Annotated in this window: 157 protein-coding genes, 2 tRNA genes, 1 rRNA gene, 1 other RNA gene, 1 pseudogene and 1 riboswitch (1 of these 163 cut by a window edge); of the genes and pseudogenes, 72 read left to right on the plus strand and 90 right to left on the minus strand. The window is 59.9% G+C overall.

Annotation, left to right across the window (positions count from 1 at the left end; all coding sequences use genetic code 11):
- From CGA21_RS09955 to CGA21_RS09965, 3 genes are all read left to right on the plus strand, one after another.
- On the plus strand, window positions 1-737 hold the 3' portion of the coding sequence (locus CGA21_RS09955) for a DUF1513 domain-containing protein (RefSeq protein WP_110751676.1). It extends 364 nt beyond the left edge of the window; 737 of the gene's 1,101 nt are visible here — the last part of the coding sequence; its start codon lies off the left edge, out of view; its stop codon occupies window positions 735-737.
- A gap of 179 nt (window positions 738-916) precedes the next feature.
- Window positions 917-2,065 carry an efflux RND transporter periplasmic adaptor subunit gene (locus CGA21_RS09960; protein ID WP_110751674.1) on the plus strand — a complete coding sequence of 383 codons (1,149 nt, stop codon included), beginning with the start codon at window positions 917-919 and terminating at the stop codon, window positions 2,063-2,065.
- Between the two features lie 14 nt (window positions 2,066-2,079).
- Entirely contained in the window at window positions 2,080-5,103 is a 3,024-nt protein-coding gene (locus CGA21_RS09965) for a multidrug efflux RND transporter permease subunit (RefSeq protein ID WP_188264137.1), read from the plus strand.
- 146 nt (window positions 5,104-5,249) lie between these two features.
- Here the strand turns inward: CGA21_RS09965 and CGA21_RS09970 are convergent, their stop codons facing one another.
- The 5 genes from CGA21_RS09970 to colR all read right to left on the minus strand — a co-directional run bounded on the left by CGA21_RS09970 (window position 5,250) and on the right by colR (window position 8,971).
- Window positions 5,250-5,477: a hypothetical protein gene (locus tag CGA21_RS09970; protein ID WP_020799915.1), complete on the minus strand. Its 228-nt coding sequence runs from the start codon at window positions 5,475-5,477 to the stop codon at window positions 5,250-5,252.
- A gap of 2 nt (window positions 5,478-5,479) precedes the next feature.
- The gene (locus CGA21_RS09975) at window positions 5,480-6,193 is read right to left on the minus strand and encodes a lipopolysaccharide kinase InaA family protein (protein ID WP_110751670.1); all 714 of its coding nucleotides are present in this window, start codon (window positions 6,191-6,193) and stop codon (window positions 5,480-5,482) included.
- 3 nt (window positions 6,194-6,196) lie between these two features.
- Complete coding sequence (locus CGA21_RS09980; protein WP_033044253.1) at window positions 6,197-6,865, minus strand: class I SAM-dependent methyltransferase; 669 nt, start codon at window positions 6,863-6,865, stop codon at window positions 6,197-6,199.
- 149 nt (window positions 6,866-7,014) lie between these two features.
- Window positions 7,015-8,298, minus strand: a complete 1,284-nt coding sequence (locus CGA21_RS09985; protein WP_110751668.1) for a sensor histidine kinase — start codon at window positions 8,296-8,298, stop codon at window positions 7,015-7,017.
- Complete coding sequence (colR, locus tag CGA21_RS09990) at window positions 8,288-8,971, minus strand: two-component system response regulator ColR (protein WP_020799911.1); 684 nt, start codon at window positions 8,969-8,971, stop codon at window positions 8,288-8,290. Before colR ends, CGA21_RS09985 begins: the two co-directional genes overlap by 11 nt.
- A gap of 218 nt (window positions 8,972-9,189) precedes the next feature.
- Between colR and CGA21_RS09995 the strand changes: the two genes are divergently transcribed.
- The gene (locus CGA21_RS09995; RefSeq protein ID WP_020799910.1) at window positions 9,190-9,933 is read left to right on the plus strand and encodes a phosphatase PAP2 family protein; all 744 of its coding nucleotides are present in this window, start codon (window positions 9,190-9,192) and stop codon (window positions 9,931-9,933) included.
- Window positions 9,934-10,123: 190 nt separating this feature from the next.
- Here CGA21_RS09995 and groL read toward each other — a convergent pair whose 3' ends face one another.
- The 4 genes from groL to CGA21_RS10015 all read right to left on the minus strand — a co-directional run bounded on the left by groL (window position 10,124) and on the right by CGA21_RS10015 (window position 13,636).
- On the minus strand, window positions 10,124-11,770 hold the full coding sequence (gene groL, locus CGA21_RS10000; RefSeq protein WP_020799909.1) for a chaperonin GroEL: 1,647 nt from the start codon (window positions 11,768-11,770) through the stop codon (window positions 10,124-10,126).
- A 49-nt stretch (window positions 11,771-11,819) separates the two neighbouring features.
- A complete protein-coding gene (locus CGA21_RS10005; protein ID WP_007985847.1) occupies window positions 11,820-12,113 on the minus strand; it encodes a co-chaperone GroES in 294 nt (97 codons plus the stop codon).
- Window positions 12,114-12,361: 248 nt separating this feature from the next.
- Window positions 12,362-12,838, minus strand: coding sequence for an FxsA family protein (locus CGA21_RS10010; RefSeq protein WP_188264138.1), 477 nt, complete (start codon window positions 12,836-12,838; stop codon window positions 12,362-12,364).
- Between the two features lie 66 nt (window positions 12,839-12,904).
- Window positions 12,905-13,636: a HugZ family protein gene (locus tag CGA21_RS10015; protein WP_188264139.1), complete on the minus strand. Its 732-nt coding sequence runs from the start codon at window positions 13,634-13,636 to the stop codon at window positions 12,905-12,907.
- Between the two features lie 164 nt (window positions 13,637-13,800).
- On the opposite strand from CGA21_RS10015, the gene CGA21_RS10020 reads away from it, so the two are divergent.
- Window positions 13,801-14,559: an SDR family oxidoreductase gene (locus tag CGA21_RS10020; RefSeq protein WP_110751662.1), complete on the plus strand. Its 759-nt coding sequence runs from the start codon at window positions 13,801-13,803 to the stop codon at window positions 14,557-14,559.
- A 160-nt stretch (window positions 14,560-14,719) separates the two neighbouring features.
- Here CGA21_RS10020 and apbC read toward each other — a convergent pair whose 3' ends face one another.
- Complete coding sequence (apbC, locus tag CGA21_RS10025) at window positions 14,720-15,814, minus strand: iron-sulfur cluster carrier protein ApbC (RefSeq protein ID WP_110751660.1); 1,095 nt, start codon at window positions 15,812-15,814, stop codon at window positions 14,720-14,722.
- 153 nt (window positions 15,815-15,967) lie between these two features.
- On the opposite strand from apbC, the gene metG reads away from it, so the two are divergent.
- The 8 genes from metG (at window position 15,968) to CGA21_RS10065 (ending at window position 22,990) form a co-directional block, all read left to right on the plus strand.
- Complete coding sequence (gene metG, locus CGA21_RS10030) at window positions 15,968-18,019, plus strand: methionine--tRNA ligase (RefSeq protein WP_188264140.1); 2,052 nt, start codon at window positions 15,968-15,970, stop codon at window positions 18,017-18,019.
- Between the two features lie 283 nt (window positions 18,020-18,302).
- Window positions 18,303-18,872, plus strand: coding sequence for an Rnf-Nqr domain containing protein (locus CGA21_RS10035; protein WP_188264141.1), 570 nt, complete (start codon window positions 18,303-18,305; stop codon window positions 18,870-18,872).
- Complete coding sequence (rsxB, locus tag CGA21_RS10040) at window positions 18,869-19,879, plus strand: electron transport complex subunit RsxB (protein WP_110751653.1); 1,011 nt, start codon at window positions 18,869-18,871, stop codon at window positions 19,877-19,879. The genes CGA21_RS10035 and rsxB overlap by 4 nt, the downstream gene beginning before the upstream one ends.
- The gene (locus CGA21_RS10045) at window positions 19,866-20,852 is read left to right on the plus strand and encodes an RnfABCDGE type electron transport complex subunit D (RefSeq protein WP_188264142.1); all 987 of its coding nucleotides are present in this window, start codon (window positions 19,866-19,868) and stop codon (window positions 20,850-20,852) included. The genes rsxB and CGA21_RS10045 overlap by 14 nt, the downstream gene beginning before the upstream one ends.
- Window positions 20,849-21,460 carry an RnfABCDGE type electron transport complex subunit G gene (locus CGA21_RS10050; RefSeq protein WP_188264143.1) on the plus strand — a complete coding sequence of 204 codons (612 nt, stop codon included), beginning with the start codon at window positions 20,849-20,851 and terminating at the stop codon, window positions 21,458-21,460. Before CGA21_RS10045 ends, CGA21_RS10050 begins: the two co-directional genes overlap by 4 nt.
- Window positions 21,453-22,040 (plus strand): Rnf-Nqr domain containing protein, encoded by a 588-nt coding sequence (locus CGA21_RS10055; protein ID WP_188264144.1) that lies wholly within the window; start codon window positions 21,453-21,455, stop codon window positions 22,038-22,040. Before CGA21_RS10050 ends, CGA21_RS10055 begins: the two co-directional genes overlap by 8 nt.
- A gap of 25 nt (window positions 22,041-22,065) precedes the next feature.
- Window positions 22,066-22,704 (plus strand): endonuclease III, encoded by a 639-nt coding sequence (gene nth, locus CGA21_RS10060; protein ID WP_110751645.1) that lies wholly within the window; start codon window positions 22,066-22,068, stop codon window positions 22,702-22,704.
- Between the two features lie 106 nt (window positions 22,705-22,810).
- Complete coding sequence (locus tag CGA21_RS10065) at window positions 22,811-22,990, plus strand: PA3496 family putative envelope integrity protein (RefSeq protein WP_110751643.1); 180 nt, start codon at window positions 22,811-22,813, stop codon at window positions 22,988-22,990.
- Between the two features lie 90 nt (window positions 22,991-23,080).
- Here CGA21_RS10065 and CGA21_RS10070 read toward each other — a convergent pair whose 3' ends face one another.
- Window positions 23,081-23,707 (minus strand): response regulator transcription factor, encoded by a 627-nt coding sequence (locus CGA21_RS10070; protein ID WP_008057539.1) that lies wholly within the window; start codon window positions 23,705-23,707, stop codon window positions 23,081-23,083.
- 522 nt (window positions 23,708-24,229) lie between these two features.
- On the opposite strand from CGA21_RS10070, the gene CGA21_RS10075 reads away from it, so the two are divergent.
- A complete protein-coding gene (locus tag CGA21_RS10075) occupies window positions 24,230-24,991 on the plus strand; it encodes a hypothetical protein (protein WP_188264145.1) in 762 nt (253 codons plus the stop codon).
- A 75-nt stretch (window positions 24,992-25,066) separates the two neighbouring features.
- On the opposite strand, the gene CGA21_RS10080 is transcribed toward CGA21_RS10075, so the two are convergent.
- Together CGA21_RS10080 and CGA21_RS10085 are read right to left on the minus strand one after the other, a co-directional pair.
- Window positions 25,067-26,284: an argininosuccinate synthase gene (locus CGA21_RS10080; protein WP_020799894.1), complete on the minus strand. Its 1,218-nt coding sequence runs from the start codon at window positions 26,282-26,284 to the stop codon at window positions 25,067-25,069.
- A 129-nt stretch (window positions 26,285-26,413) separates the two neighbouring features.
- Complete coding sequence (locus tag CGA21_RS10085) at window positions 26,414-27,319, minus strand: flagellar protein MotY (RefSeq protein WP_110751639.1); 906 nt, start codon at window positions 27,317-27,319, stop codon at window positions 26,414-26,416.
- Between the two features lie 159 nt (window positions 27,320-27,478).
- On the opposite strand from CGA21_RS10085, the gene pyrC reads away from it, so the two are divergent.
- Window positions 27,479-28,525, plus strand: coding sequence for a dihydroorotase (gene pyrC, locus CGA21_RS10090; RefSeq protein WP_110751637.1), 1,047 nt, complete (start codon window positions 27,479-27,481; stop codon window positions 28,523-28,525).
- Complete coding sequence (gene rnt / locus CGA21_RS10095) at window positions 28,522-29,199, plus strand: ribonuclease T (RefSeq protein ID WP_110751635.1); 678 nt, start codon at window positions 28,522-28,524, stop codon at window positions 29,197-29,199. Before pyrC ends, rnt begins: the two co-directional genes overlap by 4 nt.
- A 215-nt stretch (window positions 29,200-29,414) precedes the next feature.
- On the opposite strand, the gene CGA21_RS10100 is transcribed toward rnt, so the two are convergent.
- Window positions 29,415-30,017: a peroxiredoxin gene (locus CGA21_RS10100; RefSeq protein WP_020799890.1), complete on the minus strand. Its 603-nt coding sequence runs from the start codon at window positions 30,015-30,017 to the stop codon at window positions 29,415-29,417.
- Window positions 30,018-30,323: 306 nt separating this feature from the next.
- On the opposite strand from CGA21_RS10100, the gene CGA21_RS10105 reads away from it, so the two are divergent.
- The 12 genes from CGA21_RS10105 (at window position 30,324) to CGA21_RS10160 (ending at window position 43,117) form a co-directional block, all read left to right on the plus strand.
- Window positions 30,324-30,542: a bacterioferritin-associated ferredoxin gene (locus CGA21_RS10105; protein WP_008057530.1), complete on the plus strand. Its 219-nt coding sequence runs from the start codon at window positions 30,324-30,326 to the stop codon at window positions 30,540-30,542.
- A 198-nt stretch (window positions 30,543-30,740) separates the two neighbouring features.
- Window positions 30,741-31,217 (plus strand): bacterioferritin, encoded by a 477-nt coding sequence (gene bfr, locus CGA21_RS10110; protein WP_020799888.1) that lies wholly within the window; start codon window positions 30,741-30,743, stop codon window positions 31,215-31,217.
- A gap of 201 nt (window positions 31,218-31,418) precedes the next feature.
- Complete coding sequence (locus CGA21_RS10115; RefSeq protein WP_110751633.1) at window positions 31,419-32,321, plus strand: chemotaxis protein CheV; 903 nt, start codon at window positions 31,419-31,421, stop codon at window positions 32,319-32,321.
- 27 nt (window positions 32,322-32,348) lie between these two features.
- The gene (locus CGA21_RS10120) at window positions 32,349-32,807 is read left to right on the plus strand and encodes a GNAT family N-acetyltransferase (protein ID WP_110751631.1); all 459 of its coding nucleotides are present in this window, start codon (window positions 32,349-32,351) and stop codon (window positions 32,805-32,807) included.
- A gap of 58 nt (window positions 32,808-32,865) precedes the next feature.
- Window positions 32,866-33,180, plus strand: coding sequence for a hypothetical protein (locus CGA21_RS10125; RefSeq protein ID WP_110751629.1), 315 nt, complete (start codon window positions 32,866-32,868; stop codon window positions 33,178-33,180).
- A 105-nt stretch (window positions 33,181-33,285) separates the two neighbouring features.
- A complete protein-coding gene (locus CGA21_RS10130; protein WP_110751627.1) occupies window positions 33,286-34,446 on the plus strand; it encodes an efflux RND transporter periplasmic adaptor subunit in 1,161 nt (386 codons plus the stop codon).
- On the plus strand, window positions 34,443-37,544 hold the full coding sequence (locus CGA21_RS10135) for a multidrug efflux RND transporter permease subunit (RefSeq protein ID WP_110751625.1): 3,102 nt from the start codon (window positions 34,443-34,445) through the stop codon (window positions 37,542-37,544). Before CGA21_RS10130 ends, CGA21_RS10135 begins: the two co-directional genes overlap by 4 nt.
- A gap of 9 nt (window positions 37,545-37,553) precedes the next feature.
- Window positions 37,554-38,231 (plus strand): heavy metal response regulator transcription factor, encoded by a 678-nt coding sequence (locus CGA21_RS10140; protein WP_033056445.1) that lies wholly within the window; start codon window positions 37,554-37,556, stop codon window positions 38,229-38,231.
- The gene (locus CGA21_RS10145) at window positions 38,221-39,585 is read left to right on the plus strand and encodes a heavy metal sensor histidine kinase (RefSeq protein WP_188264146.1); all 1,365 of its coding nucleotides are present in this window, start codon (window positions 38,221-38,223) and stop codon (window positions 39,583-39,585) included. Before CGA21_RS10140 ends, CGA21_RS10145 begins: the two co-directional genes overlap by 11 nt.
- A gap of 151 nt (window positions 39,586-39,736) precedes the next feature.
- Window positions 39,737-39,958, plus strand: a complete 222-nt coding sequence (locus CGA21_RS10150; protein ID WP_042955887.1) for a hypothetical protein — start codon at window positions 39,737-39,739, stop codon at window positions 39,956-39,958.
- A 249-nt stretch (window positions 39,959-40,207) separates the two neighbouring features.
- Window positions 40,208-41,476 carry an OprD family porin gene (locus CGA21_RS10155; RefSeq protein ID WP_223194097.1) on the plus strand — a complete coding sequence of 423 codons (1,269 nt, stop codon included), beginning with the start codon at window positions 40,208-40,210 and terminating at the stop codon, window positions 41,474-41,476.
- 147 nt (window positions 41,477-41,623) lie between these two features.
- Window positions 41,624-43,117 (plus strand): sensor domain-containing diguanylate cyclase, encoded by a 1,494-nt coding sequence (locus CGA21_RS10160; RefSeq protein ID WP_110751618.1) that lies wholly within the window; start codon window positions 41,624-41,626, stop codon window positions 43,115-43,117.
- Between the two features lie 78 nt (window positions 43,118-43,195).
- On the opposite strand, the gene lpxC is transcribed toward CGA21_RS10160, so the two are convergent.
- From lpxC to rsmI, 18 genes are all read right to left on the minus strand, one after another.
- The gene (gene lpxC, locus CGA21_RS10165; RefSeq protein WP_008060300.1) at window positions 43,196-44,107 is read right to left on the minus strand and encodes a UDP-3-O-acyl-N-acetylglucosamine deacetylase; all 912 of its coding nucleotides are present in this window, start codon (window positions 44,105-44,107) and stop codon (window positions 43,196-43,198) included.
- Between the two features lie 112 nt (window positions 44,108-44,219).
- Window positions 44,220-45,413, minus strand: coding sequence for a cell division protein FtsZ (gene ftsZ / locus CGA21_RS10170; RefSeq protein WP_110751612.1), 1,194 nt, complete (start codon window positions 45,411-45,413; stop codon window positions 44,220-44,222).
- Between the two features lie 78 nt (window positions 45,414-45,491).
- Window positions 45,492-46,751: a cell division protein FtsA gene (ftsA, locus tag CGA21_RS10175; protein WP_008060298.1), complete on the minus strand. Its 1,260-nt coding sequence runs from the start codon at window positions 46,749-46,751 to the stop codon at window positions 45,492-45,494.
- A gap of 15 nt (window positions 46,752-46,766) precedes the next feature.
- A complete protein-coding gene (locus tag CGA21_RS10180; protein WP_110751610.1) occupies window positions 46,767-47,633 on the minus strand; it encodes a cell division protein FtsQ/DivIB in 867 nt (288 codons plus the stop codon).
- Between the two features lie 4 nt (window positions 47,634-47,637).
- Entirely contained in the window at window positions 47,638-48,603 is a 966-nt protein-coding gene (locus CGA21_RS10185; protein ID WP_188264148.1) for a D-alanine--D-alanine ligase, read from the minus strand.
- The gene (gene murC, locus CGA21_RS10190; protein ID WP_020800850.1) at window positions 48,600-50,060 is read right to left on the minus strand and encodes a UDP-N-acetylmuramate--L-alanine ligase; all 1,461 of its coding nucleotides are present in this window, start codon (window positions 50,058-50,060) and stop codon (window positions 48,600-48,602) included. The genes CGA21_RS10185 and murC overlap by 4 nt, the downstream gene beginning before the upstream one ends.
- Window positions 50,053-51,123 carry an undecaprenyldiphospho-muramoylpentapeptide beta-N-acetylglucosaminyltransferase gene (gene murG / locus CGA21_RS10195; protein WP_020800849.1) on the minus strand — a complete coding sequence of 357 codons (1,071 nt, stop codon included), beginning with the start codon at window positions 51,121-51,123 and terminating at the stop codon, window positions 50,053-50,055. Before murG ends, murC begins: the two co-directional genes overlap by 8 nt.
- Window positions 51,113-52,330 (minus strand): putative lipid II flippase FtsW, encoded by a 1,218-nt coding sequence (gene ftsW, locus CGA21_RS10200; RefSeq protein ID WP_008060279.1) that lies wholly within the window; start codon window positions 52,328-52,330, stop codon window positions 51,113-51,115. Before ftsW ends, murG begins: the two co-directional genes overlap by 11 nt.
- A complete protein-coding gene (gene murD, locus CGA21_RS10205; RefSeq protein WP_110751606.1) occupies window positions 52,327-53,673 on the minus strand; it encodes a UDP-N-acetylmuramoyl-L-alanine--D-glutamate ligase in 1,347 nt (448 codons plus the stop codon). The genes ftsW and murD overlap by 4 nt, the downstream gene beginning before the upstream one ends.
- A 6-nt stretch (window positions 53,674-53,679) precedes the next feature.
- Window positions 53,680-54,762 (minus strand): phospho-N-acetylmuramoyl-pentapeptide-transferase, encoded by a 1,083-nt coding sequence (gene mraY / locus CGA21_RS10210; protein WP_008016698.1) that lies wholly within the window; start codon window positions 54,760-54,762, stop codon window positions 53,680-53,682.
- Window positions 54,762-56,129 carry a UDP-N-acetylmuramoyl-tripeptide--D-alanyl-D-alanine ligase gene (locus tag CGA21_RS10215; RefSeq protein ID WP_110751604.1) on the minus strand — a complete coding sequence of 456 codons (1,368 nt, stop codon included), beginning with the start codon at window positions 56,127-56,129 and terminating at the stop codon, window positions 54,762-54,764. Before CGA21_RS10215 ends, mraY begins: the two co-directional genes overlap by 1 nt.
- Window positions 56,122-57,585, minus strand: coding sequence for a UDP-N-acetylmuramoyl-L-alanyl-D-glutamate--2,6-diaminopimelate ligase (locus CGA21_RS10220; protein WP_188264149.1), 1,464 nt, complete (start codon window positions 57,583-57,585; stop codon window positions 56,122-56,124). Before CGA21_RS10220 ends, CGA21_RS10215 begins: the two co-directional genes overlap by 8 nt.
- A complete protein-coding gene (locus CGA21_RS10225) occupies window positions 57,585-59,324 on the minus strand; it encodes a peptidoglycan D,D-transpeptidase FtsI family protein (protein WP_177411645.1) in 1,740 nt (579 codons plus the stop codon). The genes CGA21_RS10220 and CGA21_RS10225 overlap by 1 nt, the downstream gene beginning before the upstream one ends.
- On the minus strand, window positions 59,324-59,617 hold the full coding sequence (gene ftsL / locus CGA21_RS10230) for a cell division protein FtsL (protein WP_008060267.1): 294 nt from the start codon (window positions 59,615-59,617) through the stop codon (window positions 59,324-59,326). Before ftsL ends, CGA21_RS10225 begins: the two co-directional genes overlap by 1 nt.
- Complete coding sequence (rsmH, locus tag CGA21_RS10235; RefSeq protein ID WP_008060265.1) at window positions 59,614-60,561, minus strand: 16S rRNA (cytosine(1402)-N(4))-methyltransferase RsmH; 948 nt, start codon at window positions 60,559-60,561, stop codon at window positions 59,614-59,616. The genes ftsL and rsmH overlap by 4 nt, the downstream gene beginning before the upstream one ends.
- The gene (mraZ, locus tag CGA21_RS10240; protein ID WP_033040298.1) at window positions 60,558-61,013 is read right to left on the minus strand and encodes a division/cell wall cluster transcriptional repressor MraZ; all 456 of its coding nucleotides are present in this window, start codon (window positions 61,011-61,013) and stop codon (window positions 60,558-60,560) included. Before mraZ ends, rsmH begins: the two co-directional genes overlap by 4 nt.
- 356 nt (window positions 61,014-61,369) lie before the next feature.
- Window positions 61,370-61,723, minus strand: an RNA gene (rnpB, locus tag CGA21_RS10245) — RNase P RNA component class A.
- Window positions 61,724-61,797: 74 nt separating this feature from the next.
- Window positions 61,798-62,670 (minus strand): 16S rRNA (cytidine(1402)-2'-O)-methyltransferase, encoded by an 873-nt coding sequence (rsmI, locus tag CGA21_RS10250; RefSeq protein ID WP_110751598.1) that lies wholly within the window; start codon window positions 62,668-62,670, stop codon window positions 61,798-61,800.
- Window positions 62,671-62,878: 208 nt separating this feature from the next.
- On the opposite strand from rsmI, the gene CGA21_RS10255 reads away from it, so the two are divergent.
- The 4 genes from CGA21_RS10255 to CGA21_RS10270 all read left to right on the plus strand — a co-directional run bounded on the left by CGA21_RS10255 (window position 62,879) and on the right by CGA21_RS10270 (window position 66,325).
- Window positions 62,879-64,690, plus strand: coding sequence for a penicillin-binding protein activator (locus CGA21_RS10255; RefSeq protein WP_188264150.1), 1,812 nt, complete (start codon window positions 62,879-62,881; stop codon window positions 64,688-64,690).
- Window positions 64,690-65,052, plus strand: coding sequence for a YraN family protein (locus tag CGA21_RS10260; protein ID WP_020800838.1), 363 nt, complete (start codon window positions 64,690-64,692; stop codon window positions 65,050-65,052). The genes CGA21_RS10255 and CGA21_RS10260 overlap by 1 nt, the downstream gene beginning before the upstream one ends.
- Window positions 65,053-65,156: 104 nt before the next feature.
- On the plus strand, window positions 65,157-65,750 hold the full coding sequence (locus CGA21_RS10265; RefSeq protein ID WP_007972584.1) for a phosphoheptose isomerase: 594 nt from the start codon (window positions 65,157-65,159) through the stop codon (window positions 65,748-65,750).
- Complete coding sequence (locus CGA21_RS10270) at window positions 65,747-66,325, plus strand: BON domain-containing protein (protein WP_008147477.1); 579 nt, start codon at window positions 65,747-65,749, stop codon at window positions 66,323-66,325. Before CGA21_RS10265 ends, CGA21_RS10270 begins: the two co-directional genes overlap by 4 nt.
- Window positions 66,326-66,474: 149 nt before the next feature.
- On the opposite strand, the gene CGA21_RS10275 is transcribed toward CGA21_RS10270, so the two are convergent.
- The 7 genes from CGA21_RS10275 to rplM all read right to left on the minus strand — a co-directional run bounded on the left by CGA21_RS10275 (window position 66,475) and on the right by rplM (window position 71,364).
- Window positions 66,475-66,888: a ClpXP protease specificity-enhancing factor gene (locus CGA21_RS10275; protein ID WP_007943725.1), complete on the minus strand. Its 414-nt coding sequence runs from the start codon at window positions 66,886-66,888 to the stop codon at window positions 66,475-66,477.
- Window positions 66,889-66,904: 16 nt separating this feature from the next.
- Window positions 66,905-67,522, minus strand: a complete 618-nt coding sequence (locus CGA21_RS10280; protein ID WP_007972581.1) for a glutathione S-transferase N-terminal domain-containing protein — start codon at window positions 67,520-67,522, stop codon at window positions 66,905-66,907.
- A gap of 150 nt (window positions 67,523-67,672) precedes the next feature.
- The gene (locus CGA21_RS10285; RefSeq protein WP_110751594.1) at window positions 67,673-68,455 is read right to left on the minus strand and encodes a cytochrome c1; all 783 of its coding nucleotides are present in this window, start codon (window positions 68,453-68,455) and stop codon (window positions 67,673-67,675) included.
- Entirely contained in the window at window positions 68,455-69,666 is a 1,212-nt protein-coding gene (locus CGA21_RS10290; protein WP_007943720.1) for a cytochrome b, read from the minus strand. Before CGA21_RS10290 ends, CGA21_RS10285 begins: the two co-directional genes overlap by 1 nt.
- A complete protein-coding gene (petA, locus tag CGA21_RS10295) occupies window positions 69,666-70,259 on the minus strand; it encodes a ubiquinol-cytochrome c reductase iron-sulfur subunit (RefSeq protein ID WP_008060255.1) in 594 nt (197 codons plus the stop codon). The genes CGA21_RS10290 and petA overlap by 1 nt, the downstream gene beginning before the upstream one ends.
- A gap of 269 nt (window positions 70,260-70,528) precedes the next feature.
- On the minus strand, window positions 70,529-70,921 hold the full coding sequence (gene rpsI, locus CGA21_RS10300; protein ID WP_003228056.1) for a 30S ribosomal protein S9: 393 nt from the start codon (window positions 70,919-70,921) through the stop codon (window positions 70,529-70,531).
- A 14-nt stretch (window positions 70,922-70,935) separates the two neighbouring features.
- Window positions 70,936-71,364, minus strand: a complete 429-nt coding sequence (gene rplM, locus CGA21_RS10305; RefSeq protein ID WP_003228062.1) for a 50S ribosomal protein L13 — start codon at window positions 71,362-71,364, stop codon at window positions 70,936-70,938.
- 246 nt (window positions 71,365-71,610) lie between these two features.
- Here rplM and CGA21_RS10310 point away from each other — a divergent pair, with 246 nt between their 5' ends.
- Window positions 71,611-72,651 (plus strand): NADP(H)-dependent aldo-keto reductase, encoded by a 1,041-nt coding sequence (locus CGA21_RS10310; RefSeq protein ID WP_110751592.1) that lies wholly within the window; start codon window positions 71,611-71,613, stop codon window positions 72,649-72,651.
- 130 nt (window positions 72,652-72,781) lie between these two features.
- Here the strand turns inward: CGA21_RS10310 and CGA21_RS10315 are convergent, their stop codons facing one another.
- Complete coding sequence (locus CGA21_RS10315; RefSeq protein WP_188264151.1) at window positions 72,782-73,918, minus strand: acyl-CoA dehydrogenase family protein; 1,137 nt, start codon at window positions 73,916-73,918, stop codon at window positions 72,782-72,784.
- A 220-nt stretch (window positions 73,919-74,138) separates the two neighbouring features.
- Between CGA21_RS10315 and CGA21_RS10320 the strand changes: the two genes are divergently transcribed.
- Complete coding sequence (locus CGA21_RS10320) at window positions 74,139-75,059, plus strand: GlxA family transcriptional regulator (protein ID WP_177326158.1); 921 nt, start codon at window positions 74,139-74,141, stop codon at window positions 75,057-75,059.
- A 159-nt stretch (window positions 75,060-75,218) separates the two neighbouring features.
- Here CGA21_RS10320 and zapE read toward each other — a convergent pair whose 3' ends face one another.
- The 3 genes from zapE to CGA21_RS10335 all read right to left on the minus strand — a co-directional run bounded on the left by zapE (window position 75,219) and on the right by CGA21_RS10335 (window position 78,413).
- Window positions 75,219-76,313 (minus strand): cell division protein ZapE, encoded by a 1,095-nt coding sequence (gene zapE / locus CGA21_RS10325; protein ID WP_043302216.1) that lies wholly within the window; start codon window positions 76,311-76,313, stop codon window positions 75,219-75,221.
- Between the two features lie 90 nt (window positions 76,314-76,403).
- Entirely contained in the window at window positions 76,404-77,759 is a 1,356-nt protein-coding gene (locus CGA21_RS10330; RefSeq protein ID WP_188264152.1) for a tryptophan--tRNA ligase, read from the minus strand.
- 24 nt (window positions 77,760-77,783) lie between these two features.
- Window positions 77,784-78,413, minus strand: coding sequence for an alpha/beta hydrolase (locus CGA21_RS10335; RefSeq protein ID WP_188264183.1), 630 nt, complete (start codon window positions 78,411-78,413; stop codon window positions 77,784-77,786).
- 144 nt (window positions 78,414-78,557) lie between these two features.
- On the opposite strand from CGA21_RS10335, the gene CGA21_RS10340 reads away from it, so the two are divergent.
- Window positions 78,558-78,992 carry a YhcB family protein gene (locus CGA21_RS10340; RefSeq protein ID WP_033045648.1) on the plus strand — a complete coding sequence of 145 codons (435 nt, stop codon included), beginning with the start codon at window positions 78,558-78,560 and terminating at the stop codon, window positions 78,990-78,992.
- A gap of 102 nt (window positions 78,993-79,094) precedes the next feature.
- Here the strand turns inward: CGA21_RS10340 and CGA21_RS10345 are convergent, their stop codons facing one another.
- The 8 genes from CGA21_RS10345 to CGA21_RS10380 all read right to left on the minus strand — a co-directional run bounded on the left by CGA21_RS10345 (window position 79,095) and on the right by CGA21_RS10380 (window position 88,520).
- On the minus strand, window positions 79,095-80,480 hold the full coding sequence (locus CGA21_RS10345; protein WP_110751586.1) for an aspartate aminotransferase family protein: 1,386 nt from the start codon (window positions 80,478-80,480) through the stop codon (window positions 79,095-79,097).
- 47 nt (window positions 80,481-80,527) lie between these two features.
- Entirely contained in the window at window positions 80,528-82,000 is a 1,473-nt protein-coding gene (locus tag CGA21_RS10350; protein ID WP_110751585.1) for an NAD-dependent succinate-semialdehyde dehydrogenase, read from the minus strand.
- A gap of 229 nt (window positions 82,001-82,229) precedes the next feature.
- On the minus strand, window positions 82,230-82,697 hold the full coding sequence (locus CGA21_RS10355) for an Lrp/AsnC family transcriptional regulator (RefSeq protein WP_110751583.1): 468 nt from the start codon (window positions 82,695-82,697) through the stop codon (window positions 82,230-82,232).
- Between the two features lie 69 nt (window positions 82,698-82,766).
- Entirely contained in the window at window positions 82,767-83,768 is a 1,002-nt protein-coding gene (gene doeB, locus CGA21_RS10360; protein ID WP_188264153.1) for a N(2)-acetyl-L-2,4-diaminobutanoate deacetylase DoeB, read from the minus strand.
- 3 nt (window positions 83,769-83,771) lie between these two features.
- Complete coding sequence (gene doeA, locus CGA21_RS10365; RefSeq protein ID WP_110751729.1) at window positions 83,772-84,962, minus strand: ectoine hydrolase DoeA; 1,191 nt, start codon at window positions 84,960-84,962, stop codon at window positions 83,772-83,774.
- A 56-nt stretch (window positions 84,963-85,018) separates the two neighbouring features.
- Window positions 85,019-86,011, minus strand: a complete 993-nt coding sequence (eutC, locus tag CGA21_RS10370; protein WP_188264154.1) for an ectoine utilization protein EutC — start codon at window positions 86,009-86,011, stop codon at window positions 85,019-85,021.
- Between the two features lie 35 nt (window positions 86,012-86,046).
- Window positions 86,047-87,018 (minus strand): hydroxyectoine utilization dehydratase EutB, encoded by a 972-nt coding sequence (gene eutB / locus CGA21_RS10375; RefSeq protein ID WP_110751577.1) that lies wholly within the window; start codon window positions 87,016-87,018, stop codon window positions 86,047-86,049.
- Between the two features lie 107 nt (window positions 87,019-87,125).
- Window positions 87,126-88,520: a PLP-dependent aminotransferase family protein gene (locus CGA21_RS10380; protein ID WP_188264155.1), complete on the minus strand. Its 1,395-nt coding sequence runs from the start codon at window positions 88,518-88,520 to the stop codon at window positions 87,126-87,128.
- A gap of 287 nt (window positions 88,521-88,807) precedes the next feature.
- On the opposite strand from CGA21_RS10380, the gene ehuB reads away from it, so the two are divergent.
- The 4 genes from ehuB to ehuA all read left to right on the plus strand — a co-directional run bounded on the left by ehuB (window position 88,808) and on the right by ehuA (window position 91,945).
- Entirely contained in the window at window positions 88,808-89,680 is an 873-nt protein-coding gene (gene ehuB / locus CGA21_RS10385) for an ectoine/hydroxyectoine ABC transporter substrate-binding protein EhuB (RefSeq protein WP_110751573.1), read from the plus strand.
- A 77-nt stretch (window positions 89,681-89,757) separates the two neighbouring features.
- Complete coding sequence (ehuC, locus tag CGA21_RS10390) at window positions 89,758-90,417, plus strand: ectoine/hydroxyectoine ABC transporter permease subunit EhuC (RefSeq protein WP_056853232.1); 660 nt, start codon at window positions 89,758-89,760, stop codon at window positions 90,415-90,417.
- Window positions 90,414-91,070: an ectoine/hydroxyectoine ABC transporter permease subunit EhuD gene (gene ehuD / locus CGA21_RS10395; protein WP_110751571.1), complete on the plus strand. Its 657-nt coding sequence runs from the start codon at window positions 90,414-90,416 to the stop codon at window positions 91,068-91,070. Before ehuC ends, ehuD begins: the two co-directional genes overlap by 4 nt.
- Window positions 91,070-91,945, plus strand: a complete 876-nt coding sequence (gene ehuA / locus CGA21_RS10400) for an ectoine/hydroxyectoine ABC transporter ATP-binding protein EhuA (RefSeq protein ID WP_411157067.1) — start codon at window positions 91,070-91,072, stop codon at window positions 91,943-91,945. The genes ehuD and ehuA overlap by 1 nt, the downstream gene beginning before the upstream one ends.
- Before the next feature lie 112 nt (window positions 91,946-92,057).
- Here ehuA and CGA21_RS10405 read toward each other — a convergent pair whose 3' ends face one another.
- The 7 genes from CGA21_RS10405 to CGA21_RS10435 all read right to left on the minus strand — a co-directional run bounded on the left by CGA21_RS10405 (window position 92,058) and on the right by CGA21_RS10435 (window position 102,761).
- A complete protein-coding gene (locus tag CGA21_RS10405) occupies window positions 92,058-92,762 on the minus strand; it encodes an OmpA family protein (RefSeq protein WP_188264156.1) in 705 nt (234 codons plus the stop codon).
- A 104-nt stretch (window positions 92,763-92,866) separates the two neighbouring features.
- On the minus strand, window positions 92,867-93,511 hold the full coding sequence (locus tag CGA21_RS10410; RefSeq protein ID WP_110751569.1) for an MBL fold metallo-hydrolase: 645 nt from the start codon (window positions 93,509-93,511) through the stop codon (window positions 92,867-92,869).
- A gap of 74 nt (window positions 93,512-93,585) precedes the next feature.
- The gene (locus CGA21_RS10415) at window positions 93,586-96,324 is read right to left on the minus strand and encodes a LuxR C-terminal-related transcriptional regulator (RefSeq protein ID WP_188264157.1); all 2,739 of its coding nucleotides are present in this window, start codon (window positions 96,322-96,324) and stop codon (window positions 93,586-93,588) included.
- A 306-nt stretch (window positions 96,325-96,630) separates the two neighbouring features.
- Window positions 96,631-97,995, minus strand: a complete 1,365-nt coding sequence (locus CGA21_RS10420; protein WP_110751566.1) for a DUF1329 domain-containing protein — start codon at window positions 97,993-97,995, stop codon at window positions 96,631-96,633.
- A 26-nt stretch (window positions 97,996-98,021) separates the two neighbouring features.
- A complete protein-coding gene (locus CGA21_RS10425) occupies window positions 98,022-99,959 on the minus strand; it encodes a DUF1302 domain-containing protein (protein ID WP_188264158.1) in 1,938 nt (645 codons plus the stop codon).
- Between the two features lie 337 nt (window positions 99,960-100,296).
- Window positions 100,297-101,979, minus strand: a complete 1,683-nt coding sequence (locus tag CGA21_RS10430; protein WP_188264159.1) for a fatty acid--CoA ligase — start codon at window positions 101,977-101,979, stop codon at window positions 100,297-100,299.
- Between the two features lie 152 nt (window positions 101,980-102,131).
- A complete protein-coding gene (locus CGA21_RS10435) occupies window positions 102,132-102,761 on the minus strand; it encodes a LysE family translocator (protein ID WP_110751560.1) in 630 nt (209 codons plus the stop codon).
- 91 nt (window positions 102,762-102,852) lie between these two features.
- On the opposite strand from CGA21_RS10435, the gene CGA21_RS10440 reads away from it, so the two are divergent.
- From CGA21_RS10440 to CGA21_RS10450, 3 genes are all read left to right on the plus strand, one after another.
- Window positions 102,853-103,818 (plus strand): 2-hydroxyacid dehydrogenase, encoded by a 966-nt coding sequence (locus CGA21_RS10440; protein WP_110751558.1) that lies wholly within the window; start codon window positions 102,853-102,855, stop codon window positions 103,816-103,818.
- Window positions 103,819-103,851: 33 nt separating this feature from the next.
- Window positions 103,852-104,850, plus strand: coding sequence for a class I SAM-dependent methyltransferase (locus tag CGA21_RS10445; protein ID WP_083349743.1), 999 nt, complete (start codon window positions 103,852-103,854; stop codon window positions 104,848-104,850).
- Between the two features lie 40 nt (window positions 104,851-104,890).
- A riboswitch (yybP-ykoY riboswitch) is annotated at window positions 104,891-105,013 on the plus strand.
- 90 nt (window positions 105,014-105,103) lie between these two features.
- Window positions 105,104-105,688, plus strand: coding sequence for a TMEM165/GDT1 family protein (locus tag CGA21_RS10450; RefSeq protein ID WP_020799770.1), 585 nt, complete (start codon window positions 105,104-105,106; stop codon window positions 105,686-105,688).
- A 138-nt stretch (window positions 105,689-105,826) separates the two neighbouring features.
- Here the strand turns inward: CGA21_RS10450 and CGA21_RS10455 are convergent, their stop codons facing one another.
- From CGA21_RS10455 to CGA21_RS10470, 4 genes are all read right to left on the minus strand, one after another.
- Entirely contained in the window at window positions 105,827-106,645 is an 819-nt protein-coding gene (locus tag CGA21_RS10455) for a M48 family metallopeptidase (protein ID WP_110751556.1), read from the minus strand.
- A gap of 164 nt (window positions 106,646-106,809) precedes the next feature.
- Entirely contained in the window at window positions 106,810-107,433 is a 624-nt protein-coding gene (locus CGA21_RS10460; protein ID WP_110751554.1) for an SOS response-associated peptidase, read from the minus strand.
- A gap of 35 nt (window positions 107,434-107,468) precedes the next feature.
- Window positions 107,469-107,729 carry a putative signal transducing protein gene (locus CGA21_RS10465; protein ID WP_020799767.1) on the minus strand — a complete coding sequence of 87 codons (261 nt, stop codon included), beginning with the start codon at window positions 107,727-107,729 and terminating at the stop codon, window positions 107,469-107,471.
- Window positions 107,730-107,738: 9 nt separating this feature from the next.
- Window positions 107,739-107,921 (minus strand): CPXCG motif-containing cysteine-rich protein, encoded by a 183-nt coding sequence (locus CGA21_RS10470; RefSeq protein WP_110751552.1) that lies wholly within the window; start codon window positions 107,919-107,921, stop codon window positions 107,739-107,741.
- 139 nt (window positions 107,922-108,060) lie between these two features.
- Here CGA21_RS10470 and CGA21_RS10475 point away from each other — a divergent pair, with 139 nt between their 5' ends.
- On the plus strand, window positions 108,061-109,227 hold the full coding sequence (locus tag CGA21_RS10475; RefSeq protein ID WP_020799765.1) for a 1-acyl-sn-glycerol-3-phosphate acyltransferase: 1,167 nt from the start codon (window positions 108,061-108,063) through the stop codon (window positions 109,225-109,227).
- A gap of 175 nt (window positions 109,228-109,402) precedes the next feature.
- On the opposite strand, the gene CGA21_RS10480 is transcribed toward CGA21_RS10475, so the two are convergent.
- Window positions 109,403-109,681 (minus strand): hypothetical protein, encoded by a 279-nt coding sequence (locus CGA21_RS10480; protein ID WP_110751551.1) that lies wholly within the window; start codon window positions 109,679-109,681, stop codon window positions 109,403-109,405.
- Window positions 109,682-109,941: 260 nt separating this feature from the next.
- A complete protein-coding gene (locus CGA21_RS10485) occupies window positions 109,942-110,526 on the minus strand; it encodes a YajG family lipoprotein (RefSeq protein WP_008060219.1) in 585 nt (194 codons plus the stop codon).
- 199 nt (window positions 110,527-110,725) lie between these two features.
- Here CGA21_RS10485 and CGA21_RS10490 point away from each other — a divergent pair, with 199 nt between their 5' ends.
- Together CGA21_RS10490 and mqo are read left to right on the plus strand one after the other, a co-directional pair.
- On the plus strand, window positions 110,726-110,959 hold the full coding sequence (locus tag CGA21_RS10490; RefSeq protein WP_188264160.1) for a hypothetical protein: 234 nt from the start codon (window positions 110,726-110,728) through the stop codon (window positions 110,957-110,959).
- 741 nt (window positions 110,960-111,700) lie between these two features.
- A complete protein-coding gene (gene mqo, locus CGA21_RS10495; RefSeq protein WP_110751545.1) occupies window positions 111,701-113,209 on the plus strand; it encodes a malate dehydrogenase (quinone) in 1,509 nt (502 codons plus the stop codon).
- Window positions 113,210-113,324: 115 nt separating this feature from the next.
- Here mqo and CGA21_RS10500 read toward each other — a convergent pair whose 3' ends face one another.
- The 4 genes from CGA21_RS10500 to CGA21_RS10515 all read right to left on the minus strand — a co-directional run bounded on the left by CGA21_RS10500 (window position 113,325) and on the right by CGA21_RS10515 (window position 115,212).
- The gene (locus CGA21_RS10500) at window positions 113,325-113,612 is read right to left on the minus strand and encodes a PA4642 family protein (RefSeq protein ID WP_110751543.1); all 288 of its coding nucleotides are present in this window, start codon (window positions 113,610-113,612) and stop codon (window positions 113,325-113,327) included.
- 63 nt (window positions 113,613-113,675) lie between these two features.
- Window positions 113,676-114,161, minus strand: a complete 486-nt coding sequence (locus tag CGA21_RS10505; protein WP_110751541.1) for a hypothetical protein — start codon at window positions 114,159-114,161, stop codon at window positions 113,676-113,678.
- A gap of 16 nt (window positions 114,162-114,177) precedes the next feature.
- Window positions 114,178-114,651: a WbuC family cupin fold metalloprotein gene (locus CGA21_RS10510; protein ID WP_020799759.1), complete on the minus strand. Its 474-nt coding sequence runs from the start codon at window positions 114,649-114,651 to the stop codon at window positions 114,178-114,180.
- Between the two features lie 3 nt (window positions 114,652-114,654).
- Window positions 114,655-115,212, minus strand: a complete 558-nt coding sequence (locus CGA21_RS10515; RefSeq protein WP_020799757.1) for a hypoxanthine-guanine phosphoribosyltransferase — start codon at window positions 115,210-115,212, stop codon at window positions 114,655-114,657.
- A gap of 162 nt (window positions 115,213-115,374) precedes the next feature.
- Here CGA21_RS10515 and upp point away from each other — a divergent pair, with 162 nt between their 5' ends.
- A complete protein-coding gene (gene upp, locus CGA21_RS10520; protein ID WP_188264161.1) occupies window positions 115,375-116,013 on the plus strand; it encodes a uracil phosphoribosyltransferase in 639 nt (212 codons plus the stop codon).
- Between the two features lie 2 nt (window positions 116,014-116,015).
- Entirely contained in the window at window positions 116,016-117,290 is a 1,275-nt protein-coding gene (locus CGA21_RS10525; protein ID WP_020799756.1) for a uracil-xanthine permease family protein, read from the plus strand.
- Window positions 117,291-117,387: 97 nt separating this feature from the next.
- On the opposite strand, the gene hemH is transcribed toward CGA21_RS10525, so the two are convergent.
- On the minus strand, window positions 117,388-118,413 hold the full coding sequence (gene hemH / locus CGA21_RS10530) for a ferrochelatase (RefSeq protein WP_110751539.1): 1,026 nt from the start codon (window positions 118,411-118,413) through the stop codon (window positions 117,388-117,390).
- Window positions 118,414-118,426: 13 nt separating this feature from the next.
- Window positions 118,427-119,329 (minus strand): TIGR01777 family oxidoreductase, encoded by a 903-nt coding sequence (locus CGA21_RS10535; protein WP_110751537.1) that lies wholly within the window; start codon window positions 119,327-119,329, stop codon window positions 118,427-118,429.
- A 198-nt stretch (window positions 119,330-119,527) separates the two neighbouring features.
- On the opposite strand from CGA21_RS10535, the gene CGA21_RS10540 reads away from it, so the two are divergent.
- The 6 genes from CGA21_RS10540 (at window position 119,528) to CGA21_RS10565 (ending at window position 125,289) form a co-directional block, all read left to right on the plus strand.
- On the plus strand, window positions 119,528-120,514 hold the full coding sequence (locus CGA21_RS10540) for an NAD(P)/FAD-dependent oxidoreductase (RefSeq protein ID WP_110751535.1): 987 nt from the start codon (window positions 119,528-119,530) through the stop codon (window positions 120,512-120,514).
- 148 nt (window positions 120,515-120,662) lie between these two features.
- A complete protein-coding gene (locus tag CGA21_RS10545; RefSeq protein WP_188264162.1) occupies window positions 120,663-121,622 on the plus strand; it encodes a YbgA family protein in 960 nt (319 codons plus the stop codon).
- Complete coding sequence (locus CGA21_RS10550; protein WP_188264163.1) at window positions 121,622-122,563, plus strand: MerR family transcriptional regulator; 942 nt, start codon at window positions 121,622-121,624, stop codon at window positions 122,561-122,563. The genes CGA21_RS10545 and CGA21_RS10550 overlap by 1 nt, the downstream gene beginning before the upstream one ends.
- Before the next feature lie 34 nt (window positions 122,564-122,597).
- Entirely contained in the window at window positions 122,598-124,043 is a 1,446-nt protein-coding gene (gene phrB / locus CGA21_RS10555; protein ID WP_188264164.1) for a deoxyribodipyrimidine photo-lyase, read from the plus strand.
- Window positions 124,044-124,115: 72 nt separating this feature from the next.
- Window positions 124,116-124,898 (plus strand): SDR family NAD(P)-dependent oxidoreductase, encoded by a 783-nt coding sequence (locus CGA21_RS10560; RefSeq protein ID WP_188264165.1) that lies wholly within the window; start codon window positions 124,116-124,118, stop codon window positions 124,896-124,898.
- Window positions 124,899-124,983: 85 nt separating this feature from the next.
- Window positions 124,984-125,289 carry a YkgJ family cysteine cluster protein gene (locus CGA21_RS10565; protein ID WP_110751525.1) on the plus strand — a complete coding sequence of 102 codons (306 nt, stop codon included), beginning with the start codon at window positions 124,984-124,986 and terminating at the stop codon, window positions 125,287-125,289.
- A 60-nt stretch (window positions 125,290-125,349) separates the two neighbouring features.
- Here the strand turns inward: CGA21_RS10565 and CGA21_RS10570 are convergent, their stop codons facing one another.
- The 6 genes from CGA21_RS10570 to hemA form a co-directional block, all read right to left on the minus strand.
- Entirely contained in the window at window positions 125,350-125,868 is a 519-nt protein-coding gene (locus tag CGA21_RS10570; protein WP_188264166.1) for an acyloxyacyl hydrolase, read from the minus strand.
- 116 nt (window positions 125,869-125,984) lie between these two features.
- Window positions 125,985-126,776, minus strand: a complete 792-nt coding sequence (gene murI, locus CGA21_RS10575; RefSeq protein WP_188264167.1) for a glutamate racemase — start codon at window positions 126,774-126,776, stop codon at window positions 125,985-125,987.
- Window positions 126,769-127,524, minus strand: a complete 756-nt coding sequence (locus tag CGA21_RS10580; protein WP_188264168.1) for a molybdopterin-synthase adenylyltransferase MoeB — start codon at window positions 127,522-127,524, stop codon at window positions 126,769-126,771. Before CGA21_RS10580 ends, murI begins: the two co-directional genes overlap by 8 nt.
- Window positions 127,518-128,348: a peptide chain release factor N(5)-glutamine methyltransferase gene (prmC, locus tag CGA21_RS10585; RefSeq protein ID WP_083349750.1), complete on the minus strand. Its 831-nt coding sequence runs from the start codon at window positions 128,346-128,348 to the stop codon at window positions 127,518-127,520. Before prmC ends, CGA21_RS10580 begins: the two co-directional genes overlap by 7 nt.
- Window positions 128,349-129,431: a peptide chain release factor 1 gene (gene prfA / locus CGA21_RS10590; RefSeq protein WP_020799741.1), complete on the minus strand. Its 1,083-nt coding sequence runs from the start codon at window positions 129,429-129,431 to the stop codon at window positions 128,349-128,351. It lies immediately after the preceding gene.
- Window positions 129,428-130,717 carry a glutamyl-tRNA reductase gene (gene hemA / locus CGA21_RS10595; protein ID WP_188264169.1) on the minus strand — a complete coding sequence of 430 codons (1,290 nt, stop codon included), beginning with the start codon at window positions 130,715-130,717 and terminating at the stop codon, window positions 129,428-129,430. The genes prfA and hemA overlap by 4 nt, the downstream gene beginning before the upstream one ends.
- Before the next feature lie 314 nt (window positions 130,718-131,031).
- Between hemA and CGA21_RS10600 the strand changes: the two genes are divergently transcribed.
- The 8 genes from CGA21_RS10600 to ychF all read left to right on the plus strand — a co-directional run bounded on the left by CGA21_RS10600 (window position 131,032) and on the right by ychF (window position 137,948).
- Window positions 131,032-132,756 carry a tetratricopeptide repeat protein gene (locus tag CGA21_RS10600; RefSeq protein ID WP_188264170.1) on the plus strand — a complete coding sequence of 575 codons (1,725 nt, stop codon included), beginning with the start codon at window positions 131,032-131,034 and terminating at the stop codon, window positions 132,754-132,756.
- A gap of 4 nt (window positions 132,757-132,760) precedes the next feature.
- Window positions 132,761-133,378, plus strand: coding sequence for a lipoprotein insertase outer membrane protein LolB (gene lolB, locus CGA21_RS10605; RefSeq protein ID WP_188264171.1), 618 nt, complete (start codon window positions 132,761-132,763; stop codon window positions 133,376-133,378).
- 1 nt (window position 133,379) lies between these two features.
- Window positions 133,380-134,231 carry a 4-(cytidine 5'-diphospho)-2-C-methyl-D-erythritol kinase gene (gene ispE / locus CGA21_RS10610; protein ID WP_188264172.1) on the plus strand — a complete coding sequence of 284 codons (852 nt, stop codon included), beginning with the start codon at window positions 133,380-133,382 and terminating at the stop codon, window positions 134,229-134,231.
- A gap of 36 nt (window positions 134,232-134,267) precedes the next feature.
- Window positions 134,268-134,342: transfer RNA gene (locus CGA21_RS10615), tRNA-Gln, on the plus strand.
- Window positions 134,343-134,387: 45 nt separating this feature from the next.
- Window positions 134,388-135,329, plus strand: a complete 942-nt coding sequence (locus tag CGA21_RS10620; RefSeq protein ID WP_003171603.1) for a ribose-phosphate pyrophosphokinase — start codon at window positions 134,388-134,390, stop codon at window positions 135,327-135,329.
- Window positions 135,330-135,471: 142 nt separating this feature from the next.
- Complete coding sequence (locus tag CGA21_RS10625; RefSeq protein WP_007981839.1) at window positions 135,472-136,071, plus strand: 50S ribosomal protein L25/general stress protein Ctc; 600 nt, start codon at window positions 135,472-135,474, stop codon at window positions 136,069-136,071.
- A gap of 169 nt (window positions 136,072-136,240) precedes the next feature.
- Window positions 136,241-136,825: an aminoacyl-tRNA hydrolase gene (pth, locus tag CGA21_RS10630; protein ID WP_020799735.1), complete on the plus strand. Its 585-nt coding sequence runs from the start codon at window positions 136,241-136,243 to the stop codon at window positions 136,823-136,825.
- Between the two features lie 22 nt (window positions 136,826-136,847).
- Window positions 136,848-137,948, plus strand: a complete 1,101-nt coding sequence (ychF, locus tag CGA21_RS10635; RefSeq protein ID WP_110751511.1) for a redox-regulated ATPase YchF — start codon at window positions 136,848-136,850, stop codon at window positions 137,946-137,948.
- A gap of 63 nt (window positions 137,949-138,011) precedes the next feature.
- Here the strand turns inward: ychF and CGA21_RS10640 are convergent, their stop codons facing one another.
- The gene (locus CGA21_RS10640) at window positions 138,012-140,213 is read right to left on the minus strand and encodes an OsmC domain/YcaO domain-containing protein (protein WP_188264173.1); all 2,202 of its coding nucleotides are present in this window, start codon (window positions 140,211-140,213) and stop codon (window positions 138,012-138,014) included.
- 100 nt (window positions 140,214-140,313) lie between these two features.
- Window positions 140,314-141,531: an MFS transporter gene (locus CGA21_RS10645; RefSeq protein ID WP_110751509.1), complete on the minus strand. Its 1,218-nt coding sequence runs from the start codon at window positions 141,529-141,531 to the stop codon at window positions 140,314-140,316.
- A gap of 242 nt (window positions 141,532-141,773) precedes the next feature.
- On the opposite strand from CGA21_RS10645, the gene CGA21_RS10650 reads away from it, so the two are divergent.
- A tRNA-Met gene (locus CGA21_RS10650) sits at window positions 141,774-141,850 on the plus strand.
- A gap of 103 nt (window positions 141,851-141,953) precedes the next feature.
- On the opposite strand, the gene CGA21_RS10655 is transcribed toward CGA21_RS10650, so the two are convergent.
- The gene (locus tag CGA21_RS10655; protein WP_188264174.1) at window positions 141,954-143,063 is read right to left on the minus strand and encodes a DUF2817 domain-containing protein; all 1,110 of its coding nucleotides are present in this window, start codon (window positions 143,061-143,063) and stop codon (window positions 141,954-141,956) included.
- Between the two features lie 154 nt (window positions 143,064-143,217).
- Here CGA21_RS10655 and ggt point away from each other — a divergent pair, with 154 nt between their 5' ends.
- The 3 genes from ggt to CGA21_RS10670 all read left to right on the plus strand — a co-directional run bounded on the left by ggt (window position 143,218) and on the right by CGA21_RS10670 (window position 145,999).
- Complete coding sequence (gene ggt, locus CGA21_RS10660; protein WP_188264175.1) at window positions 143,218-145,050, plus strand: gamma-glutamyltransferase; 1,833 nt, start codon at window positions 143,218-143,220, stop codon at window positions 145,048-145,050.
- A 271-nt stretch (window positions 145,051-145,321) separates the two neighbouring features.
- A complete protein-coding gene (locus CGA21_RS10665) occupies window positions 145,322-145,624 on the plus strand; it encodes a type II toxin-antitoxin system HigB family toxin (RefSeq protein ID WP_110751503.1) in 303 nt (100 codons plus the stop codon).
- A gap of 3 nt (window positions 145,625-145,627) precedes the next feature.
- Window positions 145,628-145,999: a type II toxin-antitoxin system HigA family antitoxin gene (locus CGA21_RS10670; protein WP_188264176.1), complete on the plus strand. Its 372-nt coding sequence runs from the start codon at window positions 145,628-145,630 to the stop codon at window positions 145,997-145,999.
- Between the two features lie 42 nt (window positions 146,000-146,041).
- On the opposite strand, the gene ddlA is transcribed toward CGA21_RS10670, so the two are convergent.
- The 4 genes and pseudogenes from ddlA to CGA21_RS10685 all read right to left on the minus strand — a co-directional run bounded on the left by ddlA (window position 146,042) and on the right by CGA21_RS10685 (window position 149,984).
- On the minus strand, window positions 146,042-147,136 hold the full coding sequence (gene ddlA / locus CGA21_RS10675; protein ID WP_188264177.1) for a D-alanine--D-alanine ligase: 1,095 nt from the start codon (window positions 147,134-147,136) through the stop codon (window positions 146,042-146,044).
- Window positions 147,137-147,223: 87 nt separating this feature from the next.
- A complete protein-coding gene (locus tag CGA21_RS30370) occupies window positions 147,224-147,832 on the minus strand; it encodes a methyl-accepting chemotaxis protein (RefSeq protein ID WP_411157069.1) in 609 nt (202 codons plus the stop codon).
- Window positions 147,812-148,540, minus strand: a pseudogene (locus CGA21_RS30375) (PAS domain-containing protein); the annotation flags it as partial. The pseudogene CGA21_RS30375 and the gene CGA21_RS30370, both read right to left, overlap by 21 nt.
- Window positions 148,541-148,670: 130 nt before the next feature.
- Window positions 148,671-149,984 (minus strand): MFS transporter, encoded by a 1,314-nt coding sequence (locus tag CGA21_RS10685; RefSeq protein ID WP_188264178.1) that lies wholly within the window; start codon window positions 149,982-149,984, stop codon window positions 148,671-148,673.
- Between the two features lie 200 nt (window positions 149,985-150,184).
- On the opposite strand from CGA21_RS10685, the gene CGA21_RS10690 reads away from it, so the two are divergent.
- The 3 genes from CGA21_RS10690 to CGA21_RS10700 all read left to right on the plus strand — a co-directional run bounded on the left by CGA21_RS10690 (window position 150,185) and on the right by CGA21_RS10700 (window position 153,429).
- On the plus strand, window positions 150,185-151,603 hold the full coding sequence (locus CGA21_RS10690) for a short-chain fatty acid transporter (RefSeq protein WP_110751493.1): 1,419 nt from the start codon (window positions 150,185-150,187) through the stop codon (window positions 151,601-151,603).
- 167 nt (window positions 151,604-151,770) lie between these two features.
- Window positions 151,771-152,091, plus strand: coding sequence for a hypothetical protein (locus CGA21_RS10695; RefSeq protein ID WP_188264179.1), 321 nt, complete (start codon window positions 151,771-151,773; stop codon window positions 152,089-152,091).
- A 150-nt stretch (window positions 152,092-152,241) separates the two neighbouring features.
- A complete protein-coding gene (locus tag CGA21_RS10700) occupies window positions 152,242-153,429 on the plus strand; it encodes a hypothetical protein (protein ID WP_110751489.1) in 1,188 nt (395 codons plus the stop codon).
- 83 nt (window positions 153,430-153,512) lie between these two features.
- Here CGA21_RS10700 and can read toward each other — a convergent pair whose 3' ends face one another.
- Entirely contained in the window at window positions 153,513-154,157 is a 645-nt protein-coding gene (can, locus tag CGA21_RS10705; RefSeq protein ID WP_008055619.1) for a carbonate dehydratase, read from the minus strand.
- A gap of 167 nt (window positions 154,158-154,324) precedes the next feature.
- On the opposite strand from can, the gene CGA21_RS10710 reads away from it, so the two are divergent.
- Window positions 154,325-154,729 carry a serine kinase/phosphatase gene (locus tag CGA21_RS10710; protein WP_083349756.1) on the plus strand — a complete coding sequence of 135 codons (405 nt, stop codon included), beginning with the start codon at window positions 154,325-154,327 and terminating at the stop codon, window positions 154,727-154,729.
- Window positions 154,730-154,804: 75 nt separating this feature from the next.
- Here the strand turns inward: CGA21_RS10710 and rimI are convergent, their stop codons facing one another.
- Both rimI and CGA21_RS10720 read right to left on the minus strand, forming a co-directional pair.
- Window positions 154,805-155,257: a ribosomal protein S18-alanine N-acetyltransferase gene (rimI, locus tag CGA21_RS10715; protein ID WP_007978046.1), complete on the minus strand. Its 453-nt coding sequence runs from the start codon at window positions 155,255-155,257 to the stop codon at window positions 154,805-154,807.
- Window positions 155,250-155,990 (minus strand): energy transducer TonB, encoded by a 741-nt coding sequence (locus CGA21_RS10720; protein ID WP_188264184.1) that lies wholly within the window; start codon window positions 155,988-155,990, stop codon window positions 155,250-155,252. Before CGA21_RS10720 ends, rimI begins: the two co-directional genes overlap by 8 nt.
- 236 nt (window positions 155,991-156,226) lie before the next feature.
- Here CGA21_RS10720 and mksB point away from each other — a divergent pair, with 236 nt between their 5' ends.
- The 3 genes from mksB to mksF are packed head-to-tail and all read left to right on the plus strand — an operon-like array spanning window position 156,227 to window position 161,032.
- Window positions 156,227-157,504, plus strand: a complete 1,278-nt coding sequence (gene mksB / locus CGA21_RS10725) for an Mks condensin complex protein MksB (protein WP_162276381.1) — start codon at window positions 156,227-156,229, stop codon at window positions 157,502-157,504.
- On the plus strand, window positions 157,494-158,195 hold the full coding sequence (gene mksE, locus CGA21_RS10730) for an Mks condensin complex protein MksE (protein WP_020799720.1): 702 nt from the start codon (window positions 157,494-157,496) through the stop codon (window positions 158,193-158,195). Before mksB ends, mksE begins: the two co-directional genes overlap by 11 nt.
- Entirely contained in the window at window positions 158,192-161,032 is a 2,841-nt protein-coding gene (mksF, locus tag CGA21_RS10735; RefSeq protein WP_110751483.1) for an Mks condensin complex protein MksF, read from the plus strand. The genes mksE and mksF overlap by 4 nt, the downstream gene beginning before the upstream one ends.
- A gap of 183 nt (window positions 161,033-161,215) precedes the next feature.
- On the opposite strand, the gene CGA21_RS10740 is transcribed toward mksF, so the two are convergent.
- The 4 genes from CGA21_RS10740 to rrf form a co-directional block, all read right to left on the minus strand.
- The gene (locus CGA21_RS10740; protein ID WP_110751481.1) at window positions 161,216-163,519 is read right to left on the minus strand and encodes a PqiB family protein; all 2,304 of its coding nucleotides are present in this window, start codon (window positions 163,517-163,519) and stop codon (window positions 161,216-161,218) included.
- Entirely contained in the window at window positions 163,512-164,135 is a 624-nt protein-coding gene (locus tag CGA21_RS10745; protein WP_110751479.1) for a paraquat-inducible protein A, read from the minus strand. The genes CGA21_RS10740 and CGA21_RS10745 overlap by 8 nt, the downstream gene beginning before the upstream one ends.
- Window positions 164,122-164,781 (minus strand): paraquat-inducible protein A, encoded by a 660-nt coding sequence (locus CGA21_RS10750; RefSeq protein WP_008055602.1) that lies wholly within the window; start codon window positions 164,779-164,781, stop codon window positions 164,122-164,124. Before CGA21_RS10750 ends, CGA21_RS10745 begins: the two co-directional genes overlap by 14 nt.
- 149 nt (window positions 164,782-164,930) lie before the next feature.
- Window positions 164,931-165,032 (minus strand): 5S ribosomal RNA (rrf, locus tag CGA21_RS10755); the annotation flags it as partial.

A 165,032-nucleotide genomic window follows, 5' to 3' on the forward strand; every position in this document is an offset into this window, starting at 1 on the left:
ACTGGTTGTACGCCACCGAAAACGACACCACCGATCCGGGTCGCGGCCTGCTCGGCGTGTACAAGTTCGAAGGCGAACGCCTGGTGCATAGCGGTGAGATCTCCACCCACGGCATCGGCCCGCATCAAGTGTCGTGGATGCCCGATGGCGAGACCCTGGTGGTGGCCAATGGCGGTATCCGCACCGAAGCCGAAAGCCGGGTCGAGATGAACCTCAATGCCATGGAACCGAGCCTGGTCCTGATGCAGCGCGACGGTACCCTGCTGAGCAAGGAAACCCTCGGCCAGCAGATGAACAGCGTGCGTCACCTGGGCATTGCCAGCGACGGCACCATCGTCGCCGGCCAGCAATTCATGGGGGCAGCCCACGAGCATTCGGAGCTGCTGGCGATCAAGCGTCCGGGCCAGCCGTTCGTGGCGTTCCCGGTGCCGGAGCATCAGTTGCAAGCCATGGGGCACTACACCGCCAGCGTTGCGGTGCACAGCGACTTGCGCCTGGTCGCGTTGACCGCGCCTCGGGGCAACCGCTTTTTCATCTGGGACCTGGACAGCGGCGAAGTGCGCCTGGACGCACCACTGCCCGATTGCGCCGGGGTGGGCGCGGTGGCCGACGGATTCGTCGTGACCTCGGGCCAGGGCCGCTGCCGGTACTACGATTGCCGCCAGGCAAATCTGCTCGCCAAACCGCTGGAGCTGCCGGCGGGGCTCTGGGACAACCATCTGCATTTGATGGCTTGAGTCAGGCCCAAAAAGATCGCAGCCTGCGGCAGCTCCTACAGGGTCATGTGTACACCTGTAGGAGCTGCCGCAGGCTGCGATCTTTTCTGGAACCGACAAAAATCAGCCATTGGATTCCCCTTCCCACTCGCGGTAATGTGCCCAACTGTCTCACCTGATTTCTCCAAGGAACTGGAAATATGCTGCGTCGCCGCATGCTGATCATGTTGGGTGTTGTACTGTTGATCGTGCTGGTCCTGGCCGGTTACAAAGCCTTCTCCATCTATACGATGATTCAGGGCTTCTCCGCGCCAAAACCGCCGATCAGCGTCGCCGTGGCCACGGCCATCGAACGGCCCTGGCAAGCCAGGCTACCGACCGTCGGCACCCTCAAGGCGCTGCAAGGCGTAGACCTGAGCCTGGAGACCGATGGCACGGTGGTCGATCTGCAGTTCGAGTCGGGGCAGAAAGTCAAAGCCGGTCAACCGCTCCTGCGCCTGGACAGCGCCGTGGAAAGCGCTCTCCTCGAAACCGCCCTGGCCGACCTCGGGCTGGCCCAACTCGATTACGGTCGCGGAAGCCAGCTGGTGGGCAGCCAGGCCATTTCCAAAGGCGAGTTCGATCGACTATCGGCGGTACTGAAAAAGAGCAAGGCCACGGTCAACCAACTCAAGGCTGCGCTGGGCAAAAAAAGCATCGTCGCCCCCTTCAGCGGGACCATCGGCATTCGTCAGGTGGACGTTGGCGACTACCTGGCGAGTGGCACCATGATTGCCACCCTGCAAGACCTCAGCAGCCTCTACGTCGACTTTTTCGTGCCCGAGCAGTCGGTGCCGAAGATCGCCCTCGGCCAGCCGGTTGAAATCATCGTCGCCGCCTACCCGTCCCAGACCTTCCCCGGCACCATCAGTGCGATCAACCCGAAACTGGAAAACAGCACGCGCAACATGCAGGTCCGCGCGACCCTGGCCAACCCCGATGGCAAGCTGTTGCCAGGCATGTTCGCCAGCCTGCAGGTGATGTTGCCCAACCCGCGGCCGAGCATCGTGGTGCCGGAAAGCGCGATCACCTACACGCTCTACGGCAACTCCCTTTATGTCGTTGCAGAGAAGAAGACCGAAGACGGCAGCCTCGAAAAAGACGACAAGGGCCAGCCGATCCTGATCGCTGAACGGCGGTTCATTGAAACGGGCGAACGCCGCGACGGGCAGGTGGTGATTATCAAAGGTGTGCAGAACGGCGAAAAGGTGGTCACGGCCGGCCAGATCAAACTGGACAACGGTGCGCACATCGCCATCAGCGACGACAAGACCCTGGCCGAAAAGAACAGTCAGCCACGCGCTGACTGATCAAGGAACCCCCAATGGCTTTTACCGACCCGTTCATCCGTCGCCCGGTGCTCGCCACCGTGGTCAGCCTGTTGATTGTGCTGCTGGGCTTCCAGGCCTGGAGCAAGTTGCCGTTGCGCCAATACCCGCAAATGGAAAACGCCCTGATCACGGTCACCACCGCCTACCCCGGGGCCAACGCCGAAACCATCCAGGGCTACATCACCCAACCGTTGCAACAGAGCCTGGCCAGCGCCGAGGGTATCGACTACATGACCTCGGTCAGTCGGCAGAACTTCTCGGTGATATCGATCTACGCGCGCATCGGCTCCAACAGCGACCGATTGTTCACCGAACTGCTGGCCAAGGCTAACGAGGTCAAGAACCAGCTGCCCCAGGATGCCGAAGACCCGGTGCTGAGCAAGGAAGCCGCCGACGCCTCGGCGCTGATGTACATCAGCTTCTTCAGCAAGGAGCTGAGCAACCCGCAGATTACCGACTACCTGTCGCGCGTCATCCAGCCGAAACTGGCGACCCTGCCGGGCATGGCCGAAGCCGAGATTCTCGGCAACCAGGTCTTCGCCATGCGCCTGTGGCTGGACCCGGTGAAGCTGGCCGGTTTCGGCCTGAGCGCCAGCGACGTGACCAATGCGGTGCGCCAGTACAACTTCCTTTCCGCCGCAGGCGAAGTGAAAGGCGAGTACGTGGTCACCAGCATTAACGCCAATACCGAGCTTAAATCAGCCGAAGCCTTTGCCGCGATCCCGCTCAAGGTCGAGGGTGACAGCCGTGTGCTGCTGCACGATGTGGCGCGGGTCGAGATGGGGGCGGAAAACTACGACACCATCAGCTCGTTCGGCGGTACGCCCTCGGTGTACATCGGCATCAAGGCCACGCCTGCGGCCAACCCCCTCGACGTGATCAAGGAAGTGCGCAAGATCATGCCGGAGCTTACGGCCCAGCTGCCACCGAACCTGAAGGCGGAAATCGCCTACGACGCGACGCTGTTCATCCAGGCCTCGATCAACGAAGTGATCAAGACCTTGTTTGAAGCAGTACTGATCGTGATCGTGGTGGTGTTCCTGTTCCTCGGTGCGTTGCGCTCGGTGGTGATCCCGGTGGTCACCATCCCGCTATCCATGATCGGCGTGATGTTCTTCATGCAGATGATGGGGTACTCCCTGAACCTGTTGACCCTGCTGGCGATGGTGCTGGCCATCGGCCTGGTGGTGGACGACGCCATCGTGGTGGTGGAAAACATCCACCGCCACATCGAGGAAGGCAAGACACCGCTGGACGCCGCGATCGAGGGCGCCCGGGAGATCGCCATGCCGGTGGTCTCGATGACCATCACCCTGGCGGCAGTGTATGCGCCGATCGGCTTCCTCACGGGCCTTACGGGGGCGTTGTTCAAGGAGTTCGCCCTGACCCTGGCCGGCGCGGTGGTGATTTCCGGCATCGTCGCGCTGACCCTGTCGCCGATGATGTGCGCCCTGCTGCTGCGTCACGATGAAAACCCCACGGGCCTGGCCCACCGCCTGGACATGATTTTCGAAAGCCTCAAGCGACGTTATCAACGCATGTTGCACGGCACTCTCAATACCCGGCCGGTGGTGCTGGTATTCGCTGTCATCGTGCTGTGCCTGATTCCGGTGCTGCTCAAGTTCACCAAGTCAGAGCTCGCGCCGGATGAGGACCAGGGCATCATCTTCATGCTGGCCAGCGCACCGCAACCGACCAACCTCGACTACTTGAACACCTACACCGACGAGTTCATCACGATCTTCAAGGCGTTTCCCGAGTACTACTCGTCGTTCCAGATCAACGGCTTCAACGGAGTGCAATCGGGCATCGGCGGTTTCCTGCTCAAGCCCTGGAACGAGCGCAGCCGCAGCCAAATGGAGATCCTGCCAGAGGTTCAAGCCAAACTGGCGAGCATCTCCGGATTGCAGGTTTTCGGTTTCAACCTGCCCTCCTTGCCGGGCACGGGCGAGGGTCTGCCGTTCCAGTTCGTCGTCAACACGGCCAACGATTACGAGTTGCTGCTGCAAGTGGTCGACCGGGTGAAAAAACGCGCGATGGAGTCTGGCAAATTCGCCTTCGTCGACGTCGACCTGGCCTTCGACAAGCCTGAAGTGGTGGTGGATATCGATCGCGCCAAGGCCGCCCAGATGGGCGTGTCGATGCAGGATCTGGGCGGCACGCTGGCGACGTTGCTGGGTGAGGCGGAAATCAACCGTTTCACCGTGGATGGCCGAAGTTACAAAGTCATTGCCCAGGTCGAGCGCCCCTTCCGGGATAACCCTGACTGGCTGAACAACTACTACGTCAAGAACACCCAGGGCGAACTGCTCGCCCTCTCGACCCTGATCACCGTGTCCGACCGGGCGCGCCCTCGGCAACTGAACCAGTTCCAGCAACTCAACTCGGCGATCCTTTCCGGGGTGCCGCTGGTCAGCATGGGTGAGGCCATCGACGCCGTGCGTCAGATCGCCCGGGAAGAAGCGCCGGCGGGCTTTGCCTTCGACTATGCCGGCGCATCACGGCAATACGTCCAGGAAGGCAGTGCGCTATGGGTGACCTTTGGCCTGGCACTGGCGATCATTTTCCTGGTACTGGCGGCCCAGTTCGAAAGCTTCCGCGATCCGCTGGTGATCCTGGTGACCGTCCCGCTGTCGATCTGCGGCGCCTTGCTGCCGCTATTCCTCGGCTGGTCGAGCATGAACATCTATACCCAGGTCGGGTTGGTGACGTTGATCGGCCTGATCAGCAAGCACGGCATCCTGATCGTCGAATTCGCCAACCAGCTGCGCAAGGACAAGGGCCTGACGCCGCGAGAGGCGGTGGAGGAAGCCGCGGCCATTCGCCTGCGTCCGGTATTGATGACCACGGCGGCAATGGTATTCGGCATGGTGCCATTGATCATCGCCACGGGGGCCGGCGCGGTGAGCCGGTTTGATATCGGTACGGTCATTGCCACCGGGATGTCGATTGGGACGTTGTTTACGTTGTTTGTGTTGCCGTGCGTGTATACGCTGCTGGCCAAATCCTCTCGCTAAGATCGTTCCCACGCTCTGCGTTCGGCTCTTGATTTGGGACGCGGAGCGTCCCGGGCTGCATTCCCACGCAGAGCGTGGGAACGATCTGCACTGCGCAAAAAAAAGGCCTCGCATCAGCGAGGCCTTTTATTTGGGCTTCATTCTGTTCAACTTTGCGGCCTCAATCCTTGAGAGAGTCCGAACATGAACAGCAACAAATCATGATCGGGTTGAGTGGCCACGGATGCCTTGGCAACCCGTGGCAACGGACAATGCTCGCCACTGTGTACTGAACTTAAGACTTGCGTGCGGGGCTGCTCCCATGCAGCCACCGCGAGTGAAGCAACTGCCAAGGCTCCTACCAGAAACAAACCTCGCGCAACTTCAAGTTTCATGGCTATAAACCTTTGATAGCGCTGCCAAACGCCGTCTCATAAAAGTAGACGAGTTTCTTCCAGTCCGTCGTGCTGAATGACGAGTGGCGGCGCAGCTGCTTCATATCATGGGCAGCCGCCTGGCGAGCGCTCAATCGCTGCCGGCACTTCTCCAGATCGATCAAGGCAACCTCGACTTTGGCGGCTTCGCCCTCACCGGTGACGCGAACGAATACGTGCTTGATATAGATGCAGCTGTGTTGCCAACGCCCCTTGTGCATCCGCGCCAGATTCTCGGCCAGGTCCTTGAGCACGCGATCGTGCACAGCCTCACCATGACGCTCGCGTCCGCCGCCCTCGTACCAACGCTCGATTTCCTCGAAGCCGTCCAAAGACTTGGTCACCAGCAAGGCGCGCCATTTGTGCACGGGATCGCGTTGAGCTTCGCAGAACACGATTTCCGGGACTCGCACATCGAGCAGGCGCAAGCCAGTGAGTGCATCACGCTCGCGCAGTACCGTCGGCCGTCCGAAAGGGTGTAAAAGACCCCGATGGATATGGCCGGTCTGGCGTTTTACGTAGAGCAGTTGTCCATCACTGCCCATGAGACGCTGCACGCCACTCTCGCCACCGCGCCGGACATTGGGCTCTTCCACCCATTCTCCGCGCTGATTCCAGAAGTAATCGAATCGGTCCTGGGAGGCGACGCCTGTTCCTGCTGCACACTGCTCTACCATCTGTTACCTCTTGCGTAATACATAAACTCGCCACATGGCATAGAGCGGCAAAAAGTCGATACGTTCCTGAATACGGAAACCAGCCTGCTCAAATTCCTTTTCTACGGTAGCCGCCGGTAACACAAATCTATTTTGGTAACCTTCCTGCCCACGGGTTCTCTCCGCGCGCTTGCGTTTCCAGGCTTTGAAGTTACCGTCGACCCACAGCGAAAGGATGACACTGTCTCGGCTGACTCGCTCGAATTCGCGCAAGATCGCCAGTCGATGCTGGGCTTCACCGATGTGGTGGAGCAAACGCATGCAGAAAATACTGTCGACAGCGTTATCCGGCAACGCAATGTCGAACGCAGACGTCTGCAAGGGTTGTACCCGTTTCACCACTTCAGCCGGTTGCGACTGTGTAGCGATCTTGATCATGGACTCGGAGTTGTCGGCACCGATGATCACGCGGTTGGGTTTTTCCGCCAGCATTGGCCAGAAACGCCCCGCACCGCAGGGCAGATCGAGGACCAGGCCCGGCTCACCGACCAGCGCCAGCGCCTTGCGCGCCATTTGTACGTCACGCCAGTGGGACAGGCGGCGACCGACGCCATCCTTGTGTTTTTGCAGGTAACGTTTGGCGTGTTGATCGTCGTACTTGTTGGAAAAATCCAGTTTGATCGGGCCATCCACCATCATCAATCTCCTGAGTTTCTGATTCCAACCACCTTAGGCAGTGATGTGTGAGGGTCAGGTCATGCGTTTGTGAAAATTTCGTGATGAAAATGTCGAATCGTTTCGAGGTATTACAAGAGAGCAATCTCAATCAACCGCAGCGGCCATCAACTCACAGTCGGCACATTGAACTGGACGTGAAAACGACAGCCATTGGGTTCCATGGTCGTCAGGGTGACGCTCCAGCCCTGGTTTTCACAGATCCGTTGTACTAACGATAGTCCAAGCCCGAGACCCTCTCCGCGTTTCTCGTTGCCTCGCACAAAAGGTTCGAACATCGCTTCGCGTTTTTCCTCGGGAATGCCCACGCCACTGTCCTCGACCGTGAAACCCATGGGCATCAGGCTCAGGCGGATAAATCCACGGTCGGTGTAATGCAGTGCGTTACGCAGCAGGTTGCCCATGACCGCGTGCAATAGCGTCGCGTTATACCGATTAGTGTGGGGACCGCCCCAGTCGACAATCAGCTTGAGCCCCTTGGCCTCGATCGGTTCGCGCCACAGGTTGATCAAGCCGTCGGCCACTTCGCCCAGCGTCTGCTGCGCAGACATGCTGGCGTCTTCGCGCTGAGCACGGGCCAGCATCAGGAAGGTTTGTACCAACTCGCTCATTTCTTCACTGGCACGGGCAATGCGCTCGACCTGGGCAAGGCCGCGCTGGTCGATCCCGGGGTTTTCCAACAGCAATTCGCAGGAACTGGCCAACACCATCAAGGGCGTACGCAGTTCATGGCTGACGTCACTGGTGAACATGCGCTCACGGGTCAGCGCCTGGCGCAACCGGCCGAGGGTAGCGTCAAAGGCCACGGCCAGTTCACCCACTTCATCGGCCGCATAGTCCGGCGCCAGTGGCGGTGCCAGGCCCAGTAGCTGATCGCGATGACGTACCTGGCGCGCCAGCCTCACTACCGGTGCCATTACCTTGCGCGCCAGCACCCAGCCGAGAAACACCGCCAGCGCCAGGCTCAGCACGAAGCCCACCAGCACCACGGCAAACAGCACTCGCTCGCGCTCTTCGAAGTCACTCTGGTCCTGCAACAGCACATAGCGCCGACCATCGACCACCTCGACCATCGCGTGGTACGACAGCTGTTCGCGAAAAACCTCGTGAAACCCTGGATCCAGGTGCCGCAAATCCTTGGGCAACTCGAAATCGCCCTGCCCGCCGCTGAAATAAAACAACTGGTCCGGTTCCGGGCGATGGCTCCAGTCCGAAACGCTGTCCATCAGCAACAGGCGCTGCAAATCGCCACCCAGGCCCGCCGAGATCAACTTTTCTTCCACCAGGTGCACGGTGGCAACGATGCCCATGGCAAAGGCGCCCGCCACCAGTGCGCTCATCAGCGCAAAGGCAATGATGATCCGTTGAGCGAGGCTCTGTTTAAACTCCATCACGCCCCTCGGCCAGGCGGTAACCCACACCGTGCACGGTTTGCAGCAGCGGTTTGGCGAACGGCTTGTCGATCACCTGGCGCAATTGATGGACATGGCTGCGCAGGCTGTCGCTGTCTGGACAGTCATCGCCCCACAGGGCCTCTTCGAGAATTTCGCGACGCAGTACATGCGGGCTTTTCTGCATCAGGACCGCCAGCAACTTCAGGCCCACCGGGTTGAGCTTGAGCAATCGGCCTTCGCGGGTAACCTCCAGCGTATCGAGGTCATAGCTCAGGTCACCCACTTGCAAGGTCCGGCGGCCTCCGCCTTGGGTGCGACGCATTACGGCTTCGATCCGCGCCGCCAGTTCAGACAAGGCGAAGGGCTTGATCAGGTAGTCATCGGCACCGGACTTGAAGCCCTGCAGCCGGTCGTCCAGTTGATCACGGGCAGTGAGCATGATCACCGGCGTGTCGCGCCGGGCATCTTCGCGCAGGCGTTTGCACAGCGTGTAGCCGTCGATGCCAGGCAACATGATATCGAGTACGATCAAGTCGTAATGCTCGGTAGCCGCCAGATGCAGGCCCGACAAACCGTCCTGTGCGCAATCCACGGTATAGCCCTTGAGTCCCAGGTAATCGGCCAGATTAGCCAGGATATCGCGGTTGTCTTCAACCAATAAAATTCGCATGGGCATCTTCTCCGTACACAATAACGGCCGTCTTGGCCCGCGCAGCTTAAGGCCAAGCGTGATTCAGGGCCAGGGTTGTGTGCAGTCGTCGGTTGGGTGAAATCGTCGGATCAAGGCCAACGTTTTTTTCACTATCGGTTCACGGGTTGACGACAGGGTCGAGCCCAGACTCCGCGCGGCTGCGTATTCAAGAACATTTCACTGACCAAGGATTGACCATGGTTTCGATCTCTGCACGCCCCGCTTCTCGCCCGCTCAACTTCTGGGTGTGCCTGGGTGTTCCCGCCGTTGCGGCAATCATTCTGGTGTTGCTTGAACTGACGACCCTGGACATGGACCTGGCCAGGCTGTTTTACGATCCGGTCGCCGGGGACTTCATCGGCCGGCACAGTTATTTCCTGGAAACCGTCCTGCATGATCGGGCCAAGCAAGTGGTTATTGCCTTCTCGGTGCTGGCTATCCTCGGTTTTGCCGGTTCGTTCTTTCTGCCCCGGCTCAAGCCGTTCAAGCGGGAACTGGGCTGCCTGGTGCTGTCCCTGGGGCTGGCGACGTCCTTTGTCACGCCGATGAAAGCAGTGACGGCGGTGCAGTGCCCGTGGAGCCTGGAGCAATTCGGCGGTCACGAGACCTACAGCGAATTGTTGAGCCCGCGTCCGGCTACAGAAAAACCGGGGCGTTGCTGGCCTGGCGGTCACGCCGCGACCGGTTTCACCCTGTTTGCACTGTTCTTCGTGTTGCGTGATCGCCGTCCGCGCATGGCACGTGCGGCCTTTGTTTTCGCCTTCGCCCTGGGCTCGGTTTTTTCCATCGGCCGGATGCTGCAGGGCGCACACTTCTTCTCGCACAACGTGTGGACGGCGGTATTCTGCTGGCTGATTTGCCTGGGGTCGTATTACTACATCCTTTATCGACCCACTTCCAAGGCCGAGAGAGAGCTCGAAGCACAACCGGTCAGCGCCTGAAATACAGATCAAATGTGGGAGCGGGCTTGCTCGCGAAGGCGGTAGATCAGTCAACCTCTCCGGTGATTGACACACCGTCCTCCCGAGCAAGCCCGCTCCCACACTGAATCGCTTGCACTTCAAAATCCGGGCAATAAAAAACCCCGCCTACTTACGCAGGCGGGGTTTTTTATACAGGGGTAAGGCTGGCTTACATCATGCCGCCCATGCCGCCCATACCGCCCATGTCTGGCATGCCGCCGCCAGCACCGCTGTCTTTCTTCGGTGCGTCAGCTACCGCAGCTTCGGTGGTCAGGATCAGACCGCCGATGGAAGCTGCAGCTTGCAGAGCCGAACGGGTAACCTTGGTTGGGTCCAGGATACCCATTTCGATCATGTCGCCGTATTCGCCAGTCGCAGCGTTGTAGCCGAAGCTGCCTTCGCCGTTCTTGACCTTGTCGACCACTACGCTTGGCTCGTCACCGGAGTTGGCAACGATCTGGCGCAGCGGCGCTTCAACAGCGCGACGCAGTACAGCGATACCCACGTCCTGATCGGCGTTGTCGCCTTTCAGTTGAGTCAGTGCTTCCAGAGCACGGATCAGGGCCACGCCACCGCCAGGCACCACGCCTTCTTCAACGGCTGCACGGGTAGCGTGCAGGGCGTCTTCAACGCGGGCTTTCTTCTCTTTCATTTCAACTTCGGAACCAGCGCCAACCTTGATCACTGCAACGCCGCCGGACAGCTTGGCCAGACGCTCTTGCAGTTTTTCACGGTCGTAGTCCGAGGAAGTCTCGGCAACCTGGGCACGGATCTGGTTGATGCGTGCTTCGATGTCGCCTTGAACGCCAGCACCGTCAACGATGATGGTGTTTTCCTTGGACAGGGTTACGCGCTTGGCGTTACCCAGGTGCTCCAGGGTGGTGCTTTCCAGGCTCAGGCCGATCTCTTCGGAGATCACGGTACCGCCGGTCAGAACGGCGATGTCCTGCAGCATGGCCTTGCGACGGTCGCCGAAGCCTGGCGCCTTGACGGCTGCGACTTTGACGATACCGCGCATGTTGTTCACAACCAGAGTCGCCAGGGCTTCGCCTTCAACGTCTTCGGCCACGATCAGCAGTGGACGGCCGGCTTTGGCAACGGCTTCCAGTACTGGCAGCATCTCGCGGATGTTCGAGATCTTCTTGTCGACCAGCAGGATCAGCGGGCCGTCCAGCTCAGCGACCATGGTCTCTGGCTTGTTGACGAAGTACGGGGACAGGTAGCCACGGTCGAACTGCATGCCTTCAACAACCGACAGTTCGTTTTCCAGGCCCGAGCCTTCTTCAACGGTGATCACGCCTTCTTTACCGACTTTTTCCATGGCTTCGGCAATGATGTCGCCGATGGAGTTGTCGGAGTTGGCGGAGATGGTACCTACCTGAGCGATAGCCTTGGTGTCAGCGCATGGCTTGGACAGGGCCTTCAGCTCTTTGACGATAGCGATGGTCGCTTTGTCGATACCGCGCTTCAGATCCATCGGGTTCATGCCGGCAGCGACGGCTTTCAGGCCTTCGTTGACGATCGATTGAGCCAGAACGGTAGCGGTGGTGGTGCCATCGCCTGCGTCATCGTTGGCACGGGAGGCAACGTCTTTGACCAGCTGCGCGCCCATGTTTTCGAAACGGTCTTCCAGTTCGATTTCTTTGGCAACGGAAACGCCGTCCTTGGTGATGGTCGGAGCGCCGAAGCTCTTCTCGATGATCACGTTACGGCCTTTCGGGCCCAGGGTCGCTTTTACTGCGTCAGCCAGGACGTTGACACCGGTGAGCATTTTCTTGCGGGCGGAATCGCCGAATTTAACTTCTTTAGCAGCCATGATCGATATTCCTTAAATACTTTGTAGTAACGGGAAAATGAGCGGGTAATCAGCCTTCGATAACAGCGAGGATTTCGTTCTCGCTCATTACCAGCAGGTCTTCGCCGTCGACTTTCACAGTGTTGCTGCCGGAGTAAGGACCGAACACAACCTTGTCGCCCACTTTCACGGACAGTGCACGCACTTCACCGTTTTCCAGTACGCGGCCGGTGCCGACAGCGAGGATTTCGCCGCTGTTGGCTTTTTCAGCAGCCGAACCTGGCAGGACGATACCGCCAGCGGTTTTCTTTTCTTCTTCGCTGCGACGGATGACGACGCGGTCATGCAGAGGACGAAGCTTCATTGTCGATCTCTCCTAATTGTGGTTTTCATCGGCCGGTGTAGTCCCGGCGGGTTTAACAAAGTCCGGCGGTGCCGGGTGCGGTTCGTCGAGCGAACCGCGGAAGTCTGTCTGGCGTGATCACCAGAAACCTTGCGGTGACCGTTACATAAGGGCGCACAAGCTTATTACAAGGGCGCAGATCGAAAAATTTTTATGGTGATCGCCCGAAAACGAACACGGCACCCGAAGGTGCCGTGTCGATATTGCTGTTACTTGGTATCGCGGTGTTCGAATTCGCCTTCGATCACGTTCGGCTCGCGGCCCAGAGGTTCGCGCGGCGCAGGGCCACCACGGGGCTGGATGTCGTCGGCGAACGCACGCTGGCGGATCGCTTGCTCTTCGGCACGCTGGCGCATTTTATTGGCCAGGAGGCGACGGCTGACCGGCATCAGCATGACCAGGCCGATCACGTCGCTGATGAAACCCGGAAGAATCAACAAGCCACCGGCCAACGCCAACATCAGGCCTTCAAGCATGGTCTGGGCCGGCAACTCGCCACGGTTCAGGCTTTCACGGGCACGCAGTGCGGTGGCCAACCCGGCAACGCGCAACACGAACACACCGAACATCGAGCCGAGAATGATCAGCAGCAGGGCCGGGAAAAACCCGATCGCCCCTGCCACCTTGACGAATACGAACAGCTCCAACACCGGAAACAGCAGAAAGAGCAACAAAAAAGGGCGCATCAAATGGTTCCTCAACGCAAGAATGCCTTGCCAGTCTTCCCTAGATGACGTCGCCATTGCGTGAATTCAAGCGTCGGCCACTGCCTTTTTCGGCCAATGTTCGGCGTGAGCCAGGAAAACCAAGGCTTCGCGTACTTGTGTCGGCGTATTACAAGGCGCTGGAAAGGGCAGCCAGTGCAGCCCCTGGCCGATGAGCAGGTGCATGCCTTCGCTGTCGATGCCCACCAGGGTCGCCGGCGAAGTTTTCGGCAAGCCGGCCAGTTCGACGTAATGCGCAATGGCCTTGGCGTGATCGGCGTTCATGTGTTCGATCATGCTCGCCTCGGCCTTGCCGGCAAACGGGTTGGCCAGGGTCAGCTCGTTGACCCAGTGGATCGCGCCAAACCCGCCAATGTAGCGATGGCGCACCGGCTTGAGCACCCAGAAGTCGAAATCGTGGGCCTGATGATAGTTCTGCGAATCCGGGAAATAGCGGTAGTACCTTTCGGCAGCCGCTTCGATGGCGGCAACGTCTTCGATCTGTTGCGCCTCGGCCAGGTAGGTCAGACGACCAACGGCCTGGACGTCTTCGGCCCCACGCTCGCCCACGAACAGTGAGCATTTCGGATCTTTTTGCAGATTGTGGGTGTGCTGGGCGATGCGGCTGATAAGGATCAGCGGCCGGCCGAGCTCGTCCAGGCAGTACGGAACCACGGAACCGAACGGGAAACCAGGCATTGACTTGGAGTGTGTGGAGAGCACTCCCCGGTATTCCTTGAGAAGCAATTCTCGTGCATGCTTAGCCGCTTCAACGCTCAATTTATGACTCCTTATTAAGAATCCGTCGTAAAAACGGACAGGCTGCTGATGAAAGTTCCAGCATGCCGTCGGGGTAGTTCTCATGTGCAGCCGTGGCCAGTTCGGGCGCAGATCGAGAGGCACTCTGAAGCAAACCAACCAGACCTGCCACCGGGGGCATGCGAATGAAACTCACTGACAAAGTAATCATTATCACGGGCGGTTGCCAGGGTTTAGGCCGCTCCATGGCCGAGTACTTGGCGGCCAGGGGCGCAAAACTGGCGCTCGTCGACCTGAACCAGGAAAAGCTCGACGACACCGTCGCTGCCTGCACGGCCTTGGGCGTCGAAGCCCGCGCCTACCTGTGCAACGTCGCCAATGAAGAGCAAGTGAGCCATATGGTCGCCCAGGTCGCCAACGACTTTGGCGCTATCCACGGCCTGATCAACAATGCCGGGATCCTGCGTGACGGTCTGCTGCTCAAGGTCAAGGATGGCGAAATGACCAAGATGACCCTGGCCCAATGGCAGGCGGTCATCGACGTCAACCTGACCGGCGTATTCCTGTGCACCCGTGAAGTCGCGGCGAAAATGGTCGAGCTCAACAACAGCGGCGCGATCATCAATATCTCGTCGATTTCCCGCGCTGGCAATGTTGGCCAGACCAACTACTCCGCCGCCAAGGCCGGTGTCGCGGCGGCTACCGTGACCTGGGCCAAGGAACTGGCGCGCTATGGCATCCGCGTGGCCGGCATTGCACCGGGCTTCATCGAAACCGAAATGACCCTGGGCATGAAACCTGAAGCACTGGAGAAGATGACGTCGGGGATTCCGCTCAAGCGCATGGGCAAGCCTGAGGAAATCGCCCATTCGGCGGCCTACATCTTCGAGAACGACTATTACACCGGTCGGATTCTGGAGTTGGATGGCGGGTTGCGCATCTAGAGCCCCCCTAAACCAATGTGGGAGCGGCTGTGGCGAGGGGATTTATCCCCGTTGGGCTGCGAAGCAGACCCGGTTTTTTGGGGGCGGCTGCGCGACCCAACGGGGATAAATCCCCTCGCCACAGCTCGCTCCCACATTTGGACCGCGTTTCTTCTGCTGATCAATCGTCGCTGATGGTGATATTCGGCATCGCCGGCGTGGCGGCTTCCTGCAACACGATCCGCGCACCGACATGGCGGGCCAGTTCCTGGTAAACCAGTGCAATCGGGCTGTCCGGTTCGGCGATGACCGTTGGCTTGCCGCCATCGGCCTGTTCGCGGATAGCCATCGCCAGCGGCAGCGACGCCAGCAGCTCGACGCCATACTGATTGGCCAGCTTCACACCGCCCCCCTCGCCGAACAAATGTTCGGCATGCCCGCAGTTCGAGCAGATGTGCACGGCCATGTTTTCCACCACGCCCAGCACGGGGATGTTGACCTTGCGGAACATCTCCACACCCTTGCGTGCGTCCAGCAATGCCAGGTCCTGTGGCGTGGTCACGATCACCGCGCCGGCCACCGGGACCTTCTGTGCCAGGGTCAGCTGGATGTCACCAGTGCCTGGCGGCATGTCGATGACCAGGTAATCCAGGTCGCCCCACGCGGTTTGTGTCACCAGTTGCAGCAAGGCGCCGGAGACCATCGGCCCGCGCCAGACCATCGGCGTGTTGTCATCGGTGAGGAACGCCATGGACATCACTTCGACACCATGGGACTGGATCGGCACGAACCACTTCTGATCCTTGATCTGCGGCCGGGTACCTTCGGCGATGCCGAACATGATGCCCTGGCTCGGACCGTAGATGTCCGCGTCTAGAATCCCGACCTTGGCGCCTTCGCGGGCCAGGGCCAGCGCGAGGTTGGCGGCGGTGGTGGACTTGCCCACCCCGCCCTTGCCGGATGCCACGGCCACGACGTTCTTGACGTTGGCCAGGCCCGGGATCTGTGCCTGGGCCTTGTGCGCGGCGATCACGCTGGTGATATCGACGCGGGCGGCGCTGACCCCGTCAAGGCCTTCAATGGCCATTTGCAGCATCTGCGCCCAACCGCTCTTGAACAAGCCGGCGGCATAACCCAGTTCCAGCTGCACGCTGACGTGCTCACCCTGGATCTCGATGTTGCGCACGCAGCCGGCGCTGACCGGATCCTGGTTCAGATAGGGGTCGGTGTATTGGCGAAGGACGGCTTCCACCGCTGCGCGATTGACGGCGCTCATGGGCAACTCCGAAAACAAGACTGGGAATAGATGGCGGGTATCCTACCCCTTCTGTCTTCCGGACGGCATGCCTGGCAACGATTTGCAGGGGTGAAATATCTTTGCCGGCGCTTTATAGTGGCCGACCTCCGTTTCATCAAGTAGCCGAGCCCCATGTCCGAGCCACGCAAGATCCTCGTCACCAGTGCCCTGCCCTATGCCAATGGTTCGATCCATCTTGGCCACATGCTGGAATACATCCAGACCGATATGTGGGTGCGCTTCCAGAAGCACCGCGGCAACCAATGCATCTATGTCTGCGCCGACGACGCCCACGGTTCGGCGATCATGCTGCGCGCGGAAAAGGAAGGCATCACCCCGGAACAACTGATCGCCAACGTCCAGGCTGAACACAGCGCCGACTTTGCCGAGTTCCTGGTGGACTTCGACAACTTCCACTCCACTCACGCCGAAGAAAACCGTGAGCTGTCGAGCCAGATCTATCTGAAGCTGCGCGACGCCGGGCACATCGCCACGCGTTCGATCACGCAGTATTTCGACCCGGAAAAGAAAATGTTCCTGGCCGACCGCTTCATCAAGGGCACCTGCCCGAAATGCGGCACCGAAGACCAGTACGGCGACAACTGCGAAAAGTGCGGCGCGACCTACGCACCGACCGACCTGAAAGATCCGAAGTCGGCAATTTCCGGGGCCACTCCGGTGCTCAAGGATTCCCAGCACTTCTTCTTCAAGCTGCCGGACTTCCAGGAAATGCTGCAGACCTGGACCCGCAGCGGCACCCTGCAAGACGCCGTGGCCAACAAGATCGCCGAATGGCTGGATGCGGGGCTGCAACAGTGGGACATCTCCCGCGATGCGCCGTACTTCGGTTTTGAAATCCCTGATGAGCCGGGCAAGTACTTCTACGTGTGGCTGGACGCACCCATCGGCTACATGGCGAGCTTCAAGAACCTGTGCGACCGCACGCCGGAACTGGACTTCGACGCGTTCTGGGGCAAGGACTCCACCGCCGAGCTGTACCACTTCATCGGCAAGGACATCGTCAACTTCCACGCCCTGTTCTGGCCAGCGATGCTCGAAGGCGCGGGTTACCGCAAGCCGACCGGCATCAACGTGCACGGCTACCTGACTGTCAACAGCCAGAAAATGTCCAAGTCCCGCGGCACCTTCATCAAGGCCCGGACCTACCTGGATCACCTGTCGCCGGAATACCTGCGTTACTACTACGCAGCCAAGCTGAGCCGTGGCGTCGACGACCTGGACCTGAACCTCGAAGACTTCGTGCAGAAGGTCAACTCCGACCTGGTCGGCAAAGTTGTCAACATCGCCAGCCGTTGCGCCGGGTTCATCAACAAGGGCAATGCCGGGGTGATGGTCGAAACCAACGCCGCGCCAGAGCTGACCGAAGCGTTCCTGGCTGCCGCGCCAAGCATTGCCGACGCCTATGAAGCCCGTGACTTTGCCCGCGCCATGCGCGAGATCATGGGCCTGGCCGACCGCGCCAACGCCTGGATCGCCGACAAGGCACCTTGGTCGCTGAACAAACAGGAAGGCAAGCAGGAAGAAGTCCAGGCCATCTGCGCCACCGGCGTCAACCTGTTCCGTCAACTGGTGATCTTCCTCAAGCCGGTGCTGCCGTTGCTGGCCGCCGATGCCGAGGCGTTCCTCAACGTCGCGCCGCTGACCTGGAACGATCACGCGACCTTGCTCGCCAACCATCAGCTGAACGAGTTCAAGCCGCTGATGACCCGTATCGACCCGGTAAAAGTGCAGGCCATGACCGACGCTTCGAAAGAAGACCTGACCGCCAGCCAGACCGACACCGGCGAGGCTACACCGACGGGCAATGGCGAGCTGGCGAAGGATCCGTTGTCGCCGCAGATCGAGTTCGACACCTTTGCCGCGGTTGACCTGCGCGTCGCCCTGATCGTCAAGGCCGAGCACGTGGAAGGCGCGGACAAGCTGTTGCGCCTGACCCTGGACATCGGTGACGAGCAGCGCAACGTATTCTCCGGGATCAAGAGCGCTTATCCGGACCCGTCCAAGCTCGATGGTCGCCTGACGATGATGATTGCCAACCTCAAGCCGCGCAAAATGAAGTTCGGAATTTCCGAAGGCATGGTGATGGCGGCAGGTCCCGGCGGTGAAGAAATCTACCTGCTGAGCCCTGACAGCGGCGCCAAGCCTGGTCAGCGGATCAAGTAAGGCACTGCGGCAAACCGATCCCACAGTCGTGCCTGGCGCGACTGTGGGATTTTCATGTCTGGCCCACCCTCCGACCTTGCCGGATAATGCCTAAACTTTTTAGACCGCTGCGTTGAAAAGCCGCCGTAACGCTGTTCGGCGAGCAAGAAATCCGTGGCGAGGGGATTTATCCCCGTGGGCCGCAAAGCTGCCCTCAGCGTCCGTTCAAGCAGACCGAGTTGTTCGGATTTTCGACTGCTTCGCAGCCGAACGGGGATAAATCCCCTCACCACAAAGCACTATCATGACCGAAACCCTGCTTACGCTCATCAGCACCGCCCTGCTCAACAACCTCGTCTTGCATTGGCCGCTGGCTGTTGATCCACTGTTGGGCAGCGAACGGCGCCAGGTGCATGCCCTGGGCATCGCGACGACTTGCCTGATGCTGGTCACCGGAGTGCTCGGCCATGTGATCTATCAATGGCTGCTGGTACCGTTGGTGTTGACCGCGCTGCACTTGTTCGTGTTCCTGCCATTGAGTGCGCTGCTGATCGGCCCGTTGTTGAAGTTGCTTGCACGGGTGTTTTCGACACTGTCCTTCGAAGGTCTTTGGCCGTTGCTGCTGTGCAATTCCGGGGTGCTCGGCGTGGCATTGCTCAACGCCCGGGAGAACAATGGATTTTTTCATGCCACAGCCTTGAGCATCGGTGCCGGGCTGGGCTTCTGGCTGGTACTGAGTCTGTTCCAGGACCTGCGCCAGCGCACTCTCGACAACGATGTGCCCCTGCCCTTTCGCGGCCTGCCGATCGACCTGATCGGCGCCGGCCTGATTGCAGTGGCCTTTCTCGGATTCAGCGGGCTAATCAAAACATGAGTCTGATTCAACGCATCGACGCCCTCTTGCCGCAGACCCAATGCGGCAAGTGTGGCCACCCCGGATGCAAGCCGTACGCCGCAGGCATCGCCAGCGGTGAGCCGATCAACAAATGCCCGCCTGGCGGCAGTGAAACCATTGTTGCCCTGGCCGAGCTGTTGAACGTGCCGGTGCTGGAACTGGACGCCACTCGCGGCACGGCTGCGGCGCAGATCGCCTATATTCGTGAAGCGGAGTGCATTGGTTGTACGAAATGCATTCAGGCCTGTCCGGTTGACGCCATCGTCGGCGCGGCCAAGTTGATGCACACAGTCATCATCGATGAATGTACCGGTTGCGACCTGTGCGTGGCGCCATGCCCGGTGGACTGCATCGAAATGCATCCGCTGCCCTTGAGCGGCGTGCTGCCGATTGTCGGTGGCCTGGCCTTCAGCCTGGAAGAACAACGGGCGCGAACCGCCAAGCGCAATCATGCACGGCGCCGTTTCGAGCAGCGCAACGCCCGTTTGCAACGTGAAGAGCATCAAAAAATTGCCGAGCGAGAAGCCCGTGCGCAACGGGCCGTCCAACCCAGTGAAGTGCCGCTCGACCCGGTGCAGGCAGCCCTTGAACGCGTGCGCGCGCAGAAGGCCGCGAACGCCGATGCGGCCTTGAAAAAAGCCAAGGTCGACCTGGCGATGAGCCGGGCGCAGCTGAACAAGTCGCTCAAGGCCTTCGGTCATCCGCCGACCTTCGAACAGCAATCGCAGCTGATTGTGTTGCAACAGCAGTTCGAAGCCGCCGAGCACGCCTTGGCCCAACTGGAACGCGTTGCGCCGCCGGCCGTGGCGCCTGTCGCCGCTGCGGCGAAGGACGCCGACCTGAAACGCGCGAAAATCCAGCTGGCCATGCGTCGTGCCGAACTGAAGAAAGCCCAGGCGAGTGCTGCTCCCGTCGAGCAGATCGAAGCCCTGGAGCGAGCCCTGAGCGAAGCCGAACGCCAGGTGGATGCACATGCCGCCCCTTGAATCGGTGGACGAACGCCTGCAGCAGGCGATGAAACTGGTTCTGCTGGCGACGCTGCCAGGGGTGTTGGCGTTGTTCTGGTTCTATGGCTGGGGGGTGTTGATCAACTTGATGCTCGCTGGTGTCAGTGCCTTAGCCTTTGAAGCGGCGGTGCTGCGAGTGCGCAAGCGCGCGCTCAAGCCGACCTTGAGCGATGGCAGCGCCCTGGTCAGTGCCACGCTACTGGCCTTGGCCTTGCCGCCCTATTGTCCCTGGTGGCTGACGGTCAGTGCGGCGACGTTTGCGATGTTGCTGGGCAAGCACCTGTATGGCGGGGTCGGCAGCAACCCGTTCAACCCGGCAATGTTGGGTTTCGCCCTGGTAATGGTGACCTTTCCACAGCAGATGACCCATTGGCCAGCCTCCCACGGCATGGACTTGTGGGGTGGCGTGCAGCAAGTGTTCGGCGCAGGCCAAAGCCCGGACGCCTGGGTCCGGGCCACGGCACTGGACAGCCTGCGGATCAACAAAAGCCTGACCATGGATGAACTGTTCGCGGCGAATCCGGCCTTTGGTCAGTTCGGTGGCCACGGCGTGGAGTGGGTCAATCTGGCCTTTCTCGCCGGTGGCGCGTTCTTGTTGCAACGCCGCGTGTTCAGCTGGCATGCACCGGTTGGCATGCTCGCCAGCCTGTTTGTCATCAGCCTGTTGTGCTGGAACGGTTCGGGCTCAGACTCCCACGGATCACCGCTGTTTCATCTGCTCACCGGTGCCAGCATGCTCGGCGCTTTCTTCATCGTCACTGAACCGGTGTCCGGCGCAAAAAGCCCGGGTGCGCGACTGCTGTTCGGTGCAGGCGTGGGCTTGCTGACCTACCTTATTCGCACCTGGGGCGGCTACCCGGACGGCGTGGCCTTTGCCGTGCTGTTGATGAACCTCTGTGTACCGGCGCTGGAGCGGCTTGTCGCGGCCAGGCAAGAGCTGCACGCACCATGAGCCGAGCGTCGAGCGCCGCCATCCTTGCATTACTGGCCTCCCTCGGGGCAGGCCTGACGTATCTCGTGCAGCACGCCAGCGCACCGCGGATCGCGACTGAACAGCGCCTGATCGACAGTCGCAACCTGCTGGACCTGCTGCCGCCCGACGGCTATGACAATCAACCGCTGGAACAACCGCTCAGCCTCGAAAACGCTACGTTGGCCAATAGCACACTGCTGGCGGGTTACCGTGCGACCAAGGCCGGCCGAGCCTATGCCGTGCTGCTGCGCAGCCAGACCCTGGGCTACGCGGGCGCCATCGATTTGCTGATCGCCATCGATCGCAACGGTAGATTGCTGGGGGTTAAAACTCTGCGGCAGACGGAAACCCCGGGGCTCGGCGCACGGATCGCCGACTGGCCGAACGCCTGGCTCGAAGGCTTTTCCGGCAGGTCGCGAACCGATCCGGGCGACAACGGATGGGCCTTGAAAAAAGACCAGGGGCAATTCGACCAGATCGCGGGAGCCACGATCACCTCAAGAGCGGTGATCCACGCCATCCATGACGCATTACGCTATTTCGATGAGCACCGAGCCTCACTGCTTGGGAGCCCCTCAGATGAATGAATCGTTGCGGTTGCAGAACACCTTGATGCTCGTGCCACTGATTGGCGCCACCGGCTCACTGGTGAATGCCCTGGGCCTGTGGCTGATGTTCATGGGGGTGAGCAGTGCCTTTGGCCTCTGCATGAACACCTTGCGCTCGCGCCTGCTCCCGGCGACCCATTTGCCGGCCAGCGTACTGCTTGCCGCAACGTTGACCAGTTGCGCAGAACTCGGCGCGCAGGCCTGGTCGCTGCCATGGCATCAGCATGCCGGGATTTATGCCGGGTTGATCGCCTTGCAATGCGTCGTGCTGGAGCGCAGCGACTTCTTCCAGGCCCCCTGGCGCCAACGCTGGCGCCTCTGTGGCCTGTTCGGCGCATTGATGGTGTCCCTTGGCCTGCTGCGCGAACTCATTGGCTACGGGACCCTCGGCAATCATCTGCCGTGGCTGGCGGGTACAACGCACGCGGATTGGCAGGGCTGGTTGCTGACCGCTGCCGGTGGCTTGCGACTGGCCACGCTGGCCCCTGGCGGTTTCATACTGCTCGGGTTGCTCATCGCCGCGTGGCAAGCCTGGCATCACCCCCCACCCTCACACTGATCGCCTTCGAGGAAACGCACCGCACATGAACGCCGCAAAACGTCTGGAAATATTCCGCCGGCTGCATGAAGACAATCCGGAACCGAAGACCGAACTGGCCTATTCCTCACCCTTTGAGTTGCTGATTGCGGTGATTCTTTCGGCGCAATCAACCGATGTCGGCGTCAACAAGGCCACGGCAAAACTGTTTCCGGTTGCCAATACCCCGGCGGCGATTTATGCCCTGGGCGTGGAAGGATTGTCGGAATACATCAAGACCATCGGCCTGTACAACAGCAAGGCTAAAAACGTGATCGAGACCTGCCGGCTGCTGATTGAGCGTCATGGAGGGGAAGTGCCGCAGACCCGTGAGGAACTCGAAGCCTTGCCTGGCGTCGGCCGCAAGACCGCCAACGTGGTGCTCAATACTGCATTTCGCCAATTGACGATGGCCGTGGACACCCACATTTTTCGGGTCAGCAACCGCACCGGCATCGCACCTGGCAAGAATGTGGTCGAGGTCGAGAAAAAATTGATGAAGTTTGTGCCCAAGGAATACCTGCTCGACTCCCATCACTGGCTGATCCTTCACGGACGTTACGTCTGCCTTGCCCGCAAGCCTCGCTGCGGCAGTTGCCGGATCGAAGACTTGTGCGAATACAAGCACAAGACGTCGGACGATTGAGCTGCTATTGGGTTTTTCGATTTATCGATTGAAAAAATCTTTTTTACCCGTCGCAAGATTGTCGATATAAGGGGCCCCAAAGGCCTTCTTCGCCTGGAGTAACTAAATGAGCACTGGCAAAGAACAATTGGACGTGGATGAGGACTTTACCGCCGCAGAGGCTGATGATGCCGAGCCGGTGGTTGAAGTAGCGAAAACCAATCTGAGCAAGCGTCGGACCATCGACAACCTGCTGGAGGAGCGCCGACTGCAAAAGCAATTGGCCGATTACGATTTTGACTTGTAAAACCTAAAAGCCTCCCGAAACGGAGGCTTTTTACTAAGTGTCGAGTCGCGATCAAAGCTCGCCTGTCGCGCTTCGTCAACGCCGGGCACATCATGCCAGGCCGTTACGCTGGGCGAGCTCGATCAGATCGACCAGCGAGCGCGCATTGAGTTTCAACAACAGTCGGGTCTTGTAGGTACTGACGGTCTTGTTGCTGAGAAACATCCCATCAGCAATCTCTTTATTGGTCTTGCCCCGGGCCAACTGCTGCAACACCATCATTTCCCGCCCTGAAAGACGATCCACCATATCGGCTTCACTGGCGTTGCCAAGACTGGCACGCACAGTATGCAACGCTTGATTAGGGAAGTAACTGTAGCCTGACAAGACCGCCTTTATTGCACTGAGCAACTCCGTGAGATCCTGCTGTTTGCACACATACCCGGCGGCGCCGGACTGCATGCAGCGCATGGAAAAATGTCCAGGTGACTGAGAGGTCAGTATCAGCACTTTCATCGGCATCGCAGCCGATGTCAGTCTCGCAATAACTTCCAGTCCATCCAGTTTCGGTATTCCAATATCCAGTATGACAATGTCCGGCATGTATTCTCGGGCTAGTTGCAATGCATCCACACCATTATCTGTTTCTGCAATGACTTCGTAGCCATGACGCTCCATCAGCATTCGTACCGCAAGACGAATGACGGGGTGATCATCCACAATCAGCACTTTATTCATGGGCAAGTCCAATTTCACTATTCGATTTTTTAGAGCCCGCACAATAGCCTAGTCGTTTCCTCCCTGGCATGTCGCTCCCCCCGGCCACTCGCACCCAGAGACATTCCCTACAGAAATTAGAGATTTTTCCTACAAAAAAACCCAAGAACCCCAAGATCGAAAACTTTAATTGAGGACTTGACTTTCCTATTGAGATTATTTTTTTGTATCGACCTGCAACAAAATAACCTGGGCAGTTTAAATTCCAGACAGCGAATAGACATGTATCGACCGACACCACACACTCAAAGGTAACTAAGGTTATCCGATACCCTCTCCCTCAAAAAAATATCACACATAACTTATACACTCGCACTTACAGCAAAAACAAACACATCGTCGCCCTGACGGAAACAATAAACAGCTAGCGTGCCGGCCTGAAATTAAATTACTTGAAAAATAGAAAACCCGAGATGCCCAAGATCAGTTGAATGCATTAAATTAAAAACAAACACCACGCCAAACAACAGAACGAGGATAAAAATGGATAAGCTCAAAAAAAGTATAAGCAACCCCATGACAGTAATTGCAATATTTGCAACTCTGTCGGAAACATCAGCGGCCGTTACCTTGCCGTTCCTTGATGACGAGGATAGAGACGTCTACATCTGGTTCCTGATCAGTTTTCCCTTTTATCTGCTGTTGCTATTCTTCGCAACGCTCAACTTCAACTATCGATCGCTGTATGCCCCCTCCGACTTTGAGAAGGGAAAACATTTCATAAAATTCATGGACGGTGCCGAGCAACTCGAAAACGGGAAGAGTAGAAAGTCTGCAGGCAGGACATCAGGCAGTGGCGGCCAATCCACTAGCCGTCCTTCCAGGGCAAAAGACCCACCCTCGAAATCGGTCCCTGGCGTTGCCCTGTCGGCGCTACACCGCCTACGCCTACCTGAACGGTTGAGGGACCTGTATGTCGTTGATGCACGCGCGATGACAAGCAACGCCGAGTTCAGCCACTTGATAGAGAGCCTTCACAACGAACCGGGAAAAACTGCACGTGCAGTCGTATTCCTCACCTGTAACGCATCAGATTCAATACTGAAGGAAAGCGCGGAAAGCCCTGCAAAACACGCAAAGAGATCCTGCCGCACAACATTCTGTGCTGCCTACAATTTGAATTCACAGGGTTTGAGGGTCATTGATCGACAGTTGCCAAGCGACGCACGACAGCCCGTGGCGTTTGACGATCAATCCGAAGGGAAGGATGAGCGAGGGAAAAGCAAAAAGCCGCAAGTATGTTGATGCCGGCAGGCACCCACTTTTCAAATGTGCGGCCCCGTCGATGACCGGGCCACACATTCCATTACATCAAAGGTCTTAGAACAGCTTGCGACCTTTGTTCGCCGCGATGCGCATGCGCAAGGCGTTGAGCTTGATGAAGCCCGCTGCGTCGGCCTGGTTGTAAGCGCCGCCATCTTCTTCGAAAGTGGCAATGTTGGCGTCGAACAGCGACTCATCGGACTTGCGACCGGTGACAATCACGTTGCCTTTGTACAGCTTCAGGCGAACCACACCATTCACGTGGGCCTGGGAGGCATCGATCATCTGTTGCAGCATCAGACGCTCAGGGCTCCACCAGTAACCGGTGTAGATCAGGCTGGCGTACTTGGGCATCAGCTCGTCTTTGAGGTGAGCCACTTCGCGGTCCAGAGTGATCGATTCGATCGCACGGTGGGCACGCAGCATAATGGTGCCGCCAGGGGTTTCGTAGCAGCCACGGGACTTCATGCCCACGTAACGGTTCTCGACGATGTCCAGGCGGCCGATACCGTGCTCGCCACCGATACGGTTCAGGGTCGCCAACACGGTGGCCGGAGTCATTTCGACGCCGTCCAGTGCCACGATATCGCCGTTGCGGTAGGTCAGTTCCAGGTACTGCGGTTTGTCGGGCGCTTTCTCCGGGGAGACGGTCCAACGCCACATGTCTTCTTCGTGCTCGGTCCAGGTGTCTTCCAGCACGCCGCCTTCATAAGAGATGTGCAGCAGGTTGGCATCCATCGAGTACGGGGATTTTTTCTTGCCGTGACGCTCGATCGGGATAGCGTGCTTTTCGGCGTAGTCCATCAGCTTCTCGCGGGACAGCAGGTCCCACTCGCGCCATGGAGCGATCACTTTCACACCTGGTTTCAGGGCATAGGCGCCCAGTTCGAAACGAACCTGGTCGTTGCCTTTGCCGGTGGCGCCGTGGGAAATGGCGTCAGCACCGGTTTCGTTGGCGATTTCGATCAGGCGTTTGGCGATCAACGGACGAGCGATGGAAGTACCCAGCAGGTACTCGCCTTCGTAAACGGTGTTGGCGCGGAACATCGGGAAAACGAAATCGCGCACGAACTCTTCGCGCAAGTCGTCGATGTAGATCTCTTTCACGCCCATGGCTTGAGCCTTGGCACGTGCAGGTTCGACCTCTTCGCCCTGACCCAGGTCAGCGGTGAAGGTCACCACTTCACAGTTATAAGTATCCTGCAGCCACTTGAGGATCACCGAAGTGTCCAGGCCGCCGGAATACGCCAGAACGACCTTGTTTACGTCCGCCATGCCATCACTCCACGGGGTTCTACGGAAAGCCGTCAAGTCTACCGCCCATACAGAATAATTTACAGTGGCGCGACAGCTTATGACGACGAAGCGACAGATTATGTCGAGAGCGCGACGATGACCGAAGAGTCAGGAAGTTGCCGAAGCAGCGGGCTTTGTCGCTTGGGGAGCCACTTGCTCCACGGGGGCTCCACGCTCCAGGCGTATCGCGACCCGACGGTTTTTCGCGCGGTTAACGTTGCTGGTATTGGGAGCCAGGGGGTAGCGCTCGCCATGGAAACGCAGAGTTATTTGCGATTCCTGAATGCCGTTGGCCTTGAAGAACTCCATGACCGCCAGCGCCCGGCGACGTGACAGGTCACGGTTGGTCAGGCGATTGCCGCTGTTATCGGAGTGGCCATCGAGTTCGATGCGATTAACCGTTGGATCGGCTTTCATGTATTCGAGCATCACTTGCAGCCTGGCCTTGGCGGGCCCGTCCAGATCGATGCCGCCACCGGGGAAACCGATCTGGGATTGCTTCACCTGATCGAAGTTCTGCGGCAGCAACTTGGCCACGCAACCCTGATAATCGACAAATGCCTTGTTGAACCTGACCGGCAACAAACGCACCTCCGATACCCGGCCATCGCCTGAAGAGTGCCGGACCACGGGACTGCGTCCGTCCATCAGGCCGCTGATCAAGCGTCCGGCCTGGGCCTGCGAGCTGTTGAACAGGACATTGCCGCTGCCGATCCGTACCGTGCCCAGATTGATATCACCACGTCCTGGCTGCCAAGGCGCAGCAGCGGCCAACAAAGTGGCAGAACCACCGCCTATCATTGCGTTGTACGCATTCAAACGAAATATCGCCTGCTCGCCAGCGCGGCGCACGAACTGGCCCGAGCCGAAATCAGTGATCGGCTGCGTCAGCCGGCACTCGAACTTGTCGCCTTCGACCGTCCACTCAATGCTCTCCAGGCGAGTCTGGAAAGTGAGTGCCATTGCGGGAAGGCTGGCAAACACACTGAGCAAGGCTAAATAACGCTGGCGCACGGGAGGCTCCACTGGCTTCTACGACAAAAAGACCGACACACAGATGTTTACGGCATACCTGTTGGATATCGGAAGCTTCCCGTAAAACTTGATAGCGGGTGCCTGCAAGAGTCTTTTCCGGTAGCATTCCCTTGAGTTTGACCCGCCTGGAATCCCCTCATGTCCGACCGCCTGACCCTGCTGCGTCCCGACGACTGGCATATTCATCTTCGCGATGGTGCCGTGTTGACCAATACCGTCGCGGATGTCGCGCGCACCTTTGGCCGCGCCATCATCATGCCCAACCTGGTACCACCGGTGCGCAATGCGGCTGAAGCCGACGGCTATCGCCAGCGGATTCTCGCTGCCCGTCCGGCCGGCAGCCCGTTTGAACCGCTGATGGTCCTGTACCTCACCGACCGCACCCAGCCTGAAGAAATTCGCGAGGCCAAGGCCACCGGTTTCGTTCACGCCGCCAAGCTGTATCCGGCCGGCGCGACCACCAACTCGGACTCGGGCGTCACCAGCATCGACAAGATCTTCCCTGCACTCGAGGCCATGGCCGAAGTCGGGATGCCTTTGTTGATCCACGGTGAAGTCACCCGTGGCGATGTCGACGTGTTCGACCGCGAAAAAATCTTCATCGATGAGCACATGCGTCGTGTGGTCGAGCGTTTCCCGACGCTCAAGGTGGTGTTCGAACACATCACCACCGCCGACGCCGTGCAGTTCGTCAACTCGGCGTCAGCCAACGTGGGCGCGACCATCACTGCGCATCATTTGCTGTACAACCGTAACCACATGCTGGTGGGCGGGATTCGGCCGCACTTCTATTGCTTGCCGATCCTCAAGCGCAATACGCATCAGGAAGCCCTGCTCGACGCCGCCACCAGCGGCAGCGAAAAGTTCTTCCTCGGCACCGATTCGGCACCCCACGCCCAGCACGCCAAAGAGGCCGCTTGCGGCTGCGCCGGCTGCTACACCGCCTATGCGGCGATCGAGATGTACGCCGAGGCCTTCGAACAGCGCAACGCGCTGGACAAGCTCGAAGCCTTCGCCAGCCTCAACGGCCCGCGTTTCTATGGTCTGCCGGCCAACACCGATCGCATTACCCTGGTCCGCGAAGAATGGACCGCCCCAACCAGCCTGCCGTTTGGCGAGCTGACCGTTATCCCGCTGCGCGCCGGTGAAAAACTGCGCTGGCGCCTGCTGGAGGAACACGCGTGAGTGAAGACCATTTCGACGACGAACAGGAAGGTCAAGGCGGTGGTGGCGGTTCCCGTCATCCAATGGCCGCCAGGTTCCGTGGCTACCTGCCGGTTGTCGTCGACGTAGAAACCGGTGGCTTCAACTCGGCCACCGACGCCCTGCTGGAAATTGCTGCAACCACGATCGCCATGGATGAAAAGGGTTTTGTGTACCCCGATCACACCTACTTCTTCAGGGTCGAGCCTTTTGAAGGTGCGAACATCGAAGCGGCAGCCCTGGAGTTTACCGGGATCAAGCTCGATCACCCGCTGCGCATGGCCGTGAGTGAAGAAGCGGCGCTGAACGATATCTTCCGCGGCGTGCGCAAGGCACTCAAGGCCAACGGCTGCAAACGGGCGATCCTGGTTGGGCACAACAGCAGCTTCGACCTGGGCTTCCTCAATGCCGCGGTTGCGCGCCTGGACATGAAGCGTAACCCGTTTCATCCATTCTCCAGTTTCGATACCGCGACGCTCGCGGGCCTGGCTTACGGTCAAACCGTGCTGGCCAAGGCCTGTCAGGCCGCCGATATCGACTTCGACGGCCGCGAGGCGCATTCGGCCCGCTATGACACCGAGAAGACTGCCGAGCTGTTCTGCGGCATCGTCAACCGCTGGAAACAAATGGGTGGCTGGGAAGATTTCGACGATTGATTGAAGATTTTCTGCCCTTTGCTCTTTGTAGGAGCCGAGCTTGCTCGCGATGGTCGTGAACGATAACGCGGGCAGTCTGGATTCCCTCGGTGTTCTTGAGTCCATCGTCGGAGCGCCGCCCGGAGCATGCTCGCTCCTACAGGGGGCTTGCGTTTACTCCACCCATAAAAAAACCGGCCTCAAGGGCCGGTTTTTTTGTACCTGGAGCCTGTGCCTTACAGCGCAGCAGCGTGCTCGGTCAGGTAAGCCGCAACGCCTTCTGGCGAAGCGTTCATGCCTTTATCGCCTTTTTTCCAGTTGGCAGGGCAAACTTCACCGTGCTCTTCGTGGAATTGCAAGGCGTCGACCAGACGCAGCAGCTCTTCCATGTTACGGCCCAGCGGCAGGTCGTTGATGATCTGCGAGCGGACAACGCCTTTGTCGTCGATCAGGAATGCGCCACGGAATGCCACGCCGTCAGCGGACTGAACGTCGTAGGCCTTCATGACTTCCTGCTTGATGTCGGCAGCCATGGTGTAACGAACCGCGCCGATACCGCCGTCGTTAACCGGGGTGTTGCGCCATGCGTTGTGGGTGAAGTGCGAGTCGATCGACACAGCGACCACTTCAACGTTGCGCGCCTTGAACTCGGACATGCGGTTGTCCAGAGCGATCAGCTCCGACGGGCAAACGAAGGTGAAGTCCAGCGGGTAGAAGAACACCAGGCCGTATTTGCCTTTGATGGCCGACGACAGGGTGAAGCTGTCTACGATTTCGCCATTGCCGAGTACGGCCGGTACGGTGAAGTCAGGGGCTTGTTTGCCTACGAGTACGCTCATTGGATATCTCCTGGTGTAGAAGCGTTAAGAACAAGGTTTGCATCAGCCTGCCACCCTCAGGCGACAGCCCTGTGACACAAACCCGTTTCGAAAAGACCGGCCATCATACACCGCGTTTTTGGCCTGTCCGTAACGGTTTCTCCCCTGAGCGTAAAAAAGGACGAAGGGTCATCCGGTTGGCAGCCTCCTACGGATCAACCGTTCGTCAGACCTGGCAAAAAGTGTTCTCAAAGCACTTTGACAATCATTCTCGTTAACATTAAGATCCATCGCATTCGAGACATCAACAAGCGACGGTCTTCACTTATGTATGTTTGCCTCTGCACTGGCGTCACCGACGGCCAAATCCGCGACGCGATCTATGAAGGATGCTGCAGCTACAAGGAAGTGCGCCAAGCCACCGGCGTTGCCAGTCAATGCGGCAAATGTGCCTGCCTTGCCAAGGAAGTGGTCCGCGAGACCCTGACCAAGTTGCAAACGGCCCAGGCTGCGATCCCGTTTCCAGTTGAATTTACTGCCGCATAAATCCCGCATTTCAAAGAACCGGACTCATGTCCGGTTTTTTTATGTCTGCAAATCAACTGCTTAGGCTCTAGACGCAGAACACAAACATTCTTATTCCGATTAATTTTTATATATGATTCAATAACTTAGGTTTGACACTCTTAGTTGTGCGGCTCAAACTCTGCCTTATAGACAGCTAATACAGGGCAGGACCCCATCATGAAAGGCGACGTTACAGTCATCCAGCATCTCAACAAGATCCTTGCCAATGAACTGGTCGCGATCAATCAATACTTCCTGCATGCACGCATGTACGAAGATTGGGGCCTGAACAAGCTCGGCAAGCACGAGTACCACGAATCCATTGACGAGATGAAGCACGCGGACAAGCTGATCAAGCGCATCCTGTTCCTTGAAGGCCTGCCGAACGTCCAGGACCTGGGCAAGCTGCAAATCGGCGAGCACACCCAGGAGATGCTCGAGTGTGACCTGCGTATCGAGAAGACTGGCCATGCCGATCTGAAAGCGGCCATCGCCCATTGCGAAACAGCGGGCGATTTCGGCAGCCGTGAATTGCTTGAAGATATCCTTGAATCCGAAGAAGAACATATCGACTGGCTGGAAACCCAACTTGGCCTGATCGACAAGATCGGAATCGAGAACTACCTGCAATCGCAGATGGGCGACGACGAGTAGGTTCTACTCTGCCCGCCTCGATGTAACAGAAGGCCCCGCGCTCTTTTAAAGAGGCGGGGCTTTTTTGTTTCAGTTTGCAAGTGTCTCAACCGGCCCAGGGGATTTTTCCTAAAGCCTGCTCCCCACAAGTCGATAACCTGGCATCGATAGCCGTGGGTGATCCACTGATCGCCTCACCACCTTTTTCCACAGAAGGTTTTTATGTCCTCCACCAAAGCCCGCGCAGATTCACTTTCGCTTCTGCTGTTTACCTTGCGCAGCGGCAAGCTGATGGCGATCAACCTGCTCAAAGTCAGTGAAATCATCCCTTGCCCCCCACTGACCAAACTCCCCGAATCGCATCCCCACGTCAAAGGCATCGCCACCCTGCGCGGCACCTCGTTGTCGGTAATCGACCTCAGCCGCGCCATCGGTGAGCGTCCGCTGGAAGACCCTGACGGTGGGTGCCTGATCGTCACTGACGTCAGCCGCTCCAAGCAAGGCTTGCATGTACAGGCGGTGAGCAAGATCGTTCATTGCCTGACCACCGACATCCGTCCACCCCCTTTTGGTTCTGGTGGTTCGCGCTCGTACATCACCGGCGTCACTTCGGTCGATGGCACCCTGGTGCAAGTGCTGGACATCGAGAAGGTCATCCATGGCATCGCCCCGGTCCCCATCGACATGGCGCCCACCGAGCTAAGCATGGAAGACGCAGAAATACTGGGCAGCGCTCGTATCCTGGTAGTCGACGACAGCCAGGTGGCGCTGCAGCAATCGGTGCACACCTTGCGCAACCTGGGCCTGCAATGCCATACGGCCCGCAGCGCCAGGGAAGCCATCGACTGCCTGCTGGACCTGCAAGGCACCGCCCAGCAGATCAACCTGATCGTCTCGGACATCGAAATGTCCGAAATGGATGGCTACGCCCTCACCCGTACCCTGCGTGAAACCCCGGACTTTGCGCACCTTTACGTGCTGCTGCATACCTCCCTGGACAGTGCAATGAACAGCGAAAAGGCGCGGCTTGCGGGGGCCAATGCGGTGCTGACCAAATTCTCTTCGCCGGAGCTGACCAAATGCCTGATCGACGCGGCCAAAGCTGTGGCCGAACAAGGTTGTTGAGTCTTGAACGAGCATTTCTGCTATCTCATGCGGCGCAGCCTCACGCGAGCCGTGCCCGCCCCCGCCTGGCCTGAGGGGATCGTCCTGACCGGCTACCGACCTGAACAGGCAGAAGAGGTTCACGACTTGCTGGAATTGGGTTACTCCCAGGGAGGCGGCCGCGTCCCGGCCCTGGACGAATGGCAACAACGATTTGAATCCGATCCTGAATATGATCCGGCCTTGTGCTTCATCGCCCTGGATGCCCAGGGTATCGCGGGTGTATGTCAGTGCTGGACCAGCGCCTACATCAAGGATCTGGTGGTGCATCCGCGGGCGCAAGGCCGCGGCTTGGGGCGAGCGTTGCTGCTCAATGCCTTCAAGGTGTTTCAACGGCGGCGCGAAGGGTATGTCGATTTGAAAGTGCTGGAAGACAACGTTCGCGCACAGCAGTTGTATGAAAGGGCTGGGATGCATGTAGTCCGCCGGGAACCAGTGCCGGTTTGACCGAGACCTTCAGGCATACTCAGGCCTTGGCCCACACCCGCCCAAGGATTCCCGAACCATGAAAGCCGTCACCCTCACCTTCGTTTGCCTCGCGGCCCTCGCCGCCCAGGCCCAGGCCTCCAGCCCCGACGCGTGGGCCGCCTTCGACAAAGCCGTACTCGCCAGCTGCACCAAGGCCAGCGGTCTTGCCAATGCCAAACCCGTCGGCAACGCCGCGCAGTTCGATGATCGGGTCGGCTATACCGCCCTGCTGCTGCAAGGCCAGTACCCGCAAAAGCACATGAAAGGCCGACAAGGCACTGAACTGTGCCTCTACAACAAGAAAAGCAAAACAGCCTACGTGACCGAGTGGGACTCCATACGGCCAAACTGACGCCGCTGTCAGTCAGCAGTCACTTTCCTGACCGGGTCACAGGGATATAACGTAGATAGACAAAGCTGCGCACACTTCCACTTTCCGACCCGGCGCCCCTCTCGCATGCGAACTCAGAAAAAAACCGTTGTTATTGCAGCCTTTCTGATCGTGCTGGCAGCGCTGGGTGCGTGGTACCTGGGCAAACCCTCCGCAGCCCGGGTGGCGGCACCGACCGCCATCCCGGTGCGCGTGGTCAACGTGGTCGAAAAAGACGTCCCCCGCTACGTCAGCGGCATCGGTTCAGTGTTATCGCTGCACAGCGTGGTAGTTCGTCCGCAAATCGATGGCATCCTCACCAGGATCCTGGTCAAGGAAGGCCAATTGGTGAGCAAGGGCGACCTGCTGGCCACGATCGACGACCGATCGATCCGCGCCGGCCTGGACCAGGCCAGGGCGCAACTGGGCGAAAGCCAGGCGCAACTGCAAGTGGCCCAGGTCAACCTCAAGCGCTACAAACTGTTGAGCGTCGACGACGGGGTGTCCAAACAGACCTACGACCAGCAACAAGCGCTGGTCAACCAGCTAAAGGCCACGGCCCAAGGCAACCAGGCTTCGATTGACGCAGCTCAGGTGCAATTGTCGTACACACAGATTCGCTCCCCGGTCAGCGGTCGCGTCGGTATTCGTACGGTGGATGAAGGCAACTTCCTGCGCATGACGGACACCCAGGGACTGTTCACGGTGACCCAGATCGACCCTATCGCCGTGGAATTCTCCCTGCCGCAGCAAATGCTGCCGACCCTGCAAGGCCTGATCAACGATCCACAACATGCCAAGGTCAAGGCCTACATCGGTGCCGACACCGACGGTGAAACCGGCAACCTGCTGGGCGAAGGCCACTTGACCCTGATCGACAACCAGATCAACGCCAACACCGGCACCATCCGCGCCAAGGCCGAATTCGATAATCCCGGGCAAAAACTCTGGCCCGGCCTGCTGGTGACGGTAAAGATCCAGACAGCGCTGGATAAAGATGCGCTGGTCGTACCGCCCACCGTCGTGCAGCGTGGCCTCGATCAGCACTTCGTCTATCGGGTGAATGGCAACAAGGTCGAAACCGTACCGGTGCAGATGGTTCATCAAAGTAGCGGTCAGAGCATCATCAAAGGGGTGAAACCCGGTGACGTGCTGGTCAGTGACGGCCAGTCGCGGCTCAAGCCCGGTGCTACCGTGCAAGTACTCACCGACCCGCCGCAGGTCGTAAAATCGGAGTCGGCGCCATGAAAGGCCACGGTTCGGTATCCGCCTGGTGCATCGATCACCCTGTGGCGACGATTCTGCTGACGTTTTCCCTGGTGCTGCTGGGGGCGATTGCCTTCCCGCGCCTGTCCATCGCGCCGCTTCCGCAAGCAGAATTTCCGACGATACAGGTGGCCGCGCAACTGCCGGGGGCCAGCCCGGAAACCATGGCCTCATCGGTGGCCACACCCCTTGAAGTGCAGTTCAGCGCCATTCCCGGCGTGACGCAAATGACCTCGAGCAGCGCCCTGGGCTCAACCAACCTGACCCTGCAATTCACCCTCGACAAGAGCATCGATACCGCCGCCCAGGAGGTCCAGGCAGCGATCAACACCGCGGCAGGCAAACTGCCCAAGGACATGCCGAACCTGCCGACCTGGCGCAAGGTCAATCCGGCCGACAGCCCGGTACTGATCCTCAGCGTCAACTCGTCCCTGATGCCCGGCCCGGAGCTCAGCGACCTGGTGGAAACCCTGTTGTCCCGTCAGATCAGTCAGATCGACGGTGTCGGCCAGGTCGTGATTACCGGCCAGCAACGTCCGGCGATTCGTGTCCAGGTCTCGGCAGACAAACTCGCCGCCATTGGCCTGACCCTCGCCGATATTCGCCTGGCGATCCAGCAGACCAGCCTCAACCTGGCCAAAGGTGCGCTGTATGGGGAGTCGAGCATCTCGACCCTGTCCACCAACGACCAGTTGTTCCATCCTGAGGAATACAACCAACTGATCGTTTCCTACAAGGATGGCGCACCGGTCCATCTCAGGGATGTCGCCAAAGTCGTCAACGGCTCGGAAGATGCCTACGTCCAGGCTTGGGCGGGCACCCAACCGGGCGTCAACCTGGTGATATTCCGCCAACCGGGGGCCAACATTGTCGAGACCGTGGACCGCATTCAAGCGGCGCTTCCGGGCCTGGAAGCGATGCTCCCGGCTTCGGTGCAGGTCAAGACACTGATTGACCGCACGCAAACTATCCGCGCTTCGCTGCATGAAGTGGAAATCACCCTGCTGATCGCGATCATGCTGGTGGTGGCGGTGATGGCGCTGTTCCTGCGCCAACTGTCGGCAACCCTGATCGTGTCGGCAGTACTGGGGGTTTCACTGATCGCCAGTTTCGCCTTGATGTACGTGATGGGCTTCAGCCTGAACAACCTGACGCTGGTGGCAATCGTGGTGGCCGTGGGGTTTGTGGTCGACGATGCGATCGTGGTGGTGGAAAACATCCACCGCCACCTGGAGGCAGGCGACGGCATGCGCGAGGCCGCGATCAAGGGCGCCGGAGAAATCGGCTTCACGGTGGTATCGATCAGTTTCTCGCTGGTCGCGGCGTTCATTCCGCTGCTGTTCATGGGGGGCGTGGTCGGACGCCTGTTCAAGGAGTTCGCCCTGACCGCCACCTCCACCATCATGATTTCGGTGGTCGTGTCGCTGACGTTGGCGCCCACCCTGGCAGCGCTGTTCATGCGCGCGCCGGTGCATCACGCCCACGACAAGCCCGGCTTCGGCGAACGCCTGCTGGCGCTGTACGAAAAAGGCCTGCGCCGCGCGCTCGCTCACCAGAAGTTGATGATCGGCGTATTCGGTCTGTCGCTGGCCCTGGCCGTCGCCGGTTACATTTTTATTCCCAAGGGCTTCTTCCCGATCCAGGACACCGGGTTCGTCCTCGGCACAACCGAAGCCGCCGCCGATATTTCCTACGGCGACATGGTGAAAAAACACTTGGCGATGGCTGAAATCGTCGCTGCCGACCCCGCCGTCGAGACCTTCTCGCACTCGGTCGGGGTGTCGGGCAGCAACCAGACCATCGCCAACGGCCGCTTCTGGATCGCCTTGAAAAAACGCGGCGACCGCGATGTTTCAGCCAGCGAGTTCATCGACCGTATTCGCCCGCAATTGATGAAAGTTCCGGGCATCGTCCTGTACCTGCGCGCCGGGCAAGACATCAACCTCAGCTCCGGCCCGAGCCGGGCCCAGTACCAGTACGTGCTCAAGAGCAACGACGGTGCAATCCTGAGCACCTGGACCCAGCGCCTGACGGAAAAACTGCGCGGCAACCCGGCCTTTCGCGACATTTCCAATGACCTGCAACTGGGCGGCAGCATCACTCATATCACTATCGACCGCAGCGCCGCGGCACGCTTTGGCCTGACGGCCAGCGATGTCGACGAAGCGCTGTACGACGCCTTCGGCCAGCGCCAGATCAACGAATTCCAGACCCAGATCAATCAGTACAACGTGATCCTGGAACTGGACACGCGCCAGCGCGGCAAGGCCGAAAGCCTCAACTACTTCTATCTGCGCTCGCCCCTGAGCGGGGAAATGGTGCCGCTGTCGGCCCTGGCGAAATTCGATGCGCCCACGGTGGGGCCGCTGTCCATCGCCCACGACGGCATGTTCCCGGCCGCCAACCTGTCATTCAACCTGGCGCCCGGTGTGGCGCTGGGCGATGCGGTGATCATGCTCAACAAGGCCAAGGTCGACATCGGCATGCCAACGGCCATCAGCGGTAACTTCCAGGGCGCGGCCCAGGCGTTCCAGAGTTCGCTGGCCAGTCAGCCATGGTTGATCCTGGCGGCGCTGGTGGCGGTTTACATCATTCTCGGCGTGCTCTACGAGAGCTTCGTCCACCCGCTGACGATCATCTCGACACTGCCCTCGGCCGGGCTGGGCGCGGTGATCATGCTGTGGATCTGCGGCCAGGACTTTTCGATCATGGCGCTGATCGGGCTGGTGCTACTGATCGGCATCGTCAAGAAAAACGGCATCCTGATGATCGACTTCGCGCTCGACGCGCAGCGCAAGGGTGGCCTGGCGCCGGAGGAAGCGATCTTCCAGGCGTGCCTCACGCGGTTCCGCCCGATCATCATGACCACCCTCGCCGCCCTGCTCGGCGCCCTGCCACTGATGCTCGGCTATGGCACCGGCGCCGAACTGCGCCAACCCCTGGGGATCGCGGTGGTCGGCGGCCTGCTGGTGAGCCAGGCACTGACGCTGTTCACCACGCCGGTCATATACTTGTGGCTGGAGCGGCTATTTCATCGACCTAAACCTACAGCGCTGTCGGCGCTGGCGACCACAGACTGAGGCGGGGTCATGCGCGTCCTGATTATCGAAGACGAAGAAAAAACCGCGGATTATCTGCACCGCGGCCTGACGGAACAGGGTTACACCGTGGACCTGGCCCGCGATGGCGTGGAAGGCCTGCACCTGGCGCTGGAAAGCGACTACGCGGTGATCGTCCTCGACGTGATGCTGCCGGGCCTGGACGGCTTCGGCGTATTGCGCGCCTTGCGTGCGCGCAAACAAACGCCAGTGATCATGCTCACCGCCCGCGAACGGGTCGAAGACCGCATCAAGGGCTTGCGCGATGGTGCCGACGATTACCTGGGCAAGCCATTTTCCTTCCTCGAGTTGGTGGCACGCCTGCAAGCGCTGACCCGGCGCAGCGGTGGCCACGAGCCGGTGCAAGTGAGCATCGCCGACCTGTGGATAGATTTGATCAGTCGCAAGGCCACTCGCGCCGGCACACGCCTGGACCTGACGGCCAAGGAGTTTTCGCTGCTCAGTGTGCTGGCCCGTCGCCAGGGTGAAATCCTGTCGAAGACGGCCATCGCCGAAATGGTCTGGGACATCAATTTCGACAGCGACGCCAACGTCGTCGAAGTCGCGATCAAGCGCTTGCGAGCCAAGCTCGATGGGCCATTCGAAGAGAAATTGCTGCACACGATTCGTGGCATGGGTTATGTGCTGGAGAGCCGTGGTGTCCAGTAATAGCATTGCGCTGCGCCTGAGCGGGATGTTCACCCTGGTGGCGTTGCTGGTGTTCCTGTTGATCGGCTGGGCGCTGTATCAACAGGTCGACAAAGGTTTGGGGTTGTTACCCGAAGCCGAACTGGACGCGCGCTACAGCGTGCTCGAATCGACCGTCGGCCGTTACGGCACGCCCGAGCACTGGGTGAAGATCAATAACAAGCTCAAGCTGCTCGGCGAAGAAGACAAGCGCATCAGTTTCTGGATCGTCAGCGGCGATCCCCAGTACGAATACGGCAATCCGACCCCGAGCATCCGTGCCTTCGCCGAAGGACCGTTGGGCATGCGCGACATGCAACTGGCGGATCACCCCTACCCGTTGAAAGTGCTGGTCAGCCAGTTCCCGGCCAAGGACCAGCGCCCGCCCCTGCGCTTCATGATCGGTATCGACACCGAAACTTTTTATCATACCCAGCACCAGTTGCTGATCGCCCTGATCAGCTTGGCGGTTATCGGCGTGCTGATGGCCTCGGCGCTGGGCTACTGGGTGGCGCGGATCGGGCTCAAGCCATTGATCAAGCTATCCCAGGAAGCCCAGCGCCTGGCCCCGCCATTGCGTTCAGGTCGCTTGCGTTTGTCGTCGCTACCCCCTGAGTTGAATCAGTTCGTCGACTCGTTCAACTCGACACTGGAACGGGTCGAACAGGCCTACTCGCGCCTGGAATCGTTCAACGCGGATGTCGCCCATGAACTGCGCTCGCCGCTGACCAACCTGATCGGCCAGACCCAGGTCGCGCTTACACGCGGGCGTTCGGCGGAACACTATTTCGAGGTGCTGCAATCGAACCTTGAAGAACTTGAACGGCTGCGCTCGATCATCAATGACATGCTGTTCCTGGCCAGCGCCGACCAAGGCAGCAAGGCCACCAAACTGACCTCCACTTCTCTGGCCGAGGAAGTGGCGACGACTCTGGATTACCTGGATTTCATTCTCGAGGATGCCCAGGTACAGGTTCAGGTCAGCGGCGATGCCCAGGTGCAAATCGAGATCGCCCACCTGCGCCGGGCCTTGATCAACCTGCTCAACAACGCTGTGCAGCACACCGGCCCCGGACAAGTCATCGAGGTGCGAATCGAAGCAGGCGAGCACCAGGTCAGCATCGGCGTCGCCAACCCCGGTTCACCGATTTCCAGCGAGCACCTGCCACGCCTGTTCGAACGCTTTTACCGGGTCGATGCCTCGCGCAGCAACAGTGGCAACAACCACGGGTTGGGCCTGGCCATCGTCAAGGCGATTGCCCTGATGCATGGCGGCGATGTGTTCGTGCGCAGCGACCATGGCATGAATACCTTTGGCATGCATTTGCCCGTCTGATTCACGCGGCCCCTCGCCACAGGGTTGCTCACTTATCCACTTTTGCTCTTTGCGTAACAGTCCTTTCATGAATCCGCTCTTTTTCCTTTCCTCCAAGCCCCTTATCTTTGCCCGCACCAAACAGCACTTGCCAAGCAAGAAGGTTTAAAAGATGTCCAACAGTATGGGTATTGCCAGCGCTTTCGTTCTGTCTTCTCTGTTCCTGTCTCCGTTCGCCATGGCCGAAGAGTCGCAGGCCTTCGTCGCGCAAAATACCGCCCGGGCCGCAGCCTACGAAGAGCACCAGATCGAGATGACCGCCAAAGCCCAGGAGGCCACCCAAGCCCCACAAGCGTCGAGCGTCCAGGCCAAGCAAGCTGAGAAAGACAGCTGATCGCCGCGCACCGCTCCAGTTTCCCTCGACACTTTTCAACGGCTCTTCCCATTGAAAAGTTGTCTTCAAAGCCGCTGCTATCAGCGGCTTTTTTTCGTTGTGGTTTTAACACCCGCTGCGTCCTTTTTTCGCCAACAGGACACCTCTGCGACTGCAAGAAAAGTGCTGTTCCCCGCTGACCCAGGAGCTTTACCCCCCGTGCGTTTCCCACTCAGTTCACCTGCGCTGTTCGTTGCAATCGCTGCAACGATGACGGCCAATGCTCACGCCACCGACAATTCAGCTGCCCATGGTTTCGCCGAAGACGCCAGCCTCACCCTCAACGCGCGCAACTACTACATGAACCGCAACCGCCAGCAGCAGGCTGATGACAATATTGAATGGGGCCAGGGTTTCCTGGGTATCTTCGAGTCGGGCTTCACTGAAGGTCGCGTCGGGTTCGGCTTCGACGCCCATGCGATGCTCGGGCTCAAGCTAGACGGTGGTGGCGGCACGGACAATTCGAGCATCCTGCCGGTCAGCGATGGCAACGGCAAAGCACCGGGCTCGTTCTCCACCGCAGGCGGCACCCTGAAAATGCGTGCCTTCGATACCGAATTGAAGGCCGGTGACCTGTTTCTCGCCAATCCGGTGATTGCCGGCGGTGAGACCCGCATGTTGCCGCAGACGTTTCGCGGCGTCAGCCTGACCAACCACAGCTTCGACGGCTGGCTGATAGAGGGTGGGCAAGCGAGCTTCACCAAGCCGTATAACCAAAGCGGCCATACCCGCATCGGTACGTCCTACGGCACCTTGGCCGAAGGTGACGAGAGTCGCCATCTCAACTGGGCAGGCGTGGCCTGGAGCAGTCTGCCCGGCTTGAGCAGCAGCCTGTATGCCGCCGAGCTCAAGGACATTTGGAACCAGTACTACTACGACCTCGATTACACCTATGCGCTCAACGAGGTGGTCAGCCTCAACCCAGGCCTGCACTTCTATCACACGCAAGACACCGGTGACGCGCTGCTCGGCCACATCGATAACAACACCTACAGCCTGCATTTCACCCTCGGCATCGGCAATCACAGCGTCACCACTGCTTACCAGCGAGTCAATGGCAACACCCCATTCGACTACATCAGCCAGGGTGATAGCGTATTCCTCGACAACTCCCAGCAATACTCGGACTTCAACGGCCCCAACGAACGCTCATGGAAACTCAAGTACGCCTATGACTTTGTCGGACTCGGCCTGCCGGGACTGACCTGCGCGCTGTCCTACTCCCGAGGCAAGCTGGACCTGACCAAAGTCGATCCAGACAGCCCAGGGTACAGCGCTTGGTATAGCGCCGATGGCAAAAACGCCAGGCACTGGGAGCGCGACATCGAGCTCAAGTACGTGGTCCAGGCTGGCCAGGCGAAAAACCTTGCCCTACGCCTGCAATGGGCAACCAACCGGGGTGGCAACGGTTATGGCGCACTGGATCAGGACACTGACGAATACCGGGTGATTTTCGACTACCCGCTCAATGTCTTCTAAGCTTCAGTAAACAAAAGGCCGGCACGTTTTGCTGGCCTTTTTTTATCCGGAGTGCGCAGGGAGGCGGTGGATATGACGGGTGTCCGGGACACTGCCCGATTCTTGTAAAAGAATGTTCCCGACGCCTAGACAGCAGAAGCCAGAACCATGAGCGAGCGCAGCGCGACATTTCACCCCACAACCCCATCCACGCGTTCCGAGCGATTGGTGATTGTCGGCAGCGTCTTGATGGTGATTGCCATCCTCGGCATCGTGGCGTTCCTGCTGGTGCGTGAACGCGCCAATGCCGAACTGTCAGCCAGTCGCTCCGCGGCCAACATCGTGCAATTGATCGAAGCCGACGTCCTGCGCAACGTCGAGCTCTATGACGTCTCCTTGCTCGGCTTGATCGCGGCCTCGCGTCGTGAGGACCTCATGCACGTTTCCCCGCAGATCCGTCACCTGGCCTTGTTCGATCGCGCCACCGCGGCGCCGTACAAGGGTGACATCCTGTTGCTCGACCAGCAGGGCAACGTAGTCGCCGACTCGGCTTCGCGAGAACCCAGGGCAGGCAACTTTGCCGACCGCGAGTATTTCCTGTCCCACGTGAACAACAGCGACCCGGGCATGTTCATCAGCCGTCCTTTTCAGTCCCAGTTGGTCAACAACGAATGGCGCATCAGCTTCAGCCGCCGAATCAGTGGCGCCCAGGGCGAGTTCCTTGGGGTCGCCGAAGCGGCCATGCGCCTGAGCTACTTCGAACAGCTGTTCAACAGCCTGAATATCGGTCCTGACAGCTCGATCAGCCTGATCAACAAGGATGGAATTCTCCTCGCCCAAGTCCCACGCATGGGCGAAGACCTGACCGGCTCGGACTTCAGCAGCCGCCCCAACTTCCAGCGCATCGTCAAGGAAGGCAACGGCAGCTTCAGCAGTGTCTCGAGTCGCTACCAGGATCAACGGCTCTACACATTTTCCCAGGTTGGCAATCTGCCGCTGATTGTTATCGTGGCGCTGTCGGGCGCAGAAGTGTTTGCTTCATGGCAACGCACGGCGCTGGTGGTCAGCCTGGCCACAATTGCGCTGTGTGCGTGCCTGCTGTGGCTGACCTGGTTGCTCTGCCGCGAACTGCGCCTGCGCCACCACGCCGAACTGGAACTGGCGCAACTGGCCGCCACCGACGCCTTGACCGGGCTGGCGAACCGCCGCACGCTGGACCAGACGTTGCGTCATGAGTGGTTTCGCGCCCAGCGTTCCGGCAAGCCATTGTCGCTGCTGATGATCGACGCCGATCACTTCAAGGCCTTCAACGATCGTCATGGCCATCAAGCCGGCGATGAGGCCTTGCGCGCAGTATCCAATGTGTTGCGCACCCACGTAAGACGGCCTGCCGACCTGGTCGCGCGCTACGGTGGCGAGGAGTTTTCGGTGGTCCTGCCGGAAACCGATATGGCGGGCGCACAACAGATCGCCGAGCGCATTCGTGAGGCCGTCGAGCAGCTACCGCCGATCGACGGAACCGACTCGCCGATTACCGTGAGCATTGGCATCAGCACCTGGAATGCCTGCTCCGACATCAACCTGGAGGTGCTGATGTTCGCCGCCGACAAAGCGCTGTATCAAGCCAAGGAGACCGGGCGCAATAGGGTGGTAGCCTTGTAGTGGATAGCGATGAACATCCGCACACATAAAAAAAGGCCACCCGAAGGCAGCCTTTAAAAAACTAGAGAGGTTTTTTACTTACACGGCCGCTACAGGGCGCATGTAAGAGATCGGTGCGGTGCTGGCGTCTTCGAACGTCACGACTTCCCAGGCATCTGTCTGCTCAATCAACTTGCGCAGCAGCTGGTTGTTCAGTGCGTGGCCGGACTTGAAGCCCTTGAACTCACCAATCAGGCTATTGCCCAGCAGGTAGAGGTCACCAATTGCATCGAGGATCTTGTGTTTCACGAATTCGTCTTCGTAGCGAAGGCCGTCTTCGTTCAATACACCATCAGCGTCGACCACAATAGCGTTTTCAACGCTGCCGCCGAGTGCGAGGTTGTGCTTGCGCAGGTACTCGATGTCACTCATGAAACCAAAGGTACGGGCGCGGCTGACTTCTTTTACGAACGAAGTGCTGGAAAAATCCACGCTTGCACTTTGTGTGCGGTCACGGAAAACCGGGTGATCGAAATCGATCTCGAAGCTCACCTTGAAACCTTCGAAAGGGACGAAAGTGGCGCGCTTGTCGCCGTCTTCCACAGTCACTTCACGCAGGATGCGGATGAACTTCTTGGCGGCGTCCTGCTCTTCCAGGCCAGCCGACTGAATCAGGAATACGAAAGGTCCAGCGCTGCCATCCATGATCGGGACTTCGGACGCGGAGAGCTCGACGTAGGCGTTATCGATGCCCAGGCCAGCCATGGCCGAGAGCAAGTGCTCCACCGTATCCACTTTGACGTCACCGTTGACCAGCGTGGTCGACATGGTGGTTTCGCCAACGTTTTCTGCGCGTGCAGGGATCTGCACCACGGGATCGAGGTCGGCACGACAAAACACAATGCCGGTGTCGATCGGCGCAGGCTTGAGGGTCAGGTATACCTTCTCCCCGGAGTGCAGACCTACACCTGTGGCACGGATAATATTTTTCAGTGTGCGTTGTTTAATCATGGCTTGGGCCGCTTCAGCGCAAATTGCGAACTGGTATCAACAAAGGCTGGCGATGATAGCAGACCACGCCTTTGCTGAACACCAATCACCTTCATAGCCCTGATACATTTCATCAATCGGCCTGACGACGCAGGAATGCCGGGATGTCCAGGTAGTCCAGATCATCTTGCGGATTCATCTTCGCGGCAGCCGCAGCACCGGCCTGGGCCTGGTTGCGCATGACGGTCGGACGGTCCAGGTCACGGTAGTTCACCGCTGGAGCTTCTTGACGAACAGGGGCCTGTTGTTGCGGCTGGGAAGCCATCGACGTGTGGACGGTATTGTCGATGATCTTCACCGGCTTCTCGATTTTAGCGCCCAAACCGGTAGCAACGACAGTCACGTGCAGCTCGTCGCGCATGTCTGGATCGATAACGGTACCGACCTTGACCATGGCGTGCTCGGAAGCGAAGGCTTCGATGATGCTACCCACGTCGGAGTACTCACCCAGGGACAGGTCAGGACCGGCGGTGATGTTCACCAGGATGCCGCGTGCACCTTGCAGGTTCACGTCTTCGAGCAACGGGTTGCGAATGGCCGCTTCGGTGGCCTCGCGTGCACGGTTCGGACCGCTGGCGCAGCCAGTGCCCATCATCGCCATGCCCATTTCGCTCATCACGGTACGGACGTCGGCAAAGTCGACGTTGATCATGCCCGGGCGCTTGATGATGTCGGAAATACCGCGAACGGCACCGGCCAGTACATCGTCAGCCTTGGCGAAAGCCGACAAGAGGCTGGCGTCCTTACCGAGGATGGTCAGCAGCTTCTCGTTCGGAATGGTGATCAACGAGTCGACGCTTTCCGACAGCAGGCGGATGCCTTCATCGGCGATCTGCATGCGCTTGCGACCTTCGAACGGGAACGGACGGGTCACCACCGCAACGGTGAGAATCCCCATTTCCTTGGCCACTTCGGCAATGATCGGCGCAGCACCGGTACCGGTACCACCGCCCATGCCAGTGGTGATGAACACCATGTTGGTGCCCTGCAGGACTTCGGCAATGCGCTCACGATCTTCGAGAGCGGCCTGACGACCTACTTCAGGGTTGGCACCCGCGCCCAGGCCTTTGGTCACGCCGGTACCCAGTTGCAGGATGGTCCGCGCGCCAATGCTCTTGAGCGCCTGGGCATCAGTGTTGGCGCAGATGAACTCGACGCCTTCAATGTTGCTCTTGACCATGTGATTCACGGCATTGCCGCCGCCACCGCCGACACCGATAACTTTAATAACCGGGCTTGCGGGGATGTTGTCTACGAGTTCGAACATTTTCCCTCTCCTTTACGTTCTCTAGTTTTTTCGCCTACTGCCTGTATCTACAACGGTGTTGCGGTGCTGCGGTAAATCTTAGAAATTGCCCTGGACCCAGCTCTTGATGCGATCGAGCAAGGCACCTTTGGGTTCTTCGTTGCTGAAGCTGTCGCGGCTACCGATACCCGAGAACGAGATGCCGTCGGATTGCTTCTGCAGGCCGTACATCAACAGGCCAACGCCCGTGGAATAGATCGGGTTGCGCACCACGTCATCCAGGCCCTTGACGCCGTGGGGCACGCCCAGGCGCACCGGCATGTGGAAGATTTCCTCGGCCAGTTCAGTGGCGCCTTCCATCTTCGCGGTACCGCCAGTCAGCACGATGCCGGCCGGGATCAGGTCTTCGTAGCCACTGCGACGCAGCTCCGCCTGGATCAGCGTGAACAGTTCGTCGTAACGCGGCTCGACCACTTCGGCCAAGGCCTGGCGGGACAGCTCGCGCGGCGGACGGTCGCCGACGCTCGGGACCTTGATGGTTTCACCGGCGCCCGCCAGTTTGGCCAGGGCACAGGCGTAGCGGATCTTGATTTCTTCGGCGTACTGGGTCGGAGTGCGCAACGCCATCGCGATGTCGTTGGTCACCTGGTCGCCCGCAATCGGGATCACCGCGGTGTGACGGATCGCGCCTTCGGTGAAGATCGCGATGTCGGTGGTGCCGCCACCGATGTCCACCAGGCACACGCCCAGCTCTTTCTCGTCGTCGGTCAGCACGGAATAAGCCGAAGCGAGTTGCTCGAGGATGATGTCGTCGATTTCCAGGCCGCAGCGACGCACACATTTTTCAATGTTCTGTGCGGCGTTGACGGCGCAGGTGACCACGTGGACCTTGGCTTCCAGGCGCACACCGGACATGCCCAGTGGCTCGCGGACGCCTTCCTGGTTATCGATCACGTAATCCTGCGGCAAGGTGTGCAGCACCCGCTGGTCAGCCGGGATCGCCACGGCCTGGGCGGCGTCGAGTACGCGCTCAAGGTCGGCGGAGCTGACTTCGCGATCACGAATTGCCACGATGCCGTGGGAGTTCAGGCTGCGGATATGGTTGCCGGCCACGCCGACAAACGCCGAGTGGATACGGCAGCCAGCCATCAGCTGCGCTTCTTCGATGGCGCGCTGGATCGACTGCACGGTGGACTCGATGTTCACCACCACGCCTTTCTTCAGGCCTCGGGACGGATGGGTGCCGATCCCGACGATTTCCAGCGTGCCGTCGTCCGCGACCTCGCCGACCAGCGCCACCACCTTGGAGGTGCCGATATCGAGACCGACGATCATTTTGCCGCTTTGCACGTTTGCCATGGGGTCCTGCCTCTCTTAATTCTTCGCGACAGCGGGTTGGGCTGTCGTCGGCGCTACTGGTTCCCGCCAGCCAACAGCGAGGCCGTTGGCGTAGCGCAGATCGATGCGCGCAATGTTCGTAATCTGCTCTTTGAGCGTCTTGTCATAGATGGCAATGAAACGGCGCATCTTTTCCACCAGGTTGCCGCGTCCCAGCAGCAGTTCGATCCCGGGCCCGGCACTGCCAGGGCCGGTCGTCAGGAACCAGCTGCCTCGTTCACGCAACTCCAGGCGCGCAATCGAGAAGCCCAATGGCCTGAGCAACTGGCTCAGTACCTGATATTGCTGCATCACCTGCTGTTGGGCCCGCTGCGGACCAAACAACTGCGGCAAGTGTTCGTAGTTGGCCAGCTCGCGCGGGGTAAACGCCTGCCCCTGGTTATTCAGCAGCGATTCGTCGCCCCAACGGGCCACCGGCAGTTGTTCTTCCAGGCGAATCACCACTTGATCCGGCCACACCCTGCGCACTTCGGCGTGGGCAATCCATGGCATCGTTTCAAGCTCGGTGCGCATGCTCTCAAGGTCGATGGTAAAGAAGCTCGCCGCCACGAACGGGGCGATTCGCTGCTGCACCGCTTGCTGGCTGATGTAGCTCAGGTCGCCCTGCACCGCGATCTTGGTGATCGGTCGATCGGCGTACGGCAATAAACGCTGCGCGCCCTCATAAGTACCGAACCCCAACGCGACCAGCAGCACTGGCCAGAACAGCGCTTTGACAAAGCCAAAGTTGGCTTTCGGCAGGCGCGCGGACATCGGCTCTTTGGCCACCATTCGGCTGGCACCCCGCGGCACCGGCTTGCGGCCGGGTGCGGGAGGCTGATGTCTCAACTGTGCGCCTTGCATGGTCTTAACCTCGCGGCTCTTGCTTGCCGAAGCTCTCGGCCAGAATGGCCAAAACCAATTGCTGGAAATCCAGGCCGGCAGCACGGGCGGCCATCGGCACCAGGCTGTGATCGGTCATGCCCGGTGCCGTGTTGACCTCCAGGAACCAGAATTGCCCCTCGGCGTCCTGCATTACGTCCGCCCTGCCCCAACCGGCGATACCCAAGGCTTCACAGGCTTTCGCCGTGAGGTCCATGAGTTCCTTTTCCTTGGCGCTGTCCAGGCCGCACGGAATGCGGTACTGGGTATCGTTGGCGATGTACTTGGCGTCGTAGTCGTAGAAACTGTGCGTCGTGCCCAGGGCAATTGGAGGCAACACCTGGTCACGCAGGGTGGCGATGGTGAACTCCGGACCGTGAATCCATTGCTCGACCAACACTTGCGAATCGTAGGTACTGGCCGCTTTCCAGGCGTCGATCAATTCAGACGCGGAACTCACTTTGGCCATCCCGATACTTGAACCTTCATGGGCCGGTTTGACGATCAAAGGGAAGCCCAGTTCCGTCGCCGCCGAAATACAATCGGCTTCGCTACTCAGTACCGCGTGACGTGGCGTCGGAATGCCCAGGCTGTGCCAGACCTGCTTGGTGCGCAGCTTGTCCATGGCCAGCGCCGAGGCGAGGATGCCGCTGCCGGTGTAGGGAATCCCCAGGCACTCAAGCAGGCCCTGCATGCTGCCGTCTTCACCGCCACGGCCGTGGAGGATGATGAAGGCGCGATCGATCTTTTCGTTCAGCAGACGCTGCAACAGGTCATCGCCGACGTCGAGGCCGAACGCATCCACGCCTGCACTGAGCAGCGCATCGAGAACGGCGTTACCCGACTTCAGTGACACTTCGCGTTCGGCACTCTTGCCGCCGAACATCACGGCGACGCGGCCGAAGTCTTTCGGCGCGACGGTGCTGGCGAGGTTGGCGTAGGCAGCAGTCATTTCAACTTCCCCTCCACCGATGCAACGACGGCACCGGCGAACAACTCACTTTTCAACAGTTTCGGTGCGAGACCGCCGATATCACCGGCGCCCTGGCACAGCAGGATGTCACCGGCACGCAACAGCGGCTTGACCAGCGGCGCGAGGTCGACACCGCGCTCGATGTAGATCGGGTCGAGCTGGCCACGCTGGCGGATGCTGTTGCACAGCTTGCGGCTGTCGGCACCAGGGATCGGTTCTTCACCAGCCGGATAGACTTCCATCAGCAGCAGGACGTTGGCGTCGGCCAGTACATTGACGAAGTCGTCGTACAGGTCGCGCGTACGGCTGTAACGGTGCGGCTGGTAGACCATCACCAGGCGACGCTCCGGCCAGCCGCCGCGCACGGCCTTGATCACCGCGGCGACTTCGGTCGGGTGGTGACCGTAATCGTCCACCAGCATCACCTGGCCACCGTCCACCGGCAGTTCGCCGTAGACCTGGAAGCGTCGGCCAACACCCTGGAACCCGGACAGGCCCTGGACGATGGCTTCATCGCTGACGCCCTCGTCGGTGGCGATGCAGATGGTTGCCAGGGCGTTCAATACGTTGTGGTTGCCCGGCATGTTCACCGAGACATCCAGTGGCTCGCGGTCAGGGCGCAGCACGGTGAAGAACGTCTGCATGCCTTGCTGGCGCACATTGATGGCGCGCACGTCGCAGTCTTCGCCGAAGCCGTAGGTGACGGTCGGACGCTTGACCTGCGGGAGGATTTCACGCACCACCGGATCGTCCAGGCACACCACCGCCAGGCCGTAGAAAGGCAGGTTATGCAGGAACTCGACGAAGGTTTTCTTCAATTTGTTGAAGTCACCGTCGTAGGTCGCCATGTGGTCGGCGTCGATGTTGGTGACCACGGCCACCAGCGGCTGCAAGTGCAGGAAGCTGGCGTCGCTTTCGTCGGCTTCGGCGATCAGGTAGCGGCTGGTACCGAGCTGGGCATTGGTGCCAGCTGCATTCAGGCGGCCACCGATGACGAACGTCGGGTCCAGGCCGCCGGCGGCGAAGACGGAGGCGATCAGGCTGGTGGTGGTGGTCTTGCCGTGGGTACCGGCAACGGCGATGCCGTGGCGATAACGCATCAGCTCGGCGAGCATTTCCGCCCGAGGCACGACCGGGATACGACGTTCCAGCGCGGTGGCGACTTCCGGGTTGGAGGTGTTCACGGCGCTGGACACCACCAGCACATCGGCCGCGGCAGCGTTCTCGGCGCGGTGACCGATGAAAATCTGCGCGCCGAAAGATTCCAGGCGCTCGGTGACGGGCGAAGCCTTGAGGTCGGAACCGGACACTTCGTAGCCCAGGTTCAGCAACACCTCGGCAATACCGCACATGCCCACGCCGCCGATCCCGACGAAGTGGATGCGACGGATGCGGCGCATTTCCGGTTGCGGCATGGCTTTCTGATTCTCAACCATGGGCCACCTCCAGGCAGGTATCGACCACGTTACGGGTGGCATCGGGTTTGGCCAGGCGGCGGGCCGCAGTGGCCATATCGTTGAGTCGTTGTGGTTGCATCAGGACCTCTGTCAGGCGCGCGGCAAGATCCGCTGCACCGGTCGTTCTTTGCGGCATCAGGAAGGCAGCGCCTTCACGGGCCAAATAATCGGCGTTGCGGGTCTGGTGATCGTCGATCGCGTGGGGCAAAGGCACCAGCATCGAGGGCAGACCGGCGGCGGCCAGTTCACTGATGGTCAGCGCACCTGCGCGACATACCACCAGGTCGGCCCAGCCATAGGCTTGGGCCATGTCTTTGATGAACGGCTGCACTTGCGCCTCGACGCCAGCCGCGAGGTAGCGCTGCGCAGTCACTTCATCGTGGTTTTTGCCGGCCTGATGGAACACGTCCGGGCGCAGGTCGACGGGGACTTGCGACAGGGCTTCAGGCAGCAGCTTGTTCAACGGTTCTGCGCCCAGGCTTCCGCCCAGGATCAGCAAACGCGCCTTGCGACCGGCCAGGGCTGGTCGCGGTGTTTCGAGGAACAGCTCGGTGCGCACCGGGTTACCGGTGGTCCGTCGGCTGCTCGACAGGGTAAAGGTGTCGGGGAACGCTTCACAGACCCGGGCGGCCAACGGCACGAGCAACCGATTGGCGGTACCGGCCACGGCGTTCTGTTCGTGAACGATCACCGGCACACCGGCCAGTTTGGCTGCGACACCGCCAGGACCGGTCACATAACCACCAAAGCCCACCACGCAAGCCGGCTGCAAACGACGAATGATCGCCCGCGCCTGCCAGACCGACTTGAGCAACATGAACGGCGCCTTGAGCAGGGACAACTTGCCCTTGCCGCGCAAACCGCTGGCGTTGATCCGATGCAGTTCGATGCCGGCCGCCGGAACCAGTTCGTTCTCGATGCCGCGCGGCGTGCCCAGCCAGTGCACGGTGTAGCCGCGGGACTGGAATTCGCGGGCACAGGCCAAGGCCGGGAACACGTGCCCCCCGGTGCCGCCGGCCATGATCAGTACGTTAGCGCCCATGGTTCGGCTCCTCGGCGAAGTCGCTCTCATGGAACTCCATCTCTTCGCTGCCCAGGTGGGTTCGACTCTCCCACTCGATGCGCAGCAACAAACCCAGGCAGGCACAGCAAATCACCAGCGAACTGCCGCCATAGCTGAGGAACGGCAGCGTCAGGCCCTTGGTCGGCAGAAGGCCGACGTTCACGCCGATGTTGATCAGGAACTGCCCGATCCACAGGAACGACAAACCGTAGGCGACGTAGGCGGCGAAGAACTGCTTGGCCTTTTCGGCCCACAAGCCGATGTACATGCCGCGAATACAAACGAAGACGAACAGCGCCACGGTGCACAGGGAACCCACGGCACCCAGCTCTTCGGCCAGGACCGAGAATACGAAGTCGGTGTGGGCTTCCGGCAGGTAGAACTGTTTCTGCACGCTGTTGCCCAGGCCGACACCCAGCCACTCGCCGCGACCGAAAGCGATCAACGCCTGGGACAGCTGATAGCCGGCACCGAACTGATCGGCCCATGGGTCGGCAAAGTTGGTCAGGCGCGCCATTCGATACGGCTGCATCTGGATCAGCAACACCACCGCCCCGACCGCCAGGACCACCATCAGGGAAAACCGGAACAGCCCGACCCCGCCGAGGAACAGCATCGCCGCAGCAGCGCCCATCATCACGACCGTGGCGCCGAAGTCCGGCTCCATCAGCAAAAGGCCCGCCATCGGCAGCAGCACGATGAATGGCTTGAAGAAACCCATCCAGCTTTCACGCACTTCTTTCTGGCGACGCACCAGATAACCGGCGAGGTAGATCACCACGAACACCTTGGCGATCTCGGAAGGCTGAACGTTGAAGAAGCTGAAGCCGATCCAGCGCATCGAACCGTTCACCTCACGGCCGATCCCCGGGATGATCACCATCACCAGCAAACCGAAGGCACCCAGCAGCATCAACCAACCCAGGCGTTGCCAGGTGGCGATCGGGATCATCATGGTGACGATGCAGGCACCCAGGCCCAGCACCACGTAGATGAGGTGGCGAATCATGTAATACAGGGCACTGCCCGACTGGACGGCCGCCACTTCGGTGGAGGCCGATGCAATCATGACCAGCCCCAGGCCGAGCAGCGTCAGGCAACCGGCAAGCATCGGGAAGTCGAGGTCGATACCGCGCCCGGTGATCAGTGGCGATGGGTACGGCTTGATGATGCCTCGAAGACTCATGCCAGTTCCTCCACGGCTTGGACGAATTGGTGACCACGATCTTCGTAGTTCTTGAACATGTCGAAACTGGCGCACGCCGGCGACAGCAGCACCACGTCGCCCGGTTGCGCAGTGGCGCGGCATTGCTCGACGGCTTCGACCAGGGAGCCCGCACGAATCAGCGGTACGGCATCGCCGATGGCCTGGCCGATCTTGTCGCTGTCGCGGCCCATGAGGATCACGGCGCGGCAGTTGGCCGCCACGGGATCACGCAGGTCCTTGAATTCGGCACCCTTGCCGTCGCCACCGGCGATCAGCACGACTTTGCCGTCGATGTCCGCGCCCAGGCCTTCGATGGCCGCCAGCGCGGCACCGACATTGGTGGCTTTGGAATCGTTGTAATAGCCCACGCCATCCAGGTCACGGACCCATTGGCAACGATGCTCGAGCCCGGCGAAATTGCGCAGGGCCGACAGCATGGCGTCAAACGGCAAGCCGACGGCGTGACCGAGTGCCAAGGCCGCCAGGGCGTTGGACTGGTTATGGGCACCGCGAACTTTCAATTCGCGCACTGGCATCAGGTTCTGGAATTCAAAGGCCAGGTATTTCTCGCCACCTTCTTCGCGGATCCCGAAAGCCTTGAAGTCAGGCTTGTTCAGGCCGAAAGTCCAGCATGGTTGACCCTCGCCGATCAGTGGCCGGCTCAAGGCGTCCTGGCGGTTGACCACGAACTGCCTGGCACCGCGGAAGATCCGGTGCTTGGCCAGGTGATAGGCCGGCAGGCCGCTGTAGCGGTCCATGTGGTCTTCGCTGATGTTGAGCACGGTCGCCACTTCGGCGTTGAGTTGATCGGTGGTTTCCAGTTGGAAACTCGACAGCTCCATCACGTACAACTCGATGTCGTCGTTGAGCAGATCCAGCGCTGGCGTACCCAGGTTGCCACCGACGGCCACACGCTTGCCCGCCGCAGCGGCCATCTCGCCGACCAGGGTGGTCACGGTGCTCTTCGCGTTGGAACCGGTGATGGCCACGATTGGCGCCTTCGCGTTACGCGCGAACAGTTCGATGTCGCCGGACAATTTCACGCCACGGGCAGCGGCGGCCTGCAGCGCCGGGGTCGCCAGTGCCAGGCCGGGGCTCACGTAGAGCTCGTCGGCACGACACAGGAACTCGACGTCCAACTCGCCACAACGCACTTCCACCTGCGGGTAGTCACGCTTGAGCGTGGCCAGTTCCGGTGGATTCTCCCGCGTATCGGCCACTGCAAACGCCACGCCCCGGTTCGCCAGGAAGCGAACCAGGGACATGCCGCTCTTGCCGAGGCCGACAACGATGCGGAAGTGGTCAGACGCGATCAGGGACACGAGTTTCTACCTCAGTTTCAGGGTGGCAAGGCCAATCAGCACGAGAATCACGGTGATGATCCAGAAACGGACAATCACGCGTGGCTCGGGCCAGCCCTTGAGTTCAAAGTGGTGGTGAATCGGTGCCATGCGGAACACACGGCGACCGGTCAGCTTAAAGGAAGCAACCTGAATGACGACTGACAGGGTTTCCATCACGAACACGCCGCCCATGATGAACAAGACGATTTCCTGGCGAACGATCACCGCGATGGTGCCCAGCGCCGCGCCCAACGCCAATGCGCCGACATCACCCATGAAGACTTGTGCCGGGTAGGTGTTGAACCACAGGAAGCCCAGGCCAGCGCCGATCAGCGCGCCGCAGAACACGATCAACTCACCCGCGCCCGGTACATAAGGGATCAGCAGGTATTCAGCGAATTTCACGTTACCCGACAGGTAGCAGAAGATCCCCAGGCCACCACCGACCATCACGGTCGGCATGATCGCCAGGCCGTCGAGGCCGTCGGTCAGGTTGACCGCGTTGCTCGAACCCACGATCACGAAATAGGTCAGCACGATGAAGCCTGCGCCCAGCGGGATGCTGTAGTCCTTGAGCATTGGCAGGATCAGTGTAGTTTCCACCGGGGTGGCGGCAGTCATATAAAGGAAGATCGCCGCGCCCAGGCCGAACACCGATTGCCAGAAATACTTCCAGCGGCTCGGCAAGCCACGGGAATTCTTTTCGATTACTTTGCGGTAGTCGTCGACCCAACCGATGGCACCAAACAGCAGGGTCACCAACAGCACAACCCAGACATAACGGTTGGTCAGGTCGGCCCACAACAGGGTGCTGACACCAATCGACGACAGGATCAGCGCGCCACCCATGGTTGGGGTGCCGGACTTGGACAAGTGCGATTGCGGGCCGTCGTTGCGAACGGACTGGCCGATCTGACGGTTCTGCAGGGTGCGGATCATCCACGGGCCATAGCACAGCGACAAGACCAGCGCGGTCAGCACACCGAGAATCCCGCGCAGGGTCAGGTACTGGAAGACCGCGAAGCCTTTGTAGAACTGTTGCAGATACTCCGCTAGCAGCAGCAGCATTAATGTTTCTCCGGACTGGACCCGCACAAAGCGGCAACGATGTTTTCCATCGCAGCGCTGCGCGAGCCCTTGATCAAAATAGTGGTGTTTGTGTCTTGCTCGGCGCCCAGCGCCTTGATCAGTTCAGCCTGTGTGCTGAAGTGAAAGGCTTGGGGGCCGAAGGCGTTGACGGCGTGAACCATCATCGGTCCGACGGCGTACAGCGCAGAAACCTTGCCACGGGCGTACTCGCCCACATCGCGGTGCCCCTGCTCTGCCCAATCGCCCAACTCGCCGATATCCCCGAGCACCAGGACGGTGCGACCGGAAAAGCCGGCCAGTATATCAACGGCAGCGCACATGGAGGTGGGGTTCGCGTTATAAGTGTCATCGATCACGCGCATGCCATTGCTGGCCAGTTGCGCGACGGTACGACCCTTGACCGGTTGCACCGCTCCGAGGCCGGTGGCGATGCCGAACAGCGACACGCCCAGGGCATGGGCGGCAGCCGCAGCAGCCATGGCATTGGCAACGTTATGAGTGCCGAGCAGGTTCAGTTGAACGCGCTCCTCACCTTCAGGACTGTGCAGGTTGAACGCCGGGCAACCACGCGCATCGGTCGCCAGGTCACTGGCGTAGAAATCGGCACTGACATTGCTCAGGGCGAAGGTCAGTACCTTGCGTTCGCCAGCGCGGGCCTTCCAGATGTCGAACGCCTTGTCGTCGAGATTGAGTACGGCGACGCCATTGGCATCGAGCCCATCAATGATCTCGCCCTTGGCTTCGACGATTTTTTCCGGCCCGCCGAACTCGCCGACATGGGCGGTTCCGGCATTGTTGAGGATGGCCACATGGGGCTTGGTCAGGCCCACGGTATAAGCAATTTCACCCAGGCGCGAAGCACCGAGCTCGATCACGGCGGCGCTGTGCTCCGGTGCCAGTTCGAGCAGGGTCAACGGAGCGCCGAGGTCGTTGTTCAGGTTGCCGCGGGTTGCCAACACGGGACCGCGGGTGCGCAGGATGCTCGCGAGCATTTCCTTGACCGTGGTCTTGCCACTGGAACCGGTGATGGCGGCGACTGGCTGGGTGAATGCCGCGCGATTGAGCGCGCCCAGTTGCCCCAATGCCTGGCGGGTATCGCTCACCAGCAATTGCGGCAGCGTGCTGTCGGCGACTTCACGCTCGACCAGGGCTGCCACGGCACCTTTGGCGGCGACTTCATTGAGATAGTCATGGCCATCGAAGCGCGGACCGGCCAAGGCGATGAACAGCTGGCCCGGTTTGATTGCACGACTGTCAATGCTGACCCCGTCGAAGCTCGCATCAGCGGCGATCAACCGCCCATTCAGCGCGCCGGTCAGTTCGCTCAGTTTCAAGGCTTTAAGCATGGGCCACCTCCCACGCGGTCAAGGCGTGATCGGCCTCGACCAGATCGGAAAAGGCATGGCGTTCGCCATTGATTTCCTGATAGTCCTCATGACCTTTACCGGCCAGGACAATCACGTCATCGGCCGATGCACCCGCGATCAACTGCGCAATCGCCTGGCCACGGCCGGCAACGAAGGTCACTTTATCCACAGCGGTGAAGCCTGCACGGATGTCGTCGAAAATCACCGATGGATCTTCAGTACGCGGGTTGTCGTCGGTGACCAACACACCATCGGCCAGACGCTCGACCACTTCGGCCATCAATGGACGCTTGCCACGATCGCGATCGCCGCCACAGCCGAACAGGCACAGCAGCCGACCTTTGACGTGAGGACGCAGGGCCGTCAGGACTTTTTCCAGTGCGTCCGGGGTGTGGGCGTAATCGACCACCACCAACGGCTGGGTACCACCGCCCAGGCGTTGCATGCGTCCGGCCGGGCCTTCAAGTTGCGGCAGCACCTTGAGGATTTCGTCCAGGGCGTAATCCAGACCGAGCAAGGCGCCAATCGCGGCCAACACGTTGCTCAAGTTGAAACGACCCAGCAATGTACTGCGCAGGTGGTGTTCGCCCTGGGGCGTGACCAGCGTGGCACGCACGCCTTCGTCGTCGAACTGCGCCTGGCGGCAATAGAGATAAGCGCTGCTGTCGAGCAGGCTGTAGGTGATCAGCCGCGATTCGCGTTTGTCGGCGGCCAGTTGCCGGCCGAAGTCATCGTCGAGGTTGATTACCCGGCATTTAAGATCGTTCCAGGCAAACAGCTTGGCCTTGGCTTCGCCATAGGCCTGCATGGTGCCGTGGTAATCCAGGTGGTCGCGGGACAGGTTGGTCATCACGGCAACATCGAATGCCAGCGCGGTGACACGCCCCTGGTCCAGACCGTGGGACGAGACCTCCATGGCAACCGCCTTGGCCCCGGCTTTTTTCAGGTCGCCCAGGGTCGCTTGCACTGCAATCGGGTTGGGCGTGGTGTGCAGGCCGCTTTCCAACGCGCCATGAAAACCACAGCCAAGGGTGCCGACAATGCCGCAGTGCTGGCCCAGCAGGTCCAGCGCCTGGGCCACCAGTTGGGTCACGCTGGTCTTGCCGTTGGTGCCGGTCACGCCCACCAGTTTCAGGTGATGGCTCGGCTCGCCGTAAAAGCGCCCGGCGATGTCCGACAACTGCGCCGCCAGCCCCTTGACCGGAATCAGCGGCACGTCAGTGATTGGCAGCACCGTGGCGCCTTCCACTTCATAAGCTACGGCCGACGCGCCGCGCGCAAGCGCATCGGCAATGTGCGCACGGCCATCGAACTTGCCGCCTGGCACCGCGAGGAACAAGTCACCGGCGCGTACGTTGCGGCTGTCGAGCGCCAACTCACGGATCAACAGATCGTGGCCGGCGTGGGGGAATATCTTGTTCAGGCTCAGAGACATCAGCCGCGCCCTCCATTGGCTTTCAGTGGAACGACCGGCGCTGCGTTCGCTTGTTGGGTAGGTGGCAGGTTGTCCGGGGTGATGTTCATCAGACGCAGGGTGCCGGACATCACGCGGCTGAACACTGGCGCAGAGACCAGGCCACCGAAGTAACCAGCCTTGGTCGGCTCGTCGATCACCACCACGATGGCGTAGCGTGGATCGCTCATCGGGCCGAAACCGGCGAACAGCGAGCGGTAGGAGTTCTCGGCGTAGCCTTTGGTACCGACCGACGTTTTACGCGCGGTACCCGACTTGCCGCCCACGTGATAGGCCGGCACCTGTGCACGGAATACACCGCGCGGCGCTTCGATCACTTGCTGCAGCATGCCTTGCATGGTCTTCGCGACGGCTTCCGGGAGCACCTGGGTGGTCTGCGGCGCCTTGTCGGTCTTGATCAATGTCAGTGGCGCGAGGCGACCGTTGTTGGCCAACGCCGAGAACGCGTGAACCAACTGGATCGCCGTCACGGAAACACCGTAGCCGTAGGACAGCGTGGCGGTTTCAGCCTTGCGCCAGTCGCGGTAGTTCGGCAGGTTGCCAACACGCTCGCCCGGGAAGCCGAGGCCGGTATCCTGGCCCAGACCGACCTTCTGAGCGAGGCGGAAAATCGTCTCGCCACCGATATCGAACGCGATCTTGCTCATGCCGACGTTACTGGAATTGATCAGGATGCCAGCCAGGTCGAGCACCGGCCCTTCGGACTTGGATACGTCCTTGATGGTGTACTTGCCGATCTGCAAGGAACCCGGATACACCTCGACGGTATCGCTCGGTTTCCAGCGCCCGGTTTCGATCGCGGCGCTCATGGAGATCGCCTTCATGGTCGAACCCGGTTCGAACACGTCGATCATCGCGCGGTTACGCATCATCGCCGGTTGCAGGTTGCGGCGGTTGTTCGGGTTGTAGGTCGGCTGGTTGACCATGGCGAGGATTTCGCCGGTCTTCACGTCCATGATCACCAGGCTGCCGGCCTTGGCGCCGTTCTCGATGATCGCGTTGCGCAACTCACGGTTGGCCAGGTATTGCAGGCGCAGGTCAATGGACAACGCCAAGGGCTTGCCGGCCTTGGCGTTTTTGGTGACCTGGACATCCTTGATCAACCGGCCGCGCCGGTCCTTGATCACTTGTCGTTTGCCGGGGACCCCGGCCAGCCATTCATCGTAGGCCAGCTCGACACCTTCGCGTCCGTGGTCATCGATGTCGGTAAAGCCGACCATATGGGCCGTGACCTCACCAGCCGGGTAGAAACGGCGGAACTCTTCGATCCCGTAGACACCCGGCACTTTCAGGTCGAGTACGGCCTGGCCTTGCTCAGGCGTCAGCCCGCGCACCAGATAAATGAACTCCTTGTTGGCCTGTGCCTCAAGGCGCTCGGCCAGGGCCTTGGGGTCTTGCCCCAGCGCGGCAGCCAGTGCTGGCCATTTTTCCTTGGCCAGCTGCATTTCCTTGGCATTGGCCCACAAGGTGGTGACCGGCGTACTCACGGCCAGAGGTTCGCCATTTCGGTCGGTGATCAGGCCACGGTGAGCCGGGATCGGAATATGCCGAACGCTGCGCGCATCGCCCTGGCCTTTGAGAAAAGCACGGTCGACCACTTGCAGGTCAATGATGCGCCAGGCGATCGCCGCCACCATGACGCCGAGCAGACCCAGCACCAGGCGGAAGCGCCATGGAAAAAGAGCACCTTCGAGTTTCATCATGGCGCCACCATCTGCACTTCGGCGGCACCGGGAATGCGCATTTTCAGTTGTTCGGTGGCCAGCACTTCGATACGGCTATGGGCGGTCCAGGTACTTTGTTCGAGAATCAAGCGCCCCCATTCGGCCTGCGCCTTATCGCGTACGCTCAACTCGTTGTACAACGCGTTCAGCAACTGACGGTTCCAGTGTGCGCTGTAGGACACGCCTATGGCCGACACGAGCACGCCAACGAACAACAGCAGCATGAAAAAGCTTCCGCCGGGCAGTGGCTTGGCGAAAAGCTTGCTCACCGCAGCTTCTCCGCCACACGCATGACAGCACTGCGCGAACGTGGGTTGGCCTTGAGCTCGGCGTCGGAGGCCGTCTGCGCTTTGCCATGGATCTTGATTTTCGGTTCGAAGGCGACGTGCCGAACCGGCAGGTTGCGCGGCAGGTTGTCGGCTTCGCCTTTGACCAGCTTGCGCATGAACAGCTTGACGATGCGATCTTCCAGCGAATGGAAGCTGATGACCACCAGGCGACCGCCCACTTCCAGGCTCTCCAGCGCCGCTTCGAGGCCGGCTTCCAGATCGCCCAGTTCGTTGTTGACGTGAATGCGCAGGCCCTGGAATGCCCGGGTTGCCGGGTTCTTGCCCTTTTCCCAGGCAGGATTCGCCACTTTCAGGACCTCAGCCAGATCGGCAGTGCGCTCGAACGGCTTGATATCGCGACGTTCGGCGACGGCACGGGCCATGCGCCCGGAAAAACGCTCTTCGCCGTATTCCTTGAACACCCGGGCGATTTCTTCCACGGGCGCGGTGTTGACGAATTCCGCCGCGCTGATCCCGCGGGACGGGTCCATGCGCATGTCCAGCGGACCATCATTGAGGAAGCTGAAACCGCGCTCCGGGTCATCCAGCTGTGGCGAAGAGACGCCCAGGTCGAGCAATACACCGCTGACCTTGCCGTTCATACCGCGCGCGGCGACTTCCGCACCCAGCTCGGCAAAGCTGCGCTGCACAACGACAAAGCGGCCGTCTTCGGCCGCTAGCGTCTGCCCGGTGGCAATCGCTTGAGGGTCTTTGTCGAACCCTAGCAACCGACCATCGGGACCGAGCCGGCTGAGGATCAACCGGCTGTGTCCGCCACGTCCGAACGTGCCGTCCAGATAGCAGCCATCAGGACGTACGGCGAGAGCCTCGACGGCTTCGTCAAGCAGTACGGTGATGTGGTTAAAGCCGCTATCTATTGTCACAGGATCAATTCACGCAGTTCGTCAGGCATCGCGCCCGGTTCTTGAATAGCAGCCAGGTCAGCGGCAGCAACCGCATCCCAGGCATCCTCGTCCCACAATTGGAACTTGTTCAGTTGGCCTACCAGCATCGCGCGCTTATCCAACTTGGCATATTCACGAAGACGCGGCGGAACCAGAAAACGACCACTGCCATCGAGCTCGAGGTCGACGGCATTACCAATCAGTAAACGTTGCAGACGACGGTTCGCTTCGTGAAGCGAAGGCAGTGCGCGCAGTTTGGTTTCAATAATTTCCCACTCATCGAGGGGGTAAACACACAAACACGGATCAACGGCATCAATTGTGACAATTAACTGCCCGGAACTTCGCGAAACCAGCTCGTCACGGTACCGGCTCGGCATGGCGAGACGGCCCTTTGCATCGAGACTGATAGCGTTGGCTCCGCGAAACACGTCAGCGTTTCTCCAAATTCTAGCGTTTCTAGCTCAAAAAACCCACTTCATGCCACTTTTCGCCACTTGCGCACACTATAGGAATGCGCCCACCGCACCGTCAAGGCGCGCTTTAAAGGAAAACCCTTACAGAACTGAGATTTAGGAGCATATAGAGGGGAGCAACCGGGATCAGGCGGATGAAAACGCCCAATAACTTGAATCAGCACAAGGGGCTGCGTTCAGAAGTTAAAGTGATTTATTAAGAGTAAGATTTTTTTGGTATTACGAAAGTGATAATGCGGACGTTTGAGAAAGGAGGGAAATTGCCATCATCAGGCCCCTGCTCAATGATTTAAGCAGAGGGGAGAAAAAAGGTGGAGAGTCGATCTGTAAGCCGGGTTCTGTCTTGAACAGTCATTCGTCTACGATGGCCATCACTGGACATCTTTAGCAACCTACCCGGTCCCAGCGCGGGCCACGCCTTGGGACCCTATTTGGTCTTGCTCCAAGTGGGGTTTACCTAGCCACGAACTGTTGCCAGACGTGCGGTGCGCTCTTACCGCACCTTTTCACCCTTACCGGCGCCGAAGCGCTTAGGCGGTTATTTTCTGTGGCACTTTCCGTAGGCTCACGCCTCCCAGGCATTACCTGGCACTTCGCCCTATGGAGCCCGGACTTTCCTCCCCCCCCTAATTTTCATAGAGGGCAGCGACTGTCCGATCGACTCTCCGCCGCGAAGGTTAACGGCAGAGCGACGGAAGAACAAGTGATAAACGCCTCCAGCCACGCCAGCGCGTCGGTTTTAATCGCCTTTCTGTTTATCCAGCGCGACCTGATAGAGAACATTCTTGCGCTCGCCCGTAATTTGCGCGGCCAACGCCGCGGCACGCTTGAGCGGCATCTCTTCGAGCAACAGATCGAGGATCCGCATCGCCTCACTGCTGACAGCGCCTTCCTCCTCGGGAGCCGTCCACCCCGCCACCAGCACCACACACTCGCCACGTTGCTGGTTACTGTCCGACTCGACGAACTCGCGCAATTGGGCGAGCGGCAAGCCCTTGAGTGTTTCGAACGTCTTGGTCAGCTCCCGCGCCAGCAAAGCCGGGCGTTCGGCACCAAACACCTGTTCCATGTCCTGCAGGCATTCGAGGATACGGTGCGGCGCCTCATAGAAAATCAGCGTGCGCGGTTCCTCCTTGATGAGCTCCAGGCGCGCACGCCGTCCCACCGCCTTGGCCGGCAGAAAGCCTTCGAAGATGAAACGGTCCGACGGCAAACCCGCCGCCGACAGCGCCGCAATCAACGCACAAGCCCCCGGCACCGGCACCACGTTGATACCCGCCGCACGCGCCTGACGGACCAGGTGATAGCCCGGATCGGAAATCAGCGGCGTGCCGGCATCGGAAATCAATGCGACATCGTCACCCGCGAGCAAGCGGGTAATAAAGCGGCTACCTTCATCACGCTCGTTATGCTCATGACAGGCAGCCAGGGGCGTGGGAATGCCGAAATGCTGCATCAGGCGCTGGGAGTGACGGGTGTCCTCGGCGGCAATCAAGGCGACCTCACGCAGAATCTTCAGCGCCCGGGCACTGATATCGTCCAGGTTGCCGATGGGCGTCGCCACCACATAGAGCGAGCCAGCAGCGGAATTCAAAGCACCTGGAGCAGTCAAAGCGCACACCTCATGATCGGTAAAACGGCCATTGTAACGCGTAGCGACGCTCGCGATACGGGCAAGCAACACCCGCTTTTGCGGCCTTTTGTGGCGCACAGCAACATTTACACCCGCTAAATTGGTCGATTCGCACGACCGACATCGCGCCCCGGCCAGTGCTTGGGTACAATTCCACGCTAATTTGATCGAGTATCAGGAACACTACATGATCGCTTGCCTGCGGCTGTTCTCTGCCCTATGCCTCGCTGCCTTGCTGGCGGCTTGCGCCAGCTCGCCCTCCTCCAGCCTTGGCGAACTTCCACGGACCCCGGATGCCAGCATCGAGCAACTGCTCGAAAAGGCCACCCAAAGCAAATCGCCGGAAGACGCGGCGCTGCTGCGCCTGAGCGCAGCCGACCTGGCCTATCGCCAGGGCAATGCCGGGCAATCCGCGCAGATCCTGCAACAAGTCCCCGTGGAAACACTCAAGCCGGGCCAGCAGATCTTCGCCAACACCCTGGCGGCCGAACTGGCCATGACGCGCAACCAACCGAAAGCCGCGCTGACCGCCTTGAGTCATCCAAGCCTGCAGCGTCTCGGTGAAATGCCGGAAGAGCAACAGGTGCGCACCGGCACCGTTCGCGCCCGCGCCCTTGAAGCCGATGGCCAAACCCTCGCCGCGGCACGGGAACGCATTCTCATCGCCCCACTGCTAAGCGGTGAAGCGGCCAGCAAGAACCACGAGGCGATCTGGGTCTTGATCGCTTCGCTGCCGACCGACCAATTGCAGCCAACCACCACCGACGATCTTGGCGGCTGGATGGCCCTGGCACTGGCAGTGAAATCTGCCGGCACCCTGGAACAGCAGCAGGCGGCGATCGACAACTGGCGCGCCCAGAATCCGAAACACCCGGCCGCCAAACAGCTTCCACTGCCGCTGACCAACCTCAAGGACCTGGCCAGCCAGCCCCTGAGCAAGATCGCCCTGCTCCTGCCGCAGGACGGCCCGCTGGCGTCGGTTGGCAAAGCATTGCGCGAAGGCTTCATGGCCGCCCATTACCAGGCACAACAAGCCGGGCAGAAACCGCCAGCCATCGAGTTCTATGACAGCTCGCGCCTGACCTCGCTCGACGAGTTCTATCGCAAGGCCCAGGCCGATGGCGTGCAACTGGTGGTCGGCCCGCTGGAAAAACCCCTGGTCAAACAGCTCAGCGCCCGACCACAACTGCCTATCACCACGCTGGCGCTGAACTACAGCGAAGGCGCACAAGGACCCGCCCAACTGTTCCAGTTTGGCCTGGCCGCCGAAGACGAAGCCCGCGAAGTATCGCGTCGCGCTCGCGCCGATGGCTTGCATCGCGCCGCCATCATGGTCCCCAAGGGCGAATGGGGCGACCGCGTACTCAAGGCGTTCAGCCAGGACTGGCAAGCCAATGGTGGCAGCATCGTCGCCACCGAGCGTGTCGACCAGCCGGTTCAACTCGCCCAGCAGATTGCCGACATGTTCCAGCTGCGCCAGAGTGAAGGTCGCGCCAAGAGCCTGCAATCCACTGTTGGCTCGCAGGTAGCCGCCCAGCCGTCGCGTCGCCAGGACATTGAGTTCATTTTCCTCGCCGCAACGCCACAACAGGCGCAGCAGATCAAGCCGACCTTGAACTTCCAGTACGCGGGTGACGTTCCGGTCTACGCCACGTCCCACGTCTTCAGCGCCAGCGGTGACGTCAACCAGTACAACGACATGAATGGCGTGCGTTTTTGCGAAACCCCATGGCTGCTGAACGCCAATGACCCACTGCGTCGCCAGGTCACCGCGCAATGGCCGCAAGCGGCCGGCAGCCTGGGTCGCCTGTACGCCATGGGCGTGGACGCCTATCGCCTGGCGCCACGCCTGGGCCAGCTCAAGGCCCTGCCTGACAGCCGCATCGAAGGTCAATCGGGTAGCCTGAGCATGACCCAGAACCAGCGGGTGGTGCGTGAATTGCCATGGGCGGAGTTCGTCAATGGTCAGGTTCAGCGCTTGCCGAACACCCCGCGCTGATGCCTGAAAGGTCTCGCCAGCAATGCGGTAAAGATGCCGAGCGCCATGCGCTCGAGCATCTTCAGCAACACGGCCTGCAGCTACTGGCGCAGAACTGGTTGTGTAAACGCGGCGAGCTTGATCTGGTCATGCTAGAGGGCGATACAGTAGTATTCGTTGAAGTTCGCTACAGAAAAAACACTCAATGGGGTGGCGCGCTCGATAGCATCGATGAGCGCAAACGGCAAAAACTGATTTTTGCCGCGCAGTATTTTCTCCAGCGAGAGTCGCGCTGGGCTAACTCCCCTTGCCGCTTCGACGTGGTTGCGATCGACAGCAACCTCGATCAGTTGAACTGGTTGCAAAATGCCTTCGACAGCTGATTGCCTACGCCCCGAACCGGACACAACCACTCAACACTTTTGCTCTTTGCTTTGCAGGCTGCACATTCACGTGCCGGACAGCCGCGCTCATTAAGGTCACACAGATGGACATGCAATCCCGAATTCGCCAGCTTTTTCAGGCCAGTATCGACACCAAGCAACAGGCGATGGAAGTACTTGCACCGCACATCGAGCAAGCCAGCCAGGTGATGGTCAACGCCTTGCTCAACGAGGGAAAGATGCTTTCCTGCGGCAATGGCGGTTCTGCTGGCGACGCCCAGCACTTTTCGTCCGAGCTGCTCAACCGCTTCGAGCGCGAACGCCCGAGCCTGCCAGCCATTGCGCTGACGACGGACAGCTCGACGATCACCTCGATCGCCAACGACTACAGCTACAACGAAATTTTCTCCAAACAGATCCGTGCTCTTGGCCAACCAGGCGATGTGCTGCTGGCAATTTCCACCAGCGGCAACTCGGCAAACATAATTCAAGCGATCCAGGCCGCACATGATCGCGAAATGATTGTCGTAGCATTGACCGGTCGTGATGGCGGCGGCATGGCGTCGCTGCTTTTGCCTGAGGACGTCGAGATTCGCGTACCGGCCAACGTCACCGCACGTATCCAGGAAGTCCACCTGCTGGCGATCCACTGCCTTTGCGACTTGATCGACAGCCAACTGTTCGGGAGTGAAGAATGACCCCTAATCGCCTCGGCCTACTGGCCCTGACCCTATGCCTCGGCATCAGCGGCTGCACTTCGGTGGTTAATGCCAGCCGTGAAGCGCCGATTGAAGATGATCGCGGCACCCGCACTTTCGGCAGCAAGATCGACGACTCATTGATCGACACCAAGGTCGGCGTCAACATCGCCAAGGCCGATCCGGCCTTGGACAACGACTCGCACATTGTCGTCACCAGCTTCAACGGCGTCGTGCTGCTCGCCGGGCAAACCCCGCGTGCCGACCTCAAGGCCAAGGCCGAACAGGCCGCTGCCGCCGTCCAGCGGGTGAAGACGGTCCACAACGAACTGCAGGTCCTGCCACCCTCCGGCTTCCTTGCCCGCCAGAACGACACCTGGCTGACCTCCAAGATCAAGACCCAGATGCTCACCGACCCGAACATCCCCGGCTCGCGCATCAAGGTGGTCACCGAGAACGGCATCGTTTACCTGCTGGGCTTGCTGACCAAGCAGGAAGCCGCCCAGGCGACGAACCTGGTGCAAGGGGTTTCCGGGGTGCAGAAGATTGTGAAGCTGTTTGAGTACATCGACTGACCCCGCTCCTGTAGGAGCGGCCGCAGGCTGCGATCTTTTGATCTTAAAAGACAACATCAAAAGATCGCAGCCTCGTTTCACTCGACAGCTCCTACGCTTGAAGGTGGTGAAGTAATAAAAAAGGCGATCCTTTCGGATCGCCTTTTTTATTACTTCACCACCTTCAAGCTGGGTCTCCCGCTAGGTCGCGGTGGCTCGCTGTCCGGAGGCGGAATATCATCATCCGGCTCGATCTCTTCCTCGTCCTCCATGGGCGACTCCAGATCGAACACCATGCCCTGGCCATTCTCCCGGGCGTAGATACCCAGGATCGATGCGATAGGCACGTACAGGGTATGCGGCACCCCACCGAAGCGGCCTTCGAAGCTCACCGCCTCGTTGTCCATGTGCAAATGACGCACGGCCTGTGGCGATACGTTCAGGACGATCTGGCCATCACTGGCAAAGCCTTGCGGCACCTGCACCGAGGGATACTCGGAATTAACCAGCATGTGCGGGGTACAATCGTTATCAACAATCCACTCGTAGAGCGCGCGGACCAGATAAGGTCGACTGGAGTTCATATCGGCTCCTTAAGCCTTAGCGCATGTCGCGTTCGACACCAGACAGACTCGCCTGGAAAGCCTCACGCGCAAACTGGCGCTCCATATAATCAAGCAGCGGCTTGGCTGGCCGCGGCAGTTCTATACCCAGAATCGGCAATCGCCAGAGTATTGGCAATAGGCAGCAATCCACCAGGCTTTGTTCCTCGCTGAGGAAAAATGGCTTGTCGGCAAACAGCGGCGAAACGCCTGTCAGGCTCTCGCGCAACTCTTTACGCGCCACTGCACGGGCCGCTTCCTTGGTCCGCGAATCCAGGATCAGATCCACCAGACCACACCAGTCACGCTGAATACGATGAATCAGCAAACGACTGTTGGCGCGCGCCACCGGATAGACCGGCAACAGCGGCGGATGCGGGTAACGCTCATCCAGATATTCCATCACCACCGTAGATTCCCACAGCGCCAAGTCACGATCGACCAGCGTCGGCAAACTGCCGTAAGGGTTCACTTCGATCAGTTTAGGCGGCTGGCGACCAGCCTCCACATAAATGATCTCGGCGCTGACACCTTTCTCTGCCAGTACGATTCGCACTCGGTGGGAATAGTGGTCGGCGGGGTCGGAGTAACAGGCCAACCGATTGGTCACGCCCATGGCGATCCTCCTCGCTTGTTGAAATGATCGGAAGCGGAAAAACGAGCGCGCCCAGAGGGCGCCTCTCGTAACGTCTGACTCAGCAGGCTCGTTACCCTTTCAGAGGCGCCCTTGGGCGCGCGCGATTAACAGCAATTGCTTGAAGCTTTATCAGTGCACATCTTTCCAGTATTCGCGCTTGAGCAAGTAAGCGAATACGAAGAAGAACGCCAGGTACAGCAATACGTACGTACCGATGCGCTGATGTTGCAGCTTAACCGGGTTAGCCGAGTAAGCGAGGAAGGTTACCAGATTCTTGACCTTCTCATCGAACTGCTCTTCGGTCAGGGCACCACTCTTCGGCACAATGGTCAGCTGATCGCACGCTTCATGAGTCAGCGCCGTACCGGTCAGCGGATCATATTGCTTCTTGCCGTCCTCGACGATCTGAACCTGTTTGCAACCGACCACCTGGCGACCCTGCAGGCCGACCAGCACGTTAGGCATGCCCACGTTCGGGAAGACCTTGTTGTTCACACCCCACGGGCGCGACGGGTCTTCATAGAACGACTTGAGGTAACCGTAGAGCCAATCGGTGCCACGTACACGAGCGACCAGGGTCAGGTCGGGCGGAGCCGCACCGAACCAGGTCTTGGCGTCAGCCGGTTGCATGCCGATGCTCATGTGATCGCCGATCTTGGCACCGGTGAACACCAGCTTCTCGAGCATCAACTCATGCGGAATGCCGAGGTCGTCGGCAACACGCTCGTAACGCTGGAATTTGGCGCTGTGGCAGCCCATGCAATAGTTGGCGAACGTACGCGCGCCATCCTGCATCGCAGCCTTGTCGGAAACGTCGATGTCGACTTTTTCCAGTTCGGGACCACCGTGCTCAGCCGCAAAGGACAACACCGGCAGGGCAGCAAGAATCAGTACAGCAAATAGTTTTTTCATCAGCCAGTCACCCTTTCCGGAACCGGTTTGGTCTTCTCGAGCCTGGTGTAGAACGGCATCAGAATGAAGTAGGCGAAGTACAGGAAGGTACATACCTGCGACAGCAACGTACGGCCCGGAGTCGGCGCCAGAACACCCAACACGCCCAGGATCACGAACGAGATGCAGAACACCCAGAGCCAGATTTTGCTCAGCCAGCCCTTGTAGCGCATCGACTTGACCGGGCTACGGTCCAGCCACGGCAGGACAAACAGCACGGCGATGGCCGCACCCATGGCGATCACACCCAGGAGCTTGTCCGGAACCGCACGCAAGATCGCGTAGAACGGCGTGAAGTACCAGACCGGAGCGATATGCTCTGGAGTCTTGAAGGCGTTCGCCACTTCAAAGTTCGGCTTCTCGAGGAAATAGCCGCCCATTTCCGGGAAGAAGAACACGATCGAACAGAAGATGAACAGGAACACCACCACGCCGACGATATCTTTCACGGTGTAGTACGGGTGGAAGGCAATGCCGTCCAGCGGTACGCCGTTTTCGTCTTTGTATTTCTTGATGTCCACGCCATCCGGGTTGTTCGAACCGACTTCGTGCAACGCCAGGACGTGCAGCACTACCAGGCCGAGAATAACGATGGGCAGCGCCACCACATGCAAGGCGAAGAAGCGGTTCAGGGTGATGCCGGAAATCAGGTAGTCACCACGAATCCACTGGGTCAGGTCGTTGCCGATGACCGGGATCGCACCGAACAGCGAGATGATCACCTGGGCGCCCCAGTAGGACATCTGCCCCCACGGCAGCAGGTAACCCATGAAGGCTTCAGCCATCAGCGCCAGGTAGATCAGCATGCCGAAGACCCACACCAGCTCACGCGGCTTCTGGTACGAACCGTAGAGCAAACCACGGAACATGTGCAGATAGACCACGATGAAGAACGCCGAGGCGCCGGTGGAGTGCAGCAGGCGCAGGATCGAGCCGTACTCGACGTCGCGCATGATGTACTCGACGGAAGCAAAGGCCTCTTCCGCCGACGGGGTGTAGCTCATGGTCAGCCAGACACCGGTGACGATCTGGTTGACCAGAACGAGCAGTGCCAGGGAGCCAAAGAAATAGAAGAAGTTGAAGTTCTTCGGGGCGTAGTACTTGCTGAGATGGTCTTCCCACATTTTGGTCGCGGGAAAGCGCGCATCAACCCAATCCATGAACTTGCTCATCACGCTTTCTCCGTATCGACGCCAACGACGATGATGTCATCGGTCTCATAGGAATGCGGGGGAACTGGCAGGTTCAAAGGCGCAGGTTGCGACTTGTAGACGCGGCCAGCCAGGTCGTAGTGGGAGCCGTGGCAGGGACAGAAATAGCCACCTACCCAGTCCTTGCCCAAGTCTGCGGGAGCGACTTCGGGACGGAAGGTCGGCGAGCAGCCCAGGTGCGTGCAGATGCCGATCAGCAGCAAAACCTCAGGCTTGATCGACCGCGTTTCGGGGTCGACATAGGTCGGTTGTGTCGAGTTCTTGGAGGTCGGGTCAGAAAGCTGGCCCTCGATCTTTTTCAGATTCCCCAGGATTTCCTCGGTACGGCGGACGATGAACACCGGCTGGCCGCGCCACTCAGCAATCATCTGCTGGCCTGGCTCGATCTTGCTGACATTCACCTTCACCGGTGCACCTGCGGCTTTCGCCTTGGCACTGGGAAACCATGACCCCACGAACGGGACCGCAGCCCCCACCGCTCCTGCAGCACCCACCACGGATGTGGCTGCTACCAAGAAGCGACGCCGGCCTGCATTCACGCCGTCATTGCTCATTCAGTCCTCTCCCATCAGCTTTGTGGCCTGTTAAATCAGGCATCTACTAAGTAAAACTCTGTACTTATAAAAATTTTGCCGAATGGTAATGAAAAGCCCCAATTCTGACAAGGTAATTACCCGGGGGCACCACTGCCAAGCCTTGTAGTATAGGGCCTCTGCTGATGTGGCAAGTTGTCACAGCGCAATTCTTCAAGAAAATTACACGCACAAAAAAACGCCCAGCTCCGTGAGGAAACTGGGCGTTCTTTTTTGAACGTGGAAGCGAATTAACGCTTCGAGTACTGCGGACGCTTACGCGCTTTACGCAGACCAACTTTCTTACGTTCAACTTCACGTGCATCGCGGGTTACGAAGCCGGCTTTACGCAGAGCGCTGCGCAGAGTCTCGTCGTAGTCCATCAGAGCGCGGGTGATGCCGTGGCGGATTGCGCCAGCTTGACCACTCACACCACCGCCGATCACGGTGACGTAGATGTCGAACTTCTCGACAGTCTCAGTCAATTCCAGCGGCTGACGAACTACCATGCGGGCAGTTTCGCGGCCGAAGAAATTATCCAGCGAACGATTGTTGATGGAGATGTTACCAGTACCCGGACGCAGGAAAACGCGTGCGGTTGCGGTCTTGCGACGGCCAGTGCCGTAATTTTGAGTCGCCGACATAATGAACTATTCCGTTAAATCTTCAGTTCTTGGGGCTGCTGAGCAGTATGAGGGTGTGCAGCGCCCGCATAGACTTTCAGCTTACGGTACATGTCGCGACCCAGCGGGTTCTTAGGCAGCATGCCTTTGACCGCGGTCTCGATCACGCGCTCAGGGGCCTTGGCGATCAGCTTTTCAAAGTTGATCGACTTGATGCCGCCCGGGAAACCGGAGTGGGAGTAGTACATTTTGTCAGTGGTTTTAGCGCCGGTCACACGGATCTGCTCGGCGTTGATTACGACGATGTAGTCGCCGGTGTCAACGTGAGGAGTGTACTCAGGCTTGTGCTTGCCACGCAGACGGCTCGCGATTTCGGTGGCCAGACGACCCAGGGTCTGACCAGCAGCGTCGACGACAAACCAGTCGCGCTTTACTGTTTCCGGTTTAGCAGTAAAAGTTTTCATTCTTTATAGCCTCAGGGGCCGCCCTGTAAATTAGACGGCGGATCTTACTGAATAGTGCGTACTTTGACAAGTCAAAGGCAGCCGGATACAGACGCTTTCGGGGGCTCGGGTCGGCGCGTCCGTTCAACGGCAAGATTCTTCGGCGGCGGCGCATCACTTCCACTGCAGAAAGAGGTGCGCAATTATGCAGATTGCGAAAAATAATTCAACCTGCTTTTATGATTGTTTTGCCCAAGGAGCTCCCCGATGGAGTATCGCCAGCTAGGCCGGACCAACCTGAACGTGAGCGCAATCTGCCTCGGAACCATGACCTGGGGCGAGCAAAACAGCGAGGCAGACGCCTTCGCCCAGATCGAGCGAGCCAAGGACGCCGGGATCAATTTCATCGATACCGCTGAAATGTACCCGGTGCCGCCCAAGGCTGAAACCTATGCCAGCACCGAACGCTACATCGGTAATTACTTCAAGAGCCGTGGCGATCGCAGCGACTGGATCCTCGCCAGCAAGATCGCCGGCCCCGGCAACACCATCGACTATATCCGCGACAAGAACCTGCGCCACAATCGCCAGCACATCACCGAAGCCGTGGATGCCAGCCTCCAGCGCCTGCAAACCGACTATATCGACCTGTACCAACTGCACTGGCCGGAGCGCAGCACCAACTTCTTCGGCCAACTGGGCTACAAGCACAAGACCGAGGCCAACCTGACACCCCTGGAAGACACCCTCGAAGCGCTGGACGAACAGGTCAAGGCTGGCAAGATCCGCCATATCGGCCTGTCCAACGAAACGCCGTGGGGCACCATGCGTTTCCTGGCCCTGGCCGAAGCCCGTGGCTGGCCGCGCGCGGTGTCGATCCAGAACCCGTACAACCTGCTCAACCGCAGTTTCGAGGTCGGCCTGGCGGAAATCGCCATCCGCGAGCAGTGCGGCCTGCTCGCCTATTCGCCGCTGGCGTTCGGTTTCCTGTCAGGCAAGTACGAAGGTGGGGCCCGCCCACCAAAAGGTCGGCTGAGCCTCTACAGCCGCTTCAGTCGGTATTTCAACCCGCAGTCGGAAGCAGCGTGCAGCCGCTACGTTGCACTGGCCCGCGAGCACGGCCTGGACCCGGCGCAAATGGCCCTGGCATTCGTCACGCAGCAGCCGTTCGTGACCAGCAACATCATTGGTGCCACGACACTGGAGCAACTGGACAGCAACATTGCCAGTTTTGATCTGAAGTTGTCGGATGAAGTGCTGGAAGGGATCGAGGCGATCCACAAGGATCATCCGAATCCCGCCCCTTGATTGATCAATAAATCGCCATCGCGGGCAAGCCCGCTCCCACAGTGAGCAGGGTGTTCACAAATGCTGTGTACAGCTCAAAACTTGTGGGAGCGGGCTTGCCCGCGATGGCGCCCTGGCTGTCGCCGCAAGATCAAAGCGACCGCGCAATAATCTCCTTCATGATTTCATTGGTCCCGGCATAGATCCGCTGCACCCGCGCATCCGCCCACGCCCGGGCTATCGGGTATTCCCACATGAACCCGTAACCGCCATGCAATTGCACGCACTCGTCGAGCACCTTGCACTGCAGATCCGTGCCCCAATACTTCGCCATCGCCGCCGTCGTTACGTCGAGCTTGCCTTGCAGGTGCAACTCCAGGCAGCGGTCGACAAAGACCCGGCCGATCTGGATCTCGGTCGCCATCTCGGCGAGTTTGAAACGAGTGTTCTGGAAGTCGGCAATCGCCTGGCCGAAGGCTTTGCGCTCGCGGGTGTACTCCAGGGTCCATTGCAACGCCGCTTCAGCCGAAGCCAGCCCGCCGATGGCCACGGTGAGGCGCTCCTGCGGCAGCTCCTGCATCAGATAGGCGAACCCCATCCCGGCCTGGCCCAACAGGTTTTCCCTGGGCACTCGCACGTCCTGGAAGAACAGCTCCGAAGTGTCCTGGGCCTTCATTCCGACCTTTTCCAGACGCTTGCCTTTGTCGAAACCCGGCGTATCGGCTTCCACCAGAAACAGACTGGTGCCCTTCGCGCCCGCCTTCGGATCGGTCTTGGCCACGACGATCACCAGGTCGGCGAGGAAACCGTTGGTGATGAACGTCTTCGAGCCGTTGATGACATACTCGTCGCCGTCCAGCACGGCAGTGGTCTTCACGCCTTGCAAGTCGGAGCCCGCACCCGGCTCGGTCATCGCAATGGCACTGACCATCTCCCCGGAAACCAGTTTGGGCAGGTATTTGTGTTTCAGCGTTTCACTGCCGTAATGCAGGATATAGGGCGCAACGATGTCCGAATGCAGGGAAAAACCGATACCGGTCAATCCGAGGCGCCCTATCTCTTCGATGACCACCGCGCTGTACAGAAAGTCTGCCCCCAACCCGCCGTACTGCTCCGGCAGATGCGAGCACAACATCCCCGCCTCCCCCGCCTTGTTCCAGAGTTGACGGTCGATATAGCCCTGTTTTTCCCATTGTCCATGGAACGGCACCGCTTCTTTCTCGAGGAACGTTCGCACGCTGTCGCGAAAAAGTTCGTGCTCGGAGCTGAACAAGGTTCTCGGAATCATGCGGCACCTTATTTTTGTTTTTAAAGGAATGGACCTTCAGAGACTAAGCCTGGCGCCCGATACAGGACACTGGACACATCCGACAAAAAATAAGACGATCCAGCCGTCTGGTGACCACTTTCCCCTATAAGAATAAAGTTGAATTATGTCTAACCAAGCCTCCACGCCCTTGCGGCGCGTCAGCATCCTGGCCATTGACCGGGTTTTCGCTTCCACCCTCATGCAGGCCAAGGACTTCTTCCACCTCGCCAGCCTGCGTTACGGCAAACAACTGGGCCACGGCCTGACGCCAGCGTTCGAAACCCGACTGGTCAGCCCCGACGGCAAACCGGTCAACACCTTCAGCGACGTAGTGATCCCGGTGGACGGCGGCCTGGAAAATGCCGACATCATCGTCATTCCCGCGTTCTGGGACGATTTCGAAACCCTGAGCAAACGTCATCCCGAGGTCCTGTCCTGGCTGCGCCAGCAACATGCTCGCGGTGCCGTACTCTGTGGCGAGGCCACCGGCGTGTTCTGGCTCGCCGAAGCCGGCCTGCTCGATGGCAAGGAGGCGACCACCTACTGGCGCTTCTTCAATGCCTTTGCAGAACGCTTCCCGAAGGTGCAACTCAATCAGGACAAGCACCTCACCGACGCCGACAACCTGTATTGCGCAGGCGGCACTACCTCGGCATGCGACCTGTACGTCTACCTGATCGAGCGCTTCTGCGGCGCCAACGTCTCCCAGGCCGTGGCACGCGACATCCTCTATGAAGTGCAACGCAGCTACTCGCCGGGAAGAATCGGCTTCGGCGGGCAAAAGCTGCACCAGGACGTGATCATCCTGCAAATCCAGCACTGGCTCGAAGAACACTTCGCTGACAAATTCCGTTTCGAAGACGTCGCCCGCGAACATGGCATGAGCATCCGCAACTTCATGCGCCGCTTCCAGACAGCCACCGGCGACAAGCCACTGCATTACCTGCAGCGCCTGCGCATCGAAACCGCCAAAGGCTTGCTGTCCGGCAGCCGCAAGAGCATCAAGACCATCAGCTACGAAGTTGGTTACGACGATGCGAGCTTCTTCGCACGCCTGTTCCGCCAACACACGGAGTTGTCGCCAAATCAGTATCGGCAGCAGTTCCAGCAAGCTGCCTGAACCTCAAGGCATTCGCAAAACACTGTAGGAGCTGCCGCAGGCTGCGATCTTTTGATTTTTAAGATCAAAAGATCGCAGCCTGCGGCAGCTCCTACAGGGGATCTTCAGCGCACAAAAAAAGGCCTGCATCTGCAGGCCCTTTTTATTTTCCGAATCGTCCTACGGCTTGTGCGCCCGGGACAGGAATTCGTGGGACTGCATTTCGAGCAAACGACTCAGGGTTCGCTGGAACTCAAAGTTCAGGCGACCACCGGTGTAGAGGTCCTTGAGTTCGACTTCGGCAGAAATGATCAGCTTGACGTTGCGATCGTAGAATTCGTCGACCATGTTGATGAAGCGTCGGGCGATGTCGTCGGTCGTGACGCTCATCTGCTCGACACCGCTGAGCAACACGGCGTGGAAGATTTTGCCCAGTTCGATGTAGTCGTTCTGGCTACGCGGACCGTCGCAGAGTTCGCGGAAGTCGAACCACGCCACGTCGTCACAGGTGCGAAGGGCACGAATTTCGCGGTTCTCGATCATCAGCACGTCGTTTTCGATCGCTGCGGTGCATTCCGGCGTCAGCGCGCGGAAGCTTTTGCGCAGGCTTTCGTGGGAGGCTTCGTCGAGCGGGAAGTGGAACAGCTCCGCTTGTTCGAGGTGACGCAGGCGATAGTCGACGCCGCTGTCGACGTTGACGATCTCGGTGTTCTGCTTGATCAGCGCGATGGCCGGCAGGAAGCGCGCGCGTTGCAGGCCGTCCTTGTACAAGCCGTCCGGCACGATGTTCGACGTCGCGACCAGCGTGACACCGTTCTTGAACAGTTCTTCCATCAAGGTGCCAAGGATCATGGCGTCGGTGATGTCGGAGACGAAGAACTCATCGAAGCAGATCACCCGGGCTTCGGTGGCGAAGCGCTTGGCAATGATGGTCAGCGGGTTTTTCTCGCCGCCCAGGGTCTTCATCTCTTCGTGCACGCGCTTCATGAAGCGGTGGAAGTGAGTACGGGACTTTTCCTTGAACGGCAGCGCTTCGAAGAAGGTGTCGACCAGGTAAGTCTTGCCGCGACCCACGCCGCCCCAGAAGTACAGGCCCTTGACCGGCGCCTGATCCTTCTTGCCAAACAGTTTGCCCAGCAGGCCCGGCTTGTTCTGCTCGGCCGCGACCAGATCGTCGTACAGGCGCTGCAGATGACGCACGGCAGTTTCCTGCGCGGCATCATGGAAGAATTCCGGGCGTTTCAGATCAGCTTGATATCGTTCTAGGGGCGTCATAATTCGTTAGCAAGGCAACAAAAACGGGCCGTCACTGTAGCGATGGCCCGTGGGAATGGCAATCAGCCCTTGGTCGGGCCGAGCCGTTGATTATTCCTGGACTGGCGTCAGGGCGACCCGCAAAGCCTCGATCGCCGCATCACGCGCGCCGCTGTCAGCGAACGCCGGGCTGTCACCCACGCACTGATCTTCCAGCCAGACGCTGAAGCCCAGGGCTTCGCTGCGCACGTCCAATGGCTGGCCCGACTGCAGCTGCTTGGTCACCTGCCCGGCGGTTTTACCATCGGCGAAGTTGCGCGACAGCAACAGTTGCTCGCCATCGGCCGCCAGCAAACGGAAGCGGAAACTGCCGTCATCTTCACGGAAGCTGACGAAACGCGCAGCCTTCGCGGCTTTCTTCTTGGTGGTCGTTGCCACTTGGGCCTGGGCAACGAAAGAACGCAGGCCTACCGCTTCGCGCAATTCGTTGAGGAAAGGAGTCGCAACTGCACGCGCCTTTTTCGCACCGTGCTGCAGGATGTCTTCAAGATCCGCCGGGCGCTCGATCAGTTGGTTGTAACGCTCGCGAGACTCGCCCAGTTCGCTGTCCAGCAGTTGGAACAGGCGGTTCTTCGCCTCGCCCCAACCCAGCCCCTGCAGCAGGTCGCTGCGGAATTCGTCAGCTTGCGCCGGGGTGGCGAACGCCTGGAACAAGGTGAACAGGTGCGAATTATCCGGATCCTTTGCCTCACCCGGTGCACGGGAGTCGGTGACGATACGGGAAATCGCATCCTTCATTTCTTTGGCGCTGCTGAACAATGGAATGGTGTTGTCGTAGCTCTTGGACATCTTGCGACCGTCCAGGCCCGGCAGCGTGGCCACGCTTTCCTCGATCAACGCCTCGGGCATGGTGAAGAATTCCTTGCCCTGGCCGAACAGGTGGTTGAAGCGCTGGCCGATGTCCCGGGCCATCTCCACGTGCTGGATCTGGTCGCGACCGACCGGCACCTTGTGCGCGTTGAACATCAGGATGTCCGCGGCCATCAGCACCGGGTAGCTATACAGGCCCATGGTGATGCCGGCGTCCGGGTCTTCACCGGCCTCGACGTTCTTGTCCACCGAGGCCTTGTAGGCATGGGCGCGATTGAGCAGGCCCTTGGCGGCGACGCAGGTCAGTAGCCAGGTCAGCTCGGGGATTTCCGGAATGTCGGACTGACGGTAGAAGGTCACGCGGTCCACATCCAGGCCACCGGCCAGCCAGGTCGCGGCGATCTCCAGGCGCGAGCGCTGGATGCGCAGCGGGTCATCGCACTTGATCAGGGCGTGGTAGTCGGCCAGGAAATAGAACGAATCGGCATTGCTGTCACGGCTGGCAAGGATCGCCGGGCGGATGGCGCCTGCGTAGTTGCCCAGGTGCGGCGTGCCGGTGGTGGTGATGCCGGTGAGGATACGGGTACGAGTCGTCATGGGTAATCGCTTGTCAGACTGCAATCAATTCGAGAGACGCGGCAGGATCAGATCCTTGAGATCGGTCAGCTTGCCATGAAAAAAGTGTCCGCATTCTGCCACTTTCAGCAGCTCATGGGGACGTTCGAGCTTGTCGGACCATTGGTAAACCAGCTGCGGATCGATCACTTCGTCGGTTTCGGGCTGGATCAACGTCAATTCGCCCTGCTGTGGCAGTTGATCCTCAGCGCCCAGACGCATGACCGCCGGTGCGACCATGAACAGATGCTTGAGCTTCTCGCCCTTGGCCTCGAGGCGTCCGCCGAGACTTGCCGCAACAAAACCGCCGAAGGAAAAACCGAACAGGGTCAGCGGCAATTCCGGGTGCCGGGCCCGAAACCACTCGGCGACGGCCTGGGCATCGTCGACTTCGCCGGTGCCCATGTCGTGGGTGCCTTCGCTGGCACCGACGCCGCGATAGTTGAAGCGCAGGGTGGCCAGTCCGGCGTCGCGCGCAGTGCGCTGCAACGTCGACACCACCTTGTTGAGCATGGTGCCACCTTGCACCGGGTTCGGATGACAGATGAGCGCCAGGCCACGCGGCTGCTCGTTGTCCAGGTACAGTGCTTCCAGTTGGCCGACAGGGCCATCAATCACTACAGGTGTTTCGCGCATAAGCAAGGAAGGAACTCCGTGACCTCGAATCGGGTCGACTCGTCTAGCAAATTGTCTGTGGCTGTCTATTGCGAGTGAATCGCGGTATACAGCGCAGGTTCGAGCCGTTAACGTAAAGCAAAGCCGTTTATAGAGGAAGGACTCGTGGAACACTCGCTCTTAGTTTGGTTGTTACCGACTCTTGCCCTGGTTGTGGGTGTCGCCATTGGGTTTCTGATCGCTCGCCTTGCGCCGAATGCCGCGCCTAGCAGCACGCAACGTCAGCTGGACGATATTCAGGAACGTTTCGACAATTATCAGAACGAAGTGGTGACCCACTTCAACAGCACCGCGACACTGGTCAAGAAACTGACTCAGAGCTATCAGGAAGTGCAGGATCACCTCGCCGAGGGTGCCAACCGCCTGGCCCTGGACGAACAGACTCGTCAACGCCTGCTGGCTTCCCTGCACGCCGATGCGACGCAGGCTCCACGGGAACGCCTGACGCCGCCGCGCAATCAGGAACCACCGCGCGACTACGCACCGAAAGCCCCGAACGCCCCCGGCATGCTCGATGAGCATTACGGCCTGAAGAAGTAATCAGGTTTCGCGCAATATGAAAAGCCCCCGGACAAGTGGTTGTCCGGGGGCTTTTTGTTTTTGCCTGTAGAAGCCTGTCGAGTGCAACGGGCTGCAATCTTGTTAACCAAGCACCTCACTGGCGACCTGATCAATCGCGCCTTGGGTGATCTCGACGATCAGGTCTGCCTCGGCCTCGGTCAGGACCAGCGGCGGTGCAAAACCAAGGATGTCGCCATGTGGCATCGCCCGGGCAATCATGCCGCGCTCCAGGCATGCCGCCGAGACTTTCGGGCCGACCTTCAAGGCGGCATCGAAGGGTGTGCGCTGTTCACGATCGGCCATGAACTCGACCGCCGCCAACATGCCGTCACCCCGTACTTCGCCCACCAGTGGATGGCCCTCGAGGGTTTCGCGCATCCGCCGATTGAGATAGGCGCCAACCTTATCGGCGTTGGCCGTGAGGTTTTCCCGCTCCAGGATGTCGAGGTTGGCCAGCGCCGCAGCCGCGCAGATCGGATGCCCGGAATAGGTCCAGCCGTGGCCCATGGCGCCCTGGGATTCGGAGGCCTTTTCAATCACGTCCCACACCTTTTCGCCGACGATCACCGCCGACAACGGCGCATACGCACTTGTCAGGCCCTTGGCCGTAGTGATCAAGTCCGGGCGCATGCCATATCGTTGGCTGCCCATCTTCGAACCCAGGCGACCGAAGGCGCAAACCACTTCATCGGCGATCAGCAGCACGTCGTACTTGTTCAGCACTGCCTGGATTGCCGCCCAATAGCCGGCCGGTGGAACGATGATGCCGCCAGTGCCCATCAATGGCTCGCCGATGAAGGCGGCAATGGTGTCCGGGCCTTCGGCGAGGATCATTTTTTCCAGCTCGTCGGCGCAATAGCGTACGAACGCGGCTTCATCCATGCCCGTCGGCGCCTTGCGATACCAGTGCGGGCACAGGGTGTGCTTGATGCCTTCAGCCGGCAGATCGAAATGCTGATGAAAACTCGGCAGGCCGGTCAAACTGCCTGTCATGATGCCCGAGCCGTGATAACCGCGATCGCGGGAGATGATTTTTTTCTTCTGCGGGCGCCCCAGGACGTTGTTGTAGTAGCGTACCAGTTTGATCTGGGTTTCGTTGGCGTCAGAGCCAGAGAGGCCGTAGTAGACCTTCTTCATGCCTTCCGGTGCCCAGTCGATGATACGTCTGGATAGCTCGATGATCGCTTCGGTCGAGTGGCCCATGTAGGTATGGTAATAGGCCAGTTCCCTGGCTTGCTTGTAGATCGCATCGGCCACCTCGGTGCGGCCATAGCCGATGTTCACGCAGTACAGGCCGGCGAAGGCGTCGATCAGTTCGCGGCCTTCGTGGTCGCGGATACGGATACCCGAAGCGCCTGTGATGATGCGCCCCTTGAGTGCGCCGCTGGCGTGGTCATGGGCGTGAGTCGAGGGATGCATGAAGTGCGCACGGTCTTGTTCGAACAGCGAGTCGAGTTCTTGGTTCATGGCATGTCTCCTGAGAACGGGCCTTGGAAATGGCCTTAGAATTGGCCTTAGAATTGGCCTTGATGGTGCAGGCAAAAGTATTTGGTTTCGACAAAGGCTTCGAAGCCCTCGGTGCCGCCTTCACGGCCCAGCCCCGAGGCTTTCATGCCACCGAACGGGATAGGGTGACCGGTGAACTTGACGCCATTGACTGCGACCATGGCGTGGTCGAGTCGGCGAATCAGCGGGTAAATCAGGTCCAGGCGGTTGGAACAAATGTAGGCCGCCAGGCCGTACTCGGTGTCGTTGGCCATCTCGACGGCCTGGTCGAGGGTGTCGAACGGCATCACCCCGGCAATCGGCGCGAAATTCTCCTCGCGGTAAATGCGCATCTGCGGCGTGACATCGGCCAGCACCGTTGGCTGGTAGAACAAGCCACCAAGGGCATGGGCCTCACCGCCCACCAGCCGTTGCGCGCCGTGTTGCAGGGCATCGGCTACACGCTCGGCGGTGACATCGAATGCGGCCTGGTGCATCAATGGGCCGACATCGACCTGTTGCTCGTGGTCTCCGACCATGGCCGGACCGACCTGCAACTCACGCACCGCCGAGGCAAACCGCGTGAGAAATTGCGGATAGACAGAGCGCTCGACCATGATGCGGTTGGCCGCACAGCAATCCTGGCCGGAGGTCTGGAACTTGGCGGCCACTGCGACTTTCACCGCCAACTGCAAGTCGGCATCGGCGCAGACAATGAACGGTGCGTTGCCCCCCAGCTCCAGGGATACCTTTTTCACATCCTCGGCGGCCGCTTGCAGAACCAGCTTACCGACGCGGGTGGAACCGGTGAAACTCACCGAGCGCACGCGGGTGTCCTGCACCAGGGTTTGCATAGTCACTTGCGGTTCGCCCAGCACCACATTGAACACGCCCGAGGGAAACCCCGCCTCCTCCGCCAGTTGCGCCAAGGCGAACGCCGAGTACGGGGTTTCGTGGGCCGGCTTGATCACCACGGTGCAACCGGCGGCCAGGGCGGCGGCGGCTTTGCGGGTAATCATGGCCGAGGGGAAGTTCCACGGTGTCAGCAGTGCGCAGACGCCGACCGGCTCCTTCACCGTCCCCAGGTGTGCGCCGGGAATGTGGCTGGGAATGTTTTGCCCGTACAGGCGCCGCGCCTCTTCGGCGAACCAGGGAATGAAACTGGCGGCGTAGGCGATTTCACCTCGGGATTCGGCCAGGGACTTGCCCTGCTCCAGACTGAGAATCCGCGCCAGGTCTTCCTGATGTTCCAGGATCAGTGCGGCCCAGCGCCGCAGGATTGCCCCGCGAGACTCGAGGCTTTGTTCGCGCCAGTCAGCGAACGCGCGATGGGCCGCATCGACGGCGGCGACGATTTGCGGTGGGTCGAGCAGCGGCACATGGCCGATCAATTTTTGATCAGCGGGGTTATGCACAGCGATGCTGTGCCCGCTGTCACTGTGCACCCAATGGCCATCGATGTAGCAAAGGGCCTTGAACAGCAGTGGATGTTTGTAAGTCATGGCGTTCACTCCAATCCGTGTGCGTGGAACCATGCTAGGGCAGCCGACCCTTGGGGATTTGGCGTTTGAACGGGTGCGGCAGGTGGTTTTTTCTGATTGGGTGGGGGTGGACAGCGGATTTTTGCCGTGTGGGGATTTATCCGTCGGAGCGGGTTGGCTCGCAATGCGGGGACAAGTACAGGGGGTATCAGACATCCGGCATTTTCGTTGACGACTCTCACCACCAAGCTCACTCCTGCGGGGGCAATGCGCCGCCAGTCTTGATGGTTTTGGTGACGATGTAGGTGAAGTAACGCTCGATGCCCAGGTCATCGAGCAGCAACTGGTCGATAAAGCGCTGGTAGTGATCGATGTCCGGTGCCTGGATCATCGCCATGTAATCGACACCTCCGCCGGTGGCATAACAGAACGCGACTTCGGGCGCCTCGCTCATGCGCTGCTCGAAGCGCCGCATGTCCTGCGCGGTATGCCGGGCCAGGGTGATCTCCACCAGGACGTGCTGAGTTTTGAACACCGCTCCCCAGTCGATTTGCGCCCGATAGCCCTTGATCAGGCCGAGGACCTCGAGCTTGCGCACCCGCTCCCAGGCCGGGGTCACCGAGAGATTGATCGCCTCGGCCAGGCTCGACTTGGTGATACGCCCGTCGTCAGCGAGAATCCGCAGGATCTTCAGGTCATAGCGATCGAGTTTGTGCATGGGCAGCAAATCTCCTGAATGAAAGGGGGAACCTTGCAGGAGCCCGCTCGCTCCCACAGGGGCGTTGGTTCAGGTCAGTACATCCGCGATCACTGCCAGGGTATCGCCACACCCCACCAGCCCGGGAAAGTGCCGGGCCGCCAGCAAACCGTTGCGTGCCGCTCGATACTCCACCGGGGCCACGCCACTGCGGGTGACGTCGTAGACGCGGGCAATCACCTCACCCTTGCTCACGTTTTCGCCCAGGTCCCGGCACATTTCCAGCAGACCATCGTGTTCGCTGGCAATGAAACAATCGCTGTCGGGCATGTCGAGCATGATCGACGGCGCCGTTTGCAGTTCGCCCTCAAGAATCCCGGCGTGCACCAACAGATTGCGCACGCCGCGCTCGGCTATCGCCACACTAAGCGCCGTAGACGAACCGCCGCCGCCCAACTCCGTCGTGACGAAGACTTTGCCCTGGGACTCGGCGGCGGTGTCGTACATTGCCCCGGCATCGAGTTCGAGCATTCGCATGCTGTACGGGGCATTGAATGCACGCATGCCGGCCTCGCACTGTGCCTGTTGCTGATTATCCGCCAGCACATGACACGCGGCGAACGGCAGGAAATCCAGGGTGCGCCCGCCCGAGTGAATGTCCAGCACGATGTCGGCCAGGGGCAGCAAGGTGCGGGTAAAATAATCGGCGATCTTCTCTGTCACCGTACCGTCCGGCTTGCCGGGAAAACTGCGGTTGAGGTTGCCTTTGTCGATGGGTGAGGTGCGCCGCCCGGCATGGAATGCCGGGGTGTTCATGAACGGGACGATGATGACCCGCCCGCTGACCTCGGCAGCCGTCAGGCTTTGTGCCAGTTTGCTCAACGCCACCGGGCCTTCGTATTCGTCTCCGTGGTTACCGCCGGTGAGCAGCGCAGTCGGTCCATCGCCGCGCGAAATCACCGTGAGCGGGATCATCACCGCCCCCCAGGCGGAATCGTCCCGGGAGTAAGGCAACTTGAGAAAACCGTGCTGCACGCCTTGACGATTGAAATCCACCGTGGCGCTGATCGGGTTAACGGGCAGATCGCTCATGGCTCAATCCTTCACGAACAGTTGGCGTGGCACGTTGCACAGGGTTTCGACACCCGTGTCGGTGATCAGGATGCTTTCGGTGATTTCCAGTCCCCAGTCGTCCATCCATAGCCCCGGCATGAAGTGGAACGTCATGCCCGGTTGCAATACGCTGGTGTCGCCGGGACGCAGGCTCATGGTGCGCTCGCCCCAGTCCGGCGGATAACTGATCCCGATCGGGTAACCGCAGCGGCTGTCCTTGTGAATGCCGAACTTCTCCAGCACCTTGAAAAACGCTACTGCAATGTCACCGGTGGTGTTGCCCGGCTTGGCCGCTTCAAGCCCGGCGGCGATGCCTTCGACCACGGCTTTCTCGCCATCGAGGAAATGCTGCGGCGGCTTGCCCAGGTAGATCGTGCGCGACAACGGGCAGTGATAGCGCTTGTAGCAACCGGCGATTTCGAAGAAGGTGCCGGCGCCCTTTTCGAACGGGGAATCGTCCCAGGTCAGGTGCGGTGCGCTGGCATCGGCACCGGTGGGCAGCAATGGCACGATGGCTGGATAATCGCCCCCATGGCCGTCGGCACCGAGGATGCCACTGCTGTAGATCTCGGCCACCAGTTCGTTCTTGCGCATGCCCGGTTCGATCCGTTCGAGGATCCTTGCGTGCATTTTTTCGACGATGCGCGCGGCGATACGCATGTAGGCGATTTCCTGCGGCGACTTGACCGCCCGCTGCCAGTTCACCAACCCGACCGCGTCGATCAACCTGGCCTTCGGCAGGTTTTTCTGCAGCGATAGAAATGCGGCAGCACTGAAGTAATAGTTGTCCATTTCCACGCCGAGGGTCAGCGCATCCCAGCCCCGGGCGCTGATCACTTCCCGCGACAGGTAATCCATGGGATGACGTTCGCGCGACTGCACGTAGATGTCCGGGTAGCCGATGATGTTTTCCTGCTGCATGAACACCGTGCGCTTGGCACCGTTGGCGTCCTGGCCACGACCGAACCATACCGGTTCGCCATCCAGCGCCAGCAGCACGCATTGATGAACATAGAACGACCAACCGTCATAGCCGGTCAGCCAGGCCATGTTCGACGGATCGGTGACCAGCAACAGCTCAATGCCCTGGGCCTGCATGGCCACTCGCACCTTGGCCAGACGCTGGGCGTATTCCTCCCGCGTAAACGGAAGATTGACGACTATCTGAGACATGCACATGCCCTCTCTTAGATGAAGCCGATAAATGACGCGCGGATGAAAAAAAACGATTAACTGGCGAACTGAAAACCCTTGCCGGCCGAACGCGCACGCTCGAATGCCAGATTGGCCATGGCCGTGTCCTGGGCACCGGTGCCTGTGAGGTCACACAAGGTGACCTGCGCAGCATCCGTGCGACCGGGCCGCTGGCCGGCCAGCACCTGACCCAGTTCGGCGAAGCCCGACTCGTCACCGACGACACCGGCCGCCAACGCGTGATGCAGTTCGCCGAGAATGCGGGTCTGACTGAGGCGATCCGCCACGTAGCGGTCGACTTGCGCCAGCGCCTGGGGGGAAATTTCGTTCTTGTGCTCGGCATCCGAGCCCATGGCGGTGATGTGCAGGCCCGGGCGCAGATGGTGCGAATCGATCAGCGGCGCGCGACTGGGTGTGCAGGTGATGGCGATATCGACCTCGGCCATGGCCTCGTCGATGGTGGCGCATGGCATGACGTCCAGGCCGCTGTCCCGCGCCAGGTCGACACTGAAGGCCTGGGCCTTGGCCAAGTCCCGCGCCCACACTCGCACGTTGTCGATGGGCCGCACCAGGCGCAGGGCCTGCAACTGCAATGCGGCCTGCTCGCCGGCGCCTATCAGGGCCACGCTACGGCTGTCGGCCCGAGACAATGCCCGCGCTGCCACAGCCCCGGCTGCTGCCGTACGCACCGCCGTCAGATAGCCGTTATCCAGCAACAAGGCATCGAGCAGACCGGTGCGCGCCGACAGCAACATCATCATGCCGTTGAGGCTGGGCAGACCGAGTTTGGGGTTGTCGAAAAAGCCCGGGCTGACCTTGATCGCAAAACGCTCAAGCCCCGGCAGATAGGCAGTCTTCACGTCCACTTCGCCGTTATGCTCGGGGATGTCCAGGCGCAGGATCGGCGGCATCGCCACGGCGGCGGTGGCCAGCAGCACGAACGCTTGCTGGATGGCTTCGATACTGGGCAGATCCAGGGCCACGCAGGCACGTAGATCCGCTTCGCTCAACAAGGTGATTTCACTCATTAACGCGGCGCTCCTTTGAGTCGTTATTGTCGGTTTCACGCATCAGCGCCGGCGAGCACGCGCAGATGCTGGTCAATGTCGACATTGCGCCCGCTCACCACCACCACGATCGGGCCGCGAGGCTCGATCAGGCCATCGAGCAATGCGCCGATCCCCACTGCGGCTGCGCCCTCCAGTACCTGGCGCTCCTCGCGATAGGCATGGCGGATGGCATTGGCAATGGAGGCTTCGCTGAGCAGGTGCAGGTGATCGCAGGTGTTGCGGGTCATGCTGAAGGTGTAACGGTTGTCCAGGCCGATACCGCCGCCGAGGGAGTCGGCCAGGGTTGGCAATTCTTCGACTTCCACCGGGTGGCCAGCTTCGACACTGGCGTGCATCGCCGCCCCACGGAGCATGCTGATGCCATGCGTGACGATTTGCCGGTTGGCGGCTTTCAACGCCAATGCCACGCCGGCAAACAGGCCGCCACCGGACAACGGCACCAGCACCTGGGCGACATCCGGTTGCTGTTCAAGAATCTCCAACCCCAGCGTGCCCTGCCCTGCAATGATTGCCGGGTGATCGAACGGAGGCAGCAGCGTCGCGCCCTGCTCGGCGCAAATTCGCTCGGCTTCGCGCTGGGCATCATCCTGGGACCGGCCGACGATGCACACTTGGGCGCCGAGATCGCGAATGGCCTGGACTTTGTTTTCGGGCACCAGATGCGACAGGCAAATCGTTGCCTTCACGCCTTGTCGGGAAGCGGCATACGCCAGCGCCCGTCCATGGTTGCCTGTAGAGGCAGCGACGACACCCAAGGCCTTTTGCCCGGCAGTGAGTTGCGCCACGGCATTGCTCGCGCCACGCAATTTGAAGCTACCGGTGATCTGCTGGGATTCGAGCTTGAGGTAGACCGGCACACCCAAGAGCCGGGACAGGCTGAAGGAATGCTCCATGGGCGTGCGTCGCACCAGCCGTTCGATACGCTGGCGGGCAAGGTAGACATCGTTGAGCTCAAGCACTGACATGACCGCATCCCGATGAGGTATTGGACGCAGTCTAAAAGGGCAGGATTGTCACGCTGAATGTACTAGGGCAATTTAGTCGACAATATTTTTGACGTCTTTTTCCCCGCTCAAAAGTCGTGGATCTGCGGGTACTGGCTGAAGATTGCGCGCATGTTCACCAACGCATCGCGCATTTCGTCATCGCTGCATTCAGCGCCGACACACATCCGCACTGCCCGCGCCCGCGGTGTACCTCGCACCGTAAAAGGGTCTGGCGAGGTGACTGCGATGTGCCTCTGCCGCAACGTCCGAACAAGGCTGTCGACTTCCCAGTGTACAGGTATGCCGACCCAGGCATTGAGCGCATTCGGATGTTGTCCCAGCACATGTTCGCCCAGATACTCACTGACCATCGCCTGGCGCCCAGCCAATAGCCGACGTTGCAACTGCACCAGGGTGTCGGCACGTCCGTCACGAATCCAGCGGGTGGCAATCTCCGCGACCATCGGCGTCGCCATCCAACTGTTGACCCGCAAAATACTTTCGGTACGCAATGCCAGTCGCTTGGGCATGACCAGGAAACCGACACGCAATCCGGTGAGCACCGACTTGGTCATACTGGTGCAATAGAAGGACAACTCCGGCAGGTAGTGGCTGATGGGCGGGGCGCGACGTTCGTCCAACAACGGCCCGTACACGTCATCCTCGATAATATGCACGCCGAAGCGACGGGCGATCTCGGCAATTTCGCGACGGCGATTGTCCGGCATCAAGCTGGTGGTGGGATTATTCAGGTTCGGCGTGCAGACCAGTGCGGTAATGCGTTCATTGCTGCACATATCCTCGAAATGCTCAGGGTCGATGCCGTGGCGGTCCATCTCCAGCCCCTTGAGGGTAAATCCCAGCACCTGGGAGTTTCCGATCACGCCATGGTCGCTGAGCCCCTCACAGAGCACCACGTCGTCGGGCCCGGCCAGCGAGGCCAGGGCCAGGAAGATTCCGTGGGCAGCGCCGTTGGTAATCAGGATATCGTCGCGCTCCACGCGCAGCCCCTGGCGCGCGATCCAGTGCATGGCCGCTTCACGGTGTGATTCGAAACCGGCGATTGGCCGGAACGCATGAATCCAGGGTTGATCCTCTTCGGTGCTCAACTCGCGGCAAGTGTCGCGCCAGAACTGGTCGTGCTCACGGGTGTGCAAGATCCGCGCGATGGAAAAATCCACCAGCGCCCGTTCAGGACTGTCGAGGATATAAGTGGCCACCCGGTCGCTCATGCGCCGCGAAACGAAACTGCCACGCCCCACTTCGCATCGCACCAGCCCCTGGCGCTCCAGCTCTTTATAAGCATTGGTGACCGTCTGTACGCTGATCCCCATGGCATCGGCGACCTGACGTTGCGGGGGCAGGCGTTGCTCGTTGGCCAACACGCCCTGCTCGATGTCGTGGGCAATCGCCTGAACCAGAATCTTGTATTTCGACTCGCCGCTACGTGCGAGTTCCAGTGCTGCTTTCCACTTGTCCATCGGCGTCGAACCCGCGTGTTTGCCAGTGCCGACAGCATCCCGCGAGAATCCATGCAAAGCAATTGTCCTAGTGCAATGCAATGTGGCGCGAGGCTTTTGTATGCTCGGTCCAAGGTCGATGCACAGGCGACAGAACCCGCCACCCACAATAACCAATCGATCTGTACCGGAACTGTGCCCCACGCCTCGGCTCAACAGGATACGGCTCTTGTACGCTTTGCTCTTGTCACACTGCCTCCTAACACAGAGCCGTCGACGACGGGTCCACAAGAAACAGGAGATTTTCGATGAGCAATTCCCTTCCCCGCAGCTCCTATACCCTAGGTGCCGGTGCGTTACGTCACCTGTTCGTGGCTTGCGCGATATTCGGCCTGGCTGCTGGCGCACACGCCGCCACGACCCTTGAAACCATCACGAAAAACAGCAATATCCGTATCGGCTACGCCAACGAAACCCCGTTTGCCTTCACCGAAACCGACGGTCGGGTGACCGGTGAATCGCCGGAAATCGCCAAAGTCATTTTCGCCAAGATGGGCATCAAGCAGGTCGACGGCGTACTGACCGAGTGGGGGTCCTTGATCCCGGGCCTGCGGGCCGGGCGCTTCGATGTGATTGCCGCCGGCATGTACATCACCCCTGAGCGCTGCAAGCAAGTCATCTTCACCGACCCGCAGTACCAGTTGCCTGACGCGCTCCTGACCGCCAAAGGTAACCCGAAAAATCTGCACAGCTATGAAGACGTCGCCAAAAACCCGGACGTGAAACTGGCGATCATGGCCGGCACGGTCAACCTGAAATACGCACGGGATTCCGGCGTGAAAGATGCGCAGATCCTCCAGGTACCGGACACCACTGCCCAGTTGCAAGCGGTGCGCGCCGGTCGTGCCGATGCCGCCGTGGGCACGCAACTGACCATGAAAGGCCTGGCCGCCAAGGGCGGTGAAAAAGTCGAAGCGGTCACCGACTTCAAGGATGACCCGTCGCATACCGGTTATGGTGCCCTCGCCTTCCGCCCGGAAGACAAGGACCTGCGCGATGCGGTCAACGCCGAGCTGAAAAAATGGCTGGGCTCCGAAGAGCATCTCAAGACGGTCGCCCCGTTCGGCTTCGACAAATCCAACGTGACAAGCAAAACGGCTGCCGAGCTCTGCGCGCCATAGCCGAAACAGGCATGGCGCCGTGGCGCGATGCCTGCTTCCCTGCTTAATCCGGATGTTGAACCGTGCAGGTGTGAACAATGGGTGAATTACTTCCGCTATTGATACAAGGCGCCTGGGTGACCCTCCAGGTGACATTCTTCGGCTCGATCCTGGCCATTGTCGCAGCCATTCTGGCGGCGCTGGGGCGCATGTCGCCGTGGCGGCCGCTGAGCTGGTTCTCGGTCGCCTACATTGAAGTGTTTCGCGGTACGTCGTTGCTGGTGCAACTGTTCTGGCTGTTTTTCGTACTGCCGCTGCCACCGTTCAATCTGGAACTGAGCCCCTACAGCGTGGCCATCGTCGGCCTCGGCCTGCACATCGGCGCCTATGGCGCGGAAGTGATGCGCGGTGCCATCAGCTCTGTGGCCAAGGGTCAGTACGAAGCAGCGACGGCGCTGAACTTCAGCGCCTACAAGCGTTTTCGCCGGATCATCCTGCCCCAGGCGCTGCTGGCGGCCATTCCACCGGGCACCAACCTGCTGATCGAGTTGTTGAAAAACACCTCACTGGTGTCGCTGATTACCTTGTCCGACCTGAGCTTTCGCGCTCGGCAACTGGATCAGGCCACGTTCCAGACCCTGGAAATCTTCAGCCTGGCGCTGGTGATGTATTTCATCCTGGCCCAAGCGATCAACCTCGGCATGCGCAGCATTGAGCGTCGACTGGCGCGCGGCCGGATGCGTGGAGGTTTGTCATGACCCTGTTCGACTGGACGTATGCCTGGCAGATCCTTCCCGATCTGCTGCGCGCCTCGCTCAACACCGTCGGTATTACCCTGATAGGCTTCCTGATCGCCATCGTGCTGGGACTGTTTCTCGCCATCGGCCGTCGCAGCCGCCTGTACTGGCTGTCGTGGCCCATTGCAGGAACGATCGAATTCATCCGCAGCACACCGCTGCTGATCCAGGTGTATTTCCTCTACTACGTGCTGCCCAACTACGGGGTAAGCCTGTCGGCCATGCAAGTGGGGATCGTCGGGATCGGCGTGCACTACGCCTGCTACATCGCCGAGGTCTATCGCGGCGGGCTGGATGCGGTGCCGCGGGCACAGTGGGAAGCGGTGACTGCGCTGAACATTGCGCCCTACAGCGCCTACCGCAACATCATCCTGCCCCAGGCCCTGCGGCCGATCCTGCCACCGCTGGGCAACTATCTGGTGGCGATGCTCAAGGACACGCCGGTGCTGTCGGCCATCACCGTGGTGGAAATCATGCAGCAGGCCAAGAACATCGGTTCCGAAAACTTCCGCTACCTGGAGCCGATCACCATGGTCGGCCTGTTTTTCCTCGCCCTGAGCATCGCCCTGGCTTATCTGGTACGGCGCCTCGAACTGCGCCTGGAGCTACGCTAATGACCTCTCCACTCTCGACCTCCAACGACCTTTCCCGGCGCGGCAACCTGACGCCGCTGCATCCGCAAGAGGCCACGGCCATGCATCCACCGCAAGCGCTCCAGCCGATTGTCAGCTTCCAGGACGTCACCAAAAGCTACGGCAACTTCACGGTGCTTGACCATCTGAACCTGGACGTCACGCCCGGCGAGAAGGTCGCGATCATCGGCCCCAGCGGCTCGGGCAAATCCACGCTGTTGCGGGTACTGATGACCCTCGAAGGCATCGATGACGGCTTGATCCGGATTGAAGATGATCTGTTGACGCACATGCCCAATCGCAACGGTGTATTGGTGCCGGCCAACGACCGGCACATCCGCCGCGTGCGCGGCAAGATCGGCATGGTGTTCCAGAGTTTCAACCTGTTCCCGCACATGACGGCGTTGCAAAACGTCATCGAGGCGCCGGTGCAGGTACTGGGCATGAAACCCGCCGAGGCCCGCGAGCGCGCGGCGGATCTGCTGGAGCTGGTGGGGCTGGGCAGCAAGCTGGGGCACTACCCTTCGCAACTGTCCGGTGGGCAGCAGCAACGGGTAGCGATCGCACGCGCCCTGGCCATGCGACCCAAAGTCATGCTCTTTGACGAAGTCACCTCGGCACTCGACCCGGAACTGTGTGGCGAAGTACTTAACGTGATCCGCAAGCTTGGTGCCGAACATAACCTGACCATGCTGATGGTCACGCACCAGATGGGTTTCGCCCGGGAATTCGCTGATCGCGTGTGCTTCTTCTACAAGGGCCAGATCCATGAACAGGGCACCCCGGCGCAGATCTTCGAGCATCCGCAGCAGGAACGTACTTGCGCGTTCCTCAGTGCAGTGAAAGAGGCTAACTGAGGGGGCATCAGATCTGGACTCGTCGCGACGGGCCGGCACAGGCAACAAAAAAAATGCCCGATTATCGAATCGGGCATTTTTCATTGTGCCAGGTGTATTGCCGAACGCTGCCTTATTGCTGAGCACCGTACTGCTGGCCTGGAATCGCCTTCAGGTTGACCTCTACCCGGCGGTTCTGCGCCCGACCATTGGCATCGGCGTTGCTGGCGACCGGGTTATCCGGGCCGGCGCCACGGGCGCTCAGGTTGGTGCCGCTCACGCCTTGCGAGGTCAGGTAAGCCGCCACGCTTTGGGCACGACGCTGGGACAGGTCCATGTTGTGCTGACGGCTGCCGGTGCTGTCGGTGTAACCGACGATTTCGATCTGGTTCTGGTTGAACTCTTTCAGCGAGCCGGCCAGGTTGTTCAAAGGCTGGTAGAAGCTCGAAGCGATGTTCGCCGAATCGGTGGCGAACGTGATATTGCCCGGCATGATCAGCTTGATCTGATCGCCCTCACGCTGCACTTCGACACCGGTGTTGGCCATGCTCGCCCGCAATTTTTTCTCCTGCTGGTCGGCGTAGTAGCCGTAACCGGCAGCGGAAGCGCCCACTACGGCTGCACCGATCAGCGCGCCCTTGCCACGGTTGTCGTGGTTGATGGCAGCACCGGCCACTGCACCTGCCAGAGCCCCGAGGCCACCGTACTTGGCGGTTTTGCTCATGCCCGTGGAGCCGCTATCGGCCTGGCCCTGGTTGTCGTAGGGATTGGGCGATGCGCAACCGGCCAACAAAGCCACGGCAGTAGCGACAATAATCAAACGAGGCGTGGTGAACATGTAGAGCTCCTACTTTTTTGCATTCTGTGGTGCAACGGTTTCAAGCATCGAACCATTGCCGGCGTTGGATCGTTTCCCGAGGTAAAAATTCCACTCGTTACAAATCAGGCGCGAACAAAAGGGTTCTCGCGCATTTCATCACCCAAGCGCGTATCCGGACCATGTCCGGCCACGACCGTCGCCTCTTCGTCGAGGGTATACAAACGCTGCTTGATCGAACGCACGATGGTCGCCTGATCGCCGCCCCATAGATCCGTGCGCCCTACCCCGCGCCGGAACAAGGTATCCCCGGCAATCAGCAGCTTCGCGTCGGAAAACCAGAAGCTCATGGAGCCGGGGGTGTGACCCGGTGTGTGCAAAGCCACACCACAACCACACGCCAACTCTTCATCGTCGGCCAGCCAGCGGTCCGGCGACGGTACCGGCGTGTAGGGCACGCCGAACATCTGGCATTGCATCTCCAGGTTGTCCCAGAGAAATTGATCTTCCTTGTGCAGATGCAGGGTGGCGCCGGTTTTTTCCTTCAACTGGCCAGAGGCCAGGAAGTGATCGAGGTGCGCGTGGGTGTGAATGATACTGACCACCTTCAGGCCCAAAGCATCGAGCCGCGCGAGGATCAGTTCGTGATTGCCGCCCGGATCGACCACGATGGCTTTTTTCGTGATCGGATCGCCGATGATCGTGCAGTTGCACTGCAAAGGGCCGACGGGGAAGGTTTCGCGGATCAGCGCAGGTTTGGCAGCGTCCATGGGTGTTCCTGGAAAAAATGGATGGCCTATTCTGGCACAGGCATGTCCGATTGCGGGACGTGAGGGACCCAACGCTACACCAACACCCCCAATTCCTTCGCCCGCGCCACCGCCTGCGTGCGCCGCTCTACCCCCAGCTTGCTGTTGATATGGCTGGCATGGGTTTTCACCGTGTGCAGGGAAATGAATAGCTGGTCGCTGATTTCCTGATTTGAGCAGCCTTGGGCGATCAGGCGCAGGACGGCCATTTCCCGGGTGCTGAGTTGTTCTGACGCGGGGATGGGCTCCAGCGTCGGGCGAGAGGTCATGACTGGAAGTTTGTCTGCAAGTTCCTGGGTAACCGGGGTCGACGCACAGAGTTGAAGCTGCCCACGCAGCCAGTCTGGGTGCTCGGCCAATAGCTTTTCAAAGGGTTGCAGTACGCCGCCGGCTGCGGCGTCCAGTGCCTGGACGAGCGCCTTGCGGGCCTCGGGTTCGCGGCCGCTGCCCAGCAACAGTAAAACTTTTTGCGTCAGCGCCATTGCGCTGAGCATCTGCCGACCGGTTTGCTGGCCGTGTTCGAGCAGCGCATTCAATCGCCCTTCGGCCAGCATCGGCTGGTTCTGGATAACCTCCAGCAACGCTTGCTGCAGTTCGATGTGCAGCGGCAATTGTGGATGGAATTCCGGTGGCGCGGCCGGCTGCTCGCCGTTATAGGTCTGCCCCAATCGCGCCAGCCAGGCTTGCGCCAGGTCGGTACGCCCCTGGGCCAGCCAGAGTTCGCATTTGACCAGGGTAATCATTGCCAGGTAGTAGATCGGCGGCACGTCCCAGATGTGCATCAGCCGCTCGGCTTCGGCGAGCTCGGCAAAGGCCTTGGCGAACTCACCGCTGTTGCCTTCAAGCCGGGCGATCACGCAATGGCCGATCAGGACGCTGATATCACGACAGGCGCGGGCTTCACCTAAACCGGCCTGCAAGCGTAGCCGCGCCGCCTGAGGTTGCAGGCGCAAGGCCAACAGGAAGCCCTCATACAACGTCAGTCGGGCACGTACGGCAAAGAGCCGCTGCGCCGGCAGCCCCTGCATGCGTTGCAGCCCTTGGCGGACTTCATCCAGTGCTCGCAGTATTTCGCCCCGCGCCTGCAATACGCGAGCGCGGTCGTAGTGGGCCAGCGCCTCGAACAACGGATTGCCAACCCGTTGCGCCAGCTCCAGGGAGTCACGGTTCAACTCCCTGGCACGCCACATGTCGCCATCGGCAATCGCCAGGTTGGACAGGGTCGAAAGGCACATCAATCGCTGGCCATAGCGCTTGCACGGAAGACTCTCCAGCGCTTCGGTGCAGTAACGCAGGGTCAGTTCGCGGTTACCGCGCCCGCGCGCGATGATCCCGCTCAGGGCCAGCCATTGCGCCAGCATCGACTTCTGCGCGGTGGCCGACGGCGCTGGCAGGAAGCGGCTCAGGTGGCTGGCCAGTTCCTCGGCAGCGTCCAGCTGGCAGGCCAGGCCCAACGCCCAGCTGTAGAGCACGATCAGGCGAGGCGTGCTGATCAGCAGGCTATCGGGCAAGTCCATTTTCCAGCGCAGCAACATGCCGACGTTCTGTTCGGCCAGCAGTTGTTCTTCGGAAAGGTTTTGCACCAGGTTGGCCGCAACGTCCAGGTGCCCGGCTCGCAACGCTTGCTCGACCGCTTCATCGAGCAAGCCCTGGGCGTTGAACCAGCGACAGGCACGCAGGTGCAGGCTGGCGGCCGGCACCATCGATTGCGCGCCCGGCCGGGTGCGCAGCAGGTCGGAAAACAGATGGTGATAGCGATACCAGTGGCCGTGTTCGTCCAGCGGCACCAGGAACACTTGGTGGGCAGCCAGGAAGCGCAGGATTTCGGCGCTGTCATGGGCATCGCGAATGGCGTCGCACAGTTCGCTGCAAAAACGCTCCTGGTGGGCGGTGTCGTAGAGGAAGGCTTGTACCTCGGCGGGCAGGCAATCGATCACTTCTTCGAGCAGGTAATCGCGGATCAACCCTTCCCCACCGTGCAGTGCCTGGGGCAATGCCCCCTGATTGCCTGCCTCGGAGGCGGCCAGCAACCAGAAGCGCAACCCGGCAACCCAGCCTTCGCTGCGCTGGATCAGGTTTTCCAGCGCCTCGCCACGCAACGAACTGCTGTGCCGATCGAGCAGGCTCAAGGCTTCATCGTGGGTCAGGCGCAAATCCTGCTCATGCAACTCCAGCAGTTGGCGCGACAGGCGCAACCGCGCCAGGTGCCAGTCCGGACGCTGTCGACTGGTGACCATCACCAGCAAGCCATCGGGAAGGTGGTTAAGGAAAAACTGCAGGCAGCGATCGAGCACCGGTCCCTGGGCCAGGTGATAGTCATCGAGCACCAGCAACAGGGGGCGCGCCGTCGATAGATGCACGGCCAGCTCGTCGAGCAGCCCGTCCAGCCATTCTTCGAAGGCGAACGGCTGATGACGCTGGCGCATCTTCAATAATCCGAGGGACTGCCTGCCCAGTTGCGGAAAAAAATCCTGCAGGCCTTCGAGCAACCGCTCGAGGAACCGGCCCGGGTCGTTGTCACGCGGGCTCAGCCCCAGCCAGAGACTTTGCCAGTGCGGCGGCAGTGCCTGACAGAACTCCACCGCCAACGAACTCTTGCCGAACCCGGCCGGTGCGCTGACCAGCAGCAACCTGCCACCGAGCCCGGCGCTCAGGCGCTCGCACAAGCGTGGACGCAGCACATGGCCGTCCGGCAATGGCGGTCTGAAAAAGCGCCCGTCCAGCGCGGCGACAGCGACGCTTGCAGGACCTGGTGGTGGGGACAGATCAGTCATGGCCGGCTCTTGTTAGTGTTGCGGGTGGCGGCGTTGCAGATCTCCGCAGACTAGCGGTAAACGAGGACGGAATGAAGGTTATTGCTACAAATGGCTACAAAAAGTCTACACACACACTGTAGGAGCGAGCCTGCTCCGGGCGGCGTTCCGACGATGGTCGTGAACGATAGCGCGTGAAGTCTGGCACCACGCGGTGCTCTCTGGTTTTTCGCGAGCAGGCTCGCTCCTACAGGGGAAAAGCCAAAAAAAACGCCCCGAACCAGTCGGGGCGTTTTTCCAGAGGATGCGGCCTCAGGTCATTGCACGTTAGCGAACACCATCCTGGCGCAATGCGGCCGGGGTGAAGTCGCTGGTGGTGGCGGTGAAGCCGAAGTCATACGCCGACTTCTCTTCGTTCTTCATGCCCAGTGCCAGGTAACGACCCGATTGCAGGTCGTACAGAGCCTCCAGGGTGTACCACGGCACCTGGACGTTGTAATAGTTCTGGGCATGGGCTTCCGCCACGCGCCAGAGTTGATTACGACCGTCGTAGTGGTCGATCACAGCCGCCTGCCAGGTGTCTTCATCGATGTAGAAGTCACGCTTGGCGTAGATGTGGCGCTGACCTTCCTTCAAGGTCGCCACCACATGCCATACCCGGCGTAGCTCGTAGCGAGCCAGGTCCTGGTTGATGTGGCCGGCCTTGATGATGTCGCTGTACTTGAGCTTCGGATCATCGAGCTTGTAGGCATCGGAAGCGATGTACATCTCTTTCTTGCCTTCGAGCTTCCAGTCGTAACGATCCGGTGCGCCGTTGTACATGTCCAGGTTGTCGGAGGTACGCAGGCCGTCTGCCGCAGTACCCGGGCCGTCATAGGACACTTGTGGCGCACGACGCACGCGACGCTGACCGGCGTTGTAGACCCACGCCGAACGCGGTTCCGCCACTTGGTCGAGGGTCTCGTGCACCAGCAGCACACCACCGGCCAGACGTGCCGGCGCGGTCACTTTCTGCTTGAAGTAGAACAGGATGTTGCCCGGGTTCGCCGGATCGTAGTCCTTCATCTTGTCACGGAATACGAACTGGTCCTGGAAGTACACCAGGCTGAACGAACCGTTCGGCTGTGGCGTGGCCTGGGTGACCAGTCGGGTTACGCTGCCGCCGCGATAACGGGTGATGTGGTTCCAGATGACTTCCACGCCGCTTTTCGGAATCGGGAACGGTATCGCGGTTTCAAAGTTTTTCAGCCCGTTGCCACCTGATACCAGCTCGGTGTTAGTGGCGTTCTTCTTGATGGCGGCGAACACGTCATCCGGCACGGTGGCACCGCGATGGGACGGGTAAACCGGCATCTTGTAGGTTTCCGGGTAGCGCTTGAACATCGCGTACTGCCCCGGAGCGAGCTTGTCCTTGTACTGGTCCACGTTCTGCGCGGTGATGGTAAACAGCGGTTTTTCGCTGGCGTACGGATCGGACAGGAAACCCTTGCTGTCGACGCTGCCGGCATTTTTCGGCATCGGTTTCCAGGCCGGGATCGAACCGTCGGCATTGCCCGCCATTTCGGCGCCCATCGGGGTCAGGCTCTTGCCCAGCTTGTCCGCTTCTGCCGCCGGGACCGCTGCCATTACGCTGGTCGCCAGCAACGACAGTCCCAGGACACCGGCGTGGAACAGACTCTTGGTTATTTTCATGTGTGTACTCGTCCTGAAAATAGTGCTTAGAAGTTCACGCCAAGGCTGAGCGCAACGAAGTCGCGGTCATCCACGGTGGTGTACTTGCCGTCGAAGAAGTTGGTGTACGCCAGGCTTGCGGTGTAGGTGTTCTGGTACTCGGCATCGACACCCAGGCTGACGGCCTTGCGACCTTCCTCGAAGTTGCCGCCTGGGCCAGGGGAGTAACCTTCCACGTCGTGGGACCAGGCCACGTTCGGCTTGAGGTTCACACCGGCGAATACGTCGTTGTATTCCCAGATGGCGCGACCGCGATAGCCCCAGGAGTTGGCAGTGGTAAAGCCGTCGTTTTCGCAGTAGCGACTGACGTTGTTTTGCGGTCCGCCCGCCAGCGTGCCGCTGTTCAAAGTCACGCACTGGTTGTTCGGCAATGGACCAGGGCCGTAGCTCGGGTCACGGCCGTAACGTGCCTTGGAGTTGCTTTCCAGGCCGCCGACGTGGGTCCAGCCGACTTCACCCACCAGGGTCAGACGCTCGGCGCCCATCACCTGATCGAAGAAGTGGGTCAAGGTCGTTTGCAGCTGGGTCACTTCCTTGCGGCGATAACCTTGCTGGTCCTGCCCTGGCGTGCCCTTAAGTACGGAAACGTTAGGGTTGAGCGGTGTCAGACCGGAAAACAGGATATCGGTTGTGTTGAGCTGGACCGGCGCATTCGGCCGGTAGCTGACTTCACCACTCCACGCGGTGCCGCTAGGCAATGTGGTGGAGAAGCTCAGGCCGTACAGTCGGATATCTTCAGGGTACTCGACGTAGTAGCTGGAGTTGCCCGCCACCACCAACGGCAGCAAGGTCGGCGCCAGGCCCGCCGCCACACCCAGCGGTAGGCCGGAGCCCACCAGCCCGCCTACCAGGCCAGCACCACTGTAAGCGCTCGCCGGCGCGCCATGGCCACTGAAAATCGGCGCACGGCTGTGGTAGTTCATGAAGTAGGCGCCGAATTCGGTGTCCAGCGGATCGAACATGTACTTGAAGGACACGCCGAACTGGCCGCTGTCACGGGCATCGCGATCCGGGCCACGACGAACGATCACGCCTTCGTCCGGGTTACCCCAGGTCACGCCCCTGGCGCCGAGGGTATTGATGGCAGCGTTACGCGCCCCGGCCGGCAGCCCCGCCGCCGCCAGCGCACTGTTGAGCCCGTTCTGGGTACGCAATACCGCCAGGTTGTTATCGCAACCATCAGCGATCACGTCCGGTTGCGAGAAGAACGTGCCGCAGTTGTCGACGACAGTCTGGTCCCATTCGATCTGGTAGAAGGCTTCGGTCGAGAGATTTTCGGTGAGGCTCTGGGACACGTAGAACATGTTGACCGGGATCAGGCCTTCCTTGATCTCGGCACCGGGACGACGGAATGCGGACACATCGATCGGGTTGATCGAGTTGATACCGCTGCCGATGAAGGTACTTTCACCCCAGCTCACCACTTGCTTGCCCAGGCGTACGGAACCTGGCTGATCGGCAATGGCGTAGTTGTGATAGACGAAGGCGTCGAGGATTTGGCCGCCAGCGGACTTGGCGCCTTCCTTGCGATTGTCGTCGCTGATGTCCTTGAACGGACGGCTTTCGTCCTTGAGTTCAAAGTCGTACCAATATTTGCCGCGCACGAAAATGCCGGTGTCGCCATACTTCAACTCAAGGTCATGGATGCCCTTGAAGATCTTCGAGAAAGTTTCACCGCTTTTGAAGTTCAGGTGGCCGTCATCGGAAGTCTGGGACAGGCCACGACCGCCGTTGTTGACGCCAATGAGGTTTTTGTTGGCGCTTTCAGTAGACCAACTCGCGCCGATCGACAGGGAAGAGTCGAATTGACCTTCGATTTCACCGATGTTGAAACTGACGCCGAATGCAGGCCCGGCGAGCGTAGAGGCAAGGCTGACGGCCAACGGCAATTTAGCCCGGCGCCAGAACTGGTTTACTGATGTCATCGACGCTTCTCCATGTGCATTTTATTGTTATGGCAAATAGCACTTCTAAAAACGCTTGGATAACAGGGAGCCATGGCTTCCCAAAGTCACTCCAAAGTTGCATCGCCCCGGTTTGTGCGTTTGCTCCGTTCTTAAAAATCCTTGAGCGGACTATAGCCAGCAGGTAGTAGTGCTTGATCCCTCTAAAGTGTGATTTGCGCCTGCCAGGCACTCTGGACCAGTCCATTGCCATGCCGACACCCGTCGGCCCGGCAAGAATGGCTGAAAATACGGATTTGACAAGCCAAGCGCTTGCTTGGTGGGGCTGGCGTGCCCTTTTGGGCACGCCAGGGGACGCTTAAAGCGTCGAGAGGAAGGTGCTGTTGTTGGCCTGCCATTCGGTGATGTCGACGCGAATTCGCTTCTTGTCGAGCTTACCGACACTGGTCTTGGGAATTTCAGTAACAAGGGCGATCTGGCTTGGAATGGCCCACTTGCTCAGGTGCCCCAGCTCAACGAACGGCTTGAGGTGTTCCTTGAGTTCCCGGGCGCCGATGGCATGGCCCTCGCGCAGCACCAGCAAGGCAAACGGTCGCTCGCCCCACTGCGGATCGGCAATCCCCACCACTGCTACTTCGCGTACCGCCGCATGGCGACTGATCAGGTCTTCGAGGTCCAGGGAGGAGATCCACTCGCCGCCGGTCTTGATCACATCCTTGATGCGGTCGCGAATGTCGATCACGCCCATGCTGTCCAGAGTCGCCACGTCCCCGGTGTGCAGCCAGCCACCCGCCCAGAGCTCGGCCCCCTTCTGCGGCTCGTTGAAATAGCCCTCGGTAAGCCACGGTGCGCGCAACACCAGTTCACCTTGGGTTTCCCCATCGGCGGGCAGGAAGTTGCCTTCTGTATCGACGATTGCCGCTTCCACCAGTGGCCCTGGCACACCGGCCTTGATCCGATAGGTGGTGCGTTCGTCCTCGGAGCCGGCCATCAATTCGTCATTGAGGTGAGCGCAGGATACCAGTGGGCCGGTTTCCGACATGCCGTATGCGGCGGTCAATTGAATGCCCTTGGCCTTGGCCGCATCGTACAACGCATGATTGAGCGCACTGCCACCAATGACGATTTTCCAGCCGCCGAAGTCGGTGTCCTGGGCAGCCTTGGCATTGAGGACCATTTGCAGGATGGTCGGCACGCAGTGCGAGAAGGAGACCTTTTCCTTGCGCCACAACTCCACCAGGTACTCCGGATCGTAGCGTCCCGGATACACCTGCTTGAGCCCGAGCATGGTCGCCACATAGGGCAGGCCCCAGGCATGCACGTGGAACATCGGCGTGATGGGCATGTACACGTCGTTGGTGCCCAGCAGGCGCACGCTGTCGATCGACCCCATGATCGTCGACACGCCCATGGTGTGCAGCACCAGTTGCCGATGGGTGAAGTACACGCCTTTGGGGTTGCCGGTGGTACCCGTGGTGTAGAACGTGGTCGCCACCGAGTTTTCGTCGAAGTCCTGGAAGTCGTAGTGCGGGCTTGCCGCCGCCAGCAATTGCTCGTACTCACCGACGAGGTTTGGCAGGTCGGCCGTCTTTTCCGGCAGGTCGGTCAGGAGCAGGGTTTTCTCGACCGTGGTCAGGTGCCCGGCGATCGCGTTGTACAGTCCCACGAACTCGCTGTTGACCAGGACAAAGCGGTCCACGGCGTGATTCATGGTGTAGAGGATCTGCTCCGGTGACAGGCGCACGTTGATGGTGTGGATCACCGCGCCGATCATCGGAATGGCGAACATGCATTCCAGGTATCGGTGGCTGTCCCAATCCATCACCGCCACGGTATCCCCGGGCTTGACCCCGGCAGCCGTCAGCACGTTGGCCAGCCGTGCGACCCGTTCGATCAGGGTCGGATAGCTGTAGCGCAACTGGTCGCGGTAGACGATCTCACGGGTTTTCTCATAACGCGCACCGGACATCAGCAGCCGTTTGATCAGCAGCGGATACTGGTAAGCGCCTTCGGCTGGGGGGATAACGCGAGTCTGCAACATAAGAATCCCTTTTCTGACTACTCGGTCGTGGCTGTAGAGTGAGCACTGTAGTGCCCCTGATCGCCAGCCAAATCAGCCAAAGGGATGATTTGCAAAGCCGCACGAATACCGGCAATGCGCCAGCATTCGCCGGTAAACGTGGACCGTTACGCTCAGTGCATCTCGGTCAATGCGAGTTTCACGCCAATGGCGATCAGCACCGCGCCCATGGTCCGGTCGAACCAGTGCCCCATGCGGGCGAAACCGGCGCGCACGCGCTGCTGGCTGAACAGCATGGCCACCAGGCAAAACCAGATCGCCGTTGCCACCGCCAGATAAACCCCGTAACCGGCCTGCACGGCCAGCGGCGTATGCGGGTTGATCACCACGGTGAACAGCGACAGGAAAAACAGCGTGGCTTTGGGGTTCAGGCCGTTGGTCACGAACCCGGAAGTGAAGGCGCCACGCGCGGTGCGCTCGCCGGCTTCCTTGTGCAGATCGTCTGTCACGGCCTTGGCCGGTTGCGCCCGCAGCGCCTTGAAACCGATGTAAAGCAGGTAAGCGGCGGCGGCCCATTTCAAGGCGTTGAACAGGACGATCGACTGCGACACGATCAGGCCGATGCCCAGCAGCGAGTAGCCGACGTGGAGGAAAATCGCCGTACCGACCCCAAGCGCCGTCCAGGTGCCGGCGCGACGACCATGGGTCACGCTTTCCCGTACCACCACGGCAAAGTCCGGGCCGGGGCTGGCGACGGCCAGCAGGTGAATCAGCGCAACGGTCAAGAACTCGGTCCAGTACATGAGGGCTCCTTCAGGCCAAGCGTAACTATTTATTTCATCTGGTAGGCTCGGCAGATTACGCCTTCAGTTCATTGCACAAAAGGTACAGTTGATGACGAACATTCACCGCGCTGTTTTCCTCGACCACCCGTCCCTGGACCTGGGCGATCTCGACCTCAGCCCCTTGCGCGCCTGTTTCAGCGAACTGCAGCTGTTTGCCCAGACCCTGCCCGACCAGGTGGTCGAACACCTCAAGGGCGCCACCGTCGCCATCACCAACAAGATCCGGATCGACGCGGCCGCCATCGCCGCCAGCCCCGAACTCAAACTGATCCTGATCAGCGCCACCGGCACCAATAACGTCGACCTCGAGGCCGCCCGAGCCCACGGAGTCACCGTGTGCAACTGCCAGGGGTACGGCACGCCATCGGTGGCACAACACACGATCATGCTACTGCTCAACCTGGCGACGCGCCTGGCCGACTACCAGAAAGCCGTCGGTGAAGGGCGCTGGCAACAGGCCAAACAGTTCTGCCTGCTGGATTACCCGATCGTTGAGCTGCAAGGCAAAACCCTCGGTTTGCTCGGTCACGGCGAATTGGGCGGCGCGGTCGCGCGCCTGGCCGAAGCGTTTGGCATGCGCGTGCTGCTGGGCCAGATTCCGGGTCGCCCTGCCCGGCCAGACCGCTTGCCGCTGGAGCAGCTGCTGCCGCAAATCGACGCGCTGACCCTGCACTGTCCGCTCAACGAACACACCCGTCACTTCATCGGGGCCCGTGAACTGGCGTCGATGAAGGCCGGCGCGTTCGTGGTTAACACCGCCCGCGGCGGCCTGATCGACGAGCAGGCCCTGGCCGATGCCTTGCGCAACGGTCACCTGGGAGGTGCCGCCACCGACGTGCTGAGCGTGGAGCCGCCGGTGAACGGCAATCCACTGCTGGCCCACGATATTCCCCGCCTGATCGTCACCCCACACAACGCCTGGGGCAGTCGCGAAGCGCGGCAACGAATCGTCGGCCAGTTGACCGAAAACGCCCAGGGATACTTCAGCGCTAAGGCGCTGCGGGTCGTCAGTTGATAAACTGCGGCACTTTTTTCCACAGGAGCAGTTATGGATCCGCGCAGTGAAGTACTGCTTCGTCAGGCTGAATTATTCCAGGGTTCGGTGTTGTTGGCCGGTCTGCCCGCCGATGACTTGCTGGGCCGCCTGCCCGACGCCCATGGCTGGAGTTGGCACGCCGGCGATCAGGCCGCGCTGGATGCGCGCTTTGCCGAGCGCAGCCATTTCGGTGTTAATGCACCTGAGCGTGCATTTGATAGCGCCGTAGTGTTTCTACCCAAGTCCAAGGACCTGACCGACTACATCCTCAACGCACTCGCCTCGCGGCTGGCCGGTCGCGAGTTGTACCTGGTCGGAGAGAAAAAAAGCGGTATCGAAGGCGCAGCCAAACAGCTGAACCCGTTCGGCAAACCACGCAAGCTCGACAGTGCGCGGCATTGCCAGCTGTGGCTGGTCACCGTGGCCAACGCACCCGACGCCAAACCGCTGGAAAGCCTGGCCCAGACCTATGAGTTGCCGCTGGCCGAAGGCCCGTTGAAAGTCATCAGCCTGCCAGGCGTGTTCAGCCACGGCCGACTGGATCGCGGCAGTGCGCTGTTGCTGGAGCACCTGGATAAACTGCCAAGCGGCCACTTGCTGGACTTCGGTTGCGGCGCAGGGGTGTTGGGTGCGGCGGTAAAACGTCGTTATCCCCACAACCAGGTCACGTTGCTCGATGTCGACGCCTTTGCCGCTGCCAGCAGTCGCCTGACCCTGGCTGCCAACGGCCTGGAGGCAGATGTCATCACAGGTGACGGCATCGATGCGGCGCCGATGGGATTGAGCGCCATCCTGAGCAACCCACCCTTCCATGTCGGGGTGCATACCGACTATTTCGCCACAGAGAACCTGCTGCGAAAAGCAGCCAAACATCTGAAAAACGGCGGCGAACTCAGGCTTGTAGCCAATAGCTTCCTCAAGTATCAACCGCTGATCGAAGAGCACTTGGGGGTTTGTGCCATCAAGGCCGAAGGACAGGGTTTCCGTATCTACCGTGCCAAACGTGGATAAAACTTTGTGCTTGCGCAATGGATTTTGCCTAGGCAGAATCCGCTCCGTCCTAGGGGAGTAGTCTCCCACGAGCGCCATGCTCGTCCGGCATGCGTCAACATACTTGGTCAACAGGCCATGGCGCATGCGACCCAAGCGTCCGCTTCAGACGGATCGCAGGGTTTGACAAGACCTATGACACGAACACCTTACCCGGGGCGGGAAGGCTGTACGTGTCATAGCCGTGTCGACCCGCCCCTTAGGAAAACCCCTGATGCTGGATTCACTACTGGTCCCCACCGCAATCGTTGCCTTGGCCGAAATCGGCGACAAGACGCAATTGCTCGCGCTCATTCTCGCCGCCCGCTTCCGCAAACCCTGGCCGATCATCGCCGGCATCGTCGCCGCGACCCTGGCCAACCATGCGGCGGCCGGCGCGGTAGGCGCCTGGGTCGGCAGCTTCTTCTCGGATACGATGCTGCACTGGATTCTCGCCGCCAGCTTTGCCGCGACGGCGCTGTGGACCCTGGTGCCGGACAAAATGGACGATGACGAAGCCAGTACCGCCCGCAAGTTCGGACCGTTCCTGACCACGTTGATTGCGTTTTTCCTCGCCGAAATCGGCGACAAGACCCAGATCGCGACCGTGATGCTCGCCGCGCAATACCCTGAACTGTGGCTGGTGATCATCGGCACCACCCTCGGCATGCTGATTGCCAACGTGCCGGTGGTTCTGGCGGGTAACTTTGCCGCGGACAAACTGCCATTGACGTTGATCCGTCGACTGGCCGCGTCGGCGTTTTTCGTCCTGGCGATTGTCGCGGTGTACAAGGCGATGCAGAGCAGCGGGTGGGTTTGACGGCGTAGGTCGGTAGACCGCGTTAACGTTCTTCGTCGGAACGCCGCCCGGAGCAAGCTCGCTCCTACAGATGGAACGCGCTCCCCTGTAGGATCGAGGCTTGCCCGCGAAGGCGGCAGCGGTCTCAATGCATATTTATCAGTGATTCCTGGCCCGCTCGTAAAGCGGCATGACTTTCGGAATCGCCGCCTGCAACGAAGCAATACGACTGGACGAAGCCGGGTGAGTGCTCATGAACTCCGGCGGCGAACCTTCCGAGGCCTTGGCCATCTTGTTCCACAAGGTGATCGCAGCGTTCGGGTCGTAGCCGGCACGGGCGGCCAGCTCGAGACCGATCAGGTCGGCTTCGTTTTCATTGGACCGACTGTTCGGCAAGGTCATGCCGTAGTTGGCCACGGCATCCGCCAGCGCCAGGCTACCCTGGCCCAGGCCAAACAAGGCACCGGCGCCCTGCTTGGCCATTTCGATGCCATAGGCCTTGGACATCGCCTCTCGACCGTGCTCGCGTAGGGCGTGGGCGATTTCGTGACCCAGGATGGCGGCGATTTCGTCGTCGGTCAGCTGCAGCTTGTCCATCAGGCCGGTATAGAAAATGATTTTGCCACCGGGCCCACAATTGGCATTGAGCTCATCGCTCTTGATCAGATTGACTTCCCACTTCCACTGGGCCGAATCCGGACGGAAAACCGGAGCCTGGGCAATCAGCCGATCGGAAATCAACTGGATGCGCTTGGCATCACTGCTGGTCTTGTCCAGCACACCCTTGCTGTTCGCCTCGCCCACCGTATTCTGATAAGACTGGGCGTACATCTGATTGACCTCATCAGTGGACAGCATGCTGAACATGTATTGCTTGCGCTCAACACCCACGGCGCCACCGCTGGTGGTATTGACCGACTGGCAGCCGGCGAGCAGCAGCGCTGCGCCCAGAGCACCTACAACCAAAATCTTGTTCATCGAAAAACTCCATGAAAACTGCCGCCTATCCTAGGCGTGGAAATGTATCGACGCCAGATACACTGGAATTAAGACGTTTTTTTCAGGCAAAGCTCTCATCGACGCAGGAAAAAATTCACAGCCCCGCCCATCCAATGCAGGAGCCGCCGCAGGCTGCGATCTTTTCAACCCGGCGTAAGACACTCCGGCCCATTGAGCTTCGGATCATTGACCATGTTGGCCAGCACCCGCTCACGCAACGCAGCAGGTTCGCTGGCGAGCAACGCTTGCAGGGCATGCAGCGGGGTTTCGGGATCGAGCCAGATTTGCTGCCCCACTTCATCGAGAATCAACGGTCGACGCTGACTCGCCGCCGGTTGCGTGATCACCGCCGTGCTCAGCCACACCTGTTCCTGCACCGGATAGGCCTCCCAGATGGCGGCAAAAAACAACGATGAGCCCTCCCCCGGTGTCAGCCAGTACGGCCGCTTGCGAGTGGTGCCGCGCCATTCGTAGAAACCGTTGGCCGGCAACAGGCAGCGGCGCTCGCGCAAGGCTTGGCGAAACATCGGCTGTTCGGCGACGGTTTCGGCCCGCGCATGGGCCGGAGTGCGGGACAAGTCGGTCAGCCACGGCGGGGTCAGGCCCCAGCGGGCACGGGCCAGTTCACGCTGCCCGTGCGGACCTGCCCGCAGCATCAGCACCGAATCGTTGGGAGAAATGTTCCACTGGGCCTGCTGATCGGCCGGAAAACCTGGCAGGGTCGCGAAGTCGCGATTCCAGCGAAACAGGGCATAACGTCCACACATGGGGATGCACGACTCTTGATCAAACGAACGCCAGCCTAACAGACCAGCGTGCCGGGAAAGCTGTCCGGTTCATCGCCAGACAGCGGCAGCGCAGCATTGTACGCAGTGATCAGCTCACGGGCGTATTCAGCCTGGTCATTTTCCACCGCCAGTCCCAGCAGGCCGAAGATCGGCAATTCACCCGTGGCGCCCACCAGATCGCGCCCTACCAGGTGCGCCTCGACACCCTCGCTGGCGAGCATGCCCTGCAGCAACTCGCCTTCCATCAGGTTTTCCGGTTCGTAGATTCGCTGCATGGGCGCCTCTCACTCGTTTTCACTGAAGACCTCAAGAAACCAATCCTCTCCGTGAACCTGCAACACGAACGTGATCGGCCGACAACATACCTGACAGTCCTCGATATAGGTCTGATCGCCGCCGGACAAGTCCACCGTCGTTTCGACTTCTTCACCACAATACGGACATTCATACTGCGCAGATTCCAGCATCGCGGTCTCCCAGGTGACTTGTGCGTATAATCGCCGGTCTATTTGCAGGGCTATTTTTGTCTGGCTACTTTTTCAGACCGTGCCCTGCTGGTTTTCGATCAAAACCTTTACTTACCCTAGCCGTTTCTAACAAGAGAGCATGATGGGCGAATTCGATGCCATCCGACCTTACGACGATAGCGAAGTCCCAGCGGTGCTGGCACGACTGCTCGGCGACAAGGCGTTTCTAGATATCCTCACCCACTTCCGCTTTCCGCGTTTTGCCGGCGCCTTAGGCTGGGCGCTCAAACCCCTTATAGCTCATCGGCTACGCCGTGAGTTCGCCGGTATCACGTCGGTGGCCACCCTGCAGGACAAAGTCGAGTACTACGTAGACCACACGATCGAGCGCGCCACGGACGGTGTGACGTATACCGGCGTGGAGCAATTCAAGTCCGGCAGTGCCTATCTGTTCATCGCCAACCACCGCGACATCGTGATGGACCCGGCCTTCGTCAATTACGCCGTGTACCACGCCGGCCTGCCGACCCCGCGCATCGCCATCGGTGACAACCTGCTGCAAAAGCCCTTTGTCAGCGATCTCATGCGCTTGAACAAGAGCTTCATCGTGCACCGTTCGATCACCGGACGTCGCGAGAAGATGGCGGCGTACCAACTGCTGTCGGCGTACATCAATCATTCGATCCGCAACGATTGCGCCTCGATCTGGATCGCCCAGGCCGAAGGCCGTGCCAAGGACGGCGACGACCGCACCGAGTCGGCGATCCTGAAGATGTTCCACATGAGCCGCAAGGACGAGCCGTTCGGCGAGGTCATCCGCTCGCTGAACCTGACCCCCGTGTCGATCAGCTACGAGTACGACCCCTGCGACCAGGCCAAAGCCCGCGAACTCTACATCCGCGCCACCACCGGCAGCTACACCAAGGCTCCGGGCGAGGATGACGTGAGCATCGCCAAGGGCATCACCGGCTACAAGGGCCGGGTGCACGTGAACTTTGCGGCACCCATCACCGAGTTGTTCGAAGACACCAAGCAATTGGCGATCGAGATGGACAAGCAGATCCTTGGCGGTTACCGCTTGTTCCCGGTGCACTACCTGGCCTACGCCCAATGGCAAGGTGCCGATCCGCAACTGCAGGTGCCAAGCGCCAGCAAGCTGTTCCCGGCCGACGAACTGGCCAAGGCTCAGGAACAATGGCAGCAACGCCTGGATGCCTGCCCCGAGGAGCATCGCCCGTACCTGGTGCTGCAATATGCGAACCCGGTGCGCAATCAGTATCGGGTCAAGGCTGGATTGCCGCTTTAACTGATTGTGGCGAGGGGATTCATCCCCGTTGGACTGCGAAGCAGTCCCAAAACCTGTGACTGCGATATTTCTGATTCATCGCATTCTCAGGGTTTGCGGCTGCTTCGCAGCCGAACGGGGATAAATCCCCTCGCCACAAAAGAACCCTTCACCACACCCCCCTCACCACAATGATTCAGACGCGCGTACTGATCCAGGATACGAGCAGCGCCAAACTGAGGCAGGCAAAACCGAAGCGATAGAAAAAACGATTCATGCGCAGGGTTGCCCAATCCAGCGTCGGTTCCTGACTTGGACTGCTCTGGCGCTGCGCCTGGAGACTGGCCATCGCGCGCTGTTCGCGGCGACGCGTGGCGTGCAGCAGCCAACTGCCCGGGAAGGCCAGCAGCAAAGCCAGCAAATTGATCAATTTTGCGGGATGGGCGGTAAACAGCGTCATCAAATGCAGCGACATTACGAACCTCAAACAAAACAGGTAGGGCAGACGCCGACCGACGACCGCGGCCGTGATTCTACCGAATGCCTTGCAGCCTTCCCTGTCTTTCCGACAATTAACGCCGTTTTGCTCAAGACCGCCTGCGATCCTTTTGTAGGAGCTGCCGCAGGCTGCGATCTTTTGACTTTGCTTTTGGGGGATTTGGAACTGCCGAAGATCAAGGTCAAAAGATCGTCCGAACGCGGCCCGAACCTTCGGCAGCTCCTACGGGGCTCGCATTACTCGCCGAGAACCTGACCCACGGTTGGATCCTTGAACAAGCGGGTCAACGCATCGCTCAACACGTCGCTGACCAGCTTGGTGTTGGTTTCCTGGTTGGGTGCCATGCCAAAACGCTGGTCGAGGGACGCGCCGTAGCGACCGCTGTAGCGACGGTTGGCATTCTGTACATCGGAACGGAACGTCGCCCCAATGGTTGCCTCGGTCACGTACATCCCTTCTTTCGGCGACTGGTACTTCAATTCGGCCAGGGTCACGGTGATTTGTGGCGCGTTCAGCGCATTCGCCGTCGGGGTAAAGCCCAGCAAACGCACGGCCGCTTCAGCCTGCGCCTGCAGTTTCGGGAGGATCTGCGCGCCCTGCACGGTAATCGCGCTGGTCTCCGGGTACAGGCCGCCACGGGTGCCCAGGGTTGGCGACGGGCGCCCGTCGACCACTCGCACCACCACCGGCTGGCCGTGGCCAACCGGCGCCAATTGAGCCGTCAGCTTGGGTTCCGGGTTCAGTTGTTGCGGGCTGTGGGCGCAGCCGACCAACGTCAAGCTGGTCACAGTGATCAAACCGAACAACAGGCGTTGCAACATTCTCTTCTCTCCAGAATCAGGCACTAACAGGTCCGCAGTATAGCGGTGCGCCGCTGCAGCGAACCAGCGCAACCAGTGCAGAAAATTCTGACAAAACTTTCAGAAACCCCTTCGTGTCACGCAACTGTCACCCTCCCTACACTTGCACGTAACGGCTCACTGCGATTCTTGATAACAGTCACTCAGAAGGTACTTTGCCATGCGCTTTCTCGTTTCGCTGTTCGCCCCACGCCCAAGGCACCGCAGCTTTGCCCTGCTCGACAGCAACGGGCATTGCCAGGCATTCAAGCAGTGCAGCCTCCAGCCCATGGGCGATGGCTGGGTCGAAATCGAAGAAATTCGCCTCAACTGGTTGCACCAACCGCTGCCCGCCAGTGCGCGTGTCAGCCAGTCCCCATCGCGCTCACGGGTACAAAACCTGATGGCGACCTGACCAGACGCCTAATAAAAGTCATTAAACACGACCAATTCCCTGCGTTTCTTCGCTACAATCTCCCCCCGATTATAAGGACGTCTCCTGATCGGGCCTCGCAGCATCGTCAATGCTTCGGTTTTGGCACCCCGCACCGCCCACAGAGAGCCGCCCACACAGATCGAGTGAAGCTGGCGCGCTTGCTGTTCCTCAAGCACAACCTCCACTTTTCGCGAATCTGCAGAGCTGTCATTACGCTCGGTCACTGAGCTGTTTGCCCGTATTGCCTGCCTGGGTTCCCCCTGGCGACCAATCATCCGGGCACGGTGCCAGGCTGGGACAGCCCTTTTTTGAGGTTCACGTCTTCAAAAGAGCGTGAAAAAAACGGGTTTTCACAACTTCACAAGAGTGTGGCGAGCAAATGAATAGTTTTGCGTCTGAATATGCACCATTAGCGTCCAGTACAGCCCAACGACACAGGACCGAGTACACCTCGAATACCGGAGCCTGAAGCCTGTCCGCTACGGATTTGGTTGCACAAGCGGATGTATCGACCATAAGTCGAATTGCCAGTCGCACGTTGAAATGAGTTCATGGGACTCTTATTAGACCCGGCAGGTAGCGTCCGTCGAAGTTGCGAAAAATTGCGAAGATTCGGACATGGCGATCCTGCCATGGGTACCTGGGGCAACACAGACACGCCCCGTCACTCCTGGCAGCCATGCCGTCAATTTGGTGCTGCAGATTTTGGAGACGCGTTAAATGGCGCATAACGAAGCAGTCGACGTAGTACTGGTAGGGGCCGGCATCATGAGCGCCACCCTCGCGGTACTGCTCAAAGAGCTCGACCCCGCGATCAAGCTGGAAGTCGTCGAGCTGATGGATTCCGGTGCCGCGGAGAGTTCCAACCCGTGGAACAACGCCGGTACCGGTCACGCCGGCCTGTGCGAGCTGAACTACACGCCGCAGGCTGCCGATGGCACCGTCGACATCAAGAAAGCCGTGCACATCAACACCCAGTTCGAGGTGTCGAAGCAATTCTGGTCATACCTGACCAAGAAAGGCACGTTCGGCTCGTGCAAATCCTTCATCAGCCCGGTGCCACACCTGAGTTTCGTGCAGGGCGAGAGCGGCGTGTCGTTCCTCAAGGAACGCTTCAACGTGCTGCATAAGCACCACGCCTTCGCCGACATGGAATATACCGAAGACAAGGCCAAGATGGCCGAGTGGATGCCGCTGATGATGCCGGGGCGCGATCCTGGCGAAATTCTTGCGGCCACTCGCGTGATCAACGGTACCGACGTCAACTTCGGTGCCCTGACCAACCAGTTGCTCAAGCACCTGACCAGCGCTCCCGATGCCCAGGTCAAATACTGCAAGCGCGTAACCGGCCTCAAGCGCAACAACGGCGGCTGGACCGTCAGCATCAAGGACGTCAACAGCGGCAACAGCCGTGAAGTCGACGCCAAGTTCGTCTTCCTCGGTGCGGGTGGCGCGGCATTGCCGCTGTTGCAGGCTTCGGGCATCGAAGAGAGCAAAGGCTTCGGCGGTTTCCCGATCAGTGGCCAATGGCTGCGTTGCGACAACCCGGAAGTGGTCAAGCACCACCAGGCCAAGGTCTACAGCCAGGCTGCCGTGGGCTCGCCACCGATGTCCGTCCCACACCTGGACACCCGCGTCGTCGACGGCAAGAAATCCCTGCTGTTCGGACCATACGCCGGTTTCACCACCAAGTTCCTCAAGCACGGCTCCTTCATGGACCTGCCGATGTCGGTTCGCGCTGGCAACATCGGCCCGATGCTGGCGGTGGCGAAAAACAACATGGACCTGACCAAGTACCTGGTCAGCGAAGTAATGCAGTCGATGGAGCAGCGCCTGGAGTCCCTGCGTCGCTTCTACCCTGAAGCGAAAGCCGAAGATTGGCGCCTGGAAGTGGCCGGCCAACGGGTGCAGATCATCAAGAAAGACCCGAAAAAAGGCGGCGTCCTGCAATTCGGTACCGAACTGGTCGCGGCCAAGGACGGTTCCCTTGCCGCCCTGCTCGGCGCCTCGCCAGGTGCTTCGGTAACGGTTTCGATCATGTTGGAACTGATCGAAAAATGCTTCCCGGGCAAAGCCAAGGGTGAATGGGCTGCCAAGCTGGCAGAGATCTTCCCGGCGCGGGAGAAAGTCCTCGAAACCGACGCGGCGCTGTATCGCAAGATCAACACGCAGAACAACGTCGCCCTGGAACTGGTTGAAGCCAGCAGCGAGACTGAAAGCTACGCTTGATCCGGCCCCATGAAAAACGCCCCGTCCATCATTGATGGCGGGGCGTTTTTTTATGCCGGATGAAACGAATATCGCTGTTCCACCTGACTTTGTGGCGAGGTTCGCCACAGATGGATCAGCCGCGCGCCTTTTCGATCAGCTCGATGTATTCCTGTGCATTGCGCTGATCCTGGATCAGTGCGATGAAGGTTTTGCCATGTTCGTCCTTGCCGTTCACGTCATAACCGGCCTCGACAAAGAACGTCAGGAAACGCTCGAAGTCGTCGATCCGCAGACCACGGTACGCCTTGATCAGCTTGTGCAGGGACGGAGAAGTCGCGTCGACCGGTTCGAAATCGAGGAACAACTTGATCTGCTCATCGCCGATCTCGTCACCAATCACTTGTTTCTTATCTTTACGCATTGCCGACTCCAGCTCGCAGACATTTCACGGGGCGGGCAGTTTACCCCTGCGCGGGCGCCGGGCTCAACGCGGACGAACAGCTCCGGTGTGCAGATCGGCCCAGATGTGGCCGTTGGCGTAGCTGAGGAACTGGCAATACACCGTGTCGTTACGCAACAAGTCCATGATCACCCGGTATTGAGCCTGCGGGTAAAAAAGCGTCAGCGTCTTGCTCTTGTCGTCGTAGAGCGGTTTTTTCAGGCTTTTGCTTTCGCCATCGAAATTGACCAGCACCTGACTGATGGTCGCCCCCTTGTTCAAGGATTTGCCCTTGAGGCGGATCATCAGCGGCGAGGTGACGGGGATCGGCTGCTGGCTGGACTGACGCTGACTGCCGACCACCACCGAATACTCGGTGACTTGCAGCAGTTGTTGCTGCTCTGGTTGCGCATCACGCAGGGCCAAGTCGTCCGGCGGCAGGAATTGAGCGTGCATGGGCACGGGGGCGGCGGCCAGGGGCAGGCTGAGGGTCAGCAACAGGGCGGCGCAGCAACGGATCAACAGGTTCATGAAAAGCTCCAAGTGATCAATCGAACTGCGCGCGCATCCAGGCCTGATACTCGGCAACACCGGGTTCGCCTTCACGTGGCGCCCAGTGCGCCAGTTCACCTTCGCCCACCGGGCGATAGGGACCCGCCTTGCACTCGAACATCAGGCTATCGGCTTCGAGCACCACCAGCCCGTGGAACACGCCCGTAGGCAAATCCACGCCGACACAGTCGCCACCGGCCTGCAGGACCGTCTTGCTCAGGACTGCGCCCGACTCATCGAAGATCAATACGCCCAGCCGCCCCTTGAGCACCAGCAAGGTTTCAGCCTTGTTGTCGCCCAGGTGACGATGAGGCGGGATATACGTCGAGGGTTGCAAGCCCACGGCCATGCGATGGCAGGCGTCTTCCATCTGGTGGAAGTTGTGATGCTGGCGTCCACGAGGGTTGGCCGCCGCTTTCTCGGCCAATTCGGCGAACAGGGTGTGGTCAAGAAAGCGAGGCGAGGTCATGTCTTACATTCCTTTAACGGCAAAAATCCCGTTGGCGTTGCGCCAGTAGCCTTTGTAGTCCATGCCGTAGCCGAAGATGTAACGGTCGATGCACGGCAAACCGACGAAATCCGCCTTCAGGTCCGGACGAGCCTTGCGGTCGTGGTCTTTGTCGATCAGCACGGCAGTGTGCACTTTACGCGCGCCAGCGTGCTTGCAGAAGTCGATGATGGCACCCAGGGTGTGACCTTCGTCAAGGATATCGTCGATGATCAGCACGTCTCGGTCGATGAACGACACTTCAGGCTTGGCTTTCCAGAACAGTTCGCCGCCGCTGGTTTCGTTGCGATAGCGGGTGGCGTGCAGGTAGGAGGCTTCCAGCGGGAATTGCAGATGGGTGAGCAGTTTGCCGGAGAAAATCAACCCGCCGTTCATCACGCAGAACACCACCGGATTGCTGTCCGCCAATTGTTCGTTGATTTGCGCACCGACACGGGCGATGGCCGCCTCGACTTCAGCTTCGGTGTACAGGCAGTCAGCCTCTCGCATGATTTGACGGATATGCTCGAGATCAGCGGACATGGCGCTCTCCAGGGGGGGCAGTTTCGGAAAAGTCGGCAAAGGTACGCATCAAGTGAGGCCAGATCAAGCGATTGTGGACTAACGTACTCTATGTCTATAGGACATCACCCTCGGATAGATTAATCTAGCCCGGTTTTTTTGCCCGCCGCCGGAGCCTTTCCCATGCCCATCCTCGAGATCCGCCACCCGCTGATCCGTCACAAACTTGGCCTAATGCGCCGCGCAGACATCAGCACGAAGAATTTCCGCGAGCTCGCTCAGGAAGTCGGCGCCCTGCTGACCTATGAAGCCACCAAAGACCTGCCGCTGGAAACCTACGATATCGAAGGTTGGTGCGGCACCGTGTCGGTCGAGAAAATCGCCGGCAAGAAAATTACCGTCGTGCCGATCCTGCGTGCCGGTATCGGCATGCTCGAAGGCGTGCTGAGACTGATCCCGGGCGCCAAAGTCAGCGCCGTGGGCGTGGCCCGCAACGAGGAAACCCTCGAAGCCCACACCTACCTCGAGAAGCTGGTACCGGAAATCGACGAACGCCTGGCGATGATCATCGACCCGATGCTCGCTACCGGCGGCTCGATGGTTGCCACCATCGACCTGCTGAAAAAAGCCGGTTGCAAGGACATCCGCGCCATGGTCCTGGTTGCTGCACCAGAAGGTATTGCCGTGGTCGAGAAAGCTCACCCGGACGTGATCATCTACACCGCGTCCATTGACCAGAAGCTCAACGAACACGGTTACATCATCCCGGGCCTGGGCGATGCGGGCGACAAGATCTTCGGCACCAAGCAGAAGGACGCGTGAGCATGCAGCAAGAGTTCAACGATCCGCTCTGGCGCACGGTGCTGTCTGGCGCCCAGATGCTGTTCGTGGCCTTCGGCGCCCTGGTGTTGATGCCGCTGATCACGGGGCTCGACCCCAACGTGGCACTGTTCACCGCAGGCCTGGGGACGATATTGTTCCAGGTCGTCACCGGGCGCCAGGTGCCGGTGTTCCTGGCATCGAGCTTCGCGTTCATCACCCCGATCATTCTCGCCAAGGGCCAGTTCGGCCTCGCTGCGACCATGGGCGGCGTGATGGCGGCCGGTTTTGTCTATACGTTCCTCGGCCTGGCAGTGAAAATCAAAGGCACCGGCTTCATTGATCGCCTGCTGCCACCGGTGGTGATTGGCCCGGTGATCATCTCCATCGGCCTGGCAATGGCGCCGATCGCCGCCAACATGGCGATGGGCAAGGCCGGCGATGGTAGTGAATTGATTCATTACCAGACGGCGATGCTGATCTCGATGCCGGCGTTGCTGACCACCCTGATCGTCGCAGTGTTCGGCAAAGGCATTTTCCGCCTGGTGCCGATCATTTCCGGCGTCTTCGTCGGGTTTGCCATGTCGTTCTACTTTGGCGTGGTCGATACCGCGAAAATTGCCGCTGCACCATGGTTCGCCATTCCCCACTTCACCGCGCCAGAATTCAACTGGCAGGCGATCCTGTTCATCGTTCCGGTAGCCCTGGCCCCAGCCATCGAGCACATTGGCGGCGTGATCGCCGTGGGTAGCGTGACCGGTCGCGATTACTTGAAGAAGCCTGGCCTGCATCGCACCCTGCTGGGCGATGGCATTGCCACCACCGCCGCCGGCCTGTTCGGCGGTCCGCCCAACACCACCTATGCCGAAGTGACGGGCGCGGTGATGCTGACCAAGAACTACAATCCGAAAATCATGACCTGGGCGGCGATCTTCGCCATTAGCCTGGCGTTCATCGGCAAATTCGGTGCGCTGCTGCAAAGCATTCCGGTACCCGTGATGGGCGGGATTCTCTGCTTGTTGTTCGGCTCGATTGCGGCCGTGGGGATGAACACGTTGATTCGCCACAAGATCGACCTGGGTGAAGCACGCAACCTGGTGATCGTCTCGGTGACGCTGGTGTTCGGTATTGGCGGCGTGCTGGTCGGCACGGGCACAGGCCCGGACGATTTCGGCCTCAAAGGCATCGCGCTGTGCGCGGTGGTGGCGATTGCGCTGAACCTGATCCTGCCCGGCAATGACAGCTGGAAGCACAAGAAGGCGCAAGATCCGCTGTTGTAATGCCTTGAGTTCATCACCGTCGATGAAATAGCTTTCGCGAGCAGGCTCGCTCCCACAGAGGAGATCAATTGTGGGAGCGAGCCTGCTCGCGAAGCTTTTAAAGCACCAGCGGTGCTCGCTCGCACAACGCGCTCAACGCCTTCGCCCACTGCGGATCATCATTGAGGCACGGCACCAGCACCAACTCCTCCCCTCCCGCCTCGCGGAACTGCTCCAGCCCCCGATCGCCGATTTCTTCCAGCGTCTCGATACAATCGGCCACGAATGCCGGGCACATCACCAGCACCTTTTTCACGCCGCTTTTGCCAAGCTCATCCAGGCGAGCCTCGGTGTAGGGTTCGATCCACTTGGCGCGCCCAAGGCGCGACTGGAACGACACCGACCATTTGTCGTCCGGCAATCCCATGCGCTTGGCGAACTCGGATGCCGTGCGCAGGCATTGGGCGCGGTAGCAGGTCGCCAATACTTCTGGCGAAGCGGTCTGGCAGCAATCAGTGCTTTTGAAGCAATGGTGACCGGTAGGGTCGATCTTGCTCAGGTGCCGCTCCGGTAATCCATGGAAGCTCAACAACAGGTGATCGTAACCCTGCAGCAAATACGGGTTGGCGCTGGCCACCAGCGCGTTGAGGTATTCCGGTTGATCGTAGAACGGCTGGAGAATCGAAAACTGCACATCCAGCCGCTTCTCGCGCACCACTCGCTTGGCCTCCTCGATCACCGTGGTCACGGTGCTGTCGGCGAACTGTGGATAGAGGGGTGCGAGGGTGACCTTCTTGTGCCCTTGGGCAGCCAGGCGTACCAATGTCGATTCAATCGATGGCTCGCCATAACGCATTGCCAATTCCACCGGGCCGTGATGCCACTGCTCAGTCATAGCCTGTTGCAAGCGACGGCTGAGCACCACCAACGGTGAACCCTCGTCCCACCAGATCGATGCGTAGGCATGCGCCGACTGTTCGGGGCGCTTGATCAGAATCAGCGAAACCAGCAAGCGTCGCACCGGCCATGGCAGGTCGATCACATACGGGTCCATCAAAAATTGATTGAGGTAACTGCGCACATCCGCCACCGAAGTGGAAGCCGGTGAGCCCAGGTTGACCAGAAGCAACGCGTGATCGGTCATGCAACGTCCTATTTCAAAGGCGGCTGGAAAGGTCGTCCAGGGCCGCGCGCAAATCAGTGAACTGGAAAGTGAATCCCGCTTCCAGCAAGCGAGCCGGTACTGCCTTTTGGCCGCCCAGCAACAACAATGACAATTCACCCAGGCCGACCTTCAATGCAAGGGCCGGCATGGGCATGAACGTCGGGCGATGCAGCACGCTGCCCAACGTCTTGGCGAACTCTCGGTTGCGCACCGGTTTGGGCGCGCAGGCATTATAAGGACCACTGGCGCTTTGCCGGTGCAGAAGAAAATCAATCAGGGCAATTTGATCGTTGATATGGATCCACGGCATCCACTGCCGGCCACTGCCGATAGGCCCGCCCAGCCCCAGTTTGAACGGCATCAACAGGCGCGACAAAAAGCCGCCCTCTGCCGACAACACCAGTCCGGTACGAATGAAAATCACGCGAATGCCCAAACCTTCGGCGCGCTGGGCGGTTTCCTCCCAGGCAATGCATAACTGACTGGCAAAATCATCGATGACCGGTGGTGAATCCTCGGTCAGTTCGCGTTCACCGCCATCGCCATACCAACCGACCGCGGACCCAGAAATCAGGACCGGCGGCTTCTGTTCACGGCTTTCGAGCCATGCCAGCAGGCTTTCAGTCAGGGTGATGCGGCTACTCCACAACAGGGCTTTGCGTTTGTGGGTCCATGGGCGATCGGCAATGGGGGCACCGGCCAGATTGACGATGGCGTCGAGCGGGTCTTGGCCGATTTCTTCAAGCCGCCCAATGCCGCGCACTTGGGCGCCGCAGATCTTGGCGACCTTTGCAGGCGTGCGGCTCCAGACGGTAAGGCGATGCCCTTGACTCAACCAGTGCCGGCAGAGCTGACGTCCTATCAAACCAGTACCGCCGGTCAGCAATATGTGCATGACTTCTTCCTCGCGTGGCGTTTTACTCTGATCACTAGTCTATTTTTATAAGCAAGGGATCTTTTGGTATCGGGTAGGCTCTGTGTTTAACAATAGGCCAAGCTGTCAGAACGAGAACGCTGAAAGTTATACCAAAAAACAATATTGTACAGGTTTCAACCCCGGCGTAGTCTGTACAGACAGGTAAACGAGGCCCTTATGACTGTACCTATCGCAATCATCGGCACCGGCATTGCCGGACTCTCAGCCGCACAAGCCCTGACCGACCTGGGGTATGTCGTGCAACTTTTCGATAAAAGCCGCGGCAGTGGCGGACGCATGTCGAGCAAGCGCAGCGATGCGGGTGCCCTGGACATGGGTGCGCAATATTTCACCGCCCGCGACCGTCGTTTTGTCACCGAAGTCCAGCGCTGGCAGGCCCGGGGCTGGGTCGCCGAATGGACACCGCAGCTGTACACCTTCCATGGTGGTCGGCTCGATCTGTCGCCGGACGAACAGACGCGCTGGGTTGGCACCCCGCGGATGAGCGCAATCACCCGCTCCCTGCTGGGCGACCTGGAGGTGCATTTCGCCTGCCGGATCACCGAGGTGTACCGCGGCGAAGAACACTGGCACCTGCAGGATGCCGAAGGCTTCACCCATGGTCCGTTCAGCCATGTGGTCATCGCCACCCCGGCCCCCCAGGCAACCGCGCTGCTGGCCTCCGCGCCAAAACTCGCTGGTGCCGCAGCCGGGGTGAAAATGGACCCTACCTGGGCCGTTGCACTGGCGTTCGAGACGCCCCTGGAAACCCCCATGGAAGGCTGCTTCGTGCAGGACAGTCCGCTTGACTGGCTGGCTCGTAATCGCAGCAAACCAGGGCGCGACAACACCCTCGACACCTGGGTGCTGCACGCCAACAGTGCCTGGAGTCGCCAACATATCGACTTGCCGAAAGAAGCAGTGATCGAGCAATTGCACGGCGCGTTCGCCGAGCTCTTGCATGATGCCATGCCCGCACCCAGCTTCAGCCTGGCCCACCGCTGGCTCTATGCCCGCCCTGCCAGCAGCCATGAGTGGGGCACCCTGGCCGATGCGGACCTGGGCCTGTATGCGTGCGGCGACTGGTGCCTTTCCGGACGCGTCGAAGGTGCTTGGCTCAGCGGCCAGGAAGCTGCCCGACGCTTGCATGCACACTTGCAGTGAACTGCATCAGACCGAGTTGAAGGCTGGTAACCGTAGGAGCCGCCAACAATCCTGTACAAACAATTTGACTTGTACACCTTTGAATCTATGATGAACCTATGTTGTACAGACTTTCAGCTCTGTACAGGTTTAGATTCCGAGGTGTTCGATGCCCATGCCCCCTGCCAAACCGAAAATCGCCATCAGCGCCTGCCTGATGGGTTTTGACGTGCGCTACAACGGCGGGCACAAGGCATCGCGCCTGTGCATCCAGGTCCTCAGCGATTATTTCGATTTCGTCCCGATCTGCCCTGAAGTCGCCATTGGCCTGGGCACCCCGCGCCAGCCAATCCGACTGGTAGGGGATGCGGATGCACCTCAGGCCGTCGGCACTGTCGACCGCGAGATCAACGTCACCCGGCCGCTGGCGGACTATGGTCGGCAAATGGCGGCGGAACTTGACGATATCTGCGGTTACATCTTCATGCAGCAATCCCCTTCCTGCGGCCTGGAGCGGGTCAAGGTCTACCACGTCAATGGCGCACCGCAGAAGGGTGGAGGCCGGGGCATCTACGCCCAAGCGTTCTGTGCCCAGCAAGGTGACCTGCCGGTGGAAGAAGACGGTCGGCTGAACGACCCGGTGCTGCGAGAAAACTTTATCACCCGCGTATTCGCCTACAGCGCCTGGCAACAGTTGCTGCCGGAAGGCCTGAGTCGCCGCGCACTGACAACATTTCACTCACGCTACAAGTACCTGCTGATGGCCCACAACCCGGTGCAATACAAAGCGCTCGGCAATTTGCTGGGCAACATGGGGCAGACCGACCCGAAAGAGCTCGGACCACGCTACTTCAGCCTGTTGATGGCGGCCCTGAAGCAATGCGCAACCCGCCGCACCCACACCAATGTCTTGCAGCACCTCTGCGGTTACCTGAAAAAAGCCATCAGCGCCGAGGACAAGAAAGAGGTGCAAAACCTGATCGGCCAATACCGCCAAGGCATCGTGCCACTGGTGGTGCCGCTGACGTTGCTCAAGCATCACTTTCGCCAGCATCCCGACCCGTACATCGATCAGCAGGCGTACCTGCAACCCCACCCGGAAAACCTCAGCCTGCGAAACGCAATCTAATGAAATCCCGACTCGACAGCAGCGCCAGCGAAGACTTTGGTGCCGACTTCAAGAAGGCCCTGGACGAGGGCTGGCTGCCGATTCGCGAAGTCGCCCGGCAGACCGGGGTGAACGCCGTGACGCTGCGAGCCTGGGAACGTCGCTACGGCCTGATCGTGCCGCACCGCACGCCCAAGGGACACCGGCTGTTCTCGGCTGAACATGTGCAACGGATTCTGACGATTCTCACCTGGCTCAACCGCGGCGTGGCCGTCAGCCAGGTCAAGCAATTGCTCGACACACCGCAAGCTTTCAGCGAGCTCGTTGAAAACGATTGGCAAGTGTTGCGCCATACCCTGTTCACCGCCGTCACCCAGCTGACCGAACGCCCCCTGGACGACACCATCAACCAGGCCATGGCGTTGTACCCGCCGCGCACCCTGTGCGAGCAGTTACTCATGCCCCTGCTGGCGGAACTGGAACAACGCTGGCAAGGCCAGTTCGGCACGCAAATGGAGCGAGGATTTTTTTACTCCTGGCTCAGAAGCAAATTTGGCGCGCGCCTCTACCATAACAACCGTCAGTTACACGGCGCGCCACTGCTGTTGATCAATCACTCGGATCTGCCACTCGAACCTCACGTGTGGCTCACGGCCTGGCTGATCAGCAGTGCCGATTGCCCGGTGCAAGTGTTTGACTGGCCATTGCCCGCCGGTGAACTTTCACTGGCTGTCGATCTTCTGCAAGCACGCGGCGTGCTGCTGTATTCCAGCAAAGCCATAAAACTTTCAACGTTGCCGAAACTTTTAAACAGCCTTAGCTGCCCAAAAATGATCGTCGGAGCCGCGGTGAGCATCCACCACCCCGAGTTGTGCGCAATAACTTCCGAAATCAGTGACTTGTACCTGGCCGACAGCCCCTTGGCGGCGCACCAGGCACTCGTTCAACGCGGGCTCATCTAATGGCGTTTGTTCAATGAAACGGGCGAACACAACAATGCAATTGATCTGGCTGCGCAGCGACTTGCGCCTGCATGACAACACCGCCCTCTCGGCCGCGGCAGCCCGTGGCCCGACGGTGGCGGTGTATCTATTGAGCCCGGAGCAATGGCGCGAACATGACGATGCCCCCTGCAAAGTGGACTTCTGGCTGCGCAACCTGCAGGCGTTGAGTGGTGCGCTGGGGCAGTTGAATATTCCCCTGCTGATCCGCCATGCCTCACGCTGGGATGACGCACCGGCAGTGCTGCTCGAATTGTGTCGGCAATTGCAGATCGATGCGGTGCATCTCAACGATGAATACGGCATCCACGAAACCCGCCGCGATGCAGCGGTAGCCCAGGCCCTGAAAGCAGAAGGCATTGAGGTCCAGGGCTACCTCGATCAACTGCTGTTCAAGCCCGGCAGCGTGCTGACCAAAACCGGCGGTTACTTTCAGGTCTTCAGTCAGTTCCGCAAAGTCTGTTATGAACGACTGCATCATTCACTGCCCAGCCTGGTACGCACACCACTGGCGCAAACGGCATTGAATATTGCCAGCGACGCCATCCCGACGCAGGTCAAAGGGTTCGACGCCCCACCCGATAGCCTGCGTGAGCTGTGGCCGGCCGGTGAAGACGAAGCCCGGCGCCGCCTCGACAGCTTTACCGACACACAGATCGACTACTACCAGAGCGAGCGCGACTTTCCGGCAAAACCCGGCACCAGCCAGCTCTCGGCCTATCTGGCCGCCGGGGTGATTTCGCCCCGCCAGTGCCTGCATGCCGCGCTGCAAAGCAACCAGGGCGAGTTCGAAAGCGGCAAGGTCGGCGCCATCACCTGGATCAATGAACTGCTGTGGCGCGAGTTCTACAAACACATCCTGGTGGGCTACCCCAGGGTTTCTCGTCACCGTGCCTTTCGCCCGGAAACCGAGGCCCTGGCGTGGCGCAACGCCCCTGAAGAACTGGCCGCCTGGCAGCAGGGCCGCACCGGTTTGCCGATCATCGACGCAGCCATGCGCCAACTGTTGGAAACCGGCTGGATGCACAATCGCTTGCGCATGGTGGTGGCGATGTTCCTGACCAAGAACCTGTTGATTGACTGGCGCGAAGGCGAACGCTTTTTCATGCGCCACCTGATCGATGGTGACCTGGCCGCGAACAACGGTGGCTGGCAATGGAGTTCGTCCACCGGCACCGATTCGGCGCCTTACTTCCGGATTTTCAACCCGCTGAGCCAGTCGGAAAAATTCGACGCCGAAGGTTTGTTCATCAAGCACTGGCTCCCGCAACTGTCGGGGCTCGATAAAAAGGCTGTGCATAACCCGGCGCATCTTGGCGGTTTGTTCGGTGTGGCAGGTTATCCGGCTCCGATCGTCGACCTGTCCAGCTCCCGGGCCCGCGCCCTGGCTGCTTTCAAGAACCTGCCGTCGCGGCAGACTGCCGGGAGCCTCCATGAATAGCCTCCTGCAGCGTCTCTATGAACACCAGATGGAATATGGCCGGGCGGTTGGCTGCCTGCGAAGGAGAATGGGATGAGTCTTACATTCGAGCGACGATACTGGTTGACCGGTGCGAGTAACGGCATTGGCGCCGCGCTGGCTGAAGAAATACTCAAGAGCGGCGCCCACCTGGCCGTTAGCGCCCGCTCGCTGGCCCCACTGAAAGTCTTGTCCCAACGTTATCCCGGAAAAGTATTGGTGGTCGCTGGCGACTTGACCAACAGCCAGACAGTGCGTGAGATCGGCGAACGGATCGCTCGGGACTGGGGCGCTCTGGACACCGTCATCCTCAACGCCGGCACCTGCGAATACGTGAATGGCAAGCAGTTCGACGCCTCGATCATCGAGCATGTGGTGCGCACCAACCTGCTTGCCAGCAGCTTCTGCATCGAAGCCGCGTTGCCATTGCTGCGCGCTGGCACCGCGCCGCACCTGGTGGGCCTGGCCAGCTCGGTGACGTACCTGCCACTGCCCCGCGCCGAAACCTATGGCGGCTCCAAAGCCGGGATGCGTTACCTGTTCGAATCCCTGCGCATTGACCTCGCACCGGAAGGGATCGAAGTCACAATGGTCAATCCCGGGTTCGTCCAGACGACACTGAACGGGAAAAATGAGTTTCCCATGCCACTCTCCTGGAAGGCAGGAAAAGCGGCGCAGCACATCTTCCACGAAATCAGGCAGCGGCCACTGGAGATCGCGCTACCGGGGATGTTGATGTCCACTCTGTGGCCGCTACCGAAAACGCTCGACCGGACAAAGTTGGCGATTGGCAAACGCATGGTTCGCAGCAGCCCGCCAATCATGGATCAGTTGTGATGAAAAGGCTTTCAGCGGATGCCCGCGACTGAGCGTCCGTCAGAGCTTTCACACGGTGGCGGCTGACTGCCTTACACTGCGCGCCATGAAAAACATCCCTCACATACAAATCGCCACCCCGGCGGTGACCTGCTCGACTTGTGCAGCCTGCTGCTGCCAGCTGGAAGTCATGCTGATCACCGATACCGGCGTGCCCGAGCGATTCATCGACACCGATGACTGGGGCGGGGAAGTCATGTTGCGCCTGGACGACGGCTGGTGCGCCGCGCTGGATCGCAACACGATGATGTGCACCATCTACGAAAAACGCCCGCTGATCTGCAGGGAATTCGAGATGGGGGCGCCGGAGTGCATCGAAGAGCGCCAAGGGATTTCGACGGCGTATCGCTGAAACTCAATGTGGGAGCCAGCAGGCTGGTTCCCACAGGGCATGTCGCTCAAACAGTGATCCTTACAACGGCATCGTGTAATGCAGTGCATAACTTTCTATACCATCGTTCGGGCTGGTAATCCCGGCATTGGAATAGTGCGTCGCGCGAATTCCGACTTCATGCCCACCGGCAAAGCGCAGGCCCACACCCAAGCGGTCCTCGAACTGAAACGCGCTGCCCAGTTCATTGCTTTCGACTTCAGTACTGGCGAACACCGCCACGCCAAACCCGAGCTCGACGTAAGGTTTAACGCTTTGACCGGCGAACTCGTAAACAAACACTGGCGAAAATGAAAGGCTGTGATTACTGCTGGTCTCGTCGCCATCCCAATAGGTGTAGGCGCCGCTCCAGTAACCGGTCAAACGACCAACGTCGCTCTGCCACCAACTCTTGTCCCAATCGAATTGCATGCCCAATCGATAAGTCATGGTCGATTCGCCGGTCTCACCGACTCCGAACTCCACGCCTGCTGCTTGCGCAGTAAAACTGTGCCCCATCAATGCAGCCGCAATCGCGGCCAAGCAAAATAGTCGCTTCATAGAAACATCCTTTTCCCAACGATTACGTTTGGTTTTTTATTGCTCTACGTTCACTGCTATAGAAGTCGACGGTTATTCAGAAGTTCAGCCCAGATTCTTCCCCTGCCCACAATTGCTTACCCTTCAAAGCTTCGCACAACACCAGCGTTATTCCACAGTATCGGCAATATATTTGTGAAATGAACAGGGTCGGCGCTCGTCCAGAATTGCGCAGCACGAGCAGGCCCGGCGGCCAGTAATTCGCGCTCGGCGAGCAATCGCTGAAGCTGACGCGCAACCGCCGCACCTGTATCGATCAGGCTGATGTCGTCGGGGATCATCTGTTTGAGCAAGGGCTTGAGGAAAGGGTAATGGGTGCAGCCCAGGATGATCGTGTCGGCGCCCTCGGCAAGCAGCGGCTGGACGTAACGCTCCAGCAACTGGCGCAGGACGGGACTGTGCAGGTCGCCTTTTTCGATTAACTCGACCAACCCGGGGCAAGGTTGGGTGATCACTCGAACGTCGGTGGCGAAGCGGTCGAGCAATGCGGCGAACTTGGCGCTCTGCAAGGTTCCCGTCGTGGCCAGCACGCCGACCACGCCACTGCGGGTAGCGGCAGCGGCCGGCTTGACGGCGGGCTCCATGCCGACGATGGGCCATTGCGGGAAATCGCGGCGCAAGTCGGCAACACCGGCGACAGTGGCGGTGTTGCAGGCCAGGACAAGGGCCTTGGCGCCCTGGCGTTGAAAAAACTCGGCCATCACACTGCAACGCTGGCGGATGAATTCCGGGGTTTTCTCGCCGTAGGGAATGTTCCCGCAATCGGCGACATACAACAGGGATTCGTCAGGCAACAAACGCTGGATCTCGGCTAGCACCGAAAGCCCGCCGACACCGGAGTCGAATACGCCAATCGGCGCTTCACGCATGCTTGGGCCCACAGACGCTGCAACCCGGATCTCGCTTGACTCGCAACTCGCGAAAGCGCGAACCCAAGGCGTCGATCAACAACAGGCGCCCCACCAACGGCTCGCCGAATCCGGCCAGCAACTTCAGCGCTTCAAGCGCTTGCAGGCTGCCGACCAATCCCACCAACGGCCCGACCACCCCGGCCTCACTGCAGGTCAATTCGGCTTCGCTGCCGTGCCCATACAAACAGTGGTAGCACGGGCTTTCTGCTCGACGCGGATCGAACACCGACAACTGCCCTTCAAGGCGAATCGCCGCGCCACTGACCAACGGCTTGCTGGCGCTCACGCAAGCCGCGTTGACCGCTTCACGGGTGGAGAAATTGTCGGAGCAATCGAGGACCAGGTCTACGGCGGCTACAGTAGCGGCCAGGGAATCTGCATCGAGCGCTGCACGATGAGCGATCAAGCGGATTTCGGGGTTGATCGCCGTCAGGCGCTTGATTGCCGAATCGACTTTGCCCATGCCGACGCTGTCGGTGTCGTGAATGATCTGGCGCTGCAGGTTGGTCAGGTCGACCGTGTCGAAGTCCGCCAGATGCAATTCGCCAACCCCTGCGGCGGCGAGATACAGCGCTACCGGCGCACCAAGGCCTCCGAGGCCGACGATCAATACTCGGCTGTCCTTGAGCCGCAACTGGCCGTCGATATCGATGTGTTGCAGCAGAATCTGCCGACTGTAACGCAGCAACTCCTGATCATTCAGCACGGCAGGCGCCCCAGACTGATGCGTTGGTGACCGCCCAGATCGGTGCGGCTGTGAACTTGCTCAAACCCGCGGGTCAACAGCAAATCGCGGACGGCCTCGGCCTGATCGTAACCATGCTCGAGCATCAGCCAGCCGCCCGTGTCGAGATGGTCTGGCGCCTGGGCGACGATCAGACGCAGATCGTCAAGCCCGTCGACACCGGCCACCAGGGCGCTGGCCGGTTCAAAACGCACATCGCCCTCGACCAGGTGCGGGTCGGTGGCTGCAATGTAGGGCGGGTTACTGATGATCAGTTGAAAACGTTGACCTTCCAGGGCGCTGAACCAATGGCTGCTCAGTACCTTGGCGTTATTCAGATGCAGGCGTTGGCGGTTGCGTTCGGCCAGGGCTACGGCTTCCAGCACGCGATCCACGGCAGTCACGCTCCAGGCCGGACGCTCGCTGGCCAGGGCCAAGGCAATCGCGCCACTGCCAGTGCCCAGGTCGAGTACGTTGGCGGGGGTGGCCGGCAACAGCTCCAACGCGGCCTCCACCAGCAACTCGGTGTCTGGCCGCGGGATCAGCGTGTGCGGCGCCACTTCCAGGTCGAGCTTCCAGAAACCTTGCTGGCCAAGAATGTACGCCACCGGTTCACCGCTGCGGCGGCGCTGCAGATACTCGGCGAAGGTCAATGCCGCTTCGCTCGGCACGATGCGTTCCGGCCAGGTGTGCAGGAAGCTGCGGGACTTGCCCAGCGCGGCCGCCAGCAACAATTCGGCATCCAGGCGCGCCGTGGGCGAGTCGGGCAGATCGGCTGCGCGCAACAAACTGGCAATGATCGTCATTTACTCACCTATCGCGGCCAGTTGATCGGCCTGGTATTCGGCCAGCAACGGCTCGATCACGGCATCGACGCCCCCGGCGAGGATTTCGTCGAGCGAATACAGCGTCAGGTTCACCCGGTGGTCGGTCACCCGGCCCTGGGCAAAGTTGTAGGTGCGGATACGTTCGGAGCGATCGCCCGAGCCCACCAACAGCTTGCGCTCACTGGCGATGGCATTGGCGGCGGCACTGGTTTGCTGGTCATTGAGCTTGGCCGACAGCCAGGACATCGCCCGCGCACGGTTCTTGTGCTGCGAACGCTCTTCCTGGCACTCCACGACAATACCGGACGGCAAGTGCGTGATGCGGATCGCCGAATCGGTCTTGTTCACGTGCTGACCGCCCGCACCGGAGGAGCGGTAGGTATCGATGCGCAGGTCTGCCGGGTTGATCTCGATCGCTTCCTGCTCGTCCGGCTCAGGCAACACCGCCACGGTGCAGGCCGACGTGTGGATGCGTCCCTGGGACTCGGTCGCCGGCACCCGTTGCACGCGGTGGGCGCCGGACTCGAACTTCAGCTTGCCATAGACGTTGTCGCCTTCGACTCGCGCAATCACTTCCTTATAGCCGCCGTGTTCACCCTCGTTTTCCGAGAGGATCTCCACCCGCCAGCCGCGACGCTCGGCATAACGCGAGTACATGCGGAACAAGTCGCCAGAGAAAATCGCCGCCTCGTCACCGCCGGTGCCGGCGCGGATTTCGAGGAATACGTTGCGCCCGTCATTCGGGTCCTTGGGCAGCAACATGCGTTGCAGATTGGCTTCGAGCTCGACCAGGCGCTCCTTGGCTTCGCGGACTTCTTCCACGGCCATCTCGCGCATGTCCGGGTCACTATCCTTGAGCAACGCCTGGGCGCCTTCGAGGTCGCCCTGCACCTTGAGCAACTGTTTGTAGGTTTCGACGATCGGCTCGACTTCCGCGTATTCCTTGGAATAGGCGCGGAACTTGTTTTGATCGGAAATGACCTCGCCATCGCCAAGCAAGGCGGTCAATTCCTCGAAACGGTCCTGGAGGATGTCCAGCTTATTGAGCAGTGACGCTTTCATTGCGGTTTCTTATCCGAAAAGCTATCCGATGAGCCCTCACCGAGGGCAAAGAGTTCCTGGGCCATCGCCAGCGCATCGAGGCGACCTTCGGCAGAGAGCTTTTTCAACTGCACGCTCGGTGCGTGCAAGAGTTTATTGGTCAGGCCGCGCGCCAGTTGCACCAGCACCTCCTCGGGGCTGCTGCCATTGGCCAGCAGGCGCTGGGCCTTTTGCAATTCTTCGTCGCGCAAGCGTTCGCTCTGTTGACGATAGGCCTTGAGCACGTCCACCGCCGCCAACTCACGCAGGCGCACCATGAAGTCTTCGGCGCCCACCGAGACCATCTCTTCGGCCGCCTGGGCTGCACCCTGGCGACTCTTGAGGTTCTCGGCGACCACTTCGTGGAGATCGTCGACGCTGTAGAGGTATACGTCGTCCAGCTCGCCGACTTCTGGCTCGATATCCCGTGGAACGGCAATATCGACCATGAAGATCGGTTTGTGCTTGCGCAGCTTCAGGGCGCTTTCAACAGCGCCCTTGCCAAGTATCGGCAACTGACTCGCCGTGGAACTGATGACAATGTCGCTGCGCACCAACTCCGCTGGAATGTCCGATAGCAGCACCGCATGGGCGCCAAACTGCTCGGCCAGAATGTTCGCGCGCTCCAGCGTGCGGTTGGCCACCACGATACGCTTCACGCCCAGGTCGTGCAGATGGCGGGCGACCAGTGTGATGGTCTCGCCGGCGCCGATCAGCAAGGCCTGGCTACGTTGCAGGTCACTGAAAATCTGTTTGGCCAGGCTGACCGCGGCAAACGCCACGGACACCGGGTTCTCGCCGATGGCGGTGTCGGTGCGCACTTGCTTGGCCGCATTGAACGTCGCCTGGAACAAGCGCCCGAGCAAAGGCCCGACAGTGCCGGCCTCGCGAGCCACCGCGTAGGCCGACTTCATCTGGCCGAGGATCTGCGGTTCGCCCAACACCAGCGAATCAAGCCCGGAGGCGACTCGCATCATGTGACGAACTGCCGCATCGTCCTCGTGCACATAAGCGCTTGCGCGCAGCTCGTCGAGGCTCAAATGATGATATTCGGCCAGCCAGCGCAGCACGGTATCCGCCGACAGGTGATCCTGTTCTATATAGAGTTCACTGCGATTGCAGGTGGAGAGGATCGCAGCTTCGCGGCTGTCGGTGAGTCGGCAGAGCTGCTGCAAGGCCTCGACCAGCTGCTCAGGGGTAAAGGCCACGCGCTCGCGGACGTCTACTGAAGCAGTCTTGTGGTTAATACCGAGTGCAAGGAAGGCCATTCAAAGTCGCTGGTGGTGACGTGAAGCCGGCAATTGTCCTACTTCGTCAGATTCAGAACAACTACTCGATATCTATTGGCCTGGTAGGCGGTATCCCGACCTGCGATCCATTCTCGTTTCAGCCTTTGTAGGAGCTGCCGCAGGCTGCGATCTTTTGATCTTGAAAAAGCAAAATCAAAAGATCGCAGCCTGCGGCAGCTCCTACAGGGTGGGGCCGGGCATGGGGTGCGACGGTAAATTGCCGGGGCCGGTTATGTTTGACCGAAGGCTTGTGTCATGATGATCCGACCGCAGGTTAGTCGTCCTCTTCCTATATGAATAGATCTTCCGCGTTGCTCCTCGCCCTTGTCTTTCTCAGCGGCTGCCAGGCCTTGGCTCCCGTGTCGACGGATGACCCGTCGCCGGTCGAAGACTCCACCCCGGCCCCTGAAAAGCCCAAGGTCTACAGTTCATTCAGCGAAGACACCGTCTTCAGCCTGCTGAGTGCGGAGCTGGCTGGCCAGCGCAATCGTTTCGACATCGCCCTGGACAACTACGTGACCCAGGCCATCAATACCCAGGATCCGGGCATCTCCGAGCGGGCATTCCGCATTGCCGAGTACCTGGGCGCCGACCAGGCCGCCCTGGACACCGCACTGATCTGGGCCAAAAACGCGCCGGACGACCTTGAGGCCCAGCGAGCCGCCGCCGTGCAGTTGGCGCGCGCCGGGCGCTATGACGACTCCATGGTCTATATGGAGAAAGTGCTGCTGGGCAAGGGCGATACCCATTTCGACTTCCTCGCGCTGTCCGCGGCCGATACCGACCAGGACACGCGCAATGGCCTGATGAAAAGTTTTGACCGTTTGTTACAGCGCCACCCGAACAACGGCCAGCTGATTTTCGGCAAGGCCTTGCTGCTGCAACAGGACGGCGACACCAAAGGCGCGCTGACGCTACTGGAAGACAATCCGCCGGACGACGGCGAAATCGCCCCGATCCTGCTGCGCGCACGCTTGCTGCAATCGCTAGATCGCGGCGACGAAGCCTTGCCCCTGCTGCAAAAAAGCATCAAGAAGTATCCGGATGACAAGCGCCTGCGCCTGACTTACGCGCGCATGCTGGTTGAACAGAACCGCATGGATGATGCCAAGGCCGAGTTCTCAAGCCTGGTGCAGCAATACCCCGAAGACGACGATCTGCGTTATTCACTGGCGCTCGTCTGCCTGGAGGCCAAGGCCTGGGACGAGGCCAAGGGCTATCTGGAAGACCTGATCGCCCGTGACAGCCATGTCGACTCGGCGCACCTGAACCTTGGGCGCATTGCTGAAGAACGTAACGATCCTCAAGGCGCGCTGATCGAGTACGGCCAGGTCGGCCCGGGTAACGACTATTTGCCTGCACAACTGCGTCAGGCCGACATTCTGATGAATAACGGCAAGACTGCCGAAGCCCAGCGCAAGCTGGCGGCAGAGCGCGATGAGCAACCGGACTATGCGATCCAGTTGTACCTGATCGAAGCCGAAACCCTGTCCGCCAACAAACAGGGGGACAAGGCCTGGAAAGTCCTGGAACAAGCCCTGCAAAAATACCCGGACGACCTGAATCTGCTCTATACCCGCGCCATGCAGGCGGAAAAACGCAATGACCTGGCACAAATGGAAAAAGACCTGCGCCTGATCATCAAGCGCGATCCAGACAATGCCATGGCATTGAACGCCCTCGGCTATACCCTGTCTGACCGCACGACGCGGTACGCCGAAGCCAAGGCGCTGATCGAACAAGCGCACCGGATCACTCCGGAAGACCCGGCGGTTCTCGACAGCCTTGGCTGGGTGAACTACCGCATGGGCAATCTCGACGAAGCCGAGCGCCTGCTGCGTCAGGCCCTGGAGCGCTTCCCCGACCAGGAAGTCGCCGCCCACCTCGGCGAAGTCCTGTGGGCCAACGGCAAGCAACGCGAAGCTCGGCAAATCTGGGGCAAATTCCTCAAGGATCAGCCCGACAGCCCTACCCTGCGCAGCACCATCAAGCGCCTGACCGGATCAGAGACTCTTTAAGATTATGTTTTTGCGCCACTTCATCGTTTTCAGCTTCATCGCCCTGCTCGCCGGCTGTGCGGGTTTCACTGCCCGCGAATCCGTTGAGGGCCACGGCAACCCGGCGCAATGGCGCGAGCACAAACTGCAACTTGCGAGTCTTGATGGCTGGCAGATCGACGGCAAGATCGGCATCCGCGCGCCCAAAGATTCCGGCAGCGGCACACTGTTCTGGCTGCAACGCCAGGAATACTACGACATTCGCCTCTCGGGCCCATTGGGTCGCGGTGCAGCGCGCCTGACCGGGCGTCCGGGCAAGGTGTCCCTGGAGGTCGCCAACCAGGGACGCTACGAAGCGCCGTCCCCGGATGCCCTGCTTGAAGAACAGCTGGGCTGGAAACTGCCGGTTTCCAACCTGGCCTGGTGGGTCCGCGGGCTCCCGGCACCGGACAGCAAAAGCCGCTTGACGCTCGATGGCGACAGCCGTCTGGCCAGCCTCGAACAGGACGGCTGGCAGGTCGAGTACACGGCCTATACCGAGCAGAATGGTTACTGGTTGCCCGAGCGGATCAAACTGCACGGCACCGACCTGGATGTCACACTGGTGATCAAGGCCTGGCAACCTCGCAAATTGGGGCAATGACATGCCAGCCAATCGCCTGACCCTGCCGTCCCCGGCCAAACTCAATTTGATGCTGCACATTCTGGGTCGCCGTGAAGACGGCTACCACGAGCTGCAGACGCTCTTTCAATTTCTCGACTACGGCGACGAAATCACCTTTGCCGTGCGCGACGACGGTGTCATTTGCCTGCACACCGAGTTCGAAGGCGTCCCCCACGACAGTAACTTGATCGTCAAGGCCGCGAAAAAACTTCAGGCGCAATCCGGCTGCTCGCTCGGTATTGATATCTGGATCGATAAAGTCCTGCCCATGGGCGGCGGCATCGGCGGCGGCAGTTCGAATGCCGCCACCACCCTGCTCGGCCTCAATCACCTCTGGCAACTGGGTTGGGACGAGGATCGGCTGGCCGCGCTGGGCTTGACGCTGGGCGCCGATGTCCCGGTTTTCGTGCGCGGCCATGCGGCTTTCGCCGAGGGCGTGGGCGAGAAACTGACCCCTGTCGACCCGGAAGAACTTTGGTATCTCGTGCTGGTGCCGCAAGTCTCTGTAAGTACGGCAGAAATTTTTTCAGATCCGTTGTTGACACGTAACACTCCTCCCATTAAAGTGCGCCCCGTTCCCAAGGGAAACAGTCGAAATGACTGCTTGCCGGTGGTAGCAAGGCGTTATCCAGAGGTACGTAACGCATTGAATTTGTTAGGTAATTTTACCGAAGCAAAACTCACCGGAACTGGAAGTTGTGTGTTTGGGGGTTTCCCAAGCAAAGCTGAAGCTGATAAAGTCTCGGCCCTTCTTACAGAGACCCTTACAGGGTTTGTAGCAAAAGGAAGCAACATCTCGATGTTGCATCGCAAGCTGCAAAGTCTGCTCTAAAGGAACCGATTACTGGGTAATCGTTGCAACAGATACAGGGGCGTCGCCAAGCGGTAAGGCAGCAGGTTTTGATCCTGCCATGCGTTGGTTCGAATCCAGCCGCCCCTGCCATTTTCTATACTCATCCAGGTTACCCTCAGCCTCTAGGTACTGCGCGTGTCCAAGATGATGGTCTTTACGGGGAATGCTAACCCCGATCTGGCTCGGCGTGTCGTACGTCAGCTGCATATCCCTCTCGGTGACATCTCTGTCGGTAAATTCTCCGACGGCGAAATTACAGCCGAGATCAATGAAAACGTCCGCGGTAAAGACGTCTTCATTATTCAGCCGACTTGCGCTCCGACCAACGATAACTTGATGGAACTGGTAGTGATGGCTGATGCCTTCCGCCGCTCCTCGGCTACTCGTATCACTGCTGTTATTCCTTACTTTGGTTATGCCCGTCAGGATCGCCGTCCGCGTTCCGCACGTGTGGCTATCAGCGCGAAAGTCGTGGCTGACATGCTTACCGTAGTCGGCATCGACCGTGTTCTCACGGTTGATCTGCATGCTGACCAAATCCAGGGTTTCTTCGATATTCCGGTAGATAACATCTACGGCTCCCCGGTTCTGGTGGATGACATTGAAGATCAGCGCTTCGAAAACCTGATGATCGTGTCCCCGGACATTGGTGGCGTCGTGCGTGCACGTGCCGTTGCCAAGTCGCTGGGCGTGGATCTCGGGATCATCGACAAACGCCGTGAGAAAGCCAATCACTCTGAAGTGATGCATATCATCGGTGATGTCGAAGGGCGTACCTGTATTCTGGTCGATGACATGGTCGATACCGCCGGCACCCTGTGCCACGCGGCCAAGGCCTTGAAAGAGCATGGCGCTGCCAAGGTTTTCGCCTACTGCACACACCCTGTGTTGTCCGGTCGGGCGATCGAAAACATCGAAAATTCCGTGCTGGACGAGCTGGTGGTGACTAACACCATCCCGCTGTCCGCTGCAGCACAAGCCTGTGCGCGTATCCGCCAACTGGATATCGCACCGGTAGTTGCCGAGGCGGTCCGCCGCATCAGCAATGAAGAATCGATCAGCGCGATGTTCCGCTAAGGGCCCTGCCCTTCTCGAAATGTCTCGTTGACGAAAAGCGCCCCGCCCCGGCATTCCTGTCGGGGCGGGGCTTTTTTGCCCATATCGCCTTTAGCGCTGGTCGCAAACGCTGGGGCGAGTGTGGTTATTTTGGAGATACAACATGAACGATTTTACTCTGAATGCTGAAGTGCGTTCCGACCTGGGGAAAGGTGCGAGCCGCCGCCTGCGTCGTCTCGCAAGCCTGGTTCCAGCTGTAGTTTACGGTGGCGACAAAGCCCCTGAATCCATCAGCATGCTGGCCAAAGAAGTTGCCAAACTGCTCGAAAACGAAGCGGCTTACAGCCACATCATCGAGCTGAACGTTGGTGGCACCAAGCAAAACGTCGTAATCAAGGCTCTGCAACGTCACCCGGCCAAAGGCCACGTGATGCACGCTGACTTCGTACGCGTAGTTGCCGGCCAGAAGCTGACCGCTATCGTTCCAGTGCACTTCATCAACGAAGAAGCACCGACCAAGAAAGGCGGCGAAATCTCGCACGTTGTTGCCGAGATCGAAGTTTCCTGCCTGCCGAAAGATCTGCCTGAGTTCATCGAAGTCGACCTGGCTGACGCTGAAATCGGTTCGATCATTCACCTGTCCGACCTCAAAGCCCCTAAAGGCGTTGAGTTTGTTGCTCTGGCACACGGCGATGACAAGGCTGTTGCCAACGTCCACGCTCCACGTGTTGCTCCAGAAGCTGCAGAAGGCGCTGCAGAGTAATTTACTCTGCACTGCCGGAGTGACCGGAAACATCGCGGACTAGAGCGTAGCGAGAAAGCGGGCGAGAACGCGGAGTTTACATCATGGTAAATGAGCATTTTTCGTCCACTTTCGCCGCACTCCCTGATTGCGGCGATGTTATCCACCACTCCAATGAAGGGCCCCTATCGTGACTGCCATTAAACTGATCGTTGGCTTGGGAAATCCAGGCGCTGAATACGAACAGACCCGGCATAACGCAGGGGCCCTTTTTGTTGAGCGCATCGCGAACGCACAAGGTGTGAACCTTGTGGCGGACCGCAAATATTTCGGCCTGACCGGGCGCTTTTCGCATCAGGGTCAGGATGTTCGTCTGCTGATTCCCACCACGTACATGAACCGTAGCGGCCAGGCCGTGGCGGCCCTTGCAGGTTTCTTCCGCATCAAGCCTGAAGAAATCCTCGTGGCACACGACGAACTCGATCTGCCTCCGGGCGTTGCCAAACTCAAAGTGGGCGGCGGCCATGGCGGTCATAACGGTTTGCGCGACATCATTGCGCAACTGGGCAATCAGAACACTTTCCACCGCCTGCGGCTTGGCATCGGTCACCCGGGCGTCGCCAGCATGGTTTCAAATTTCGTCCTGGGTCGTGCGCCACGCGCCGAACAGGAAAAACTCGATGCCAGCATCGACTTTGCCCTCGGCGTGCTGCCGGATATCCTCGCCGGTGAATGGAACCGCGCGATGAAAAACCTGCACAGCCAGAAGGCCTGACTTTTACCCGAGGGGAAACACCATGGGATTCAATTGCGGCATCGTCGGCCTGCCTAACGTCGGCAAGTCCACCCTGTTCAACGCCCTGACCAAATCCGGGATCGCGGCCGAGAACTTCCCCTTCTGCACCATCGAGCCCAACAGCGGTATCGTGCCGATGCCGGATCCGCGCCTGCAGGCGCTGGCGGAAATCGTCAATCCGAAGCGCATCCTGCCGACCACCATGGAATTCGTCGACATCGCGGGCCTGGTGGCCGGCGCGTCGAAAGGTGAAGGCCTGGGCAACAAGTTTTTGGCCAACATCCGTGAAACCGATGCCATCGCCCACGTGGTCCGCTGCTTCGAAGACGAGAACGTGATTCACGTTTCCAACAGCGTCGATCCGAAACGCGACATCGAAATCATCGACCTGGAATTGATCTTCGCCGACCTCGACAGCTGCGAGAAGCAACTGCAGAAAGTCGCACGCAACGCCAAGGGCGGCGACAAGGACGCAGTGGTCCAGAAAGGCCTGCTGGAGCAACTGATCGCTCACTTCACCGAAGGCAAGCCTGCGCGCAGCCTGATGAAGAACATGGGCGCCGACGAAAAAGCGGTGATCAAGGGCTTCCACCTGCTGACCACCAAGCCGGTCATGTACATCGCCAACGTCGCTGAAGACGGTTTCGAGAACAACCCGCACCTGGACGTGGTCAAGGCCATCGCCGAAGAAGAAGGCGCCATGGTTGTTCCGGTGTGCAACAAGATCGAAGCGGAAATCGCCGAGCTCGATGACGGCGAAGAAAAAGACATGTTCCTCGAAGCCCTGGGCCTCGAAGAACCTGGCCTGAACCGCGTGATCCGCGCCGGCTACGAAATGCTGCACCTGCAGACTTACTTCACCGCCGGTGTCGAAGAAGTTCGCGCCTGGACCGTGCGCGTCGGTGCCACCGCACCACAAGCTGCAGGCGTGATCCACACCGACTTCGAAAAGGGCTTCATCCGCGCCGAAGTGATCGCCTACAACGACTTCATCCAGTACAAGGGTGAAGCCGGCACCAAGGAAGCGGGCAAATGGCGCCTGGAAGGCAAGGACTACATCGTCAAGGACGGCGACGTGATGCACTTCCGCTTCAACGTCTGACGTTCGCAGCCATTAACAAAAAAAGCACCCTGGGGTGCTTTTTTTGTGGGCGCTTTAAACGGGTTAACCCGTCACCTTTGCGCGCGCCGCGTGCAGTTTCTTGTAGCTCTCGATCAGTCGCAGATGCCTATCGAGGCCCTCCAGCTTCATGCTGGTAGGCGTCAAGCCGAAGAAGCGCACGCTGCCGTTCACGGAGCCGATCGCGGCATCCATGCGCTCATTGCCGAACATCCGACGGAAGTTGGCCTCGTAGTCGGCCAGCTCCAGGTCCTCGTCCAGTTCCATCTCCAGCACCACGTTCACGGCCTGGTAGAACAAGCCGCGCTCGACCGTGTTGTCGTTGTACTGGAGGAACATTTCCACCAGCTCCTTGGCCTCTTCAAATTTCTGCAAGACGAGATTGAGCAACAACTTCAACTCCAGGATCGTCAACTGACCCCAAACGGTATTGTCGTCGAATTCGATGCCGATCAAGGTGGTGATGTCGGTGTAGTCATCCAGCTCGCTGTCTTCCAGACGCTTGAGCAGTGCCTTCAAGCCGGCCTTGTCCAGGCTGTGCAGATTGAGGATGTCCTCGCGGAAAAACAGCGCCTTGTTGGTGTTATCCCAGATCAGATCGTCAACCGGATAAATTTCCGAGTAGTCCGGCACCAGGATGCGGCAGGCCGTCGCGCCGATGTGCTCATACACCGCCATGTACACTTCTTTGCCCATGCCTTCGAGAATGCCGAACAAGGTCGCGGCTTCCTCGGCATTGGAGTTTTCACCCTGGCCCGAGAAGTCCCACTCCACGAATTCGTAATCGGACTGGGCACTGAAGAAGCGCCACGACACCACGCCGCTCGAATCGATAAAGTGCTCGACGAAGTTGTTCGGCTCGGTCACCGCATGACCTTCAAAGGTCGGCAGAGGCAAGTCATTGAGGCCTTCGAAGCTGCGGCCCTGCAACAACTCCGTCAGGCTGCGCTCCAGCGCCACTTCCAGGCTCGGGTGTGCGCCGAACGAGGCGAATACACCACCGGTACGCGGGTTCATCAAGGTGACGCACATCACCGGGAACTCACCCCCCAGGGACGCATCCTTCACCAACACAGGGAACCCCTGCTCTTCCAGCGCCTGGATACCGGCCAGTATCGCGGGGTACTTCGCCAGCACATCGGCCGGCACATCCGGCAGGGCGAATTCACCTTCGATGATTTCGCGCTTGACCGCGCGCTCGAAGATTTCCGACAAGCACTGCACCTGCGCTTCGGCCAGCGTATTACCGGCGCTCATGCCATTGCTCAGGTACAGGTTTTCGATCAGGTTGGAGGGGAAATACACCACCTCGCCGTCTGACTGGCGTACATACGGCAGCGAACAGATGCCGCGCTCTTCGTTGCCCGAATTGGTGTCGATCAGGTGCGAGCCACGCAACTCGCCATCGCGGTTGTAAACCCGCAGGCAGTACGCGTCGAGAATCTCCGGCGGCAGTTCATCTTTAGGGCCAGGCTGGAACCAGCGTTCGTTCGGGTAGTGCACAAACGCCGCATTGGCGATGTCCTCTCCCCAGAACTGATCGTTGTAGAAGAAGTTACAGTTCAGCCGCTCGATGAACTCGCCCAAGGCCGACGCCAACGCGCCCTCTTTGGTCGCGCCCTTGCCATTGGTAAAGCACATAGGCGAGTGCGCATCGCGGATATGCAGCGACCATACATTGGGCACGATATTGCGCCACGAAGCGATTTCGATCTTCATGCCCAGGTCGGCCAGAATGCCGGACATGTTGGCGATGGTCTGTTCCAGCGGCAGGTCCTTGCCCACGATGTAGGTGCCCGCCCCTGAACCTGAAATGGCAGCAGGCATCAGCAACGCCTGGGCATCGGCATCCAGGTTCTCCACCTCTTCAATCACGAACTCAGGCCCGGCCTGCACCACCTTTTTCACGGTGCAGCGGTCGATGGAGCGCAAGATGCCCTGACGGTCTTTGTCGGAGATATCTGCCGGCAACTCGACCTGAATCTTGAAAATCTGGTTGTAGCGGTTTTCCGGGTCGACGATGTTGTTCTGCGACAGTCGGATGTTTTCGGTAGGGATATTGCGAGTGTCGCAGTACAACTTCACAAAGTAAGCCGCACACAACGCCGACGAAGCCAGGAAGTAGTCGAACGGACCCGGTGCCGAGCCATCGCCCTTATAGCGGATAGGCTGGTCGGCCACCACGGTGAAGTCATCGAACTTGGCTTCAAGTCGAAGGTTGTCGAGAAAATTGACCTTGATTTCCATGCGGGATACCACAATAGCGAGCAAACGAATGGCCGCCATTATCCGGCTTTTCAGCCGGAAGTCTTGTGCAAGCTCGCGCTAACGGCTTAGTGGCAGGTGATCAGGCCTTTTTGGTGCGTGGCAGGAAAATCGCCAATACGCCCAACAACGGCAGGAACGAACACAGGAAGTACACGTATTCGATGCCGTGTATGTCCGCCAGGTGGCCCAGCAGTGCCGCGCCAATCCCACCGAAGCCAAACATCAGGCCGAAAAACACCCCGGCAATCATCCCGACATTGCCTGGCACCAGTTCCTGGGCGTACACCACGATGGCCGAGAAGGCTGAGGCGAGGATGAAGCCGATGACCACACTCAGGACAGTGGTCCAGAACAGGTCCACATGCGGCAGCAGCAATGTGAACGGCGCAACGCCCAGGATCGAGAACCAGATCACGGCCTTGCGCCCGATTTTGTCGCCGATGGGCCCGCCGAAGAAGGTCCCCGCGGCCACCGCACCGAGAAACAGGAACAGGTGCAGCTGCGAACTGGCCACCGACAGGTCGAACTTCTCTATCAGGTAGAAGGTGAAATAACTGGTGAGGCTGGACATGTAGAAGTACTTGGAGAACACCAGCAGCCCGAGCACCACCAGCGCGCTGGTCACCCGCCCCCTGGACAGGCCGTGGGTCGCTGCCTGGCCCTGCTTGAGCTTGAACAGGTTCAAGTGGTTGGCGTACCAGCGACTGATCCGGTACAGCACGAACAGTGCAAACACCGCGAACAAGCCGAACCAGGCCACATTCCCTTGGCCGTAAGGGATGATGATCGCCGCCGCCAGCAACGGACCGAACGCCGAGCCCGCGTTGCCCCCGACCTGGAAGGTCGATTGTGCCAGGCCAAACCGCCCCCCCGAGGCCAGCCGCGCCACGCGAGAAGCTTCCGGGTGAAAGGTCGAGGAGCCAATGCCGATCAAGCCCGCCGCCAGCAGAATCAGCGGGAAGCTGCCGACCACCGACATCATCACGATGCCGATCAAGGTGCAGACCGTACCGGCCGGCAATAGCCAGGGCTTTGGATGGCGGTCAGTGTGGTAGCCGACCCAGGGTTGCAGCAGCGAAGCGGTCAGCTGGAAAGTCAGGGTGATCAGGCCGACCTGGGTGAACGTCAGGCCATAGTTGGCCTTGAGCATCGGGTAGATCGACGGCAGCACCGATTGGATCAGGTCGTTGATCAGGTGCGCCAGCGCCACCGCGCCGATGATGCGCATGACCAGGGGGCTGCTTTGTGAAGGCGCGGACGCCGCCGCAGTGGCGGGCTGAACGTTGCTGATAGCCATGAAATTTCCGAAAAACAGAGGGGTGCACACGGGCAGGTGCACCAATGTGCCATTTTTCGTTGCGCCAGCGCCATCCCCTTAGCCTGCTAACGACCTCGCTATTCGGCAGATTTCCACTCGATCCACGCCCTCCTACGGCCCGTTTTTTCGGCTCAGGAAGATAAGCGGTTGAAAGTGTAGAGAAATATTTTAAATATACGCTTGACGCATCTGCATTACCGGTGAATAATGCGCGCCATCTTGGCTACATAGCTCAGTTGGTTAGAGCATAGCATTCATAATGCTGGGGTCCGGGGTTCAAGTCCCTGTGTAGCCACCAAGTGCTAAAAACGGCTTACCGAAAGGTAAGCCGTTTTTTTATGCCTCAAGAAAATGGCTGCTCCCTTGTAGGAGCGAGCATGCTCGCTCCTACACCACCATCATCAGCAACGAATCGCCGGTAGCGCCGACAACGCCCGCTCCCAGATCTGCCAGGTACGCAGCCAGACCATGGCCTGCCAATCGCTATCGGCCGGATAGAACTGTTCAAGCAGATTCAACTTGATCTCTCGCCCCACCGCATCGTGGACATTACCGTGCAGATGCAACCAGTGGTCATCGCGCAGATGTCGATGGACGTCCGGCCCCGGATAAGTCCCGCACTCGATCACGAACGGCATCAACCGCACCTGTGGCAGCGTATTGAGCAACGCCTGCGAGGTGTAGCCGGTCGCAGTGGCTGCAACACCGGTTTCGCTCAGGGTGTCGGCGCCGGTGTGCAACGTGTAGAGCCACGGACCGTAAATTGCCTGGGCATCGGCCAGCGCCGGATAAGCCGCTTCGGTGATCGTCAACAACATCGGATGCCCATACTCCCCGGCACCGGTGTGCAAGTCGAAACACAGGGCGACGTCCGCATGGGCCACGTGCTTTTGCATGATCTGCCGCAATGTACGGTTCGACCAACTGGGGGCCACCCCGCCGTAGAACAATCCGTCCGGGTGCGCATGCTGGCCACCTTCGACAATCGACATGACCGCGGGCCATCCGTGCAGGCGGATTTGCTCATCCAGCAAGGCATCGGCCCGATCTCGCTCAGGCCCGCGCAACTGCGTGCAGGCATAAATTTCATGCAGCGCGTCATAAGCCTGGTTGTCCGGCAGCGCACGATCGAAGTCCAGGTGATTGCGGTTCAGGTCGATGTTGTCTTCATTGACCCGACGCAGCCACGCCATGCCCCAGGGATTGATCGCATGAATCATCACCACGGCGACATCCGTCGGCAATGAGCGCTTACCGAGTTCCTGCAGCCACTTGATCTGGCAACCCGAGCCATAGAAGCCCTCGACCCCGTGAGTACCACTCAGCGCGATCAGCAGGCGTTTGGCGCCAGGATCGCCGAGCACCGCCACATCGGTGCCCAAGGCCTCGCCGGATGGCCCCTTGAGAGGATGGGGATACTCGCTCAGCGTCGCACCGGCCGCGGTTGCCGCCGCCAGGAATTGTTCGCGCTGGGAACGGTAGCTGGGCTGGGATGGGAACTCGCTCTGCATGGCTGCCTCTTGTGGGTCTTGTGGGGTGATCGCTGGCAATGACCCTACAGAAAATCCGTCGATTGATGAAGAGCGTCCACGGGACCTGGTTTGCGTCACTGCGAAGTCACCGATACAGTCCCCGGTATATTTATCCCACGGACGGAGTGCCCCCATGTTCCCAGCCTCCCATTCGAGTCGCGCGCGCCTGCCAGCCCTCGCGCTGATGATCACCGCGCTGACCCTTGGCGCCTGCCACAACGCGTCCGCCCCGACGCTGCCCACGGCACCGGAAAGCGCATCCGGTTATCGCACCGACCTGCAGACCCGACACGCTTCACGCCACATGGCCGCAGCCGCCAACCCATTGGCTGCCGAAGCCGGACGCGAGATGCTGCGTCGCGGTGGCTCGGCCATCGATGCCGCCATTGCCATGCAGGCGGTTTTGACGCTGGTCGAACCGCAGTCCTCGGGCATCGGTGGTGGCGCGTTGATCGTGCTCTGGGATGGTCAATCCGTACGCACGTACGACGGGCGCGAAACCGCCCCGGCCAGCGCCACCGAGAAGCTGTTCCTGCAGGCCGACGGCCAACCGATGCCCTTCACCCAGGCACAGATCGGCGGGCGCTCCGTGGGTACGCCCGGGGTGTTGCGAGCGCTTGAGCTGGCCCATCGCAAACACGGTCGCCTGCCATGGGCGCAGTTGTTCGAACCTGCCATTCATCTGGCGGAACACGGCTTTGTCATCTCGCCTCGCCTGCATCGGTTGATTGCCGCGGATTCGTCCATCAGGAACTCTGCAGAGATGACGGCCTATTTCCTGAATGCCGATGGCAGCCCGAAAGCCAGCGGCACCCTGTTGAAGAACCCGCCCTTGGCGGCTGCGTTGCAACGCATCGCCAAGGAAGGGCCGGATGCCTTATACAGAGGGCCCATTGCGCAAGAGATCGTGACCAAGGTCCAGAGTCACTCCAACCCGGGCAGTCTGTCGCTGGGCGACCTGGCCAACTACAGCGCCAAGGAACGCGCGCCCTTGTGCACCGACTACAAGCGCTGGCAGGTCTGTGGCATGCCGCCCCCCTCGTCGGGCGGGATCGCCATGGCGCAGATCCTCGGCACGCTGCAAGCCCTGGAGTCACGCGACAAGCGCTGGGCCCTGGCGCCGATGCAACCGCTCAAAACCAGCACCGCCGCCGGTTTCGAACCGACCGCCGAGGCCGTGCACCTGATCAGCGAAGCCGAGCGCCTGGCTTATGCCGATCGCGCGCAATACGTGGCCGACTCCGACTTTGTGCCAGTGCCCGTCAAGGGTTTGATTGATCCGGCTTACCTGGCCAGCCGGGCGGCGCTGGTCGGCGAGCACAGCATGGGCACGGCCAAACCCGGCACGCCGCCGGGCATCCAGGTCGCCTACGCGCCAGACCGCTCGCCCCTGCGCATCTCCACCTCGCAAGTGGTGGCGGTCGATGACCAGGGCGGCGCGGTGTCGATGACCACCACCATCGAATCCGCTTTCGGCTCACATGTGATGGTCCAGGGCTTCCTGCTCAACAACGAGATGACCGACTTCTCGTTCATTCCCGAGGAGAACGGCCAGAAAGTCGCCAACCGCGTCGAGCCCGGCAAGCGTCCGCGCTCGTCCATGGCCCCTACGCTGATCTTCGATCGCCAGAGCGGCGAATTCGTCGCCAGCCTCGGCTCACCCGGCGGCTCGCAAATCATCGAATACGTGGCCAAAACCACCGTCGGCCTGCTCGATTGGCAGCTCGATGCGCAAGCGGCTATCAACCTGCCCAACTTCGGCAGCCGAAATGGCCCGACCGAACTGGAGAACGGTCAATTTAGCGCGACGTTGATCCAGGCCCTCAAGGACAAGGGCCACAGCGTCAACGAAATCGACATGACCAGCGGCACCCAGGCGATTGTCCGGGTCAAGGATGCACAGGGGCAGGCGTCGCTGGTCGGTGGGGCCGATCCTCGGCGGGAGGGGGAAGCGTTGGGGGATTGAGTCGTACAAAGGCGTGGGAAAGGGCCTACCGGAAGGTAGGCTCTTAGTTATTGATTGCAGCTCCTGATCGCCTCCAAACCCAGCCCCTTCCTACCCGCAAAAGTTGGCTATGCCAGTAGAGTTCACTACGGGCGAAATCAAAATAGCCCGTCACTTGCAGGTCGCTCACACCGATGTCGGAAGCGTCCGGGCATCAATATCAGATCATTCCGTACGTCGACAACACTTCCCCCAGACTTGCGCAAGTCCCACCACGGGACTAGATCATGCCATGAGAATCATCGCCATCAGTCAACTAAAGAGGTTCTGGAAGAAATACCCCGACTCGGAGCAATCCTTCCTGGCCTGGATTGATGAGGCTAGGAACTCGGACTGGAAAACGCCCGCGGACATAAAGACACACTTTGTCACCGCCAGCATTCTCAGGAGCCGTCGGGTCGTGTTTAACATCAAGGGCAACGAGTTTCGACTGGTCGTTGCGGTGACTTATCGCTTCGGTGCCGTGTACATAAATTTTGTTGGCACTCACAAACAATACGACGCAATCGACGCTGACACCGTCGAGATGGAGTAACTCATGAACATTCGTCCAATTCGCACCGACGAGGATTACCGTGAAGCCCTCAAAAAGGTGTCAGCGCTGTTCGACAACGAGCCAGAGCCCGGCACCCCTGAAGGCGACTACTTCGAGATAATGATCACGCTTATCGAAGCTTATGAAGCGAAACAGTTTCCAGTAAACCTGCCCAACCCGATCGACGCGATAAAATTTCGAATGGAGCAATCCGGCCTATCGGCTTCTGATCTTGCACCAGCCATTGGTCGAACAAATCGAGTCTACGAAGTACTCAATGGTAAACGCGCACTAACGCTGCCTATGATTTGGAAACTTCACGAACTCTTTGGCATACCAGCTCAGAGCCTGATCAAGCCGACGAAACAGGCTTGATCAGATGGCCGCCAATGTTAGAAATCAAACCGGCATACTCGCTTAACGACTGATTTTCAGCGCCCGTCGAGCCTGGTGTTTTTCCAGTGCCAATTCGATCAGCCGCGTGACCAGTTCACTGTAGGTCATCCCCGCGGCCTGCCACAGTTTCGGGTACATGCTGATGCGGGTGAACCCCGGCAGCGAATTGATCTCGTTGATCAGGACTTCGCCACTGTCAGTCAAAAATACATCGACCCGCGCCAGCCCGGAGCAGCCCAACACCTGAAACGCCTCGACCGCCATCGCGCGAATGCGTTCGCTGGACTCGACGCTGATATTGGCTGGCACCACCACTTCAGCAGCTTTGTCGTCGATGTACTTGCTGTCGTAGGAATAGAAGCCACTGTGCACCACGATCTCGCCACAGCCGCTGGCGATGGCGTCTTCGTTGCCCAGTACCGCGCATTCGATCTCTCGGCCCTTGACCGCCGACTCGATCAGCACTTTTTCATCGAAGCTCAAAGCCAGCTCGACCGCCGCCGCATATTCGGCTTCGTCGCTCACCTTGCTCACGCCGACGGAAGAACCCTGGTTGGCCGGTTTGACGAACAGCGGCAGGCCGAGCTTGCCACTGACTTCGGCAAAGCCTGTGCGCGCGGCGCTGGCGCGGGTCAGGGTAACGAACGGCGTGACGGCCAGGCCGGCATCACGCAACAGGCGCTTGTTGATGTCCTTGTCCATGCAGACCGCCGAACCCAGCACATCGGAACCGACAAACGGCAAGTCGGCCATGCGCAGCAAACCCTGCAGGCAACCGTCTTCGCCAAGCGTGCCGTGGACGATCGGGAAGATCACGTCGACATGACCCAACAGATCGGCACCGGCGGTTTCCACCAATTGTTGGTGGGCCTTGCCCGGAACCACGGCCAATTCTCGATTGGATTGATTGAGTGCGATCAGGGCCGGGTTTTCCTGGTTCAGCAGGAAGTTCGAGGGGTCGTTGAGGTGCCAGTGGCCTTGCTTGTCGATGCCGATCAGCACCGGCTCGAAGCGCGAGCGATCCAGTGCATCGACAATGTTTTTCGCCGACTGCAGCGACACCTCGTGCTCGGTCGAGCGGCCCCCGAAAATAACGCCCACACGCAGTTTACTCATTGCCTGACCTCATTGTGGATGGCTTGCAACCTGGGTAGCCGCCACGTTACGACTGCCAGGTCTTGCCGTCCAGCGGCTCGCTGGAGGTCAACTCGCCAACTGATTGGCGAACTGCCCCACTGCATTGACCACTTTCTGCGCCCCGTCCTGGATCTCGACGATCACCGTGCCCGCTTCCGCCGCCAGCGCCAGGCCCTGTTCCGCCTGGAGCTTGCCGTCGGCCATCAGGGCCACGGCGTTGCGCGCCATGTCCTGGTTTTGCCGCACCACGAGGACAATCTCGTCAGTGGCCTGGCTGGTGCGAGAAGCCAGTTGCCGAACCTCGTCCGCCACCACGGCAAAACCTCGTCCCTGCTCACCGGCACGGGCCGCTTCGATGGCCGCGTTGAGCGCCAGCAGGTTGGTTTGTTCGGCAATACCGCTGATGGTCTTGACGATGGTGCCAATTACCAGTGATTGCTCATTCAAGGCTTCGATGCCATCGACTGCGGTTTGCATGTGCCTGGCCAGGTCACGCATCACATCCACCGCCTGCGTCACCACGGTATTGCCGCGCTGGGCGCTTTGGTCGGTTTGCTGCGAGGTGCCGTAGGCAATGTTGGCCGCTTCGGCCACCGCTTGCTCCTGGTTGACCTGATCGGTGATCACCGTGGCGAATTTCACCACTTTGTAGAGTTTGTTGTTGGCATCGGTCACCGGGTTGTAGGAGGCCTCCAGCCAGACTGTACGGCCGTGGCTGTCGACGCGTTTGAAACGTTCGGCCACGAACTCTCCGGCGTTCAGACGGCGCCAGAACGCTTGGTATTCGGCGCTGTTGTAGTCCTCGGGAAAGCAAAAAGTACGGTGATGTTTGCCCTTGATCTGCGCCAGGCTGTAACCCATGCCACTGAGAAAGCGCTCGTTGGCGGTCAGCACATTGCCATTGAGGTCGAACTCGATCACCGCTGTCGAGCGCACCAACGCACCGATCAGGTTTTCATGCTCACGGGAGGCCTCGATGGTGCGGGTCAGGTCGCTGGAGAAAATCGAAAAATGCTTGATCCGCCCGTCTGCCGTGCGCACGGGCTGCACGATTGAACGCAACCAGGCTTCCTGGCCCGTGCCACGTAACAGACGCACGGCACCGGCAAAGTGCTCGCCACGGCTCAGTGCGGTCTTGAAACGCAGCTGGAATTCGTCGTTCTTCACATGATCCGGAACCATCTCTTCGATGTGCCGGCCGATCAACTCGTTGCTCTTGTAGTGCATCTCGCCGAGGAAGTTCTGATTGACTGACTGCACCCGCCCATCAATGTCGAGATTCAGCACGAGCATCTCGCTTTCCAGGCTTTCCTTGACTTGCTGAAGGCTGGAGAGTTCTTCGCGAAGAGCCGACAGCTCCTGCTTCAAGCGTTTATTGAACATGGGGGACGCACCGATGGGCTGGGATAGGAAGCGACTTACAGCCTAGCCATCGGCATTGCGGGCGTTTTCTGAAGAGGGCTTGAGGATTGTCCTACAAATATAATGACATCGCGCCAATTTTCCCTGTCTTTCACGCCGTGCCAGGGGTCGGGCAACTGGCGATTCTCGGCATCCGCGTGCCGAAATACGCCGCGCTGCCCACGCCCACCGCCCCCATCACCGCGCAAAAAATCACGCAGATCCAGGGGCTCCATGGCATCAGGCCGATCAACAGCAAGGGCGTGATGCTCGCCCAGGCGGCGTAGGCGATGTTGTAGGTGAAGGAAATACCCGAGACGCGAATCCGCGCCGGGAACAGGCTGACCATCACCGATGGCACCGCGCCCACTACTCCGCAACTCAGTCCAGCCACCGCGTAGGCCAGGCCGACCCAGTTACCACCGCTGATCAGGCAGGTGTAGAGCACGCCGATGCCCAGTGGCAGCAGCAGGCTATAAAGCATGACGGTGCGCCATGCGCCGATGCGATCGACCAGCAGACCGGCGAGCACGCAGCCAATGTTCAGGAACACGATGCCCAATGCGCTCAGGGCGAAGGTGTGACCGGCGGTCATGCCGAAGGTTTTCTGCATCATGGTCGGGGTGATGACCACGAACACCACCACCGCCGATGTCAGCACGCAGGTGAGAATCATCGCTGGCAGCAGGGCCAGGCGATGTTCACGCAGGACTGCCCGCAACGGCAACTCGATGACTGCCTCGCGCCGGGCTTGCATGGCCATGAACACCGGCGTTTCGCTGAGCCAGCGCCGCAACCAGACGCCAATCACGCCAAACACCCCGCCCAGCAGGAAGGGATAACGCCAGGCGTGATCGAGGATTTCAGCTGGAGTAAAAGCCTGCGCCAGGAAGGTTGCCGTCAGGGCGCCAAGCAAATAACCAAAGGTCAGCCCCGCCTGCAGGAAGCCCAGGGCGTAGCCGCGATGGCCGACTGGCGCGTGTTCCGCTACGAATACCCAGGCGCTCGGCACCTCGCCACCCACCGCCGCGCCCTGCAGGACGCGCAGGGCCAACAGCAGCAGTGGCGCGAAATAGCCGATCTGCGCGTAGGTCGGCATGATCCCGATCAGCAGGCACGGCAGCGCCATCATCAGGATGCTCAGGCTGAACACCTTCTTGCGGCCCAGGCTGTCGGCGAAATGCGCCATCAGGATCCCACCCAGCGGCCGCGCCAGGTACCCGGTGACGAAGATGCCAAAGCTTTGCAGCAGCCGCAGCCACTCAGGCATTTCGGGCGGAAAAAACAGCTGGCTCAAGGTCAGGGCAAAAAATACGAAGATGATGAAGTCGTAGATTTCCAGCGCGCCGCCGAGAGCCGCGAGCCCCAGGGTCTTGTAGTCCGAGCGGCTGAATGGCAGCGGACGTGGATCTATATTGGCAGTCATGAAAAGAACTCTGGCACAGGCAAAAACCAAGGCGCCCATGGTCTACGCAAACGCGCCGGCGGACAACCCGTTAGACCAAAGTCCCATAGGCCTAAAACAGCGCCGCAAAAAACACTCGCTTGAATTAAGGTTGGTGTCTGTCCAGAGGGGCCTATGCTGCCCCGAAGACCACAACAAACATAAAAATTCGAGGTAGTCCCGTGGCCGCTGATATCGAAGATACCCGCTCCGCTCGCTTTGCCCTGCGCTGTTCAAGCTTTGCCGAACGCTGGTTCCCCGACTCCTGGGTATTTGCCGCCCTGGCGGTGATCATTGTCGCCGTGGCCACCATGGCCATGGGCGCCAAGCCGACTGACGCGGCCATGGCCTTTGGCGACGGCTTCTGGAGCCTGATCCCGTTCACCATGCAAATGGCGTTCGTGGTGATCGGCGGCTATGTGGTCGCCAGCTCGCCACCGGCGGTGAAGCTGATCGATCGCCTGGCGAAGTTGCCGAAAAACGGGCGCTCCGCGGTGGCCTGGGTGGCCCTGATCTCCATGGTCGCGTCGCTGCTCAACTGGGGTTTGTCACTGGTGTTCGGCGGCTTGCTGGTGCGCGCCCTTGCCCGCCGTACCGACCTGAAGATGGACTATCGCGCCGCAGGCGCGGCGGCGTATCTGGGGTTGGGCGCGGTGTGGGCCCTGGGCCTGTCTTCGTCTGCTGCGCAGTTGCAGGCCAACCCGGCCAGCCTGCCGCCATCGATCCTGTCGATTACCGGGGTGATTCCGTTCACTCAAACGATCTTTCTCTGGCAGTCGGGCGTCATGTTGCTGGCCCTGATCGTCATCTCGCTGATCATCGCCTATGCCACGGCCCCCGGCCCGAACACGGCGCGAGACGCCCAAGCCTGTGGCGTCGACCCGAGTTTCAATCTGCCACCGCTGCAACCACGCTCCCGTCCCGGCGAATGGCTGGAACACAGCCCGCTGCTGACCATCCTGTTGGTGCTGCTGGCGGCTGGATGGCTGTTCCATGAGTTCTCCACCAAACCTGCGATCAGCGCGATTTCCGGTCTCAATACCTACAACTTCCTGTTCATCATGCTCGGCGCCCTCCTGCACTGGCGCCCACGCAGCTTCCTCGACGCGGTGGCCCGCGCCGTGCCGACCACCACCGGCGTGCTGATCCAGTTCCCACTGTACGGATCGATCGCCGCACTGATGACCACGGTCAAGGGCGCCGACGCGCAGACCCTCGCCCACCACATCTCGACCTTCTTCGTCAGCATTGCCTCCCACGACACCTATGCCCTGCTGATGGGCGTGTACTCGGCGATCCTCGGCTTCTTCATTCCGTCCGGCGGCGGTAAATGGATCATCGAAGCACCGTATGTGATGCAAGTGGCGAACGACTTGAACTACCACCTGGGCTGGGCCGTGCAGATCTACAACGCCGCCGAAGCGCTGCCCAACCTGATCAACCCGTTCTACATGCTACCGCTGCTGGGCGTGCTGGGATTGAAGGCGCGGGACCTGATCGGCTTCTCGTTCGTGCAATTGCTGGTGCACACACCACTGGTGCTGGTGCTGCTGTGGGCACTGGGGACGACGCTGGCGTATACGCCGCCGGTGATGCCATAGGGAAGCGGCTACAGCGAGGGTCAGCGCGACCTGAGACTGCGCGTTTTTCTTACAAAACGCGCAGCGTTGTCCCACCCAATCCAAGGGCAAGCCCTGACTCTCGCAACCAGCCTCCTTGAATTAACCTGTCCCGGAGTATCAATCACCAAAAACCCAAGGAAGATCCGATGACGCCGATATCCAAGACACTGGAAGAGTTGATCAATGAAATTTACCAGGACGGTAACGTCTCGGTGGTTGAGTACAGGGCCCTGCGAGACGATGCCGATCGCCGCATGGACGCTGTTGTCCGCGAATTTGGCCAGCACAACAATGTGACGGCCTTTCAGAAGGCGATGGATGTCGCCATGAAGTTATTGCAAAGCGCCGTCCTCGATGCCAAAAAAGCCAGGCTGAGCGATACGGGTGAGGCTATCGTCAAGGATGCGGTTACCGCACAGGTCGAGTACTTGCGTGCCGGCAGCCAATTGGCGCTACGCCTGTTGTGATCGCCTGACCTCACTCCCCGCAAACACTGATCGCGGGCTGGATCGCACGCTTCGAAAAAAAAGTGCTTGAGGCCTGGTTTTCTGCATCATTGTGTTGATCCAGTATGACGTGCATCTTCGTATCGCGACCACGCTGAAAAGGATCTGAGCATGTTAAGACTCGCAGGCCTCACTCTCGCGGCCCTTACCCTCGCAACCCTCAACCTGAGTACCGCTGCCCACGCCGATATCGCCCTGAAGCTGGGCAGTACCGAACGCGTCAGCCGCTTGTTCGCGTACCCCAACAACTGCAACGTGATCTGCTTTCGCAACTGGACGCTGGAGCAGACCGTCGAGCACTACCTGACGCAAAGCGTGCAACGCGATGGCTATAACGATGCCAAGGTTCTGGTCAAAACCGATAACCATCAACTCCATGCCGAAATCACGGGCGTGCCAAGGAGCTATGAAAAACCCTTGGCAGCGCTGCTTGACGCCGGCGACCTGGCCTACGACGGTGCTAGCAAACTGAATGCCGACGGCAAGTGGGCCTATAACTGGCATTTTTTCCTGCCACTGGGCATGGCCCTGGAAAACCGCAGAAGCGTCGAGCTGCTGCACTTCCCACCCGATTATTCGCTGACTCAGGCCCAGGATTACCTGAAGTCGGCCACCACGGATCGCTGGGCCACGCTGCTGACCATCAATGGCGTCCCGCCCGAGCAGCTACCGGGTTACCAAACCATTATCGATATCGCCCCGATTGCCGCGCCGTCGAATGCAGGCAAGGACCTGGAAGGCGTCTACGACTACTTCAAGGACTACCAGACCAGCATGGTCAAGCAGGTGACCGTACATTCCAGCGGCGCGGCATTGCCAACGGTTGCCTTCGGTGCACCGGTGCGCAACTGGGTCAAGCAGCAATACGGGCCAACCGTGAATGTGTTGAGCCTGGTGACAATCAGCCCGGTCGACGGAGTAAAAGTACCGGTATTGGGCGCCAACCATCCCAGCTACATCTGGTACGCCGCCGATCCAGCCAGCTACACCGGCAAAGACGCCCAGGCCCAGGCCGATGCCGCGGGCCTGAAAGTCATGGGCCAGGATTTGAGTGCCGCGTGCTGGCAGGCCGCCATGGGCCGTGAAACGGACACCAATGCCGACATCGAGCTGAAGAGCTGCACCCAGACCTGGCAAGTAGCCCAGGCCGATAAAACCTGTGCGCTGTTCTACACCTCGATCCGCAAGCTGACCCCCGCACAGGCCGCAGGCAAATGCGCGACGGCATCGATCAAGGCCCAGCTCAAATTGCTCAAGGCGCCAGCGCCAGCCCCGGCGATACCTGCTCCTGCGCTATAGGCTTGCCAGTCAACTAACGGAAGGCGCCGACGACCAGATGTTTTTTGCGACACTGGCGTCGGCAAAGCCTCTGCTGCGCAGGCTTACAACTTCTCGACCGGACGCAGTCGATACTGCGGTGGCAATTGCTCAAACCCGCTGATGGTAGTGTTCAGGCTTTTCCAGCGACCGTCCTTGATGCCGTAGATGCAACCGTGAATCGACAGGTTTTGCCCACGATGCCAGGCATTTTGCACAATGCTGGTATGGGCGACATTGGCCACTTGCTGAATGACGTTGAGTTCGCAGAGGCGGTCGACCTGCTCCTCTTCGGTGGCCAACTTGGCGAGCTCTTCACGTTTCTCGTAGTAAAGATCGCGAATCGAACGCAGCCAACCGTCGATCAGGCCAAACTGACGATCCTGCATCGAGGCGCGCACGCCGCCACAGCCATAGTGGCCGGTCACGAGGATGTGCTTGACCTTGAGCACGTCGACCGCGTACTGGATCACCGACAGGCAGTTTAGGTCCGTATGCAACACCACGTTGGCCACGTTGCGGTGCACGAACAGATCGCCGGGCAGCATGCCGACAATCTCGTTGGCCGGCACCCGCGCATCGGAACAGCCGATCCACAGGTATTCCGGCGTTTGTTGACGAGCCAGCTTGGCGAAGAAGTCAGGATCTTCTTTGGTGATCGCGTCGGCCCAGCGCTCGTTGTTATCAATCAGATCTTGTAATTCGTTCATGCAATGAAGCCTCGATAATGGTGCGCTGCTTTGACAGACAACCGTCCGTCGGGGTCACGCGCGTTATGCAAATGCGCGCTGCTGCCTGTTCATGGCGCTCCATGCCGGTGGAATTCTCTGCAACCCAGTGGGTCCACCCTATAAGGCTAACAGTATGAGGAATTGCCATGACTGATTCACGACGTCCGTACGATGCGGTGCAACCTGAACCCATCGATGATAACGAAGATCGCATGGGCTCGGTGCATGAGCTGGATTTCGACACGGAAGAACCCAGCGCAAAAATCGGCGATGAATTGCCGCAAAAGGAGCGCAAGCAGCTGATACCCGAAGAACGCGTGCGCGAAGCCGGCATGACGGGAGCATCGACCGATGATCATGAATCGACCGATGATGACATGAGCCCGGAAACGCTCATCCGTGAGGACGGTGCGCGGGATGCCCAGGAATTGGGTGAAGGTGATCAGGCCGACTGGGACTTGAGCATTGTCGATGAAGACGAGATTGGTGGGGGTAATGGGTTGGACGAGGAGGAGATGGCGCAGCGCGATCCGCTGGACAAGAAACGCTGATCTGTAGGAGCTGCCGCAGGCTCGGGCCTACGGCAGCTCCTACGCAGGAATCCGCGTTCAAACATGGCGATGGTTTCAATCCACCAATGTACAGGCCATGACCACCGCATCTTCGCGCCCACCCACCGCCGGGTAGTAATCCCGTCGACGCCCGATCTCGTTGAAACCATAACGCTCATACAACTTGAACGCCGCAGTGTTGCTATCACGCACTTCCAGGAAGCATTCCCGGGCGTCGGCCTTGTAGGCGATCGACATCAAATGCTCCAGCAAGGTCAAACCCAGGCCTCGGCCCTGGTTTTCCGGCTTGACGGTGATGTTGAGCAGATGCGCCTCGTCAAGAATGATCTGCACCACCCCGTGGCCCACCTGCTGCTGGCCCTCGAACATCAGCCAGATCTGATACTTGCCCAGGCCATCGAGAAAAATCCCGCGGGTCCAGGGATGGCTGTAGGCCGCATATTCGATCTTCAGAACAGTTTCCAGGTCCGCCTCGGTCATCGGGCGGAACGATACAGCGTCACTCATTCGATTCTTTCCAACGCGCCATCAGCCGACGCATGGCTTGCCACACGGCGGCCTTGCGCTGTGGCTCTTCCATTAACAATTCCAGGCCCGGTACCGCCCACGCCGAGCCCAGGCCTTCAATCTGCAGTTCGCGGTTGAACGCATCAGAGTCCGCTTCACCGGCAAACCGCACCGCGGGCAGGCCGATCAGCCAAAGGCAGGCGCACGGCACTTCTTCCATGCGCACCGAGAGGAAACCTTGCACAAAGTCACGGGCGGCCTCCGGGCCCTGGTCCATCGTCCCGCGCACCAGCAGCGGCCAGCGTACTGGCTCGCCGATGATCTGCGGGCTGTCCGGCAGACTGGCGGCTCGCAGCATGTCCTTGAGCAGCAGATAAGCAGGGTCGCGTGCCTGGAAGGATTCACCTGTGGGTAACTCAACCAGCAGCAGGCAGCGGCCGGCTCGCAGCAGTTGCAGGGCAAAGCGCGGCGGCGGTACCGGCGCGACCCTGGCGACCACCGGCGCCTCCTCGGCCGCAGGTTTTGCGCCAGTGCGCGTGCTCGCCAGCGATGGCCGCGGCACCTCCACCTTCACCCGCTCGGCGGGTTTTACCGTAGGCACGACGGGCGTCTCGACCACCGGCAAAGGCGCCACGGGAGCCTCGACCAGCGCCTCGGGCGGCTCCAGCAGCTCGGGCCGCGACAGGGCGGCAAAGGGCAATTCGGTGCGCGGCAGCCAGTTGACCACCTGCATGGCGTTCAAATAAGCGCGACGACGGGACTCGATAAGCAAAGGTCGGCCACTTGTGGATAACTAAAGTGCGCCGATTCTACCGCCCTTCGCGCAAGATCGCCCGCTGTTGATCGATAGACTGCACCGATAATCTTTCCACTTGTGAAAAATGGCGACAGCCCGTCCCGAGAGTGAATCGCATCGTGCCTGATGCAGTACAATCGCGGCTTTTATTCGCCAACCAGCCGGCCATTCCGATGATCGAACCCAAGCGCGTCTTGCGCGCCCTCGCTGAACACTGGGCACTTCTGGAGCCACTGTGCGAGCATTTCGACCAAGGCACCCTGAGCCTCAACGAACTGCGCACGCAACTGGCCGCCCAGCAACTCGACAGTACGCCGCAGGACATCACCAGCCTGCTGGACGTGTGGATTCGCCTCGATATTCTGGTTCCGGTGGCGAAAAGCCCGAACCGTTTCGAGCTCAATGCGCAAATTCACGACTTCCTCGCCTACCTGCGCCGTGAACACCGTTTGGGCCTGTGCCTGGAAATCGAAGCCTATCTGCGCCATCTCGAGCGCCTGGCCGGCTACATTCAGGACGCCTTCGACATCCGCGACGGCAACGACCTGGCCCGCCAGCTTCGCCTGCTCGACATGCGAGTTCGCGATGTACTGAAAAAACTCGATAACGACGAACAGGCACTGGTGGCCGTCGCCGAAAGGGCGAAAACCAGCGATCGACAGATTCCATTGCGCCAGCGTTACGCTGAAGTGCTGGCGACCTGGGACGAATACGTCGAGCCGATGATTGATCTGGTGAACGCCGACGGCGCTTTCGAACAAGGCGTGCGCAAGGTTGAAACCGTGCTGCTGAAGATGCTCTCCGAGCAGCAGCGCCTCGGCCATCTGGTCGATGACGACATGTTGCTGCGCACCCACGCGCGTATCCTTGAAATGCAGACCAGCGCCCAGTTGACCTTGCGTCACGCGCGTGAACTGTTGCTGCCGCTGCGTGAAGAGGCGCGTCGCCACAACGCCGTGACCCGTGGCGCGGCACTGGCCCTGTCCGCCATCCGCCGAAAAGGCATCGATGCCGTGCCGCAGGCGGCAATGCCGTTGTTCACACGGCCGCAAAGCACCTTCCTCGGCAGCGCCAGCCAGGTCGAGGCCTACGTTTATGCCCTGGCCCGCTTCGAACCGAAACCGGCGCGCTTCCCCAAGGCCCACAAAACCCAGAAAGGCGAGGCTCCGCGTGCGCCACGCACGGTTCGGGAAATGCTCGAACGCTGCGAAGACGCCCTGCCGATGCCGGACCTGATGACCTGGCTGCTGGAGCAGGAGCCGGACGGCGCCACCGACGAATTGCTGTACTGGTTCTCGCGACTGTCCCGGGAAAAACGCTTCAAGCGCGAACGCCTGGAACGTCGCGACTATCACACACACGAGCACCAGGTCAGCCTGCGCTCCTTCGCCCTGCTCTCGGTCGGCGATGACCCTACCGAGAATTCTGCGAGCATCCCCCATGCATCTTGATCTTTCCGAACTGTCCCAGCTGGCACCGATCTTTCGCGAGCTGTTCAAGGGCTACCACGTCAGCCGCCGCGATCCTGAGCTGTATGCGCAGCTGTCGAACTTCCAGGACCAGTACCGCACGCTGTTCAAGGCCCTGGGGTTTGAACTGGTGTGCGACACCCGTGGTTTCTACTATTTCGTACCGGACCTGGCCGCCGCGGCGGTGAACAAGACCGCGCAGCGTCTGGCGCTGTTCACCTTCATCCTCGTCGAGCACCTGGCCGATCAGGGCCGCGACCCGGTCGCCGTGCTCGACGGCGGTAGCCTGGGTCGCGATGAACTGCCATCGCTGCTGGAAAAATACCGCGACCTGTTCATTCAGGCCGAAGTGCAGACCCAGGATGAGCTGGAAGAAAAAATCATGCGCCGCATGACCCAACTCGGCTTCGCCGGCGAAGAAAACGGCGTGTACCGTTTCCTGCCGCCGATGCACCGTTTCCTCGATGTGTGCCTGTCGGTGCAACAGGACCGTGACCTGGCGGCCAGCCTGCACAGCGTACTGCCACTGCCGGCTCCGGTGCTGATCGATGAAGACAGCGACGAAAAACTACTGCAGACCGATGACCCGCTCGACTTGGCAGAGTTTGCAGATGAAAGCGAAGAAGACGCCCTGGCCCGCGCCATTGCCGAAGAACAGGAGCTCGACGCATGATCAAGGAACGCTACGGCATCCGCCGCTTTGCCCTTTTGAACACCGCCGGCTACACCCTCGGCCTGTTCCCGCTGGAAGAGCCGCTGTCGGTCTACGGCGCGAACAACCTCGGTAAATCCGCTTCGATCAATGCGCTGCAGTTCCCGATCCTGGCACGCATGTCGGACATGAGCTTCGGCAAGTACAGCCTGGAGCAATCCCGGCGCTTCTACTTCGCCTCAGACACCAGCTACATCCTGGTGGAGGTGAACCTGCCCCATGGCCCCCACGTGATCGGCGTGGTCGGACGCGGTCCGGGTGGCGGCTTCGGTCACCAGTTCTTTGCCTATGCCGGCCGGCTGGACCTGGCCCACTACCAGAAAAACGACACCTGCCTGCGCCAGAAGGAGTTGTTCAGCAACCTTGAGCGCGAAGGCCTCAAAGCCTACGAGCTCAAGCCCGATGAACTGCGGCGCTTGCTGGTCGGTGGACACACTTCGATCCCGCTGGACCTGACACTGATCCCCCTGCGCTCTACCAGCGAACAGAGCCTGAAGACCTTCCGCGCGCTGTTCATCAACCTGCTGCACATGCGCGAAATCACCGCGGCCAAGCTCAAGCAACTGTTCCTCGACGCCTTCGAGCACAGCCTGCGTTCCGGTAGCGTCGACTACATCGCCGCGTGCGAAGAAGCTTTCCGCGACGTACGACGCATGGAACAGGACTACCAATCGCTGGTGGCGGCCGGTCCCCTGGTCGAAGCCCTCGCCAACGGCGTGAAACAGCGCGATATCCTGCGCGGCAAGCTGCACCGCCTCTCGCCGCTGCTCGACTCCCTGCTCGGCACCTGGTCGGACTACGCCAGTGCCCGCAAGGAAGAGCTGACCATCCAGGCCGAGCACTATCGCCACGAGCAGGACGCCCTGCAGAACGATCAGCGTGGCGGCACCCAGGAGCTGATGCGCCTGGAGCGGGAAATCACTGGCATCCAGCGCTGGCTCGGCGAGCTGGCGGTGCTCAAGCATCGTTTTGCCCTGGTCGAAGATGTCAAGGTGCTCGAGCAACAACTGCTCGCGGCCAAGGACGCCCATGATGAGCTGGCAGGTGCCCTGGCGCAGTCGCGGCAATTCAGCGCCGAGGACCTGGATGAACGCCTGCGTGAGCTGGAAAAACGCCTGAAGTCGGTCAAGCAACAACTCGACCACGCCGACAACAACAGTTACGCCCGCCTGCGCGAAGAATTCTCGCAGCAGGACGTCGAGCGCCTGATGCGCCTGTTCAACAGCGCACTGTTCAGCCTGCCGCTGGGCGAGCACGGCATTACCCTCGACGACAACGGCGACTGGGTCAAATCCGTAGAGCTGATCCTCGACGGTTTCAAAGGCGAGCGCTTCGAAGTACCGGGCCTGTCCATCGACATCTCGCACATCGAGCCCCCGGCCCTGCAAGCCCTGGCTGACCGTGCCGCGCTGCGCGACCAGAAAGAGCGCCTGGAAAAAGAACTCAAGCAACTGAAAACCCAGCAGGCCGTGGCTGCCGACCGCGCCGCGAGCAAGACCCAGACCGAAGCGCTGTACCAGCAGGTGCTGGATGCCCAGAAAGCCTTGGAAGACTTCCGTCGTGCGCAAACCCTGAGCGCCGAAGAGGGCGACAAGCTGGAGCAGCTGGCGCAGATGGAAGCCGCCCAGGACGAATTGAAGCGTTCCAGCGATGCTTTCACCGAACGCGTCCAGCAACTGTCCGCCAAGCTGCAACTGGTCGGCCGGCAGATCGGTGACATGGAAGCCAAGCAACGTACCCTCGACGATGCCCTTCGCCGCCGTCAGTTGTTGCCGGCGGATCTGCCGTTCGGCACGCCGTTCATGGATCCGGTCGACGATTCGATGGACAACCTGCTGCCGTTGCTCAACGACTATCAGGACAGCTGGCAAGGCCTGTTGCGTGCCGATGGCCAGATCGAGGCGCTGTACGCCCAGGTGCGCCTCAAGGGCGTGGCCAAGTTCGACAGCGAAGACGATATGGAACGTCGCCTGCAACTGCTGATCAACGCCTACGCACACCGCACCGACGAAGCCCTGACCCTGGGCAAGGCACGGCGTGCGGCTGTTACCGACATCGCCCGGACCCTGCGTAACATCCGCAGCGACTACGACAGCCTCGAGCACCAGTTGGCACTGTTCAACCGCGAGATCAACAAACGTCAGGTGTCCAACCTGCAAAGCTTCCGCATCGTCCTGGCGCCGAACAAGGAAGCACTCAAGCACATCGACCAGATTATCCACAGCGCCGGCCAGTACGAAGAAGGCGAGACCCTGTCCGTCTTCGACCTGAGCCAGAGCGCCGAGCAGGACAACAAGAACGAAGAGGCCAAGGAATACCTGGCACGGCTGGTGGCGGCGAACCACAACCAGCTGGGCCTCAAGGACTTGTTCGAACTGGCGTTCGAGATCACCAAGGTCAACGGTCAACCGGTGATCCACACCGACATCGACGGCGCCGCGTCCAACGGCACCACCATGACCATCAAGGCGTTGACCAACATGTATTTGTTGCTGCACTTGATGGACCGCGACCTGGCCGGACGTGTGCGCTTGCCGTACTACCTCGACGAGGCCGCGGACATCGACGAGAAAAACCAGGCGGCGTTGCTCGAGACCAGTCTGCAACTGGGCTTCGTGCCCATCCTGGCCAGTGTGAAGCCGCAGGTCTGCGCCAGTGTCGCCATCGACCTGGAAGGTGGCAGCGGCCCGGCTGGCATCTACATCGATGAGGATGACTGGAAGTACATCCGTCGTCACGACGAGGTGAAGGCGACTGTGAACGTTGAAGCGGATGAGCCGGAGATGGATGCGGTTTGAGTTGAACCGTTAGATGCGAAAAAGGCCGCGATCCAATGGATTGCGGCCTTTTTATTTGGAGAGCTTCTTCGCGAGCAGGCTCGCTCCCACATTTAGTCCGTGGCGCACACAAAATATGTGAACGACGCTGACCACTGTGGGAGCGAGCCTGCTCGCGAAGGCGGCATCACAGCCGCCAATACACTACTTGCCGAGCGAAATCTTCGGTGCCCAGGTCAGCCATTCCTCTTCGAACTTGTCGAACAGCGGGAATGTCTGCTCCGGTCGCGCCGGGGTGCCCATGCGCTCACCATCCGGCGTAGCAAAGGCGACACCGCCCTGGATCATCGTCTCCAGCGATTCAGTACGCACTGTCGCCCCTCTGAACAGGCCCACATCAAAGTCAAAACCGCTGGTGTTCCAGAAGCGCGTGCCGCTGCGGACCAGTGGCGCGTACTTGGGCTCGATCAGGATGCGGATCAGTACACGATCAGCCGTTTGGCCCAACTCATAACCCGTCACCTTGCCCACGGTGATTTCTCGATAAGTCACCGGAACCCCAGCCTTCAGCGAACCACGACGAGGAGCGCTCAACGTCAGGCTCAATCCAGCTTCCTGCTTGGCAGTTTCCGGGGGATTGGCCAGCGCCACGAAATTCTTCTGCGGCCCCAGGTTCTTCGCTGCCGGTTGCACCTCGATGTATTGCCCGGTAACCAATGTTTCCAGGTTCGACGTCTTGATCAGCCCCAATTCGGGCTTGACCACCCAGAACTGACTGCCGACACGAGCGATGCGCTCCGGGACTTCATCGATCCGCGCAGTCAACAGCACCGACTGCAGATCGTCACTCAGGTCAACGTCTTCGATCTTGCCGACATCCAGCCCCTTGAAGCGGATCGGCGTGCCCGTGCGCAGGCCATCAGCCCGGTCGACCTTGATGGTGATCACCGCGCCTTTCTGGTTGGCTAGCTCATGGCTGGCGAACAGGCGGAAACGCGGGATGCGCTTCTGCAAGGGTGCCTTGGCCTCCGGTGTTTCAAAGGCGATGCCGCCAGCCATCAGGCTTTGCAACGATTCACTCTTGACTTGGATCCCGCCGGTCAGGCCACCGGTCAAGGTGATGCCACTGGCGTTCCAGAACCGCGTGGAAGCGTTGACCAGGTCTTCGTATTCCTTCTCGATATGGACCCCGATCACCAGCTGTTTCTTCTTGCGCGAAAACTGATAGCTCTGTACCGAGCCCACCTTGACCTGCTTGTAGAGTACCGGGCTGCCCACTTCCAGCGAACCGAGGTTATCGGTGAACAACACCAGGTGCAGGCCCGGTGCACGTAAATCCAGCGGCGGCGCCTTGGGCCGTGCGACAAACTCACGTTGCGGCGCGGCGCCTTTGTCCCCAGGGCGCACGGCAATGTAGTTACCCTTGACCAACGCTTCGAGACCGGTGATACCCGCCAGGGAAATCGAAGGCTTGACCACCCAGAACTGGGTGCCATCGACCAGGTAGTCCTCGGCCAGCGGGTCCAGGGTCAACTCGGCGCTGGCGCCGGACAAATCGGGATCGACCTTGAGTGCCTTGAGGGTGCCGACCTGAATGCCTTTGTACATCACCGGCGTGCGGCCCGCCTGCAAGCCTTCGAAGTCGCTTAGCTTGACCTTGACCTTGATCCCGGCGGCAGCCGCATCAAAGTCCTCATAAAGGCGGAACGGCAGACTCGGATCGGTAGGCGGGCTGTCCTTGCGATTTTCAGGCGTGGCAAACGCAATACCACCAGCAACAATACTGGCCAGGGACTCACTGCGAACTTTTACACCGGACAGGTTGGCATCGATGCTGATGCCGCTGGCGTTCCAGAAACGCGTGTGTTTGCGCACGAGCTTGGCGTACGTCGGCTCGATGAAGACCTTGAGCTCGACAGTGCTCTGGTCCTCGGAGAGCACGTAGCTCTTGATCTGCCCGACCTTGATCTGCTTATAGAACACCGGGCTGCCACGGTTCAGCGAGCCCAGGCGATCAGCCTTGATCGTGAGGTGCAAGCCAGGTTGGGCGTCCGACAGCGGTGGCTCCTGTGCCAGGGCCTTGAACTTGCGAGCAGGCTCGCCCTCACCCGGGCTGATCGCGACATAGTTACCCGAGACCAGCGTCTCAAGCCCGGTAATACCGGCCAGCGTCACACTCGGCTTGACCAGCCAGAAGCGCGTGCTGGTGCGCAGGTATTGCTCCACGTCCTTGTTCATCTCGACGGTCGCGATCACCCCTTTGGAACTGCCTTCATCATCAAGCTTGAGGGTTTTCACCTTGCCGACCGGCATGCCTTTGTAGACGACTTCGGTCTTGTTGGCCTGGATGCCTTCACCGCTTTCAAAACGAACCTGAATCTCGATGCCGGTTTCGGTGTAGGCACGCCAGCCAAGCCAGCCACCAATGATCAGGGCAATCAGGGGCAATACCCAGATAGCCGACCAGTTCGAAGCCGGTCGGGTTTTAGCTGTAGGCAGATCAGTCATGGTCGTCGTCCGACTCCGTGTTATCCCAAATCAGTCGGGGATCGAAAGTTACTGCGGCAAGCATCGTCAGAATCACCACGCTGGCGAACGCAATGGCGCCCAGGTCAGCTTCGATGGTGGCCAGCCGGCCAAAATTCACGAGCGCCACCAGGATGGCGATCACAAAGATATCGAGCATCGACCAGCGGCCGATGAACTCGATAAAGCGGTACATCCATATGCGCTGGCGGGCCGAGAGTGGCTGGTGGCGCTGCACGGAAAACAACAGCAAGGCGATCCCCACCAGTTTGAACGTGGGCACCACAATGCTGGCGATAAACACCACTGCAGCAATGGGAATCATGCCGTGCTGAACCAGTTGGATCACTCCGGACATGATGGTGCTGGGATCACCCTTGCCCAGGGAGCTCACTGTCATGATTGGCAGCACATTGGCCGGTATGTAAAGAATGGCGGCGGTGATCAGCAACGCCCAGGTTCGCGCCACACTGTTGGGACGGCGGGCATGCACCAGCGCGCCGCAGCGAGTGCAGACCTGTTCATCGACATCAGCTTCCTGCTTGTTCAATTCATGGCATTCGGCGCAAATCAGAATGCCTGCATCAATCGCCCGCATGGGCATCCTCTCCTGATAAAGCCTGCCAGATCTGGTGAGGAGACATCACTACCTCCAGCCAGACCTGGACCAACAACAATCCAATGAAGCACGCCAGGCCCAGGCCAATGGTCATTGCTGCCATATCTGCCAGCTTGACGATCGCGACCAGTACGCCCATGAGGTAAACCTCAAGCATCCCCCAATCCCGTAAATGGTGATAAATACGGTAAAGCAGCAAGCCGTAGCTACGTCCGACGTCAAATCGGATACTCAGCAACACGACCAGTTGACAGAGCAACTTGAGCAGCGGAATCGCCATGCTGCACAGGAACACAATGACTGAAACGCTTTGCATGCCTGTATCGAAAAGCCCGACAACCCCGCTCCAGACAGTGTCTTGCGACGATTGCCCAAGCAGATTGAGTTGCATGATGGGTAAAAAGTTCGCCGGGATATACAACAGCAGTGCCGCGATAACCAAGGCGAGACTGCGCTGTACGACGTTGTATCGATGAGCATAGAGCTCGTAACCACATCGCGGACACAGGGCTTTCTCACCATGATCGAGCTTGGGCTTGCGCATCAGCAAGTCGCACTCGTGGCATGCCACCAAATCGTTCAGCGGTAATTCTGACAGCCTTGAGGCGTCAACCGGATCTGGCATATAACGCTCTGACTCCGAAAAGGTTGGGCCTATTCTAGTGCCCTGAATCGAAAATAACTGTGCCAATTTGTGCACGAGTCAGTGTGATTTTCTTTCGGCAAAAGACAAAACCCCTACCTGCATGCGCAGATAGGGGTTTTGGAATTTAATCTTGACGATGACCTACTCTCACATGGGGAAACCCCACACTACCATCGGCGATGCATCGTTTCACTTCTGAGTTCGGGATGGGATCAGGTGGTTCCAACGCT

This window comes from Pseudomonas sp. PSB11, assembly GCF_014596605.1.
Taxonomy (GTDB): domain Bacteria; phylum Pseudomonadota; class Gammaproteobacteria; order Pseudomonadales; family Pseudomonadaceae; genus Aquipseudomonas; species Aquipseudomonas umsongensis.

Excerpts from the sequence above, each read along its gene's own strand:
- CGA21_RS10335 (WP_188264183.1), bottom strand. The coding sequence starts at position 78,413 with ATGCGCGAAACACCTGTAGTGATTGATGGCCCTGTCGGCCAACTGGAA.
- petA (WP_008060255.1), bottom strand. The coding sequence starts at position 70,259 with ATGAGCAATGACGGCGTGAATGCAGGCCGGCGTCGCTTCTTGGTAGCA.
- CGA21_RS10070 (WP_008057539.1), bottom strand. The coding sequence starts at position 23,707 with ATGAATAAAGTGCTGATTGTGGATGATCACCCCGTCATTCGTCTTGCG.
- eutC (WP_188264154.1), bottom strand. The coding sequence starts at position 86,011 with ATGAGTGAAATCACCTTGTTGAGCGAAGCGGATCTACGTGCCTGCGTG.
- CGA21_RS10345 (WP_110751586.1), bottom strand. The coding sequence starts at position 80,480 with ATGAACCAAGAACTCGACTCGCTGTTCGAACAAGACCGTGCGCACTTC.
- CGA21_RS10475 (WP_020799765.1), top strand. The coding sequence starts at position 108,061 with ATGATGGGCGAATTCGATGCCATCCGACCTTACGACGATAGCGAAGTC.
- can (WP_008055619.1), bottom strand. The coding sequence starts at position 154,157 with ATGAACGAATTACAAGATCTGATTGATAACAACGAGCGCTGGGCCGAC.
- CGA21_RS10050 (WP_188264143.1), top strand. The coding sequence starts at position 20,849 with ATGAGCCGAGCGTCGAGCGCCGCCATCCTTGCATTACTGGCCTCCCTC.
- CGA21_RS10430 (WP_188264159.1), bottom strand. The coding sequence starts at position 101,979 with ATGTTGCAGACTCGCGTTATCCCCCCAGCCGAAGGCGCTTACCAGTAT.
- CGA21_RS10255 (WP_188264150.1), top strand. The coding sequence starts at position 62,879 with ATGATCGCTTGCCTGCGGCTGTTCTCTGCCCTATGCCTCGCTGCCTTG.
- CGA21_RS10535 (WP_110751537.1), bottom strand. The coding sequence starts at position 119,329 with ATGCACATATTGCTGACCGGCGGTACTGGTTTGATAGGACGTCAGCTC.
- mqo (WP_110751545.1), top strand. The coding sequence starts at position 111,701 with ATGGCGCATAACGAAGCAGTCGACGTAGTACTGGTAGGGGCCGGCATC.
- rsxB (WP_110751653.1), top strand. The coding sequence starts at position 18,869 with ATGAGTCTGATTCAACGCATCGACGCCCTCTTGCCGCAGACCCAATGC.
- CGA21_RS10005 (WP_007985847.1), bottom strand. The coding sequence starts at position 12,113 with ATGAAGCTTCGTCCTCTGCATGACCGCGTCGTCATCCGTCGCAGCGAA.
- CGA21_RS10055 (WP_188264144.1), top strand. The coding sequence starts at position 21,453 with ATGAATGAATCGTTGCGGTTGCAGAACACCTTGATGCTCGTGCCACTG.
- phrB (WP_188264164.1), top strand. The coding sequence starts at position 122,598 with ATGCAATTGATCTGGCTGCGCAGCGACTTGCGCCTGCATGACAACACC.
- CGA21_RS10380 (WP_188264155.1), bottom strand. The coding sequence starts at position 88,520 with ATGGACAAGTGGAAAGCAGCACTGGAACTCGCACGTAGCGGCGAGTCG.
- CGA21_RS10320 (WP_177326158.1), top strand. The coding sequence starts at position 74,139 with ATGCAGGCCAAGGACTTCTTCCACCTCGCCAGCCTGCGTTACGGCAAA.
- CGA21_RS10130 (WP_110751627.1), top strand. The coding sequence starts at position 33,286 with ATGCGAACTCAGAAAAAAACCGTTGTTATTGCAGCCTTTCTGATCGTG.
- CGA21_RS09965 (WP_188264137.1), top strand. The coding sequence starts at position 2,080 with ATGGCTTTTACCGACCCGTTCATCCGTCGCCCGGTGCTCGCCACCGTG.
- CGA21_RS10315 (WP_188264151.1), bottom strand. The coding sequence starts at position 73,918 with ATGATTCCGAGAACCTTGTTCAGCTCCGAGCACGAACTTTTTCGCGAC.
- CGA21_RS10550 (WP_188264163.1), top strand. The coding sequence starts at position 121,622 with ATGAAATCCCGACTCGACAGCAGCGCCAGCGAAGACTTTGGTGCCGAC.
- CGA21_RS10565 (WP_110751525.1), top strand. The coding sequence starts at position 124,984 with ATGAAAAACATCCCTCACATACAAATCGCCACCCCGGCGGTGACCTGC.
- CGA21_RS10355 (WP_110751583.1), bottom strand. The coding sequence starts at position 82,697 with ATGCACAAACTCGATCGCTATGACCTGAAGATCCTGCGGATTCTCGCT.
- CGA21_RS09960 (WP_110751674.1), top strand. The coding sequence starts at position 917 with ATGCTGCGTCGCCGCATGCTGATCATGTTGGGTGTTGTACTGTTGATC.
- mksF (WP_110751483.1), top strand. The coding sequence starts at position 158,192 with ATGATCAAGGAACGCTACGGCATCCGCCGCTTTGCCCTTTTGAACACC.
- murI (WP_188264167.1), bottom strand. The coding sequence starts at position 126,776 with ATGCGTGAAGCGCCGATTGGCGTATTCGACTCCGGTGTCGGCGGGCTT.
- rplM (WP_003228062.1), bottom strand. The coding sequence starts at position 71,364 with ATGAAAACTTTTACTGCTAAACCGGAAACAGTAAAGCGCGACTGGTTT.
- CGA21_RS10180 (WP_110751610.1), bottom strand. The coding sequence starts at position 47,633 with ATGCAAGGCGCACAGTTGAGACATCAGCCTCCCGCACCCGGCCGCAAG.
- CGA21_RS10020 (WP_110751662.1), top strand. The coding sequence starts at position 13,801 with ATGAAACTCACTGACAAAGTAATCATTATCACGGGCGGTTGCCAGGGT.
- upp (WP_188264161.1), top strand. The coding sequence starts at position 115,375 with ATGCCCATCCTCGAGATCCGCCACCCGCTGATCCGTCACAAACTTGGC.
- CGA21_RS10450 (WP_020799770.1), top strand. The coding sequence starts at position 105,104 with ATGCTGGATTCACTACTGGTCCCCACCGCAATCGTTGCCTTGGCCGAA.
- CGA21_RS10670 (WP_188264176.1), top strand. The coding sequence starts at position 145,628 with ATGAACATTCGTCCAATTCGCACCGACGAGGATTACCGTGAAGCCCTC.
- groL (WP_020799909.1), bottom strand. The coding sequence starts at position 11,770 with ATGGCTGCTAAAGAAGTTAAATTCGGCGATTCCGCCCGCAAGAAAATG.
- CGA21_RS10720 (WP_188264184.1), bottom strand. The coding sequence starts at position 155,990 with ATGCAGGTGGTCAACTGGCTGCCGCGCACCGAATTGCCCTTTGCCGCC.
- CGA21_RS10160 (WP_110751618.1), top strand. The coding sequence starts at position 41,624 with ATGAGCGAGCGCAGCGCGACATTTCACCCCACAACCCCATCCACGCGT.
- CGA21_RS10115 (WP_110751633.1), top strand. The coding sequence starts at position 31,419 with ATGTCCTCCACCAAAGCCCGCGCAGATTCACTTTCGCTTCTGCTGTTT.
- CGA21_RS10640 (WP_188264173.1), bottom strand. The coding sequence starts at position 140,213 with ATGGAAATCAAGGTCAATTTTCTCGACAACCTTCGACTTGAAGCCAAG.
- ddlA (WP_188264177.1), bottom strand. The coding sequence starts at position 147,136 with ATGAGTAAACTGCGTGTGGGCGTTATTTTCGGGGGCCGCTCGACCGAG.
- CGA21_RS10185 (WP_188264148.1), bottom strand. The coding sequence starts at position 48,603 with ATGACTGCTGCCTACGCCAACCTCGCCAGCACCGTCGCGCCGAAAGAC.
- CGA21_RS10260 (WP_020800838.1), top strand. The coding sequence starts at position 64,690 with ATGCCTGAAAGGTCTCGCCAGCAATGCGGTAAAGATGCCGAGCGCCAT.
- CGA21_RS09970 (WP_020799915.1), bottom strand. The coding sequence starts at position 5,477 with ATGAAACTTGAAGTTGCGCGAGGTTTGTTTCTGGTAGGAGCCTTGGCA.
- murG (WP_020800849.1), bottom strand. The coding sequence starts at position 51,123 with ATGGGCGCTAACGTACTGATCATGGCCGGCGGCACCGGGGGGCACGTG.
- CGA21_RS10065 (WP_110751643.1), top strand. The coding sequence starts at position 22,811 with ATGAGCACTGGCAAAGAACAATTGGACGTGGATGAGGACTTTACCGCC.
- CGA21_RS10510 (WP_020799759.1), bottom strand. The coding sequence starts at position 114,651 with ATGACCTCGCCTCGCTTTCTTGACCACACCCTGTTCGCCGAATTGGCC.
- bfr (WP_020799888.1), top strand. The coding sequence starts at position 30,741 with ATGAAAGGCGACGTTACAGTCATCCAGCATCTCAACAAGATCCTTGCC.
- CGA21_RS10100 (WP_020799890.1), bottom strand. The coding sequence starts at position 30,017 with ATGAGCGTACTCGTAGGCAAACAAGCCCCTGACTTCACCGTACCGGCC.
- CGA21_RS10275 (WP_007943725.1), bottom strand. The coding sequence starts at position 66,888 with ATGAACTCCAGTCGACCTTATCTGGTCCGCGCGCTCTACGAGTGGATT.
- CGA21_RS10405 (WP_188264156.1), bottom strand. The coding sequence starts at position 92,762 with ATGTTCACCACGCCTCGTTTGATTATTGTCGCTACTGCCGTGGCTTTG.
- apbC (WP_110751660.1), bottom strand. The coding sequence starts at position 15,814 with ATGAGCGCCGTCAATCGCGCAGCGGTGGAAGCCGTCCTTCGCCAATAC.
- CGA21_RS10525 (WP_020799756.1), top strand. The coding sequence starts at position 116,016 with ATGCAGCAAGAGTTCAACGATCCGCTCTGGCGCACGGTGCTGTCTGGC.
- CGA21_RS10420 (WP_110751566.1), bottom strand. The coding sequence starts at position 97,995 with ATGAAAATAACCAAGAGTCTGTTCCACGCCGGTGTCCTGGGACTGTCG.
- CGA21_RS10695 (WP_188264179.1), top strand. The coding sequence starts at position 151,771 with ATGACGCCGATATCCAAGACACTGGAAGAGTTGATCAATGAAATTTAC.
- CGA21_RS10440 (WP_110751558.1), top strand. The coding sequence starts at position 102,853 with ATGACGAACATTCACCGCGCTGTTTTCCTCGACCACCCGTCCCTGGAC.
- hemA (WP_188264169.1), bottom strand. The coding sequence starts at position 130,717 with ATGGCCTTCCTTGCACTCGGTATTAACCACAAGACTGCTTCAGTAGAC.
- ehuC (WP_056853232.1), top strand. The coding sequence starts at position 89,758 with ATGGGTGAATTACTTCCGCTATTGATACAAGGCGCCTGGGTGACCCTC.
- CGA21_RS10010 (WP_188264138.1), bottom strand. The coding sequence starts at position 12,838 with ATGCGCCCTTTTTTGTTGCTCTTTCTGCTGTTTCCGGTGTTGGAGCTG.
- CGA21_RS10135 (WP_110751625.1), top strand. The coding sequence starts at position 34,443 with ATGAAAGGCCACGGTTCGGTATCCGCCTGGTGCATCGATCACCCTGTG.
- CGA21_RS10220 (WP_188264149.1), bottom strand. The coding sequence starts at position 57,585 with ATGTCTCTGAGCCTGAACAAGATATTCCCCCACGCCGGCCACGATCTG.
- CGA21_RS10500 (WP_110751543.1), bottom strand. The coding sequence starts at position 113,612 with ATGCGTAAAGATAAGAAACAAGTGATTGGTGACGAGATCGGCGATGAG.
- rpsI (WP_003228056.1), bottom strand. The coding sequence starts at position 70,921 with ATGTCGGCGACTCAAAATTACGGCACTGGCCGTCGCAAGACCGCAACC.
- zapE (WP_043302216.1), bottom strand. The coding sequence starts at position 76,313 with ATGACGCCCCTAGAACGATATCAAGCTGATCTGAAACGCCCGGAATTC.
- lpxC (WP_008060300.1), bottom strand. The coding sequence starts at position 44,107 with ATGATTAAACAACGCACACTGAAAAATATTATCCGTGCCACAGGTGTA.
- CGA21_RS09985 (WP_110751668.1), bottom strand. The coding sequence starts at position 8,298 with ATGGAGTTTAAACAGAGCCTCGCTCAACGGATCATCATTGCCTTTGCG.
- CGA21_RS10700 (WP_110751489.1), top strand. The coding sequence starts at position 152,242 with ATGTTAAGACTCGCAGGCCTCACTCTCGCGGCCCTTACCCTCGCAACC.
- CGA21_RS10425 (WP_188264158.1), bottom strand. The coding sequence starts at position 99,959 with ATGACATCAGTAAACCAGTTCTGGCGCCGGGCTAAATTGCCGTTGGCC.
- CGA21_RS10470 (WP_110751552.1), bottom strand. The coding sequence starts at position 107,921 with ATGCTGGAATCTGCGCAGTATGAATGTCCGTATTGTGGTGAAGAAGTC.
- CGA21_RS10540 (WP_110751535.1), top strand. The coding sequence starts at position 119,528 with ATGACTGTACCTATCGCAATCATCGGCACCGGCATTGCCGGACTCTCA.
- CGA21_RS10545 (WP_188264162.1), top strand. The coding sequence starts at position 120,663 with ATGCCCATGCCCCCTGCCAAACCGAAAATCGCCATCAGCGCCTGCCTG.
- CGA21_RS10290 (WP_007943720.1), bottom strand. The coding sequence starts at position 69,666 with ATGAGCAAGTTCATGGATTGGGTTGATGCGCGCTTTCCCGCGACCAAA.
- CGA21_RS09995 (WP_020799910.1), top strand. The coding sequence starts at position 9,190 with ATGGTTTCGATCTCTGCACGCCCCGCTTCTCGCCCGCTCAACTTCTGG.
- CGA21_RS10150 (WP_042955887.1), top strand. The coding sequence starts at position 39,737 with ATGTCCAACAGTATGGGTATTGCCAGCGCTTTCGTTCTGTCTTCTCTG.
- murC (WP_020800850.1), bottom strand. The coding sequence starts at position 50,060 with ATGGTTGAGAATCAGAAAGCCATGCCGCAACCGGAAATGCGCCGCATC.
- CGA21_RS10745 (WP_110751479.1), bottom strand. The coding sequence starts at position 164,135 with ATGCGGGCGATTGATGCAGGCATTCTGATTTGCGCCGAATGCCATGAA.
- CGA21_RS10225 (WP_177411645.1), bottom strand. The coding sequence starts at position 59,324 with ATGAAACTCGAAGGTGCTCTTTTTCCATGGCGCTTCCGCCTGGTGCTG.
- CGA21_RS10270 (WP_008147477.1), top strand. The coding sequence starts at position 65,747 with ATGACCCCTAATCGCCTCGGCCTACTGGCCCTGACCCTATGCCTCGGC.
- ehuD (WP_110751571.1), top strand. The coding sequence starts at position 90,414 with ATGACCCTGTTCGACTGGACGTATGCCTGGCAGATCCTTCCCGATCTG.
- CGA21_RS10710 (WP_083349756.1), top strand. The coding sequence starts at position 154,325 with ATGACTGATTCACGACGTCCGTACGATGCGGTGCAACCTGAACCCATC.
- CGA21_RS10045 (WP_188264142.1), top strand. The coding sequence starts at position 19,866 with ATGCCGCCCCTTGAATCGGTGGACGAACGCCTGCAGCAGGCGATGAAA.
- CGA21_RS10155 (WP_223194097.1), top strand. The coding sequence starts at position 40,208 with ATGACGGCCAATGCTCACGCCACCGACAATTCAGCTGCCCATGGTTTC.
- ehuB (WP_110751573.1), top strand. The coding sequence starts at position 88,808 with ATGAGCAATTCCCTTCCCCGCAGCTCCTATACCCTAGGTGCCGGTGCG.
- CGA21_RS10480 (WP_110751551.1), bottom strand. The coding sequence starts at position 109,681 with ATGTCGCTGCATTTGATGACGCTGTTTACCGCCCATCCCGCAAAATTG.
- mksE (WP_020799720.1), top strand. The coding sequence starts at position 157,494 with ATGCATCTTGATCTTTCCGAACTGTCCCAGCTGGCACCGATCTTTCGC.
- pyrC (WP_110751637.1), top strand. The coding sequence starts at position 27,479 with ATGTCCGACCGCCTGACCCTGCTGCGTCCCGACGACTGGCATATTCAT.
- CGA21_RS10350 (WP_110751585.1), bottom strand. The coding sequence starts at position 82,000 with ATGACTTACAAACATCCACTGCTGTTCAAGGCCCTTTGCTACATCGAT.
- CGA21_RS10075 (WP_188264145.1), top strand. The coding sequence starts at position 24,230 with ATGGATAAGCTCAAAAAAAGTATAAGCAACCCCATGACAGTAATTGCA.
- hemH (WP_110751539.1), bottom strand. The coding sequence starts at position 118,413 with ATGACCGATCACGCGTTGCTTCTGGTCAACCTGGGCTCACCGGCTTCC.
- rimI (WP_007978046.1), bottom strand. The coding sequence starts at position 155,257 with ATGAGTGACGCTGTATCGTTCCGCCCGATGACCGAGGCGGACCTGGAA.
- ftsA (WP_008060298.1), bottom strand. The coding sequence starts at position 46,751 with ATGGCAAACGTGCAAAGCGGCAAAATGATCGTCGGTCTCGATATCGGC.
- ftsW (WP_008060279.1), bottom strand. The coding sequence starts at position 52,330 with ATGAGTCTTCGAGGCATCATCAAGCCGTACCCATCGCCACTGATCACC.
- CGA21_RS10410 (WP_110751569.1), bottom strand. The coding sequence starts at position 93,511 with ATGGACGCTGCCAAACCTGCGCTGATCCGCGAAACCTTCCCCGTCGGC.
- CGA21_RS10035 (WP_188264141.1), top strand. The coding sequence starts at position 18,303 with ATGACCGAAACCCTGCTTACGCTCATCAGCACCGCCCTGCTCAACAAC.
- CGA21_RS10600 (WP_188264170.1), top strand. The coding sequence starts at position 131,032 with ATGAATAGATCTTCCGCGTTGCTCCTCGCCCTTGTCTTTCTCAGCGGC.
- CGA21_RS10560 (WP_188264165.1), top strand. The coding sequence starts at position 124,116 with ATGAGTCTTACATTCGAGCGACGATACTGGTTGACCGGTGCGAGTAAC.
- CGA21_RS10285 (WP_110751594.1), bottom strand. The coding sequence starts at position 68,455 with ATGAAAAAACTATTTGCTGTACTGATTCTTGCTGCCCTGCCGGTGTTG.
- CGA21_RS10435 (WP_110751560.1), bottom strand. The coding sequence starts at position 102,761 with ATGTACTGGACCGAGTTCTTGACCGTTGCGCTGATTCACCTGCTGGCC.
- CGA21_RS10080 (WP_020799894.1), bottom strand. The coding sequence starts at position 26,284 with ATGGCGGACGTAAACAAGGTCGTTCTGGCGTATTCCGGCGGCCTGGAC.
- prmC (WP_083349750.1), bottom strand. The coding sequence starts at position 128,348 with ATGACGATCATTGCCAGTTTGTTGCGCGCAGCCGATCTGCCCGACTCG.
- CGA21_RS10140 (WP_033056445.1), top strand. The coding sequence starts at position 37,554 with ATGCGCGTCCTGATTATCGAAGACGAAGAAAAAACCGCGGATTATCTG.
- CGA21_RS10445 (WP_083349743.1), top strand. The coding sequence starts at position 103,852 with ATGGATCCGCGCAGTGAAGTACTGCTTCGTCAGGCTGAATTATTCCAG.
- CGA21_RS10280 (WP_007972581.1), bottom strand. The coding sequence starts at position 67,522 with ATGGGCGTGACCAATCGGTTGGCCTGTTACTCCGACCCCGCCGACCAC.
- CGA21_RS09975 (WP_110751670.1), bottom strand. The coding sequence starts at position 6,193 with ATGGTAGAGCAGTGTGCAGCAGGAACAGGCGTCGCCTCCCAGGACCGA.
- CGA21_RS10665 (WP_110751503.1), top strand. The coding sequence starts at position 145,322 with ATGAGAATCATCGCCATCAGTCAACTAAAGAGGTTCTGGAAGAAATAC.
- CGA21_RS10655 (WP_188264174.1), bottom strand. The coding sequence starts at position 143,063 with ATGCAGAGCGAGTTCCCATCCCAGCCCAGCTACCGTTCCCAGCGCGAA.
- CGA21_RS10120 (WP_110751631.1), top strand. The coding sequence starts at position 32,349 with ATGCGGCGCAGCCTCACGCGAGCCGTGCCCGCCCCCGCCTGGCCTGAG.
- CGA21_RS10570 (WP_188264166.1), bottom strand. The coding sequence starts at position 125,868 with ATGAAGCGACTATTTTGCTTGGCCGCGATTGCGGCTGCATTGATGGGG.
- ychF (WP_110751511.1), top strand. The coding sequence starts at position 136,848 with ATGGGATTCAATTGCGGCATCGTCGGCCTGCCTAACGTCGGCAAGTCC.
- nth (WP_110751645.1), top strand. The coding sequence starts at position 22,066 with ATGAACGCCGCAAAACGTCTGGAAATATTCCGCCGGCTGCATGAAGAC.
- ggt (WP_188264175.1), top strand. The coding sequence starts at position 143,218 with ATGTTCCCAGCCTCCCATTCGAGTCGCGCGCGCCTGCCAGCCCTCGCG.
- ftsZ (WP_110751612.1), bottom strand. The coding sequence starts at position 45,413 with ATGTTCGAACTCGTAGACAACATCCCCGCAAGCCCGGTTATTAAAGTT.
- doeB (WP_188264153.1), bottom strand. The coding sequence starts at position 83,768 with ATGAGCGATCTGCCCGTTAACCCGATCAGCGCCACGGTGGATTTCAAT.
- CGA21_RS10645 (WP_110751509.1), bottom strand. The coding sequence starts at position 141,531 with ATGGCTATCAGCAACGTTCAGCCCGCCACTGCGGCGGCGTCCGCGCCT.
- CGA21_RS10490 (WP_188264160.1), top strand. The coding sequence starts at position 110,726 with ATGCGCTTTCTCGTTTCGCTGTTCGCCCCACGCCCAAGGCACCGCAGC.
- CGA21_RS10515 (WP_020799757.1), bottom strand. The coding sequence starts at position 115,212 with ATGTCCGCTGATCTCGAGCATATCCGTCAAATCATGCGAGAGGCTGAC.
- CGA21_RS10215 (WP_110751604.1), bottom strand. The coding sequence starts at position 56,129 with ATGCTTAAAGCCTTGAAACTGAGCGAACTGACCGGCGCGCTGAATGGG.
- mksB (WP_162276381.1), top strand. The coding sequence starts at position 156,227 with ATGATCGAACCCAAGCGCGTCTTGCGCGCCCTCGCTGAACACTGGGCA.
- CGA21_RS10125 (WP_110751629.1), top strand. The coding sequence starts at position 32,866 with ATGAAAGCCGTCACCCTCACCTTCGTTTGCCTCGCGGCCCTCGCCGCC.
- CGA21_RS10415 (WP_188264157.1), bottom strand. The coding sequence starts at position 96,324 with ATGACTGATCTGTCCCCACCACCAGGTCCTGCAAGCGTCGCTGTCGCC.
- CGA21_RS10505 (WP_110751541.1), bottom strand. The coding sequence starts at position 114,161 with ATGAACCTGTTGATCCGTTGCTGCGCCGCCCTGTTGCTGACCCTCAGC.
- CGA21_RS10105 (WP_008057530.1), top strand. The coding sequence starts at position 30,324 with ATGTATGTTTGCCTCTGCACTGGCGTCACCGACGGCCAAATCCGCGAC.
- CGA21_RS10330 (WP_188264152.1), bottom strand. The coding sequence starts at position 77,759 with ATGACGACTCGTACCCGTATCCTCACCGGCATCACCACCACCGGCACG.
- colR (WP_020799911.1), bottom strand. The coding sequence starts at position 8,971 with ATGCGAATTTTATTGGTTGAAGACAACCGCGATATCCTGGCTAATCTG.
- ispE (WP_188264172.1), top strand. The coding sequence starts at position 133,380 with ATGCCAGCCAATCGCCTGACCCTGCCGTCCCCGGCCAAACTCAATTTG.
- CGA21_RS10485 (WP_008060219.1), bottom strand. The coding sequence starts at position 110,526 with ATGTTGCAACGCCTGTTGTTCGGTTTGATCACTGTGACCAGCTTGACG.
- ehuA (WP_411157067.1), top strand. The coding sequence starts at position 91,070 with ATGACCTCTCCACTCTCGACCTCCAACGACCTTTCCCGGCGCGGCAAC.
- CGA21_RS10455 (WP_110751556.1), bottom strand. The coding sequence starts at position 106,645 with ATGAACAAGATTTTGGTTGTAGGTGCTCTGGGCGCAGCGCTGCTGCTC.
- prfA (WP_020799741.1), bottom strand. The coding sequence starts at position 129,431 with ATGAAAGCGTCACTGCTCAATAAGCTGGACATCCTCCAGGACCGTTTC.
- metG (WP_188264140.1), top strand. The coding sequence starts at position 15,968 with ATGTCCGAGCCACGCAAGATCCTCGTCACCAGTGCCCTGCCCTATGCC.
- CGA21_RS10625 (WP_007981839.1), top strand. The coding sequence starts at position 135,472 with ATGAACGATTTTACTCTGAATGCTGAAGTGCGTTCCGACCTGGGGAAA.
- CGA21_RS10750 (WP_008055602.1), bottom strand. The coding sequence starts at position 164,781 with ATGCCAGATCCGGTTGACGCCTCAAGGCTGTCAGAATTACCGCTGAAC.
- CGA21_RS10740 (WP_110751481.1), bottom strand. The coding sequence starts at position 163,519 with ATGACTGATCTGCCTACAGCTAAAACCCGACCGGCTTCGAACTGGTCG.
- doeA (WP_110751729.1), bottom strand. The coding sequence starts at position 84,962 with ATGTCTCAGATAGTCGTCAATCTTCCGTTTACGCGGGAGGAATACGCC.
- CGA21_RS10465 (WP_020799767.1), bottom strand. The coding sequence starts at position 107,729 with ATGCAGCGAATCTACGAACCGGAAAACCTGATGGAAGGCGAGTTGCTG.
- lolB (WP_188264171.1), top strand. The coding sequence starts at position 132,761 with ATGTTTTTGCGCCACTTCATCGTTTTCAGCTTCATCGCCCTGCTCGCC.
- CGA21_RS10310 (WP_110751592.1), top strand. The coding sequence starts at position 71,611 with ATGGAGTATCGCCAGCTAGGCCGGACCAACCTGAACGTGAGCGCAATC.
- eutB (WP_110751577.1), bottom strand. The coding sequence starts at position 87,018 with ATGTCAGTGCTTGAGCTCAACGATGTCTACCTTGCCCGCCAGCGTATC.
- mraY (WP_008016698.1), bottom strand. The coding sequence starts at position 54,762 with ATGCTGCTGCTGCTAGCGGAGTATCTGCAACAGTTCTACAAAGGCTTC.
- CGA21_RS10685 (WP_188264178.1), bottom strand. The coding sequence starts at position 149,984 with ATGACTGCCAATATAGATCCACGTCCGCTGCCATTCAGCCGCTCGGAC.
- CGA21_RS10460 (WP_110751554.1), bottom strand. The coding sequence starts at position 107,433 with ATGTGTGGACGTTATGCCCTGTTTCGCTGGAATCGCGACTTCGCGACC.
- CGA21_RS10265 (WP_007972584.1), top strand. The coding sequence starts at position 65,157 with ATGGACATGCAATCCCGAATTCGCCAGCTTTTTCAGGCCAGTATCGAC.